At 66.4% G+C, this 230686-nt stretch carries 193 protein-coding genes, 6 tRNA genes and 1 riboswitch (2 of these 200 only partly in view); of the genes, 98 read left to right on the top strand and 101 right to left on the bottom strand.

Annotated elements, in window-relative coordinates:
* The 3 genes in view from EJB06_RS32855 to EJB06_RS06775 are tightly spaced (at most 54 nt apart) and all read right to left on the bottom strand, a layout consistent with a single transcriptional unit that may run on beyond the window.
* A protein-coding gene (locus tag EJB06_RS32855) for a hypothetical protein (RefSeq protein ID WP_267876892.1) crosses the window boundary here: on the bottom strand, positions 1-39 show its start. 87 nt of this gene lie to the left of the window's left edge; 39 of the gene's 126 nt are visible here — the first part of the coding sequence; it begins with the start codon at positions 37-39; its stop codon lies beyond the left edge, outside the window.
* On the bottom strand, positions 36-680 hold the full coding sequence (locus EJB06_RS06780) for a hypothetical protein (RefSeq protein WP_126073249.1): 645 nt from the start codon (positions 678-680) through the stop codon (positions 36-38). Before EJB06_RS06780 ends, EJB06_RS32855 begins: the two co-directional genes overlap by 4 nt.
* 54 nt (positions 681-734) lie before the next feature.
* A complete protein-coding gene (locus EJB06_RS06775; protein WP_126073248.1) occupies positions 735-3413 on the bottom strand; it encodes a bifunctional acetate--CoA ligase family protein/GNAT family N-acetyltransferase in 2679 nt (892 codons plus the stop codon).
* A 174-nt stretch (positions 3414-3587) separates the two neighbouring features.
* Here EJB06_RS06775 and EJB06_RS06770 point away from each other — a divergent pair, with 174 nt between their 5' ends.
* Positions 3588-4418 (top strand): universal stress protein, encoded by an 831-nt coding sequence (locus EJB06_RS06770; RefSeq protein WP_126073247.1) that lies wholly within the window; start codon positions 3588-3590, stop codon positions 4416-4418.
* On the opposite strand, the gene EJB06_RS32435 is transcribed toward EJB06_RS06770, so the two are convergent.
* The gene (locus tag EJB06_RS32435) at positions 4381-8400 is read right to left on the bottom strand and encodes a response regulator (protein ID WP_126073246.1); all 4020 of its coding nucleotides are present in this window, start codon (positions 8398-8400) and stop codon (positions 4381-4383) included. The genes EJB06_RS06770 and EJB06_RS32435 overlap by 38 nt on opposite strands.
* 167 nt (positions 8401-8567) lie before the next feature.
* Here EJB06_RS32435 and EJB06_RS06760 point away from each other — a divergent pair, with 167 nt between their 5' ends.
* Together EJB06_RS06760 and EJB06_RS06755 are read left to right on the top strand one after the other, a co-directional pair.
* Complete coding sequence (locus EJB06_RS06760; protein WP_126073245.1) at positions 8568-9440, top strand: alpha/beta hydrolase; 873 nt, start codon at positions 8568-8570, stop codon at positions 9438-9440.
* An 81-nt stretch (positions 9441-9521) separates the two neighbouring features.
* On the top strand, positions 9522-9956 hold the full coding sequence (locus EJB06_RS06755; RefSeq protein ID WP_126073244.1) for a hypothetical protein: 435 nt from the start codon (positions 9522-9524) through the stop codon (positions 9954-9956).
* A 6-nt stretch (positions 9957-9962) separates the two neighbouring features.
* Here EJB06_RS06755 and EJB06_RS06750 read toward each other — a convergent pair whose 3' ends face one another.
* Entirely contained in the window at positions 9963-10571 is a 609-nt protein-coding gene (locus EJB06_RS06750) for a PEP-CTERM sorting domain-containing protein (RefSeq protein WP_198420777.1), read from the bottom strand.
* Between the two features lie 237 nt (positions 10572-10808).
* Between EJB06_RS06750 and EJB06_RS06745 the strand changes: the two genes are divergently transcribed.
* Genes EJB06_RS06745 through EJB06_RS06725 form a run of 5 tightly spaced genes read left to right on the top strand, consistent with a single transcriptional unit; the run spans position 10809 to position 17006 of the window.
* The gene (locus EJB06_RS06745; RefSeq protein ID WP_126073242.1) at positions 10809-11975 is read left to right on the top strand and encodes a DUF5009 domain-containing protein; all 1167 of its coding nucleotides are present in this window, start codon (positions 10809-10811) and stop codon (positions 11973-11975) included.
* Positions 11976-11988: 13 nt separating this feature from the next.
* Entirely contained in the window at positions 11989-13305 is a 1317-nt protein-coding gene (locus tag EJB06_RS06740; RefSeq protein WP_126073241.1) for a glycoside hydrolase family 18 protein, read from the top strand.
* The gene (gene kefF / locus EJB06_RS06735) at positions 13302-13859 is read left to right on the top strand and encodes a glutathione-regulated potassium-efflux system oxidoreductase KefF (protein ID WP_126073240.1); all 558 of its coding nucleotides are present in this window, start codon (positions 13302-13304) and stop codon (positions 13857-13859) included. Before EJB06_RS06740 ends, kefF begins: the two co-directional genes overlap by 4 nt.
* 26 nt (positions 13860-13885) lie before the next feature.
* Entirely contained in the window at positions 13886-15694 is a 1809-nt protein-coding gene (gene kefC, locus EJB06_RS06730; RefSeq protein ID WP_126073239.1) for a glutathione-regulated potassium-efflux system protein KefC, read from the top strand.
* 49 nt (positions 15695-15743) lie between these two features.
* On the top strand, positions 15744-17006 hold the full coding sequence (locus EJB06_RS06725) for a GNAT family N-acetyltransferase (protein WP_126073238.1): 1263 nt from the start codon (positions 15744-15746) through the stop codon (positions 17004-17006).
* 22 nt (positions 17007-17028) lie between these two features.
* On the opposite strand, the gene EJB06_RS06720 is transcribed toward EJB06_RS06725, so the two are convergent.
* The 4 genes from EJB06_RS06720 to EJB06_RS06705 are packed head-to-tail and all read right to left on the bottom strand — an operon-like array spanning position 17029 to position 21141.
* A complete protein-coding gene (locus tag EJB06_RS06720; RefSeq protein WP_126073237.1) occupies positions 17029-17952 on the bottom strand; it encodes a hypothetical protein in 924 nt (307 codons plus the stop codon).
* 25 nt (positions 17953-17977) lie between these two features.
* Complete coding sequence (locus EJB06_RS06715) at positions 17978-19180, bottom strand: ferritin-like domain-containing protein (RefSeq protein WP_126073236.1); 1203 nt, start codon at positions 19178-19180, stop codon at positions 17978-17980.
* Complete coding sequence (locus EJB06_RS06710) at positions 19158-20012, bottom strand: phosphate/phosphite/phosphonate ABC transporter substrate-binding protein (RefSeq protein WP_126073235.1); 855 nt, start codon at positions 20010-20012, stop codon at positions 19158-19160. The genes EJB06_RS06715 and EJB06_RS06710 overlap by 23 nt, the downstream gene beginning before the upstream one ends.
* A gap of 10 nt (positions 20013-20022) precedes the next feature.
* Positions 20023-21141: an acyl-CoA dehydrogenase family protein gene (locus EJB06_RS06705; RefSeq protein ID WP_126073234.1), complete on the bottom strand. Its 1119-nt coding sequence runs from the start codon at positions 21139-21141 to the stop codon at positions 20023-20025.
* Between the two features lie 408 nt (positions 21142-21549).
* On the opposite strand from EJB06_RS06705, the gene EJB06_RS06700 reads away from it, so the two are divergent.
* The 4 genes from EJB06_RS06700 to EJB06_RS06685 are packed head-to-tail and all read left to right on the top strand — an operon-like array spanning position 21550 to position 23378.
* On the top strand, positions 21550-21846 hold the full coding sequence (locus tag EJB06_RS06700) for an ArsR/SmtB family transcription factor (RefSeq protein WP_229426961.1): 297 nt from the start codon (positions 21550-21552) through the stop codon (positions 21844-21846).
* Between the two features lie 9 nt (positions 21847-21855).
* Complete coding sequence (locus tag EJB06_RS06695; RefSeq protein ID WP_126073232.1) at positions 21856-22113, top strand: hypothetical protein; 258 nt, start codon at positions 21856-21858, stop codon at positions 22111-22113.
* Positions 22114-22173: 60 nt separating this feature from the next.
* Entirely contained in the window at positions 22174-22917 is a 744-nt protein-coding gene (locus tag EJB06_RS06690) for a DUF4386 domain-containing protein (RefSeq protein ID WP_126073231.1), read from the top strand.
* A 20-nt stretch (positions 22918-22937) separates the two neighbouring features.
* A complete protein-coding gene (locus EJB06_RS06685; protein WP_126073230.1) occupies positions 22938-23378 on the top strand; it encodes a hypothetical protein in 441 nt (146 codons plus the stop codon).
* Here EJB06_RS06685 and EJB06_RS06680 read toward each other — a convergent pair.
* Positions 23350-24243, bottom strand: a complete 894-nt coding sequence (locus EJB06_RS06680) for a calcium-binding protein (RefSeq protein WP_126073229.1) — start codon at positions 24241-24243, stop codon at positions 23350-23352. The two genes, EJB06_RS06685 and EJB06_RS06680, sit on opposite strands and share 29 nt — an antisense overlap.
* Before the next feature lie 162 nt (positions 24244-24405).
* Entirely contained in the window at positions 24406-24780 is a 375-nt protein-coding gene (locus tag EJB06_RS06675; protein WP_126073228.1) for a YajD family HNH nuclease, read from the bottom strand.
* A 298-nt stretch (positions 24781-25078) separates the two neighbouring features.
* On the opposite strand from EJB06_RS06675, the gene EJB06_RS06670 reads away from it, so the two are divergent.
* Both EJB06_RS06670 and EJB06_RS06665 read left to right on the top strand, forming a co-directional pair.
* Positions 25079-25957 (top strand): hypothetical protein, encoded by an 879-nt coding sequence (locus EJB06_RS06670; RefSeq protein ID WP_126073227.1) that lies wholly within the window; start codon positions 25079-25081, stop codon positions 25955-25957.
* 45 nt (positions 25958-26002) lie between these two features.
* Positions 26003-27589 (top strand): OmpA family protein, encoded by a 1587-nt coding sequence (locus EJB06_RS06665; protein ID WP_126073226.1) that lies wholly within the window; start codon positions 26003-26005, stop codon positions 27587-27589.
* A gap of 56 nt (positions 27590-27645) precedes the next feature.
* Here EJB06_RS06665 and EJB06_RS06660 read toward each other — a convergent pair whose 3' ends face one another.
* Positions 27646-28629 (bottom strand): YwqG family protein, encoded by a 984-nt coding sequence (locus EJB06_RS06660; RefSeq protein WP_126073225.1) that lies wholly within the window; start codon positions 28627-28629, stop codon positions 27646-27648.
* 660 nt (positions 28630-29289) lie between these two features.
* Here EJB06_RS06660 and EJB06_RS32430 point away from each other — a divergent pair.
* Together EJB06_RS32430 and EJB06_RS06650 are read left to right on the top strand one after the other, a co-directional pair.
* A complete protein-coding gene (locus EJB06_RS32430) occupies positions 29290-31236 on the top strand; it encodes a glycoside hydrolase family 64 protein (protein WP_229426960.1) in 1947 nt (648 codons plus the stop codon).
* A 33-nt stretch (positions 31237-31269) separates the two neighbouring features.
* The gene (locus EJB06_RS06650; RefSeq protein WP_229426959.1) at positions 31270-32445 is read left to right on the top strand and encodes a glycoside hydrolase family 18 protein; all 1176 of its coding nucleotides are present in this window, start codon (positions 31270-31272) and stop codon (positions 32443-32445) included.
* Positions 32446-32487: 42 nt separating this feature from the next.
* Here the strand turns inward: EJB06_RS06650 and EJB06_RS06645 are convergent, their stop codons facing one another.
* Both EJB06_RS06645 and EJB06_RS06640 read right to left on the bottom strand, forming a co-directional pair.
* Entirely contained in the window at positions 32488-33393 is a 906-nt protein-coding gene (locus EJB06_RS06645; RefSeq protein WP_126073224.1) for a hypothetical protein, read from the bottom strand.
* Between the two features lies 1 nt (position 33394).
* Positions 33395-35449 (bottom strand): S9 family peptidase, encoded by a 2055-nt coding sequence (locus EJB06_RS06640; RefSeq protein WP_126073223.1) that lies wholly within the window; start codon positions 35447-35449, stop codon positions 33395-33397.
* Positions 35450-35628: 179 nt separating this feature from the next.
* Between EJB06_RS06640 and EJB06_RS06635 the strand changes: the two genes are divergently transcribed.
* Positions 35629-36342: a PEPxxWA-CTERM sorting domain-containing protein gene (locus EJB06_RS06635; protein WP_229426958.1), complete on the top strand. Its 714-nt coding sequence runs from the start codon at positions 35629-35631 to the stop codon at positions 36340-36342.
* Between the two features lie 223 nt (positions 36343-36565).
* On the opposite strand, the gene EJB06_RS06630 is transcribed toward EJB06_RS06635, so the two are convergent.
* The 8 genes from EJB06_RS06630 to EJB06_RS06595 all read right to left on the bottom strand — a co-directional run bounded on the left by EJB06_RS06630 (position 36566) and on the right by EJB06_RS06595 (position 54032).
* Positions 36566-37597 carry an OmpA family protein gene (locus EJB06_RS06630; protein WP_164557850.1) on the bottom strand — a complete coding sequence of 344 codons (1032 nt, stop codon included), beginning with the start codon at positions 37595-37597 and terminating at the stop codon, positions 36566-36568.
* Positions 37598-37618: 21 nt separating this feature from the next.
* The gene (locus tag EJB06_RS06625) at positions 37619-40942 is read right to left on the bottom strand and encodes a porin family protein (protein ID WP_126073221.1); all 3324 of its coding nucleotides are present in this window, start codon (positions 40940-40942) and stop codon (positions 37619-37621) included.
* A gap of 31 nt (positions 40943-40973) precedes the next feature.
* The gene (locus EJB06_RS06620; protein WP_164557849.1) at positions 40974-50318 is read right to left on the bottom strand and encodes an SdrD B-like domain-containing protein; all 9345 of its coding nucleotides are present in this window, start codon (positions 50316-50318) and stop codon (positions 40974-40976) included.
* 559 nt (positions 50319-50877) lie between these two features.
* Positions 50878-51069 (bottom strand): hypothetical protein, encoded by a 192-nt coding sequence (locus EJB06_RS06615; protein WP_126073219.1) that lies wholly within the window; start codon positions 51067-51069, stop codon positions 50878-50880.
* 81 nt (positions 51070-51150) lie between these two features.
* On the bottom strand, positions 51151-51807 hold the full coding sequence (locus tag EJB06_RS06610) for an SCO family protein (protein ID WP_126073218.1): 657 nt from the start codon (positions 51805-51807) through the stop codon (positions 51151-51153).
* Between the two features lie 2 nt (positions 51808-51809).
* The gene (gene mtoX / locus EJB06_RS06605) at positions 51810-53138 is read right to left on the bottom strand and encodes a methanethiol oxidase (protein ID WP_229426957.1); all 1329 of its coding nucleotides are present in this window, start codon (positions 53136-53138) and stop codon (positions 51810-51812) included.
* 103 nt (positions 53139-53241) lie between these two features.
* Positions 53242-53700, bottom strand: coding sequence for a GNAT family N-acetyltransferase (locus tag EJB06_RS06600; RefSeq protein WP_126073217.1), 459 nt, complete (start codon positions 53698-53700; stop codon positions 53242-53244).
* 53 nt (positions 53701-53753) lie between these two features.
* Complete coding sequence (locus EJB06_RS06595; protein ID WP_164557848.1) at positions 53754-54032, bottom strand: hypothetical protein; 279 nt, start codon at positions 54030-54032, stop codon at positions 53754-53756.
* A gap of 162 nt (positions 54033-54194) precedes the next feature.
* On the opposite strand from EJB06_RS06595, the gene EJB06_RS06590 reads away from it, so the two are divergent.
* From EJB06_RS06590 to EJB06_RS06570, 4 genes are all read left to right on the top strand, one after another.
* Entirely contained in the window at positions 54195-55472 is a 1278-nt protein-coding gene (locus tag EJB06_RS06590) for an HlyD family secretion protein (RefSeq protein ID WP_126073215.1), read from the top strand.
* 96 nt (positions 55473-55568) lie between these two features.
* Positions 55569-56237, top strand: a complete 669-nt coding sequence (locus EJB06_RS31765; RefSeq protein WP_164557847.1) for a hypothetical protein — start codon at positions 55569-55571, stop codon at positions 56235-56237.
* Positions 56238-56309: 72 nt separating this feature from the next.
* Positions 56310-56855, top strand: coding sequence for a hypothetical protein (locus EJB06_RS06575; RefSeq protein WP_126073212.1), 546 nt, complete (start codon positions 56310-56312; stop codon positions 56853-56855).
* 1 nt (position 56856) lies between these two features.
* The gene (locus EJB06_RS06570; protein WP_126073211.1) at positions 56857-58983 is read left to right on the top strand and encodes a peptidase domain-containing ABC transporter; all 2127 of its coding nucleotides are present in this window, start codon (positions 56857-56859) and stop codon (positions 58981-58983) included.
* Positions 58984-59254: 271 nt separating this feature from the next.
* On the opposite strand, the gene EJB06_RS06565 is transcribed toward EJB06_RS06570, so the two are convergent.
* The 4 genes from EJB06_RS06565 to EJB06_RS06550 all read right to left on the bottom strand — a co-directional run bounded on the left by EJB06_RS06565 (position 59255) and on the right by EJB06_RS06550 (position 64014).
* Positions 59255-59941 (bottom strand): PEP-CTERM sorting domain-containing protein, encoded by a 687-nt coding sequence (locus EJB06_RS06565; RefSeq protein WP_126073210.1) that lies wholly within the window; start codon positions 59939-59941, stop codon positions 59255-59257.
* A 23-nt stretch (positions 59942-59964) separates the two neighbouring features.
* Positions 59965-62658, bottom strand: a complete 2694-nt coding sequence (locus EJB06_RS06560; protein WP_126073209.1) for a phosphocholine-specific phospholipase C — start codon at positions 62656-62658, stop codon at positions 59965-59967.
* 81 nt (positions 62659-62739) lie between these two features.
* The gene (locus EJB06_RS06555; RefSeq protein ID WP_126073208.1) at positions 62740-63120 is read right to left on the bottom strand and encodes a response regulator; all 381 of its coding nucleotides are present in this window, start codon (positions 63118-63120) and stop codon (positions 62740-62742) included.
* Between the two features lie 135 nt (positions 63121-63255).
* Positions 63256-64014: a LysR substrate-binding domain-containing protein gene (locus tag EJB06_RS06550; protein WP_164557846.1), complete on the bottom strand. Its 759-nt coding sequence runs from the start codon at positions 64012-64014 to the stop codon at positions 63256-63258.
* A gap of 58 nt (positions 64015-64072) precedes the next feature.
* On the opposite strand from EJB06_RS06550, the gene EJB06_RS06545 reads away from it, so the two are divergent.
* On the top strand, positions 64073-64552 hold the full coding sequence (locus EJB06_RS06545) for a DMT family transporter (RefSeq protein WP_229426956.1): 480 nt from the start codon (positions 64073-64075) through the stop codon (positions 64550-64552).
* Here the strand turns inward: EJB06_RS06545 and EJB06_RS06540 are convergent.
* Positions 64549-65655, bottom strand: coding sequence for a polyhydroxyalkanoate synthase family protein (locus EJB06_RS06540; protein ID WP_126073205.1), 1107 nt, complete (start codon positions 65653-65655; stop codon positions 64549-64551). The two genes, EJB06_RS06545 and EJB06_RS06540, sit on opposite strands and share 4 nt — an antisense overlap.
* A gap of 21 nt (positions 65656-65676) precedes the next feature.
* Positions 65677-67167, bottom strand: coding sequence for a vanadium-dependent haloperoxidase (locus tag EJB06_RS06535; protein WP_126073204.1), 1491 nt, complete (start codon positions 67165-67167; stop codon positions 65677-65679).
* Between the two features lie 190 nt (positions 67168-67357).
* On the opposite strand from EJB06_RS06535, the gene EJB06_RS06530 reads away from it, so the two are divergent.
* Entirely contained in the window at positions 67358-69496 is a 2139-nt protein-coding gene (locus tag EJB06_RS06530; RefSeq protein WP_164557845.1) for a putative bifunctional diguanylate cyclase/phosphodiesterase, read from the top strand.
* 18 nt (positions 69497-69514) lie between these two features.
* On the opposite strand, the gene EJB06_RS06525 is transcribed toward EJB06_RS06530, so the two are convergent.
* On the bottom strand, positions 69515-70249 hold the full coding sequence (locus EJB06_RS06525; protein ID WP_126073202.1) for a GntR family transcriptional regulator: 735 nt from the start codon (positions 70247-70249) through the stop codon (positions 69515-69517).
* A gap of 127 nt (positions 70250-70376) precedes the next feature.
* Between EJB06_RS06525 and EJB06_RS06520 the strand changes: the two genes are divergently transcribed.
* From EJB06_RS06520 to EJB06_RS06495, 6 genes are all read left to right on the top strand, one after another.
* On the top strand, positions 70377-71165 hold the full coding sequence (locus EJB06_RS06520; RefSeq protein WP_126073201.1) for an ABC transporter ATP-binding protein: 789 nt from the start codon (positions 70377-70379) through the stop codon (positions 71163-71165).
* Positions 71166-71196: 31 nt separating this feature from the next.
* Positions 71197-72213: an ABC transporter substrate-binding protein gene (locus EJB06_RS06515; RefSeq protein WP_126073200.1), complete on the top strand. Its 1017-nt coding sequence runs from the start codon at positions 71197-71199 to the stop codon at positions 72211-72213.
* Positions 72203-72961: an ABC transporter permease gene (locus tag EJB06_RS06510; protein ID WP_229426955.1), complete on the top strand. Its 759-nt coding sequence runs from the start codon at positions 72203-72205 to the stop codon at positions 72959-72961. The genes EJB06_RS06515 and EJB06_RS06510 overlap by 11 nt, the downstream gene beginning before the upstream one ends.
* Positions 72962-72976: 15 nt before the next feature.
* Positions 72977-75358 (top strand): CehA/McbA family metallohydrolase domain-containing protein, encoded by a 2382-nt coding sequence (locus EJB06_RS06505; protein WP_126073199.1) that lies wholly within the window; start codon positions 72977-72979, stop codon positions 75356-75358.
* A 64-nt stretch (positions 75359-75422) separates the two neighbouring features.
* Entirely contained in the window at positions 75423-76076 is a 654-nt protein-coding gene (locus EJB06_RS06500) for a CatA-like O-acetyltransferase (RefSeq protein WP_126073198.1), read from the top strand.
* 329 nt (positions 76077-76405) lie between these two features.
* A complete protein-coding gene (locus tag EJB06_RS06495; RefSeq protein ID WP_126073197.1) occupies positions 76406-77881 on the top strand; it encodes a DUF5123 domain-containing protein in 1476 nt (491 codons plus the stop codon).
* A gap of 45 nt (positions 77882-77926) precedes the next feature.
* Here the strand turns inward: EJB06_RS06495 and EJB06_RS06490 are convergent, their stop codons facing one another.
* Entirely contained in the window at positions 77927-78664 is a 738-nt protein-coding gene (locus tag EJB06_RS06490; RefSeq protein ID WP_126073196.1) for a hypothetical protein, read from the bottom strand.
* Positions 78665-78877: 213 nt separating this feature from the next.
* On the opposite strand from EJB06_RS06490, the gene EJB06_RS06485 reads away from it, so the two are divergent.
* Positions 78878-79660 (top strand): YfaP family protein, encoded by a 783-nt coding sequence (locus EJB06_RS06485; protein ID WP_126073195.1) that lies wholly within the window; start codon positions 78878-78880, stop codon positions 79658-79660.
* Between the two features lie 19 nt (positions 79661-79679).
* Here EJB06_RS06485 and EJB06_RS06480 read toward each other — a convergent pair whose 3' ends face one another.
* Positions 79680-80261, bottom strand: a complete 582-nt coding sequence (locus EJB06_RS06480) for a DJ-1/PfpI family protein (protein ID WP_126073194.1) — start codon at positions 80259-80261, stop codon at positions 79680-79682.
* A gap of 175 nt (positions 80262-80436) precedes the next feature.
* Between EJB06_RS06480 and EJB06_RS06475 the strand changes: the two genes are divergently transcribed.
* Together EJB06_RS06475 and EJB06_RS06470 are read left to right on the top strand one after the other, a co-directional pair.
* On the top strand, positions 80437-81912 hold the full coding sequence (locus EJB06_RS06475; RefSeq protein ID WP_126073193.1) for a M20 family metallopeptidase: 1476 nt from the start codon (positions 80437-80439) through the stop codon (positions 81910-81912).
* A gap of 78 nt (positions 81913-81990) precedes the next feature.
* Complete coding sequence (locus tag EJB06_RS06470) at positions 81991-82449, top strand: DUF695 domain-containing protein (RefSeq protein ID WP_126073192.1); 459 nt, start codon at positions 81991-81993, stop codon at positions 82447-82449.
* Positions 82450-82548: 99 nt separating this feature from the next.
* Here the strand turns inward: EJB06_RS06470 and EJB06_RS06465 are convergent, their stop codons facing one another.
* Positions 82549-83109: an SRPBCC family protein gene (locus EJB06_RS06465; protein ID WP_126073191.1), complete on the bottom strand. Its 561-nt coding sequence runs from the start codon at positions 83107-83109 to the stop codon at positions 82549-82551.
* A gap of 442 nt (positions 83110-83551) precedes the next feature.
* Positions 83552-84457, bottom strand: a complete 906-nt coding sequence (locus EJB06_RS06455) for a YfdX family protein (RefSeq protein ID WP_126073190.1) — start codon at positions 84455-84457, stop codon at positions 83552-83554.
* 257 nt (positions 84458-84714) lie between these two features.
* Here EJB06_RS06455 and EJB06_RS06450 point away from each other — a divergent pair, with 257 nt between their 5' ends.
* Entirely contained in the window at positions 84715-84957 is a 243-nt protein-coding gene (locus EJB06_RS06450; protein WP_126073189.1) for a hypothetical protein, read from the top strand.
* Positions 84958-85006: 49 nt separating this feature from the next.
* Positions 85007-85708, top strand: a complete 702-nt coding sequence (locus EJB06_RS06445) for a C40 family peptidase (RefSeq protein WP_126073188.1) — start codon at positions 85007-85009, stop codon at positions 85706-85708.
* 114 nt (positions 85709-85822) lie between these two features.
* Here the strand turns inward: EJB06_RS06445 and EJB06_RS06440 are convergent.
* The 7 genes from EJB06_RS06440 to cysS all read right to left on the bottom strand — a co-directional run bounded on the left by EJB06_RS06440 (position 85823) and on the right by cysS (position 92194).
* Positions 85823-85916 (bottom strand) — tRNA-Ser (locus EJB06_RS06440).
* Positions 85917-86112: 196 nt separating this feature from the next.
* Positions 86113-86206: transfer RNA gene (locus EJB06_RS06435), tRNA-Ser, on the bottom strand.
* Positions 86207-86300: 94 nt separating this feature from the next.
* Positions 86301-87548, bottom strand: coding sequence for an aspartate kinase (locus EJB06_RS06430; protein WP_126073187.1), 1248 nt, complete (start codon positions 87546-87548; stop codon positions 86301-86303).
* 133 nt (positions 87549-87681) lie between these two features.
* Positions 87682-89082, bottom strand: a complete 1401-nt coding sequence (gene tilS, locus EJB06_RS06425) for a tRNA lysidine(34) synthetase TilS (protein WP_126073186.1) — start codon at positions 89080-89082, stop codon at positions 87682-87684.
* 5 nt (positions 89083-89087) lie between these two features.
* Positions 89088-90065: an acetyl-CoA carboxylase carboxyltransferase subunit alpha gene (locus tag EJB06_RS06420; protein ID WP_126073185.1), complete on the bottom strand. Its 978-nt coding sequence runs from the start codon at positions 90063-90065 to the stop codon at positions 89088-89090.
* Positions 90066-90122: 57 nt separating this feature from the next.
* Positions 90123-90782, bottom strand: a complete 660-nt coding sequence (locus EJB06_RS06415) for a DNA-3-methyladenine glycosylase family protein (protein WP_126073479.1) — start codon at positions 90780-90782, stop codon at positions 90123-90125.
* A complete protein-coding gene (gene cysS, locus EJB06_RS06410) occupies positions 90782-92194 on the bottom strand; it encodes a cysteine--tRNA ligase (protein ID WP_126073184.1) in 1413 nt (470 codons plus the stop codon). Before cysS ends, EJB06_RS06415 begins: the two co-directional genes overlap by 1 nt.
* Before the next feature lie 272 nt (positions 92195-92466).
* On the opposite strand from cysS, the gene EJB06_RS06405 reads away from it, so the two are divergent.
* From EJB06_RS06405 to EJB06_RS06395, 3 genes are all read left to right on the top strand, one after another.
* Positions 92467-93060, top strand: coding sequence for a peptidylprolyl isomerase (locus tag EJB06_RS06405; RefSeq protein WP_126073183.1), 594 nt, complete (start codon positions 92467-92469; stop codon positions 93058-93060).
* 63 nt (positions 93061-93123) lie between these two features.
* Positions 93124-93600: a peptidylprolyl isomerase gene (locus tag EJB06_RS06400; RefSeq protein ID WP_126073182.1), complete on the top strand. Its 477-nt coding sequence runs from the start codon at positions 93124-93126 to the stop codon at positions 93598-93600.
* 53 nt (positions 93601-93653) lie between these two features.
* Entirely contained in the window at positions 93654-94415 is a 762-nt protein-coding gene (locus tag EJB06_RS06395; RefSeq protein ID WP_126073181.1) for a UDP-2,3-diacylglucosamine diphosphatase, read from the top strand.
* Here the strand turns inward: EJB06_RS06395 and fabF are convergent.
* A complete protein-coding gene (gene fabF / locus EJB06_RS06390; protein ID WP_126073180.1) occupies positions 94405-95682 on the bottom strand; it encodes a beta-ketoacyl-ACP synthase II in 1278 nt (425 codons plus the stop codon). The genes EJB06_RS06395 and fabF overlap by 11 nt on opposite strands.
* Positions 95683-95851: 169 nt before the next feature.
* Between fabF and EJB06_RS06385 the strand changes: the two genes are divergently transcribed.
* Complete coding sequence (locus EJB06_RS06385) at positions 95852-96883, top strand: AraC family transcriptional regulator (RefSeq protein WP_126073179.1); 1032 nt, start codon at positions 95852-95854, stop codon at positions 96881-96883.
* A 14-nt stretch (positions 96884-96897) separates the two neighbouring features.
* Here EJB06_RS06385 and EJB06_RS06380 read toward each other — a convergent pair whose 3' ends face one another.
* A complete protein-coding gene (locus EJB06_RS06380) occupies positions 96898-98943 on the bottom strand; it encodes an NHL repeat-containing protein (RefSeq protein ID WP_126073178.1) in 2046 nt (681 codons plus the stop codon).
* Positions 98944-99080: 137 nt separating this feature from the next.
* On the opposite strand from EJB06_RS06380, the gene EJB06_RS06375 reads away from it, so the two are divergent.
* The 4 genes from EJB06_RS06375 (at position 99081) to EJB06_RS06360 (ending at position 101654) form a co-directional block, all read left to right on the top strand.
* Positions 99081-99734: a MarR family winged helix-turn-helix transcriptional regulator gene (locus EJB06_RS06375; protein ID WP_126073177.1), complete on the top strand. Its 654-nt coding sequence runs from the start codon at positions 99081-99083 to the stop codon at positions 99732-99734.
* 95 nt (positions 99735-99829) lie between these two features.
* A complete protein-coding gene (locus EJB06_RS06370; protein ID WP_126073176.1) occupies positions 99830-100372 on the top strand; it encodes a carboxymuconolactone decarboxylase family protein in 543 nt (180 codons plus the stop codon).
* On the top strand, positions 100369-100869 hold the full coding sequence (locus tag EJB06_RS06365; protein WP_126073175.1) for a peroxiredoxin family protein: 501 nt from the start codon (positions 100369-100371) through the stop codon (positions 100867-100869). The genes EJB06_RS06370 and EJB06_RS06365 overlap by 4 nt, the downstream gene beginning before the upstream one ends.
* Before the next feature lie 41 nt (positions 100870-100910).
* Positions 100911-101654: a hypothetical protein gene (locus EJB06_RS06360; RefSeq protein ID WP_126073174.1), complete on the top strand. Its 744-nt coding sequence runs from the start codon at positions 100911-100913 to the stop codon at positions 101652-101654.
* Between the two features lie 49 nt (positions 101655-101703).
* Here EJB06_RS06360 and EJB06_RS06355 read toward each other — a convergent pair whose 3' ends face one another.
* A complete protein-coding gene (locus EJB06_RS06355; RefSeq protein ID WP_126073173.1) occupies positions 101704-103698 on the bottom strand; it encodes an NHL repeat-containing protein in 1995 nt (664 codons plus the stop codon).
* A gap of 234 nt (positions 103699-103932) precedes the next feature.
* Between EJB06_RS06355 and EJB06_RS06350 the strand changes: the two genes are divergently transcribed.
* The 3 genes from EJB06_RS06350 to EJB06_RS06340 are packed head-to-tail and all read left to right on the top strand — an operon-like array spanning position 103933 to position 106105.
* Positions 103933-104298, top strand: coding sequence for a GntR family transcriptional regulator (locus EJB06_RS06350; protein WP_126073172.1), 366 nt, complete (start codon positions 103933-103935; stop codon positions 104296-104298).
* The gene (locus EJB06_RS06345) at positions 104295-105152 is read left to right on the top strand and encodes an ABC transporter ATP-binding protein (RefSeq protein WP_126073171.1); all 858 of its coding nucleotides are present in this window, start codon (positions 104295-104297) and stop codon (positions 105150-105152) included. The genes EJB06_RS06350 and EJB06_RS06345 overlap by 4 nt, the downstream gene beginning before the upstream one ends.
* The gene (locus EJB06_RS06340; RefSeq protein WP_126073170.1) at positions 105149-106105 is read left to right on the top strand and encodes a hypothetical protein; all 957 of its coding nucleotides are present in this window, start codon (positions 105149-105151) and stop codon (positions 106103-106105) included. Before EJB06_RS06345 ends, EJB06_RS06340 begins: the two co-directional genes overlap by 4 nt.
* Before the next feature lie 46 nt (positions 106106-106151).
* On the opposite strand, the gene EJB06_RS06335 is transcribed toward EJB06_RS06340, so the two are convergent.
* Both EJB06_RS06335 and cysE read right to left on the bottom strand, forming a co-directional pair.
* Positions 106152-106832: a YceH family protein gene (locus tag EJB06_RS06335; RefSeq protein ID WP_126073169.1), complete on the bottom strand. Its 681-nt coding sequence runs from the start codon at positions 106830-106832 to the stop codon at positions 106152-106154.
* Between the two features lie 12 nt (positions 106833-106844).
* Positions 106845-107585 (bottom strand): serine O-acetyltransferase, encoded by a 741-nt coding sequence (cysE, locus tag EJB06_RS06330; RefSeq protein ID WP_126073168.1) that lies wholly within the window; start codon positions 107583-107585, stop codon positions 106845-106847.
* Positions 107586-107761: 176 nt separating this feature from the next.
* Here cysE and EJB06_RS06325 point away from each other — a divergent pair, with 176 nt between their 5' ends.
* Positions 107762-108790, top strand: coding sequence for a glycoside hydrolase family 16 protein (locus EJB06_RS06325; protein WP_126073167.1), 1029 nt, complete (start codon positions 107762-107764; stop codon positions 108788-108790).
* A 49-nt stretch (positions 108791-108839) separates the two neighbouring features.
* On the opposite strand, the gene rlmB is transcribed toward EJB06_RS06325, so the two are convergent.
* Both rlmB and rnr read right to left on the bottom strand, forming a co-directional pair.
* Entirely contained in the window at positions 108840-109583 is a 744-nt protein-coding gene (rlmB, locus tag EJB06_RS06320; protein WP_126073166.1) for a 23S rRNA (guanosine(2251)-2'-O)-methyltransferase RlmB, read from the bottom strand.
* A 3-nt stretch (positions 109584-109586) separates the two neighbouring features.
* Positions 109587-112103 carry a ribonuclease R gene (gene rnr, locus EJB06_RS06315; protein ID WP_126073165.1) on the bottom strand — a complete coding sequence of 839 codons (2517 nt, stop codon included), beginning with the start codon at positions 112101-112103 and terminating at the stop codon, positions 109587-109589.
* A gap of 358 nt (positions 112104-112461) precedes the next feature.
* On the opposite strand from rnr, the gene EJB06_RS06310 reads away from it, so the two are divergent.
* From EJB06_RS06310 to EJB06_RS06265, 11 genes are all read left to right on the top strand, one after another.
* Positions 112462-112546: transfer RNA gene (locus EJB06_RS06310), tRNA-Leu, on the top strand.
* A 65-nt stretch (positions 112547-112611) separates the two neighbouring features.
* Positions 112612-112696: transfer RNA gene (locus tag EJB06_RS06305), tRNA-Leu, on the top strand.
* A 64-nt stretch (positions 112697-112760) separates the two neighbouring features.
* Positions 112761-112845 (top strand) — tRNA-Leu (locus EJB06_RS06300).
* A 65-nt stretch (positions 112846-112910) separates the two neighbouring features.
* Positions 112911-112995 (top strand) — tRNA-Leu (locus tag EJB06_RS06295).
* A 126-nt stretch (positions 112996-113121) separates the two neighbouring features.
* Positions 113122-114177, top strand: a complete 1056-nt coding sequence (locus tag EJB06_RS06290) for a serine hydrolase domain-containing protein (RefSeq protein ID WP_229426954.1) — start codon at positions 113122-113124, stop codon at positions 114175-114177.
* A 51-nt stretch (positions 114178-114228) separates the two neighbouring features.
* Entirely contained in the window at positions 114229-115602 is a 1374-nt protein-coding gene (locus EJB06_RS06285; protein WP_229426953.1) for a sensor histidine kinase, read from the top strand.
* 62 nt (positions 115603-115664) lie between these two features.
* On the top strand, positions 115665-115871 hold the full coding sequence (locus EJB06_RS06280) for a hypothetical protein (RefSeq protein WP_370660113.1): 207 nt from the start codon (positions 115665-115667) through the stop codon (positions 115869-115871).
* A 68-nt stretch (positions 115872-115939) separates the two neighbouring features.
* The gene (gene phaP, locus EJB06_RS06275; protein ID WP_126073164.1) at positions 115940-116485 is read left to right on the top strand and encodes a TIGR01841 family phasin; all 546 of its coding nucleotides are present in this window, start codon (positions 115940-115942) and stop codon (positions 116483-116485) included.
* A 457-nt stretch (positions 116486-116942) separates the two neighbouring features.
* Positions 116943-117635 carry a hypothetical protein gene (locus tag EJB06_RS06270; RefSeq protein WP_126073163.1) on the top strand — a complete coding sequence of 231 codons (693 nt, stop codon included), beginning with the start codon at positions 116943-116945 and terminating at the stop codon, positions 117633-117635.
* 102 nt (positions 117636-117737) lie between these two features.
* A complete protein-coding gene (locus tag EJB06_RS32420) occupies positions 117738-119381 on the top strand; it encodes a VRR-NUC domain-containing protein (protein WP_164557844.1) in 1644 nt (547 codons plus the stop codon).
* Complete coding sequence (locus EJB06_RS06265) at positions 119378-121633, top strand: ATP-dependent DNA helicase (protein ID WP_229426952.1); 2256 nt, start codon at positions 119378-119380, stop codon at positions 121631-121633. Before EJB06_RS32420 ends, EJB06_RS06265 begins: the two co-directional genes overlap by 4 nt.
* A 1468-nt stretch (positions 121634-123101) precedes the next feature.
* Here the strand turns inward: EJB06_RS06265 and EJB06_RS06260 are convergent.
* The 5 genes from EJB06_RS06260 to EJB06_RS06240 form a co-directional block, all read right to left on the bottom strand.
* Positions 123102-123824: a LytR/AlgR family response regulator transcription factor gene (locus EJB06_RS06260; RefSeq protein WP_126073161.1), complete on the bottom strand. Its 723-nt coding sequence runs from the start codon at positions 123822-123824 to the stop codon at positions 123102-123104.
* Positions 123812-124873 (bottom strand): sensor histidine kinase, encoded by a 1062-nt coding sequence (locus EJB06_RS06255; RefSeq protein ID WP_126073160.1) that lies wholly within the window; start codon positions 124871-124873, stop codon positions 123812-123814. Before EJB06_RS06255 ends, EJB06_RS06260 begins: the two co-directional genes overlap by 13 nt.
* The gene (locus EJB06_RS06250) at positions 124873-125622 is read right to left on the bottom strand and encodes a LiaI-LiaF-like domain-containing protein (protein WP_126073159.1); all 750 of its coding nucleotides are present in this window, start codon (positions 125620-125622) and stop codon (positions 124873-124875) included. Before EJB06_RS06250 ends, EJB06_RS06255 begins: the two co-directional genes overlap by 1 nt.
* Positions 125612-125986, bottom strand: coding sequence for a LiaF transmembrane domain-containing protein (locus EJB06_RS06245; RefSeq protein ID WP_126073158.1), 375 nt, complete (start codon positions 125984-125986; stop codon positions 125612-125614). Before EJB06_RS06245 ends, EJB06_RS06250 begins: the two co-directional genes overlap by 11 nt.
* A 108-nt stretch (positions 125987-126094) precedes the next feature.
* Positions 126095-126709, bottom strand: coding sequence for a LysE/ArgO family amino acid transporter (locus EJB06_RS06240; RefSeq protein ID WP_126073157.1), 615 nt, complete (start codon positions 126707-126709; stop codon positions 126095-126097).
* A 112-nt stretch (positions 126710-126821) separates the two neighbouring features.
* On the opposite strand from EJB06_RS06240, the gene EJB06_RS06235 reads away from it, so the two are divergent.
* Entirely contained in the window at positions 126822-127715 is an 894-nt protein-coding gene (locus EJB06_RS06235; RefSeq protein ID WP_126073156.1) for a LysR family transcriptional regulator ArgP, read from the top strand.
* 69 nt (positions 127716-127784) lie between these two features.
* Here the strand turns inward: EJB06_RS06235 and EJB06_RS31755 are convergent, their stop codons facing one another.
* Together EJB06_RS31755 and EJB06_RS31750 are read right to left on the bottom strand one after the other, a co-directional pair.
* Positions 127785-127961, bottom strand: coding sequence for a hypothetical protein (locus EJB06_RS31755; protein ID WP_164557843.1), 177 nt, complete (start codon positions 127959-127961; stop codon positions 127785-127787).
* A gap of 95 nt (positions 127962-128056) precedes the next feature.
* Entirely contained in the window at positions 128057-128215 is a 159-nt protein-coding gene (locus EJB06_RS31750) for a hypothetical protein (RefSeq protein ID WP_164557842.1), read from the bottom strand.
* A 442-nt stretch (positions 128216-128657) separates the two neighbouring features.
* On the opposite strand from EJB06_RS31750, the gene EJB06_RS06230 reads away from it, so the two are divergent.
* On the top strand, positions 128658-129716 hold the full coding sequence (locus EJB06_RS06230) for an N-acetylmuramoyl-L-alanine amidase-like domain-containing protein (RefSeq protein ID WP_126073155.1): 1059 nt from the start codon (positions 128658-128660) through the stop codon (positions 129714-129716).
* An 18-nt stretch (positions 129717-129734) separates the two neighbouring features.
* On the opposite strand, the gene EJB06_RS06225 is transcribed toward EJB06_RS06230, so the two are convergent.
* On the bottom strand, positions 129735-130670 hold the full coding sequence (locus EJB06_RS06225; RefSeq protein WP_126073154.1) for an alpha/beta fold hydrolase: 936 nt from the start codon (positions 130668-130670) through the stop codon (positions 129735-129737).
* A 125-nt stretch (positions 130671-130795) separates the two neighbouring features.
* Between EJB06_RS06225 and EJB06_RS06220 the strand changes: the two genes are divergently transcribed.
* Positions 130796-131380 (top strand): CGNR zinc finger domain-containing protein, encoded by a 585-nt coding sequence (locus tag EJB06_RS06220; protein WP_126073153.1) that lies wholly within the window; start codon positions 130796-130798, stop codon positions 131378-131380.
* A 25-nt stretch (positions 131381-131405) separates the two neighbouring features.
* Here the strand turns inward: EJB06_RS06220 and EJB06_RS06215 are convergent, their stop codons facing one another.
* Both EJB06_RS06215 and dnaK read right to left on the bottom strand, forming a co-directional pair.
* Positions 131406-132062 carry a glycoside hydrolase family 19 protein gene (locus tag EJB06_RS06215; RefSeq protein ID WP_126073152.1) on the bottom strand — a complete coding sequence of 219 codons (657 nt, stop codon included), beginning with the start codon at positions 132060-132062 and terminating at the stop codon, positions 131406-131408.
* 121 nt (positions 132063-132183) lie between these two features.
* Positions 132184-134097: a molecular chaperone DnaK gene (gene dnaK / locus EJB06_RS06210; RefSeq protein ID WP_126073475.1), complete on the bottom strand. Its 1914-nt coding sequence runs from the start codon at positions 134095-134097 to the stop codon at positions 132184-132186.
* A gap of 512 nt (positions 134098-134609) precedes the next feature.
* Here dnaK and EJB06_RS06205 point away from each other — a divergent pair.
* From EJB06_RS06205 to EJB06_RS06135, 15 genes are all read left to right on the top strand, one after another.
* Positions 134610-136562, top strand: a complete 1953-nt coding sequence (locus tag EJB06_RS06205) for a polysaccharide biosynthesis protein (RefSeq protein WP_126073151.1) — start codon at positions 134610-134612, stop codon at positions 136560-136562.
* 63 nt (positions 136563-136625) lie between these two features.
* Positions 136626-137954, top strand: a complete 1329-nt coding sequence (locus EJB06_RS06200; protein ID WP_126073150.1) for a nucleotide sugar dehydrogenase — start codon at positions 136626-136628, stop codon at positions 137952-137954.
* Between the two features lie 22 nt (positions 137955-137976).
* The gene (locus tag EJB06_RS06195; RefSeq protein WP_126073149.1) at positions 137977-139038 is read left to right on the top strand and encodes a Gfo/Idh/MocA family protein; all 1062 of its coding nucleotides are present in this window, start codon (positions 137977-137979) and stop codon (positions 139036-139038) included.
* Positions 139039-139040: 2 nt separating this feature from the next.
* Positions 139041-139631 (top strand): acyltransferase, encoded by a 591-nt coding sequence (locus tag EJB06_RS06190; RefSeq protein ID WP_126073148.1) that lies wholly within the window; start codon positions 139041-139043, stop codon positions 139629-139631.
* A gap of 25 nt (positions 139632-139656) precedes the next feature.
* Positions 139657-140772: a DegT/DnrJ/EryC1/StrS family aminotransferase gene (locus EJB06_RS06185; protein ID WP_126073147.1), complete on the top strand. Its 1116-nt coding sequence runs from the start codon at positions 139657-139659 to the stop codon at positions 140770-140772.
* Positions 140715-142034, top strand: coding sequence for a lipopolysaccharide biosynthesis protein (locus EJB06_RS06180; RefSeq protein WP_229426951.1), 1320 nt, complete (start codon positions 140715-140717; stop codon positions 142032-142034). Before EJB06_RS06185 ends, EJB06_RS06180 begins: the two co-directional genes overlap by 58 nt.
* Positions 142031-143296, top strand: coding sequence for an O-antigen ligase family protein (locus tag EJB06_RS06175; RefSeq protein ID WP_126073146.1), 1266 nt, complete (start codon positions 142031-142033; stop codon positions 143294-143296). The genes EJB06_RS06180 and EJB06_RS06175 overlap by 4 nt, the downstream gene beginning before the upstream one ends.
* The gene (locus EJB06_RS06170) at positions 143202-144338 is read left to right on the top strand and encodes a glycosyltransferase family 4 protein (protein ID WP_126073145.1); all 1137 of its coding nucleotides are present in this window, start codon (positions 143202-143204) and stop codon (positions 144336-144338) included. Before EJB06_RS06175 ends, EJB06_RS06170 begins: the two co-directional genes overlap by 95 nt.
* A 257-nt stretch (positions 144339-144595) precedes the next feature.
* Positions 144596-145300 (top strand): hypothetical protein, encoded by a 705-nt coding sequence (locus tag EJB06_RS06165; RefSeq protein WP_126073144.1) that lies wholly within the window; start codon positions 144596-144598, stop codon positions 145298-145300.
* Complete coding sequence (locus EJB06_RS06160; protein WP_126073143.1) at positions 145297-145491, top strand: hypothetical protein; 195 nt, start codon at positions 145297-145299, stop codon at positions 145489-145491. Before EJB06_RS06165 ends, EJB06_RS06160 begins: the two co-directional genes overlap by 4 nt.
* Positions 145492-145504: 13 nt before the next feature.
* Entirely contained in the window at positions 145505-146734 is a 1230-nt protein-coding gene (locus EJB06_RS06155) for a glycosyltransferase family 4 protein (protein WP_126073142.1), read from the top strand.
* A 113-nt stretch (positions 146735-146847) separates the two neighbouring features.
* Positions 146848-148044 (top strand): DegT/DnrJ/EryC1/StrS family aminotransferase, encoded by a 1197-nt coding sequence (locus tag EJB06_RS06150; RefSeq protein WP_126073141.1) that lies wholly within the window; start codon positions 146848-146850, stop codon positions 148042-148044.
* On the top strand, positions 148041-148631 hold the full coding sequence (locus EJB06_RS06145; protein ID WP_126073140.1) for a sugar transferase: 591 nt from the start codon (positions 148041-148043) through the stop codon (positions 148629-148631). Before EJB06_RS06150 ends, EJB06_RS06145 begins: the two co-directional genes overlap by 4 nt.
* A gap of 10 nt (positions 148632-148641) precedes the next feature.
* Positions 148642-149235: a membrane-associated phospholipid phosphatase gene (locus EJB06_RS06140; protein WP_126073139.1), complete on the top strand. Its 594-nt coding sequence runs from the start codon at positions 148642-148644 to the stop codon at positions 149233-149235.
* Between the two features lie 34 nt (positions 149236-149269).
* Positions 149270-150466, top strand: a complete 1197-nt coding sequence (locus EJB06_RS06135) for an acyltransferase family protein (protein WP_126073138.1) — start codon at positions 149270-149272, stop codon at positions 150464-150466.
* A gap of 476 nt (positions 150467-150942) precedes the next feature.
* Here EJB06_RS06135 and EJB06_RS06130 read toward each other — a convergent pair whose 3' ends face one another.
* The 3 genes from EJB06_RS06130 to EJB06_RS06120 form a co-directional block, all read right to left on the bottom strand.
* Positions 150943-151656 carry a class I SAM-dependent methyltransferase gene (locus tag EJB06_RS06130; RefSeq protein WP_126073137.1) on the bottom strand — a complete coding sequence of 238 codons (714 nt, stop codon included), beginning with the start codon at positions 151654-151656 and terminating at the stop codon, positions 150943-150945.
* Between the two features lie 63 nt (positions 151657-151719).
* Positions 151720-153987, bottom strand: a complete 2268-nt coding sequence (locus EJB06_RS06125; RefSeq protein ID WP_126073136.1) for a polysaccharide biosynthesis tyrosine autokinase — start codon at positions 153985-153987, stop codon at positions 151720-151722.
* Between the two features lie 21 nt (positions 153988-154008).
* Positions 154009-155115: a polysaccharide biosynthesis/export family protein gene (locus EJB06_RS06120; protein ID WP_126073135.1), complete on the bottom strand. Its 1107-nt coding sequence runs from the start codon at positions 155113-155115 to the stop codon at positions 154009-154011.
* A gap of 179 nt (positions 155116-155294) precedes the next feature.
* Here EJB06_RS06120 and EJB06_RS06115 point away from each other — a divergent pair, with 179 nt between their 5' ends.
* Positions 155295-157370, top strand: a complete 2076-nt coding sequence (locus EJB06_RS06115) for a hybrid sensor histidine kinase/response regulator (protein ID WP_126073134.1) — start codon at positions 155295-155297, stop codon at positions 157368-157370.
* Positions 157371-157398: 28 nt separating this feature from the next.
* On the opposite strand, the gene tolA is transcribed toward EJB06_RS06115, so the two are convergent.
* The gene (gene tolA, locus EJB06_RS06110) at positions 157399-159267 is read right to left on the bottom strand and encodes a cell envelope integrity protein TolA (protein ID WP_126073133.1); all 1869 of its coding nucleotides are present in this window, start codon (positions 159265-159267) and stop codon (positions 157399-157401) included.
* A gap of 581 nt (positions 159268-159848) precedes the next feature.
* Entirely contained in the window at positions 159849-160658 is an 810-nt protein-coding gene (locus EJB06_RS06105; RefSeq protein WP_126073132.1) for an EAL domain-containing protein, read from the bottom strand.
* A 209-nt stretch (positions 160659-160867) separates the two neighbouring features.
* On the opposite strand from EJB06_RS06105, the gene EJB06_RS06100 reads away from it, so the two are divergent.
* From EJB06_RS06100 to EJB06_RS06050, 11 genes are all read left to right on the top strand, one after another.
* Positions 160868-161695, top strand: coding sequence for a class II glutamine amidotransferase (locus EJB06_RS06100; RefSeq protein ID WP_126073131.1), 828 nt, complete (start codon positions 160868-160870; stop codon positions 161693-161695).
* A 33-nt stretch (positions 161696-161728) separates the two neighbouring features.
* Complete coding sequence (locus tag EJB06_RS06095; RefSeq protein WP_126073130.1) at positions 161729-161947, top strand: TOBE domain-containing protein; 219 nt, start codon at positions 161729-161731, stop codon at positions 161945-161947.
* A 42-nt stretch (positions 161948-161989) separates the two neighbouring features.
* A complete protein-coding gene (locus EJB06_RS06090; RefSeq protein ID WP_126073129.1) occupies positions 161990-162730 on the top strand; it encodes a substrate-binding periplasmic protein in 741 nt (246 codons plus the stop codon).
* 85 nt (positions 162731-162815) lie between these two features.
* Positions 162816-163319 carry a flavin reductase family protein gene (locus EJB06_RS06085; RefSeq protein ID WP_126073128.1) on the top strand — a complete coding sequence of 168 codons (504 nt, stop codon included), beginning with the start codon at positions 162816-162818 and terminating at the stop codon, positions 163317-163319.
* Between the two features lie 12 nt (positions 163320-163331).
* Positions 163332-164723, top strand: coding sequence for an MBL fold metallo-hydrolase (locus EJB06_RS06080; RefSeq protein WP_126073127.1), 1392 nt, complete (start codon positions 163332-163334; stop codon positions 164721-164723).
* Between the two features lie 100 nt (positions 164724-164823).
* Entirely contained in the window at positions 164824-165528 is a 705-nt protein-coding gene (locus EJB06_RS06075; RefSeq protein ID WP_126073126.1) for a FadR/GntR family transcriptional regulator, read from the top strand.
* 206 nt (positions 165529-165734) lie between these two features.
* Positions 165735-168440 carry a TonB-dependent receptor gene (locus EJB06_RS06070; RefSeq protein ID WP_126073125.1) on the top strand — a complete coding sequence of 902 codons (2706 nt, stop codon included), beginning with the start codon at positions 165735-165737 and terminating at the stop codon, positions 168438-168440.
* Positions 168441-168484: 44 nt separating this feature from the next.
* A complete protein-coding gene (locus tag EJB06_RS06065) occupies positions 168485-170320 on the top strand; it encodes a glycoside hydrolase family 28 protein (RefSeq protein WP_229426950.1) in 1836 nt (611 codons plus the stop codon).
* Between the two features lie 97 nt (positions 170321-170417).
* Positions 170418-170981: a PEP-CTERM sorting domain-containing protein gene (locus EJB06_RS06060; RefSeq protein ID WP_164557841.1), complete on the top strand. Its 564-nt coding sequence runs from the start codon at positions 170418-170420 to the stop codon at positions 170979-170981.
* A gap of 15 nt (positions 170982-170996) precedes the next feature.
* Positions 170997-174542, top strand: coding sequence for a pectinesterase family protein (locus EJB06_RS06055; RefSeq protein ID WP_126073122.1), 3546 nt, complete (start codon positions 170997-170999; stop codon positions 174540-174542).
* Positions 174543-174697: 155 nt separating this feature from the next.
* Positions 174698-176518, top strand: a complete 1821-nt coding sequence (locus EJB06_RS06050) for a sensor histidine kinase (protein ID WP_126073121.1) — start codon at positions 174698-174700, stop codon at positions 176516-176518.
* Positions 176519-176808: 290 nt separating this feature from the next.
* Here the strand turns inward: EJB06_RS06050 and EJB06_RS06045 are convergent, their stop codons facing one another.
* Genes EJB06_RS06045 through EJB06_RS31745 form a run of 3 tightly spaced genes read right to left on the bottom strand, consistent with a single transcriptional unit; the run spans position 176809 to position 177652 of the window.
* Positions 176809-177072, bottom strand: coding sequence for a hypothetical protein (locus tag EJB06_RS06045; RefSeq protein ID WP_126073120.1), 264 nt, complete (start codon positions 177070-177072; stop codon positions 176809-176811).
* The gene (locus EJB06_RS06040; protein WP_126073119.1) at positions 177069-177464 is read right to left on the bottom strand and encodes a hypothetical protein; all 396 of its coding nucleotides are present in this window, start codon (positions 177462-177464) and stop codon (positions 177069-177071) included. Before EJB06_RS06040 ends, EJB06_RS06045 begins: the two co-directional genes overlap by 4 nt.
* Positions 177465-177505: 41 nt before the next feature.
* Positions 177506-177652, bottom strand: coding sequence for a hypothetical protein (locus EJB06_RS31745; protein ID WP_164557824.1), 147 nt, complete (start codon positions 177650-177652; stop codon positions 177506-177508).
* Positions 177653-177816: 164 nt separating this feature from the next.
* Here EJB06_RS31745 and EJB06_RS06035 point away from each other — a divergent pair, with 164 nt between their 5' ends.
* A complete protein-coding gene (locus EJB06_RS06035; RefSeq protein WP_126073118.1) occupies positions 177817-178530 on the top strand; it encodes a hypothetical protein in 714 nt (237 codons plus the stop codon).
* Here EJB06_RS06035 and EJB06_RS06030 read toward each other — a convergent pair.
* The 21 genes from EJB06_RS06030 to EJB06_RS05930 form a co-directional block, all read right to left on the bottom strand.
* On the bottom strand, positions 178527-179099 hold the full coding sequence (locus tag EJB06_RS06030) for a HupE/UreJ family protein (protein WP_126073117.1): 573 nt from the start codon (positions 179097-179099) through the stop codon (positions 178527-178529). The genes EJB06_RS06035 and EJB06_RS06030 overlap by 4 nt on opposite strands.
* Before the next feature lie 33 nt (positions 179100-179132).
* Entirely contained in the window at positions 179133-180236 is a 1104-nt protein-coding gene (locus EJB06_RS06025; RefSeq protein ID WP_126073116.1) for a CobW family GTP-binding protein, read from the bottom strand.
* Positions 180233-181786, bottom strand: a complete 1554-nt coding sequence (gene cobJ, locus EJB06_RS06020; protein WP_126073115.1) for a precorrin-3B C(17)-methyltransferase — start codon at positions 181784-181786, stop codon at positions 180233-180235. Before cobJ ends, EJB06_RS06025 begins: the two co-directional genes overlap by 4 nt.
* Positions 181786-182541 (bottom strand): cobalamin biosynthesis protein, encoded by a 756-nt coding sequence (locus EJB06_RS06015; RefSeq protein WP_126073114.1) that lies wholly within the window; start codon positions 182539-182541, stop codon positions 181786-181788. The genes cobJ and EJB06_RS06015 overlap by 1 nt, the downstream gene beginning before the upstream one ends.
* Positions 182538-183320 carry a precorrin-4 C(11)-methyltransferase gene (gene cobM, locus EJB06_RS06010; RefSeq protein ID WP_126073113.1) on the bottom strand — a complete coding sequence of 261 codons (783 nt, stop codon included), beginning with the start codon at positions 183318-183320 and terminating at the stop codon, positions 182538-182540. The genes EJB06_RS06015 and cobM overlap by 4 nt, the downstream gene beginning before the upstream one ends.
* Before the next feature lies 1 nt (position 183321).
* Positions 183322-184047, bottom strand: a complete 726-nt coding sequence (gene cobI / locus EJB06_RS06005; protein ID WP_126073112.1) for a precorrin-2 C(20)-methyltransferase — start codon at positions 184045-184047, stop codon at positions 183322-183324.
* Entirely contained in the window at positions 184044-185192 is a 1149-nt protein-coding gene (gene cbiD, locus EJB06_RS06000; protein ID WP_126073111.1) for a cobalt-precorrin-5B (C(1))-methyltransferase CbiD, read from the bottom strand. The genes cobI and cbiD overlap by 4 nt, the downstream gene beginning before the upstream one ends.
* Positions 185179-186741 carry a precorrin-8X methylmutase gene (locus EJB06_RS05995; protein ID WP_126073110.1) on the bottom strand — a complete coding sequence of 521 codons (1563 nt, stop codon included), beginning with the start codon at positions 186739-186741 and terminating at the stop codon, positions 185179-185181. The genes cbiD and EJB06_RS05995 overlap by 14 nt, the downstream gene beginning before the upstream one ends.
* Entirely contained in the window at positions 186738-187442 is a 705-nt protein-coding gene (locus EJB06_RS05990; protein WP_126073109.1) for a cobalt-precorrin-7 (C(5))-methyltransferase, read from the bottom strand. The genes EJB06_RS05995 and EJB06_RS05990 overlap by 4 nt, the downstream gene beginning before the upstream one ends.
* A gap of 27 nt (positions 187443-187469) precedes the next feature.
* Positions 187470-189353, bottom strand: a complete 1884-nt coding sequence (locus EJB06_RS05985) for a magnesium chelatase subunit D family protein (protein ID WP_126073108.1) — start codon at positions 189351-189353, stop codon at positions 187470-187472.
* Between the two features lie 4 nt (positions 189354-189357).
* On the bottom strand, positions 189358-193479 hold the full coding sequence (locus EJB06_RS05980; protein ID WP_126073107.1) for a cobaltochelatase subunit CobN: 4122 nt from the start codon (positions 193477-193479) through the stop codon (positions 189358-189360).
* On the bottom strand, positions 193469-193804 hold the full coding sequence (locus tag EJB06_RS05975; RefSeq protein ID WP_126073106.1) for a (2Fe-2S) ferredoxin domain-containing protein: 336 nt from the start codon (positions 193802-193804) through the stop codon (positions 193469-193471). Before EJB06_RS05975 ends, EJB06_RS05980 begins: the two co-directional genes overlap by 11 nt.
* Before the next feature lie 3 nt (positions 193805-193807).
* Positions 193808-194563, bottom strand: coding sequence for a CbtA family protein (locus EJB06_RS05970; RefSeq protein WP_126073105.1), 756 nt, complete (start codon positions 194561-194563; stop codon positions 193808-193810).
* The gene (locus EJB06_RS05965; RefSeq protein ID WP_126073104.1) at positions 194554-194748 is read right to left on the bottom strand and encodes a CbtB domain-containing protein; all 195 of its coding nucleotides are present in this window, start codon (positions 194746-194748) and stop codon (positions 194554-194556) included. The genes EJB06_RS05970 and EJB06_RS05965 overlap by 10 nt, the downstream gene beginning before the upstream one ends.
* Before the next feature lie 150 nt (positions 194749-194898).
* A riboswitch (cobalamin riboswitch) is annotated at positions 194899-195121 on the bottom strand.
* A gap of 128 nt (positions 195122-195249) precedes the next feature.
* On the bottom strand, positions 195250-195621 hold the full coding sequence (locus EJB06_RS05960; RefSeq protein WP_126073103.1) for a hypothetical protein: 372 nt from the start codon (positions 195619-195621) through the stop codon (positions 195250-195252).
* Between the two features lie 130 nt (positions 195622-195751).
* Complete coding sequence (locus tag EJB06_RS05955; RefSeq protein ID WP_126073102.1) at positions 195752-196504, bottom strand: DUF2135 domain-containing protein; 753 nt, start codon at positions 196502-196504, stop codon at positions 195752-195754.
* A 17-nt stretch (positions 196505-196521) separates the two neighbouring features.
* Positions 196522-198207 (bottom strand): DUF2300 domain-containing protein, encoded by a 1686-nt coding sequence (locus EJB06_RS05950; protein ID WP_126073101.1) that lies wholly within the window; start codon positions 198205-198207, stop codon positions 196522-196524.
* Entirely contained in the window at positions 198207-202763 is a 4557-nt protein-coding gene (locus tag EJB06_RS05945; RefSeq protein WP_126073100.1) for an alpha-2-macroglobulin family protein, read from the bottom strand. Before EJB06_RS05945 ends, EJB06_RS05950 begins: the two co-directional genes overlap by 1 nt.
* A complete protein-coding gene (locus EJB06_RS05940; RefSeq protein WP_126073099.1) occupies positions 202760-203428 on the bottom strand; it encodes a DUF1175 domain-containing protein in 669 nt (222 codons plus the stop codon). Before EJB06_RS05940 ends, EJB06_RS05945 begins: the two co-directional genes overlap by 4 nt.
* Positions 203425-205005, bottom strand: a complete 1581-nt coding sequence (locus EJB06_RS05935; protein WP_126073098.1) for a DUF2138 family protein — start codon at positions 205003-205005, stop codon at positions 203425-203427. Before EJB06_RS05935 ends, EJB06_RS05940 begins: the two co-directional genes overlap by 4 nt.
* A gap of 582 nt (positions 205006-205587) precedes the next feature.
* Positions 205588-206328 (bottom strand): penicillin-insensitive murein endopeptidase, encoded by a 741-nt coding sequence (locus tag EJB06_RS05930; RefSeq protein WP_164557840.1) that lies wholly within the window; start codon positions 206326-206328, stop codon positions 205588-205590.
* Between the two features lie 180 nt (positions 206329-206508).
* Between EJB06_RS05930 and EJB06_RS05925 the strand changes: the two genes are divergently transcribed.
* Complete coding sequence (locus EJB06_RS05925; protein WP_198420776.1) at positions 206509-208689, top strand: metallophosphoesterase family protein; 2181 nt, start codon at positions 206509-206511, stop codon at positions 208687-208689.
* Here the strand turns inward: EJB06_RS05925 and EJB06_RS05920 are convergent.
* Positions 208686-209273, bottom strand: coding sequence for a histidine phosphatase family protein (locus EJB06_RS05920; RefSeq protein WP_198420775.1), 588 nt, complete (start codon positions 209271-209273; stop codon positions 208686-208688). The genes EJB06_RS05925 and EJB06_RS05920 overlap by 4 nt on opposite strands.
* A 276-nt stretch (positions 209274-209549) precedes the next feature.
* Between EJB06_RS05920 and EJB06_RS05915 the strand changes: the two genes are divergently transcribed.
* Positions 209550-210029 carry a cache domain-containing protein gene (locus tag EJB06_RS05915; protein WP_126073097.1) on the top strand — a complete coding sequence of 160 codons (480 nt, stop codon included), beginning with the start codon at positions 209550-209552 and terminating at the stop codon, positions 210027-210029.
* Between the two features lie 190 nt (positions 210030-210219).
* Complete coding sequence (locus tag EJB06_RS05910) at positions 210220-210744, top strand: hypothetical protein (protein ID WP_126073096.1); 525 nt, start codon at positions 210220-210222, stop codon at positions 210742-210744.
* Here EJB06_RS05910 and EJB06_RS05905 read toward each other — a convergent pair.
* Entirely contained in the window at positions 210741-212171 is a 1431-nt protein-coding gene (locus EJB06_RS05905; protein ID WP_126073095.1) for an FAD-binding oxidoreductase, read from the bottom strand. The genes EJB06_RS05910 and EJB06_RS05905 overlap by 4 nt on opposite strands.
* A gap of 121 nt (positions 212172-212292) precedes the next feature.
* Between EJB06_RS05905 and EJB06_RS05900 the strand changes: the two genes are divergently transcribed.
* The 7 genes from EJB06_RS05900 to EJB06_RS05880 all read left to right on the top strand — a co-directional run bounded on the left by EJB06_RS05900 (position 212293) and on the right by EJB06_RS05880 (position 218734).
* Complete coding sequence (locus EJB06_RS05900) at positions 212293-213678, top strand: hypothetical protein (protein ID WP_126073094.1); 1386 nt, start codon at positions 212293-212295, stop codon at positions 213676-213678.
* Between the two features lie 53 nt (positions 213679-213731).
* Positions 213732-214532: an alpha/beta hydrolase gene (locus EJB06_RS05895; RefSeq protein ID WP_126073093.1), complete on the top strand. Its 801-nt coding sequence runs from the start codon at positions 213732-213734 to the stop codon at positions 214530-214532.
* A 40-nt stretch (positions 214533-214572) separates the two neighbouring features.
* The gene (locus EJB06_RS31740; RefSeq protein WP_164557839.1) at positions 214573-215226 is read left to right on the top strand and encodes a hypothetical protein; all 654 of its coding nucleotides are present in this window, start codon (positions 214573-214575) and stop codon (positions 215224-215226) included.
* 91 nt (positions 215227-215317) lie between these two features.
* Entirely contained in the window at positions 215318-216769 is a 1452-nt protein-coding gene (locus tag EJB06_RS05890; protein ID WP_164557838.1) for a radical SAM protein, read from the top strand.
* Positions 216766-216930 carry a hypothetical protein gene (locus EJB06_RS31735; RefSeq protein WP_164557837.1) on the top strand — a complete coding sequence of 55 codons (165 nt, stop codon included), beginning with the start codon at positions 216766-216768 and terminating at the stop codon, positions 216928-216930. Before EJB06_RS05890 ends, EJB06_RS31735 begins: the two co-directional genes overlap by 4 nt.
* Complete coding sequence (locus tag EJB06_RS05885) at positions 216927-217592, top strand: zinc dependent phospholipase C family protein (RefSeq protein ID WP_164557836.1); 666 nt, start codon at positions 216927-216929, stop codon at positions 217590-217592. The genes EJB06_RS31735 and EJB06_RS05885 overlap by 4 nt, the downstream gene beginning before the upstream one ends.
* The gene (locus tag EJB06_RS05880; protein ID WP_164557835.1) at positions 217589-218734 is read left to right on the top strand and encodes a lysylphosphatidylglycerol synthase transmembrane domain-containing protein; all 1146 of its coding nucleotides are present in this window, start codon (positions 217589-217591) and stop codon (positions 218732-218734) included. The genes EJB06_RS05885 and EJB06_RS05880 overlap by 4 nt, the downstream gene beginning before the upstream one ends.
* Positions 218735-219118: 384 nt before the next feature.
* Here EJB06_RS05880 and EJB06_RS05875 read toward each other — a convergent pair whose 3' ends face one another.
* The 13 genes in view from EJB06_RS05875 to EJB06_RS05815 are tightly spaced (at most 4 nt apart) and all read right to left on the bottom strand, a layout consistent with a single transcriptional unit that may run on beyond the window.
* Positions 219119-219820, bottom strand: a complete 702-nt coding sequence (locus tag EJB06_RS05875; RefSeq protein WP_126073089.1) for an SDR family NAD(P)-dependent oxidoreductase — start codon at positions 219818-219820, stop codon at positions 219119-219121.
* On the bottom strand, positions 219817-221115 hold the full coding sequence (locus tag EJB06_RS05870; protein WP_126073088.1) for an aspartate aminotransferase family protein: 1299 nt from the start codon (positions 221113-221115) through the stop codon (positions 219817-219819). Before EJB06_RS05870 ends, EJB06_RS05875 begins: the two co-directional genes overlap by 4 nt.
* Positions 221115-221906 carry an SDR family NAD(P)-dependent oxidoreductase gene (locus EJB06_RS05865; RefSeq protein ID WP_126073087.1) on the bottom strand — a complete coding sequence of 264 codons (792 nt, stop codon included), beginning with the start codon at positions 221904-221906 and terminating at the stop codon, positions 221115-221117. Before EJB06_RS05865 ends, EJB06_RS05870 begins: the two co-directional genes overlap by 1 nt.
* Positions 221903-222940, bottom strand: a complete 1038-nt coding sequence (locus tag EJB06_RS05860; protein WP_164557834.1) for a radical SAM/SPASM domain-containing protein — start codon at positions 222938-222940, stop codon at positions 221903-221905. The genes EJB06_RS05865 and EJB06_RS05860 overlap by 4 nt, the downstream gene beginning before the upstream one ends.
* Positions 222928-224295 carry an aspartate aminotransferase family protein gene (locus tag EJB06_RS05855; RefSeq protein ID WP_126073085.1) on the bottom strand — a complete coding sequence of 456 codons (1368 nt, stop codon included), beginning with the start codon at positions 224293-224295 and terminating at the stop codon, positions 222928-222930. The genes EJB06_RS05860 and EJB06_RS05855 overlap by 13 nt, the downstream gene beginning before the upstream one ends.
* Positions 224292-225344, bottom strand: a complete 1053-nt coding sequence (locus EJB06_RS05850) for a hypothetical protein (RefSeq protein WP_126073084.1) — start codon at positions 225342-225344, stop codon at positions 224292-224294. Before EJB06_RS05850 ends, EJB06_RS05855 begins: the two co-directional genes overlap by 4 nt.
* A gap of 4 nt (positions 225345-225348) precedes the next feature.
* Positions 225349-225762: an acyl carrier protein gene (locus EJB06_RS05845; protein ID WP_126073083.1), complete on the bottom strand. Its 414-nt coding sequence runs from the start codon at positions 225760-225762 to the stop codon at positions 225349-225351.
* Complete coding sequence (locus EJB06_RS05840) at positions 225763-226437, bottom strand: nitroreductase family protein (protein ID WP_164557833.1); 675 nt, start codon at positions 226435-226437, stop codon at positions 225763-225765.
* Positions 226434-227168 (bottom strand): SDR family NAD(P)-dependent oxidoreductase, encoded by a 735-nt coding sequence (locus EJB06_RS05835; protein WP_126073081.1) that lies wholly within the window; start codon positions 227166-227168, stop codon positions 226434-226436. Before EJB06_RS05835 ends, EJB06_RS05840 begins: the two co-directional genes overlap by 4 nt.
* A complete protein-coding gene (locus EJB06_RS05830) occupies positions 227165-228310 on the bottom strand; it encodes a beta-ketoacyl synthase N-terminal-like domain-containing protein (protein ID WP_126073080.1) in 1146 nt (381 codons plus the stop codon). The genes EJB06_RS05835 and EJB06_RS05830 overlap by 4 nt, the downstream gene beginning before the upstream one ends.
* On the bottom strand, positions 228307-229575 hold the full coding sequence (locus EJB06_RS05825) for a beta-ketoacyl-[acyl-carrier-protein] synthase family protein (RefSeq protein ID WP_126073079.1): 1269 nt from the start codon (positions 229573-229575) through the stop codon (positions 228307-228309). The genes EJB06_RS05830 and EJB06_RS05825 overlap by 4 nt, the downstream gene beginning before the upstream one ends.
* Positions 229572-230588 carry a beta-ketoacyl synthase N-terminal-like domain-containing protein gene (locus tag EJB06_RS05820; RefSeq protein ID WP_126073078.1) on the bottom strand — a complete coding sequence of 339 codons (1017 nt, stop codon included), beginning with the start codon at positions 230586-230588 and terminating at the stop codon, positions 229572-229574. Before EJB06_RS05820 ends, EJB06_RS05825 begins: the two co-directional genes overlap by 4 nt.
* On the bottom strand, positions 230585-230686 hold the final stretch of the coding sequence (locus EJB06_RS05815; protein ID WP_126073077.1) for a beta-ketoacyl-[acyl-carrier-protein] synthase family protein. Its footprint extends 1101 nt past the window's final position; 102 of the gene's 1203 nt are visible here — the last part of the coding sequence; its start codon lies off the right edge, out of view — the gene reads right to left on this strand; its stop codon occupies positions 230585-230587. The genes EJB06_RS05820 and EJB06_RS05815 overlap by 4 nt, the downstream gene beginning before the upstream one ends.

Here is a 230686-nt window from a genome sequence, read left to right as displayed (position 1 = left end):
CAGCATCGACGCAGGCAGCAAGGCACGAGCGCTCGTCATGCCGCGCGCTCCCTGGCGTGCACCAGCACGGCCAGCGCCTCGCGCAGTTCCTCAAGGCGCCGGTCCAGCACCGGCGACGCCGCGCCCAGCGCCACGAAAGCAGCCGAGGAAAAGACGTCGTGCAGCGTCGACGAAAGTCGGTGCCCCAGTCCGGCATTCCCGGTCGCATACACCTTGAGCATGCGCTCGGACGCCGATTGCAGGTTCTGGCCCAGTAACGACAGTTCAGGCGGCAGGCTGGCGCGCAGCGCCGCCACGGCTTCGCGCGCGCGCTGCTGCGGCGCGCTCAAGGCGGCAAGCCGCCTCTCGGTCTGCCACCTGGCGTACCGAATGGTCGCGATCCAGGCCCCGGCAATCACGCCGATCAGCACCGGCACCAGGAGTGCATCGCGGCTGACAACGATACCCGAGCGCGCCAGCCACGCCGGCAAGACCTGGGCCATCGTTACTGCGCCCACCACCAGGGCCACCGCACCCGCCATGCCGATCCAGCCGAAAAACAGGAAATTAGCGCTGGTCGGGCGCAGGCGGATATCGCTCAGGGCCGCGTCGGCAATGATGCTGGCGCTCGCGCCGGGCAGCTGGTCGAAGCGGTGCATGCCTTCGTTCAGCACGGCGCTGGTCGATTCTATCGAGGTCATAAAGGTTCCGGTAACGCTTGTGCGACAAGCAAAGCGGCGATTGTAACGCCGCCGCTACAAGGGCAGCCGCATATGCACCGAACCATCTTCGGCCGCCTTGCTGATCTCGAATCCGAGCTTCTTCGCCAGCTTGGTGATGCGGGTGTTCTGCGGCAGCGCCTCGCCGACGATTTCGCGCGTGCCGCGGCTGCGGCAGTAGGCGATCAGTTTTTCCATCAGCACCTGCCCGAGGCCATGCCCTTTCAGGTCGGAGCGCACCGTGACCGCGAATTCGGCGGCGATGTTATCGGGGTCGCACACCACCCGCGCCACGCCCAGCGTTTCGTTCACGCCATCGGCGCCCGGGCGGGTGGCGATGAAGGCCATCTCGCGGTCGTAATCGATCTGGGTGAAGCGCGCCAGCTGCGAGGCATTGAGCTCGCGCACGCGCACGAACATGCGGTAGCGCACATCGTCGTCGGAGAGCGCATTGAAAAACGCCACATGGGCCGGGCCGTCCTCGGGCTGGATCGGGCGCAGCAGGAGCGCTTCGCCGTTCCAGTCGATGCGCTCTTCCAGCTCGCGCGGATAGGGACGGATCGCCAGCCGGTCCAGGGTGCTGGCCGAGTGGTCGGCGATGGCCACCCGCATGCGCGCATCGAGCGCCAGCGCGCCCTCGCTGTCGACCAGCAGCGGATTGATGTCGAGTTCCACCAGTTCCGGCAGGTCGGCCACCATGTGCGAGATGCGCATCAGGGTGGCGATGATGGCGTCCATATTGGCGGGCGGCCGGTTGCGGTAGCCGGCCAGCAGCTTGGCCACGCGCGTGCGCGAGATCAGGTCGCGCGCCAGCACCACGTTCAGCGGCGGCAGCGCCACCGCATGGTCGGCCGTGACTTCGACCGCGATCCCGCCCTGGCCGAACAGGATCACCGGCCCGAACACCGGGTCGGTCGCCACGCCGATGATCAGTTCGTGCGCCTCGGGACGGCGCGCCATCTCCTGCACCGAAAAGCCTTCGAGGCGCGCGTCCGGCCGCAGTTCGGCCAGGCGCTTGTTCATGCGCAGCGCCACCGCGCGCACCGCCTCGGCGTCTTCCAGGTCGAGCGCCACGCCGCCCATGTCGCTCTTGTGGGTGATGTCGGGCGAGACGATCTTGAGCGCCACCGGAAAGCCGATCGCCTCGGCCGCCGCCACCGCCTCGTCCACCGATGCCGTGCTGCGCGTGCGCACCACCGCCACGCCGTAGGCGGCCAGCACCGACTTGGTTTCCGGCTCGCTCAGCAGCGTGCGCCCTTCCGCCAACGCCCGGCGCACCAGCACGCGCGCCGCCTGCGGGTCGCTCGCGCCGTCGTCGCACGCGGCCGGCGGCACCTGCATCAGCAGGTTCTGGTTGCGCCGGTACTGCACGATCTGCAGCCAGGCGCCGACCGCTTCCTCGGGCGTGCCGAAGCTGGGGATGCCGGCGTCGGTGAAGATCGCGCGCGCCTCGGCCACCGCATCGCCGCCCAGCCAGCAGGCCAGGATGTTGCGCGAGGATGCCCTGGCGATCGGGGCGATCGCGCGCGCAATCTCGGCGCTGGGCACGATGGCGGTCGGCGCGTGGATGAACAGGATGGCGTCGGCCTGCGGATCCCTGAGCAGGATCTCGAGCGCGTCGACATAGCGCTGCGCCGGGGCGTCGCCGATGATGTCGACCGGGTTGGCGTGCGACCAGGTGGACGGCAGCACGGCATCCAGGCGGCTCAGGGTGTCGGGGCCCAGCTGCGCCATGCTGCCCTTGGCGCTGACCACGGCGTCGGTCGCCATCACGCCCGGGCCGCCGCCGTTGGTCAGGATGGCCAGGCGCTCGCCGAACAGCGGGCGCGCATGCGCCAGGGTGGCGACGGCGGCGAACAGGTCTTCGGTGCCGAGCACGCGCAGCATGCCGGCGCGCCGGATCGCGGCGTCGTAGACGTCGTCCGAACCGGCCAGCGCGCCGGTGTGCGAGGCGGCCGCCCTGGCGCCTTCGGCCACCCTGCCCGCCTTGAGCACCAGCGTCGGCTTGCTGCGCGCGGCGGCGCGCGCGGCCGACATGAACTTGCGCGCGTGGCGCACGTCTTCCATGTACAGCAGGATGGCGCTGGTGCCGGGATCGCTGGCCAGGTAGTCGAGCAGGTCGCCGAAGTCGATGTCGGCGCTGTCGCCCAGCGAAATGAACTTGGAAAAGCCGATCCCGCGCGACCTGGCCCAATCGAGCACGCCCGTCACCAGCGCGCCCGATTGCGACACGAAGGCGATCTTGCCCGGCAGCGCGGCGGTATGCGCGAAGCTGGCGTTCAGGCCGATGCCGGGCACCAGCAGGCCGACGCAGTTCGGCCCCAGCAGGCGCAGCACGTACGGTCTGGCGGCGTCGAGCGCGGCCTGGCGCAGGCTGCGCCCATGCGCATCGTGCATGGCGCCCAGGCCGGCGGTCAGGATGATGGCCGCGCGCGTGCCCGCCTCGCCCAGCTGGCGCACCAGCTGCGGCACCGTGGCCGGCGGCGTGCAGATGATGGCCAGGTCGGGCGCCGCCGGCAGCTGCGACACGCGCGCGTAGACGCGCAGTCCGGCCAGGCTGTCGTACTTGGGATTGACCGGCCAGATCGCGCCGCCGAAGCCGCCCTCGATGACGTTGCGCAGCACCGTCGCGCCGACGCTGTGCGGTCGCGCCGACGCCCCGATGATGGCGACCGACGCCGGCGCGAACAACTGGTGCAGGTTCCTGACGCTCATGATGATCCCTTTTCGATTCGGCTTGGCGATGGGCGCAAAGCGTAGATGGCGCTCGCGCCCCCTGGCTTGATGTGCATCAAATTTTATATAACAAAGGTTTGCGCCCGCAGAACACTGCTGGACGCGCGCCGTGCTTGGGCCTACGCTTGGCTATCCCCATCCTCAGGAGCCGCCATGCCCTACAAGACCGTTCTCGTCCACGTCGATCATTCGCGCCACGCCGAAGCGCGCATGCTGTCCGCCGCCGCCGTGGCGGCCGACTGCAACGCCCACCTGGTGGGCGCCGCCATGAGCGGCGTGTCGCGCTATGTCTACCAGGACGGCGCCAGCGACCTGCTGCAGACGGTGCTGGCGACCCACATGGAAGAACTGTACCGGCGCGCCAATGCCTCGCTCGACGACTTCGACCGCATCGCCGCCGGCGCCGCCGTGCGCTCGTTCGAACGGCGCCTGGTGGACGACGAACCGGGCGCCGCGCTGGCGCTGCAGGCGCGCTATGCCGACCTGGTGGTGCTGAGCCAGTCCGACCCGGACGATCCGGTCGCGCGCATGACGCCCGGCCTGCCCGAATACGTCATGCTGGCCAGCGCCCGCCCGGTACTGGTGCTGCCCCATTCCGGCCATTTTCCCGTGATCGGCAGCGAGGTGCTGGTGGCCTGGGATGCCAGCACCGCCGCCACGCGCGCACTGGCCAACGCCCTGCCGCTGCTCAAGCGCGCGCGCCGCGTGACGGTGGCCGTGTTCAATCCCGACGAGGCCCACGGCCAGCAGCCGGGCGCCGACATCGCCCTGTACCTGGCGCGCCACGGCGTCAACGCCGACGTCATGGCGCAGCGCACCAGCATCGACGTCGGCGAGGCGCTGCTGTCGCTGGCGGCCGACGTCGACGCCAACCTGATCGTGATGGGCTGCTACGGCCACGCGCGCCTGCGCGAACTGCTGCTGGGCGGCGTCACAGCCACCATCCTCAGGTCGATGACGGCGCCGGTACTGATGTCGCACTAGATCCATCCTGCTGCGCCAGCCAGGCGCGCCCCGCTTCCACGGCCGCATCGAGTTCGCGCGCGGCCTGCAGGAACAGGGCCGCCGTGTCGCCGGCCGGTTCGCCCTTGAGCGACTGCTCCAGTTCCAGCGAGGCGGCGGCGAAGCGCTTGGCGCCTACGCTGCCGATTCCTCCGCGTAGCGTGTGCAGCATGGCCGCCGCCTCCGCGTCGCGCCCCGCGTCCCAGTGCACGCGCGCGGCGTCGAACTGCTGGTGGCCCTCCCCCACCACCCGCCGCACCAGGTTGGCCACGGCCGCCAGGTGCTCCGGATTGCCCTTGGCGATGTCGATCAGGGGCCCGAGCCGCAGTACCGGCAACGCCGCCGGCGCTGCCGAAGCCGGGGCCGGCGCGGCCGGCGCGCGCAGCCGGCCCAGGGCCGGCAGGTGGCGCGCGATGGTCGAGAGCATCTGGTCGACCTCGATCGGCTTGGCGATGACGTCGTTCATGCCGGCGTCGGCGCAGGCGCGCCGTTCGGACTCGGTCACGCCGGCGGTCAGCGCCAGCACCGGCAGCGTCAGGCGCAGGCCGGCGCGGATGCGGCGCGCCGCCGCGTAGCCGTCCATCACAGGCATCTGGATATCCATCAGCACCAGGTCGTAGGCGCCCGGATTGGCCGCCAGCCGCGCCAGCGCCAGCTGGCCGTTGCCGACGATGTCGAGGCGCGCGCCGACGCTTTCCAGGATCCCGCGCGCGACCACCTGGTTCAGGTCGTTGTCTTCGGCCAGCAGCAGGCGCGCGCCGTCCAGCCGCACGCCGTCCGCGCCGCCGTGCACGGACGGCAGCGCGGGCGCGGGCCGCAAGGCCGCCTGGGCGTGCTGCACCAGCACTTCGTGCACGGTGTCGAACAGGCTCGATCCGGTCACCGGCTTGCTGAGGATGGCGTCGGCCTGGCTGGCGGCGCTGCTTTCCATCAGCTTGCCGCGCCCGTAGGCGTTGACCATCAGGGCGATCGGCAGGCGCGCGCCGGGCATGCGTTCGCGCAGTGCGCGCATGGTGGCGGCGCCGTCCATGCCGGGCATCTGCCAGTCCAGCAGCACCACGTCGTAGTGGCGCCCGGCCCCGGCGGCGCGCGCCACCATCGCGATCGCTTCGGCGCCCGAGGCGGCCGTCTCGGCTTCCCAGCGCCAGCCGGCCACGGTCTTGGACAGGTAGTCGCGGCTGGTGGCGTTGTCGTCCACCACCAGCAGGCGCAGGGTGCCGAGCGCGGGATCGGCGGCGGCGCCATCGGCCTCGGGCGCCGCCAGCAGCGGCAGGCTGACCACGAATTCGCTGCCGCGCCCGGGCGCGCTATCGAGTTCGATGGTCCCTTTCATCATCTCGGCCAGGTGCTTGGAAATCGTCAGTCCCAGGCCGGTGCCGCCGAAACGGCGCGTGGTCGAGGAGTCGCCCTGGGTAAACGGCGAGAACAGGCGCGCCTGCTGCGCTTCGTCCATGCCGATGCCGGTGTCGCGCACGCGGATGCGCAGGGTCAGGCGCTCGCCCTCGCGCGCGGCCACGTCGACCAGCACGCTCACCTCGCCCTGCTCGGTGAACTTGATGGCGTTGCCGGCCAGGTTGACCAGCACCTGCTGCAGGCGCAGGGCGTCGCCGATCAGCTCGCGCGGCACGTCCGGCTCGACCCCGATGGCCAGGTCGAGGTCCTTGTCGCCGGCCGACACGCTCATGATGTCGGCCACCGCCGCCAGCACCTCGCCCAGGTCGAAGCGCGCCTCGGCCAGTTCCATGCGCCCGCCCTCGATCTTGGAAAAATCGAGGATGTCGTTCATGATCCCCATCAGCGACTGGCCCGAACTCCTGATCATGTCGAGGTATTTGCGCTGCTCGGCTTTCAGGTCGGTGTGCGCCAGCAGGTAGGTCATGCCGAGCACCGCGTTCATCGGGGTGCGCAGTTCGTGGCTCATGTTGGCCACGAATTCGCCCTTGGCGCGGTTGGCCGCCTGGGCGCGGTCGCGTTCCAGTTCCAGTTCGGTGGCGCGGGCGGCGATTTCGCCGGCCAGGCGGCGCCGCTCGCTGATGTCGCGCACGAAGGCATTCGCCACGAAGCCCTGGCCGTTGTGGAAGGCGGCCACCGACATTTCGATCGGGATCTCGCGTCCGTCGCGGTGCAGCGCGCTCACTTCGAGCCGGTTGTTGATGACCGGGCCGGTGCCGCTGGCGGTAAAGCGCGCAAAGCCTTCTTCGTGGGCGGCGCGCTGGGCGTGCGGGATGATCAGCTCCGACAGGCGCCGTCCGATCGCCTCGGCCGCGCTCCAGCCGAAGGTGCGTTCGGCCTCGGTGTTCCAGTCGGTGATGCAGCCGTCCACTCCGAGCGCGATAAAGGCGTCGTTCGAGTTCTCCAGGATGACCTGGATGCGGCGCTGCTCGCGCACCAGCTGGGCCAGCAGCGGGCGCACCTGCAGCAGCAGCATCGACGCGCCCAGCCCCACCAGCGCCACCAGCATGATCAGGAGGGTGTTGGCCTTGTCGCGCAGCGGCAGGTAGACGGTATCGAGATTGTTCTTGACCACCACCCCCAGGCCGAAGCCGCGGATCGGCGTATAGGCGGCGAACACGGCCACCCCGCGCAGGTCGCGCGTGACGGCCACCCCGGTATGCCCCAGCAGCGCCTCGTTGATCGGCAGGTTGACCTTGCCGTCGGGCTTGAACATCGGAATGCGGAAGGTGGAGGGATAGAAGCGGGTCGGCGCGCACAGGGCGTCGCTGCCGTCCAGGCTGCACAGCAGCACGTCCGACGAAGGGCTGTTGGCGCGGATGTCGGACAGCAGGTCGTCGATGATCGGCAGGCGCTGCTCCGCCAGCATGCGTCCGATCACGCGCGTGCCGTCGCGCACCTCGTTCTCGGTGGCCAGGATGTAGCGGCCGCGCCACAGCAGGCGCGCGCGCTGGCCGTGGGTGTTCAAGGGCTGGGCGGTGCCGGCCGCAGTCTCGGCGAAGGTGCCGCTGGCGGCCAGCACGCTGCCGTCCAGGCGTTCGAAGCGCAGCGCGCTGATGCCGGCGTTCATGAAGCTTTCGGCCGCCTCCAGCAGGGCGGCGCGGGTGGCGGCGTCGCCCTGGCCGGCCGCCAGGCGCGCCACCGGTCCCCTGACCGAAGGGCGGTTGGCGATGGTGCGCGGGAACCACAAGCTCGTTTCCAGGGTGTTGCCGACGGTGGCCGCGCTGCTGATGGCGGACAGGCGCATATTGTCGGAGATCGAGTCTTCGTAGCTGTCGCGCATGGCGGCAAAGCCGGCCGCGCCGGCGCTCACCGCCACCAGCGCCACCACCGCGATGGCGCGCGCGGTGATGCGTTTTTCGTTGTCGGGAACGGTGCCGCGCGCGGCCACGCTCTTGCGCAAGGACCACAAGCCGAGGCCCAGCACGCTCATCCCCACGGCGGTCGGGGTGACCATGACGTTGTAGGCGGCCAGCCGGTACAGCACTTCGAGCTTGAGGAAATAGCCGACCAGGGCGGCCAGGCCGATCCCGGTCACGCCGGCCACGCAAAAGGTCAGCAGGCCGCTCAGGAGCGCGTTGCGGCGCGGCAGGCGGATCAGGCGCAGGGCGATCCCGGCCAGCAGGAAGCCGAGGCAGGTGTTGGGCGCCATGCGCCCCGGATGCGGGGTGCTGGGGGTGGGCGCGGTGGGCACGCGCACGAAGTCGATCCCCAGGTTCAGGCCGCTGATGTGCTGGAACAGCACCAGCGCCGGCAGCACCAGCAACAGCAGCGAGCAGACTTGCCACAGCGGCGCATGCCAGCGCCTGCGGCGCGCGCGCGGCAGCACCAGGCAGCAGCACACCCCGGCGGCGATGAACAGCACCGGACTGTTGATCCCCATCTGGGCCGAACCGGGGATCAGGGTGGCGATCGTCTTGCTGTTGAAGATCCAGCGCACCGCGACCAGCGTGCCGAGCAGGCCGATGAACAGGCCGGCGCTTTGTTCGGCCGAGAAGGCGAATTTTTTCATGGAATAGCCAGGATTCGGACCGGATAAAGATTACCACACGAAAATGCGCGCAGGGATCCGACGAGATCGTTGTATTCCAGCCACGACTATTGATGAGATCGTACCGATGAGCTCAAGCGCCCCGCCGCTGCCTGACGGCGGCGCGCGAACCGGTTAAACTGATGCTTATGAACAATTCCCGAAAAGTCGCCGGCGTGGCCGGCCTGGTCAGCATGCTGTGGGTCGGCGTCACGGCGGCCATCGCCGCCAACCAGCGCCGCCTGGTCTTCAACCCCACCATCAAGCGCGAAGTCGACAATCCGCGCTCGAGCGGCCACCGCACCCGCGCCATCGTGCTGCGCGCGCGCGACGGCACCAAGCTGTCGGGCTGGCTGATGACGCCCCAGGTGCCGGGGCCGCACCCGGCGGTGGTGTATTTCGGCGGGCGTTCGGAAGAAGTCTCGTGGGTGGTGCGCGACGCCGGCAAGCTGTTTCCGGGCATGGCCGTGCTGGCCGTCAATTATCGCGGCTACGGCAATTCGCACGGCGAACCGGCCGAGGAACACATGGTCGAAGACGGCCGCCTGCTGTTCGACTGGCTGGCCGAGCGCGGCCACGTCGATCCGCAGCGGGTGGCGGTGGTCGGGCGCAGCCTCGGTTCCGGGGTGGCGGTGCAGGTGGCGCTGGAGCGCCCCGTGCATTCGCTGGTCCTGATCACGCCCTACGATTCGATCCTGGCCATCGCCAAGCGCAAGTTCCGCGCGGTGCCGGTCGAATACGTGCTGCGCCACCGTTTCGAGTCGGTCAAGTACGCCTCGGCGCTGACCGCGCCCACCTATGTGCTGCGCGCCGCCTTCGACGATATCGTCCCCCATTCGCACACCGACCTGCTGGTGGCCCAGCTGGGCAAGCTGCACCTGGACGAAACCGTGCCCGATTCCGACCACATGAATATTCCTTACCTGGAAGCGACCCAGGAGCGCATCGCCACCTTCCTCGCCACCCGCTTCGCCCTGCCGCTGGAAGACACGGTGGTGGCCGCCGCCCTGCCGGCGGCGTAAATGCCGCCCGCGCCCGCGATGGGCGTATGATGGGCTCGTTACCGATCTTCTTTTCGGTCTGACGAGGCAGCGGAGTACACCATGATCGATCGCGAACAGACCATCAAATTCCAGGCGATGGAACAAGCGGCGCCGCGCCTGCGCCAGGCGTTCCGGGCCCTGACCGGGGCGCACGCCGCCTTCCAGGGCGCGATCGGGCTGCGTTCGGTGTCGGTGTCCGACCTGCTCGACGACGACAGCATCGAAGCGACGTTCAACGGGGTGCGCATCAAGTTCCAGATGCTGCTGGTATTCGGGGCCGACCGCCGGCCGCGCGCGCGCGTGGTCTGCATCCATTGCCACTGCACCTTCGGCAAGCCGGTGCAGGCGGCGCTCGGCGCTTTTACCTTCGGCCCGGACGGCATGACCGACCTCGATCCCGACGCCGAAGGCCACTTCCCGCGCATGGACAGCGACGCCGCGGCCATCGTGCTGCGCTACCTGGAAGCGGCCATCAACGCCAACCGTACCTTGTAGCGGTGCTTACAGGCTGCGGCGGCGGCGCGCCAGGGCCAGGCCCAGCATCGCCGTGCCCATCAGGGCCAGGCTGCCCGGTTCCGGCACCGGATTGGTCGGCACCACGTTTTCGAAACGCAGGTTGTCGATCGCCAGCGCGCCGTTGACCACGGTGCCGGTGCGAAACACCACGCGGTCGAAGCCGGACAGGAACTCGATCCCGATGAAGGAACCGTCGACACCGTCGCCGCCGGTGTCGAAAAAGGCGCTGCCGACCAGGGTGTTGCCGAGGTAGGCGAGGAGCGTGGTGTCGTCTTCCGGATTGGTGCTGGCGTCCGCGCCGAGCCGCGTCATCACCGAGGAAAAGCGGATTTCGGCGTCGGTCTCCGGCGCATTGTCGAAGAACTTGAGGGCGACCTTGCTTTCCGGCGCGGGCGAGGTGGCGTACACATTCATGTCGAAATTGACGAAGCTCGCACCCAGCGCGGCGTAGCGGTTGCCGATCGGTCCGACTTCCGCATCCTCGAAATCGATCACCGTGGGCGCGGTAAACCCGCCGGCGCCGATGATGCCTGCCTGCGCACTGCCGGCCAGGGCCAGGGCCAGGCACGCTGAAAGTGCAATTTTGCCAATCATATTTTCTCCGTTGTTATTGTGGACATACCCCTTCCACATATAAGCAATTTGCGTACCCGAAAAAAGTTGTTCGAGTATTCAGTGACTTAGCGCAAGGGAAACGCTTTGCGCCTTCCTGACTGTAAAGAAATCCGACAACAGGCATGGTATAATATTAACTTCTTGCATGGCGCCTTGGCGGCGTCCGCCGGAAATGCTACTGTCTGCCCGACTCGTTCATCCACCAGAGCACCGCCCATGCCCGTCCTGTTCAACGACCTGCCCCGGCAGCGCATCCTGTCGGTCGACGCCTTTCGCGGCATCACCTTCATTCTCATGTTGTTCGTCAATTTCCTGGCCGGAGCCCGCGGGGTGCCCGGCTGGCTGCTGCATGTCGACGGCGGCGCCGACGGCATGGGCCTGGCCGATATCGTGTTTCCCGGCTTCCTGTTTGCGGTCGGCATGTCGATTCCCTTCGGCGTGAACAGCCGCATCGCGCGCGGCGACAGCCAGGGCCGGGTGTTCGGCCACACGGCCTATCGCGCGCTGGCGCTGGTGCTGATGGGCGTGTTCATGGTCAACGCCGAGTCCGGCTATGACGAAGCCGCCATGGGCATGCCGATCGCGGCCTGGTCGCTCGCCTTCTACGCCGGGGCGGCGCTGGTGTGGGGCGTGTACCGCTTCGACAGCGCGCTCCTGAACCGCTGCCTGCGCGGGGCCGGCGTGGCCCTGCTGGCCGGGCTGGCGCTGGCCTGGCGCGGCGCGGATGGCGCCATGATGACGCCGCAGTGGTGGGGCATCCTCGGCCTGATCGGCTGGGCCTACCTGGCCGGGGCCGTGCTGTACCAGCTCACGCGCGGACGGCTGGCGGCGCTGCTGGCGGCCATCCCGGCCGCGGTCGCGGTCACCATGCTGAGCACCAGGACCGGGATCGGCGCCGGACTGGCCGGGCACGCCACCCACAGCGTGATCGTGCTGGCCGGGCTGGTGTGCGCGCTGCTGTTTTTCGACGGCAAACAGGCTGCGGGGCGGCGCTTCGGGCGGGCCGCCGTGTTCGCGGCCGCGCTGGCGCTGGCCGGCTGGGTGCTGCACCAGTGGTATCCGGTGTCCAAGATCGGCGCCACCCCGCCCTGGGCCCTGTACTGCGGCGCCCTGTGCGTGGCCGTCTTCGCGCTGCTGTACTGGCTGGTCGAGGTGCTGGCCGCGCGCAGCTGGACCGCGCTGGTGGAACCGGCCGCGACCAGCCCGCTCATCACTTACCTGCTGCCCTTCGCCATCGGCGCCGCGATCAGCCTGGCCGGTGCGCATTTCCGCCCAGCATTGATGGAAGGCGGCAACGCCCTGCTGGCCGGGGCCGTGTTTACAGCAACAATCGTGCTGGTGGTTGCACGCCTGAACATACATAATTGCAAGCTCAAGATTTAAGCAAGGAGACCCGATGTTGAACAAGACCTGCATGACCACGCTCACCTGCGCCCTGGCCCTGGCCGCCGCCGCATCCGCCGCCGCCCCGGCCGCGCCGGTGGAAGTGGGCTCGTACTACACCGCCTGGAGTACCGAAAGCGGCTTTCGCCTGAAACAGCTCGACCAGGCCGGCGTGGCGGGACGCTTCACCTTCCTGAACTACGCCTTCGCCAATCTGTACAAGATGCCGGACAACACCTACCGCTGCGACAGCGGGCGCGACATCAAGGATGCCGCCGACGGCGGCGGCATGCGCGCCACGCTCGACTACGCGCGTCCGTTCACGGCGGCCGAATCGGTCGACGGCACGGCCGACACGGCGACCCAGCCGCTGGCGGGCAACTTCAACCAGCTGCGCCAGCTCAAGGCCAAGCATCCCAAGCTGAAGGTGCTGCTGGCCATCGGCGGGGCCGAATGGTCGCGCTGGTTCTCGGCCGGCGCCGCCACCGCGCCGCTGCGGCGCGCGCTGGTGTCGTCCTGCATCGACCTGTACATCAAGGGCGACCTGCCGGTGCTCAACGGCCATGGCGGCAAGGGCGCCGCGGCCGGCCTGTTCGACGGCTTCGACATCGACTGGGAGTATCCGGGCGTGCCGCTGATGGCGTACAACACCATCAGCCCGGCGGACAAGCAGAATTTCACGCTGCTGCTGGCCGAGTTCCGCAGCCAGCTCAACGCCCTCGGCAAGAAGCAGCGCAAGAAGTACTACCTGACGGCGGCCGTCAACAGCGGCGCCAAGACCACCGACGCCACCGAACCGGCCAAGTACGTCAAGTCGCTCGACTGGATCAACCTGATGACCTACGACTTCCACGGCGGCTGGACCAGGCAGGGGCCGACCGGCTTCCATTCGAACCTGTACCCCGATCCGGGCAGCCCCGACACCGACAAGCAGAGCGTGCACACCGGGGTCGAGCGCTTCCTGAAAGCCGGCGTGCCGGCCAAAAAACTGGTGATCGGCGTGCCGTTCTACGCGCGCGGCTGGAGCGGCGTGCCGGCGGTGCGTTACGGCCTGTACCAGAGCGCCACCGGGCCGGCCAAGGGCTTCGAGGAAGGCACCGAGAAATACTCGACCATCTCGGCGCGCAAGGCGCCCAAGTTCTACCATCCGGTCAGCAAGCAGTTGTGGACCTACGATAACGGCAACTTCTGGACCTACGACGACCCGCTGGTGATCAAGGAAAAAGCCGCCTACGTGCGCGACCACCGCCTGGGCGGCATGATGTCGTGGGCGCTGGACCAGGACGACGCCGGCTTCGCGCTGTCCAAAGCCATGCTCGAGGCGCGGTGACGGCCGGCGCCGGCGCGCCGCTGCGCAAGGTACTGGTCATCTTCGCGCACGCGGCGCCGCAGCGTTCGCGCGTCAACCGCCGCCTGGCGCAGGCGGCGCGCAGCGTGCCCGGGGTCGAGCTGGTCGACCTGTACGAAACCTACCCCGACTTTTACATCGACGTGGCGGCCGAACAGGACAACCTGGCCGACGCCGCCGCCCTGGTGTTTCTCCATCCGATACAGTGGTACGGCATGCCGTCCCTGCTCAAGGAATGGGTCGACACGGTGCTGGTGCCCGGCTGGGCCTACGGCGCCGGCGCCGAGGCGCTGCGCGGCAAGCACTTCTGGCTGGTGGCCTCGACCGGCAGCCCGGCCGAGGCCTACGCCCCGGACGCGGCGCACGGCCACCACTTCGACGCCTTTCTGCCGCCCTACCGCCAGATCGCCGCCCTGTGCGGCATGGAGTGGATCGCCCCGCACATCCTGCATGGCGCCCACCAGTCCAGCGAAGAAACGCTCGGCGCCCACGTCGACGCCTTTGCCGCCCGCCTGAGCGCGCTGACGGCCGCCTGACCTCCCCTTTTGAAAGCTCTGTAACGATGGAACACGGTTTGCTGCTTAACGCGCTGATCTACCTTGCGGCGGCGGTGATCGCCGTGCCGATCGCCAAGAAACTCGGGCTCGGCGCCGTGCTCGGCTACCTGCTGGCCGGGATCGCCATCGGCCCGTGGGGGCTGGGCCTGATCGGCGAGGTCGAAGACATCCTGCACATTTCCGAATTCGGGGTGGTGCTGCTGCTGTTCGTGATCGGGCTCGAACTCGAACCGAAGCGCCTGTGGGCCATGCGGCGCGCGATTTTCGGGCGCGGCGCGGCCCAGGTGCTGGGCGTGACAGGCGCCCTGTGCGCGGCCGCCATGCTGGCCGGGATCGACTGGAAAGTGGCGCTGATCGCCGCGCTCGGGCTGTCGCTGTCGTCGACTGCGATCGCCCTGGCCACACTGGATGAACGCAACCTGATGACCACCCCGACCGGCTCGGCCAGTTTTGCCATCCTGCTGTTCCAGGACATGGCCGCGATCCCCATGATCGCCATCGTGCCGCTGCTGGGCGTGGCGGCGGCCGAAGGCAGCGAACAGGGCTGGCTGGGCGTGCTGAAAGTGGCCGCCGTGATCGGCGGCCTGATCTTCGCCGGACGCCACCTGGTGCGTCCGCTGCTGCGCATCATCGTCAAGACCGGCATGCGCGAGATTTTCACCGCCTTCGCGCTGCTGCTGGTGATCGCCATTTCGCTGCTGATGCAGTGGGTCGGCATGTCGATGGCGCTGGGCGCCTTCATGGCCGGCATGCTGCTGGCCGATTCCGAATACCGGCACGCGCTGGAGACCGACCTGGAGCCGTTCAAGGGTTTGCTGCTGGGACTGTTTTTCATCGCGGTCGGCATGTCGGTCGACTTCGGCGTGTTCATGGCGCAGCCGTGGCTGATCCTGGGGCTGGTGGCGGCCTTCCTGTGCATCAAGATCGCAGTCCTGTACGGGATCAGCAAGATCGCCGAGATTGCGCGCAGCCAGCAGGCGCTGTTCGCCTTTATTCTGTCGCAGGGCGGCGAATTCGCCTTCGTCGTGTTCGGCGCGGCCGAGGCGGCCAAGGTGTTCAGCGCCGAGGTGGCATCGATGCTGGTGGTGGTGGTGGCGCTGTCGATGGTGGTCACGCCGCTGCTGCTGATCGCCCACGACCGCCTGATCGCGCCGCGCTACCGCGCCGACAAGACGCGCCAGGCCGACAGGATCGCGCCCAACGACGAGCATGTGATCATCGCCGGTTTCGGGCGCTTCGGCCAGATCGTCGGGCGCCTGCTGACCGCCAACGGCGTCAAGCTGACCGTGCTCGACCACGATCCGGACCAGATCGACCTGGTGCGCCGCTTCGGCACCGAAGTGTTTTACGGCGACGCGACCCGCATCGACCTGCTGCACGCGGCCGGGGCGGCGCGGGCGCGCGCGCTGGTGGTGGCGGTGGACGATATCGACGACAGCCTGAAGCTGGTGGACGCGGTGCGGCGCACCTTCCCGGACCTGAAAATCATGGCGCGCGCGCGCAATGTGACCCACTACTTCGACCTGCGCGACCGCGGCGTGACCATCATCCAGCGCGAAACGTTCGAGGCGGCGCTGATGCTGGGGCGCGACGTGCTGCACGAGCTCGGCTTCGGCGCGTACCGGGCGCGCCAGGCGGCCAGCAAGTTCCGCCTGTTCAACCTGCGCAGCCTCGACAAGATCTATCCGTATTACAAGGACAAGGAACAATTCCTGTCGGTGGCCAAGCAGGCGCGCGAGGAGCTCGAAGCCATGTTCGCGATGGATGCGGAACTGGCCGAGGACGACAGGCAGAATCGCTGGGATGGGACCTGATACGGGGAATGTCCCTCGGAAGATTTAAATAACGACAAGAAATGCGTCCATGAACATCCCAGAAAAACTCCGCTCGATCACCGCATCGCTTTCGGAACGCAGCCGCGAGCGCAAACGCCTGCGCGGTCCTGCCGACCTGAACTACGCCATCGCCGATTCCATCGAACTGCTCGACGCCACCGCCTGGCAAGAACTGGCGCAGCACGCCGGTTTCTTCCTGTCCTACGCTTACCTCAAGTCGCTCGAACGGGTGCTGCCGCACAACCTGTCGCCGCGCTACGCCCTGATCTACAGCGGCGCCGGCCCCGAGCGCATGCCGGTCGCGGCCGTGTACATGCAGATCGCCGACATCAGCCTGGCCCAGGCGCGGCCCGACCCCTCCCGCAGCAACACCAAACGCCCCGCCCCGCTCGACGCGCTGGCCAAAAAGACCAGCCAGCGCATCCTTACCTGCGGCAACCTGCTGACCTTCGGCCAGCACGGCATCGCCATGGCGCCCGGCGCCGATCCCAAGCTGGCGTGGCACGGCGTGGCCGAGGTGTTGTACCGCGTGCGCCAGGCCGACAAGCTGGTCGGCAAGACCCACTTCATCATGATCAAGGACCTGCACGCGCCCCATCTTGAGGACGCCACCCACCTCGAACACCTGAGCTACCGCTACGTGGAAACCGAGCCGAACATGGTGCTGGCCCTGCAAGACGACTGGAAGCATTACGACGACTACCTCGCCAGCCTGGCCTCCAAGTACCGCAGCGGCGTGCGCAACGCGGTCTTCAAGACGCTGGACGATGCCGCCTGCACGCTGGAACAGTTAAGCGACCTGGACGCGGTGCGCGAACAGATCCACGGCCTGTACAAGGAAGTGCAGGTCAATGCCGGGTTTCGGCCGTTCGAACTGCGGCCCGAGTATTTTCCGGCGCTGCAACAGGCGGCCGGCGAGCGCTTCCGCTGCAGCGTGCTCAAGCGTGACGGGGCGATGCTGGGATTCCTGATCTCGGTGGCCGATGGCGAGACGTCGATCGCCTACCATATCGGCTTTAACCGCACGGCGGCGGCCGACCTGCCGATCTACCTGCGCCTGCTGCACGCCGGCATCGCCGACGCCTTGTCGATGGGTTGCAAACAAGTCTCGTTCGGCCGCACCGCGCTCGAACCGAAGGCGGCGCTGGGCGCGAAGCCGCAACCGTTCGGCATCCTGGTGCGCCATCGCCAGCCGGTGCTCAACAAGATGATCAAGCACCTGCTGCTGGGCATCGAGCACGATGAGGCACCCGAACGCAGTCCGTTCAAGAAGGCGGCTAGGGCCGCCTGACGCCCGCCGCCGCGCTCGAAGCTCAGCGGCTTTTCGCTGCCGGGGCCGCTTTGACCGGCAGATACCTGCCCGCCCTGCCGTCCCAGGTGAAGACCTGTTTCCACTTGCCCTTGAGCGTGCGCATCTGCAGGTCGGCAAACCCGCTGGTGCTGCTCGGAAGGACGGACAGCACGTTCGTGCCCTCCGACACTTCCCGCTCCCTGGTGCCGTCCTTGCGCCATTCGCCGGCCAGGTCGCTGTGGAAAGAGACCGGCTCCGACAAAATATTGACCAGCTTGCCGCCATCGATGCGGAACAGCGCCAGGGCTTCATAAAACGCCCCGCCGCCGGCATACCCCTCATGCCAGCCGAGGCGCAGGCCGATGGCCGTGTCGGCCGGCGCGATCCTGTAGGGAGCGAAGTCGAAACGGCGATAGCTTGCGGGCATCATGCCGCTCGCCGCGCCGCCGGGAGTGAGGACATCGCGGTCGGGACCGTCGAGGCTGGTGGCATCCCAGTTGGTCTTGATATCCAAGGGCTTGCCGTAACTGGCAAGCAGGGTCGGCGCGGCGCCGCCGGCCTGGTGTTGCACGACACCGAGATACACCGGCGGATCGACGAATTCGGGCACCTGGCCGGGCTGGTAGAATTTTTCGCAGCTCGGCCCCTTGCTGTATTTCTGTTCCGATTCGAGTTCCTTTTTGCTGCGCGCAAAACACGCGATCGCGACGAAGGTGTTGGCGCGATGCGGCCAGGCCTTGGCGCCGACCAGCGTGGCGAGCGAGGCGTCGCGGCCCGGCGCGATCAGGGCGACCAGCGCGCTGGCAGTCAGGCCGGCGGGTAGCACGGTGCCGAGGCCGTCCGCCTTGGCACCGGCTTTCGGCGCCGCCTTGTCCTGCGCGAGAGCCGATGCCGGCGACGCGCATGCCAGCGCCATCAGGCCGGCAAGCAGTGTGGCGATTCGCATTGAACATTCCTTTCTCATCCTGGCCTTACATGAAATTGCGGGTATGCAGCGCCGACAACTGGCGCGCCTGCGCCTTGGAAAACCCGAGCCGCTCGAGGCGCGACTGGCGTCCTTCGGCCATGTCGACCATCAGCTGCTGCACGCGCAGGTAGCCGGCCGCGATCGCGCCGGGGGTCAGTTCGCCGGCCGCCAGCAGGATCAGCGCATCGAATACCTCCTCGTTCAGCCCCGAGCTGGCCGCCAGCGCATCGTTGCGCGACTGGACCGCATTGGCCAGGCGCGTGCGAAAGGCCGGCTCGCGTTCGAGCCGCGCCGCCAGGTGCGTCATGCCGAAAGCGACGTGGCGCGCTTCGTCGCGCGCGGCCAGGCGCGCGATCTGGCGCGTGACCGGGTCCGGCGCGTACGCATGCAAAAAGTGCAGCAGGCTGACGAACGTACCCTCCCCCAGCACCGACAGCAGGAACTCGGCCACCGAAAAATCCTGCTCGTCGAGCAGCGTCTTGAGCGAGCTTTGTCCGCCCGCCGTCGACAGGCCGGGTTCCCGGCCCTTGAGCCGCACGCGCCGCGTGAACACCTCGATGTGGCGCGCTTCGTCGGCCACCTGGATCGCCAGCACCGCCTGCACTTCGCGGTAGTGCGGATGCACCTGTCCCAAAAAGCGCGCCGGCACCACCAGCGCCGCCACTTCGTTCTCGATCATGTAGGTCAGCACCTGCACCACCGCGTCTTCGACCATGTCGGGCAAGCTGAAGTCGGCCTTCCAGTCGATCGCGGTCTCCGGATCCCACTGCGCCGCCGCCGCCTGCGCGTACAGGTCGGCCGCGCGTTCGGCCCAGACCTCTTCCTTCTGGTCGAGGCGGAACTGCATGGCGGGCGATCCGGCTTCCACGGTCGCGCCGCGCGCCGCCAGGCCCCATTGGGCCTTGGCCTGCGTGGCGACCGCGCCGTCGATGCGCGGGTCGGCGTGGCCGCTGTGCAGCGCGGCGCGCCAGCGGCCGGCCGAGGCGCCACCGCGCGTCACCCGCACCACCTTGCACCCGTCCACGTCCAGCGCCGCGCACGGGTGGCCCTGGCTGCGGCACCAGGCGCCGAGCTGCCCGTCCCAGCCCGCGCCGGTCCCCGTCACATCGAGCGACTCGCCCGGCGCGATCTGCTGCAGGCCGTGCTTGACCAGCAGGTGGGCGCCTGCATCGAAGCCCAAGGCCTCAATATCGATAGTCGGCTGCAAGGATCTTCCCTTCGGCATCGTAGAAACGCTCGTCGTCGACCGCCCGCACCAGCGCGTCGTAGCCGCTCACGCGCCCCGGCAGCCAGGTTTTCAGGCCTTCCAGTTCGAGCAGCGGACGCACCTCGGGATCGTCCCAGCTCATCGCCAGCAGCAGTTCGCCGAAGCGCGCAATCTGCGCCGCCGGCGCGCCCGGGCTGACCGTGAAGTTACAGTGGTCGAAGGGCGCCGTGCGCGCCAGGATCGCCGTGGCGCCGGCCGGCAGCACGCCCTCGCGCGAGAAAGCCATGTGGTTACTGTCGATCATCCAGGCGGCATCGATCTCGCCGGCCATCAGCGCCAGCGCGGCATCGCGTTCGCCGCCGATATGGTCGCCGTGCTTGCCGCCCAGGACGTCGAAGCGGCGCGCGCTGTAATCGCGCCCGGCCAGCATGCCGTGCTGGCGCAGCAGGTCGAGCGGAATCAGGTGCGCCTGCGGCGAGTCGATCGCGCCGAAGCCGATCGTCTTGCCCTTGAGCTGCTCCAGCGTGACGACCGGACCGGTGCGCGCGACCAGCACCGAGGTCAGGTCGCAATCGCTGTCGCGCATGGCCAGCGCGGTCACGCCCAGGCCGCGTGCGCGCGCCATGCGCTCGGCGCGCACCCAGGCCAGCGGCGAGTTCCAGGCCAGCGCAATGCTGCCGTCGAACTGCGCTTCGACCTGGCGCTCGTAGTTGGAGTACAAAATATAGTCGAACTCAACATCGTGGCGGCGGAAGTACTCCTTGAAGCCTTCCCAGATCGTCACGACTTTCGGTGCGTAGGCGACCGCGCCCATCATCAATGGTGTGCTCATGGCGCGCTCCTTAACCGAATACCGGCATGCCGCAGACGGCCTTGCCGATAAAGTCGAACAGCACGTCGGAGGTCGGCGCCATGATCGAGGCGGCGCGCGCATCGCGGAAGTAGCGCTCGATGCCGACATCCTTGCGGAAGGCCGCGCCGCCGCATACGCGCATGGCGCTGTCGGTCACTTCCAGCGCCGCTTCGGCCGCTGCCGCCTTGACCTGCATCACGCGCAGCATGGCGTCCGGACGGTTGGCTGCCAGCGCGGCGAGCGTGTCGTCGCGCAGGGTGCGCACCATGTCGGCCTGGATGCGGGCGCGCGCCAGGTAGGCGCGGATGGTCGGCAGTTCCGACAGCGCGCTGCCCAGGTGTTCGAGCTTGCTGCCGCCGGCGTGCGCGCATGCCGCTTCCAGCACGGCGTCCATCTGGCCCAGCGAGGACGAGGCGATCAGGGTCGAGAAGACCGGCAGCACCGCGCCGATCATGATGTCGAAGCCGCCGCCGTCGGCGCCCAGCATGGCCGCCGGAGCGACGCGCACGCCGGTGGCGCTGATGGGCGACGATTTATTGCCGCGCAAGCCCATGCCGTCGAAGGCTTTCGGTTCGGAGAGGCCCGCGCTCTTGCTGTCGACCAGCCACAGGGTGCTGGCGCCTTCCCTGGCGACCGGCGCGGTCGACCAGACATACGAATCGGCTTCGCCGGCGGCGGTGACCATCGATTTGCTGCCGTCGATGACGATGCCCTCGCCATCCTGGCGCGCGGTGCCGACCGGCGCCCAGAAGTGGCTGCGCGAACCGCTGTCGGACCAGGCCAGGGTGCTCAGGTGGCGGCCGGCGGCGACGTCGCGCCGCACGTTCTCGGTGGCGGTCTTTTCCAGCACGGTGGCGGCGCACAGGTGCATGCAGACGATCATCGCCGTCGACGGGCATGCCCTGGCCAGGCGCTCGATCAGCTGGGCCGCTTCGGGCAAGCCCAGGCCCATGCCACCCACGTCCTTGCTGCTGACAAGGCCCAGCAGGCCGGCTTTGCCCAGCGCGTCGATGGCGGCGCGCGGAAAGCGGGCGTCGCGGTCGGTGTCGGGGGCGGCCGGCAGGACGATGGTGGTGACGATGGTGTCGAGTGTGTGAAGGTAGGTCATGGCATCTCTGTAAATATGACGATGGATGCCACCGGCAGGCTGCGGACACAGGCAATGTACGGGCAAGTGCGGGCAATTCCGCACGGGAATCGGCCGACAGGGGCGCACCTCGACAAGTTCTGCTCGACCTGCCCGGCGGCAGCGCTTGGAAACGGTACTTTTGCCGCGTTCGCCATCGCCCCAGCCACACGCGGGCCGTCGGACCCGGCCAGCGTTCCATGGGAGCTGGCAGCGGCGTTACGGCGGGCTGGTTCGGGACGAACACAACAGTTGCCGGGAGTGTAGCAGACTCGCCCTACTGGCGGGAGGGGCTTTCCCCAGCGGCGGAACAATCCGCTTGACCGCCTGTCACGTGTCAGATATTGTTTACATGTGAAAGAAAATAAACCACCAATCGACGGAGACCAGTTGCTGGCGATCCTGTCGGCCCTCGCCAATCCGCACCGGCTGCGCATCGTCGCCGCCCTGGCAGCGGGCGGACGCAACTACGTCAGCCAGCTTGCGCGCGACATTGGCATCAGCCGGCCCTTGCTGCACCTGCATCTTCAAAAACTCGAACAAGCCGGCCTCCTGACCAGCCGCCTCGAACTGTCGCACGACGGCAAAGCGCTCAACTACTTCGAAGCGGCCGGCTTCGCGGTGGCGCTGACGCCGGAGATGATTGCCGAGGCGGCGAAGTCGCTTACCATCCACCTTGAAAAGTAGACCCACACCATGTCCGAACACATCTTTCTGATCACCATCGGGCTGCCGCTCGCGACCCTCCTGCTCATTTTCGGCATGAAGTACTTTGCCGCCATCGCCCAGGCCAAGGCGCGCCTGGCCAGCGACGAGGCTTACCGCCAGCTGGCGGCGCAGGCGGCGGCGTCCCAGGCCGATGCGGCCGCCGCGCTGGGCGCCATCAACGCCCACCTGGCGGAGATGAAAACGCGCGTGGCCGCCGTCGAAAAAATGTTGCGCGACGTCGAATAAGCCGGCATCGCGCCCACAGCACCGTTCGATTCCAAGTCTGTAGCTCACCAGGAGAACGTCATGCCCTACCACCAGCAAATCGAACCGGGCAAGGATGCGCAGCGCTATGCGCGCATCGCCGGCGCGCTGTACCTCCTCATCATCGTGATCGGCCTGCTGGGCGAAACGCTGGTCCGCAACAGCCTGGTGGTGGGCGGCAACGCCGCCGACACCGCGCAGCGCATCCTGGCCTCGGAGTGGCTGTGGCGCGCCGGCATCGCCGGCCAGCTGGTCTTGCTGCTGTGCGCGGTCGGCCTGTCGCTGGCCTGGTATGTGCTGCTGCGGCCCGTGAACAAGAACCTGACCCTGCTGGCCATGTTCTTTGCGCTGGTGTCGCTGGCGGTCGAAAGCGTCAGCGCGCTGCAACTGCAAGGCGCCCTGTCGCCGCTGCTGGCCGCCAGCCACCTGGGTATCGACCCGCGCCAGGTGCAGGCCACGGCCTACCTGGCCATCGTCGGGCATGCCCATGCGTTCGCGGTGGCGCTGCTGTTCTTCGGGGCCGAGTGCATCATCGTCGGCCACCTGGTGCGCAGGTCCGGGTATTTTCCGGCCCCGGTCGGGGTGCTGATGCAGGTCGCCGGCCTGTGCTACGTGGCCAACACCTTCATCATGGTGCTCTACCCCGCCCTGCATGCCGTGGTGTTCCCGGCCATCCTGGCGCCGTGCCTGCTCGGCGAGAGCGCGTTTTGCCTGTGCCTGCTGTTCAAGGGCGTCGACATCGCGCAATGGGAGCGCAGGGCCGCGCCGTCGCCCGCCATCGATTGACTTGCAAAAGGAGCCGCACCATGCACCAGATCAGCACCTTCCGACTGACCCTGTTACGCGCCATGTACCTGCTGCTGGTGGTGGGACTGGGCCTGACCATGTGGCCGACCATTATTGCGCCCTCGGCCGTGTCGGCGAATCCCGGCACCGTGGTGCGCTCGCTGCTGGGCGCCCTGTGCCTGCTGTCGGTACTGGGCTTGCGCTATCCGCTGCGCATGCTGCCGCTGCTGATCTTCGAGCTGGCCTGGAAGATCATCTGGGTGGCCGCCTTCGCCCTGCCGATGTGGCTGGGAGCGGGCCTCGACGACTATGCCGCCGAGACCCTGTTCGCCTGCGCGATCGGCATCGTGCTGGTGCCGCTGGTGCTGCCGTGGGGTTACATCGGGCACGCCTACCTGCGCGCGCCCGCCACGCCATGGAGAGCGCCGGCCGCTACAGCAGCAGGCCCGGACCCGCGATAGCGCCGTAGGCATCGGTCCACATGGCGGCGGCCGCGCCGGTGATCTCGATCCCGCCCGGCTTGGTGGCATACATCGCCGCCAGCTCGCCGCCGGCCGGAGCGGCATCGTACCAGCCGTCCTGGCCGAGCGGGACAGCCTGCTGCTCGCCCAGGCCGGCGACCAGCGCCATCAGGTCGCAGGAGCGGGTTCCGCCCTCCCCGATCAGTTGCAGCCAGAGTGCGTCGGGGCCGGGATTGTCGTACCAGCCGGCCAGCGCCATGCCTTCGGCCGCGCCGGTCCTGAGAAACAGGTTGGCGCCATCGCGCATGAGGGTCACGTTTGCCGCCTCGATGCCCAGGCCCAGCGAGACGGTCACCGGGCCGCGGGCGCACAGGATGACGGTGTCGTCGCCATCGCCGGCGTTGAAGGCGAGCGTGACATCGGCGCCCCAGGCGGTGATGGTGTCGTTGCCGGCGCCGCCGATGTAGAGGCTCTGGCCGGCGCCTTCGATGAGGTCGTCGCCGGCGCCGCCGTCGAACAGGTTATTGCCGCGCACATCCTGGAGCACGTCGTCGCCGTCGAGGCCGAACAGCAGGTCGGCGCCCTCGCGGCCGTGCAGGATGTCGGCATCGTCGCTGCCGGTGAGCACGGCTTCGCGCGCGCCGTCGTCGGGTGCGTCGTACTGCGACGCGAACCAGTAGGCGGTCTGGCCGTCGTCGCCGCTCAGGATCATCGCTTCCATGTCGCGCCACGGAAGCGCCGGCGCCCAGCCGGCGATGGCGGCGGCCAGGGCGGCGATGGCCTCCTCGTCCAGCCAGTACAGCAGCGCGTCCTGCCCGGCTGCGGACAGGGGGGCGGACAAGCTCGTTGCGGTGTCGGTCGTCATAAGGTCTCCTGGAAAAACTGCGATGGGCGCCTGTGAGGCGTCCATCCAGAATATATTTACCAGTAGAAACTTTATGAAGACAGCGCAGTCGGATCGCAGTGAATTATTGATTTGCAGCAATTAATCCGTCGGCGCCCCGCCGAAACGGCCTTGCCGTGCGGCTCAGTCCTTTTTCTTCATCAGTCCGGCAAGGGCCGCGAAGGGGTTGTGCGTGGCCGGGGCCACCTCGGCCGACAGCAGGCCGGCGCCACGGTCCGCTTCCAGGTAGCGCGAGTGCTCGTTGTCGTGGCAGTACAGGCACAACAGCTCCCAGTTGCTGCCGTCGGGCGGATTGTTGTCGTGGTTGTGGTCGCGGTGGTGCACGGTCAGCTGCGACACGTTGGCGTTGGTGAATTCGCGCATGCAACGCCCGCAGACCCACGGATACATTTTCAGGGAGCGCGCCCGGTAGCCGCTTTCGCGCGCGTCGGCGGCCTTGCGCGCCTCCGCCACGATTTTATCGAGGCGGGCGGCGTCGGGTTTTTTGCCAATTGTCATGTCGGTGCCTCTTTGTCAGGAATGTCGTCGTTGGGCGGAAGGATACTGCCTCTTCGCATCCTTGAAAAGGCTGCACTATAGCGTGACATTGGGCCGCGCTGACGTTTCCCACCCGTCCAGGCTGAGGCCACAAAACAACAACTCCGCATGTGGTCTCCTGATTCCCAAGGCTGTCTCGGCAAGATCGTCGCTTTAAACACACGACAAGATTTCTTGCGAAATAAATAATTGCGTTGCCAATAATAAAACTCAATGATGTGATCTGGTCATCCCATGTTAATAACCGAAAGTAAATTATATGAAAACTAAATTCTTTCTACGTTCATTGGCCGCCGTTTTAATCGTAAGCAATGCCGTTTTTTGCACCGCGCACGCCGCAACGGCAGAAGCTGAAGCAGAACCGAAAGAGACTCCCGCTCCTGCGGACGTGCAAACAAAAAAGACCGAACCGGCTAAAAACAGTCCGCCGGTCAAGACCTATTCCGTTGTACAGAGCGACCAGAACCTCGCTGGCACGCGCCTGTCTTACCCGGTAAGGGTGTATGCAAAAATTAATGAAACGAACAAGACGGTGTGCATTCCGGCCGGATTTCCCCTGCGCGGACTTGGTCTGGTCACCGACCAGGGCGCGCCTGTAAAACTGCGCGCATTGAACCAGGAGAGATTTGATAAAGACGCTGCGCTATACAAACTTTGCGATGACGACGAGTTGAAAGATGGCGAAACGATGACTCCGCTGAAAGACGCGATCGGCGCCCCTCTGATTATCGAACAGCGCACCAATGCCATGTACACCGCGACATCGAACGGCCTGACCTACGGCGCCCTGTTCGTGCCATTCAAATACCAGCTCGGCGGCTCGAAAGACTTCAAAGGCGCGGTCAGCGTCGGACCCTATGCCGGCTATAAACTGGAAAGCGCGAATTGGGCTGCCGGACTGGAGATGGTCGGCTTTGCCGGATTGGGCATGGTCAAGGGAGAGCGCATCAAAGACGGCAAGCCAATCACCGAAGAAATAGCGGCATTCAGCTATGGCGGCGCCTTGATCGGGCGAATCAAGCGCGATATCCAGATCGGCCTGGTGCTTGGACAGGATCGGGCCAGCAAATCCTCGCAATACAAGGATCAGGGGAAATGGTGGCTCGCGCTATCGATCGGATTCCCCTTCTCTAATTAAGTATCCCATCCTTCGACTGCGGCGAACCACACCGGAGAATGTCGTATGACCTGGTTTCGCCTGAGTGCCACCGTATTGCTGCGCAGCGTCCCTCGCTCCCGCAAGCAGCTCGACAAGGCCATCGTCGATAAAGAACGCGCCCTCGCCGCCAAAGCCCAGGCGGAAGCGGGCGCGACGCGTCTTGAAAGTATCCGCAAAACGGCTGCCGCCTTCGGTTTCGGCTACGGTTTGCTGATCGTGTTCTGTTACTGTTTTTTCGACCTGAAGTTTTTCCCGTCCGGGATGTCCACAGGCGATGTGCTGTTCTTTTTGTTCGCCGCGCTGGGTTTGGGCCTGATGAGCATGCTTTGCATCGGGCTCGGCACCTCACTGTTTCTCCCCGCAGCTCTGTACAATATTTCCAGGCGGGCTATGCCGGCAGCCAAAACGACGGCCGGAAAACTGACCATTGCGAACTACCTGGTTTGCCTGCCCCCGGTGGGGGCCGTGTCATTCGCCGCCTCGCGTTTTTTTCCACTGGACGGGGATACCCGACTCGTCATCGTCCTTACCCTGTGGGTATTGATGTTCGTCGTTTTTTTCAACCTGGCCAACGCATGGATCCATTGCAACCGCCAGAATGGCGGCAGCATGCAGGAATCCGATCACTTGCCATATGCGGCCGGCTACCTGTTCATTGCGCCGGTGGTCTGCACGACGCTATTGAATCTCGGCGAGCCAGGCAGTTACCTGTTTTTGGCGATTTTGTTCGCGGGCATTTCGGCAGCGTTTGGAATTGAATTGCTTGACACGCCAGCCTTCGCATCTACCACGGAAAACGAAAAAGAACGCCAGGCACAAGGCCTGCTGACAGCGCGTATTTACTTCCTGATCGCGCTGATCCCGGCCCTGGCCGCACCAGAGCTTCGTATTGCCGTGTTCTCCCAGCTCGGCGTACGCACCATGGACACGGCAGTCAGTCTCGACAAAGTCAACCTCGCGCTGGTACAGTCGGCCGCCGACACCGCAGGCATCACTCTCAGCACTTGCCGTGGCGAGGACGGCTCCGCGATCGTCGCGCCGGTCGACGTGCTGTGGCATGCAACCGGAGCCCGCACCTTGCTGCGACTGAAAGACAGCGTCGATCTCGATGTCAACTCAGCCGGACTCAATATACTTCGCGGCACGGTCGAGCGCTGCATCGACATCAAGGAAGCCTTGCTGTTCGACTCCGCATCGTCCACCTTGCACAGCAAGGAACTCCGGACCGCAGTGGAACAAGAACTGCTTGTGCAACTGGCTGCGATTCATAAGAAATGGCAGGTCAAGTCGGTCAAGGTGATCGGCCATGCCGACCCGATGCCCTTGAGCGGAGACGACAATGAAAAACTGGCCAAGGCGCGCGCCGAGAGTGTCAAGCATATCCTGACCACCAGCACGGTACTCAAGCTGACCGACGCCGCCCTGGCCCCGGTACCGACATCGGCCGGCTCGCGCTATCCGATCAAACAGTGCGACACCAAGGAACCGCTCGCTTATCAGCGCGAGTGCAACAAGATCAATCGCCGCGTCGAAGTGCGCTTCCGGCTTGAGCCGGCACCGCCACCGCCCGAACCCACGAAGGCCCCGGCTGCGGCCGCTCCGCCCGCATAGGCAGCAATCGGCAAAGGGCGGGCTTCGGCCAGCCCCCCGCTACACGTCGTGCGCCCTCAGTGATTATCCCAGGCGTACACCACATTCGAAAAATCGCGCCGCGCCAGGTCCTGGCGGCGGATGTAGAACACCCCCATGCCGCTATCGCCCCATTCGTTGTGGAAGCCGCCCTCGATGCCGCCGCCGTGCAGCTCGAGCAGCACGATCCAGTCCTCGTCCGCCCGGGTGCCCCGGACATCCTGCTGGGTCGGGTTGCTGTAGCCGCCCACTTTGGCAACCCGGTATTTCTCCGAAAATGCCTGGTAGTTGACGACAGCATTGTCCCGCTGCGCGCCGAATTGCCCGAAGAACTCCTCGGGAGGCTTGCCGAAGAAGCGTGCGAAGCGATAGTCCTGCAGGCTCACCGGCTCGCTGCCCGTGTCGAAACTGAGCGCCGAGGTGCCCGACATCGGCAACATCTCGCCCGCGACCACGGCCGTCGGCTGCAGCTGCTTGCGGTCCCGCACGACGTCCGGGTGGTAGATCACGCGGAACCAGCGCTGCCGGGCCAGCGACAGGAAATACCGTTCCGCGTCGAAGGGCGTGCCGCTGTCGCCCGCCGCGCCGTAGATATGCTCCTTCGAATCGCCGCCGGCAATGAAAAACTGCAGCAGGCCGCGCGAGGGATAGCCCTCCAACGCCGGCATCTCGGCAAAATTGAGTTGCGCCAGCAGGGCCAGCTTGACGCCGTCGGGACCGGTCGGATACGCCTGCCCCCTGGGCAGGTAAGCCGCCCCGCCGAGACTGCTGTTCCAGGGCGCCAGCCGCTCCGGCTTGTGCAGCGCGAGCGCGATGTACGGCAGCCGCGAGCGCTCGATATCGGCCGCGAAGCGCGCCAGCTCCGGTGGCAACTGCCCGTACACGACGGCCGGCGTCGGTACCGGCCCCGGCCCCGGCGCCGGCGCCGGCTGGTCGGGCGAGCAGGCGCCCAGCAGCGTGGCTGCGGCCAGCAGCCAGGCAGCGTACGGCGGCCGTACCCGGTTCAGCGTGTAAAGTGCCAATCGAACTCCCGTGACGTCAAGTTGGCGCCCTGCCCGTTGCGGGCGCGCCGACAGAATGCCACGTTTGTGGCGCCGTGAAGAAAAATTTTCATCGACCCAAGGGGCTCGCAACGCGGCCCGCGGCGCCCCCGGCAGCGGCACATTCGCAGCGCTCATTGGGCCAGCGGGCATCCTGCGCGCTGCCCTGCACAAGCGAAGTGGTATGCGCATCGGCCCGTTTTTCCGGACCTGTGCCTCTTGCCGCGAACGACAGCGCAACGCCAAGTGGTCTTGTCGCGCTCATTCCGTAAAGAAAATTGCGCATGCCTGCCGCGGGCCGCGCGGCAAGGCGGCAAAGCGATACCGCAGCACCATTCCTCCTTTCTCTTACCCAATTTACATTACGTTTCGCACCGGTTGACCTCGCTTTAAGGGGCGGTGATACTGCGACCACTTGCACTGTGTCTTGACCGGAATGAGGCAACCGGGGGCCTTCGTACCCCCGGACGCAATTTCCCGGCCACGGTCACGGCCCGATTTGGAAGCGCTCCCATAGCCTGCCGTGAGCCGTGCGGCGTGCTTCCGACCAACTGCGCGGCGCATCGCGCATCCACCCACAAAGGCCGCCATCATGCACCAGCAAGCGCACCCGACGGCCACTTTCGACAAGGTGACCGCACCATGAAAAGACTGCTTCATTTCCTCTCGCTCGGCGCGCTCGGCATCGGTTTGCTGGGCGGCTGCGGCGGTTCGTCCTCCGGCGGCGCGCCCGCGCCCGCGCCCGCGCCCGCGCCCGCGCCCGCCCCGGCCACGGCCACGGCCGACAGCGCCACCATGAGTTCCAGTTCGGGCAGGACAGGCACGCCGGACGCCACCCTGGCGGCCGCCCCTGCCGCCTCGTCGGCGCCCTCGACCACCGAATGGACCTTTTGCGCCGCCGAAAACGGCGAATGCATCTTCACCGGCAACCAGACCGTGCGCTACGGCGCCGGGTCCAGCTTCACCAGCAAGAAGTTCGACTGGGCGGCCAGCTGCAACACGGCCACCTTCGGCAGCGATCCGGCGCCGGGCGTGGCCAAGCACTGCGAAATCACCAGCAGCTTCGCCTTCTGCGCCAACGAAAACGGCCAGTGCGGCTTCGGCGACACGCAGACCGTGCGCTTTGGCGCCGGCAACACCTACGTCACCCAGACCGTGACCGGCGGCGTGCCCTGCACCACCGGCGTGTTCGGCGACCCGCTGCCGGGCAGCGCCAAGCATTGCGACCGCGCGCCCACCAGCTGGACCCGCTGCGCCAGCGAAAACGCCCGCTGCAACTTCAGCGGCACGCAGGTGCTGCTGTACGGCGCCAACGGCAGTTTCGTCACCCGCACCCTGAGCGGCGGCGCCGACTGCAACAGCGCCGTGTTCGGCGATCCGATTCCCGGCGTGCCCAAGCGCTGCTACCTGCCCGGCGTGCCGATGCCGTCCGGCGGCACCACGCCGCCGACCGACCCCGGCACCTGGAACAAGCTGACCACCTTCAAGCTGGTCAACGGCACGCGCGGACAATATCCGGACAGCCAGGTCTACTGGGCCATCATCGGCAAGGACTGGAGCAGCGGCAAATACGTTCACGTCGACGCCGCCGGTCGCTTCGTTCCGATGGCGCTCGGCGACAACGGCGCGCTGAACAAGAACGGCAGGCCCTACACCAACTATTTCCACACCCTGGCCCAGCTCAAGTCGATCACCATCGCGCCGCTCAATTCGGCGCGCCTGTTCCTCAGCGTCGGCAGCCCGATGTACCTGCAAGTCAATGCCGACGCCAACGGCAACCTCGGCTACGCCGGCGCCAACATCGAGAACCCCTCGGATCCGAACATCGACGTCTACTTCGACTTCATCGAAATGTCGATCGGCGCCACCGACGGCTTCTTCGGCAACACCACCCGGGTCGACCACTTCGGCTTTCCCCTGACCCTGCGCCTGCAGGGCCTGGGCGGCTACGACCAGACCGTGGGCGAAACCGAAACGCGCGCCGCCATCTTCTCGCAGTTCGTCGCCAGCGTCCCGGCCCAGTTCAAGGGCCTGGCCCAGGCGCCGTACGCGCCCTACCGCATCATCGCCCCGGCCCACGCCAGCTTCCAGAACGGCGGCGCCAACGCCGGCTACCTGGACGGCTACATCAACCATATCTGGAACAGGTACACCAGCCAGAAGCTGGTCTTCACCAACCAGCAGGGAACCTTTTCCGGCCAGGTGGTCAACGGCGTGTTCCAGTTCACCGACGGCGCCGGCACCTACAAGGTCAACAAACCCACCACCGCCATGGCGCTGCTCGGCAATGGCGCCCTGGACGACCCCAGCGGCACGGTCGGCGGCACGCCCGCCTACCACAAGCAGTTGCAGATCCAGGCGCAGCTGTGCGCCGCCCTCAACCGCCATGTGGTGGAAGATCCGGCGCGCTGGAGCGACTCGGCGGCCTTCTACCCGGCGGGCCAGCCGGCCAACTGGTATGCCAAGTTCTGGCACGACCACAGCATCGACAGGCTGGCCTACGGCTTCGCCTACGACGACGTGTGGAATTACAGCTCGTCGGTCCACAGCACCGCGCCGACCACGGCCACGGTCACCATCGGCTGGTAAGGCGGCCCTTCTTACTTTTCCACAGGAGTCGACATGAAGACACTACTGAAATACCTGGGCATGGCCGCCATCGGCGGCGCGATCCTGAGCGGCTGCGGCGGCGGATCGTCGGCCGGCGACGCACCCGGCGCCTCGCTGGCGCCGCCGGGCGTCTCGGCCGCGCCGGACACGCGGGCCGGCGCCATCGCGGGCAGCGGCGCCGACGCCGGCTCGTCGGCCCTGCTCGCGGCGTGCAATGCCGTGACCTGGCGCGCCGGCGTCAATTACGCGCTCGGCACCGTCGTGCTGTACACGCCGAACGGGCTGTATTACAAGGTGGTGCAGGTGGCGGGCAACGGCAGCGACGGCACCACGCCGACCATCAGCACCTGGTACTGGGCGCAGACCACCTGCGCCCAGCCGGGCGCGCAGAAGATCGTCGGCGGCTATTATCCGAACTGGACGCCGTCGCCGATCCGCATCCGCGACGTCAATGCGCGCTACAACCTGATCTACCTGTTCCACGCGGTACCGGTGGGCGGCTCGCCCGGCACCACCGGCGCGGTCACCTTCAGCGCGCCGGGCAACGGACGCGGCGCGGCCACCAACCTCAAGGCCGACATCCAGTACGCGCGCAGCACGCAGGGGCGCAAGATCATCCTGTCGGTGGGCGGCGCCGGCAACGGCATGAGTTTTCCGAACCGGAGCAAATCGCAGACCTTCGTCAACAGCATCGCGTCGATCTACACGCAGCTGGGCGGCTTCGACGGCATGGACTGGAATACCTTCGAAGCGGACCAGCGGCCCGATACGGCGGAGATGATCTGGATCAGCCTGGAGCTGAAGAAGCGCTACCCCGGCTTCATCATTTCCGCGCCGCCGGCGCCGTGGAATGCGGTCGACAAGGAATTCTGCCGCGCGATGGTGGCCGCCGGCGCCATGGATTACGCCGCGCCGCAATACTACGACGGACCGGGGCTGAACGATCCGGCCTACGTGGCGGACAATGTCCGGCAATGGGTCGCCCTGCTGGGCGCGAACCGCGTGGTGGTGGGATTCGGGATCGGCAACGCGAGCAATTACATGAGCCGCGAGCAGGCGATCAGCGCGTGGAACCAGGTCCGGGCCAACCATCCGGACATCCGCGGGGGCTTCAACTGGCAGATCCACACCGATGAAGAACAGGGCTGGCCGTTCGCCAACAGCGTGGCGCCGCTGATCAACCCGTAACAGGCAAGCCTGCCGCTCCCGCCATCGGCCGGACCGGCAGGCTTATTGCTGGCGCACCGGCGCGCGCCGCAGGTCGACCTGCGTCAGGCGCCACAAGCCGCGCCGGAAGGTGAAATCGAAGGGACCGTTGCGCACCACGCTGCCTTCCCCAGGCACCTTCGGCACCACCAGGGTGGACGCAGGCAGGACGGGCCGCACGACCCCCTTGTCGAAGTAACGCTGCTTGAGCGTCCCGACCAGGGCCGGCAGGCGCGCATCGTTCTCCCGGTACGCCGTGCAGCCGTCCCCGCCCTGGCACACGGTCAGCGGAAAGGCGGCGAAGCGCGCGAACGCGTCCGCCATCTCGCCCTCGACATACAGATTGACCCAAGTCGCCGCCTCGGCCGCATCGAGCACGCTGCCGTTGACGTAGCGGGTTTCGGCGGCGATCGCGTAGCGCAGGCTGTTCTCGCGCCGGTAGCCGCCCTTGGCCGCGCCGGTCGCATCGTCGACGCGCCACCGGCCCTGGTGGCGCAGCAGCCGGTAACGGATGGCGCGCTGCGTGTCGGCCTGGCCCGGAAACAGCAGGAAACGCACGTCCACCGTATTGGCGCCGGCGGCCTTGGCGACAAAGCCGGACGAGGCCAGGGTCAGGGCCGGGTCGCGCTCCTGCGCGTGCAGGAACTCGTCGCCATCGGCATTCCAGCCGCACTGGCTGCCCTGGCGCGCGACCTTGAGGCAGGCCGCGCGGTTGGCGTCCATCAGCTTGAGCAGTCCTGGCGAGTAAAACCCGCCGCTGTCCACATGGCGCTTCCTGGCCGCTGCCGGATCGGCAAAATAGTCGCGGTAGAAATTGCCGATGAAGGCCAGCGGCGTGTCCGCCTGCGACGGCGCTTCAGGGGCGGCCGCGCCCGGCGCGCATGCCGCGCCCAGCAGCGCCGCGAGTATCCAACTCTGCCGGGCGCCCATCTCAGCGCGCCAGGTGACGGTCGAGCCAATCCTTGACCGTGTGATGCCACAGCACCGAGTTGGCCGGCTTGAGCACCCAGTGGTTCTCGTCCGGGAATACCAGCAGCTTGCTCTCGACGCCCTGGCGCTGCAGCGCGGTAAAGGTGCCGAGCGCCTGCGAGGTCGGAATGCGGAAATCCAGGTCGCCCTGGATGACCAGCATCGGCGTCTTCCAGTTCTTGACGAAATGGACCGGGTTGAACTTTTCGTACAGCGCGGCGTTGTCCATGTAGGTGCCCTTGTTTTCCCACTCGGTGAACCACAGTTCCTCGGTGGCGTAGGCCATGCCGCGCGTATCGAACACGCCGTCGTGGTTGACCAGGCAGCGGAAGCCGTCCGGCCAGTTACCGGCGATCCAGTTCATCATGTAGCCGCCGTAGGAGGCGCCCAGCGCGCAGCTGCGCTCGCGGTCGAGCCACGGGTATTTTTTCACCGCCGCGTCCAGGCCCTTTTTCAGGTCTTCCAGCGGCGCGCCGCCCCAGTCGCCGCTGATCGAATCGGTAAACGCCTGGCCGTAGCCGGTGGAGCCGTGGAAGTCGATGAACACGGTCGCGTAACCGGCGCCGGCGTAGGTCTGCGGATTCCAGCGGTAGCTCCACGAATTGCCGAAGCTGCCCTGCGGACCGCCGTGCACCAGGAAGGCGACCGGATACTTGACGCCGGGTTTGGCATCCCACGGTTTCATCACATGGCCGTAGACGGTCTCGCCCTTGGCGCCGGTGAAGGAAAACTGTTCGGATTCGCCGAAACGCACCTCGGCCAGCAGTTCGCTGTTCAACTGGGTCAGCTGGACCGGCGCGCCGCCGTCGACACGCTTGAACAATTGCGCGCCCGATTGCAGGTTGGCCTGCGCCATCACCACCGTCTTGCCGCGCGCGTCGAAGGCGCTGACATAGCCCTTGTCGCTGAGCGGCGCGACCTTGCCGCTGGCGGCGTCGATCGAGAACAGGCGATGCTGGCCCAGGTCGTCGGCGGTGGCCAGCAGCGACTTGCCGTCGTCGCGCCATTTGTAGTCGCCGATGGAGCGGTCCCAGCTCTCGGCCACGACGCGCTTCTTGCCGCTGGCGACATCCATCAGCACCAGGCGGAAGCGGTCGGCTTCGAAGCCGGGGTGGCGCATGGCCAGGTAGGCGAGCGTCTTGCCGTCGGGCGAAAAGGCCGGCTTGCTGTCCCAGGCCGGATTGTCGGCGGTCAGGTTGCGCGGCGCCTCGCCGCCGGCGGCGGCGGTCTGATAGATGTCGAAGTTGGTCGACCAGGCTTCGGTCTTGCCTGCCACGCGCACATTGAACACGACGCTCCTGCCGTCCGGGCTGAAGCGGTATTCCTCGCGGTCGCCGAACGGTTTGGACGGCACGTCGCCGTCGATGCCGCCCGACAGGCTGACCGGTGCGGCGCTGACCTTGCCGGCGGCGTCGAGCGGGGCCGAGTACAGCACGTTGTTGCGGCCGTCGGACCAGGTATCCCAGTGGCGCACGAACAGGCGGTCGTAGACCTTGCCGCTGGCCTTGTTCTTGGTCTTCTCGTCGAGGCGGGTCCTGGTGCAGGCCAGGTCGCTGCAATCGCGGAACACGGCCAGGCTCATGGCCAGGCGGTCGCCGGCCGGCGAGAGGCGGAAGTTGTCGACGTCGAGCGGCAGGTCGGTGACCTTGACGGCGTCGCCGCCGGCGGCCGGCATACGCCATACCTGCGAGGAACCCGAGCGGGCCGACAGGAAATAGATGGCGTCGCCCTTGGGCGACCATTCGGGATCGGTGCTGTTGGCGTCGCCGCTGGTCAGCCTGACCGGGGCCGGCCTGGCGCTGCGCAGGTCGATCATCCACAGCTGGGTGTTGCCGCGGTTCTTCTCCATATTGGTGCTGCGCACCGTGTAGACCACGCGCGAGGCGTCGGGCGAGAGTGCCGGCGCGCCGACCCGCTCCATTTTCACCAGGTCTTCGATGGTGAAACCACGCGGCGCGGCCAGCGCGCTACCGGCGGCCAGGGTGGCCGCTCCCAATATGAACAAACGTCCCATCATTGCAATGTCCCCAAGAGTCATGAAAGTGCCAATAGATACACAAAGGCCCCGGCATCATACCAAGTTCGTATCGCAAGAGCAGCCGAAAGATGGCGCTTTTGATACATGCGGATCAGGCATGTATTGATTGCATAAATGCAATGCAATATAATGCAATATTAATTGACTATTGGAATTGCATGAAATACATCGTAACGGCGCTCTCCGCACTCGCGCTAACCGTCCCGGCAAAGGCGGAGATGCGCACCTATGAGTTCACGGCCGCGGTCAGTCAGATCGGGAACGTTAACAAGCTGTCGTTCGAACAAAGCACCGTGGGTGTGCAGGCTGGAAGTCTGATTTCGATGAACGACCGCATTGTCGGACGTTTTTCCTACGACAGCAGCGCCAGGATGGAGCGTGGGAGTCTGGATAACCCGCCCTACGACCCAGCCTCCACCGACTATTTTTACCACGGTGCGTATGCCTCACCGACGGATTTCTTTACGTTCAAAATCTTGCCGAGTGGGCAGACAGTCAGTGCGGGAGATCGAGACGCATTGACGCGCCGAGTGACGCTTGCCGACGGCAAGGTTGGCACGCCAAACTCGCGGGATTCCTTGAGTATCGACAGTGGGGGATATGACGTGTCCTTCGGAATCGGTTTCAGTAACGCATCATCGACATGGATTTCTGACGGAACTTTACCGCAACAGCTTTCTCTTGCCGATGTGACGAGTGCGAGCGTCTACCACTACTTCTATCGTGCTGACGGTAACCGCATCATGCTCAGCGGCGTGGTCACGTCGCTGACCGACGTCACCGTCACGCCCGTTCCCGAACCCGGCACCTGGGCCATGCTGCTGGCCGGCCTGTCCATCCTCGGTGTCAGCGCCCGCCGCAAGCGCGGCTAATTCAAGCGCAGCAACGCAAAAGCCGCACCGGGGTCTGACCCCGGTGCGGCTTTTTCTATCAGAAAGATTTCTGATTAAAGCTCTGACCCCGGTTGTAGGTGGTTTCTGACCATCCTCGGCGTCAGCGCCCGCCGCAAGCGCCCTTAAATCCCGCGCAGTAACGCAAAAGCCGCACCGGTGCGGCTTTTTGCTTGTTCCGGCCTTGGCCGGACACACCATCTTCTTAACGCTTGATCCCGGTCACTTCCACTTCGACCCGGCGGTTCGGTTGCAGGCAGCCGATCAGGGCGGCGCGCGGCGCGACACCCGTGCACGCTTCGACCTGGTCCGCTTCGCCCTTGCCGGCGCTGGCGATCTCGCCCGCAAAACCTTTGCTCAGGATATATTCGCGCACCGTGGCCGCGCGCTTTTCCGACAGCGGCTGGTTGTACGCTTCCGTCCCCAGGCGGTCGGTGTAACCGGTCAGCTTGATGCCCGAGATCTGCGCATACACACCGTCGAGCTTGATCAGCATGCTGTCGATGCGCGCACGGCCGGCCGGCAACAGGTCCGCCAGGCCCGATCTGTCGAACCTGAACAGCGCATCGGCCGCCAGGGTCAGCTTCTCGACCGACACCACCGGCGCCGTACCCGGCACCGGCGTCGCCGCCACCTTGACCGGCGCGCCGCCGCAGGCCGCCGCCGAGGCTTGCGCCGCCTGCAACTGGTCTTCGGCGATCTGGATGTAGGGATTCGCATGGCGCCAGCCCTGCTGATTGAATTCGTTCCCGGCATGCACCAGTTCGACCTCGCCGCAAGCGACCTTCTGCGCCGCGCAGGCAAAGCCCGCACCGCCCTTGACGGCGCCGAAGCGCGCCCACAGGTCTTCGCGCAGCTTGGCCGCGTCGTTCACCAGCGGCGTCTGCTCGCCCGGATTGGGCGTGGCGCCCGACTCCAGCGCGCCGACGATCGCGGCGCCCTGCTCCAGCGCCTGCTGCGGGAAGGCCGAACGGTCGTTGCGCGTGTATTCGTGCAGCGAGACGTCGAGCCAGCATTGCGCCTTCGACAGGTAGTAATTGTTGACCGGCACGCCCTTGTCGTTGAGCGCCTTGACGCGCTGCTGCAAGGCCCTGTAGCCGGCCTGGTCGGCCACGATCGCCTGGTCGGAGATGCGCTGCGCCGGCGCGGCGAGCGTTTGCGCAAACGCGCCTTGCACGGCCAGGGCCATCACGGCAAACAGCACGCTGCGCGGGCGGGAAATAATGGTTGGTTTCATCGTCATTCTCATGTCAGGAAATTAGCGGGCCAGCGTGCGGTTGACTTCTGGGTCCTTGCCTTTGAATACATTCTCGTCAAACTTGAAGCGCAGGCGCACGAACCATCCCTTGGAGGTGTAGTCCGCCGCGCTCAGGTCGCGTTCGCGGAAGCCGCTGACGTTGTAACCGGCCGACAGCCACAGGTTCTGCCTGACCAGGTAGCCGACTTCGACCCCGCGCGCATACTGGCTGCTGCCCTTGTTCTGCGGGCTGTGCAGGTAGGCGGCGAGCACGCCGATGTCCCAGTTTTCGGTGATGTCGTACACCACCCTGCCGGACGCCATCCACGCGCTGTACTTCTGCTGCCCGAGCGGCAGGTTGCGCTCGCGGCTGCTCTTGGCGGCCAGGCGGCCGGTGCTCCACCAGGGACGGCTCGGATGGTAGTCCAGGTGCGTCGAGACGATGTGGGCGGCGTAATTGTCGCCATCGGCGCGGGCGCCGTCGCGCACGTTCTTGTACTCGTAGCGCGCCAGTCCGTTGAACTGGTTGTGGTCCACCGGACGCCAGGCAAAGCCGAGCTGCGCGCGTTCCTGCAGACTGTTGGCCAGCGGCTTGCCGCTGATGTCGTCGTTGTTGCGCGACAGGAGGGCATAGTTGCGGGCCAGCACGGTCCAGTCGCGGTCGAGCTTGCGCACGAAGGACAGGGTATTCAACCACTGGTCCTGCGCCTGGTTGCCGATCTCGCCAGGGCTGTCGAACAGGCGCCGCCATTCGAGCTTGGCCGAGGCTTTCCACAGCGGGTTGGCGGTGTAGTCGAGCGCCGTGGCCAGGGCCACGCCTTTTTGCTGGCGGCCGTCGAACACGTGCAGGTATTCGGCGTTGGTGGAGAGCGCCAGGCCTTCGGACACGTTCCAGGTGTTGCGCGCGCCGCTGGCCAGTTGCAGGTCGCGCCCGTCGGCCAGCCCGCTGTCGAGCGCATCGCGCAGGCGGTATTCCGAGAAGATGCTGGCGCCCGGCAGGTAGGTCGATTCGACCCCGGCCACGAAGGCATTGCTCTTCTCGGCCGGATTGAGCGCGTAGCGCGATGCCAGGCCGGTCTGGTTTTCGTAGCGCGCATACGCACGGCTGCGTTCGGACAATTGATACTGCGCACCGAGCTCGTAGCGCTTCTGATTGCTGTCGGACACGCCATGTTCGACCACGGCGGTCAGGCTCAGCAGGTCGGTGGCCTTGTACTGGGCGCCGATGGCGACCGTATTCGCGTCCAGCGTGCCGCGCGTGCCCGGCGCGGTGGTCGCGCCGACCGGGGCGAAGGTGGTGATGGCGCCGCCGTTGACCGGGCTGATCGCGCTGTTGGTGTTGCCGAAGCCGAAGAAGCCGCCGCTCGGGTTCAGGCCGTTCGCGTTCGAGACCACGCCGGTATTGCTGGCCATGCCGACCTGGTTGCGCAGCTCGCCTTCTTCCTTCATGTGCTGCAGCGAGAAGTCCAGCGTCAGGCGCGGATCGGCCTTCCACAGCATGCCGACGCGCACCGCATCGCGCTGGGCCACCACCTGCTGGTCCTTGCTCTGCAAGGCGCTGGCATACGCCGTGGTGGTCGACGTGAATCTGGCGCTGACGTTCACGCCGGCGTCGCTGTGGCCGGGGCTGATGCCGGCCGCTGTATTGTTGAACTCGTCGTCGGCGCGCTGCCAGTAGGCGCGCGCCTCGACCGTCTCGCCCTTGTGCGACAGGGCCAGGCGCGCAGCCTGGCCGGTTGCCGAACTCGACAACTCGCCAGCCTGCCCGCTCGGCGTCGTAAACACCTGGCCGTTGGCGCTGTAGGTGGTCGATTCGCTCTGCGCGAATTCGGCCACGAAACTGGTCGACGGCGCCAGCTTCACGCTCGCATTCACGCTGTGCAGGCGGTACGGCGACTGCGGATTCTTGTCCTCGACCGAGGCCATGCCGACGCTGATGCTGTCGTTCAGGCGGTATTCGCCGTCGATGCCCATCACCCAGAAGTCGTCGCCGCCCTGCTCCACCTCGTAGGTCACGCGGATCGATTGCGGGTCGCCTTCGGGCGTTAGCGATGGCACGGCCTGCTTGAACAGGATGCGGCCCGAGAACGGCTCGAAGCTGTAGTCTTCCAGGCGGCGCATGGGCGTTACTTGCTTGACCAGGTCGGTCTGGTTCTTGTCGCGCACGATCAGTTCGACGCGCTCGGAGTTGGTCAGCGCGCCGTTGTTGCGCACGGCGAAGGGACCAGAGCTGCCGTTGGCGCGGTATTCCTCGATCACCTGCTTGGCATTGTCGTGGAAGGCGAAGCCGCCCAGCTTGCCGCGCGAGGCGTCCCAGCTGCCGCGCAGGCCGGTGGCGGTGCGCTGGTACTGGCCGAGCTTGCGCGCTTCCAGGCCCACGTTCGGACCGGGCACCGAGGACATGGTGCCGTCGCTGGTGGAAAAGTCGCCGTACAGCACGTAGCTCTTCTTGTCGTCGACGCGCACGTACAGGCGGCCGGCCGAACGGGCGTCGAAGGCGGTGCTGGCGCTGTCGCCGTAGACCGGGTAGAACTCGTTCGGGTTGATGTCGCGCTGCAGCTTTTCCTTGGTCTGCTGGTCCGAATCGTAGGCGGCCGTCAACAGCTTGCTGCCGAGGATGGTGCCTTTGACGAAGAAGGCGGAACGCGCGCTGGCATTCGCCTTGCCGCTGTTGAACTGGCGGCTCCAGCGCGTGATGTCCTGCTCGAAGCCGTCGTTAAAGCGCGCCGGCGCCAGGTCCCCCGCTTCCAGGTTGCGCTTGGCGATCACGCCTTCGATCAGGCCCACGGCCAGCATCTGGCGCAGTTCCGGAACAAAGGTGATCACGCCCTGGGTGCTGATCTTGCCGCCGTCGACGCGCAGCAGGACTTCCTGGGCGGCCGCCGGGGCCAGCAGGCGGAATTGCGCCTTGCCGCCCTTCACGCGCAGCTGCATGCCGGGCGTAACCTTGTTGGCGTCGCCGTTCTGCGGACCGAGGGCGTCGGTGGCGGCGCCGTCGAGCAGGATGCGGCCGGCCGAGGCTTCCAGGGTCAGCAGCACGTCTTCCTTGAGCGGCTGGCCATCCTCGCCCAGCACCTGCACGCTCACTGCTACCTTCGACTGGCCGTCGGCCGGCACGCCGTCGCGGTCGGTTTCGACCAGGATGCGCGCCACCCTGGCGCTGGCGTCGAGACGCCCGCCCCAGAGTTGCGGCGCCGCCATCTGGGCGCGCAGGCCGGCGTCAAGCGGAGACGACGGCAGTACTTGCGCGCCGGCGTTCGGGAAAGCGCAGGCCACCGCCAGCGCGCCCGCCAGCAGGCGACCGGTGCCGCGGCGTTGAATAAGAAGAAGTTTTTTGTTCGTCATGATGTTCATCTGTGCCAGGCGGGATGGTTGCTTATTGCGCACGGGCTTCTCCCGCGCCGGCAGGGATTGCTCCCTGGCGTGGCTTGACCAGTTCCTGGTTGGCGCTGTCGGTCGCCTGCCGCGGCGCGGCAGGAGCTTTACTGTCGAACTTCAGGCCCGGCAGGCGCGCCGCTTCCGTTTCCGGAGCACGCGTGCCACCCTGGCTGCGGCGCGCTTTCAACTGCTCGACGACCGGCGCCGAGCACGAACCTTCGGCGAAGTCGGCGCGCAGCAGCTCGCCATTCTTGGCGTCCAGCCAGATGCTGTTGGCGTCGCCCAGGTTGCGGTTGCTGGTCGTCGTCAAGCGGCTGCCACGCGGCAGGGTCAGGCTGTCGGCCTTGATCACGTGCGATTTCGGAGACAGGCCGCAGTAGCTGTACTTGCCTTCCACATCGGTGGTGAACGAGGTGCCGTCTTCCATATACAGGCGCACGCCCGGAATGCCCAGCTCTTCGCTGTCCTGCACCGAGTTGCCGTTGCAGTCGACGAATACCTTGCCGGCCACGCAGGCCTGTTCGGTGAACACGCCACCAGTCAGGCGCACCTTGTACTCGGCGCGGTTGGACGGATACGCATCCGGCACCGGCTGGTACGAACCCGGCGCGACGCAACCCGAGGCCTGGTTGCAGGCATAGGCGATCGCGCGGTTGATGCCGTCGCCCTGCAGGCTGCCGACGCCGGCGCGCAGGCGGTAGGTCAATACCGCCTGCTTGTTGCTGGCCAGCGGCCCCAGGTTAAAGGCCAGCACCGGACCGCTGGTGACCGCGGGATCGGCCACCGGCTTGCCGTCGACCTTGACCGTGCCCGGCACCAGCGCGAAGCCGGCCGGCAGGCTGTCGCGCACCGTTGCCTGCGCCACCGCGCTGCCGCTGGTCTGGCGCACGGTCAGGGTGTACAGCAGGCTTTCGCCGAATTCCAGCTGCTGCTTGTCGCCGGTCTTGGTCAGCGCCAGGCCGGCCGCTTCGATCTTGTCGATCGGCAGGTGGTTGTTCACCACCGGCGCGCCGTTCGGGCCCACCGTGAAGGTGGTGTAGTACTGGGTCGTGTCCGCCCCGCCCGGCACCAGGCCGACGCAGGCGCCCGGTTTGTGCAGGTTGACAGCCGTTGCAGGGGCGCTGTTCGACTTCTGGACCAGCGCCACATTCGCGTTGGCCGCGACCGGCAGTGCACCCTGGCACGATGGAATCCGCGCCGATTCGGCCGGCACGTAGCCGGTCGGATAGCTGCTGATCGCCAGCTTGTAGGTGCCGGCCGGCGCACCGTTTTGCAGGAAGAACTGGTACACGCCGTCGCTGCCGGTGGTCTGCTTGACTGCCGCCAGGCCGCCCAGCAGATGACGCGCCGGGTCGAAACCGGCCGGACCGCTGACGCTCACGACCGCGCCGCGTACCGGTTGACGGGTCACGCTGTCGTACACCACGCCCGATGGGTTGAGCGGCAGGTTCTGCTCGGTGATGTCGCTGTTGTCGGTCAGGGTGATGTCGCGAATCAAGCCGGCGTCCGGCTTGCCGGCGTTACCGGCCGAGGTCGGAACGTTCGGCATGCCGTTGCCATCCTTGGTGAAGCGGATCTCGAAGCCGGGACCGGTCGGCAGGCCCGTGCCTTCATAGCCGGGGCAACGCAGGCTGTCGAACTGGTAGAAGCCATTCGCATCGCTCTTGACGGTGCAGACCGGCTTGCCGTTCTGGGTCAGGGTCACGGTCCAGTCCTTCACGCCTTCATGGTCGTTCGGACGGGTGCGGGTGTGGCCGCGGTCCATCCAGACATAGCCGTTGATGATCGGCGCCCTGGTTTCCGGACCCGGACGCACGCGCTCGCCGAACAGGTTGCCGCCGATCACGCCGTTGTTGGCCGCCAGCTTCTCGCTGGTGACGTCGATCTGCGCGATCGTGTTTTGCGACGGCGCGGTGCCGAAGCTGCTGTTGTCGACGATCCCGCCCGCCACGCCGGCGGTTTCCTTGCCATCCATGTACTTCGAGGTCGGCAGGTCGGTTTGCGACTCGACCAGGGTGTAGCGGCCGGGAACCAGGTTCTCGAACACATACTTGCCGTCGGCGCCGGTGAGCGCCACGCAACCTTGCACGCAGTCGCCGCCGCTTGTTCCATTCCCGGTCAGGGTGACGTGCACGCCAGGCAAGGGGATCTCGCCCGCGTCCATCTGGCCGTTGTGGTTGGCGTCCACGTAGACATAGCCTTCCAGGCGCGCGCGGCGTTCGCCGAACAGGTGGTCCACGCCGTCCTGCGCCACGCCCAGCTTGATGCCGCCGATGGTGTTCTTCGGCGCAGTCGCATCGAAGCCGCTGTTGTCGACAATGCCGACCACGGCGCCGTCGATCTTGCCGGCGCTTTCCTTGCCGTCGATGTAGGCGGACGGATGGGTTTCCACCAGGCTGTAGGTGTCGGCAGGCAAGCCGACGATCAGGAAGCGGCCATCGGCGCCGGTGGTGGCGCGTCCTGCTTCGCCCTTGCCGCCGATGGCGCCGAGCGGCACGCCGGCAATGCCCGGCTCGCCGGCGTCCTGCACGCCGTTATGGTTGTCGTCGCGGTAGACCACGCCCGCCAGGCTGCCGCCCGCTTCGCGGAAATCGTAGTCGGTCGCATTGTTGCCCAGCGCCAGCACGATTTTCGTGATCTTGTTCGGGCCGGCATCGAGGACGCCGCCCGCGCTGCCGACAGCGCTGCCGGTGTTGGTCGGGAATTCGCCATAGCCGGCCGGCTGGGTTTCCACCACGGTGTAGGTGCCAGGAACGAGCTTGTCGAACAGATAGCTGCCGTCGGCGCCGGTCTGGGTGGTGCGTGCGGGAATCGCCACGCCGTTGACATCGACACCGGTCAGGGTGACGGTGACGCCGGCCAGGGCTTCGCCCGCTTCCATCTTGGCATTCTTGTTGCCGTCGACGTAGACGTGACCGCTGAGCTGGGCCGGACCGGCCACCTGCGCGTTCGGGCTGAACTCGCGGAAGTCGTAGCCGGTGGCCGCCCCGCCCATGGCGGGAATCACGATCGCGGTGACCGAATTCAAGCCAGGTGCGCCGCCGCCCAGGGTACCGATCCTGGTGCCGCTGGCGGCCTCGAAGTCGGACAGTTTTTCCGGCTGGGTTTCAAGCAGGTTGTAGCTGCCCGGAATCAGGAACGGGAACAGGTAGTTACCCTTGCTGTCGGTCTGCGCGGTCAGGGTGACCGGCTGTCCTTTGGCGTCCACGCCGGTCAGGGTCAGGGTGACGCCGGCCAGCAGTTCTTCGCCGCTGTCGCGTTTGCCGTCCTTGTTGGCGTCGACATACACGGTCCCGGCCAGCGAACCGGTCGCGCTCGGCAGGCTGCGTTCGCCGAACAGATAGTTCGCGCCCGCCGCGCCTGGCGCCAGGTTGATGCCGCCGATGCTGTTCTTCGGCGCATTGATGGTGCCGCCCAGCGAGCCGGCCGTGTCCGCACCATCGGTCACGCCACCCGGCTGGGTTTCGACGATGGTGTAGTTACCCGCCATCAGGCCGGTGAACAGGAAGCTGCCGTCGGCGCCGGTGACCACGGTGCGCGGGGTCGGGCCGGCCAGGCGCACGGTGACGCCGGGGAATGGCGCTTCGCCGCTGTCGCGCTGGCCGTTGCTGTTGGCGTCGAAGTACACGGCGCCGCCGATGCTGGCGCCGATTTCGCGGAAGTTGTAGTTCACGGCAGCGTCGCCCTGCACCAGTTGCAGGCCGCCGATGCTGTTCGGCACGGCCACGCCGGCGCCGACACCGCCGATGGTGCCCGGCAGCGAGCCGGTATTGCCAGGGAAATCGTTGAAGCCGGCCGGATGGGTTTCGCTCACGGTGTAACCGGCGCCGCTGCTCGGACGCAGCTTGTCGAAACGGTAGCTGCCGTCGGCCGCGCTGGTCGTGCTCAGGTTGACGGCCGCGCCGCGGTCGTCGGTGCCGCTCAGGGTGACGGTCACGCCGGGAATCTGCTCATCCTTGTCGAGCGCGGCGTTCTGGTTGCTGTCCGCATACACAAACCCGCTGACGCTGGCCGGCAGCAGTTCGCCGAAGTTGAAGTCGCTGTGGGTCTTGTCCACGACGTAGGCGATGGTGCCGATCGCGTTGGCCGTATTGTCGACGCAGGCCGCGCACGGCACGCCGCCGACGTTGCCCTTGCGGGTGATGCCGTCGAGGTAGGCGGCCGGCTGGGTTTCGGTGACGGTATAGCCGGCGCCGTTGGCGTTGCGCAGGAAGCTGAAGCTGTACGAACCGTCCGGATTGGTGGTGGCCGTGCAGGCCGGCGCGCCGCAGGCGCTGCCGCCGCTGGCCGCCGTGCCGGTCAGCGCCAGCGAGACGCCGCCGATGCCGCTTTCGCCGGCATCCATGATGCCGTTGTTGTTCTTGTCGGCATACACGAAGCCGCTCAGCTTGCCGGTGGCTTCGCCGAACAGGTAATCGATGCCCTTCTGGCCCGCGCCCAGCACCACGCCGTTGAAGGAACTGGTGCCCGCCACGCCCAGGTTGCCGGGCACGCTGGCGCCGGTGCCGAGCGTGTTGGTGGCGTCGACGAAGTCGACCGGCTGGGTTTCGGTCACGGTGTAGCCGGCGCCATTGCTGGCTGGCAGGCCGGTGAAGCTGTAGTTACCGTTGGCATCGGTCTGGCCGACGCAATTGCTCACGACGCTGCAGACATTGGCGCCGGTGGCGGTGCTGCCCGACAGGGTGACCGTCACGTTCGGCAACGGCGTGTCGCCGGCGTTCAGGGTGCCGCTGCGGTCGCCGTCCAGATAGACCTTGCCCGACAGGCTGGCCGTCGATTCGCCGAAGTTGTAGTTGCTGCCGAACTGGCCGGTGCCGATGACGATGCCGCTGAACTTGTCGTTCGTCATGCTGCCACGGACCACGCCGTTCACGGTACCGACAGCGTCGATGCCGTCGGCGTAGTTGGACAGGGGCGCGCTGGCCTGGCTCTGCTCGGTGAGCACGTAGCCGGCCGGGTCGCTCGACGGCAGGCCGGTGAAGCTGTAGCTGCCGTTGCTGTCGGTGACGATGGTGCACGGGTTCGGCGAAATTTCGACGCACACGCTGGCGCCGGTCGCGGTGTTGCCCGACAGGGTGACCTGCACGCCCGGAATGCCCGGCTCGCCCGTATCCTTGACGCCATTGTTGTTCAGGTCGGCATACACGGCGCCGCCCAGGCCCTGGCCGGTTTCGCCGAAGTTGTTGTTGATGGCGGCGTCGCCGGCCACCAGCACCACATTGCCGAGGGTGCGCTTGGTCAGGCCGAGTACCGGGGTATTCGGGGCCAGCACGGCGGCGCCATCGTTGCCGCCCTTGCTGCCGGCGGTCATGCCGGTGTGGGTCACGCCGGTCAGGGTTTGCTGCACGACCTGGTAGCTGCCGGGACGCAGATTGCCGAAACTGTAGGAACCGTTAACGCCGGTCTGGACGGTGGCGTTCACCGGGCCCAGGTCGTCGCTGCCGGACAGGGTCATGCTGACGCTGGTCACGCCCGCGCTCTCGTCGGTGGCAGGCACGCCGGTCAGGTCGCGCACGGCGTCCTTGTCGAGGTCGACGAAGACGTAGCCCGACAAGGCGGCCGGTTTCAGTTCGCCGAACAGGTAGCCGGTGGCGGCCGTGCTGGCAGGCAGGACGATGTTGCCGATCTCGTCGGCGGTGGCGTCGCTGGCAGTGCCGGCGGCGCTGCCGGCGGCATCCTTGCCGTCCAGGTGGGTGGCCGGCTGGACTTCGGTGACCTTGTAGGTACCCGGCGACAGGTTGTTGAAGACGTAGGCGCCGCCGGCGCTGGTCACGGTGGTGACATTGCTCACGGTATTGCCGTAGAGATCGGTACCGTCCAGGCGCAGGGTGACGCCGGTGATGCCGGTCTCGCCCGCCGCCTTGGCGGCGTCGTTGTTATTGTCTTCGTAGACGAAGCCGGCGATCGAGGACGGCTGGACCGCGATGGTGGCGCAGCCGCGGTTGTCGACCGCGGTGCGCTCGACATCGGTGGTGCTGGCGGTGCCGCAGTTTTCCAGCGCCGGATTGGCGGCGGTGGCGATCACGGGAATGCGCACGGTGGCCGACTTGCCCACTTCCAGCAGGCCGACGGCGCAGCTGATGGTCGCGCCGGCGCCGCAGCTACCGTTGCTCGGGGCCGCGTTGTTGGTGCTCCAGGTAATCCCGGCGTTATACGGCGCCGCGTTGTACGGCGCAGCCGCGCCGCCGGTGTAGACCGTCAGGCCGGCCGGCAGCACGTCGTTGATCACGGTGCCGTTACTGTTGCCGGGACCGGCGTTGTTCAGGGTCAGTACCCAGAAGAATGGCTGGCGCAACTGCACCGCCGTGGCGCCGGCGTTGCTGGTGCCGTTCCAGGCGAAGGCCGCCTTGCTCATCTTCAGGTCGACGCGCATCTTGATGGTGGTGCTCTGGTCGGCCGAGTTGTTCGGCGTGAGCGCTTCCGGCTCGCGCGAGGACACCGTCACCGTCGACTGGTAGGCATCGCCCGAACCGGTCGGCTGGGTGTCGACGCGGAAGTCGAGGTACAGGTCGCGGTTCGCGTTGTTGCCTTCCAGGATCTCATTGGTCGGGAAATGACAGGTGACCGTCATCTGCGCCGGCCCGGTGACTTGGCTGTTGGCCTGGTCGCAGTAATTGGTGTACGCGGCGCCGTCAGGCAGCAGTTTGCCGCCGAGGAAGGTCATGCTCTTGCCTGCAGGCGGCTTCATGACGTAGCTCAGCTTGAGGTGGGTGGCGACCGACGGACCGCGATTGGTGATGGTGTTGCGGTAGGTGACCACGTTGTCCGGGAACACCGGACCGGCGCCGGCCGGCACGAAGCCCATCGGATCGACGTTGTCGGTATTGTTGACCAGCAGGTCGAGCGTGGCCGGGGTGACGCTCAGGTTGTTCGACGAACTGTTGTTGCCCAGGTCGCTCTCGTTGCTGGTGGTGGCGACCGTGGCGGTGCTGCCGATGGTGCGCGGCGTCGGCTGGTTGTCCATGTAGTCGGGACGGGTCACGACCGTGATGGTGCGGGTCGCGCCGGACGCCATGGCGCCCATCGCGCAGCTGATGGTGCGCGTGGCCGGATCGTAAGGCTGGCACACGCCGCCGTTGCTGGCGGTGATCGACAGCACGCTCATCGTGCCTTCGGGAATCGTGAACACGTCGGTGACGGTCACGCCGTTGGCGGTCGACGGGCCATTGTTATTGATCGTCAGCACATAGGTGGCATTGGTGCCGGCCGGTACCGAGCCAGGGGTCACAGTGTTGACGACGGTCAGGTCGGAGACCGGATCGACCTGCACATCGGCAGAGGCGACGTTATTCGCGGGAACCGGGTCGCCTTGCGCGTTGGAACGCACGCTGGCCGAATTCACCCATTTGTTGCCCGGCTGGCCGCTGCTGTCGAGCAGCGGACGGGTGACGCTGACGGTGATGATCGCCGTGGTGCCGACGGCCATGGTGCCGCCGCTGGTGAAGCAGGTGACGACGGCGCCGGTGGTGCAGGTAAACGTCACCGCGCTGGTGCCGCCGGTCTGCGCTGCCGTGACCACGGTCTTGCCGGGAATGAAGCCGGGAATCGGGTCGGACAGCACCGCGTTGGTCGATACGCCCGGGCCGGCATTGGTCACGGTCAGGGTGTAGGTGATGGTCGGCGCATTCCAGTCCAGGGTGCCCGGGGCCGCTGCCTTGCTCAGTTGCAGGTCGGCGGCGTTGGGGGTCTGGGTCGATTGCGACGTCGCGCTGACGCAGTTATTCGCCGCGATCGGGTCGACCTTCAGGCCGCCGTTGTCGAGGTAGGCCGCGCAAGCGGTATTGGTCAGGGTGCCGGCGTCGGTGGCGGTGGTGGTCAGGACCAGGTTCGAGGTCTGGGCATTGAGCGCCAGCGGCAGGGCGTAGGTACAGGTGATGTCCTGTCCGGCTTGCGGCGCGCAGGTCCAGTTGGCGCCGCTGGCGCTAACGAAGGTTTCGCCGACAGGCAAGGTTTCGACGATCTTCACTTCACCGGCCAGGGCCGCGCCGGGGCCGTGATTGGTCACGCGCATGGTGCTGACCATGTTCGCGCCCTGCGCCACCGGATTCGGGGTCTTGGTCTTGGTGACCGACAGGTCGACGCCGTCCGGCACGATGCTCACGTTCACCGAGCCGCTGTTGTTGCCGGTGTCGCCATCGGGCGTGTCGCTGCCGATGGCGGCGGTGTTGGTGGCGTTGGTCTGCGCCTGCACGCTCGGTGCGGTGGTGCTGATGACGATGTCCTGCGCGGCGCCGACGGTATAGCTCGGGCGGGTGCAGCTGACGGCCTGGCCGTTGATGGTGCAGGTCCAGCCGGTGCCGGCCGCGCCGGTAATGGCAAAGCCGGCGGGCACGGTGTCGCTGACCGTCACGTTGTTGGCCGTCATCGGGCCCAGGTTGCGCGGCGCCAGGGTGAAGCTGACCGGCTGGCCGCCGCCCACCAGGGCTTGCGACACGGTCTTGGTGAGCGCAAGGTCGGTGCCGACGGTGATCGTGGTGTTCGCCGACGACGCGTCGTTGGCGTTGTTGAAGTCGGTCGCGCCGCCGCTGACCGTCACCACGCCGGTGCTGGTAATGGTGCCGGTGGTGGTGCCGGTCGCCCTGGTGTTGATAGTAATGACCGGCAGCGCGCCCGTCGGCGCGCTGGCACGGTTACAGGTCACCACCTGCCCTGCCGCCCCGCACGACCAGCCGGAACCGGTCGCGGTCTGGTAGCTCAGGTTCGGGCTCAGGGTGATGGTGGCCCTGGTGGCGCCGGCGTTGTCGGGACCGTTGTTGTTGAGGGTGGCCGTGTACACCAGGCTGCCGCTGGCCATCAGGCTCGACGGCGAGCCGGTCAGCACCAGCGACAGGTCGGCGCCGTTGTCGATGGTGGTCAGCTGCGACAGCGAATTGTTGCCCGCGTTGCTGTCCGGATCGCTGGTGCTCACGACCGCGCCCAGGCTGACCGTCTGGCCGGCGCTGGCCAGGTTGCGCACCACCAGGTCGATCTCCTTGACGTCGGCGGTTCCCGCGCCGGCGCCGTCGCCCGCCACCGTGGCGTAGCTGCAGGTCACCTTGTTGCTGCCGGCATCGTACACGCAGGCCGGATCGCTGACCGAGACGAAGGTGGTGCCCGCATCGAGCGTGAACACCACCTTGACATCCTTGGCGATGTCGCTGGTGTTGTTGGTCACCGATGCCGAATACAGGATCGTGCCGCCGCGCACGGCCGGATCCGGCGTGTCGGTCAGGCGCGATACCAGCATATCGACCGCGGCGGCCTGCAAAGGCAGGCCGAGCACGGCAACGGCGGCTACCCGCAGCAGGCAGGCAAAAGCCTTCGACGATCGGGACTTGAACACTGGTAAGGCGCTTTTATGCATGATTGGCTTCATCAATTGGAGAATGCGGACAACAAATCGCCCGCAATGCACACGGCATCGCTTATTGCGATTGGGAAATTAAACGGGAACGGTGCGGTGGAAAGCGGGACTACGGGATGCTAAGGCATGGATGCATCGACAACACTTTTCTTGCGCGACGACATTATATTCATACAAACAACATCTTACAAAGTGCTTAATGGAAATGATACAAAAATGCAACACTAACAACTCTGTTCGCATAGAGTCAACATTCTAGTTATTTCCATATGGAAATTTTAACCGCGATCTTGCGTCCTCATAGGAGAAGCGATCTGACGCCCACTGATGCGGCGTACATACTGCGGAACCAGGTTTTCCCTATGACAGGGAGATGGAGACGGCGAGCCCTTGCCCGCGCGACAAGGGAAGATGGCGAGCTGAAATTGCTACGTGAAAACATTGTGACATGCTCAGATGAATGATTTTTGTCATTTTTTATGTATTTTCAGCAATTGACAGAATCATCTGAATGCAATATGTACTGCGGATGCAAAAGAGGTTGCAGGATGGAAAGCGATCAGGAAAACTTCACCGCGAGGAAGGCGAACAGGAGCACTGGCGCAAGGAATAGCAGCCACCCGATGGCTCTTTGGCAGGCCTTGATCGACGCCTCGGAGCAGCCCAGGAGTTTCATGATGACACTGGCGGCGACGACGCACACGGCATTGACCACGACGAACAGGACCACGAAAAAAATCATGTCGGACAAATCGCTGCTCCAGTCGGTGTGAGGTGAGCGCCGCTTGTCCGCGCCGGCCGGCATTTTACATGGCAGGCGCCATCTCGCATCTCAGCGCTTGCGCTGGGCCTCCAGCAGCAGCGTGCGAATATCGTTCAGCACCACATCGGACTGCAGAAAGGAAGTGGAATAAATCTCGCGCACCGTGCCGCTGGCATCGATCAGGTACACCTTGAGCAGGTGCGACAGGGTCGGCACGCGTTGCCCGGGCGCCCGCTCGGCGGCTACCGACACATCCTGGCCGAAGCCGTCGAGCATCGGCGCCAGTTCGGCATTCGAGCGGCTGGTGAGGAAGCGCCAGTCCACGCCACCGCGCTCGCGCGCGTCGAGTCCGCCGTAGCTGCGCATGGCCGGCGGCGTGTCGTAGGTGGGATCGAAACTCATGCTGACAAAGCGCACCTGGTCGCGCGTGCGCGCATCCTTGCCCAGGGTTTTCTTCAGGGTGTGCAGCGTTTCGTAGGCCAGCGGACAACCCTTGGCGTCGGTGCAGTAGGTGTAAATGAAGGAAAACAGGGTGACTTTACCGGTGGTAAATTCCGACAGCCTGTGACGGCTGCCGTCGCTATCGAGCACGATGCCGTCCGGCGCCTTGAGGATGCGTTCGAGCTTGTAGGCGCCCGGCGCCGGCAGCGCAAATTGCGCCGGCGCCGCCACGGCCGCCGGCCCCAGCAGCATCAGCGCCAGCGCGCATCCATGCAGGCGCCCCAAGATCAGCGGCCCGCCACGCGCACCGCGCCCTGCCCCGCGTCGGCGCTGCTGCGGCCGGGGGCGGCGCCGAACTTCATGTGGTGCGCGCGCCCGAGCTTGAGCTTGGCGAAGTCGACCTTGAAGCTTTCTTTCAGTTCCTTGCCGTCCCAGGCGAACAGCTTGACGAACTGTTCGTCCTCGGCGCCCTTCTTGTCCCAGTTGGCCAGCAGCGAACTGCTGATGTACAGGCGCTTGCCGTCCCAGCTTTGCGAGACCATGTTGACCTGCGACCCGGTGCGCTTGGAATAGGTTTCCTTCGGGGCTTCCGGATTGCTGATGTCGAAATAATGCGTCGTGCCATCCATGAAGGTGTTCACCCACAAGCCCTTGCCGTCGGCCGTGATCGACAGGTCGACCGGCAGCGGCACCTTGGCCGGGTCGCCGATGGTGGCCACCTCCCTGGCCTGCCAGGCGCCGCCCGCGTCCTTCTTGACCAGCCAGATCTTCGAGGTCAGCGCGGTGGCGGTGATGGCCCAGTCGTCGCCCTCCTTGAGCGACCAGCGGATTTCGAGCGGCGCACCGGGCACGCTCAGCACTTTTTCGGGCTGCATCGATTTCAGGTTCCACATCACCATGGTGTTGCCGAACTGCTTCATGGCCGCCGGGTCCTTGATCAGTTTGCCGAGATCGGTCATGTAGTTGACCGCGCCCGTGAAGCTCGACGTCAGCATCGCGTTCTTGCCGGGGTTGATCGCGACATCGTAGCCGTAGCCGTCGCCGCCGTTGGTGGTCGGCATGTCGTGTTTGGCGATGAAGTCGCCCTTGCTGTTGTAGACCGCCATGCCGGTCACGCCGCCGCGGTCCTTGTCGTTCGACAGCGCGCCGATCAGCATGCGGCCCGGCAGTGCGTAGAAGGTGTGCGGGCCGACATAGCCCGAGCGCCTGGCGAAGTCGTCGATCGTCTTTACCAGCTTCGGCCTGGCCGGGTCGGTGTGCACGTCGAACACATAGATCTTGCTGTCGTCCAGCCCGCCGGCCCAGAGGAAGCGGCGGTCGTCGCTAAAGCCCATGTGATGGGCTTCGCCGCGCTTGCCGACCGAGACCTGGGCGATCACCTGGCCGAATTTTTTCGAGGCCGGATTGACGTCCATGGTGACCATCTTGTCGAAGCCGTCGCCCATGCCCTTCACGCCCAGGGTCCAGACGTAGAGGTAATCTTCCTGCCCCTTGATCAGGCCCGACATGTAGGGCGAATTGCAGGTTTCGTCGGCGCGCGCCGCCACCGGGACGGCGGCGACGCCGAGGGCGGCAGCGGCAAGCAAACTCAAGCGCATCAATTTACTGGAACCCATTGCTGATCTCCTGATCAAACTTGTAAAGACACTAATGTACGCCTGTTTGACCTTGCTCCGCAATGGGCCAGAAATTTATCGCTCCGGCTTGTGCCAGATCAAGCTATGCAGCCAGGGTTTTGCTGTAAGCGTAGAAGATATCGTCGCGTTTCCAGCCCAGCCCGGAGTACAGCGATTGGGCCGGCAGATTGGTCCTGGCGGTGGTCAGGTCGAGCCGCACGGCGCCGTTGCGCAGGGCGTGCGCTTCGGCGGCCAGCATCAGGGCGCGGCCGGCGCCGAACTGGCGCGCCTCGGGCCGCACGAACAGGTCGTACAGCGCGTAGATCGGCGCGGCCGCCAGCGAACAGAAGGTCGGATACAGCTGGCAGAAGCCGGCGGGCGCGCCGGCTTCGTCTTCGGCCAGGATCAGCACCGATTCATTGCCCAGCATGCGGTCCAGGATGAACTGGCGCGACAGGGCCGGGTCCGGCGCCAGCGCGTAGAACTGGCGGTAGGCATCGAACATGACGGCCAGTTGATCGATGTCGGCCAGCGTCGCCAGGCGGGTGGTAATTTTTTTCATTTTCTTGGTCTTGTGAGAAGTCGATAATTGTGCGGAGCGAGGCTCCGCCGCCATCATAACCACGAATGCGCCGCCCGTGTTTTTGTTGACGCCCCTCCTCCCTCGACGCAATCGAGGGCGCACACCCAGACCAGGTAGCGCTGATTGCCGGGTTCGTCGAGCAGCAGGCGCGCCGGCTCGCGGATCCACTGGAGTGTGAGCGCATCCGGCTTTGCAAGCTCAAGCGCGATACGCCCGATTTGACGAGCGACGATCTCCGCATCCCCCACTCCAGAATCTGCGCCCATTGAAAAAACATTGAACTTTTTTTTAAGCACCACGTCTATATGCACTTTCGCTTGACGTGCGACGCACTCTCGCGAATAAGTTACATCGCAATCTTCAAGAACGCGCTGTACGAGTCAAGATCGAGCATTGACGCCGCTCAGCGGCAGTAAGGCGGCAAAGCCGCCCCGGCATGCACCTTGCTCAGTGCCGGTGACAGGGAGGTCGGGATGAATATCGCGCCGATACGTATTGAAGTTATCGAGGCTCGCCGCAGCCGCAAAGGCGGCGCCATCATATTGGCCCGCCCTGTGCAAATGAAGGTAGCAGCGGCCTGCGGTAGTGCGATCGTGCTCGTTCTTGCGCTGTTACTGTTTTTTGCCGAATACAGTAGCAAGGTCAAAGTGAAAGGCCAACTGGTCTATGCCGGCGGCGCCATCAAGGCAGTCGCCCCGCAATTTGGCCGTATCGTCGCGCGCCGTGTCAGCGAGAGTGCGACGGTCGAGGCGGGGCAGACGCTCTTCGACCTGTCCGCCGAGCGGATTGGCGGGACCGGCTCGATCGATGCACGCATTACCGCTTCGCTCGCCATGCGACGCGAACAGACCGCACAACGACGCGACGCGATGCTCCAGCAATTGGCCCTTCGCGCCGCTGCCCTGGCCGATCAGGAGCGCCTGGTGAAGGCCGAGATCGCCGCGCATCTTGGCGGAATCGCCATCGGGAACGAACTGGTCAAAAGCGCGCAAACCTCCGTCGACCGAAACAGCACGCTTGCCCATCAGGGCTTTGTGTCTGTGGCCACGCTGGCGCAGCATACGAACATCCTGAATGTCGAGCGCGCCAGGCGCAATGCGCTGACGGTCAACCTGGGTAACGCACGCGCGTCATTGCTTCAAGTGCAGAACGAAAAAGCGTCACTCGCCGCGCGCGAAAAAATTGCCGTTTCCGAGGCAGAACAGAGTCTTGCAGCATTAGAACAAGAGGCAGCGGAGCACGAAGGACGCAGTACAGTGCGGGTAACGGCACCGGCTGCCGGCACCGTTACTGCGCTGGGCTATGACGTAGGGCAGTCGGTGCCGGCCGGAACAGTGCTCGCCACTATCCTTCCAATGGGTAGCGTGCTTGAGGCAAAGCTGCTGATTCCCTCGCAAGCGAAATCGTCGGTGGTGGTGGGGCAACAGGTCCAACTGCGCATTGACGCTTTCCCGTATCAGAAGTACGGCTTGGTGCCCGGCACGGTCAAGCAGGTCGAACTCAATCCCATCAATGACGGTGCAAAGGCGCCGGACACTCCCAACGTTCCTGATATCCCGATGTATCGGGCGACCGTAGCGATGTCGACCAACTCCATGATGATGTATGGCAAGCGTAGGCCATTTGAGCCAGGAATGACGCTGGAAGCCGACGTTTTTCACGATCGCCGGAAGCTGATCGAGTGGATCGTGGACCCTGTCGTCAGCGTAGCAAGGGACCGTGTTCCTCCGAGCACAGGTTCACAGAATTAGAGGACATTGAACTTCATTGGCGCCGCGTTTTTTCAACAACGCCGAACCTGCCATGCGCGCGTGGAGCATGGTCACATCAATCGAATGGAGAACGTCATGAGAGTGCTAGACAAGGAACTATTGGCCCAACTCGTTGGAGGAAAGGCAGAAATAACACCCGGGGAAGCGCTTCCGGGAGAAGGCGGAGGTGGTTCCGGTTCCGGTGGCGGTGGTTCCGGTGGAGATGGCGGCGGAAGTGGTGGCGGATTCGGGGGTATCGGCGGACATGCATACGATCTCGCCGCCGTTGGTGTAGAAGGCGGGCAACCGGCTGTCGTCAAGATCAACGGCGCGATACCGGTGTTTGAAAACGCACCTCCAAACGTGTCGGTCGGCCAGGAGCCTGCGGCATGGGAAGGGAGCCTTATCGGGATATACGCCGACCCGGCAATCTCCGTACAGCATATGGCGCTCGACGGTCTTCTCTCCGGAGTTGTCTACTCTGAAGTGTCCACATTCGCTGAGGCAGCGCTTACCAAGGCACTCCAAAATTCGGGCCTGGCGGCGAAGCTCCCAGGGCCGCTGAAGATCGCCGGGATTGCGATTGGCGTAGGCGCGGCTTACGGTAGCCTTGTACTGATGGAGCGCGATCATCCCAAGAACGACAATAAGACCTTTATAGATAAGGATGGCGTACGGCACATGCCCCGCGCAATGGCGCCTGACGACGACAATACATCCTTCACAGGCCCTGCAGGTGGTGCCGTGATGCAGATGGTGGCCTGATCCGAGAATCCGTGCAGCCGCAAGAAATAATTGCGGCTGCATATAAGGAGTACGTCATGTAAGGAGTAGTTTATGTCGATTTCGCTTGATCATCCTGTAGCTATTGAAACGGTAACTCCGCCTCCGTTTTTCTTTTTTGCTACACAACGCGCATACAGCTTTGGGCGGTACCTATGGCCTTTTCTATCCGTAAAACAATCCATAATAACGCTCGCACTGACGGCAGCCGTCGTCTTCATGTGCAGCGTGGTGCTGCCTGATTCCGTGGACTTGCGTGTCAGATTGCTTATCTTTTTTTGTTTCGCTATCACCGTCGTACGCGCACTCCATGAGCAATTGCCAGGAAAAATTACAATTGCCATATCTCGGGGCTCAGCCCGCCTGCTAGTACCAGATCTAAGAAAGGCCATTCTTGATCTTGGTTATATGGATACCTCGCCCTCCCCCACAGGCAACCGTTTTCAATTTCGCCCAAACACTGATGCCGATCGATGGTTTTGCTCACCCAAGCAAGATATCGAACTGTCCGTCGCTGACGAAAACATCATCGAGGTTCTGGGCGCCATGGGCAGTCTTAAGCGGGTGATAATGAAACTGAACTGGAAGTTGGAGAAGTGAGATGGCCACTTCGCCATTCTTTCGCAGCGCACGCCTGCCGCTGATTCTCCAGGCGGAAGTGGCCGAGTGCGGACTGGCTTGCCTTGCAATGGTCGCCTCCTACCAGGGTTTGCGCACGGATCTGGCGGCCCTGCGCGGGCGCTTCCCCACATCGATGAGCGGCATCAGCATGCTGACGTTGACCGAGTATGCACAGCGGTTGAAGCTGTCGAGCCGGGCCCTGTCGCTGACCCTGGAAGAATTGCCTGCCCTGAGAACGCCGGCCATCCTGCATTGGGGTCTGAACCATTTCGTCGTGTTGCGTCGCGCCACTGCCAAAGAGGTAGTGATTCACGACCCGGCTATCGGCGTGCGCCATCTTCCCTACGCGGAAGTGAGCCGCGAATTCACCGGCACCGCGCTCGAATTCGAGCCCGCCACCGATTTCAGTCCGGCCGACGAGCGGCGTAAGGTATCGGTCCGCGCCCTGATGGGCAAGCTCGATGGCTGGTGGCAGGCCTTCGGCCTGTTGTTCGCGATCTCCCTCGCGGTTGAACTACTGGTGCTGGCCATGCCTCGCTTGAATCAATTCATGATCGACGACGTGCTCATGTCCAACGACGCCAGCTTGCGCAATGTACTCATGCTCGGCCTGCTCCTGCTGATCCTCACGCAGGGGATGCTGTTGCACATGCGCGGTCTCACCATTCTGTATTTGACAACGCACCTTAACCTGCAATGGGTAGGCGATGTATTCGGACGCTTGGTGCGGCTCCCCATGAACTGGTTTGAGACACGCCAGCTCGGTGATGTGCTATCGCGCTTTGGTTCGGTCGGTCCTATTCAGGATTTGCTGACCACGCGTGCCGTCGGTGCCGTACTGGATGGCATAACGGCAATCCTTACCCTGATTGTCATGATCCTGTACAGCCCGCTGCTGGCGAGCGTGGTCGGCGCCACTGTCCTTCTCTACGCGACAGTGCGCGCCCTGTCGTATCGACCACTGCATACTGCGAACCTGGAAGGCTTGACGCTTGCCGCCAAAGAACAGACCTGCCTCATGGAGACGATACGGGCAATCGGGCCGATCAAGCTGTCCGGACGCGAGCTCGACCGGCGTGCGCACTGGCTGGCGATGAAAACCGACACGATTAATCGCAACGTGCGCACGCAGGTGATGGGCCTATGGTTTTGCAACATCAACATGACGATAGGCGCTATCTCGGCGGCACTGGTACTGTGGCTCGGCGCTGGCCTGATCATGGAGGGTTCGTTCACGGTCGGCATGTTGATCGCGCTGACTGTGTACAGCGGGATGTTCACGGCCCGCATGAGCGCCTTGATCAATGTGTTCATCGATTACAAAATGCTATCCCTGCACTGCGAGCGGCTAGCCGACATCGTCCTGGAACCCGCCGAGGAAGACATTGAACACGCGCGCGACATCGATCAGCTAGTACCCAAACTGGAGCTGGTCAAGGTCAGCTATCGCTACAGCGACACCGAGCCCTGGATATTACGCAATATCGACCTGAGCATTGAGCCAGGCGATTCGGTGGCGATTGCCGGCGCTTCCGGCTGCGGCAAGACCACCCTGATCAAGCTGATTGTGGGCAGTCTGAAACCGACGGTCGGTGAAATTCGCTACGGAGGAATACCGATCTCGCAGCTCGGCGTGCGCGCGTACCGCCGCGCCCTGGCAGCAGTGATGCAGGACGATGCGTTGCTGTCTGGATCGCTCAAGGAAAACATCTGCTTTTACGACGAGCGTCCCGAGATGGACCGCATTCGACGCTGCGCGCAGCTTGCGCAGATCGACGCCGATATTGAACGCATGCGAATGGGCTACGAAACCGTCGTTGCCGACATGGGCAGCAGCTTGTCCGGTGGTCAGAAGCAGCGCGTCCTGCTAGCGCGAGCGCTGTACAAGCGGCCCAGGATCCTGATCATGGACGAGGCCACGAGCGCGCTCGATGGGGCGGTGGAAAGCGAGGTCAGTAGCGCAATCGCAGAACTCAATATGACGCGCATTATTGTGTCACACCGTCTCGAAACGATTGCGAGTGCACGCCGCCTGATCGCGCTGCAGGGCGGATCTATCGTGTACGATGCGCCGCTGCCAGATAAAGACATGCCGCCACTAAGTTAGGACATGCCTCTGCCAGGTGCAGGAGTCTGATACGAGATCGTATCCGAGTCGTCAGCTACGTCTCGCTGCAATGGGTGCGGTGCACGCCGCTTGGGAATGAATGGCCACAATGAAGCTCCTGTCAGGCTGCATAAAACGCAACGCAAGGCCGGCGCGCAAAGGCAGCCATGGCGAGTGTTGCGAAGACAAAGGAACTTAGCTGGTCATTTTGGCTTGGTACTCCGGACGGACTGCTTGGGGAAAAGTGGCCGCGTGGCGCGGCCACGGAACTTTAACGCACAAGCGGCGTGCCTGTCCAGCCGCGCACGCGCGCCGCCAGCAGCGCCAGTCCCAGCAGCAGCAAGGCCAAGGCGCCCGGTTCCGGCACCGCCGCGCGCGCGCTGCCCAGCGCCACATTGGTGATGCCGGCCAGGTAGCCCTCGCCCATGCTGCGCAGCTCGAAGCCGGTAAAGTACTCGCCGCCGGTGGCCTGGAAACCGAGAAAGTCCAGCCCCGCCAGGCCATCTGCCAGCGCGATGCCGTCGAAGCGGTAGCTGCCCAGATTGGTCGCCACCAGGACCTCGACGCTGCCGCCGCTCACCGCCGCGTCGAAGCCGAACAGGTCGTACCGCACCTCGGCGCCGATGCTGGCGATGCTGGCGATGCTGGCGATGATAGGCGACCAGTACTCGTTCGACATCACCGGCCGCGTTGTGCCGATGCCGATGCCCGCGCCCGCGCCCGCGCCGCTGCCGACGATCAGGTTTTCATCCGAGTTGTACGTCACCCCGCCGCGCGTGAAGCCGCTGCCGGGAAAATGATAGCCGGCCCCGAAGTCGTCGAAGTTGCTGGTCTGGACAATCTGCCCGGCCTGCGCCAGCGCGCCGCGCTGGCCGATGCGCAGCACGCCCGCACTGGCGCCGGCGCAGGCGGCCAGCAAGGCGACGGCGAGGGCCGTCCGTGTGAATCGCTTGAACATGATCGGTTTCCGGTAAGTGAAAGTCAGGCGACCTTGATCGCCAGCGGCCCGCCCAGCGCGCTGTAGCCGTCGTCGTACAGCAGCCAGGCGCTGTAGGTGCCCGGGGTCAGGCTGTTGCTGTCGAAACTGACGCTGGCGCCGGCCTGCCCCGCGTACTGCCAGACGGCCGAGCTGCCCGCTCCCGGCGAGGTGCCGGCGCGGTAGATGCCGATCCAGTTTTTCGCAGCCACGCGACTGGCGGGAAGCGCGAACGTGAACACGATCGGCGCACCGCGCTTGATGGCCGGGGTGCTGCTGGCGAACTGCGTCACGCTCACGCCGGCCGCCTCGCCCAGGGCCGCGTAACCGCCCTGGTAGAAATACCAGATTACGTAGTCGCCCACCGGCAGCCTGGCCGTGTCGAAGGCATGGCTGCCGCTGGCGGCCGGCACATACGCCCATTGCAGCGATGGCTGGCCGCTGCCCGGCGTGGCATTGGCCGGATACAGGCCGACCCAGTTCTTCGGATCGAGCTTGCCGGCCGGCGCCGCGTAGCTCACCGTCAAGGCGCCTCCGCGCTGCACCACCTGCGCGCTGGCGCTGAGCACCACCCGGCGGCGGTTGGCGCCGATGGCCGGATCGGTGCGCCCCGGCGTGCCGTTGTCCACGTGGCCGGCCACGCGGCGCAGGAACAGCGGATCGGCATTGCAGCCGATGCTGTAGTCGTACCAGCCGAAGCTGCCCGCCAGCAGGCACTGCACCACCTGCTGCTGGCCGGGGGCCAGCACGTAAGTGGACACGGCGGCGCCGTAGGCATTGTCGATCATGGTGAAGGTGCAGGCGGCGCTGCCGCCAACGTTCGACAGCAGCAGCTGCACGTTGGCGCCGGCCAGGTCGTAGGCGACCTGCACTTCGGGCCTGGCCGCCATCGACGCCGTGCTGCCGGCCAGTTCGCGCAGGAAGCCGTTCGGACCGGTCACGCTCAGGTGATAGCGCGCGCCGGTCCAGTTCCAGGTTTCCCTGTCGATGCGCTTGCCCGCTTCGACCGTGTAGTACCACGGCCCGTCGGTGCGCGCGCTCGAATACACGATGAAGGCCGCGCCGGCCTTGCCGCTGTTGACGAACGACAGTTCCAGCTGCCTGCCGGCGCCCGCCGTGGCGTGGGCGCCGAGCACATACGGCAGCGCGCAGGCGTAGCGCGTGCGCGTGACGGTCTTGCACGGCTCCTGCAGCGGCAAGGTTTGCTGCGCCGGCGGAGTCGGATAGGGTTTGCCCGACACCAGTGCGTACTCGGTGGTCTTGGGCACGCCGGCCGGCCAGGTATTGTTGGGCGTCCTGAAATCGAAGGCCGACGTCAGGTCGCCGCACACCACGCGCCGCCACGGCGAGATATTTTCCAGCGTGACGCTGGCGCGGTTCTTTTTCAGGCCGAGCGTGAGCCACTCCTCCAGGAAGCGCAGCTTGGAGGTGTGGTCGAACACTTGCGAGCACACCCTCCCTCCCCGGCTCCACGGCGAGATGACCAGCATCGGCACGCGCGGCCCCAGCCCGACCGGCACGCCGGCCAGGTTTTCGTCGGCGCCGATGTCGGCCAGGGTGGTGCGGCCCATGCCGGCGTCGAGCGGCGGGATGTTGGGCGGCACATGGTCGAAGAAGCCGTCGTTTTCATCGTAGGTCAGCAGGAACACCGTCTTCGACCACACCACCGGATTGGCCACCAGCGCCGCCAGCAGGCGCGCGGTGAGGTTTTCGCCGGCGTTGGGCGAATTCGGCGAGTGCTCGGTGTAGTCGTTCGGCGCCACGATCCAGGACACCTTCGGCAAGCGGTTGTAGCGCACGTCGTCGGCAAAGTCGGCCACCAGCCAGTCGCCCCTGGTACCGCGCGAATTGGCTTCGGTCGATCCGGGCGCCAGCGCGCGGCCCTTGCGGTACAGCGGACTGTCGGGCGCCAGGCGGCTGCCGTCGGGATTGACGCGGAATTGCTTGAAGTAGGCCAGGTAGTTGTCGCCGTAGTTGTCCCATTCCTGGTACACCTTCCAGCTGACGTCGTTCGCTTCGAGCACTTCGGCATAGGTGCGCCAGGCCGGCGCGCCGGCGGTGGTGGCGGCCGACAGGTTGTCGTAGCGGGGATCGTTGTTGTAGTAGCCCGCCGTGCTGATGTTGTACAGGCTGCCCAGGGAACCCATGCGCTTGCGGCTGGTGCCCGACAGCGAGTAGAAGCGGTTCGGGTCGGTCGGCCCGAAGACCGAGCAGTGGTAGGCGTCGCAGATGCTGAAGGCGTCCGCCAGCGCGTAGTAGAACGGCAGGTCGCCGCGATCGAAGTAGCCCATGCTCTGCGGCGACTTTTTCTTGACCCAGGCATCCCAGCCCTGCCAGGCCGCCTGCGAGCCCTTCCACGAATGGTCGGTGCCGAGCGAGAGCGCGCTGGTGTTCCTGGCGTCGAAATGGAAAGGCAGCACGTCACCGCCGGCGGCGTCCGGCTGGTACCACACCGGTTTGCCGCTCGGCAGCGTGATGGCGCGCGGATCGTCGAAACCGCGCACGCCCGGAAAGCTGCCGAAGTAGTGATCGAAGGAGCGGTTTTCCTGCATGAAGATGACCACGTGCTCGACGTCGGCGATGGTGCCTGTGGCGTTATTGGCCGGCACGGCCAGGGCGTCGCGGATCAGGTCGGGAAACAGGGTACTGGCGGCGCCGGCCGAAGCCAGGCTGAGAAAGGTGCGTCGGCTGGTGGACATGCATGCTCCCTGGATACGCTGGAAAGTTGTCGATCATATATTTCAAATATGACCGCAGCGTGTCAGCGGGGAGCGCTTGCCTCAGGCGCTGCCGCTGGTGAGCGCATCGAGGATCGCGTCCAGTCCGGCCGGCTTGACCAGGTGGGCGTCGAAGCCGGCTTGCCGGGTGCGCTCGCGCGTGCGCGGGTCGCCCCAGGCGGTGAACGCCACCACCCGCGTGTTGGCGAACTTCGCCTGCTGGCGCAAGGCCGCCGCCACTTCCAGGCCGTCCAGCCCGGGCATGCCGATATCGAGAATGATGGCGTCCGGATCGAAGCCCTGCGCCAGCTGCAGCGCGGACAGGCCGTCGTACGCCGGCACGGCTTCGTAGCCGCACAGGCCCAGCATTTCGGTGAGAACGTCGGCGGCTTCGCGGTTGTCGTCGACAACCAGCACGCGCTTGTGTGTATGTTGCTGCGCCATATGCGCTCCTGACCTGGCTGAATCTCCGGCAGATGCAAGGCCGGTGTTATCAAAGGTCGCAGGGGTGGGGCGAGCGTTGAAGTGGATGGCTTCCATGCTACACGAAGTTGACGTCCATTACTACAAGAAAACATTTCATTGTGCGCCTGCCAGCGCCGCGATGCGCTGGCGCAGCCAGCGGTGCGCCATGTCGTCCTCGCGCCGCCGGTGCCAGAGCTGGCAAAACGCAAACGGGGCAATGGCGAACGGCGGCGCGAACACGGCCAGCGCCTGGTCCACGGCGCCGGCCGGCACCATGCGGCGCGCCACCGTCAGCACCAGGTCGCTGCCCTTGACCAGCGCCGGCGCCACGCCCCAGTGCGGCAGCGTCAGGCACACGCGGCGGCGCGCCCCCGCCTGCGCCAGCGCGAGGTCGACTTCGTTGCCGGAGTCGGCCCACAAGGACAGCAGCACATGGGGACGCGCCAGCCAGGCCGCCAGGCCGAGCGCGGCGCCGCCGCCCAGGCTGGCGCGGTCGGCCACGCACACGAATTCTTCCGCGAACAGGCGCTGCGCGACCAGCGCCGCCGGCAGTTGCGGAAAGACCCCGAACGCCAGGTCGATTTCGCCATCCTGCACTTGCGCCGTCATCGCTTCGCGGCTGGCCTGGCTGACCACCAGGTCGACCTGCGGCGCTTCGGCGCGCAAGACCGGCAGCAGCGCCGGCAGCAGCACCGCCGCACCGTAGTCGGACATCGCCAGGCGGAAGACGCGCTGTTCGGCGCCGGGATCGAAGCGGGCCGGCCGCAGCAGCTGGCGCATGCGGCCGAGCGCATCGGCCAGTTGCGGCGCCAGCTGGCGCGCGCGCGCGGTCGGCTCGAGCAAGGCGCCACGGCGCACCTGCATACGACGCATTTCCATTCTTGCGGCGAATCGCCTAGCATGCGCTCATCGTTACAGGAAAATGCCGACCATGTTCAATACAAACACGCTTCTCATGCTGGGCGCCGCCGTGCTGGCCGGCGCCGTGGTGCCCTTCCAGGCCGGGGCCAATGCCGCGCTCGGACGCGCGCTCGGCCACCCGCTGTGGGCCAGCCTGGTGTCGCTGGGGATCGGCGCGGCGCTGGTGATTGCCGTGATGCTCGCCCTGCGCGTGCCCGAACCGGCGCTCGGCGCGGCCTGGCGCGGTCCATGCTGGCTGTGGGCCGGCGGCGCCGCCGGCGCCCTCTACGTGGTGACGGCGCTGGTGCTGGCGCCACGGCTGGGCGCGGCGCACTTCATCGTGGCGGTGGTGGCCGGGCAGATGGCGGTGTCGCTGCTGATCGATCACGCCGGCCTGATGGGCTTTGCGCACCAGCCGGTCGGCGCCGGGCGCGTCATCGGCCTGCTGCTGATCGTGGCCGGCATGCTGGTCACGCAGATGGCCTCGGCCGGCGCGCCGGCGGCGCGCTAAGCGCCGGCCAGCGCGCGCGGCCGGCTGTCCGCGCGCACGGCGGCCCGCACCCCGGCAAGGCGGTCGAGCCAGTCGAACACGCGCGGCCACACCAGCAGGTGCGCACTGTCGCCCACCAGCGGCGCCACATGCTGGATCGCCGTCCCCGCATCGCCCAGGTAGGGCAGCAGCACCTTGTGCGCGCTGCCGGCGGCCTGGTGAAAGCCGAGCACCGTGCCGGGCGGGGCCAGGGCGCTGACCGGACGGAACAGGCTCAGCAGCGGTGCGCGCACCTGGCCCGGCTCGAGGCGCACCCCGTCCAGGACCAGGTCGCCGCGCATGAAGCTGTTGCGCGCGAACAGCAGCTCGACCGCTTCCTCGAACAGCGGACGCGGCATGGCCAACTCGTCCAGGGTCCAGCGCTGCACCCGCAGATGGCTCGCCAGCAAGGCGGGAAACGGCGCGCTGGCGAGGAAGTCGAGCGTGGGGGCCGCATAGAACGCGGCTGGCGCGGCATTGGCGAAGATGGCGCTCAGCAGCGAGCCGGGCAGCGGGCGCGTGCGCTCGGACGGCAGGCTGGCCAGCAAGGCCGTGCTGGCGATGCGCCGCAGCGCCGGGGCCATGCCGTCGAAGTTGATGGGCGCTTCGAACAGGGCCAGCGCCGCCACGTGTTCGGGCCGCCAGGCACTGTGCAGCGCGGCCAGGATGCCGCCCAGCGAATGGCCGCACAGGGTGACCTGCACGCAGGCATGCATGTGGCGCACCACCCTGATGCAGGCGTCGAGCATCGGCCCGGCGTAATCGGCCAGCCCGGGCATGCCGGCCCCGGCGCGCGGGTCGGTCCATTCGACCAGGTACACGCCGAAGCCGCGCGCCAGCGCCTGGCGCACCACGCTGCGCTGCGGCGACAGGTCCCAGATATACCAGCGCTTGATCGGCGCCGGCACGATCAGCAGCGGCGGCCGCTGCCGCGTTCCGCTGCCGTAGCAGCGCAGCCGCAACCCGGGGGCGCTGAACACGATGCGGGACGGCGCCGGCAGCGGGCCGAAGCCGGCCAGTTCGAGCACATCGCCCTGGTATTGGCGCAGGCGCTCGACTGTGTCGAAGAAGCGTAAGGTGCTCATGCTCGCCCTCCTTTCCGGGTGTCACGGCAGCGCTTGCAGCAGGCCGCGCCCGATGACGTAATCGGCCACGCGCCGTCCCACCTGCTGCCCGGCGCTGCGGTCGAAGTCCCAGTGCACGCCCAGGTAGACGCGGCTGCGGCCGTTTTCGTACTCGGCCTGCGAAAGCGAGGAAAAGGTGCGCACCAGGCGCGGCCGCACCCGGCCGTCGTTGTCGCGCGTGACGCCGTTGAACTCGTCGGACACGAAGGAAAACGCGATAACGTCGGTGCCGTAAAAGCGGCGCAAGGTCTGGAACAGCGCGCTGCCGAAGCTGGCGTGGCCGGATGGATAGGAGGGAAACGGCGGCGTGAAGTCGGGTTCGCTGGTATTGCTCGCCTGCGCGCCCAGCGGGGTCCAGTGCGGATCGGCGCGGGTGGCCGGGTTGCCGTCGCCCAGTCCGGTGGGGCTGGTGCCGGGCGAGGCTTCGCGGATGCCGCCCACCGGGCGCCAGAATTGCTCGTCGTACTTGGTCTTCCACACCACCAGGCAGGTATCGGCCATGGCCACGTTGACCAGCGCCAGCATGCGCGCCATCTGCATGCCGGACAGATGGCGGCGCGTGCCGATTTCCAGGGCGATCTGGTTGTACAGGCGCGGCGCGGCGCCGATCAGCGGCGTGCCCTCGTACGACCAGTAGATGCCGGCCACGGTTTGCGCCGCGCTGCGCCGGGTCGGCGTGCGCACGCCGTCGCCGCCGAGCTGGCGCACGTCCTCGACAGCGGCCGCATAGGCGGCGCTGGACAGGGCCGGCGGCGCTGGCGCACGGAAAGGCTCGAGCGCGGGCAGGACGAACGGCCGCGCGCCGTGCCAGGCGGCGCCGAGCGCCAGCGGGTCGCGGCCGACCGGGTCGGGGCGCCACTTGCCCGGCGCATTGCTCGGAAAAAAACTGACGCCGACGACCAGGTCCTCGGGCCCGCTGCGCGGCGGGTGCAGCGCCAGCACGGCGGCGGCCGCGCGCCGGCCGGTGTCGACCCCGTTATCGCGGGCGCGGCCGGGCGCGAGCCGCGCCATGTCGCGCAGATAGGTTTGCTCGACGGTACGCGCCTGTGCCGGATACAGCGCTTGCAGGGTATCGCGCGCGGCCCGGGCCAGGGCGGCGTCGGGCGAGCTGTCCGCCGGCGCCGGCGCCATGCCGGTGTAGCCCGGCTCGCTGCGCAGCACGGCGTTGAGGGCCTCGAACATGGCCAGGTGGTGGATCGCCAGCGCCCGGCTCGAGCGCGCCGGACCGTACTGCTCGCGGTACGCGCGCGCCGAAGCGGGCGGCGGCGGCGTGTGGTCGACGGCATTGGCGCGCAGCGCCGCTTCGCTCCAGTAGCGCACGGCGAGCACCAGGCTGGCCGGGCCGCGCGCGGGCTGCGGCGCGGCGGCGGCGGCGGGCAGCGGCGTGCCCGACTGCGCCTGGACGGGTGGCGCTTGCCAGCCGAGCATGGCGACGAACAGGGCCAGAGGGACCGACTTGTACAGCGGCTTCATCGTTTTCTCCTCGGAAAAGTTAGGCGCAGCGGACGCAGCGGAACGACTCCGACGATAGCGCCGCGCAGCGCCGGCGTCCCACGATCCGCGCAAGCCGATGCGCTCGCCGCTGGCGCAAAAAGCGCGAAATCGCGGGAACTTTCTTGCCGGGTGTCGGTCTAAAGCTGGTCCCTTCACTGCGAGCCCCTTCATGAACCAGCCGAGCGACAAGCACGAGGCGCGCCTTGCGCGTTTTATCCGTGGAAACCTGGCCGCGATCCTCCAGCATTGGGACGCGTTCGCACGCAGCATTCCCGCCGCGCGCCACATGCCGGCCGGGCGCCTGCGCGACCATGCGGCCGGCATCCTGAACGCCATCGCCGACGACCTCGACCAGCCGCAAACGCCGCAAGAGCAGGCCGACAAGGCGCGCGGCCGGGCGCCGCCGCACGATGCCGGCACCGAGGCCGGGCTGCACGGCGCCGGCCGCATGAGCGCCGGCTTCACCGTCAACGACACGGTGGCCGAGTTCCGCGCCCTGCGCGCCAGCGTGATGCGCCTGTGGGACGAGCGCGGCAACGGCGACGCCGACCTGACGGGCGAGGACCTGATCCGTTTCAACGAAGCCATCGACCAGGCCCTGACCGAGTCCCTGCAAGCGTACGTCGTAGAAAAAGAACACATCACGCACCGCTTCGACACCCTGCTCTCGGCCACGCCCGACCTGCACTTCATCGTCGATACCGACGGCCATATCCTGTACGCCAACGAGGCGCTGGCGCACCTGCTCGGCACGCCAGCCGAATCGGCCTGCGCGCACCGCCTGCACGACTTGTGTCCGGCCTTCGCCGCCCAGATCAAGCGCGACCTGCGCGCCGTGGCCGAGACGCGCGCCGTCGGCCGGGGCGAGCTGCGCTGCGTCGCGGCCGACGGCGCGCAGCACACCTACCGCTACGTCATCATGCCGGTGCTCGCCGCCGACGGCAGCGTGGACGCGCTAACCGGTACGGCGCGCAATATTTCCGAACTAAAGGCGTCGGAAGCGAAGATCCTGCGCAACGCCTACTACGACAGCCTGACCAGCCTGCCCAACCGCACCCTGTTCCGCGAACGGCTCGACCACGACATGCGCCACGCCGCCCGCACCGGCTTCGCACTGGCCCTGCTGTTCGTCGACCTCGACGGCTTCAAGGAAGTCAACGACCAGCTCGGCCACGATGCGGGCGACCAGCTGCTGCGCCAATGCGCGCAGCGCCTGCTGGCCTGCGTGCGCGCCACCGACACCGTGGCCCGCATCGGCGGCGACGAATTCACGGTGATCCTCAACGAGATCGGCCAGGTCGCCGTGGTCGAGATGCTGGCCGGCGAACTGCTTTCCGAGCTGGCGCGGCCGTTCTCGATTGCCGGCAAGCAGGTGCAACTGTCCGCCAGCATCGGCATCAGCCTGTGCCCGCAGGACGGGCGCCAGCCGGACGAGCTGCTGCGCAATGCCGACCAGGCCATGTTCGTGGCCAAGCGCGCGGGCCGCAACCGCTTCAGTTATTTCACGTCCGCCATGCGCGACTCGGCCTCGGCCCGCCTGAAGCTGATCGACGAGCTGCGCCAGGCGCTGGCGCGCGGCGAACTGACCGTGCATTACCAGCCCATCGTCGAGCTGGCCGGCGAGACCATCGTCAAGGCCGAGGCGCTGGTGCGCTGGCGCCATCCGGACGGCAGCCTGGTGCTGCCCGAGCGCTTCATCGGGATCGCCGAAGAAACCGGCCTGATCGGTGAAATCGATGCCTGGGTGCTGTCGCAGGCGGTGCCCTGCGCGCTGCGCCTGGCCGAGCTGAGCGGCACGCCGTTCCAGGTCAGCGTCAACAAGTCGCCGCTCGGCTTCATGAGCCGGCTTGTAAAGAACTCCTGGGAGCGCGACCTGGCCCTGCTGGGACGCGCCGGATCGCGCATCGCCATCGAAATTACCGAGGGCGTGCTGCTGGACGATTCGCCCGGCGTGCGCGCCAAGCTGGCCCGGCTGCAGCAGGCGGGCGTGCAGCTGGCGATCGACGACTTCGGCACCGGCTACTCGTCGATGGCCTACCTGAACAAGTTCAAGGTGGACTTCCTGAAAATCGACCAGTCCTTCGTGCGCGACATGCTCACCACCAAGCCCGATCACCGGATCTTTGCCGAGACCATCATCGCGATGGCCCACAAGCTGGGCTTGAAGGTGATCGCCGAGGGGGTGGAAACAGCGGCGCAGCGCGACTGGCTGCGCCAGGCCGGCTGCGACTACGCCCAGGGCTTCCTGTATTCGCGGGCGACCAGCGAGGAAGGCGTGGCGCAATTGCTGTGCGCGGCAGGCCGCTGAGGCCGGCGGGCGGGCGCCTCAGCCGCCCGGCGCGAAGCTGGTGCGCAGCACGAAGGCGTAGCGCTCCGGGCGGATGTAAAACGCCGAACAATCGCAGCAGCGGCCATCGGCAAAATACGAGCGGCGTTCCATCAGCAGCACGGCGCTGCCCTCCCCCACGCCGAGGGCCTGCGCCACCGCGCCGTCGGCCAGGGCCAGCCTGATGGCCAGTTCGGCGCGCGCCACCGGCAGGCCGGTCAGCTCGGCCAGCAGGGCGTAGGCCGGTTGCCGGGCGATTTTTTCAGCAGGCATGGCGGCCAGGCCCGGCGGCAGGTAGTTGCGCCCGAGCGCGATCGGCTCGCCATCGACCAGGTGCAGGCGCTGCAACAGCAGGCACTGGCCTTGTCCGGCCTCGGCCAGCTCGGCCATCGCCTGCGGCAGCGCGACCAGCGCCTGCGAGAGCAGGCGCATCTCGGCCCGCAAGCCCTGCGCCAGCAGCGACTCGTGGAAGCTGCGCAACTGGTCCAGGCCGTGGCGCACCTGTTTGCCGGCCGCATACGTGCCCTTGCCCTGCTTGCGCTCGACGACCCCGGCCTCGGCCAGGCGCGCCAGGGCCAGGCGCACGGTGACGCGGCTGACCCCAAAGCGCGCGCCCAGCGCCGCCTCGGACGGCAACTTGCCGGACGGCTCGTAGGCGCCGGCGTCGATTTCGTGGCGCAGCACATCGGCCAGCTGCTGCTGCAAGGGTGCGGCGTTATCGCGGGAAAGAGGCATGGCGGACGGCATCGGGTGACACAACGGTGAACAGATAAGCAAAGGCGAAAATCCGGCTTAGTACAACTTGTATTAAGACGTATTATCACCGCTTACCGATAAAAAAGCCCGTTCGATTACGATGCTCATGGAAAAAAAGTCCGCTGTCCGCCCCGCCGCCGTCGCGCTCGACGTTGTCGACTTTGCCTGGCCCGACGGGCAGCAGGTGTTCGCCGGCTTGTCGCTGACGGTGGCGCCCGGCGAATTCGTCGCCATCCTCGGGCCGTCCGGCTGCGGCAAGACCACCCTGCTCAACCTGCTGTCCGGCTTCGAACAGCCGGACCGGGGCAGCGTGCGCATCAATGACGCGGCGGTGCGGCCGGACATGCCGGAACTCGGTTATGTGTTCCAGTCGCCGCAACTGTTTCCCTGGCTGAGCGCGCTGGAAAACGTGCGCTTCGGCCTGCGCATGGCGAACCGGCTGCCGCCAGCGGCGCAATACGCCAGGGCGCGCGACTACCTGGCCCTGGTCGGGCTGGCCGGGGCCGAGGCGAAGCTGCCGCATCAATTGTCGGGCGGCATGCAGCAACGCGTGTCGCTGGCGCGCACCCTGGCGCTGGAGCCGGCCCTGCTGCTGATGGACGAGCCCTTCGCCGCGCTCGACGCCATCACGCGCAACAGCATGAACGAAGAAACCCTGCGCCTGTGGTCGGCGCTGGGACAGACCACCCTGTTCATCACGCACGACATCGACGAAGCGGTGTTCCTGGCCGACCGCGTGGTGGTGCTGGGCATCGCCCCGGCCGGGATCGCGCGCATCGCCGAGATCGACCTGCCGCGTCCGCGCAGCATGCGGACCACGCGCAGCCTGCCGCGCTTCATCGCCTGCCGCAATGCGCTGATGGAACAGATCAACCTGGCCGTGCAAGCGGCTTGAACCGATATCAATCCCGACACGGAGCCTGCCCATGCTGAAACACACTCTCGCCCTTGCCCTGTTCGCCTGCGCCAGCCTGGCCCACGGCGCCGACCAGCCGCTGCGCGTCGGCTGGGTGTTCGCCATGGCCAATGCCCCGGCCCTGATCGCCGACAAGAAAGGCTTTTACGCGGCCGAGGGCCTGAAGGTGGACCTGCGCCAGTTCGGCGACGGCCCGCTGCTGCAGCAGGCGGTCGCCGCCGGCGAACTCGACCTCGCCTACGTGGGCGCGCCGCCTGTGTACCAGTGGGCGTCGCGCGGGCTGGAGGCGAAAATCATCGCCAAGGTCAACTACGGCCAGGCCGCGCTGCTGGCCGACGCGGCCAGCGCGGTCACGAGCGTGGCCGGGCTGCGCGGCAAGCGCCTGGCCAGCTTGCCAAAAGGCAGCGGCATGGACGTGCTGCTGCGCGGCTTCGTGCTGCGCGAACACGCCAGGCTCGACCCCGACCGCGACCTCGGCATCGTCGCCATGGCGCCGGCCAACATGCCGGCCGCGCTCGAGCGCCACGCGGTCGACGCCGCCTTCACCTTCGAACCCTTCGTCAGCCAGGCCCTGCTGCGCGGCAAGACGCGCCTGCTGCTCGACGTCAACCAGGCGCTGCCGAATCACCCCTGGTACGTGATCGCCGCCCTGCCCGCCACCCTGGCCGAGCGGCCGGACGAGGTGGTCAAGCTGTTGCGCGCCCATGCGCGCGCGGTCGCCTTCCTGAAGACCCATCCGGCCGAGGCCAACCGCCTGATCGCCGCGGCATTCAAGCTGGAACCGGTGCAGGCGGCCAACGGCGCCGCCATTCCCGCCGAGGCGATCGTGCAGGAAGCGCGCAAGCGGCTCGGCTGGTCGGCGCGGCTGGAAACGGCCGACCTGGAGTTCATCCAGCGCCTGATGGATTACTCGAGCGCGCTCGGCTTCATGGGCAAACCGATGAACGTCGCCGACCTGGTCGACACCACCTTCCAGCGCCGCGCCGAGCAGGCTGTCGGACAGGGTGGACACCAGGGTGGGAAATAAATTGCGCCGGCCGACGCCGAACTGGGGCTGGGCCTCCCTGCCCTGCCTGCTGCTGGCGTGGAGCCTGCTGGCCAGCCGCTTTCCCGCCTACATCCTGCCGCAGCCGTGGGAGGTGGCGCTGGAAGGCTGGCGCTGGGCGCGCAACGGCAGCCTGTGGCCGCAGCTCGGCGCCAGCCTGACGGAAGAGCTGGGCGGTTTCTCGGCCGCCGTGCTGGGCGCGCTGCTGCTGGGCACGGCCACGGGCCTGTCGCGCCGGCTGCGCGACTTTGCCGCTCCGCTGACCGGCCTGTTCATGGCGATCCCGCCGATCGCCTGGGCGCCGCTGACCATGATCGTCTTCGGCATCGGCTACTGGTCGATCGTGGTGGTGATCTTCATCGCTGCCGTGTTCCCGATGGCCGTCACCGTGCAGCAAGGCGTGCAGGCGATCCGCCACGGCGAGGTGCGCGCCGCGCGCGTGCTCGGCGCCAGCCGCTGGCAACTGCTGCGCCACGTGTACTTTCCCGCTTCCCTGCCCTGCCTGACGGCGGCGCTGCGCATCGGCTTCAGCCAGGCCTGGCGCGCGCTGGTGGCGGCCGAAATGATCGGCGCCAGTCGCGGCATCGGCTGGATGGTCTCGACCGGCGGCCAGATCGGCAACAGCAGCCAGGTACTGCTGGGCATCGTGCTGATCGGCCTGATCGCCTGGCTGATGGAAAGCCTGGTGTTCCGGCGCATCGAACGACATTACCAAACCTGGCGTACCTAACTCAGAGAGACTTGCATGCATCGATTCGACCCGAAAACCGAAGCCGGCCATTACATCGCCCCTATCGGCTTATACGAACGCAACAAGGAGCGCCCGTTCCTGGGCGCCGTCAGCTGCGAACGGCGCACCCTGGTGGCCGGCGAATGGACCGAGCTGCGGCTGGTCTATACCGTGGGCGGCTCGGGCCTGGCCGATGGCGCCTGGCTCAAGCTGGCCTTCAAATTCTATTCGGACTGGGCGCTGTTCCAGACCAGCGACCCGGGCGCGGCCAATTTTGTCACGGCCGAGTACCACGCGGGCGCGCTGGCGCCGGGCCAGAGCGCGGCCACCGTGCAGCACCTGACCGTGCGCTTCGACCAGAAAGGCCACGAGCGGCCGTTCCAGAAAGCGGTGATCGTCGATATCGTCGACGGCTACCTGAACCCGGGCGACCGCATCGTCATTCGCCTCGGCGACCGGCGCCAGGGCGGGGCCGGCACGCGCGTGCAGAGTTTTGTGGAACAGGGATTCCGGTTCCGCATGTTCATCGACCCGCTCGGCAGCTCCAAGTTCGCCGAAGTGCCGGGCGACATTTTGCTCGACATCGTCCCCGGCCCGGCGCGGCGCTTGCAGATCATCGCCCCGCGCCTGGTCGGCAACGACGAAGCCTTCGACATCCTGGTGCGCGCCGACGACGCCTGGGGCAATACCGCGCGCAATCTGCCGCTGGCGGGCACGCTGCGCCTGCGCGGCCCGCACGGGGTGGCGCGCGAGCTGCCCTTCACCCTGGCCGCCGAAGGCTGGGCGGTGGTGCGCCTGGCGGCCCTGCGCCTGCCGCAGCAAGGCGAATGGCGCATCGATGCGGCCACGGACGACGACGGCGTTGCCGCGCCCGCGCCGGCGCTCGCCTACATCGACAGCGACAGCGGCAGCGGCGCCCTGCGCGCCCTGTACGCCGACCTGCACGTGCACTCGGACGACACGGTCGGCACCAACGACACCTTGTACAACCTCAGCTACGGGCGCGATGTCGCCGGGCTCGACGTGCTCGGCTATACGGCCAACGACTTCAACATCACCGAGTCGCGCTGGGACAAGGCGGTCGAACTGATCCACAGCCTGAACGAAGCGGGACGCTTTGTCTGCTATCCGGGCACCGAATGGTGCGGCAATTCCAGCGCCGGCGGCGACCGCAACGTGGTCTTCCTGCGCGACGGCAAGCCGCAATTCCCCTTCGACAAGCACGGACGGCTGGTGCGCTCCTTCGAATGGAACGAATTCACCGCCGGCACCCTGAAACCGGGCGCCTGGCCGGTCGACCAACTGTACGCGGCGTACGCGCACGACCCCGAGGGGCACCTGATGATGCCGCACATCGGCGGACGGCGCTGCAACCTGGACTGGCACCATCCCGAGCTGGAGCGCCTGATCGAGGTCGGCTCGGCCTGGGGCCAGTTCCACTGGGTGTATGCCGAAGCGCTGCAAAAAGGCTACCGCATGGGGGCGGCCGCCAACAGCGACGAGCACCAGGGGCGCTGCGGCGGCGGCGTGCCGGCGACCGCCGTGTTCGGCTCGCGCGGCGGGCTGACCGGCGTGATCGCCGACCGCTTCGACCGCGAGGGCGTGGCCACGGCCCTGCGCGCGCGGCGCACCTTCGCCACCACGGGCGAGCGCAGCTTTGCCAGCCTGCGCCTGGGCACGCACTGGATGGGCGAGGTGGTGCGGGCGCGCGCGGGCGAGGCGCTGAGCTACCGCCTGCTGGGTGACCAGGGCTGGGAAGAAGTGAGCCTGTACGACGGCGAGCACTGCGTCTGGCAGCGCGACCTGCAGCAGGAAGCCGGGCTGGCGCCGGCGAAGGTGCGGGTGCGCGTGGGCGGGGCGCGCGTGCGCGAGCGTTACCGGGGCGCGTACTGGAGCGGCACGATCCGCGTCGTGGGCGCGCTGGTGCTCGACGTCGAGGCGTTCGGGCTCGACCATCCGGAACAGACGTGCTGGCGCCAGGATGCCACCACTGTCGCGTTTCGCACCAGCACCAGCGGCGACACCGACAGCATCGAGCTGAGCCTGTCGACGCTGTCCGGCTGCACGATCGAGGTGAGCGCACGCATCGATGGCTACGTGAAGGTGGGCGATCCCTTGCAGCCGCAGGCGTTCGTGCACGCGCCGCAGGTGGGCCTGACGGTGACGGGCGAGCAGTTGCACGGGCAGCCGCGTCACGAGCAGCGCTTGCCGGGCGCCGAGCTCAGGCTGTCGGTCGAGCGCATCAGCGATGCGGCCCTGCCGCGCGAGGTAACGGGCGAGATCGCGCTGGCGGCGCTGGCGCTGGCGCCGGAACGCGAGCATCCGCTGTTCATCACGGCACGCCAGCGCGACCAGTCGCGCGTGTGGACCTCGGCCGTGTTCCTGAGCGTCACGTAAGGGCGGACCCCGGAAGCGGCGCCCTGGCGTGATGGCCGGCGCCGCCATCGGTTACACTGCGCGCATGAAAAATTTTGAACTCCGGCGCGACCGCTACGAGGTGTTCCGCCAATTCGACAATCCCCTCCTCAATATCAGCCTGACCTTGGAGCTGCCCGAGTTCCGGCCGTTCTGCAAGGAGCGGCAGTTGCCGCCGTTTCATTTCTTCCTGTATTGCGTGCTGTCCGCGATTGAAACGATCGATCATTTCATGTACCGCATCCATGAAGACGAGGTCATCAGGATCGAGGATTTTATCGGCTCGTTCACGGTGATTAACGGGGATAACAACCTCAATTTTGCGCGTTTTACGCGCAGCGCCGACCTGCGCGAATGTATCGAACGCAGTGTGCGCGCCGGCCGCGAAGCGCAGGCGAGCCGCGCGCTGATCAATACCAGCGCCGACCTGACCCCGCGCCAGGCCAGGGAAAATGTCTACATCACCTGCATGCCCTGGTTCGAGATGCGCGCGATCGAGCATCCGATCTTCAGCCACCGCGCCGCCGATATTCCCTCGCTCGCCTGGGGCAGATTCAGCGCGCCGGCGGGCGACGCGATGACGGTGCCGTTTTCGGTGCAGGCGCATCACGGCTTTGTCGACGGCTATCACGTGCATCTGCTGGCGCGGGCGATTGCCGACCGGGTGGCCGCCGTCATGGCGGCGCATCCGCAGCGATAGCGGATCTGGACCAGGCTGCCCGCTGTCCGCCCAGCATGCGCACGCCTGGATGCCTGGCTGGCTCGCCTGGAACAAGCTGGCGCATGCCCGTAAGCCGAGCTGACAATTTTTGGTAGACACGGATCCTTCATGCCGATGTCGGCAAGCTTTCCTTCATAAACCACTTGATTCTCGAAAGTAAAAGTAATTCCAATTCAATGAAAAGAAAGAAAACGAAATATGCTTGTTCTTTCGAATCGGGAGGAATAAGATGGGCGCAGATTGCATGTCCAAGTGACAACTCCGGCTGCAATCGCCCCACTTAACGGTTCCAACCTGGAGAATCCCTGATGAAGCGTGCAAAGATCGTCGTATCCCAACTGACTTGCCTGGCCATGCTGGCCCACACCGGCGTTGCGGGCGCCGCCACCATCACCGTCGGCCCCGGCCAGTCGATCCAGAACGCGGTGAACACCGCCATCGCCGGCGACACCGTGCGCGTGCTGGCCGGCACCTACACGCAGAAAGTGAAACTGGCCGACAAGAACGGCAGCGCTGGCAACTTCATCACCGTCAAGGCCGACGCCGGCGCGATGCTGAGCGGGACCGGCCTGGTGCCCAGCGACCGCGAAGGCTTGATCACCATCAGCAATTCGAGCTATGTGCGCGTGGAAGGCTTCGACGTCGCCAACTTCGTCACCGGCGGTTCGACTACGCCGGTCGGCATCCTGGTTGAAGGCAAGGGTTCGAACATTCAGATCGTCAACAACAAGATCCACAACATCAAGCACACCAGCACCTGCAAGGAACCGTGCGCGGTCGGCGCGCATGGACTGGCCGTGTTCGGCACCCACGCGAGCGGCATTACCGACCTGCTGGTGCAGGGCAACGAGGTGTACCAGAACGTGTTGCAATCCAGCGAGGCGCTGGTGATCAACGGGAACGTCGACCGTTTCGAAGTCTTGTCGAACAATGTGCACGACAATAACAACATCGGTTTCGATTTCATCGGCTACGAAGGCGAATGCAGCGGCTGCGGCGAGAACGACCGGGTGCGCAACGGCATCGTGCGCGGCAATACGGCGAAGAACAATTCCAGCAAGAGCAATCCCTGGTACAACAAGGTCGGCTCGGCGGGCGGCTTTTACGTGGATGGCGGACGCAACATCATTTTCGACAGGAATATTTCGACCGGTAACGATATCGGCTTCGAGTTCGCCAGCGAGCACAAGGGCAAGGCCACCGAGGATATCCTGATGATGAATAACTTCATCTTCAACAACCGCGAAGCCGGCCTGTCGCTGGGCGGCTATTCCACCTCGGCGGGCGCCTCGCGCCGCATCCAGGTGCACAACAATGCCTTCTACAAGAACCAGGGCTGGGGCACCGAACTGCTGTTCCAGTACAAAGTGACCGACAGCCGCTTCAGCAACAACATCTTCTTCGGCGAAAACAGCGCGGAGGAAGCCTACGAGGTGTCCGGCAGCGGGAACAGCAACAATGTCTGGGGCAAGAATATCTGGTGGGGAACGAGCACGGCGTCGTCCTCGCTGCCGGGCAGCAAACTCGTGGCCGATCCGAAGTTCGTGGCGCCGGCCAGCGGCAACCTCAGGCTGCAGGCCGGTTCGCCGGCGATCGATGCCGGGGCCGTGACGGCGGCCGTGACGAACTGGAGCTCGCCGCTGTGGACGCGCTACTTTCCGTCGGGCGTGATCGCGGTCAACGGCACGGCCGATATCAACGGCCAGGCGCGCATCGAAGGCGCGATCGACCTGGGAGCGGACGAGTTCGGCACCGCCGCCGTCCCGGCCGGCGCGCCGCGCTAAGCGCCGCGCCGGGGAGGCCATCGGACGCCGATGGCCTCGTGCCGCTTACAGCTTGGTGTTGCCGCGATACCAGTCGCTACCGACCCGGCGCAGGTCGGCCGTCTGCACCGAGCCGAGCGCGCCGGAACCGCTGCGGCTCTCGTCGATGCTCTGGATGCGGTCGAACGAGACCGTGGTGTCGCGGTCATAGGTCGTGCTGTGCAGCAGCACCGTGCCCTTGTTCCAGTCGACGCTGGTCAGCGTACCCTGCTCGATGGTGTAACTGCTCGACCCGTACGGCACATAGATCATCAGGTATTTGCCGGTCTGGATTTGCATCAACTGGCGCCGGATCTGCTGTTCCCAGTTATCGAAAGGCGGCTCGGCATCGAGCTTGGCGCTCTCCTGCTTGCTCCACTCGTCGGCCGCCGCCAGCATGCCGGCGTATTTGGCGCGGTCGATGGTGCGCAGCACTTCCTCGGCCATGCGCACCTGTTCCGTGTAAGGCAGGAACCTGGGGATCTTGAATTCGTCGCGCCACTGCTCGGTGCGCACGATGTAGTCGGCCTGGCTGCTGTAGGTGGGCAGCGCGGCGACCTGGCGCCGATGCTCTTCTTCGAACCAGACGTCGGCTTCCGCCTCGATCTGCTCGTACTTATCGATACCGGCGTCGAACAGGGCGCGGTCCGCGATCTCCACCTTCAGATCGTAGGGAAAGTCCTCCGCGATATTGAATTCCTTGCACCATTTGGGCGACTGCGCCACGAAATCGGCTACCGACAGATCGAACGGGTTGATGTTCATATGGGTGATCTCCAGTGAATGATGTGAATGTCATTGACCTGCACTTCCCCTGATTGACGCCGGACTGATGGCTCAGCCTCTTGCCTGCCTGTATCGCAGCACACATTGATTTGCCGCAAAGGCAAGCTTACTCTTCAATTAACCATAAAACAAAGGCAAACTAACGTTTCGGGGGCGAACGGTTACAATCACCCGGACTGCATGGAGAACGCGATGAAGCTGAACTGGACCTTGCCGCTGCTGGCCCTGGCCGCCGTGCCCGCGCTGGCCACGGAACTTGCCGCGCCGGCGGGCGGCTGGAACCGCTCGGGCCTGGTCGACAGGAGCGGGGAAGCCACGGTGGCTTATCCGCATTCCCCGATCGACCGCGGCGCCCAGAGCAAGCGCAGCATGATCAAGGGGCGCATCGCGGCGGCCGCCGGCAAGCGCGCGCCGCACCAGCTGGTGGTCAACGGCAATCCGCTGCGCCTGACGACCGACGCGCAGGGCGAGTACGCCCGCCCCTACCTGTTCGGCGCCGGTTCCAACAGTGTCGAAGTCAGGTCGCCGCAGGGCAAATCGCTCAGGCGCGTGCAATTCTACGAAACCAGCGCGGGCCGCCCCCTGCCCGGCCTGCGCGTGATCTGCGCCTGGGACGACACCGAGGCCGAAATCGACCTGCACATCGTCACGCCGGACGGCCAGCATGCCTACTTCGGCCACCCGGTGCTGAGCAACGGCGGCGGCCTCGACGTCGACAGCGTGGACGGCCCCGGCCCCGAGATGTACACCATGACGGCGCCCTTGCGCGGCAACTACCACGTGTACATCAATTACTGGGGCAAGCTGGGCGCGAACGGCTATCACTTCGACGAGAGCCGGCGCCAGATGGAGATGATCACCGCGCGCGTGACGCTGGTGTACAACGAAAACACGGCGCGCGAAAAGCGCGAGGAATTCGTGCTGCCCATGCGCAGCATCGGCGAACTGACGCTGGTCAAATCGTTCACGTTCTGACCGGCGCCAGCCCCACCGCTTACAGCTTGATCTCGGTCCCCAGCAGCGCCAGGAATTGCGCCAGCCACTGCGGGTGCGCCGGCCATGCCGGCGCCGTGACGAAGTTGCCGTCCGTGACAGCCTGGTCGACCTCGATCGGCGCGTACTCGCCGCCGGCCATGCGCACTTCCGGCGAACAGGCGGGATAGGCCGAGATGCGCTTGCCGCGAATCACATCGGCTGCGGCCAGCAATTGCGCGCCGTGGCAGACGGCGGCGATCGGTTTGTTGGCTTGCGCAAACTGGCGCACCAGCGCGATCACGCGCTCGTCCAGGCGCAGGTATTCCGGCGCGCGCCCGCCGGCGATCATCAGGGCATCGTAGTTGCCGGCCTCGGCGTCATCGAAGCTGGCGTTCAGCGCGAACAGGTGGCCCGGCTTTTCGGTGTAGGTCTGGTCGCCTTCGAAGTCGTGGATGGCGGTCTTGATCTTGTCGCCGGCCTTTTTGCCGGGACAGACCGCGTGCACCGTGTGCCCGACCATCTGCAGCGCCTGGAATGGCACCATCGTCTCGTAATCCTCCGCGAAATCGCCCGTCAGAAACAGAATCTTCTTTCCAGCCATGCTTTTCTCCTTGGTAAGTCATGAGGGTGTGACAACGTGATGCTTCAGATAATACCCCCGAATCGCGCTTGGAACCGGTAGGGCGGGCGATGCTGGCGGGTCCGTTCGGCAAGCGCCGCCACATGAACCAAAGTGCTACAGTAAAATACGATATTCAGTCAACAGCGAGAATCCCATGAACCATCCAGTGACGTCGCCTACCAGCGGCACGCTCTCCCAAAGCGAACTCGCGGCGTACGCCGACCGCGTGTGGGATGAAGAAATCGTTCCGGCCCTGGTCCAGTACATCGCCGTGCCGGCCAAAAGCCCTGCCTTCGATGCCAACTGGGAAGCCAACGGCTATCTCGACCGGGTCGTGCGCGATGCCGAAGAATGGATCAAGAGCAAGAAAATCCCCGGCCTGAAGCTGGAAGTGCTGCGCGTGCCGAACCGCTCGCCGGTCATCTTCTTCGAAGTGCCTGCCACCAAGGCGGACTCGAAGGACACCATCCTGATGTACGGCCACCTCGACAAGCAGCCCGAATTCGACGGCTGGCGCGGCGACCTGGGCCCATGGACGCCCAAGTACGAAAACGGCAAGCTGTACGGACGCGGCGGCGCCGACGACGGCTACGCGGTGTATGCCTCGCTCACCGCCGTCATGGCGCTCGACCGCCAGAACATTCCGCGCCCGCGCTGCGTGGGCCTGATCGAAACCTGCGAAGAAAGCGGCTCCTACGACCTGCCGCCTTACCTCGACATGCTGGGCGACCGGCTGGGCCAGGTATCGCTGGTGGTCTGCCTCGATTCCGGCGCGGGCAACTACGAGCAGCTGTGGCTGACCACCTCGCTGCGCGGCATGGTGTCGGGCACGCTCAAGGTCGAAGTGCTGACCGAAGGCATCCACTCGGGCGCCCATTCGGGCGTGGTGCCGTCGAGCTTCCGCATCCTGCGCCACCTGCTCGACCGCCTGGAAGACGCCAAGACCGGACGCCTGCTGCCGGAGAGCTTCCATTGCGAGATCCCGCACGTGCGCATCGAGGAAGCCCGGGCGACCGCCGCGATCCTCAAGGAAGAAGTCTACAAGCGCACGCCCTGGGCCTGCGGGGCCGATGGCGGCTCGGTGCTGCCGGTCACGACCGACCCGCTGGAAGCGATCCTGAACAAGACCTGGCGCCCCACCCTGTCGGTGGTCGGCGCGGAAGGCTTTCCCGATTTTGCCAACGCCGGCAACGTGCTGCGGCCCTACTCGGCCTTCAAGCTGTCGCTGCGCCTGCCGCCCCTGCTCGACGGCAATGCCGCCGCGCTGCAGCTCAAGACCTTGCTGGAAGATAACGCGCCCTACAATGCGCGCGTCACCTTCGTACCGGATGGCACGCCGGGTTCCTACGGCGCCAGCGGCTGGAACACGCCGGAACTGAGCCCGTGGCTGTCGAATGCCGTCAACGCCGCTAGCGAAAACCACTTCGGCACGCCGGTCGGCTACCTGGGCGAAGGCGGCACCATTCCCCTGATGGGACTGCTGCAAAAGAGCTTCCCGAAAGCGCAGATGATGGTCTGCGGCGTACTCGGTCCGAAAAGCAATGCGCACGGTCCGAACGAGTTCCTGCATGTGCCCTACGGTAAGCGCCTGACGGCGGCGGTAGCGCAAGTGATCGCGGCGCACCCGTAAGCGTCCGTGGAGCGCCGGCACGCTGCCGGCGCTGTGTCTTTCCAACGTTGTCTTTCGAATGACGAACAAGGATCTCCCATGCTGCCTTCTGAAGACCCTCTGCCGCTGTCGGCATTGAACGACCGCGATGACAGCTGGACCGTTGCCGAAGGGACCCATGGCGATGGTCCCATGATCGTCAGGATCAACACATCGGCCCAGCGCTGGGCCGGACATCCGCAGCTTGGCATCCGCGTCGGCTTCGCGATCCCGCTGAACCATCCGAACCCGGGCGGCTTGCCGGATGCGGAAGAAAATCGCGTCATCGGCGAACTCGAAGACCGCATCCGCGCACTGCTCAAGGAAGGCGGGCCGGTGGTGCATGCGCTGGCGATCACGACCGGCACGTTCAAGGAATTCGTGTTCTACCTGAAGAATGGCGAATGCATCGGTCCGGTTCACGAGCGGCTGCGCGCCGAGGTCACATCGCACCGGATCCAATGCATGGCCTACCGCGATCCCGCGTGGGAGGTGTACGCCTCGTTCGCGACCGAGTAGGCAGCGCCCGGCCGCAGCCGACGAGGCATGCGGCGTTCGCCGGGCTGCTTGCCTTGCGCGCCTGCACGCCGCAGCCGTGCAGGCGGGCGGATCAGGGACTCAGTGCATCGGCGCCGCGCTGCCCTCCTTGGCGATCGTGCCGCGCCAGGCGCCCGTCTCGCTGCCGCGTTTTTCCAGCAGGTCCTTGAAGCGCTGCAGGTTGGCGCGTGCCTGCATGCGGACCGCGCCGGCCATGTCGCCCATGGTTTCCAGCGCATCCTGCGGTTCGTAGTGCAACTCCAGGCTAACCCTGGTGCGCGCATCCGACAGCGCTTCGAAGCTCACCTTGCCGCCGTTCGGCGTGCCGGAGGTGCTGCGCCAGGCGATCTTTTTGTCGGGAATCTGTTCGGTGATCTCGGCATCCCATTCGATCACCTTGCCGAACACGTCCGCCTTCCAGTGCAGGCGCTTGTCGTCGAGCTGGCGCACCTCGTGCACGCTTTCCATAAACTGCGGAAATTGTTCGAACTGCGTGAACTGGTCGTACACCGTGCGCACCGGAAGGTCGACATCGATACTGACACTGGATTGACTGCCCTTGCCGCCGGACTTTTGCATCTGTTTGGCCAGCAAGCTTCCACCGACCGCGACCGCCACCAACCCGAGAATACGGCTCAACATGGTTTCCTCCTGATTGTCGATTGAGATAATCCGCGCAGCCACGGCATTCGCTGCCATGCGGCCTTGCGATGACCTTTCATGTTAGTCCCGTCCCGTACGGGGATAAATAGGCGGGATCGCAAACCGGATGTAGGAATGCTCCTTCCATCTCTGCCCGGTGCGCGGGCGCCGGCACGTTCCTGAACACGCGCCCGGCCAGGTCGAAACGGGAGCCGTGGCAGGGACAGTAAAGCCCCCGCTCCATTCGCTGCCGAGGCCGGCCGGCGCAGCGGCGGCGCGGGCCGCCACGCTCGGCGCCAGGCTTTGCAGGAAGGGAATGGCGGCAGCGGCGAGCACCGCCAGCCGCGCCGGGACCCTCGGCAGCCATGTTCGCCGCGGCAGATTGTCGGGATCATGCCCCGGCATCGGTGCTCCTTTGCGCGATACGATGTGGGCTGCTTGCTTACAGCCATGCGGCAAGCTGTTGCCGGAGCTTGTCGAACCAGCCGATGCCCGATTTGCCGCCCGCCGTTTTCTTTTCGAGTTCGTCGATCTGCTGGTACATCGGCTTGTAGTCCTTTTTGTCGCCGTAGCCGAGCGCTTCGGCGATCTGCAACTGCGCGCGCGCGGCTGCGATGTTCTGGGCCAGCCTGTCGTTCTCTTCCTTGCTGCGCCTGGCCTTCTCGGCCAGCGCCTGGGCCGCCTTGATCTGCTCTTCCGCGCGCAGCTTGGGCAGGGGCACGACCTCGGTGGTCACCACCAGCGTATTGAGCATGGTGCGCAGCGCGGTCTTCGCTTCGTCCATCTTGCCGGCGTCGATGAGTGGGGTGATCGCCTTGATTGCGGCGGGGTAGGTTTCGAGCGGAATATTCAGCGTACGGAATTCGACTTCGCTGGCCAGGCTCTGCATCAGTTGGCGCGCCTGTTGCACCTCGCCGTCGCGCAAGCGGTCGCGCACGTCTTTCACGGCGGCCTTGATGGTGTCGCTCTTCGCCAGGACGTCGTGCGTGAGCACATCGGTGCGCACGGGCGCGAGCGCCAGCTTGGGACTGCGCGCCAGGATCAGCTCCAGGGTGCCGGTGGCCGAGGCGAGCGCCGAGAGCGCGTCGCGGGTGCGTTTTTCGTCGAGCGCCTTGAGCGCTTTTTCGGTGTCGGCGATGGCCGCCTGGGCTTCGGCCATCAGTGCGCGCTGCTTTTGCTCGGCCGCGTCGGCGGTGCGCTTGTCGACCTGGGGCTGCACGGCCTGGCTGGCCGGCGGCTGCGGCTCGGCCTTGCGCGGCGGCGCCGGATTGGCGTGAAGATAGAAAGGAATGAGCAGCCCCGCGACCAGCGTTGACGCGCGCAAGGCAGTACGATTCTGCGAGTCCATGTTGTCCTCCTGTACCAGGATGGTGGGTGGACCGATGCATTTCCAGTCCTGACAAGGCTTGGACCGACACGCCGCCCGGCGGTTCCGCGAACGCACGATGCTTTTTTGCTAAACACGTGCGTGGAACGGCGCAGGCGTCCAGATAAGGGCTGCAAGGTGGGTCCTGCCGCCTGATCGCCCGCCGTCGACATCGCCGCCATGGTTGACCATGTCTCGTGTTCGTGCCTATACTATCTTTACGGTTGTAAGGAGGTAGCATGAGCGCCAAGAAAGCAATATTGTCGAGGATTACTCCTGATGGACTAGGCTATCTCGTTGACAAGCGTTCGCATGAAATTTTCCACTTTACGTTCGACAAAATCCCCAATTATCGTGGCGAATCGACCGAGCAACTAGGGTTAGTAAAAGGCGATGATGTGTCGTATGAGTCCGATGACGATGGGCAAGTGACAAAAGTCATCATACCGATACGTAGCTCCAAGAAAATGTTCGCTTGGTGACATATTTTCTGAATACATCGAAGGCCCGCACGCGCGGGCTTTTTCATATATGTCACAACTGATTCTAAAACCCGACGACAAGGCAGTTGGCCGCTTTATTGTTCAGGGACCACTCTCACAAAAGGAACTAAGCCTCGGCAAGGTTATCGACCTCAGCAGACTTTTACCAGGAGACCTTGTTCTTGTAAGCGCTTGCCATCCGGGGTTCGTTGGCCGGAGCATCCAGAAAGTTCAGGAGCGAGGCGGATATATGAGGGAGCACGCAGTATGGCAACACGCCGCACTCTATATCGGAAAGGGCGTCATTTGCGAAGCAAACCGCAACGGCGTTCGCCGTGACATGCTCTCCAAATACGTTGGCGACCATCATTTACGTTTTCGCAGAAATCCGCATCTGACCGTCCCGGAGCGATACGAGCTTGCCATCCACGCTTTAGCGTCGCAAGGCATTTCGTACGATTTCAGAGAAATTATCCGCTTGTGGAAAGCCGCCCGTTTCGGTTTCGGAAACTCAACGAAAGCGAACGTACAACTGCTCGGTAAGCAGTATCCTAAACGCGCGACCATATGCTCTCAGCTATATGCGGACTGTCACGTCAGTGTCACGAAGACTGTCATTGGAAACCTGGACGGTGGCGAAACGACGCCTGCTTGCCTGAGTATGACAGCATTGCTGGTCGATGTTCCAGTCACGTGGCTCGAGATTCCGGATCTGCCCCAAGGCGAGGATCTTCCCGGACCGCCCGCGTGACATCAAGCGGGCTGCCTGCCTGACGCTCAGGCGATGTCGGGACCGTCGTCGCCATCCTCATGAAAAATCTCGGGCGCAAACAAAAAAACCCGCCGAAGCGGGTTTTAAGAATACTGGCGGAGATGGTGAGATTCGAACTCACGATACAGGTTTAAGCCCGTATGCTTCCTTAGCAGGGAAGTGCCTTCGGCCACTCGGCCACATCTCCATTCTGGCCTACACAATATTGCTAAGCCAGAAGACCAAGATCATACCGGATTCTCCCGGCGCTGAACAGGGCCGCGAGCCCTTCTTCCCGAAAAAATGCCATCTTTTCAGCAGCGGCGGCGCGCCACAATGCAAAAACCCGCAGCCTGGTGAGAGCACTGCGGGTGTCGACAGCCCGGAGCAACCTGGGCGAATTCTGGCGGAGATGGTGAGATTCGAACTCACGATACAGGTTTAAGCCCGTATGCTTCCTTAGCAGGGAAGTGCCTTCGGCCACTCGGCCACATCTCCAATCTCATCCAGCATGCTTCACCAGATCAGAAGACCAAGATCATACCGGCTGAAATTTGGTTTGGCAATGCCGCACCCGGACTTTTTGGAAAGATTATGCTTTTTCCAAATCGAAGGCCTTGTGCAGGGCGCGCACGGCCAGTTCCATGTACTTTTCATCGATCAGCACCGAGATCTTGATCTCCGAGGTCGAGATCATCAGGATGTTGATGCCCTCTTCCGACAAGGTGCGGAACATCTGCGAGGCCACGCCCACGTGGCTGCGCATGCCCACGCCCACCACCGACACCTTGGACACCTTGGCGTCGCCCGAAATGCTGGCCGCGCCGATATCGGTCTTCACCCCTTCCAGCACGCCCATCGCCTTCGCATACTCGCCGCGCGTGACGGTGAAGGTGAAGTCGGTCTTGCCTTCCACCGACTGGTTCTGGATGATCATGTCGACTTCGATGTTGGCGTCGGCCACCGGTCCCAGGATGTGGTAGGCGATGCCCGGCTTGTCCGGCACGCCCAGGATGGTGATTTTGGCCTCATCGCGGTTGAATGCGATGCCGGAGATGACGGCTTGTTCCATATTTGTATCTTCCTCAAACGAAATCAGGGTGCCCGAGTTGGCTTCTTCTTCGAGCGGCATCAGGGGATCGGTCAGCGACGACAGGACGCGGGTTGGCACGCGGTAGTTGCCGGCAAATTCTACGGAGCGGCTCTGCAGCACTTTCGAGCCGAGCGAGGCCAGTTCCAGCATTTCTTCAAAGGTAATCGTCTTGAGGCGGCGCGCCTCCGACACCACGCGCGGATCGGTCGTGTACACGCCGTCAACGTCGGTGTAAATCAGGCATTCCTGCGCTTTCATCGCGGCGGCAATCGCCACGGCCGAGGTATCCGAACCGCCGCGCCCCAGGGTGGCGATGTTGCCGTTCGCGTCCACGCCCTGGAAACCGGTGATGATCACGATCTTGCCGGCATCGAGGTCGGCCTTGACCTTGGCGTCGTCGATCGATTCGATGCGCGCCTTGGTAAATGCCGAGTCGGTCTTGATCGCCACTTGCCAGCCGGCGTAGGAGACCGCCTGCTTGCCGATCGCCAGCAGCGCCATCGCCAGCAGGCCGACGGAAACTTGTTCACCGGTGGAGGCAATCATGTCCAGTTCGCGCGGATCAGGCTGTTCCATCAATTGTTTTGCCAGGCCGATCAGGCGATTGGTCTCGCCGGACATGGCCGAAGGCACAACAATGATCTGGTGCCCGGCGTCATGCCACTTGGCGACGCGGGCCGCGACGTTCTTGATGCGGTCGGTCGAGCCCATCGACGTTCCGCCATATTTGTGGACGATTAAAGCCATAAGAGTGAAGTTTCCGCTCGGTTAAATGAAAAAGGAGGGCTTTACTCTACATGCTGCGATGCAAAAAAACAAGGCAGTCGATGGACAAATCTATACGTTATTGCTATATCGAAATTACGTTTCCGCGTAGTCCTCAGAACACGCGCGCTTCCCAGCGCAGGCTGACGAAGGGAGCCGATGCCGTCCCGAAGTGGTGGCAATCCATGCCGATGCCGGCCGCGAACAGCAAATCCTTGCCGCTGCTCACAATCGGCAGGCGCTCGCGCTCCCAGGCCGGCACGTCGCAGGCCTGGTAGTGGTATTTGAGCGGGCGCGTGGGGCGGTTGGCGGCCGGCTTCAGGCGTTCGCCGCCCTTGCGGAAGTCGATCAGCAAGGGCTGCGCGCGCAGCCAGGCGCCATCGAAGCCCTGCCCCGCCTGGTCGAAATGCAGCACCCCGCCGTAGGCCGGGAACGCCATGCTCGCTTCGCCGTTCCAAGTGAAGCGCTCGCCTTCCTTGACGATCACGCCTTCGTCGTCGGGATCGCGCTGGCCGGCCAGGCCGGCCAGCTTGGGGGTGATGTACAGGCGGTCGCGGTGGCGCCGGATGTGGCAGTCGGGGTGCGTCACCAGCAACTGGGCGTCGTGGCGCGCTTCGACCAGCTGGGTCACCATTTCGCCCAGCCAGGCGGTCGACGGCATGCGCAGCGAACGCTGCGCGAACCAGTGGCGCAGCATGTTGTAGGCGCGGTCCAGGCTCATCGCGCGCAGCCTGGCGACGTCGATGCAGTCGTCGACCAGGCAGCCGGCCAGGTCTTGCCCGGCCAGTTCGGTCAACAGGCGCTGGGCCGACTGCGCGTGCGCGGCGCTGCGCGCAAAGCGTTCCTGGTAGCCGGGAAAGGCGCTCGCCAGCGCCGGCATCACCTGGTGGCGCAAGGCGTTGCGCGCGTAGCGCGGATGGGTGTTCGATTCGTCTTCGACGTAAGCCACGCCGAAGGCGGCCACGTAGGCTTCGAGCTGCTGGCGCGAGACCGGCAGCAGGGGACGCGCCATCACCAGGTCCGGATTGCCCAGCAACTCGGGCGCGGCGTTGGCCGCGTCCATGCCGGACAGGCCGGCCGTGCCGGAGCCGCGCAGCAGTTGCAGCAGCACGGTTTCGGCCTGGTCGTCGAGGTGGTGGGCGGTCAGCATCAGGCGCACGCCGTGCTCGCGGCACATGTCGCCCAATGCGGCGTAGCGCAGCTTGCGGGCCGCCGCTTCCACGCCGGATCTGGTCTTTTCCAGGGTCACGCGGCGCGCGGCGAAGTTCACGCCGAGCGTGGCGCAGCGCGCTTCGCAATGCGCCAGCCAGGCATCGGCGTTGGGGCTGATGCCGTGGTGGACGTGGAAGGCAAACAGGGGAAGGTCGCTGGCGGCGGCGTACTGCGCCGCCAGGTGCAGCAGGGCCGAGGAATCGAGCCCGCCGCTGTAGGCGATCGCCACGGATGGGCGTTCGCCCTGTGCACGCAACGCATCGAGCGCCTGCGCAAACTGCGCTGCAAGCGCTGCGTTGGTCATCGGGGTCACTCTTCGGCCGGGGTCGTTTCTTTGAATTTGCCGTAGCTCATCAACTTGTTGTGGCGGGCTTCCAGCAGGTCCTTGGTCTTCATGCCCTGGAACTGGCGCAGGGTGTCGGCCAGCGCGCGCTTGAGCATGACGGCCATGTTCTTCGGATCGCGGTGGGCGCCGCCGAGCGGCTCGTTGATGATCTTGTCGATCAGGCCCATTGCCTTGAGGCGGTGCGCGGTCAGGCCCAGCGCGTCGGCGGCGTCCGAGGCGCGCTCGGAGGTCTTCCAGAGGATCGAGGCGCAGCCTTCCGGCGAAATCACCGAGTAGGTCGCGTACTGCAGCATCAGCACGGCGTCGCCCACGGCAATCGCCAGCGCGCCGCCGGAGCCGCCTTCGCCGATGATGGTGGCGATCAGCGGCACCTTGAGTTCGGCCATCACGTACAGGTTGTGGCCGATGGCTTCGGACTGGCCGCGCTCTTCGGCATCGATGCCGGGGAAGGCGCCGGGCGTGTCGACGAAGGTGAAGATCGGCAGGCCGAATTTTTCGGCCAGCTTCATCAGGCGCATGGCCTTGCGGTAGCCTTCGGGCTTGGGCATGCCGAAGTTGCGCAGCGCGCGTTCCTTGGTGTCGCGCCCCTTCTGGTGGCCGATGACCATGCAGGACTGGCCGTTGAAGCGGGCCAGGCCGCCCACGATCGACAGGTCGTCCGCGTAGGAGCGGTCGCCGTGCAGTTCGTGGAAGTCGGTAAAGATTTCGTTCACGTAGTCCATGGTGTACGGACGTTGCGGATGGCGCGCAATCTGCGACACCTGCCATGGCGTGAGCTTGGCGTAAATATCCTTGGTCAGCTGCTGGCTCTTCTTGGCCAGGCGGTCGATTTCTTCGGAGATGTCGACAGCCGAATCGTCCTGGACGAAGCGCAGCTCTTCAATTTTGGAATCGAGCTCTGCAATTGGCTGCTCAAAATTGAGGAAAGTTGTTTTAATCATTGTACCTCCGGGTAAATTCTGGCCGCAACATACCCCACCGCACGGCCGCTACAGGCGCTATTCTACCGGAACCGGATCGAGGCTACGCCACAAATACCACGTAGCGACCGTTCTCCACGGTTCCCAATTGGCCGAGACCTCGCGCGCATCGCTACGCGATACAGGTTCGCCGGAAAAGTAGTTCTGGCTGATGCCCTGGATCAAACCTGGGTCGTCCAGCGGCAAGACGTTGGGACGGAGCAGATTAAATATCAGAAACATCTCCGCTGTCCAGCGTCCGATGCCGCGAATCTGCACCAGCTCGGCGATGACGGCTTCGTCATCCATCTCGGCCCACTGGTTGGCGTGCACGCGCTTGGCCTTGAAATGGTCGGCCAGGTCGAGGATGTATTCGGTCTTGCGCTTGGACAGCCCGCAGGCCGACAGCTGTTCGGCGCCGGCCTTGATCACCTGGGCCGGCGTGATCCTGGGGCAGGCCAGCAGCAGCTTGTTCCAGGCGGCGTCGGCGGCCTTGGTGGTGACCTGCTGGCCCACCACCGAGCGCGCCAGGGTGGTAAACGGATCGCCGTGGCCGACCAGGTGCAGGTCGCCGAACTGGGGGATCAGCTTCTTCATGATGCGGTCGCGCTTCATGAGTTCGACCTTGGCTTGTTCCCAGTAGGCGGGCACCTCTAGCGGCGGCGGGGTCGTCCCCGCCGTTTCCTTGGTTGGCGCCATCATGCACGGCGCCAGTTGGTCGTGCCGTCCGGCTTGTCCTCGAGGACGATGCCGGCCGCCAGCAACCCGGCGCGAATGCTGTCGGACTCGGCGAAATTGCGCGCCTTCTTGGCCTCGCTGCGGCGCGCGATGGCGTCCACGATGGCGGCCTCAATCATGGCGCCCTCGTCCACGCCGCCCTGCAGGAAGGCTTGCGGCGCGCGTTCGAGCAGGCCCAGCACGGCGGCCAGGGCCTTGAACTGGCGCGCATGGGCGACCGACTTGCTTTTGTTCAGCTCGGTAACCAGGTCGAACAGCACGGCGATCGCGATCGGGGTGTTGAAGTCGTCGTCCATCGCTTCGCGAAAGCGGATGGCGTGGGCTTCGTTCCAGTCGACTTCGATTGCTTCAGCACCGAGCTCGATGCCGGACAAGGCCGTGTACAGGCGCGTCAGTGCCGCCTTGGCGTCGTCGAGGTTGTCGGTGCCGTAGTTGAGCGGACTGCGGTAATGCCCGCGCAGGATGAAGAAGCGGATCACTTCGGCGTCGTACAGCTTGAGCACGTCGCGGATCGTGAAGAAGTTGTTGAGCGACTTGGACATCTTTTCGGCGACCCGGGTCTTTTCGTCGACCACGCGCACGAAGCCGTTATGCACCCAGTAATTGGCCATCGGATGATCGAACGCGCCTTCGGACTGGGCGATCTCGTTCTCGTGGTGCGGGAACTGCAGGTCGGCGCCGCCGCCGTGGATGTCGAAGTGCTGGCCCAGGGTTGCGCACGACATGGCCGAGCACTCGATATGCCAGCCCGGACGGCCGCTGCCCCAGGTCGAGTCCCATTTGACTTCGTCCGGCTCGGATTCCTTGGACGCCTTCCACAGCACGAAGTCGAGCGGATCGCGCTTGCCGGTGTTGACGTCGACCCGTTCGCCCGCGCGCAGGTCGTCCAGCGACTTGCCGGACAGCTTGCCGTAGCCGGGGAAATTGCGCACCGCGAAGTTGACGTCGCCATCGTCCGACTTGTAGGCCAGGCCCTTCTGTTCGAGCTGGGCGATGATCGACAGCATCTGCGGCACGTAGGCGGTCGCATGCGGCACCACGTCGGGCGGCAGGATGCCGAGCGCGGCGATGTCCTCATCCATGTACTTTTCGAAGCGCGAGGTCAGCTGGAAAATCGACTCGCCGTTCTCGACGGCGCGCCTGATGATCTTGTCTTCGATGTCGGTGATGTTGCGCACGTAGGTGACCTGGTAGCCCGACACCTTGAGCCAGCGGTAAATGACGTCGAAGGCCATCATCATGCGCGCATGGCCGATATGGCAGTAGTCGTAGATGGTCATCCCGCACACGTACATGCCGACTTTACCTGGCTCGATGGGGGTGAATACCTGCTTTTCACGCGCAAGCGTGTTGTAGATCTTTAATTGGCTCATCAGATTCTTACTCGTTACAGCGCGCGCCGCGCTCGGGCAAAACGACAACCGGGCGCGATCGCCGCAGTGGGCGCGCGCCGGTCAGGCGTGGTTTGCATCGAGATCGCCGGAGCCCTCTGTCTTGTTCTTCTTTGATAGAATGGGACGTTCTGTACAAAGTATAGCATTGTTAAAATCCCGGCTGGCCGCATATGGATCAGGTTTATTTTTGCGGTAAGGCTTGACAGCCTCCCCTCCATATAACAACACGCACTTCACGTCAAGGATTTCAAATGCAAGATTCGTTATTGTTCCGCATGCCGCTGGTCGCCCGCTTCCTGACCCTGTTCGCCGGCCTGACCCTCAGCACCGCCGTGCTCGCGAGCGAGACGCCGCACGTCTCCCTGAAAACCACCATGGGCGAAATCGTCCTCGAGCTCGACCAGGAAAAAGCGCCGAAGACCGTCGCCAATTTTTTGCAGTACGTAAAAAGCGGGCATTACAAGGGCTTGATTTTTCACCGCGTAATCAACGACTTCATGATCCAGGGCGGCGGCATGGATGAAAAGATGCTGCAGCGCCGCACCAACAAGCCGATCCAGAACGAAGCCAAGAACGGCCTGCTCAACGTGCCCTACTCGATCGCCATGGCGCGCACCCAGGACCCGAATTCGGCCACCTCGCAATTCTTTATCAACGTCGCCGAAAACACCAACCTCGACTATCCGGGCCGCGACGGCTTCGGCTATACCGTGTTCGGCAAGGTCATTTCCGGCCAGGACGTGGTCGACAAGATCAAGGTCGTGATGGTCGACGACGTGCGCGGCAACCAGAACGTGCCGGTCACGCCGATCGTCATCAAGTCCGCCACCATCGTGAAACCCTGAACTGCCGATGTTCCCGTAAAATAGCGGCGCCGTAATCAATCACCCAACCAAGAGGAATCACACATGGCCATTCTCATTACCACCAACATGGGCAACATCACCGCCGAACTGGACGCCGAAAAAGCGCCTAAAACGGTCGCCAACTTCCTCGACTATGTGGCCAAGGGCCATTACACCAACACCATTTTCCACCGCATCATCGCCGACTTCATGATCCAGGGCGGCGGCATGGAACCGAACATGCGCCAGAAGCCGGCCGAGCAGACCGTCGAGAACGAAGCCAACAACGGCCTCAAGAACGACACCTACACCCTGGCCATGGCCCGCACCTCGGCGCCGCACTCGGCGTCGGCGCAGTTCTTCATCAACGTCAAGAACAACAGCTTCCTCGACTATCCAGGCCAGGACGGCTGGGGCTACGCCGTCTTCGGCAAAGTCACCGAAGGCCAGGAAGTGGTCGATGCGATCCGCAAGGTCAAGACCAAGAGCGGCGACGTGCCTGTCGAGCCAGTGATCATCGAAAAAATCGAAGTCATCTAAGTCATCCAGGCAAGAAGAATGATGCGCGAGCAAACTCCACCGGCGGTGGCGCCATGACCCTGCCTGCGCGAACGCTCGCGCTGTTTATTTCCGACCTGCACCTGCAGGAAGCGTACCCGCGCACGCTGGACGCCTTCTTCGCCTTCATGGAAGAACGGGCGATGGCGGCGCGCGCGCTGTATATCCTCGGCGACCTGTTCGAATACTGGGCTGGCGACGACGATCTCGACGCGCCCCTGCACCGCCGCATCGCCGCCAGCATCCGCGCCGTCAGCGATGCCGGCATTGCGGTCTACTGGATCGCCGGCAACCGCGACTTCCTGGTCGGCCAGGCCTTTGCCGACGCCGCCGGCATGCAATTGCTGGGCGAGCCGCACATCGCCGAGATCGGCGGGCAGAACATCGCGCTGGTGCACGGCGACGCCCAATGCACCGACGACCTCAAGTACATGGCATTTCGCCAGCAGGTGCGCCAGCCGGCCTGGCAGGCGCAGTTCCTGACCATGCCGCTGGCGCAGCGCAAGGCGATCATCGCAAACCTGCGCGAAGGCAGCAAGGAAGCGCACAGCACCAAGACCATGGAAATCATGGACGTCACGCCGCAGGCGATCGACGCGCTGTTCGCCGCCACCGGCACGAAGGTGCTGATCCACGGCCACACGCACCGCCCCGCCCTGCACGAACGCGACGGCAAGCGCCGCTACGTGCTGCCGGACTGGGAGCCCGATGCCGAGCCGCCGCGCGGCGGCTGGATCGCCATCGGCGAGGGCGGCGCCATCACGCGCCACGACCTCGACGGCAAAGTCATCGGCTAAGGGCGCGCCCGAACACCAGGCTGGCGTTGACGCCGCCGAAACCGAAGCCATTCGAGATGGCATAGTCGGTCGCAATCGTGCGCGCCGCTGCGCTGACGATGTCGATGCCCTCGGCAGCCGGATCGGGCTGCGTCAAGTTCAGCGTGGGCGGGGCGATCTGGTCGCGCAGCGCCAGCACCGTGAAGATCGCTTCCACGCCCCCAGCCGCCCCGAGCAGATGCCCGGTCGCCGACTTGGTGGCCGATACCGCCGGCCCGCGTCCCGTCCCGAAGATGGCCTTGATGGCCGCCAGCTCGCTGCTGTCGCCGACCGGCGTGGACGTCGCATGCGCGTTCAGGTGCCCGATCTGTTGCGGCGCCAGCTGCGCCTGGCGGATCGCCAGTTCCATGGCGCGCCGGCCGCCGGCGCCATCCCCGGGCGGCGAGGTCATGTGATAGGCGTCGGCGCTGGTGCCATACCCCAGCAGTTCCGCAAGCGGCGTGGCGCCACGGCGCAAGGCGTGTTGCAGCTCTTCGATGACCAGCATGCCGGCCCCTTCGCCCATCACAAAGCCGTCGCGCGCGACATCGAAGGGACGCGATGCCCGCACCGGATCGTCGTTGAAGCCGGTGGACATGGTCCTGGCGGCGGCAAAGGCGCCCAAGCTGACGCGGTCGATGCACGCCTCGGCGCCGCCGCACACGGCAATATCGGCCTCGCCGGCGCGGATCAGGCGCGCGGCGTCGCCGATGGCCTGGGCGCTGGCGGCGCAGGCCGTGACCGGCGCCCCGAGCGGACCACGAAAGCCGTGGCGAATCGAAATGTGCCCGGCCGCCATATTGGCGAGGAAACTGGGCACGGTAAACGGCGACAGCCGTTTCGGTCCACGGCCGTCGGTGGTCCTGACGGCGTCGACAATGGCGCCGAATCCGCCCACGCCCGAGCCGACGATGGTGGCCGTCCGTTCGCGCGCGCTGTCGTTATCGGGCTGCCAGCCGGCCTGCTGCAGGGCTTCCTGCGCCGCCGCCAGGGCAAACAGGCTGAAGCGGTCCATTTTCTTGTGCTCCTTGGCTTCCACGGCCAGCGCCGGATCGAATCCCCATGGGCGCTCGGAGGCCAGGGCCGGCACCACGCCGGCCACCCTGGAGGCAATCGCTTCCGTCACGTCCTCGGGCAGGACAATCAATCCCGACTGGCCATCCAGGAGGCGGCGCCAGACAGCCTCCACCCCGCAACCCAGGGGCGACACGATCCCCATGCCCGTGACGACAATACGCCTTGTATTCATACCATGCTCCTCGTTCAGGAAGAAAAATATGCAGATCGGATTGGCAAAATGCGCCATGCGGCGAACGCCGGGCCGCCGCCCGATAAAGGGGTGAGTATAGGGAAGTAAGGGGAAAAAGCCTGGCACATCGCGCCAACGAATATGCAAACTGCGCCATAATGACGCCACCATGCACGCATCCTGGCAAAGCACGCTCACCGTTTCCGCCCACTTCCTGCACGGGATGCTGCACGCCGTGCGCACCCGGCACGGAGACGCGGCGGCGGCGCAGGTGCTCGCGAGCGCCGGGATTGCGCAGTCGCTGCTCGATCAGCCCGACGCACGCCTGACGCGCCAGCAATACGTTGCGCTGTACCGGACCGTGGCGGCGACGCTCGACGACGAGATGCTGGGGCTGTGGTCGCGGCCGATGCGCGGCGGCACCCTGAAATACCTCATGCTCAGCCTGCTGGACGCGCCGACCGTGCTGGTCGCCCTGAACCGCCTGGTGCGCTTCTGGAATTTGCTGCTCGACGATTACCGCCTGCACATTGCGACCAAAAACAATCTGGTGCGGCTGGCGCTGGTGGAAAGAAGGCCGGGAACGCTTGTCACGCCGCTCGGGCATGAGTTGATGATGAAGCTGATCCACGGCATCGCCTCCTGGCTGCTCGGCCGGGAGCTCAGCCTGCACCTGGCCGAGTTCTGTTTCGCCCGGCCCAGGCATGTGGACGACTATGCCTTCCTGTACCCCGGCGCGCTGCGTTTCAATGCCGCCACGACTTGCATCCATTTCGCGTACCAGGATTGCGCCGAGGTATTCAAACGCGAGAAACACGCGCTATGGGCCTTCCTGAAACGCGCGCCGGAAGACTGGACCTTCAGCGCCTTTCACCATGCGTCGATCGCAGCCAGGGCGCGCGCGTATCTCGAGCAGGACCTGGCGCGGCAGGTGACGATCCAGGATCTCGCCGGCGCACTGCACCTCTCGGTGCGCACGATCAACCGCCGGTTCGCGCAGGAAGGAACGCATTTCCAGGCAGTCAAGGACGGGCTGCGGCGCGATATTGCCGTGCACCGCCTGAGCAATTCCAATACCTCCGTCGCGGCGCTGGCATGCGCGCTCGGCTACACCGATGCCACGGGCTTCTGCCGCGCGTTCAGACACTGGACCGGCAGCAGCCCCTCCGACTACCGCAAGGGCAGCCGCCAGGACGAGTGAGCGGCATGGCTCGCTCAGTCGGCCGGCAGCGGGGCCTGCACCACGGCGTACGATGTCAGGCCGATCAGCATCCCATTGCCGATGGCGATCCCGCCCAGCACCGGCTTGCCCCAGGCCAGCGCGGGCGTCGAGACAGTGCCGTCCGGCGCGACCTTGCGCAGCAGGCCCTGCCCGCTCAGGTACATATCGCCATTCGGCGCGAAGGCCATTTCGGTGGTCCCGTGAAAGCCCAGCATGGCGTTGCCGGGCGGGCCATCGAGGTCGCCCATCCAGAACGGCGAGCCGGCGAAGCGGCTCAGCTTGCCGGCCGTGCTCAGCTTGTAGATGACCAGGCTGGCCTCGTCGGCCACGTACAGATTGCCCGGACGGTCGTAGGCGATGCTCACCGGCCGCAGCGCGCCGTCGTCCCTGCCTTCGCCGCCGTGGCCCACATCGGTCAGCACCTCGCTCACCTTGCCCGATGGCGTTACCTTGCGCACCGATAAGTAACCGGCAATCGCCAGGTTTTCCCCGGCATCGACCGCGATATCGAGGACATTGTTGGTATCCGGCGTGTACGACTGCACCACCGTCGTGGCGCCGCGCTCGATCCTGACGATCTGGTAGGCATCGGCGACATACACGGCGCCGTTCGGGCTGATGGCGACGCTGTACGGCCGGCGGAAGGTCGCGCCCTTGACGCCGTTGCCGGCAAACACACTGGTCACGCCGTCGGGGCCGACCGTGCGCACCACGTTGGCGTCGGCGTCGGCAATGTACAGATTGCCTGCCTGATCGGCCGCCGTGCTATTGCGGCGGTTGAAACGCGCGCCAGTGCCCTTGCCGTCCGCGCTGCCGCCGGCAAGCGCGGTCGCGGCCGAGGTGGTGACGACGCCGGCCGGCGTCACGGTGCGGATCGACGGCGCGCCGCTGTCGAGCGCAAGAATATTGCCCGACGCCGTCATCAACAGCGGACCGAGGTAGGAAAAACGCGCATCCGCACCGGTGCCGTCGCGCACGGCGCCACCCGCACTGTTGCCGGCCACCGTGCTCACCACGCCGCCAGCGGTGACCTTGCGCAACAGGTCGACATCGCTGAAATAGATATCGCCGGCCGCATCGGCCGCCATGGCGCGCGGCCCCCTTATCACAGCCTCGGCGCCGACGCCGTCGCGCGCCGGCCCGTAATTGCCACCGGCAACAAAGGTGGCGACACCGCCGGCGATGCGGTAAATCCGCGTGAGCTCGGAGACATAGAGTGTTCCGTCGCCGGTGACGGCGATCCGGCTCGGGCTGCGCAAGTCGCGCTGCTCGGCCGGATGACGGGTCCAGCGCACCCGGCTGACCTCCCCGGCCGGCGTGACCCGGCGGATGCCGGCGTACTCCAGCACCAGGTAGTCGCCATTGACGTCGAGCGCAATGTCGGCCGGGCGGTCGAACACCACCTGCGCACCGCTGCCGTCGCCGTCGCGTCCCGGAACAACACGTCCGGTGCCGAACATGCAAACCGACTCGACCGTTCCGGCCAGCGTGCTGACCACGCCCGCCGGGGTGATCTTGCGCAGCGTATTGTTGCAGGTGTCGGTCACGATCAGGTTGCCGGCCTTATCGACAATCATGCGCGACAGGTGATTGAGATTGAAGCTGGCCGCGCCGCCGACACCGTCGTCGCTGCCGTAGCGGGCGATGGAACCGGCCAGCACCGACATCGCGCCCGAGGGCGTGATTTTGAAGATGACCTGCTTGGCGCGATCGAGCACATAGGTATTGCCGGCCTTGTCCATCGCCATGCCGTTGGGCGTCTGCAGCACGGTTTCCTTGCCGGCACGCACGGACTGCATGCAGGTGATGCCGAGCGCGGCCATGTCATCGTCGCCGGCCGCCACGTAGTCGGTGGCGCCGGGGCCGCACCTGGCGGCGACCGGCATCGCATCCGGGGTCGCCGGCGTCGGGGCGGGCGGCGAGGACGGCGCTGCGCCCGATCCCCCGCCTCCGCACGCGGTCAGGAAGGCGCAGGCAAGCAATGCGGCGCCGCGGCGCATGGCCGTGGCCAGGGGGAAAGGCAGGTGGTGCTGTCGCATATGAAACTGGTCAGTGCATCGAGGACTGCGAATATACCCACTTTGCGCGGCCAATACGAGCGAAAACGAGCATTATTCGCATTGAATTTATTAGTTAGGACTCTTGATTTAATTTCGGAGCGTGTTATGATGCGTTCATGGACATCAAACCTGAAACGCCGTGGGACGGCACACCGGATATCTCGGCTCGCATCGTGGTGGCGATCAGCCGGGTGTCGAGCGTGCTGCGCGCCGGGATGTGGGAGTTCGCCACGGCGGAAAACCTCAACCCGACCCAGGCCGAGATCCTGCAACTGCTGAAAGACCGCAGCACCGGGGTGCGCCTGTCGTGGCTGGCCGCGCAGTTGTCGGTCTCGCCCGCCAGCGCCAGCGATTCGGTGGCGGCCCTGGTCAGCAAGGGCCTGGTGCGCAAGGCGCGCGCCGAGGATGACGGGCGCGCCAGCGCGCTCTGGCTGACCGACGAGGGCAAGGCGCTGGTCGGAAGAATGATGTCGGCCCTCGGTTTTGCCGACGACGCCGCCGCCGCGCTCGATACGCAGGTCAAGGACCAGCTGCTGGTCGGCCTGTTCAAGCTGATCGCCCAACTGCAGAAGAGCGAACGCTTTCCGGCCCTGCGCGCCTGCCTGTCGTGCCGCTTTTTCGAGGCGAACGTCGATCCCGGCAGTGCGGCGCCGCATCACTGCGCCCTGGTCAAGGCGCCCTTGCCGATTGCGTTCTTGCGCATCGATTGCGCCGAGCATCAAGCGACCGACCCGGCCACCGAACGGCGCAACTGGGAGGCGTTCGCCTGATCTTTTTTTTGTCCTAAATAGTTAGGACTCCTATTGAGAAGCGTTCAAGGCCGCGCTTTTCGATCTCTCAACGGCCTGTTTATAAAGGAAGCACCATGTCCCGTATCGCCCTCCTCAGCCGCGACCAGGCCCCTGCCCAGTCCGCCCCACTGCTCGACCAGGTCCAGGCCGCCTTCGGCGCCACGCCGAACATGTTCCGCGCGGTCGCCAATTCGCCGGCCGCGCTGGCCAGCATGTGGGCCGCGTTCGGCGCCCTCGGCGGCGGCACGCTCGGGGCCCGGCTCGGCGAACAGATCGCCGTCGCAGTCGCCGACCTGAACAACTGCGAATACTGCCTGGCCGCGCACACGGCGCTCGGGCGCAAGGCCGGCGCCAGCAGCGCCGACATGCGCGCCGCCCAGGCCGGCCAGTCGGACGATCCGAAAACCGCCGCCGCCCTGCGCTTCGCCCTTGCGGTGGTCGGGCGGCGCGGCCAGGTCGACGCCGCCGAGGTCGATGCGCTGCGCCAGGCGGGCTTCGGCGATGGCGAGATCATGGAAATCATGGCGCACATCGCCCTGAACCTGTTCACCAACTACGTGAATGTCGCCTTCGCGGTGCCGGTCGACTTTCCGCAAGTAAGGCTGCGCGCCAAATGACGGCCGCTCCCGCATTCCAGGTATCGGCCTGGCTCAACGCCGCCGCCCCGGTCAGCCTTGCCGGCTTGCGCGGCAAGGTGGTGGCGGTGTACGCCTTCCAGATGCTGTGCCCGAGCTGCGTGTCGCATGGCATTCCGCAAGCGAAGCAGATCCAGAACACCTTCGCCCGCCACGAGGTGGAAGTGCTCGGGCTGCACACGGTGTTCGAGCACCACGCCGCCATGGGCCGCACGGCGCTGGAAGCGTTCATCCACGAATACCGGATCGCCTTCCCGGTCGGCATCGACCAGCCCTCGGACACCGGGCCGGTGCCCCTGACGATGGAACGCTACCAGCTGCGCGGCACGCCGACGCTGCTGCTGTTCGACCGCCAGGGCGTGTTGCGCCACACCCTGCTGGGCGTGGTGCCGGACATGCAGGCCGGCGCGCTGATCGCCCGGCTGGTGGCGGAAACGGGGACGCAGCCGCACTGCGACGACGGCGCTTGCCGGCTCTAGACAACATTTTCGCCTAGACAATATTTTCGATTGGAGAAAACATGAAACGCATCACATCCGCCTTGACCGCCGCCATCCTGTTGTCGGCCCCCGGGGCCCAGGCCCACCAGGGCCACACCGGCGGCATCCAGAGCGCGCCGTCCAGGGCGGTCGAGGCCCCGTTCGACATCGTGCATACCAAGATCGCGCGCGAAGGCAATACGGCGCTTTTCCATATTGCGGTCTCCGGCAAGGCGGGCAAGTCGCGCCCTGCCGCGAGCGGCAAGCTGGCCGGCAGCAGCGTGTTTTCGTATGTGTGGCCGACCTCGCTCGATCCCTCGGTGGTGGGCTTCGACAAGGGCGCCGGCATCCTCGCCTTCGCGGTGACCGCCCATCCCGACTTCGACGACACGCCCCTGTACGATGAAAACGGCGACGGCAACCTCAAGAACGATGGCGACCTGTGGCATTCGCACTGGGTGGTGCTGAAACCGGACGATGCCTGCGGCAAGGGCGCGCTGAAAGTGGTCGACATTCCGGCCGGCGCCACGCCGAAACTGCCCAAGACCTGGCCCGGCCTGCCGCTGCTGATCGACAGCCCCGGCTACAGCCCGGTGTTCACGGCCTCGACGCTGGAAGTGCGGGTGCCGTTCGACGATGTGGGGGTGCTGGCGGACGCCAGCTTCGACGGCGTGACCGCCGCGCTGCGCGTCAACGCCAGCGTGCACAGCCCGCTGCTGTGCGTGGCGAATGTGTTCAAGGTCGCTTCCGGCACGCTGAGCCTGCCGGGCAAGGTGGGCAAGTAGGCGCAGCGGCTGGCATGATGCGTTGCTCATGCCAGCCGCTGAAGCAGCGCTACTGGGGTAGCGGTGTTTGCATGACGGCGTAGCGCGTCATCCCTTTCAGCAGGCCATTGCTGGACGTGATGCTGAGCAGGTGAGGATAACCCCAGGCCAGCGCCGGCGTCGACACGCTGCCGTCTGGACTGACCTTGCGCAATTTTCCGTGTCCGGTCATGTACATGTCGCCATTCGGCACGAATGTCATCTGTACCTGGGAATAGAAACCCAGGCTGGCCGTGCCGGGTGCACCGTCCTGATCCCCGGCAACGCCAAGGGTGCCGGCGAAGACCGACAATGGGCCGTCTTTCGCGACCTTGAAAACGACGTGGCTGTATGGCTCGGCCATATACAGATTGCCGGCGCGGTCGAAGGCAAGGGCGCGCGGGGTGAGGACATATCCCGCGCGGTTAGCCGTCATCTCCGGCGAGAAATTGTTCACGTCGATAGTACGGATCAACTTCCCCGATGGCGCGTAGATCAACGCGGCGTTGATGTAGGCCACGGCGAGATTGCCGTCGAGATCGACGGCCATGCCGTAGACAGCGCCGAGCCTGGTATTGCCGGAAAAGTCGACCAAGGTCGTCATCGCACCGTCCTTGATCTTGACGATGCGTCCGATATCGGACACGTACATCACCTCTTTGCCATCAATAACGACGTTGTCCGGACTGGCAAACGCATCAGCCCGGAAAACGCCTGTCAGGGCATTGTTCTTCACACCGGGCACGCCGGCGAATACGCTGGTCTGTCCACTGGGGGCCACCCGCCGGATCACATAGCGCTGGCGGTCAGCGACATACAGATTGCCTTTGGAATCGCTGGCCACGTGGCTCAGGCTACCGAAGCGCGCCGCCGCGCCCGTACCGTCCACCGTGCCGCCCGCGGACGGCGTGGCGGCAAAGGTCGTCACCTCGCCCGATGCGGAAATCCTGCGCAGCGTCCGCGCAACACCGTCGACTCCGATGAGCTGCCCGGCCGGATCGAAGGCCAGCGCGACAAGCGTCCCGAAACGGGCGCTGGCGGCGTCACCGTCACGCACGATGCCCGTGCCATCCCCGCCGATCACGGTCGTGACCATGCCGGCAGGGGTCATCTTGCGCAAACGCCCCCCATCGGCGATCAGGACATCGCCGGATTCGCTCATCGCCATTGCGCCGATCAGATTGAAGCCGGCCGCCTCACCCTGGCCATCGGCCATCCCGCTCACGGGCTGGCCGGCGATCAACTGCAATACCCCGTTGTTGCCGACACGGTAGACGCGCACGCTATCGGCGGCGTAGATCGCGCCGCCTTTCGCAACCACCAGGCTGCTTGGCCGGATGGGGCCGCCGCTTCTGGCCCATTCGACGCTGGTGACCTTGCCTGTTGGCGTGACACGCTGAAGTTCCCGTGCGCCGGACAACACCAGGTAGTCGCCATTGGTATCGAGCGCAATACCGCCTGGACGATGGAAGGTGCGGCGCACTGGCTGGCGGTCGGGCTGGAGCGGGTTGTCGCGCACGCCGCATGAATAGCCGGTCTGGCCGGCGACGGTGCTCACCGCGCCGGCCGGTGTGATGCGCCGGATCGTATTGTTGCACGTGTCCGTCACGACAAGGTTGCCGGCCGCGTCGATCAGCATGCGCGACTCATAATTGAAACGAAAACTTGCGCCAGTACCGACGCCATCCTGGCTCCCGAACACCATATCGGAGCCGGCCAGGGTCGATACCGCGCCATCCGGCGTGAACTTGAGAACCACTTGGCGGCCGGCGTCGAGCACGAAGGTATTGCCCGCCCGGTCGACCGCCATGCCGCCCGGCGTCTGCAGCAGGGATGGCACGCCGGCCAGGACGGGGGGCAATACCTTGACAGGTGGCGGCGCGACAGGCGCCTCGGACGGCGCTGGCGATGCGCCGGAACCACCGGAGCCGCCGCCGCAAGCGCTCAGCATTGCGGCCAGCAGCAGCGCGATGCTGCGCCGTATGGCCGGACGTGGAAAGGAGGTCTGCTGTCTGAATCGCTGCATGTAATTGTTGGTTCGGATGAAAGGACCGTAAATATAACAATTATCCACAGGCAGCAGTAATTAACCGACGGAACTAACTTCATATCAGGAGGCTGGGCGTTGTTTTTCTCGCATGCAGACCTTGACGGTACATGATTTGGTGTTATAGTTAACTACATCACCACCTCATCACCTCACCAATCAGGGAGGATTCATGTCTCATCAGGCAACACCATCTCCGCGGGAGGGCCGGCCATGACGATCGGCTGGAACGACAATACCCCCATCTACCGCCAGCTCAAGGACAAGGTCGTCGGCATGATGCTCGATGGCGTGCTCAAGGCTGGCGACGCCCTGCCCTCGGTGCGCCAGGTCGCGGCCGAGTATCAGCTCAATCCGATCACCGTTTCACGCGCCTACCAGGAACTGGTGGACGAGGAACTCGTCGAAAAACGAAGGGGAATTGGCATGTATGTGACAGAAGGCGCGAGCGAAAAACTGCTCGCCAGCGAACGCGAGCGCTTCGTGCGCGAAGAATGGCCGGCCATGCTCGAACGCATCCGCCGCCTCGGCCTGGACCTGGAACAGCTGCTGCGCCCGCGCGACGGAGGCCAGCCATGAGCGCCGTCCTCACCGCCCGCAACCTGAGCAAGCGCTATGGCAAGGCGCTGGCGCTCGACAATGCCAGCTTCGAGATCGGCGCCGGCCGCATCGTCGGCCTGATCGGCCCCAACGGCTCCGGCAAGACCACCACCCTCAAGGCCGTGCTCGGCCTGACCGATGTGGAGGGCGAGCTGTCGGTGCTCGGCATCGATCCGCGCAGCGGGCGCGACGCGCTGATGCAGCAGGTCTGCTTTATCGCCGACGTGGCGATCCTGCCGCGCTGGCTGCGCGTGTCCGAAGCGATCGATTTCGTCGCAGGCGTGCACCCGCGCTTCAACCGCGCCAAGGCCGAGCGCTACCTGGCCGCCACCAAGCTCAAGCCGGAGATGAAGGTCAAGACCATGTCCAAGGGCATGATCGTGCAACTGCACCTGGCGCTGGTGATGGCCATCGACGCCAGGCTGCTGGTGCTGGACGAACCGACCCTGGGCCTGGACATCCTGTACCGCAAGCAGTTCTACCAGAATCTGCTGGAGGATTACTTCGACGAAAACAAGACGATCGTCATCACGACTCACCAGGTCGAGGAAGTCGAGCACATCCTCACCGACCTGCTGTTCATCCGCGACGGCAAGATCGTGCTGTCGGCCTCGATGGACGAGGTGGGCGAGCGCTTCATCGAAGTGATGGTCGCGCCGGACAAGCTCAACGCCGCCAACGCGCTGCAGCCGATCGACCAGCGCAGCGTGTTCGGCAAGTCGGTGCTGCTGTTCGACGGCGTGGCGCGCGCGCAGCTGGACGTGCTCGGCGAAACGCGCAGCCCCAGCGTCGCCGATCTGTTTGTCGCCACCATGAAAGGAAGCTACGCATGAACACAATGACATGGCTGCTCAAGCGCGAGTTCTGGGAGCACAAGGGATCGTTCTACTGGGCGCCGCTGGTGCTGGGCGCCGTGATGGTGGCGGTGACCGGCCTGACCATCATCTACGGCATGAGCAGCGGCGCCCACTTCACCTTCAAGGTCAACGGCCAGATGCAGGACCTGCAGGCCGCCTTCAACGGCATGTCGGCGCACGACCACCGGCAACTGGTCGAGGTGCTGTCGAATATCTGCGTGGGCGCCGGCCTGCCGCTGCTGCTGATGCTGGCCGTGACCACCTTCTTCTACTGCCTCGGCGCGCTGCACGACGAACGGCGCGACCGCAGCATCCTGTTCTGGAAATCGCTGCCGCTGTCGGACACCCGGACGGTGCTGTCGAAAGTGCTGATGGTGACCGTGGCCGCGCCGCTGATCGTGATCGGCGTCAGCCTGGCCACCTCGTTTGCGTTGATGCTCATCATCGGCACGGCCGCCATGTTCCATGGCGTGAGCGTGTTCGGCGCCATCCTGGGCAACCCGGCCTTCTACATGCTGCCCGTGCACGCGGTGGGCGTGCTGCCGGTGTACGTGCTGTGCGCCCTGCCGACGGTCGGCTGGCTGCTGATGGTCTCGGCCTGGGCCAGATCGAAAGTGTTCCTGTGGGCGGTCGGCGTGCCGCTGATCGCGCTGATGCTCGTCAAATGGATCGGCTACCTGCTCGGGATCGATTCGGCGGCGGCCTGGATGATGACCAACGTGGCCGGGCGCATGCTGCTGGGGCTGGTGCCGGGCAGCTGGCTGTTCGATCACAACCGGGGCGGCACGCTGCTGCACGAGCCGGGCATGGATGTGCTGGCGCAAGCCTGGCTTGCCCTGGCCAATCCGGGGGTGTGGATCGGTGCGGCGGCCGGTGCGCTGATGATCTATGCGGCGATCCGCCTGCGCCGCTTCAAGGACGAAGGCTGACATGACGCGCCGTTCCCGCGCCGGGGTGCGGGAACGGCGCGCGGCCTTACTCGAACTGCGTCTTGAACGCCAGGAACTGCAGTTTCAGGTCGTCGACCTCGGCGCGCAGGGCCGCCACTTCCTGTTCCAGCTGCGCCACCCGGCTGCCCTGGGCCGGCGCGCTGACCACCCCGAACGCCGATTCCTGCTGCACCAGGGCCGCTTCGCCGCCCAGCAGCTGGCCGTAGCGCGGCTCCTTGGTGCCGGGCGCCAGCGGCAGCTTCGACACGATCGGCGGATATTTGTCGATCAGGAATTGCAGGCAGCTTTCCACTTCCGCCACCGACTTGAATTCGTGCAGGCGCCCGCTGCGGGTGCGGATTTCGCCGGCCGTCTGCAAGCCGCGCAGCATCAGGATCGTCAGCACGGCCAGCTTGTCCTGCTCCAGCGACCATTTGATGCGCATGCGGTGCTCGTACTTGGTCACACGGGCGCCGGCCTGGGTGATGCCGTTGACGAACTTGCGCTGCATGAGCCGCTGCAACACATCCTGCACGGTGTCGTCGGACAGCTGCATCACCGGATCGCGGCTCGACAACTGGTTGCAGCCGTTGGTGATGGCATTGAGGGACATCGGATAATTGTCGGGCGTGAGGCCTTCTTTCTCGGCCAGCACCGCCAGCACGCGGATTTCGAACGGGTCCAGCAAGGCGGCGCCGTCGGCGCCGCCAGTCGATTCTAGTGTCATGCGTTTGTTTCCTTACTCGACCAGTTTATTAAGCTTTACCGAATCCAATTTATCACACTCGGGCGTGCTCGGGCAGGCGATTCCCGCCGACTTCATCAGCGCCATCAGGCGATCGAGCTGTTCGTCCTGGCGCGCCGCGTGATTGATCAGGCCGTGCAGCGCCTTCGACAGCGGATCGTCGCCGTTCGGGGTCACGCCGTAGGCCGAGAACAGATGGGCGTTGGGACGCGTGTCGACCTCTTTCTGGACGATGTGGGCCGGATTGCCGACCGCCGTCGCGCCCGCCGGCACCGGCTTGATCACCACCGCGTTCGAGCCGACCTTGGCGTATTCGCCCACCGTGAACGAGCCGAGCACCTTGGCGCCGGCGCCGATGATGACGCCGCGTTCCAGCGTCGGGTGGCGCTTGGTGCCGCTGTTGAGCGAGGTGCCGCCCAGCGTCACGCCCTGGTAGATGGTGCAGTCGTCGCCGACGATGGCGGTCTCGCCGATGACCACGCCGAAGCCGTGGTCGATGAAGACGCGCCGCCCGATGGTGGCGCCGGGATGGATTTCGATGCCGGTCAGGATGCGCGCGAGGTAGGAGATGAAGCGGCCGATCCATTTCAGATCGCTTTTCCAGCAGGCCTGCGCCCAGCGGTGCATCATGATGGCCTGGAAGCCGGGATAACAAGTGAACACTTCCCATCCGTTACGGGCGGCCGGGTCGCGTTCAATGATGCTCTTGATATCTTCGCGCAGGTGTAAAAACATAAACAGGGGATGTGGGACGGTTACGGTACAGGCATGGTAGCGTATCCGCCCGCCTCCCGCTTATGTGTGGTCAATTTGCCCGTCTCGCATAAAGTCGATTGCACGGAGGCAAATTTTGCAACTATAATAAATTTGCAATATTGCACATTTCTACCTCCAGGCCGTCAGGACGCTCCATGAAAATTCCCGCTTTGATTCTTTCGCTGCTGTGCGGCCACTCGCTGGCAGCCACCATTCCCGCGCCGGTCCCTGTCAAGCCGGCGCGCACGCCGGGCGACATGGTATTCCTGCACGTTCCCACGGCCCCGGCCGGCGCCACCATCAGCCGCGTGGCGAGCAGCGACGAGATGGCGTACTTCCCGCTGACCAAGCGCTTTTTCGAGACCTTCGCCACCATGCCGGAGCTGGCCGACGCCGCCGGCGCGCCGGGCAGATGGGCGCCGCACCTGGACGGCGGCGTGCACCCGAATAATCCGAAGCTGCATCTGGGCTACAACGCTGCCACCAAGCGCCGCCAGAACGAGGGCCACGAGCAGCAGGTCTACATCGATCCCACATTTAACGCAATCGGCGTCAGTCCGTTCAGCATCGCGGACAGCATCCTGACGATCACGGCACGGCGCACGCCGGACGACTTGTTCGAGAAAGCCTGGGGCTATCCCTTCATCTCCGGCTTGCTGTCGACGCACCAGAAATATGCCCAGCAGTACGGCTATTTCGAGATCAGTTCCAAGGTCCCTGCCGGATCGAAGCTGTTGCCGGCGTTCTGGATGCTGTCGACCTCGCGCACCTGGCCGCCGGAGATCGACATCATGGAAGCGCCCGCCTCCTATCCCGGCCAGATCTCGCAAGGCACCCACTCGACCAATGTGAACAGCACAACCTTGGGCATGAAGACCGCCGTACCCGGCTTCGACACGGCGTTTCACAGCTACGGCGCCCTGTGGCTGAAAGAGAAGGTGGTGTTTTACATCGACCGGGTGCCGGTGTCGCAGGTCGCGACCCGTCCCGACCAGCATCAGCCGTTCTACATGATGGTCAATCTGGCGGTCGGCGGAAAATGGCCGGGATGGCTGAAGGCGAACGACGACTTCCCGGCGCGCACGATGGAGGTGGACTGGATCGTCACCTACACCCCGACCAGCGCCCCGTGCGTCAGGGACGTGTTCGACAATCGCGGGGTGGAGATCTGCGTGGCCAGGTAAGCCAGGCCGGGGAAACGTCGCCCGAGGAAGGGCGACGCAAAAGAAGGGCTTAGCCTTCGCGCGCGAGGCGCTGGCGGCGTGCTTCGTACAGGCAGACGCCCGAGGCCACCGATACGTTCAGGCTCTCGACCGAGCCGAACATCGGAATACCGACCAGCACGTCGCAGGTTTCGCGGGTCAGGCGGCGCATGCCCTCGCCTTCCGAGCCCATGACGAGCGCGGCCGGACCGGAGAAGTCCGCTTCGTACAAGCCCTTGTCCGCATCGTCGGTGGTGCCGATCAGCAGGATGTCGCGCTCTTTCAGTTCGCGCATGGTGCGCGCCAGGTTGGTCACCGTGATGTAGGGCACGGTTTCGGCGGCGCCGCTGGCGACCTTGGCCGCCGTGGCGTTCAGGCCGACCGCGCGGTCCTTCGGCACGATGACCGCGTGCGCGCCGACCCCGTCGGCCACGCGCAGGCAGGCGCCCAGGTTGTGCGGATCGGTGATGCCGTCGAGGATCAGCAGCAGCGGCGGACCTTCGATCGCATCGAGCAGTTCATCCAGGTTGCGCGCCAGCGCCAGCTGGCTGGCGAAGGCAATCACGCCCTGGTGGCGCCGGGTTCCGACGATCTTGTCGAGGCGGGCCGAATCGACCGGCATGACGCGCACGCCCAATGCCTTGGCATTGGCGACGAGGTCGTGCATGCGGCGATCCTGGCGGGTCGCATCGACAAAAATCTCTTCCACCGACGACGCCTCGTGACGCAGACGCGAAGTCACCGCGTGGAACCCGAAAATCATTTTATTCTTCATGTGTTATCGCTTGCTCTTGTTCGTTTTGCTTGTTGATCTGGTGCTGGAATTGCCGCTGCCTGCCGGTTTTGCCGAACGGCTGGCCGATTTGCCGGCCGCCGCAGCGGACTTGCCGCGTTTCGGCTTGCTGCCCGAGGCTTCCGCGCCGACACTCTCGTCGAGTTCGTAACGCGATGGCGTGTTGCCTGCGCCGCCGCCCGAGCCGCGGCCCGACTTGCCGGATTTGGCCGGCTTGGCGTCGAGCGCCTTGTGCGCCGCGCTTTTCGGCTTGCCCGCGCCGCTGTCGGCCTGCACGCTGCCGCCGGCCAGCACCAGGTCGATCTTGCGCGCCTCGAGGTCGACCCGCGACACCTGCACCGTCACGCGGTCGGTCAGCTGGTAGCGCTTGCCCGTGCGTTCGCCGCGCAGCTCGTGGCGCGCTTCGTCGTACTGGAAGTAATCGGTGCCCAGTTCGGTGATGTGCACCAGGCCTTCGACGAACAGCGCGTCGAGCTGCACGAAGATGCCGAAGGTGGTCACGCCCGAGACCACGCCGGTGAATTCTTCACCGAGCTTGTCCTTGATGAAGTAGCACTTGAGCCAGGCTTCGACGTCGCGCGAGGCTTCGTCGGCGCGGCGCTCGTTGGCCGAGCAATGCACGCCCAGGGCGTCCCAGATAGTCAGGTCTTTCTCGTTCTTTTGCTTGCCTTCGGCCTTGTCCTTGGCCTGCTGCTTGCGCGTGGCGTTCGACACGGTGGTGTTCAGGCCGGCCAGGTCGATGCCCTTCGGCTCGTACTTCTTGCCGAGCAGGATGGCCTTGATGGCGCGGTGCGTCAGCAGGTCGGGATAGCGACGGATCGGGCTGGTGAAGTGGGCATACGCCTCGTAGGCCAGGCCGAAGTGGCCGATATTGTCGGGGCTGTACACCGCCTGCTGCATCGAACGCAGCAGCATGGTCTGCAGCAGCGAGGCGTCCGGACGGTCCTTGATCTGCTTCATCAGTTCGGCGTAATCGTTGGCGGTCGGCTTGTCGCCGCCGTTCAGATTCAGGCCGACCTGCTTGAGGAAGGTACGCACCTGCGTCAGCTTTTCCTTGGTCGGCGACGCGTGGATGCGGTAGGTGCCGGGGTGCTTGTGGCGGATCAGCAGGTCGGCCGCGCAGACGTTGGCCGCCAGCATGCATTCCTCGATGACCTTGTGCGCATCATTGCGGGTGCGCGGAATGATCTTTTCGATCTTGCCCAGCGCATTGCAGACGATATAGGTTTCGGTGGTTTCGAAATCGATCGCACCGCGCACCTGGCGCGCCTTGTGCAGCGCGTGGTACACATCGTACAGGTTGAGCAGGTGCGGCACGATGGCCGGACGGCGCGCCGCTTCCGGACCGGCGGTGTTGCCGAGGATCTCGGCCACTTCGTTATAGGTCAGCCGCGCGGCCGAGTGGATCACGGCCGGATAGAACTGGTAAGCCTTGATCTCGCCCTTGTCCGAAATGACGGCGTCGCACACCAGGGTCAGGCGGTCGACGGCCGGGTTCAGCGAGCACAGGCCGTTCGAGAGCTTCTCGGGCAGCATCGGAATCACGCGGCGCGGGAAATATACCGAGGTGCTGCGTTCGATGGCGTCGACGTCGAGCGCATCGTTCGGCTTGACATAGTGCGACACGTCGGCAATGGCGACGATCAGGCGGAAGCAGTTGGCCTTGCCGACCTTGACCGGTTCGCAGTAGACCGCATCGTCGAAGTCGCGCGCGTCTTCGCCGTCGATGGTGACCAGCGGCACGTCGCGCAGGTCGACGCGGTCGGCCAGGTCGGCCTCGCGCACCTCGCCGGGCAGCTTGGCGGCCGATTTGAGCGCGGCGGCGGAGAAGATATGCGGCACGCCGAACTTGCGCACGGCAATTTCGATTTCCATGCCGGGATCGTCCAGGTCGCCGAGCACTTCGACCACGCGGCCGGCCGGCTGCTTGAAGCGCGATGGCTGCTCGCTCAGCTCGACGCTGACGATCTGCCCCGCCTTGGCCTTGCCGGGCGAGCCGGCAACCAGGATGTCCTGGCCGATGCGTTTGTCTTCGGGAGCGACGATCCAGACGCCGTTCTCATTGAGAAGGCGGCCGATCACATGGCTGTTGGCGCGCGCGACGACTTCGACGATGGTGCCTTCCTGGCGGCCGCGGCGGTCGGTACCCGTGACTTTGGCGAGCACGCGGTCGCCATGCAGCACTTTCTGCATCTCTTTGTCTGACAGGAACAGGTCTTCGCCAGGTTCGTCGGGGATGACGAAGCCGAAACCGTCGCGGTGGGCGCTGACCTTGCCGGCGATAAAGCCGGAATGGTCGGCCAGGGCGTAGTTGCCATCGGCGTCGGCGTGGATCTGGCCGTCGCGCTGCATGGCATTCAAACGCCTGGTTAACACCTCCAGCGCGGCTGGCTTGACCTTGAGCGTGCGGGCGATGGCTTGCAGATCAAGCGTCGTGCCCGCGTTGCGGAAAATGCCGAGAATGTCCTCGCGGCTGGGAATGGTATGAGTAATTTGGTTCAAATGGTTTTCTATAATTGTTTTTGGCAGCGCTCGCGGGAAATGCCTGACCGGATAGCTGACACAGTGATTATTGACACGGTGATAGGCGTAGTGTAACGGAGGTCGGTCCGATTCGCCTAACGAAGCGTGCTTTGAAAGATTCTTCGTTCAGGGCTGTGACAATTCCAAATCTTCGGCTATAATTTTGGTCTTTCGCGGAAACACAACGTCGAAGCGGAAGAAAAATGCAGCATATTTGCATGGTGTGAAGCGAAAAGAGTAACGAAAGTTAGTCTGGCGCAAAACTCCGAAAGCGAGTATGATAGCAGAAGTCGGCGGCGACGCCGGCAAGCAGCAAAAGAAGTACAGCAACATCAATGCCCACGTGGCGGAATTGGTAGACGCGCATGGTTCAGGTCCATGTGCCGCGAGGTGTGGGGGTTCGAGTCCCTCCGTGGGCACCACTCTCTGGAGATGTTTTTCAGCGAGTACCAAGTAGTCCGTAGTATGTTGTAGTAGCTGTATCAATGCCCACGTGGCGGAATTGGTAGACGCGCATGGTTCAGGTCCATGTGCCGCGAGGTGTGGGGGTTCGAGTCCCTCCGTGGGCACCACTCCCTGAAAGAGGTTTTTCAGTGGGTACCAGGTAGTAAAGCAGTAGATTGTTGCAGTATCGATGCCCACGTGGCGGAATTGGTAGACGCGCATGGTTCAGGTCCATGTGCCGCGAGGTGTGGGGGTTCGAGTCCCTCCGTGGGCACCACTCTCTGGAGATGTTTTTCAGCGAGTACCAAGTAGTCCGTAGTATGTTGTAGTAGCTGTATCAGTGCCCACGTGGCGGAATTGGTAGACGCGCATGGTTCAGGTCCATGTGCCGCGAGGTGTGGGGGTTCGAGTCCCTCCGTGGGCACCACTCTACCGGGTTAGCATATTCCCGCAGAATTCCAGAAGCGCCGCAGTCCTTGCATCAAGGCTGCGGCGTTTTGCGTTGTGCGTCCGCTTTTATGCACGACACATCTTTCCTGTTCAAAAGGTCGCCATGATTCCTCGTTTGCTCGGCCGCATGCTGGCCGCTGTCGTGTTCACCGTCTCCGGCGCCGCCTGCGCCGATCCGCTCGACGACATCGTCAACGCCGAAATCGCGCGCCAGCAGATTCCGGGCGCCGCCATCGCCGTCGTCAGGGAGGGAAAAATCGTCAAGGAAGGCGCTTATGGCTTGGCCAACCTGGAACACCGGGTCGCCGCCACGCCCGATACCGTCTTCCAGTCCGGCTCGGTCGGCAAGCAATTTACCGCCGCGCTGGTGCTGTTGCTGGCCGAGGACGGCAAACTGCGGCTGGACGACCCGATTGCGCGCCATCTGCCGGCCACGCCGCCGGCCTGGAAAAAGATCTCTGTACGTCATTTGCTCAATCACACCTCCGGTTTGCGCGATCCGGACGAGATCGTCAAGCTGAACCAGGATTACACCGACGCGCAATTGCAAGGCGCGGGCAGCACGCTGCCGCTGCAATGGGCGCCGGGGACGAAGTGGGCATACAGCAATTTCGGCTACCAGTTGCTGGGCATCCTGTGCACCCGCGTGGGTGGAAAACACTACGGCGAACAGCTGCGCGAGCGCATCTTTGCACCGGCGGGCATGCAGGCGCGCATCATCAGCGAACGCGACATCGTGCCGCACCGCGCCGCCGGCTACGACGTGGTCGACGGCGCCTTCAAGAATCAGGAATGGGTGTCTCCCACCCTCAACACGACTGCCGACGGCAGCCTGTACCTGACCGCGCGCGACCTGGCCAAATGGCATATCGCCCTCGATGGCGACCAGGTGCTGGGCGCGGCGCTCAAGCGCGCCATGTGGACCCCGACCACGCTCAGGGACGGCAGCACAAAAGCGTACGGTTTCGGCTGGGAGACCTCGCCCACGCTCGGGCGGGCCTCGGTCTGGCATGACGGCGCCTGGCAGGGATTCACCACCCAGGCCACCCGTTTCGTCGACGACAAGCTGGTCGTGGTGGTACTGACCAACCGCTCCGACGCGGCGGTCGCCAAGCTGCTCGAACTGGTCGCGGCCCACTATCTGGGCACGCCGCCCTGACGCGACAGCGCGCGCAATTTGCCCGGCGGCCGCGCATGGACTAGACTGAGCTTGTCTCCCGCAGCCATCGGCATGATCGTGAAGTCGCCCTCCAACACCGCCCGCGACGGCCAGCACCGCGTGCTGGAAATGATCGCGCGCGGCGCCGCGCTGCAGGATATCCTGGACAGCCTGATGCGGCTGATCGAAGCGCAGTCCGAGGACGTCCTGTGCTCGCTGATGCTGCTCGACGACGACGGCCGCACCGTCCACCCGGGCGCCGGTCCCAGCCTGCCGCCGGCTTTCCTGGCCGCCCTCGACGGCCTGACCATCGGCCCCTGCGCGGGCTCCTGCGGCACCGCCATCCATCGCGGCGAGACGGTGATCGTCACCGATATCCTGAGCGATCCGCTGTGGGCCGATTACCACGCCCTGGCCGTCCCGCATGGCTTGCGGGCGTGCTGGTCGACCCCGATTTACGGCGACGGCCAGCGCATCCTCGGCTCGTTCGCCATGTACTACCGCGCGCCGAAAGCGCCGGGCGAGGACGACCTGTGCCTGCCCGGCATCGCCACCCACCTGGCCGCGATCGCCATCGAACGCGCGCGCCGCGAGTCCGAACTGGCCCTGCACCGCGACCATCTGCAGGCCCTGGTGGAGGCGCGCACGGCGGCCCTGTCGCAGGCGCAGGAAGAGCTGGTGCGGCGCGACAGGCTGGCCGCGCTCGGGGCGCTGGTGGCCGGCGTCGCGCACGAACTGAACACGCCGATCGGCAACAGCCTGATCGCCGCCACCTGCCTGGCCGATAAAACCCGCGCGCTGGCCGGCAGCGTGGAGGGCGGCCTGCGGCGCTCCCAGCTGGCCCGGTTTTTCGCCCAGGCCGACGAAGCCGGCCAGATCCTGGCACGCAACCTGCAACGCGCGGCCCGCCTGGTGGCCAGCTTCAAGCAGGTGGCGGTCGATCCCGGCAACTCGGAGCGGCGCGCCTTCATGCTGTGCGAACTGCTGGCCGAGCTGCTGCCGCCGCTGCGGGTCCTGGCGCGCCAGCGCGGCGTGGTGATCGAGACCGACATCGCCCCGGGGCTGGCGATGGACAGCTATCCCGGCCCGCTGGCCGAAGCGCTGACCCACCTGGTCGACAATTGCCTGGTCCATGCGTTTGCGGACACGGCCGATGGCGCCATCGTCATCCGCGCGGCGCCCGCCATCGACGCGAGCGTGCGCATTTCGGTCAGCGACAACGGCGCCGGCATCGCCCCGCCGCTGGCGCCGCGCGTGTACGACCCCTTCGTCACGACCAGGCCCGGCGCGGGCGGATCGGGTCTGGGCTTGCATGTGGTGCACAACATCGTCAGCGGTGTGCTGGGCGGCAGGATCGAACTCGATAGCGCGCTGGGAAAAGGCTCGACCTTCCGCCTCACCTTGCCGGCCATCGCCGGCGCCTGACCCGCTGCGCGCACGCGGCACGCTTGACTTGCGGCGCCAACAGGCTATGCTCGCTCTGGCATGTGATTACTTTCCGCACATCCGCCGTGGCCTGTGTCCTCGCCTGCGCCAGCGCAGCGCTGCTGGCCGCGCCCGCGCCCTGGTACAAGTGGCGCAGCAAGAACGACGGCAAGCTGGTGTGCCACCAGACGCCGCTCGGACCCGGCTGGGAAAAGGCGGACGGCCCCTATCGGGATAGCCATTGCATGAAATTGCTTATTACTAAATAATAGCCAAAAAACACAGAGGAGAAGCTCGAAGGTTGTCCGTTAGATCCAATCACACTGAGGAGAAGTCCATGTTTACGAATCCCGAACAATTTGCATCCGCCACCAAGACGCTATTCGAACTCCAGATGATGACTTTTAACGCTCTCACCAGCAAAGCGGTGCAAGGCGTGGAACAGGTTGTCTCGCTGAACATGACGACTGCAAAAAATTCGGTGCAAGGCTCCATGGCGATGGGCAAGGAAATGAGCCAGGCCAAGGATCCGAAGGCAGCGATGGACGTGGCCGCAGCCCACGCCAGGCCGATGGCCGGGGCGGTGGAATACGGCGAACAGCTCAAGGTGATCATCGACGACATCCACAACGAATTCACCCAGGCCGCCGACGCCCACATCGCCGAAGCCAAGAGCACGCTGACGGCGCTGATCTACGACGTGACGCAGAACGTCAAGCCGGGCTCGGAAAACGCGGTCGAAATCATCAAGACCGCGATCGACAATGCCTTCCAGGGCTACGAACAGGTGACCAAGGCCACGCGCCAGGCCGTGCAGGTGGTGGAAGACCAGATCGCCAAGGCCACCGCGCAGGTGGCGCCGGCTGAAAAGAACGCCGCCTAGGGCGCCCCTCGTCGTCTAAACATCAAAAAACCGCCGTTCCCGGCCCAGGGGAACGGCGGTTTTTTTCATGGGGACTGCCGGCTCAGGCCATCACGCCGCCGCAAACGATGATCACCAGCACCAGCAAGGTCATGCGCTTGCGCGCCGTGAGGCGGTCGACCGCCCGGTGTGCATATTGTCTCAATCCGTTCTCCTGGTGGTGCCGCAGCCTGCGCCACGGCGGTTACGCATACGGTTCTTGAACGCAGACCCCATTATTGGAGCGGGAAAACGGCCGGCGATTGCGCCCGATCAAGCTCCGCTCAGTTCGCTTGACGTGTTGCGGAATCGGGAGACGATTGCGTTCGATCAAAGGCCGGCGCCGGGTGTGGGCGATAGCACGACAAATGTCATGAAGGTGCCACGCGGAATTGTTTCTAATCAGAACGTCCGCATCCTCACCTCCAGGGAGTCGTCCGTGTCCATCACCGCCCACACCAGCCGTCCCGGCATCAAGCCCAACCTGCGCCAGGGAACCCGGCGTTCTTCCGATGTCGAACAACAAGCCTACGCCGCCGTGGGGCGCCGGTTTGCCGAAGGCGGCAGCGCCAAGATTCGCCAGGTGCGGGCCGCGCGCCTCGTGTTCGCCGTGGTGGCCGGGATTGCGGTGCTGATGCTGGTCACCCTGGTGGCCCTGCTGACGTATGAAAACATCAACTCCCCGCATGCGCGCAAGGTGGCCGCCAGCGCCAGGGCCGATCAGCAAGGCAAGGGCATTGCGCTGGCAACCTCGACGGCGGGCAAGCCGGTCGTGATCATCGACGAGAAGGAGGAGCCGCCCAAGCGTCCGATCCCGGCGCCGCAGCCCGTGCCGCCACTGGTGATGCTGGCCCCGGCGGAACTGCAGGCGCCCGCGCCGGCGGCGCCGGCGAGGCTGGCGACGGCGGCGCGCAAGCCCGCCAAGCCGCGCGACGCCGCCAAGGCTGCCGCCGCCGGCAAGCTGGCGCTCGCGAAAGCGGGGAAAGCGGCGCGCAAGGGCGCACGCAAGGACGCGCCGCCCTCCCCCGCGAAACGCAGGGCATCGCTGGGCGCCGCCGGCCCGAACGGCGGCGCGCTCGATACCCTGCTGTCGTACGCCAGCATCCAGCGGCGCCATCTCGCGGAACCCTGAAAACCACGGCGCCCCGCACGCGAGGCGATTTTGCTGGGGTTTGCCGGCCACTGGCGATATACTGTACATAATTACAGGTGTCGGTCGATGGTCCGCAGTACGATGCGCAAAGTTCTTGAGAATGAGTTCTACTACCTGGATAACTTCCACCGGGTACTGGAATGGATTGCCGGGCGTTATGACGACCTGCTCACCGACGAGGAGCGGGCGTTCATTGCCGCCTTCCCGTCGCTGCCGCAAGCCTCGCGCGCGCTGCTGGTGCGCATGGTCATGCGCAAGGGCACGGTCTTTCGCGCCAGCAAACTCAACTACGCCGAAATCGGCTGCGCAGTCGACGCCGCGCGCCACCTGCTTCCGACCGGCTGGGTCCGGGCCGACCCGGTGCTCTCGCTCGACGAGCTGTTCGACCTGCTGCTCAAGGCCGAGATCGGCGCCATCTTCAGCCTGTCGCTGCACGAAAAGAGCGCGCGCAAGGGCGAGCAGCTGGCCGCCCTGCGCGAGGGCTTCGGCGCCGCGCGCGCGTTTTCGGCCTGGTACCGCGATTCGCCGGACACCGTCTACAGCATCGCCGTCAAGGACCTGTGCGAGCGCCTGCGCCTGATCTTCTTCGGCAACCTGCGCCAGGACTGGACCGAATTCGTGCTGTCCGACCTCGGCCTGTTCCAGTATGAAAAGGTGGAGTTTTCGGCGTCCTCGCGCGGCTTCCGCACGCGCCGCGATGTCGACGATTACCTGGCCCTGCACCAGTGCAAGGAGCGCTTCCGGGCCGGCGACGCACTGGACGAGGTGCTGGCCGCCCTGCCGCGCGATGCTTTCGATAACGAATGGATCGACAGCCGGCGCGAACGGCTGATGTTCCAGATCGCCCAGCACGTGGAAAAGCAACAGGACTGGGGCCAGGCTTTCCAACTGTACGCCTGCTGCAATTATCCGGGTGCGCGGGCGCGCGCCATCCGCGTGCTGGAAAAGCACGAGCGCTACGCCGAAGCGTACGCGCTGCTGGAGCGGGCCCAGGCCGCGCCCGAGAGCGACGCCGAGCGCCAGCAACTGCTGCGCATCGCGCCGCGCCTGCGCCGCAAGCTCGGGCACCAGCCGCTGCCGTCGCGGCGCAATCCGGCGGTGCAGCGGCTCGACCTGAGCCTGCCGATGCCGCTCGAAGCGAACTGGTGGGTCGAAGGCATCGTGCGCGACCACCTGGCGCGCGCCGACGCGCCCGTGTTCTACGTCGAGAACGCGCTGATCAACTCGCTGTTCGGGCTGCTGTGCTGGGGCCCGGTGTTCAGCGCCATTCCCGGCGCCTTCTTCCACCCCTTCCACCGCGGTCCGGCCGACCTGCACAGCGCCGACTTTTACCGCCGCCGCGAGCGCGAATTCCGCGCCTGCCTCGACCAGCTCGACGACGGCCGCTACCTGGACACCATCCGCGCCAACTACGCCGCCAAGCGCGGACTGCAGTCGCCCTTCGTGGCCTGGGAAGCGCTCGCTCCCGAGCTGCTCGACATGGCGCTGGCCTGCATCCCCGCGCCGCACCTCAAAAAATGGTGCGAGCGCATCCTGCTCGACATCAAGGCCAACCGCAACGGCTTTCCCGACCTGATCCAGTTCTGGCCCGGCGAGCGGCGCTACAACATGATCGAAGTCAAAGGCCCGGGCGACCGCCTGCAGGACAACCAGCTGCGCTGGATCGAGTACTGCGCCGCGCACGAGATGCCGATTTCGGTGTGCTACCTGCAGTGGGCGCAGTGAGCTACGTCGTCGCCGTGCGCGCGCTGTGCGAATTCGCGGCCAAGCAGGGCGACCTCGACCTGCGCTTCACGCCCTCGCCCAGCGCGCAGGAAGGCATCGCCGGCCACGCCGTGGTGGCCGAGCGGCGCGGCCCCGGCTACCAGAAAGAAGTCAGTCTGTCCGGCGAGTACGGCCCGCTGCTGGTGCGCGGCCGCGCCGACGGCTACGACCCGGACCAGCAGCTGATCGAGGAAATCAAGACCTTTCGCGGCGACCTCGATCGCATGCCGGCCAATCACCGCCACCTGCACTGGGCCCAGGTGCGCGTCTACGGACACCTGCTGTGCGCGCAGCTCGGGCTGGAGCAGGTGTCGCTGGCGCTGGTCTACTTCGACATCGGCAAGCAGACCGAAACCGTGCTGCGCGAAACCCGCGGCGCGGCCGAGCTGCGCGTCGTGTTCGCCGAGCTGTGCGAGCGCTTCGTGGCCTGGGCCGCGCAGGAGCTCAGTCACCGCGACGCGCGCGACGCGGCGCTGGGCGCGCTTCGCTTTCCGCATGCGGCCTTCCGTCCGGGCCAGCGCGACCTGGCCGAAACCATCTTTCGCGCCAACAGCGGCGCGCGCTGCGTGCTGGCGCAGGCGCCGACCGGCATCGGCAAGACCGTCGGCACCCTGTTCCCGGTCCTCAAGGCGGCGCCGCTGCACCGGCTGGACAAGGTGTTCTACCTGGCCGCCAAGACCCCCGGCCGCAAGCTGGCGCTGGACGCGGCCGAAGCGATCAAGCGCAGCGCCCCCGGCATGCCGCTGCGCGTGCTGGAACTGGTCGCGCGCGACAAGGCCTGCGAGCATCCCGACAAGGCCTGCCACGGCGACTCCTGTCCGCTGGCGAAGGGCTTCTACGACCGCCTGCCGGCGGCGCGCAGCGCGGCGCGCGACGTGCCGCTGCTCGACCGCGAAAGCGTGCGCGAGGTCGCGCTGGCGCACGACGTGTGCCCGTATTACCTGGGCAGCGAAATGGCGCGCTGGAGCGACGTGGTGGTGGGCGACTACAACTACTACTTCGACATGGGCGCCATGCTGTACGGGCTGGCCCTGGCCAACCAGTGGCGCGTGAGCGTGCTGGTGGACGAGGCGCACAACATGGTGTCGCGCGCACGCAAGATGTATTCGGCCGACCTGGAACGCGGCGCGCTGCGGGCGGCGCGCGCGGTGGCGCCGGCGCACCTGAAAAAGGCGCTCGACAAGGTGGGCCGCAACTGGCCGGCGAAGGATGGCGCCGATTACGAAGTGCTGGACGCGCCGCCCGAGAAACTGCTCGATGCGCTGCAAGGGGCGTCGAGCGCGATCACCGACCATTTGGCCGAGAATCCGGGGCCGATGGAGCCGGACCTGCAGCGCTTCTACTTCAACGCCCTGCACTTCGCCCGGCTGGCCGACACCTTCGCCGAGCATTCCATGATCGACTGCACGCGCGAGGGCGCGCATGCCTCCACGCTGGCGATCCGCAATATCGTGCCGGCGCCCTTCCTCAAGCCGCGCTTTGCGCTGGCCCATGCGACGGCGCTGTTTTCGGCCACCCTCAGTCCCCGGAACTACTACAGCGACGCCCTTGGACTGCCGCCGGACACGGCCTGGGTCGACATCGACTCGCCGTTCGTCGCCGACCAGTTAAGCGTGCATGTGGTGCGCGATATCTCGACACGCTTCACGCACCGGGCCCGCTCGGTGGCGCCGATCGCGGCCCTGATCGCGCGCCAGTACGCCGAGGCGCCAGGCAATTACCTGGCGTTTTTCAGCAGCTTCGATTACCTGGAGCAGGTGGCCGAGCGGGTCGAACGCGATCACCCCGGGGTTCCCGTGTTCCGCCAGCCGCGCCGCATGCAGGAGAGCGAGCGCGATGTTTTCCTCGGCCGCTTCACGCTGGAGAGCCGCGGGGTCGGTTTTGCGGTGCTGGGCGGCTCCTTCGGCGAAGGAATCGACCTGCCGGGCGCGCGCCTGATCGGTGCCTTCATCGCCACGCTCGGGCTGCCGCAAATGAATCCGGTCAACGAGCAGATCCGCCAGCGCATGCAGGCCACCTTCGGCGCCGGTTACGACTACACCTACCTGTATCCGGGCATGCAGAAGGTGGTGCAGGCGGCCGGCCGCGTGATCCGCACGGAAGGCGACCGTGGCGTGGTGTACCTGATCGACGACCGCTTCGCCCAGCCGGAGGTGCGCGAACTGCTGCCGCGCTGGTGGCATGTGGAGCAAACGCGTGTCGCGCTCACCTAAGCCCTGTCGTCGGCGCTTCTTCCAAACCCGTCGTACCCGCGCAGGCGGGAACCCAAGTTCCAGGGTCCGCCGGTGCGGTTACAAATTGGGTTCCCGCCTGCGCGGGAACGACGGTGGCAGGGCCGCTGGTAGCATTTGGACCAGGCGCGTCTCGCATTCACCCAAGCCATGCCGTGAGCGTTTCCTCCAAACCCGTCGTTCCCGCGCGGGCGGGAACCCAAGTTCCAGGGTCCGCCGGTACTGTACCAAATTGGGTTCCCGCCTGCGCGGGAACGACGGTGGCAGGGCCGCTGGTAGCATTTGGACCAGGCACGTGTCGCATTCACCTAAGCCCTGCCGTGAGCGTTTCCTCCAAACCCGTCGTTCCCGCGCAGGCGGGAACCCAAGTTCCAGGATCCGCCGGTGCGGTGACAAATTGGGTTCCCGCCTGCGCGGGAACGACGGCGGTAGGGCCGCTGGTGACATTTGGACCAGACGCGTGTCGCGTTCACCCAAGCCCTGTCGTGAGCGATTCCTCCAAACCCGTCGTTCCCGCGCAGGCGGGAACCCAAGTTCCAGGATCCGCCGGTGCGGTGACAAATTGGGTTCCCGCCTGCGCGGGAACGACGGTGATAGGGCCGCTGGTAGCATTTGGACCAGGCGCGTGTCGCGTTCACCCATGCACTGCCGTGAGCGATTCCTCCAAACCCGTCGTTCCCGCGCAGGCGGGAACCCAAGTTCCAGGATCCGCCGGTGCGGTGACAAATTGGGTTCCCGCCTGCGCGGGAACGACGGTGATAGGGCCGCTGGTCGCATTTGGACCAGGCGCGTGTCGCATTCACCTAAGCCCTGCCGTGAGCGTTTCCTCCAAACCCGTCGTTCCCGCGCAGGCGGGAACCCAAGTTCCAGGATCCGCCGGTGCGGTGACAAATTGGGTTCCCGCCTGCGCGGGAACGACCGTGATAGGTCCGCTGGTAGCATTTGGACCAGGCGCGTGTCGCATTCACCTAAGCCCTGCCGTGAGCGTTTCCTCCAAACCCGTCGTTCCCGCGCAGGCGGGAACCCAAGTTCCAGGATCCGCCGGTGCGGTGACAAATTGGGTTCCCGCCTGCGCGGGAACGACGGTGGTAGGGCCGCTGGTGACATTTGGACCAGGCGCGTGTCGCGTTCACCCAAGCCCTGCCGTGAGCGATTCCTCCAAACCCGTCGTTCCCGCGCAGGCGGGAACCCAAGTTCCAGTATCCGCCGGTGCGGTGACAAATTGGGTTCCCGCCTGCGCGGGAACGACGGTGATAGGGCCGCTGGTAGCATTTGGACCAGGCGCGTGTCGCATTCACCCAAGCCCTGTCGTAAGCGTTTCCTCCAAACCCGTCGTTCCCGCGCAGGCGGGAACCCAAGTTCCAGGATCCGCCGGTGCGGTGACAAATTGGGTTCCCGACTGCGCGGGAACGACGGTGGCAGGGCCCAACGGTGCTGGGAACCACGGGCATCAGCCCAGCAGCGCCCTGACCTTCTGGTAGCCGCTGCGGCTGACGGGAATCCGGGTCGCGTCCTTGAGAATCGCGGTATGGCTGTCGCGCCCCTGCTCGATGCGATCGATCGCGCCCAGGTTGAGCATCCACGAACGGTGCACCCGCACAAAGGTCGCCGCATCGAGCTGGCTTTCGAGCTCCGACAGGCGCTGGTTCTTCAGGTAGTGCTTGCCGCAAGCGCTGATGCGCACGTAATCGTCCTGCGCCTCGACGTAGTCGATCTGCGCCGAGACGATGATGTGCACGCGCGCGCCATCGCGGATCAGTACCCGCTCCAGCGGCTTGTTGCGCAGCGCCGCTTCCTGGACCACGGCGTCCACCGCGCCCTTGCCGATACCGGTGCGCGCATGCGCCAGCGCGCGATCGAAGCGCTGCTGGCTGAATGGCTTGAGCAGGTAATCGACGGCATGGATCTCGAAGGCCTTGAGCGCGTACTGGTCGAAGGCGGTCACGAAGATGTAGCGCGCCTTGCTGCCGGCCAGTTCCACCACGTCGAAGCCGCTCAGCTTGGGCATCTGGATATCGAGGAAGACCAGGTCCGGTTCCAGCTCGGTGATGGCCTTGACGGCGTCGAAGCCGTTGGCGCATTCGGCCACGATCTCGATGTCGGCATGCCGGGCCAGGAACTCGCGCACCAGGGCGCGGGCCAGGTCTTCATCGTCGACGATTATGACGCGCATGCTTCATTCTCCGTAGTGTGGGCGGGCAGCGACAGCGCCACCCGGAATTGCTGCGCCTCCCGCGCCCAGTGGATGCTCGCCTCGTGGCCGTAGGTGGCCGCCAGGCGCTGGCGCACATTGGCCAGGCCGATGCCGTTGCCGCCGGCGGCCGGCGGATCGGCGTCGATATCGTTCTCGACGACGATTTTCAGGATCGAACCGGCCCGCTGCGCCGCGATGCGGATGGTGCCGCCGCCGGTCAGCTGGGCGATGCCGTGCTTGACGGCGTTTTCGACCAGGGGCTGCAGGATCATCGGCGGCAGCAGGCAGGCCAGCGCGGCGGGGTCGATGTCCTGCTCGATGTTCAGGCGCGCGCCGAAGCGTACTTTTTCGATGGCGACGAAATGCAGCGCCAGCGTCGCTTCCGCCTCCAGCGTGACCTTGCGGCCCGCTTCCAGTCCCAGGCTGTGACGAAAAAAATCGGCGAGGCGCACGGTCATGTCGCGCGCGCGGGCCGGGTCGATGGAGGTCAGCGCGCTGATCGAATTGAGGCTGTTGAACAGAAAATGCGGATCGATCTGGGTGCGCAGCATGCGCAGCTCGGCATCCTGCGCCATCAGGGCCACTTCGAGTTCGCGCCGTTCGGCGGCGCGCGCGCGCTGGAATTCCAGCGCCAGGTAGTGGGCCACGGCGCTCAAGGCGTACAGCATCACGCCCAGGCCGAAGATCGCCGCGTGCAGGGGCGCGCTCATGGTAATGGCCTCGCAGACGGCGTTCCAGGCGCTGCACAGCGCGGTCCACAACAGGCTGGCGAGTGTGGACGCGGCCGCGAACACGGCCAGCACCGAGACCGCGCTGCGCTCGCCCAGCGGATAGGCGCGGCACAGGTAATAAGCCGAGAAGCCGGCGGCGCAGCCGTACAGCAAGGTCACCGGAACGGTAAACAGCAAGCCGCCGGTCCACGCGGCGCCGCTGGCGGCCACGATCAGGCCCGCGAACACGATCGCCAGCAGCAGCCACGCGAGCAGGTACAGGCCCGCGCCGCGCCGCGTGGAGAACGGTCCCTGCATCAGTTGCGCACTTCCACGCCGCCCATGACGGCGTAGCCGCGGATGGTGAGGCGCTTGCTGCTGTTCGGGGCGGGCGAGGTTTTATCCTCGAAGCCGCCCAGCACCGGCGTGCCATTGAGGATGACGGTCCAGTCGGGCGGGCATTTGACGGTGATGCCGCCCATGACCGCGAACACATTGAGCTCGGCCTCGCCGGCGATCGACGATTCGCGCAGGTCGAGCACGCAGTCGCCCATGAAGGCGCTGATGTCGCCGCCGCGAAAATCCGCTGTGACGATGCGGCGCTTGACGGCCCCAAGGAAAGCGCTGATGTCGACCACGGCATCGTCGTCCTTGCCCGCCGCGCGGGGAAACGGTGCGGCGCCGGCGCCGTCTTTCTCTTCCAGCGGCACCCCATGCGGCGGCACGCGCTTGCGCAGGGCTTTATGGATCACGCCGATGCCGAACAGGATCAGCAGCACCGGCCACAGGGTGCGCGCATTGAAAAAGTAGCCGTAGCCGAGGCGGTTGAGCGTGAGGACCGCGCCGGCGGCGGCGATCAGGCCGAACACCATGCGCTCGTGGCGCGAGTCCGCTTCGGCGAACTTGACCAGGCCGCCGATGACGACCAGCACCGGCCAGAAGTACATCACGCGGTGGCGGTCGATGATGTCCAGGTTATCGAGCAGGAACAGCATGCCGAAGGCGATCACCGCCAGGCCGATCCAGACCTGGTTGGGCACGCCGGCGCTACGCAGCTTATTTTTCATTGGCGGGCTCCGTTTCTGGTGCAAGGCGGCGTTCGATGAACGGTTCGAGGATCATCGTCACGCCGCAAAAGATGACGGGGACCGGCCAGCCGTTGCTGAAGGTCAGGCCGAACAGGTTTTCGAATACCGCGAACAGCCACAGGCTGACGAAGACCATCCACAGGCCGGTGGTGAAGTCCTTGGCGGTCGGAAAACCGATCATCTTGTTGACGCCCATGACGGTCAGCACCAGCGGCGCGTAATGCCAGAGGCCGTCGACGTGGTAGACGTCCAGCTGGTCGAGCAGCACCAGGGTGCCGAAGCCGATCAGCAGCAAGCCCCACATCATTTGCTTGCGCCATTCGTAAGAGGATTTATTTGACACGTCAGCTCCTGTAGTCGGTACAGGCCAAACGATACAACGCCTGCGCGGCGCTGGACAGCGGATTTCGGCGAATGGCGGCTGGCGCCCGGTGAATGGCGCAGCGGTGGCCTAGGAGCCGAACGCCACCGAGGCCGACAGCGCCAGCATCATGGTGCCGGTGATGCCGTCGATCCATTTCCATGCGGCGGGACGGGCAAACAGGCCGGACAGGCGGGTGGCGCCGTAACCGAGGGCGCAGAACCACAGGGCCGAGGCGCTCATGGCGCCGAGGGCGAAGGCCGGGCGTTCCGGCGGCGCAAAATTGCCGCCGATGGCGCCGAGCAGGACCACGGTATCGAGGTAGACATGCGGGTTGAGCAGCGACAGGGCGACCACGCTGGCCAGGGCCTGGCGCGCGCCGATGCGGGGCGCGGCCGGCCCCACCGTCAGGGCGGCGCTGGCGAACACGGCGCGCCAGCTGCGCAGGCCGTACCACAGCAGGAAGGCCGCCCCGCCCCAGCGCGCCGCGCCCAGCAGCAGTGGCGACGATTGCACCAGCGTGCCGACGCCGGCCACGCCGAGCCCGATCAGCGCGGCATCGATCACGATGCAGGCGAGCACGGTCAGGCCCACGTGTTCGCGCTTGAGGCCCATGCGCAGCACGTGGGCATTCTGCGAGCCGATGGCGACGATCAGGCCAAAGCACAAGGCCAGGCCGTTGAAAAACGTGGAAACATAGGGCATGCAGACTCCAGTTGATAACCAAGAGCAACAATTGTGCAAGATCGCCGCCATGAAGTGAAGCGGGATTAACTTCTTTACGTATAATTAAATTTTTCTAATGCGGGAGGCCGCCATGCTCGATACGCGCAAGGGCGAAGCACTACTGGCCGTGATCGATAGCGGCAGTTTCGAGCAGGCGGCGGCCCTGCTCCACCTGACGCCATCGGCGGTGTCGCAACGGGTCAGCGCGCTCGAAAGCGAACTGGGCATGCCGCTGCTGATCCGCAGCAAGCCCTGCCGCGCCACCCATGCGGGCCAGCGCCTGCTGCAATACCTGCGCCGCAGCCGCCTGCTGGAAGCGGAGTTTCTGGCGGAATCGGCCGACAACGATGCGCATCCCCTGAGCATCGCCCTGGCCGTCAACAACGACACGCTGGCCACCTGGCTGCTGCCGGGACTGGCCTCTTTCCTGATCGAGGAACAGATCATGCTCGACATCGCGCTCGACGACCAGGACCATACCTACACCCTGCTGTCGCAAGGCGCGGCGCTGGCGGGGGTATCGAGCGAAGCGCAGCCGATGCGCGGCTGCACGGTGGAGCGGCTGGGGGCGATGCGCTACCGCCTGCTTGCCACGCCGGCCTTTGCCGCGCGCTGGTTTCCCGACGGCTTGCAGCGCGAGGCGGCGCGGCGCGCACCGGTCATGGTGTTCGACCGCAAGGATGCCCTGCAGGCAGCCTTCCTCCTGCGCGAACTGGGACTGCCCGCAGGCAGTTATCCCTGTCACTACATTCCGTCGAGCGATGCGTTCACGCATGCGGTGCGGCTGGGGCTCGGATACGGGATGGTGCCGGAACAGCAGTTCAGGGACGATATCGACACAGGCGCCCTGCTCGACCTGGCGCCCGACAAGCCGACCGATGTGATGCTGTACTGGCACGCCTGGCGGGTGCAGTCGCCCAAGCTGGAGCGGCTCAGTGCGCGACTGGTCGAGGTCACGCGGGCGGCATTGCGCCAGCAGGCCTGAACGGCAAGCACACAACAAACAACCCGCAGCGTTGACGCTGCGGGTTGTTTGTCGTGTACCGAAGAACGATCAGGCCGGTGGCAGGAAGGCCTCTGGCGCAGGCTGGTTGCGGACCTGGTTGCGGTACTTGGAAGCGGCAATCGCCTTCTTGATGGCTTCGCGCGCGATATTGGTGCGCTTGATGTCTTTTTTCTCGGCTTTGCCGCGATGCTGGGCGATGTCTTTGTTACCGATTCGATTTGTCATGGGAGACTCCTGTGTTGATGTTTTTAGGATTATGGTAGAACGCTGCGACGGAAAAAATAGGACAAAATGCAAGGTTCTTGTAGGACAGGAGGAGGTCAGCGCCGAATCGGCGCCAGCTTCAAGCCCGGGAGCAGCAAACCCCATCCCAGTTCGCGCCGGATTTCTTCCGGCGACGGTGGCGGCTTGGGATCACGCGAGCGGCGCTGAAGATATTCGCGCACCAGATGCTTGGGTGGGTGACTGATGGCAGGCATGATGACCTCCGCTTCCGTTTGTTGATCAGGTCCAGCGCTCCGCGTGCGCTGGCATCAGAGAATTGGTGCCGATCCTCGAGGCGACCGGCTAACCTGCTGAGGAGGCGTCACCGTTGGAATTCGCCGCTGGGCCCCTCACTCACACAGCTTCATCATAAGGGCTGGGCGCTAACCCAACCGTTCGTTGCCGCACACTGGCGCGCAAATCGCCCTGCGCATTTTTCGGCCGCGTCGCATACAGCCTGTACTGACAGGCGCTATGCGATGCGGCGATACCGCCGCCGCGCGCGCACGCATGCGCAGCGATTGCCATCCGGTCTATCCATGCTGGCAATGCCGCTTCGGCAAGCCGCAATTTCCTTATGAGCGCGCAACACTTTGCCATTGTCAAACGTGACGGCTGCGGTTAGCGTGTCGGATTAGCGTTCAATATCGATTCCCAATGCGTCTTGCTCCCCTTCTTGTCCTTAGCACCATGCTGGCAGCGTGCGCCAGCGCCCCGCCCGCGCCGCCTGTGGCGGCGCCCGTCATCGTACCGGCGCCAGTCGCACCCGAACCGGTGGCGCCGCCTGCGCCCGAGCCTGTCGCTGCGGCGCCGCTGCCGCCCGCCGCGCCGCCGTTCGACCTGGCGACCTTGCAGCGCAAGCAGATTTACCAGATGACGCCGGCCGAAGCCGGTCGCTACATCGCCTATATGCATAGCGCCGAACCGGACCTGCGCAAGCGCATCGCCGCGATCGGCCGCAAGAATATCGGCCAGCCGTATGTGCTGAACCTGCTGGGCGAGTATCCCTACGAGCTGCACGACAACCTGCCGATGTTCAGCCTGCAGGCGAGCGACTGCGTGGTGTTCGCCGAGCACACCTACGCGATGGCGCTGAGCCGGTCGTGGGAAGAATTCTTCTGGATGCTGCAGCGCATTCGCTACAAGGATGGCGTGGTCGGCGTGGCGACGCGCAACCATTACACCGAGGTGGACTGGAATATCAATAATGCCTGGCTGGTGTCGGACATCAGCGGCATGCTGGCCGGCGCCGACGCTGCCGCCTACGACATGAAGATCGACCGCACCGCTTTCCTGAAGATGCGGCACAACACGGCCAGTAACATTCCGGTGCAACTGAGCCAGGAAACCTATGTGGCCAAGGACAAGGTCGCCAGCGTGATCGGGCAACTCCAGGACGGCGACCTGGTGAACGTGATCTCCACGCGCGGCGGCAAATTCTGGGCCTCGCACGTCGGCTTGATCGTGGTCGACGCGAACGGGCAGCGCAACTTCCTCAATTCGGCCGAACCGCAAGTGCGCGAAGAAAGCTTCGAGGCGTTTTATGCGCGCACGGCGGCGCGCGAAGAACGCAACGGCAAGAACGGCATGAAGCTGGCGGGCTTCAAGTTCCTGCGCCTGAACGACAATATCGTGGTGCCGCCGGCGGCGCCGCAGCCGCGTCCCGGCGCGCCGGTGGCCGTGGCCGCCAAGACCACGGCGACGGCCACGCGCTGAGGGCGCCGGTACTCACCATCAGCGCTTGATGCCGCGGTCCAGGAACGCCAGCATCTGCGCCGCAATCTCCTTGCCGTGGGTTTCGATGGCAAAGTGGCCGGTGTCGAGGAAGCGCACCTCGGCCTTCGGATTGTCGCGCTTGAACGCTTCGGCGCCGACCGGGAGAAAGAACGGGTCGTTCCTGCCCCAGATCGCCAGCGTGGGCGGCTGGGTGCGGCGGAAAAACTCGTGCAGCCGCGCATACTGCCTGATGTTCTGGCCGTAGTCGAGCAGCAGATCCATCTGCGCGTCGACGCCGATGCGCTCGATGGCCGCGTGAGCCAGCTGCCAGCCCTCGGGCGCAATCAGCGAGGCATCGTTGACCCCTTCGGTGTACTGCCACTCGATCATGTCGAGCGTGTTGAAGCGGCGCAGCGCCTCGCGGTTGGCGGCGGTGGGCGCGGCCCAGGCACGGCGCATGTCCGCCCATCCCTCGCTCAAGCCTTCTTCGTAGGCATTCCCGTTCTGGCTCACAATCGCGCTGATCTTGTGCGGGTTGTCGACCGCCAGGCGCCAGCCGACCGGCGCGCCGTAGTCGAACACATACATGGCGTAGCGCTCGACGCCTTTCGCCACGGTGAAGGCGTCGATCACCGACGCCAGCCTGTCGAAGGTATAGCTGAACTTCACGCCAGGCTGGACGCTGGTCTGCCCGAAACCGGGCAGGTCGGGGGCGATCACATGGTACTTCCCGGCCAGTTGCGGGATCAGCTCGCGGAACATGTACGAGGACGCGCCGAAGCCGTGCAGCAGCAGCACGGTTGGCGCATCCGGCGCGCCGGCTTCCCGATAGAACAAGTTGACACCTTGCACTTCCATGCTCTTGTGGTGGACCTGCGGCGCCTCTGGCGCGGCGTTGGCGCCGAGGGAGGTGGCGAGGGTGGCGGCTGCAAACAGACTGGTCTTGACGTTCATGATGTTCCTTGGCGGTGATGGGTGCGTGGCATCTGGATAACCGGTATAATTTCAATTAACTAGTTACTTGAGTGGATTGTGCGCCGCATTGAGTAACCTGTCAAATACAATTTTAGGGGTTACTCATGACAAATGCAGGAACGCAGCCCGCCGAAGCGCCGCTGGTCGGCGACCATCTGGCCATGGATCTGTTGAATACGCAGGCCCGCGAGAATGGGGAGAGCGTCGACTTCTGGCACAGCGGCGACGATGTGCTCGCATGGCTGGCGCGCTGCGGAATCGTCCCGCCAGCGGGCGGGGAGACGCTCGACAAGCCCGGCCTGCTGGCGCAGGCGGCGGCCTTGCGCACGCTGGCGCGGCGCCTGGTCGGCCAGCGCAAGCAAGACCAGCCGATCGATCCCGCCGCCCTGAACGCCTACCTGCACACCTACCTCAGCGCGCCGCACCTGGACATCGACAGCGAAGGCCGGCCGGTGCTGGCGCGCGCGGTGCGCGCCGATCCGCTCGCATCGCTGCTGGGTCCGCTCGCCGAGTCGGTGGCGCAGTTACTGGTCGACGGCAATTTCGCCCTCGTCAAGCAATGCGAGCACCCCGACTGCGTGCTGTGGTTCTACGACCGCACCAAGGCGCACAAGCGCCGCTGGTGCAGCATGGCCTTGTGCGGCAATCGCTACAAGGCGGCGCAGTTCCGGAAAAGAAGCGCCATCTGAAGGCAGGCGCTTGCCGGGCGGAGCGTCAGGCAGTGCCGCCCCACATGGCCCGCGTGCGCGCCAGCCAGCGGCGGCGCTCGGCCAGGCCGACCGTGCCGCCGTTGATGCGGGTCGTGACCAGCACGATGTCGTCCTCGTCGGCCGCCTCGTTGCAGTCCTTGGCGACCCAGATCGCCGCCGCCGCGCCCAGGCACCAGCGCGCCGAGATCACCGCGTCGGGCTCGGCCACGAAATCGGGCGCCAGGGGGTAGCCGGCCTGGAGCGCATCGGTCGCCTGTGCGTAGCTGTCCTTTCCAGTCAGCTGCAACAGTCCGCGGCCGCGATAGCGGTAGCCGTCGCCGGGACGGTCGTTGCCGAGCCGGCCGCCATAGACTTCGTTGGCCAGCCGCACGTCGTCATTGGCAAAACTGGCGGGATCGAGCGGGCCGCGCGGACGAAAACGCTGCGGCCAGACCTGGGGCAGACGCTGCGCGCTGTAGCGCAGGTTTTCGACAGTGCGGCTCAGTGCCGCCGATTCGTGCAATACCTGCGCCATGAAATGGCTCACCCGCAAGGCGGACGCGGCGATGCCGAAATGCTCCAGGAAATGCTGCTCCGCGCCGAGGGCCGTGCGATAGACCGGCAGCGCATCCGGCGCAAGCTGGTCGACCTGGCCGAGCGTGATGACGACAGGCCCGGCCATGGCGGCTCCTTTGCTGTGCGGACCCTCCCATCGTAGTGGCTTCGCCGCTGCCGTCCACCAAGCGCGTCAAGCGATACGTCGTTTTGCCGCCGGACATGCCCCGTGTTAGCTACCGTAAAATCTATCCTCCGCGCACCTCCCGGAAGTCCGCATCCACCACATCGTCGTGGGCCGGCCCGGCCTGCCCGGCCCCGCCCTCGCCCGCATCCGGCGCCTGCCGCCGGTACAGCGTTTCGCCGATCGCCTGCGCCGCACCGGACAGGGCGGCGATGCGCGCGTCGATGTCGTCCTTGCTGCCAGTTTTGAGTGCCGTATCGAGACTGTCGATGGCAGCCTGGATGCCCTCGCGCACGGCGGCGTCGAGCCCCGCGCCGTGCTCCTCGAGCTGCCTGCGCGTGGCGTGCACCAGCGCATCGCCGCGGTTGCGTGCATCCGCCAGTTCGCGCGCGCGCCGGTCTTCATCGGCGTGGGCCAGCGCGTCCTGCACCATTTTCTGGATTTCCGCTTCGCTCAAGCCGGAATTGGCCTTGATCGTCACCTGCCTGGCCTTGCCGGTGGCCTTGTCCACGGCGCTCACGTGCAGGATGCCGTTGGCGTCGATATCGAAGCTGACCTCGATCTGCGGCATGCCGCGCGGCGCCGGCGCGATCCCGACCAGGTTGAATTCGCCCAGCAGCTTGTTGCCGGCCACGACTTCGCGCTCGCCCTGGTAGACCTTGACGGTCACGGCCGGCTGGTTATCGTCGGCGGTCGAAAACACCTGGCTGAACTTGGTCGGAATGGTGGTGTTACGGGGGATCATCCTGGTCATCACGCCGCCCAGGGTTTCGATGCCGAGCGAGAGCGGCGTGACATCCATCAGCAGCACGTCGGCGCGCTCGCCGGACAGCACCGCCCCCTGGATGGCGGCCCCGACCGCCACAGCTTCGTCGGGATTGACATCCTTGCGCGCCTCGCGCCCGAAAAACGCGCGCACCTTCTCCTGCACCCTCGGCATGCGCGTCATGCCGCCCACCAGGATCACATCGCCGATCTGCTCCTTGCCCAGTCCGGCATCCTTGAGCGCCACCTGGCAGGGAGCGATGGTGCGGTCGATCAGCTCGTCGACCAGCGCTTCCAGCGTGGCGCGCGAGAGGCGCAGGTTGAGGTGGGCCGGGGCGCCGTTGGCCATGGCGATGTAGGGCTCGTTGATGTCGGTCTGCTGCGTCGTGGACAGTTCGATCTTGGCGCGTTCGGCCGAGCTCTTGATACGCTGCAGGGCAATCGGATCGCGCCCGAGGTCGATGCCGCTGTGCTTTTTGAATTCGCCGATGATGTGGTCGATCACGCGCTGGTCGAAATCTTCGCCGCCCAAAAACGTGTCGCCGTTGGTGGAGAGCACCTCGAACTGCCTGTCGCCTTCGAGCTGGGCGATGTCGATGATGGAGATATCGAAGGTGCCGCCGCCCAGGTCGTACACCGCCACCTTGCGCTCGCCCTGCGCCGCCTTGTCGAGGCCGAATGCGAGCGCGGCGGCGGTCGGTTCGTTGATGATGCGCCGCACTTCCAGGCCGGCGATGCGGCCGGCATCCTTGGTGGCCTGGCGCTGGGCGTCGTTAAAATAGGCGGGCACGGTGATGACGGCGTCGCTGACCGGCGCGCCAAGGTAATCCTCGGCCGTCTTTTTCATCTTGCGCAGCACCTCGGCCGACACCTGCTGCGGCGCCAGGCGCTTGCCGCGCACCTCCACCCAGGCGTCGCCATTGTCGGCCCGCACGATCTTGAACGGCATCAGATGGATGTCCTTCTGCACTTCCGCCTCGTCGAACTTGCGTCCGATCAGGCGCTTGACGGCGAACAGGGTATTCTGCGGATTCGTCACCGCCTGGCGCTTGGCCGGCGCCCCGACCAGGATCTCGCCATTGTCCTGGTAGGCCACCACGGATGGCGTGGTGCGCATGCCCTCCGCGTTCTCGATCACCCTGGCCTGGCCGCCTTCCATCACGGCGACGCAGGAGTTGGTGGTGCCGAGATCGATACCGATGATCTTGCTCATGTCCTCCTCCTTGGAAAATTTGCCGGCGCGCACCGTCACGCTGCGCGGCACGGGCGTAAACCAGATAGACAAGGCGCCCGCCAAAACGATCCCGCCAGGATGCGCAGAGTCGATCCAGATCAAACGAAAGGGTTTTCACGATCCTTGCATCGGCCGAGTCCGATTGCCTTATGCCGCTGTTTCTGGCGCGCTTTCCCACAGCCGTTCGGATAATCGGCTCTTACTCCCTCTGCGCGCCGCCAGATAATATTTCCATTCGCAATTCATTCTAAATCCCAATCAAATCCAGTCAGCAATTTTTAGGCTAAGTCAGCCGTTGCGAACGATCAAATCGATATCGTTCGGCAGGCACGATAATAAAACTTACACATGGATAAGTTCTTCAAATAAGCACGCGAACGACGCTCTCCACGAATATCCGCCGCATTCACTGTATTTAATTTATTCCCATTTCCACCATGCAGACGCTTATTCACACATCGCTCAGCCAATTCTGTACCGAATTGGTCACCATGCACCGCGCCGCGAAAATCGCGCTGATGGTGGCGGTCGATCTGCTGGCGCTGCCGGTGTGTTTTCTGGTGGCGATGCTGCTGCGGGTGGGCGATGCCGCCGCGGCCATGCAATATCCGATGGCGGCCTATTTGCTGGTGGCGGTATTGACGGTGGGCGCGTTTTCGCTGTCGGACCTGTATCGCGCGGTGATCCGTTTTATCGACCAGCGCATGCTGGCGGTGACCGGCTGCACCCTGGCGCTGGCCACCTTGTCCGTGTATCTGATCATGGTGGGCATCAACGACGACAAATTCCCGCGCAGCGCGCTGGTGATTTACTGGTTTATCGCGTTTTCCTACGTGGTCACCTCGCGCATGACGGTGCGTAACTTCTTGCGCAGGCATATGAACCAGGCGCCGCAGGCGGACCATGCGGTGGCCATCTACGGCGCCGGCGAGCCCGGCGCGCAGCTGGCGCTGACCATGCGCACCAGCAATCAGTACCGTCCCGTCTGCTTTTTCGACGACAAGCGCGCCCTCAACGAGCGCACCATCGCCGGCCTGCGCGTGTTCCATACCGAACGCCTGGCCGAGACGGTGCGCAGCCTTGGCGTGCGCTCGGTGATCGTCGCCCTGCCGTCGGTATCGCCGCAGCGCCTGCGCGACATCATGGAACGCCTGGCCCTGGTCGGCGTCAACACCCGCATCCTGTGCCGCCTGCTCGACCTGGCCGACGGCGCCACGCCCGTGCACGCCGTGCGCGACCTGAAGTTCGAGGATCTGCTGGGGCGCCAGCCGGTGCCGCCCCGGCCCGAGCTGTTCGACCGCTGCGTGCGCGGCAAGCGCGTGCTGGTCACCGGCGCCGGCGGCTCCATCGGCAGCGAGCTGTGCCGCCAGATCGTCACCCTGGCGCCGGCCGCCCTGCACCTGGTCGACCATTCCGAGTTCGCCCTGTACACGATCCGCCAGGAGTTGCTCGGCCGCCATCCGGACATGCGCATCAGCGCACACCTGGGCTCGGTGTGCAGCGCGCGCCTGGTCGAACGGATTCTCCAGGACCACCCCATCGACACCATCTACCACGCGGCCGCCTACAAGCATGTGCCTCTGGTCGAGAGCAATATCGTCGCCGGCCTGCGCAACAATGTGCTCGGCTCGCAGGTGATCGCGGCGGCCGCCGCCAGGTTCAAGGTGCGCACCTGCGTGCTCATTTCCAGCGACAAGGCGGTGCGCCCCACCAATATCATGGGGGCCAGCAAGCGTATCGCCGAGCTGATCTTCCAGGCGGCCGCCGCCACCCACGGGCACGACACCACCTTTTGCATGGTGCGCTTCGGCAATGTTCTGGGTTCCTCGGGCTCGGTGATTCCCCTGTTCCAGCGCCAGCTGGCCCATGGCGGCCCGCTGACCATCACCCATCCGGAGGTGTCGCGCTATTTCATGCTGATCGCCGAGGCCGCGCAACTGGTGATCCAGGCCGGCGCCATGGCCAAGGGCGGCGATGTGTTCGTGCTCGATATGGGCGAGCCGGTGCGCATCGTCGACCTGGCGCGCAGCATGATCGTGATGTCCGGCCTGACCGAAAAGACGCCGCAGAACCCGGCCGGCGATATCGGGCTCAAGTTCGTGGGGCTGTTTCCCGGCGAAAAGCTTTACGAGGAATTGCTTACCGACGGCAAGGTTTTTCCCAGCGAACACCCGCGCATCATGCGCATGAAAGAACACGCGCTCGATCCCGGCGTGCTCGATACCTATATTACCTGCCTGATGCTCGCCTGCGATACGCACGACCGTCCGATGATCGAATCGATGGTCAAGGCCATTGTGTCGGAATATACGCCGCAGCCGAATGGCACGAGGCCGCCCGATTCCCCGCCCGATTCCCCGCCCGATGCCCCGCCGCTGGCCATGCCGCCCGATAAAAACCGGCCCGCCTTATTACGCAGTTTCTCGCCGCACCGCATTCAGTAAATACCGGCCAATATACAAGCAGCGGCCGATAGTCGATTCCCATTCAGTACGGAGATATTTTCCATGCGCGAACAAAATTCAAGCAGCCATTTGGCGCAGTTAATCGACAGGCTGGCGCAGCGCAGTGCCGTGATCGGCATTATCGGCCTCGGTTATGTGGGATTACCGCTCAGCCTGCGTTATTCGCAAGCGGGTTTTCGCGTGCTGGGGATCGATATCGACCCGGACAAGGTCGCGCGCCTGAATGCCGGCGCCAGCTATATCGAGCATATTTCCACCACCGCCATCGGGGCCGCGCTGGCGGCCGGCTTCCAGGCCACCGCCGATTTCTCCCGCGCGGCCGAGGCCGATGCCCTGATCATCTGCGTGCCGACCCCGCTGGGCGCCTACCGCGAGCCGGACCTGTCCTTCGTGCTGGCCACCGCCGACGCCCTGCTGCCGTACCTGCGCGCCGGCCAGGTGGTGTCGCTGGAAAGCACCACCTACCCCGGCACCACGGACGAGGAACTGCGCCCGCGCCTGGCCTCGTGCGGGCTGACCGTGGGCGAGGACATCTTCTTGGTGTTTTCGCCCGAGCGCGAAGACCCCGGCAACCCGGATTTCGAGACGCGCACCATTCCCAAGGTGTGCGGCGGCGACACCCCGGCCTGCCTGCGCGCCGGCATCGCCCTGTACAGCGCGGCCATCGACCGGGTGGTGCCGGTCGGTTCCACCCGCGCCGCCGAGCTGACCAAGCTGCTCGAAAACATCCACCGCGCCGTGAATATCGGCCTCGTCAATGAAATGAAAATCATCGCCGACAAGATGGAGATCGATATCCACGAGGTGATCCGGGCCGCCGCCACCAAGCCGTTCGGCTTCACGCCCTACTATCCCGGTCCGGGCCTGGGCGGACACTGCATTCCGATCGACCCCTTCTACCTGACCTGGAAGGCGCGCCAGTACGGCCTGCACACACGCTTCATCGAGCTGGCCGGCGAAATCAACAGCGACATGCCGCACTGGGTCATCGGCAAGCTGGCCGACGCCCTCAACGAACGCTCGCGCGCGATCCGGGGCAGCCGCGTGCTGGTGCTCGGCATCGCCTACAAGAAAAACGTCGAGGACATGCGCGAGTCGCCCTCGGTCGAACTGATGGAAATCCTGCGCGCCAAGGGCGCTGTGGTCGACTATTCCGACCCGCATGTGCCGCTGTTTCCCAAGATGCGAGAACACCGTTTCGACCTGGCCAGCGTGCCCCTGACGGCGGCCAGCATCGCGTCCTACGACGTGCTCCTGCTCGCCACCAGCCACAGCGCCTTCGACTACGACCTGATCCAGCAACACGCCGCCCTGATCGTCGACACCCGCGGCGTCTGGCTGGAGCGGCTGCCGAACGTGGTCAAGGCTTGACCACCGCGATTGGAGAACCCTCATGCGTACTTTTCCGCCACCCGTCACCGACCGCCGCATCCGCTTCGCGCTGGTCGGCTGCGGGCGCATTGCCAGCAACCACTTCAACGCCATCGTCCAGCACGACGACCGCTGCGAGCTGGCCGGCGTGTGCGATATCGATCCGGCGGCGCTGTCCGCCGCCGCCACCCGCACCGGCGCCCGCCCTTACCGCACGCTGGGCCAGATGCTAGCCAAGTGCAACGCCGACGCCGTGATCATCTGCACGCCCTCGGGGCTGCATCCGGAACAGGCGGTCCAGATCGCCGCCAGCGGACGCCATGTGATCACCGAAAAACCGATGGCCACGCGCTGGGAAGACGGCAAGCGCATGGTGGCCGCCTGCGACACGGCCGGGGTGCGCATGTTCGTCGTCAAGCAGAACCGGCGCAACGCCACCTTGCAGCTGCTCAAGCGCGCGGTCGATAAAAAGCGCTTCGGGCGCATCTACATGGTCAACCTGAACGTGTTCTGGACCCGCCCGGACGACTACTACACCAGCGCGCGCTGGCGCGGCACCTGGGAATACGACGGCGGCGCCTTCATGAACCAGGCCAGCCACTACGTCGACCTGATCGACTGGATCGTCGGCCCGGTCGAGAGCCTGCAAGCCTACACCGCCACCCTGGCGCGCGACATCGAGGTGGAAGACACGGGCGTGATCAGCCTGCGCTGGCGCAACGGCGCGCTGGGCTCGATGAACGTGACCATGCTCACCTATCCGCGCAACCTGGAAGGCTCGATCACCATCCTCGGCGAACGCGGCACGGTGCGCATCGGCGGCGTGGCCGTGAACGAAGTGCAGCAATGGGAGTTCGCCACGCCGGACGAAGACGATGCGCTGGTGCGCGACGCCAGCTACCAGACCACCTCGGTCTACGGCTTCGGCCATCCCCTGTATTACGACAATGTGATCAAGGTGCTGCGCGGCGAAGCCGAACCCGAAACCGATGGGCGCGAGGGGCTCAAGTCGCTCGAAGTGCTCATTGCCGCCTATAAATCGGCGCGCGACGGCAAGCGCGTCGCCCTGCCGCTGGAGTATTGAACATGGACCAGGCCATCATCGAACCGAGCGCCATCGTCGACCCCGGCGCCATCCTGGGCCCGGGCACGCGGGTCTGGCATTTTTCCCACGTGTGCGGCGGCGCGCGCATCGGCGCCGGCTGCTCGCTCGGGCAAAACGTCTTCATCGGCAACGAGGTGCGCATCGGGGACCGCTGCAAGATCCAGAACAATGTGTCCGTGTACGACGCCGTGACCATCGAGGACGAGGTGTTCTGCGGCCCCAGCATGGTGTTTACCAACGTCTGGAACCCGCGCGCGGCCATCGCGCGCAAGGATGCCTACCGGCCCACGCTGGTGCGGCGGGGCGCCAGCATCGGCGCCAACGCCACCATCGTGTGCGGCGTCACCATCGGCCGCTACGCCTTTATTGCGGCCGGGGCCGTCGTCACGCGCGACGTGCCCGACTTTGCGCTGATGGCGGGCGTGCCGGCACGCCAGACCGGCTGGATCGGCCGCCATGGCGAGCGCCTGGCGCTGCCCGGGGGCGCCGATGGCGACGCCGCTTGCCCCCATACAGGCGAGCGCTACCAGGTACGCGGCGGCGTCTGCCGCCTGCTGGACGACTCCCTTTGAACTGTCAGCGATCGGACCCCTCATCATGAAATTCATCGACCTCAAAGCGCAATACCAGCTGGGCCGCGAGAACATCAACGCCCGCATCCAGGCCGTGCTCGAGCACGGCCAGTACATCATGGGACCGGAAGTGGCGGAACTCGAAGCGCGCCTGGCCGCGCGCACCGGCGCGCGCCACTGCATTACGGTTTCCTCCGGCACCGAGGCGCTGCTGATTTCGTTGATGGCGCTCGGCATCGGCGCCGGCGACGAAGTCATCACCACGCCGTTTTCCTTCATCGCCACGGCCGAGGCCATCGTGCTGCTGGGCGCCACCCCGGTGTTTGTCGACATCGACCCGGCCACCTGCAATATCGATCCCACCCTGATCGAAGCGAAGATTAGCGGGCGCACCAAGGCGATCATGCCGGTGTCCCTGTACGGCCAGCCGGCCGACATGGAAGCCATCAACGCGATTGCCTGGCGCCATGGCCTGAGCGTGATCGAAGACGCCGCCCAAAGCTTCGGCGCCACCTATGGCGGCAAGCAGAGCTGCAACCTGTCGGCCATCGGCTGCACCAGCTTTTTCCCCAGCAAGCCGCTCGGCTGCTATGGCGACGGCGGCGCCATCTTTACCAGCGACGCGCAGCTGGCCAGCGCCATGCGCGACATCCGCGTGCACGGCCAGTCGCGCCGCTACGTGCACACGCGCATCGGCGTCGGCGGCCGCATGGACACCTTGCAATGCGCCATCGTCCTGGCCAAGCTCGACTATTTCGACTGGGAATTGCAGCAACGCGCGCGCGCCGCCGCCAGCTACGACGCCCTGCTCTCCGGCAAAATCGGCCTGGTGGCGCGCCGGCGCGACCGCAGCAGCGTGTTCGCGCAATACACGGTGGTGGTGGAGCAGCGCGAGCGGGTGCGCGCCGCATTGGACGCGGCCGCCATCCCCAGCGCCGTGCACTATCCGGTGCCGATGCACCTGCAGCCGGCCTATGCGCGCTGGAGCGACGCCGCCGGCGCGCCGGTGGCGCAGGCCATGGCCGCCAGGGTGCTCAGCCTGCCGATGGGCCCCTACCTGGACGACGCCAGCATCGCCCGGGTATGCGCGGTGCTGCTGGACGCCGCGGGCGCGCCGGCGCCATCGTGCAGCCAGCCGTGATGAGCACCGGCATGACGGCGCGGCTACCGGCCTACTGGCGCAACGTGATGACCGTGCTCGGCGGCGCGCTCGGGGCCCAGGCCCTGCCGCTGCTGGCGGCGCCGCTCATCACGCGCCTGTGCACGCCGGCCGACGTGGGCGCCTTCAGCGTCTGGCTGGGCCTGGTGGCGGTGGCCGCCATCGGCGCCACCCTGCGCCTGGAAGCGGCCATCATCCTCGACCACGAGCGCGCCGCCCAGCGCACCTGTTTTTCGGTGGTGGCCTGGAGCGCCACCCTCACCGCCCTGCTGATGACGGCGGGCGCGGCGGGCGCGCGCCTGTCCGGCCTGCCGTTCGCCGCGCAACTGTCGTGGCCGGCGCTGCTGACGCTCGGCCTGGCCACCTGGATGACCGCCTACATGCAGACCATCCTGGCCTACGCCACCTCGCACAACGCCTTCGGCAAGGCGGCGCGGGCGCGCGTCTGGAGCGCTGGCAGCATCGCCGCCGCGCAAGTGGGCTTGCTGGCGCTGGGCATGGGCGGCGTCGCCCTGATCGCCGGGCAACTGGCCGGGCTGGCGCTCGGCCTGCTGGCCGCCATCGTGCTGCTGGCCCCGCCGCAGGCATGGCCCGGCTGGCGCCTGGACCAGGCCCAGCGCGCCTACCTGCGCCGCCACGACAAGTTCTGGCGCTTCTCGCTGCCCTCGAACCTGCTCAATGTGATGGTCGGCCAGTTGCCGCTGCTGCTGATCGGGGCGCGCCACGGCGCCCTGGCCGCCGGCCTGTTCGCCCTGACCCAGCGCGTGCTGGGCGCGCCCATTGCGCTGCTGGCCGCGTCGGTGCTGGAAGTGTTCAAGCGCCAGTCGGTGCACGATTTCCAGACCCAGGGCAATTGCCGCGATGCCTACCGCACCACCTTCAAGGCGCTGGTGCTGCTCGGGATCGGGCCGTCGCTGGTGCTGCTGCTGTTTTCGCCGCACCTGTTCGCCTTCGCCTTCGGCGAACACTGGCGCCCCGCCGGCGAGCTGGCGCAACTGCTGGCGCCGCTGTACTTCCTGAACTTCATCGCCAGCCCGCTCAGCTATGTGTTCTTCGTCGCCGGCAAGCAGAAAATCGACCTGGTATGGCAGGTGGCGCTGTTCGCGATGACCCTGGCGGTGTTCCTGGCGCCCGGCACCCTGCGCCAGAGCGTGCTCTGGTATGCGACCGGCTACTCCCTGCTGTATCTGGTCTACCTGCGCATGTCCTACCAGTGCGCGCAGAACCGCATGGTGGCAGCATGAGCCCGCTCGCACGGTCCGGCGGACGCGAGCAATGGGTCGGCATGCTCGGCTTTTTCGCCCTGTTCCCCGGCTTCTTCTTCTATCACACCGCCCTCGGCCTGGGAAAGATCCCGGCCGTGCTGGGCGGGTATTTCGCGCCGGTGTCGCTGCTCCTGCTGCCGCTGCTGCTGTTCTGCTACGCGGGCAAGGTCCGGCAAGACCGCGACTACCTGGGCAAGAGCGACGTCGCGTTTTTCGGCTACCTGGCCTATTTTGCGCTGATCGTCGGCGTCAATGCCGTGGCCGGCGCCAACATCGTGATCGTCAACAATCATCTGCTTGGAATCATTTTCATGCTGAATGTGTTCATCGCATTCCGCATGAGCGAGCTCGACGCGCGGCGCTTCCGCCTGATGGCGCTGGGCAGCCTGCTGGCCATGTCGGCCATCGTGTTTGCGTATGCGGTCGACGGCGCCTTTTACCTGGCACCCCTGGGCACCGCCATGAATCCCGAAAGCCTGGCGTCGTACCAGGGATTTTCGCGCTCGTATCTGTTTACCTTCGCGGCGGCGATCGCCTACACGCGCACCGTGCGCCTGCGCCTGCTGCTGTATTGCCTGGCCGCCTCCACGCTGTTCGTCAATACCGCGCGCAGCGAATTCGCCGCCCTGCTGTTCATGATTCCCATCATCGAGCTGTATTACACCCGGCAAAAACTGCTGATGACCAGCATCTTCCTGTTCCTGTGGCTGATGCTGTATTCGCACCTGGAACAGATCCTGTCCATCCTGCCCAGCAACCGCATACTCGAACTGCTGGACCTGTCCCACTCGACCTCGGCCAACAAGCGCCAGCACCTGACTGCCTACGCCCTCAATGCGATCGCGCAGTTTCCGTTTTTTGGCGATTACGCCAGCTACTCGCCGGGCCTGTATTCGCACAATGTGCTGTCGGCCTGGGTCGATACCGGGGCATTCGGCTTCCTGTTCGTGCTCGGCATCCTGATCGTGCCGGCCATTCCCCTGTTCTTCAAAGGCTACTTTGCGCGCGCGCGTTCGGGCGACTTCATCCTGGCGTTTTCGCTGTGCTGCATCACCGTGCTGCTGCTGGCGACCTCGCATTATTTTACCGACATGCTCATCGGCGCCACCATGGCGGCCTTTTCCACCTACCGCTATGGAATGACACATGCTCACCATCGCACATCTGACATCGGCCCATCCGCGCCGCGACACCCGCATCTTCGTCAAGCAATGCCGGGCGCTGGCGCAGCAGGGACATAGGGTCACCCTGGTCGTGGCCGACGGGCTCGGGGACGAGCGCGACAGCGGCGTGCACATCAGCGACGTCGGGTACGCCCGGGGCCGGCTGGCGCGGATGCTGGTCGGTACCCGCCGTGTGCTGCGGCGCGCGCGCCAGCTCGACGCCGACGTCTACCACCTGCACGATCCGGAACTGATGCCCGCCGGGCTGGCCCTCAAGCGCCTCGGCAAGACCGTCATTTTCGACGCGCACGAAGACTTGCCGCTGCAATTGTTCAGCAAGCCCTACCTGGCGCCGGTAGCGCGCCGCCTGCTCTCGCGCGCCTGCGCGGCCTACGAGCGCTATGCCTGCCGCCAGTTCGACGCCGTCGTCGCCGCTACGCCCTCGATTCGCGACAAATTCCTGTTGATCAATCCGAATACCATCGACGTCAACAACTATCCGGTGCCGGGCGAATTCGATGCCGAGGCGCCCTGGAGCGACAGGCGGCAGGAAGTCTGTTACGTCGGCGGCCTGTCGGCGCTGCGCGGCATCGGCGAGCTGGTCGCCGCCGCGCACCTGCTGCAAACGCCCGCGCGCATCACACTGGCCGGGCGGTTTTCGGATGTGAAGCTCGAAAACTCCCTGAGCGCCCTGCCCGGCTGGCAGCGCCTGAACCGCCCCGGCCACCTGGACCGCGACGGCGTGCGCGCAGTGATGGCGCACGCCCTGGCCGGCCTGGTGACACTGCATCCCGAACCGAATTACCTGGCGGCCCTCCCGGTCAAGATGTTCGAATACATGGCGGCCGGCATTCCCGTGATCGCCTCCGATTTTCCGAGGTGGCGCGCGATCGTTCAAGCCCACCAATGCGGCGTGTGCGTCGACCCGCGCGATCCGGCCGCGATTGCCGCCGCCATCGATTACTTCGTGCGCCATCCGCAGATCGCCCGGCGCATGGGACGCAATGGAAGGCGCGCCGTCATGGAACGATTTAACTGGCCGACCGAGTCCGACAAGCTGGTGGGGCTGTATCGCGAGTTGCACGCTTCCATCGGCGCGATGCGCCATGCCGGCGCATGAGGCCGCGCATGCGTGTCCTGGCCGACATGAATAAGCGGCGGCGCCCTGAGCGATCACAAACAGACGCGACGAGGCCGGTTCGATTTACGCCACTTCAAATACCCCGCCGCTTCGTCTGGCTACAGTACGACAAGCCGGAACGATTATCGGGCGCGCCGTGCCAGCAGCACCGCGGTTCGCGTCCATGTCGATCAACACGTTTCGACCTATGCATCCCGACCCACAAGAAAAGGCGCTTCCCGCCGCGATGAACAGCAATGACTACCCTACTCGCCACCCTGTCGGACCACCTTGCCACCGTCAAGCAATTGCTGCGGCTGCCGGTCGCGCACCTGGTCTTCGACCAGGCCATTGCACCCGCCAATGTGCGTTCGACCTACCGCTACTACACCAAGCGCCATCCGGTCTACAAGATCATCCGCCACAAAACCTGGGGCGCGGCCCTGGTCGACCTGGGGCGCTTTCGCAACGGCCACGACTACCTCGACAGCATCAAGGGCCGCAACTGGGGCGCGCATCACATCAAGCGGGCGCGCGCGCGCGGCTACCGGCTGGCCGAGATCGAGCGCAACGATTACGTCGACGCCATTTTCGCCATCAATACCTCGGTCGCGGCGCGCCAGGGCCGCCCCATGGACCAGAAATACCTGGAAAAGCAGCAATGCTTCGACAAGCTGGTCAACTTTACTTACTACGGCGTGCTCGACCAGGACGACCAGCTGGTCGCCTATGCCAACGTCGGCCGCTACGGCAATTTTCACGCCTTCGAGCAACTGATGGGCTATCGCAACAACGACGGCATCATGCACTTGCTGGTCGGCGACATCAGCGCCGCCCTGGTCGACCAGGGCCTGTCGCGCTATCTGATGTACGACACCTGGTTCGGCGCCTTGCCCGGGCTGCGCCAGTTCAAGGCCATGCTCGGCTTCACGCCTTACCGCGCGCGCTACCACCTCCGATGAACACGCCGCCGCCACGCTTCCACAGCGATCGCCGCATGCCCTCGCGCCAGCCCGCGTACGGCTCCGCGCCGCGCGAGGCCGCCGGCGGCGAACCGGGCACGCCGGTCGACCAGGACATCGTGGCCGGCGCCAGCTTGCGCGCACTGCGCGACCTGGCCGAGGAACCGGCATGGCGCACGCGCCACATCTGAGGGAGAACCGACCATGAACATCCTCCTCATCAACCACTACGCCGGATCGCTGCGGCACGGCATGGAATACCGCCCCTTCTACCTGGCACGCGAATGGGTGCGGCTCGGGCACCGGGTGCGCATCGTCGCCTCCTCGCAATCGCACATCCGGGCCCAGGCGCCGCAACTGCAGGGCCGCAGCCGGCTCGACGAAACCATCGACGGCGTCGAGTACCGCTGGATCGCCACGCCGGCCTACCGGGGCAACGGCGCCGCGCGCGTGGCTAATATGCTCGCTTTCGTGGCCCGGCTGTACCTGCACGCGCGCCGGCTCGCCGCCGAATTCGCACCCGACGTCGTCATCGCATCGAGCACCTACCCGCTCGACATCTGGCCGGCGCAGCGCATCGCCCGCTGCGCCGGCGCGCGCCTGCTGTTCGAACTGCACGACCTGTGGCCGCTCTCGCCGATCGAGCTGGGCGGCTATTCGCGCCGGCATCCCTTTATTCTGCTGCTGCAGGCGGCCGAAAACTATGCTTGCCGCCACGCCTGCGCCATCGTCTCGATCCTGCCCAAGGTGCGCGACCACCTCGAAGCGCACGGCATGGCGCCGCATAAGCTGCACATCGTGCCCAACGGCGCCGACCCGGACGAATGGCTGGCCGCGCCGCCCGCGCTGGCCGGCGCCGCCGGCGCGCAACTGGCCGCGCTGCGCGCCGACGGCAAGTTCATCGTCGGCTACGCCGGTACCCATGGCCTCGCGAACGCCCTCGACACCCTGCTCGACGCCGCCGGCCTGATGGCCGACAAGCGCATCGCCTTCGTGCTGGCCGGCAGCGGCCCGGACAAGCCGCGCCTGGTCCGGCTGGCCCTGGAACGGGGCCTGCGCAACGTGCATTTTCTCGACCCGGTGCCCAAGCAACAGGTGCCGGCCCTGCTGGCCAGCTTCGACGTGGCCTACATCGGCTGGCAGCGCCGGCGCCTGTACCGCTACGGCATCGCCCCCAACAAACTGATCGACTACATGATGGCCGGCCGGCCCATCCTGCATTCGGTCGAGGCCGGCAACGACCCGGTCGCCGACGCCCGCTGCGGCCTGACCGTGGCGCCGCAGGACCCGGCCGCGGTGGCGCGCGGCCTGCTGGCCCTGTTCACCCTCGAGCGGCAGGAGCGCGATGCCGCCGGCGAACGCGGCCGCGCCTACGCCATGGCCGCGCTGAGCTACCCGGTGCTGGCCCGGCGCTTCCTGCAGGCGTGCGCATGATGAACAGCGTCCGATTCCGGCAAGCGCCATGCCGCTGGACAGGCGCATCGACAGACAAACGGACCGGGCGCGGCAGAGCCGCACCGGACCACCACACTTACGGAGCACCGATCATGCCTGACGACCTGCCACCTGCCCCAAGCGCGGCCCCGCCCGCGCCACCTCCCTTCCTGCCGTTTGCCCTGCCCGACATCGGCGATGAAGAAATTGCCGCCGTGGTCGACTGCCTGCGCTCCGGCTGGGTCACCACCGGACCGCGCACGCGCCAGTTCGAACATGCCTTCGCCACCTACCTCGGCGGCGGCGTGGATGCCATTTCCGTCAACTCCGCCACGGCCGGCCTGCACCTGGCCCTCGAAGCGCTCGGCATCGGCCCCGGCGACGAAGTCATCGTGCCCACCATGACCTTCACCGCCACGGCCGAAGTGGTGCGCTACCTGGGCGCGCACCCGGTCCTGGTCGACGCCGACCCGGATACCCTGAACCTGTCCCTGGCAGCGGTGGAGGCCGCCATCGGCCCGCGCACCCGCGCCATCATTCCCGTCCACTACGCGGGCCTGGCCTGCGACATGGATGGCGTGCTGGCCCTGGCCGCCGCTTACCGGCTCAAGGTCGTCGAAGATGCCGCGCACGCCTTCCCGACCCTGTACAAGGGCCGCCTGGTCGGCACCCTGGCCAGCGACGCCACGGTGTTCAGCTTCTACGCCAACAAGACCATGACCACCGGCGAAGGCGGCATGGTGGTCACGCGCGACCCCGGCGTGGCGGCCCGCGTGCGCCTGATGCGCATCCACGGCATCAGCCAGGACGCCTTCGACCGCTATACCTCGCGCACCCCGGCCTGGTTCTACGACGTGGTGGCGGCCGGCTTCAAGTACAACCTGACCGACCTCGCCTCCGCCATCGGCATCGAGCAGTTGCGCAAGATCGACCGCTTTCGACTGCGCCGCGAGCAACTGGCGCAAGCCTACAAGCGCGGCCTGCACGGCTTGCCGCTGCGCCTGCCGCCCGCACCCGGAAACGGCAGCAGCCATGCCTGGCACCTGTACGTGGTGCGGCTGCAAGCGGGCGCCAGGCTGGGCCGGGACGAACTGATCGCGCGCCTGTCCGAGCGCGGCATCGGCACCAGCGTGCACTTCATCCCGCTGCACCGCCATCCCTTCTGGCGCGACAGCTGCCGCCTGGTGCCGGAACAATTTCCGGTCGCCGAAGCCAGCTATGCCCGCATGCTGTCCTTGCCCCTGTACACCCGCATGAGCGATGCCGACCTGCAGCGCGTCACCGGCAACCTGCGCGAGTTGCTGACATGAGCAAGCGCCTGTTCGACCTCGCGGCGGCGCTGGCCGGCCTGCTGGTGCTGGCCCCGCTGTTCGCCCTCATCGCAGCCTGCATTCGATTGGACTCGCCAGGGCCGGTTTGGTTCCGCCAGCGGCGCATCGGACGTTATGGCGTGCCGTTCGACATCATCAAGTTCCGCACCATGCGCGCCGATCATGGCGACGGCGCCCAGCTCACGGTCGGCACCGATGCCCGCATCACCCGGGTCGGCACGTTCTTGCGCCACTATAAGCTCGACGAATTGCCGCAGCTGGTCAACGTCGTCCTCGGCAGCATGAGCCTGGTCGGACCGCGTCCGGAAGTGCCGCGTTATGTCGCCTGCTATCCAGCGGAGGTGCGCGCCATCGTGCTGTCGGTATCCCCCGGCATGACGGACTGGGCGTCGATCTGCTACAAGGACGAGAATGCCATCCTCGGACGCAGCGCCGACCCGGAACGGACCTATCTGGACACCATCCTTCCCGCCAAGCTGGCGTACAACGTGCGCTATGTGCGCGAGCGCGGCTTCTGGACCGACCTGCGCATCATCTGCAGCACCCTTGCGGCGCTGGCGCGCTAGCGAGGCGGCCATGGACGAGCTCAGCTTCCTCCTGCACCTGGGCGACCCGCGCCTGACGATGCCGCTCGGCGCCGCCCTGCTGGCCTGGCTGCTGGCCGCGCGCGCCTGGCGCATGGCGCTGTGCTGGGGCGTGCTGCTGGCGGGCGGGCTGGGCCTGGTGGGCGTCAGCAAGATCGTCTATCTGGGCTGGGGCGGCGGCGTGCCGCTGCTCGGCTACAAGGCGCTCAGCGGCCATGCGGCCGGCGCCAGCGCGGTGTTCCCGATGCTGTTCTGGATGCTCGCGCATGGCCGCGCCGGCCGCTGGCAAGGCCGGGCGCTGCGGCTCGGCCTCGGCATTGGCGTACTGACCGGCGCGCTGCTGGTGGCCGACGACCAGCACAGCGTGGCCGAAGCGCTGGCCGGCTGCCTGCTGGGCGCGGCGGTCAGCCTCGGCAGCATCCGGCTCGGGGCCGCCGCCATGCCGGCGTTGCCATGGAAAGGCTTGCTGGCCGGCCTGGCGGCCCTGCTCGCGAGCGCCTGGCTGATGACATGGGCGCACCTCGGCTGGTGGATGGTGCGCGCCGCGCGCCTGCTCACCGGCCATACCCACGTCTACCCTTTGTAGGTCGGCGACCCAATCACTCAAGGGAAAATCCATCATGAACCCGCATCCGATGCCCGGCATTCGCTTTCTGAAAGAAAGCCAGCTGGGGGAAGACTCCTTGCACTCCCTCCTCATTTCCTTGCTGCGCGGACTGGCGGCGATCGAAGTCGCCGCCGCCCACTTGCGCGCGGGCTTCTTTCCCGGCCTGCGCACGCTGGACGATCCCGCCATCTGGTACCAGGCGCTGGCCTTCCTGACCGGCTTCGCGCACCAGGCGGTCGTGGTGTTCTTCCTGATCAGCGGCTGGCTGGTCGGGGGCAGCCTGCTCAACAAGCTCGGCCAGCCGCAGGCGATCAGGGTGTATGCGATCGACCGCGTGACGCGCCTGTGGACCGTGCTGCTGCCGACCTTCGTGCTGATCCTGGCGACCGGCATCGTCAGCGGCAGCATCGATCCCCACAGCCCCGACTTTTCGCGTGCCAACGATTACTCGTTTACTGCGCTGGTCGGCAACCTGTTCGGGCTGCAGACCATCATCGTGCCGGAATTCGGCGGGAACTTCCCGCTTTGGAGCCTGTCCAACGAAACGTGGTACTACATCATGTTTCCATTGCTGGTCATGTGCGCGGCGGCGGGCACGGGTACGCGGCGGGTGCTGGCGGCGCTCGCCTTGTTGGCGATCGGCGTGCTGCTGCCGTTCGACATGGTGCTGTATTTCACGCTCTGGCTGCTCGGGGCGGCGTTTTCGCGCGTGCGCGTGGAGTGCGGCATGCCTTTGCGCGCGCTGTTGCTGATCGTGCTGGCGATCGCGTCGGTGGTATTCAGGTTAAAAGGAAGCAATGACGACATGACGCTGGCCTCGTTTCCCCAGGATCTGTTGCTGAGCGTGCTGTTCCTCTTGTTTTTGTCGAGTACGGTCACTCCCTTGCCGGTGAATTGGCGTTTAATGGCGCCGTTAAGGAGGGTGGCGGTGTTGTTGTCGAATTTTTCGTTCACGCTGTATGTGGTGCATATCCCGGTGCTGGGCATCATGGGCCATGTCGGCATGACCGTGTTCGGGCGCAGGCAGTTCGCCGCCGACAGTGTGGGGGATTTGGGAATCTACCTGGCCATGCTGCTTGCGGTGCTGGGGTGCGCGTACGGCTTTTATCTGCTGTTTGAGGCCCGTACGTACGCGGTGCGGCGCTGGATGAAGGATTTGCTGATGACAAAAATAGACAGCCCGCCGCGCTCGTCGCCGGCCAGGCAGTGAGCCATTACGGTGGCCCCTCGTCGCACCCGCGCAGGCGGGTGCCCAAGTGTGAGGCCCAGTCGCTGGCTGCGCCACGAACTTGGGCACCCGCCTTCGCGGGTGCGACGAGGGGGTGCGACGAGGGGGTGCGACGAGGGGTTGCGACGAGGGGTTGCGACGAGGGGTTGCGACGAGGGGTTGCGACGAGGGGTTGCGACGAGGGGTTGCGACGAGGGGTTGCGACGAGGGGTTGCGACGAGGGGTTGCGACGAGGGGGTGCGATGAGGGGGGGGCGACGAGGGGGTTGCTACAAGGCGGCAGGTGCGACGAGGGCGTGCTACGAGGCGGCAGGTGCGACGAGGGGGTGCGACGAGGCGGGTACGACGAGGCGGGTGCGAAGAGGCGGCTGCGACGAGGTGGGCGCGATGAGGCGGCTGCGACGAGGTGGGCGCGATGAGGCGGCTGCGACGAGGTGGGCGCGATGAGGCCGTCCGCCCTCAGGCAGGCTTGCGCGCCATATAGATGAAGTGCGAGCGCAAGGGCGGCGCGAACGTCGCGAGCAGCTCGGTCACGATCCTCGGCAGGCCGGCCAGACGGCGCGCGATCGGCGGCGCCAGCAACAGCGTACGATAGTGACGCTCCGAGGCCGGCCACATCCGGCGCAGCTCGGCCTTTGTCACACGCCGCACGTTCGGATTACGCGGGTTGTTATAGCGAAAATCGAACAGCATGCACCAGCCGCCCGACGCCACGCTGCGCCACATGGCGCGCGCCAGCGCTGCCCGCGCCTCCACCGCCAGGATCGATGAGAACACCGTATTGGCCACCACCAGGTCGATACTGCCCGGTTCGGCAAAATCGAGGTCGCCCAGATGCCATCGGATCCCCGGCGCACTGCGCATGCGTGCCAGCACCAGCCGTTCTTCCTGGTATTCGGTGCCGGCCAGGCGGCAAGGATCGGCGCCCCAGTCGACCAGCTGGCGCAGGAATCCCCCGCTGCCGCAGCCGACATCGATCACGCGCAGCTTGCCCAGGTCCGGCCCGAGCGTGCGCGCCAGCAAGGCGCCGGCGACCCGGCGCCGCGCCGCATCCTGCTCCATGACCTCGGGCCGGTGCCAGGCATAGGCGGCAATGCGCTCCTCCGCCTGCCATGCGCGGTAGACGGCATTGATACGGTCCTGCTCGCTTAAATGATCGTCTGGAGGGCTCATACAAACAGCTTAACAAGCACGGCGGGCGCGCGGTTGACGTGGGCCTGGCAAAAGCGCGCTGCCTCAACGCTCCAGCTGCGGCACCTGGGTGTATTTGAACTGATACGCGTAGCTGCCCACGCGCAATGCCATGTCATTGAACAGCACGCCCTGCGGCGCGATGCCGGCGTGATTCAGGCGCTTGATCGATTCGGTGATCTCGACCGCGGTGGTCACCCCGGCCCGCGCCAGGATGAACACCGCCCCCGCATGGGCTCCGATCATCAGCGCGTCCGACACCGCCAGGATCGGCGGCGGATCGATCAGCACGATATCGTAGCGGCTGCCCACCACCGCGAGCAGGCTGGAGAAATCCGGGTGCTGCAAGAACTCCGAGCGGTTCGGCGGCAGTGCGCCGGTCGGAATGAAGTCCAGATGCTCCAGCACGCCGCGATGAATCACCTCGTCGAGCGTGTGCGCGCCGCCAATCGCCTGGGTCAGTCCCTGCTCGCGGCCGATCCCGAAATAGCGGTGCAAATGACCATTGCGCAAATCGGCATCGATCAGCAACACGCGCTTGCCGCTGGCCGCCAGGACGGCGGCAAAATTAACCGACAAAAACGACTTGCCCAGCGCCCTGCCGGGCCCCGCCAGCATCACGATGTTATTCCTGAGCGAAGGCATGGTGTACATCAATGCCGCGCGAAAACTTCGCAGGCTTTCGATGGCGATGTCTTCCGGCGCCACCTGCGCCAGGATCGGCAACACGCCGCCTCCGCGCGCCTTGCGTTCCAGCCGTTCCTGATGCGTGCTGTGAGGAATGCTGGCGTACACGATGCGCGCCCCGAGGATGGTTTCGATGCGCTGCGGATTGTCGATCCCGCCCACGAAGGCCTTGCGCGCAAACGCCAGCAGGATCCCCAGGAACAGGCCGGTCACCACCGCCAGCGCCACGATCAGCGGCCGGTTGGGTTTGAGCGCACGCTCCGGCGCCATCGGCGCGTCGATCAGGCGCACATTGCTGACCCGGCCCACGGAAATCAAACGCAGTTGCTGGGCGGTGTTCGACAGTGCCGTATACAGGTCGGTATTGACCTTGATTTCGCGCAGCAGGCGCGATTCGTCCTGCTCCAGCACCGGCAAGGTGCGGATGCGCCGCGCGACCTCGGCGATTTCGGCCTCGACTTCGCGGCGCTGCTGGTTGATCCCCTGCACGATCGGATGGTTTTCGGTGAAGCGTTGCAGCAATTCGGTCTTGCGCTGCTCCAGTTCCAGGCGCCGGGTCTGCGCCGCGGCCGCCTGTTGCAGGCTGATGCGCGCTTCTTCGCGCATATCGATGCTGCCCTTGCTGTTGCGAAAACCATTGTACTTTTCCTCGGACTCTTCCAGCTGGCGCTTGAGCGTCGGCAACTGCAAATTCAGGAAGGCCAGCGATTTCTCGGCTTCCTCGGTCTTGCGCGCCAGGTTCTGGCGCATGTACTCGCGTCCGATTTCGCCCAGCAGGCTGTTGATGCGCTGCGCGTCCGGCCCCTGCAGGCGCACTTCGATGATGCCCGACTGCTTGCCCTGCTCGGTGATCACCAGCGCGGTCTGGATGCGCTCGATCGCGGCCAGGCGCGAACTGCGCGTCAGGCGGAACTGCGCATCGGGCTGCGCGCGCAGGCGGTCGACCCGCAACTCGAAGGCGGACCCCGCCACGTTGGCGCGCAAGGTGGTGCCGACCACGCCTTCGTAGGCAGTCGGCAGGCCGCCGCCGGACAACAGGTAGCGCCCGTTGCCGCGCGCGGTCAGGGTGAAGGCGCGGTTGTACCAGGCTTCCGGCACCTCGAACACCGACACGTCCGCCTTTTCGGGTCCCCACACATAGCCGCCCCGCCCGAAGATGCCGGGCTCGCTCAACTCGTTCGACTTGCGGTTGGCAAACCAGAATCCCACCACGGGAAAATACTTGGGCCGCACATCGATGAACAGTTGCAGATTGTCGACCGCGTGCGAGATGACCATGCGCGAGCGCAGCAGTTCCATCTCGGCAATGGCCGCCTTCTTGGTTTCGAACAGGGACGACACTTCGCTCAGGATATTTTTCGACGCGTTCGGGCTTTCTTCCTCGACGTGGATCATCAGGTTCGCCTCGTACACCGGGCTGGCCACCAGCGCGTAGACGATCGCCAGCATGGTCACCACGGCGCTGACCATGCCGATCAGCCAGCGGCTGTCGTACAGGATATTCACGTAGCCCTGCAGGTCGATCTCGTGCGCGTCTGCCTCGCGGCCGGGCGGCGGCGCGGGCGGCGGCAGGATGGGCACCGGCTGGGAGGAAGGCATGGGACGCAGGTCGTCGGCATGGTTCATGGGAATGTCCTATCTGCAAATTCAGGGGCGGCTGCTGGTCACGACCTGCGTCAGCGCGCCGGGGAACAGCATGCTCACGCTGCGGTACCAGTTGGCCAGCGGCGAGGCCGCCACGTAGATCAGGTCGCGCGGTTCGAGTTCGAACGCTTCGGCCATCGCCAGCGCGCCGGCGCGGCGCGCGTCGAGCTGGTACACCCGGGTCCCCTCGGGCGCCCTGCGCACCACGTACACCTGGCGCGCGTCGCCGGAGAGCGGACTGATGCCGCCCGACTCGCCCAGCGCTTCGTTCAGGGTCAGGCGACCGTCATGCATGGTCAGCGCCTTGGGCGTGACCACTTCGCCCGACACGAACACCTTGCTCTCGTCGCGCGAATGGACCCGCACCACGTCGCCCGGCGCCAGCAGGATGCTGCCCGGATTGATGCCGCGCTTGACCAGCCCGCGCAGGCCGACCTGGTAGCGCGCGTCGCCCCGCTCCAGCACGATGCGGCTCTGGTCGGCGCTGGGCAGCATGCCGCCGGCGCGGTTGAGCGCTTCGACCAGGGTCATGGGAATGTCGTTAATCGCCTGCAATCCCGGCAGGCGCACTTCGCCATCGATATACACCCGCTTGCTGCGGTAAGCCTGCACGCGCAAGGTGACCAGCGGCTTGGCGATGTAGTGCGCCAGCCGTTTGGTGAGCAGCGCGCGCGCCTGTTCCTCGGTCAGGCCGGCCAGGGTCAGCGCCCCGGCGAACGGAAACTGCACCCGGCCCTCGTGGTCGACCACGAAACCGGCCGGCGGCGCACCGGGGCCCGGCACCTCCGCCGCCGTGGCCGAGGCCGCAACGCCCTGCCCCGCCAGCTCCGGATGGTCCCACACCACGATCGAGAGAATGTCGCCGTTGCCGATCGTATACGGCGGCGGCTTGCGCACCACCAGGTGCGCCAGGCTCTGGCTGCCGCGCTGGGCGCGCAAGGCTTTTTCGGCGTTGATCAATTGCTCGGTGATTAACTCGGTCGGCGGCACCGGTCCGCCGGCCACGCCGGACAGCGGACCGGCGCCGATGCGGTAGCCGGAGCAGCCGGCCATGCTGGCAAGCAAGGCCAGCAGCGGCAGGTATCTGGAGAGGAAGGTCAGGGTTTTCATCGGGCTTGTCAAAAGAAACATTGTCCAGTTCAGAGTAAGTGAGCCCAACCGGCCCGGCCTTGCTCCACATCAAACCCCGTCTGCACGCGTTTTTTTACAGCAGTGGCGACAGGAAAAACCCTTTTCTGGCAAGCTCGTGGTTAAATGCGAGCGACCGAATTTCCAGAAGAAAAAGACCGATGCCCCACACCTTTCCGCCGATTCCTGCGAGCACAACCGACACCACCGACCTGGCGGCGATCCGCCACGCGGCCGAGGAGCTGCGCGCCAGCGAAGCGCGCTACCGCTCGCTGGTGCAAGCGAGCTGCGCCATCCTGTGGGTAGCGTCGGCCGCCGGCCGCCTGGAAGGGGAACAGGTAAGCTGGACTGTCTTTACAGGGCAGCCGGCGGCGCAGTTCACGGGCTGGGGCTGGCTCGACGCCATCCATCCCGACGACCGCGACTGCACCGCCGCCGCCTGGCGCGGCGCCCTGGCCGGCAGCAGCATGTACCAGATCGAACACCGCCTGCGCCGCGCCGACGGCCAGTACCGCTATATGAATGCGCGCGCGGTACCGATTTTCGACGCCGCCGGCGTGGTGACGGAATGGGTCGGCATCCATATCGACATCGACGAACGCAAGCGCGTCGAAGAGCGCCTGCGCCTGCTCGACGCCATGAGCCAGGCCACGCGCAACGCGGACGACCCGAAGACCATCATGGAGGTGACCACGCGCATGCTCGGGCAGCACCTGGGCGTCACGCGCTGCCCGTACGCCGACGTCGAAAGCGACAACGACCGCTTCACCATCCGCCACGACTGGACCGCGCCGGGCGCCATCAGCACCGTCGGCGCCTACTCGCTCGACCTGTTCGGCGCGCGCGCCGCCAGCGACATGCGCGAAGGCCGCACCCTGCGCATCTGCGACGTCGACACCGAACTGGCGGAAGGCGACGGCGCCGCCATGTTCAACGCCATCGCTTGCCGTGCCATCATCTGCTGCCCGCTGGTCAAGGACGGCAAGCTGGTGGCCATGATGGCGGTGCACCAGGACCGCCCGCGCCAGTGGACCGGGGCCGAAGTGGCACTGGTCGAACAGGCCGTCGAGCGCTCCTGGGCCCACATCGAACGGGTGCGCGCCACCGAAGCGCTGCGCGAAGCCGACCGCCGCAAGACCGAATTCCTGGCCATTCTCGCGCACGAACTGCGCAATCCGCTGGCGCCGATCCGCAACGGCCTGCAGGTGATGCGCATGGCCGAACACGACCAGGCCACGGTGGCGCGCGTGCGCGACATGATGGAGCGCCAGGTGACGCAGATGGTCACGCTGGTCAACGACCTGCTCGACATCGCCCGCATCACGCGCGGCAACCTGGAACTCAAGCCGGTGCGGGTCGAACTGCGCGAACTGGTCGCCAGCGCGGTCGAAACCAGCATGCCGCTGATCGACGCCAACCGCCATACGCTCTCGCTCGACGTCGCGTCCGAGTCGCTCCTGCTCGACGCCGACCCGACCCGCATCGCCCAGGTGATCGGCAATGTGCTCAATAACGCCGCCAAGTACACGCCGGCGGGCGGGCGCATCACCGTACTGGCCTGGCGCGACGGCGCGCAGGCGGTGCTCTCGATCCGCGACACCGGGATCGGTATTCCGCCCGAATCGGCGCTGACCGTGTTCGAAATGTTTTCGCAGGTCGGGGCCTCGCTCGACCGCGCCCAGGGCGGCCTTGGCATCGGCCTGTCGCTGGCGCGCCGGCTGGTCGAACTTCACCACGGCACGATCGACCTGATACGCGACGACACGGTCGAAGGCAGCCGCTTCGACATCCGCCTGCCGCTCGCACCCGAGGTGGCGGCGCAAGCGCCGGCCGACGACCCTCGGGTATCGAGCGCAGGCAGCGGCCTGCGCGTGCTGGTGGTGGACGACAATGCGGATGCCGCCGACATGCTGTCGGAACTGATGGACATCATCGGCCACACCAGCCGCGTCGCCAACGACGGCCCGCGCGCGCTGGCGCTGGCCGAACAGTTCAAACCCGATGTGGCATTCCTCGATATCGGCATGCCCGGCATGAATGGCTATGAAGTGGCGCGTGCGCTGCGCGGCATGCCGCAGCTGGAGCCGCTGGTACTGGTAGCGCTGACCGGCTGGGGCGACGACAACGACCGCGCGCGCAGCAAGGAGGCCGGGTTCGACCATCACCTCATCAAACCGGCCAACCTGGAAGCGGTCGAGCGGCTGCTGACCGACCTGGTCGAACAACGCAAAGGCTAAGAACCCACACGGATTTTCGGCCAAGTACTTAGCGCACTTCTTCCATCAGCTTGAGGTTGTCGCCGAACTGCCACACGCGGCGGATGTCGATTACGTCGTAGCGCGAGGCGATATTCGGCGGGAATGGCGAGTAGCGTGCGTTGACGCGCACGATGCGCAGCACTGCGTCATCCATGTCGGCGCGGCCGCTCGAACGCAGGATCGTCACGTCCTGCACGGTGCCGTCGCTGCGCACCGCCACGTTGACCAGCGCGTGGGTGTGTTCGACATCGGCCCAGCCGCGCGGATAATTGGCGCCGCCATTGCGCTCGATCTTCTGGCGCCAGCTTTCCACGTACATGCGCAAAGGCAGATCGCGTTCGGCCGCGCCCACGGCCACGCGGCGCTCGTCGCGCATTGGCGGCGGCGGCGTACCGGAGAGGATATCGAGGCCCTTGACCATCTCGCGCGCGCGGTTCGACAGCTCGCTGCCCAGCAGGTTCTTGGGGATGACTGCCTTGCCACCGGCGCCGCTGCCAGCGCCGGCGGCGGTGCCCCCTGCGGGCGTGTTGGCGGCCTGGGAGCCGCTGCCGTCGGGTCCGCGTTGCAGCGCGGCCGGACGGGCGGCCTCGGCGTCTTGCGCGGCCTGGTCGGCCTTTTTGCGGGCGGCTTGCTGCTCGGCCAGCTTTTGGGCTGCCTGCTGCTCGGCCGCCTTCTGCGCGGCTTGTTGCTCGGCCAGTTTCTGCGCGGCTTGTTGCTCGGCCAGTTTTTGGGCGGCTTGTTGCTCTGCCAGTTTTTGGGCGGCCTGTTGCTGGGCTGCGAGCTGTTCGGCCCGTTGACGCTCGGCCTTCAACTGCTCCGCACGCAATTGATCGGCCTTCTGCTGATCGGCTTTCAGTTGCTCGGCGCGCAGTTGCTCGGCTCGCATTTGCTCGGCTATTTGCCGCTCCGCCTTCTGTTGTTCGGCTCTCTGCTGCTCGGCGCGCAACTGATCCGCTTTCCGCTGCTCTGCCGTCTCCTGCTCGATCTTCTGCTCGACCTTCTGCTGCGCTGCCAACTGCTCCGCTTTCTGCTGTTCGGCCCTGAGCACGCTGGCCCGCTCGCGTGCGGCATCGGCCTCCACCTGGGCCTTCTGCGCCACGCGTGCCTGCTGTTCCTGTTCCTGTGCGGCGGCGGCCTGCTCCTGCTGCTGGCGCGCCTGCGACGCGGCCAGCTTGCGCGCCTCCTCGTCCTCCTCCCGCTTGCGCTGCGCCGCCAGCCGCTCGGCCTCTTCCTCCTGGCGGCGGGTCTCGGCCAGTTGGGCCGCGCGCGCCGCCTCCGCCACCTCGGCGGCGCTGCTCGCTTCAGTGCCATCGTCGGTGCCGTGCTGGGCTTCCTTGAGATCGATCGTTTTCTGTTCGGCCTCTTCCGGGCGCGGCATCGGCACCGCGAAATCGTTCACCACCGCATCCTGGACGATGACGCGCGTATCCATTGCCAGCGCATCGGTGGCCGGCAGTGGCGGGCTGATGCGCTTAGCCTTGCGCGGCTTGTCTTTCTTGACCGCCAGGCGCGGCGTAACGGGAGTGGGAACGGGCGCCGGCGCCGGCACCGGATCGATCAGGCGCATGCCGCCGGATGGCGCCGCGGGCGTAACTGGTGCGGCGAGCGGCGCCGGCGGAACTGGCAAGGCCGCGTCGGGAGATGGGGCTGGAGCTGGCGTCGGCGTCGGCGTCGGCGTCGGCGCCGGATCGACGGCGGCATCGGCCAGGCGCACCTCGATCGGCGTGGCCGAGCCGGGCAAACCGAGGGCGGGAATGCCGAACTGAAGCGACAAAATCACCCCATGCACCAGCAGCGACACGAGCACCGCGCCGATGAGGCGGCGATTGCCCCGGTCCTGTGGCGAGCGGCGCTGTGCTACCGCGCCAGGACGCATATGACCAAATCGTGACAACCACCTGCTGACGCCATACCTGCCCCTGCCCGAAATTCGTTAATAGCCCCCGAATTCTAAGCGAAAAGCCCCTGCCGCTGAGGAATAAACTTGCGTCCCGTGCACACCCCACCGCCACCGTCCCGCCCGTGTCCACCCCGGTGCCAGGTCTGACAATCGGACACGGCCCCAACCGTCTCGTCGATGAAAATTGTCCACCCCGGTGCCAGGTCTGACAATCGGACACGGCCCCGACCGTCTCGTCGATGAAAATTGTCCACTCCGGTGCCAGGTCTGACAATCGGACACGGCCCCAACCGTCTCGGCGATAGAAATCATGGCTCCCGTCCCAGAACTCTGGACGAGCTCGTGTCCGATTGTCAGACCTGGCACCGGAGTGGACAAGACCTGGCACCGGAGTGGACACGGTCCCGACCGTCCGGCCGACAAAAGGTTGTTGAGCTCGTGTCCGATTGTCAGACCTGGCACCGGAGTGGACACGGTCCCGGCGGTCCGGCCGGTAAAAGATTGTTGAGTCCGTGTCCGATTGTCAGACCTGGCACCGGGGTGGACATCGGGGCGGTTCAGGCGGCCAGGGCGGTGTCGGGGGCGAGCGATGCCTGCGGCTGGTCGAGGAAGAAGCCTTGCGCATACAGCGGCAGGTCGGCGATGACCTCCGGCGAGGCAATCGCCGGCGCCGTCTCGACCCGCTTGAAGATCAGCCGCACCCCTGCCGCCCGGGCCGCGTCGAGCAGCGGTTCGAGCGAGACGCCCCCCGACAGATAGCGCGCGTCGAGCTTGATCGCATGCGGCCTCTGCTCCGCCACCATCGCCTGCGCCTGCGCTACCGAGGCCGCATTCAGGGCCAGCCGGAAGCCGTTGCGCCGGTAGTTGTCGGCCACGTAGTTCAGCAGCCACCCCTGCTGCGGCGTCGTGGCCGGCAGTTGCAGCACGATGCGCCCCAGCGGCAGGTCGAGCGCGTCGAGAATGCGCTTGAAGGCATGCCCGTGATTGCTGCTGACCGCACTGAGCAGACGGTCGTGCACGTTCAGGTACAAGTCGCTCTGCCCCGCCGCATCCTGGCGAAAGAAATTGATCGCGTGCAGCATGCGGCATAGCCGGTCGAGCTCGATCGATTCGTCGTCGCTGGCGGCGTGGTCGAGCAGTTTCCACAGCGAGAGCCCGGCGTCCCCGGCCGAGGCGCTGCGCGCCAGCCCTTCGTAGGCGACGATGCGGCTGCTGCCGAGCGCGCGGATGGGCTGGAAGGCGCTCGTGATGGTGCAGTTGAAATACTTGCCCTGGGCCCGGCCCGCCGCGTCCAGCCACACGCTGCTGGCCGGACGGTCCGGGTCGGACAGGTGGGCCAGGTAGGTGTTCAAGGTAGGGAAAGGCATCGCATCTCTCGCTGTAGGTAAAGCGGAAAGTCTAGCCCCGCCGGTATCGGCAACGAAGGAATCGTTTCGCCCATCGATATGCGGCAAGTGCATATCGAGCCGGCACGCTTATGCGCAAAATGCGTCTATCGAAACGCGAAAACATTCGTTTGCGGATGCGCCCGCCGCGACTACGCTGGGGTCAACAGATGCAAACAGGAATGACGCCCATGTGTGAATTACTCGGAATGAACAGCAGCAAGCCGGCAGCGCTGAATTTCAGCTTCGCCGGCTTCAGCGAGCGCGGCGGGCGGACCGGGGTGCATCGCGACGGCTGGGGCATCGCCTTTCACGAGCCGTCCGGCTGCCGCCTCATCATCGACGACCGCCCATCCATCGATTCGCCGCTGGCCGATGCGCTCAAGCACAATCCGGTCAAGGCACGGAACGTGGTGGCGCATATCCGCAAGGCCACCCAAGGCGGGGTGGCGCCGCAGAACAGCCATCCCTTCACCCGGGTGCTGTGGGGCACGACCTGGTCGTTTGCGCACAACGGCGACCTGAGCACGTTCCGGCCGGCGCCCGATCCGCATTTCGCCCCGGCCGGCGAAACCGACAGCGAACGCGCGTTCTGCTATCTTCTGGCCGGACTGCGGCGCCGCTTTCCGGTCCAGCCGCCCTCGCGCGCGGCCCTGTTCACGGCGGTCCAGACCATGGCCGCAGTGATCGCGCGCCACGGCAGCTTCAATTTCATCTTGTCGAATGGCGAGTTCTTACTGGCGCATTGCTCGACCCAGCTGTATTACGTGGTGCGCGCCTACCCCTTCGCCAGCGCCAGCCTGGTCGATTGCGACCTGCAGATCGATTTTCGCCAGCATAACCACCTGGACGACCAGATCGTCGTGATCGCCACCCTGCCCCTGACCACCGGGGAGCAATGGCAGCGCTTCGAGCCGGGCGAACTGAAACTGTTCGCCGGCGGCGCGCCGCAGGCGATCCACCCCGGTCCCGGCAGCGACAGCGGCAGTAAACCGCTGCGCCTGCTCATGAGTTACTGAAACACCCCTCCCCCACCAAGCGAAAGGAACACCATGGCTATCTCGGAAATCAATGTACGCAACCAGTTCAGGGGCAAGATCAAGGAAATCATCGCCGGTCCGGTGGTCTCCGAGGTCGATGTCGAAACCGCGCACGGCATCGTCACCTCGGTCATTACCAGCCGCTCGATCCAGGATCTGGACCTGAAGGTCGGCAGCGACGTCATCGCCCTGGTCAAGTCGACGGAGGTGTCCATCGCCAAGATCCAGTAAGCCGGTGTGCCCTTGCCGGCGACGGCAAGGTATGATGGCGGCATGAAGATTGGCTTCCTGCTGCTGTCCTCCCTCTGTTCCCTTGCACTGGCGCTGCCCGCGGGCGGCGCCGAACTGGTCTTCGGCGTGTCCACCGGCAGCGCCATGCCGATGACCCGCTTCCACGGCGAAGAACTCAGCGGCGGCCTGCTCAAGGACGTGGGCGACGCCCTCGCGCACGAACTGAAGCTGCGGCCGCGCTACCTGACCTTGCCGCGCAAGCGGGTCGAGGCCGCGCTGGCGCACGGCACGGTCGACCTGTTGTGCGACCTGCGGCCGGAATGGCTCGACAGCCCACGCTGGCAATGGTCGGAGACCGTGTTTTCGAACCGGATGATCATCGTCGGCCGCACCGACACGGCGCCGCTGGGCAGCCTGCGCGAGCTGGCCGGGGCCCGCACCGGCACCATCACCGGTTACCGCTATCCCTTGCTGGACCACGAACTGGGCCCGCAATTCGTGCGCGACGACACCGCCAGCGACGACCTGAACCTGCGCAAGCTGCTGCGCCGCCGCTTCAATTACATGGTCACCAATTCGCTGTATTACGACTACCAGCGGCGCGCCCACGCCGAACGCGCGCGTTTGAGCCGCGCGGTGCTGGCCGTCGAACCGTTCGACACGTATTGCGCGCTGCCGCCGGGCGGCAAGCTGACCCTGGCGCAGGTGAACCGCGCCCTGCTGGCGCTGCGCAAAAATGGCAGGATGCAAGCCATCCTGGCGACCTACCAGCCCGCCAACTGAGCCGTTCAGGCCGCTTGTGCGGGATCAAAACCGCGCACCCGACCGCCGTTAGGATGGGTAAACCTCCACCACGCGCAGGCCAGCCATGCAAGCCCCTCCTCCGTGCGCCCCGACCGCCGAATTCGATCGCCAGTATTTCCGGCAAGCCCTGTCGCAGTTCGCCACCGGGGTGACCATCGTGACCGCCGCCCTGCCCGGCGGCCGCCTGGCCGGCGTGACCATCAATTCCTTCAACGCGGTCTCGCTCGATCCGCCTCTGGTGCTGTGGAGCCTGGCGCACGCGGCCAGCTGCATGGCCGACTTCGAGCTCGCCGACGCCTACGTCGTCAACGTGCTGGCCGAGGGCCAGGCGGCGCTGGCGCAGCGCTTCGCGCGCCCGGGCGAGGACCGCTTCGCGCAGGTCGGCTTCACGCGCTCGGCCTCCGGCCAGCCGCTGCTGGACGGCACGGTGGCCTGCTTCGAATGCCGTGCGCGCAGCCGTTACCCGGAAGGCGACCATGCGATTTTCGTCGGCATGGTCGAGCGCTGCCAGTTCCATCCGCACCGGTCGCTCGGCTTTCACCGCGGCCGGTTTATCGCCCTCAGCTGAACCGGTGCCGCCATGAATCCCATGTCCCCCAACTTGCTCACCTTCGTCAACCACGCCTGCTTCCACATCGCCAACGAGCACACCGTGCTGCTGGCCGATCCCTGGGTCGAAGGCCCGGTCTTCAACAACGGCTGGAGCCTGCTCGACCCGGGCACCTCGAACGCGGCCCTGATCGCCGACCTGGCCGCGCTCAAGCGCAACACCTTCATCTGGTTTTCGCACGAGCATCCCGATCACTTTTCGGTGCCCTTCGTCAAGCGCCTGAAACGCGACTTCGCCGGCAAGGTCACCATGCTGTTCCAGCAAACCAAGGACAAGCGCGTGGTCAACTTTTTGCGCGGGAATGGCTTCGATGTCATCGAATGCGCGCCCGGCATCCCGGTCGCGCTCGACGACGAGATGCGCATCACGGTCTTCCCGCATGCCGACGGCGATGCCTACTGCCTGATCAGCGCGGGCGGGCGCCACGTTCTCGACATCAACGATTGCGCCTTGAGCACCGCCGCCCAGTGCGCCGTGGTCAAGGCCAGCATCGCCCTGCTGTGCGAGCGGGTCGATGTGTTGATGACCCAGTTCGGCTACGCCAACTGGGTCGGCAACCCCTTCCAGGCCGAGCTGCGCTGCGCCGCGGCCGCCGAAAAACTGCACCGCATCAAGTTGCAGATCGAGGCCTTCGGACCCAGGATCACGGTGCCCTTCGCCTCCTTCGTGTCGTTTGCCCACATCGACAACTGCTATATGAACGACCACCAGAACACGCCGCGCCGCCTGGCGCAGTGGGCGCGCCTGTCGCGCGCCACCGGCTCGGTGCGCTTCCTGCGGCCGGGCGACACCATCGCCCTGGGCGTGGACACCGCCGAAAGCCTGGCCTGGGCCAGCGATGCCGCCGTCGAGCACTGGGAGCGCCTGCTTGGCGCGCCCTGCGAGCTGTTGCCGTCCGAGCCGCCGGCCACGCCGGCCCAGGTGCGCGCCGCCGCCGACAGCTACCGCAAGGGCGCCAATGCCAACCTGCTGGGCCTGCCCTGCCTGCTGGAGCTGGTCGGCCTGATCCAGCCGCTGACGATCCGCATTCCCGACATCGCCCTCACCATCCGCGTCTCCTACCTGCGCGGCTGCACCCAGCTGCACGACGACGAACTGGCGGATATCTCGATGACGTCGCCCAGCGCGGTCTTCCTGTTCGCCAATGAATACGGCTTCAGCACCACCCACGTCAACGCCCGCTTCCGGGTCGGCGACAGCGGCGCGCTGCAGCGTTTCAGCCGCTTTTTCATGCCGCAGAACCTGGGGCGCCAGGGTTACGGCGTGCAGCATCCGCTGGCCACCTTGCGCTATCTGTTTGCCAGCCTGATGTCGCGCCTGGGACGGCGCCTGGCCGCCATGCAGCGCCGCCTGGCCAAGTAAGCACCAAAACAGGTACACCCCGCACTATTTTGGCCCGAGCACCTTGCGCGATTGGTCAGACCACTTTAGAATGGCCTGACCAAAAGATGTGCAGGCCTCCATGCTCAAGAAAGTCACACTCGCTCCCGACAGTTCCCTCGCGCACGAACCGCGGCTGTACCGCATCGTCGCCGGGCGCATCGAGGAACTGATCCGCGACGAAGGAATCGGCGCCGGCGAGCGCTTGCCGCCCGAACGCGAGATGGCAAGCCGCCTGGCCGTCAGCCGCGCATCCCTGCGCGAAGCCCTGATCGCCCTGGAGCTGCGCGGCGTGGTCGACGTGCGCGGCGGCTCCGGCGTCTACGTGACCCGCGTCCAGCCGCCCCGCTCCGAACCCGAGGAAGCCGGGCCCGGCCCGTTCGAGGTGCTGGCCGCGCGCCGCCTGGTCGAAGCCGAGGTGTGCGCCAGCGCCGCCCGCATGGCCAGCGACGGCGCCATCGAGGCGATCCGCGCCGCCGTCCTCGAAATGGAACGCCAGCACGACAATTACAGCAGCAACGAACAGCTCGACCGCGACTTCCACCTGTCGATCGCGCGCGCCACCGGCAACAGCGCCATGGTCGGCGCGGTCGACCACCTGTGGAAACAGCGCGGCCGCCTCTGGCACAAGCTCAAGGAACATTTCCAGACCGAAGAATTGCGCCAGGCCACCCTGCTCGACCACCGCCGCATCCTGGAAGCCATCGTGGCGCGCGATCCGGCCGCCGCCCACGCCGCCATGCGCTCCCACCTGGAACGCGTCACACGGACATTTTCGCGAGGATAAGCACCGGCCTGTCTCTATCTCTATCTATCAGTGGGCAGCAGGCGCACAGAACGCCGCACCACGCGAGCACCCCATTATTGACCACGTCGACCCCGGCTCACGCCTTCGTCGCCGTGGCACAGGATACGCGAGGTGTCCTGACCAGCTTCCGCGCCACGGCCGGGGGCTTCTAATGTCAAACAATAATCCGCAGGAGACCGTCTCACATGAATAAGCACACCAGCTCGATCCAATCGAAACTCGTATTGTCGTCCATCACCCTTGCGGTGCTGACGGTGATGAACCAGGCCGCGGCCCAACAGGCGGACGCCGGCATGCAGCGCGTCGAAGTGACGGGGTCGAGCATCAAGCGCCTGGCGACCGAGATGGCCCTGCCGGTCTCGACGATCAAGGCCGAGGAATTCACCCAGCGCGGCATGACCAGCCTGGCCGATGTGATGATGGCGCTGCCGCAATCGAACTCGCTGGCCCCGTCCAACGCCGGTTCCGGCACCAACATCAACCTGCGCGGCCTGGGCGTGAACCGCACCCTGGTGCTGCTCAACGGCCGCCGCTTGGCCAACGAGGCGATCGCCGACGGCTACGCCAACCTCGACGTCATCCCGATGAGCTCCCTGCTGCGCGTGGAAATCCTGCGCGACGGCGCCTCCTCGATCTACGGCTCGGACGCCATCGGCGGCGTGGTCAACTTCATCACCAAGAACAGCGTCGAAGGCGGCAATGTGACCGCCCAGTACGTGCAGCCCGAAAAATCGGGCGGCGGCGACGAGCAGCGCCTGTCGGCCACCTTCGGCCACGGCAACCTGGCCACCGACGGCTGGAACGTCTACGGCACCATCGACGGCCGCCAGCGCAGCCGCCTGGCCGCGCGCGACCGCCTCGAACTGAGTTCGCCCGAACTGCTGGCCAGCATCGGCCGCGCCCCGACCCTGGGCAGCGGCGGCTATGCCAGCCCGGCCAACTTCACCACCGCCACCAACAAGACCGCCGCCAATCCCTACTACAAGTCCGGCTGCCTGGCGCCCTACTCGATCCAGGGCGCCAAGAACACCTGCATCATCGATAACAACGAGTACGGCACCGCCCTGCACGAGACCAGGCAGCTGACCTTCTATGCGCGCGGCACCAGGCAGGTGTCGGACGAGCACAGCATCAGCCTGGACTACATGCGCGGCGAGTCGACCATCATCGCGGCCCGCAATCCGACCCAGAGCGTGACCGCCAAGGGCGTGAGCGCGCGCGTGCCGTCCACCAGCAAATGGTATCCGGGCGGCGCCGGCGGGGTGCCGGCCGTTGCCGGCCTGAAAGGCGAACCGCTGATCGTGACCTGGAGCGTGGCCGACCTGGGCCTGGCCAGCAACAAGGACGTCCAGCTGAACCAGCGCCTGGCGCTGGTCGACGAAGGCAGGATCGGCGAGTGGGACTACAAGGCCGGCCTGGTGTACGGTCACAGCAACCGCAAGAACTATTACCACACCGGCTACGTCAGCGGCCCCGGCCTGAACTCGGGCCTGGCGAGCGGCGCGCTCAATCCCTTCGGCCTGCAGGACGAGGCCGGCAAGAACTATCTGCGCGACATCTCGGTCGACGGCCAGATGAACCGCAATTCGACCAGCACCTTCGCCGGCATCGACGCCACCGCCAGCCGCTCGCTGATGCAGCTGCCGGGCGGCGCGCTGGCGATGGCGGTCGGCATCGACATCCACCGCGACACCACCAGGGACGAACGCCTGGCCATCACCAATGAAGTGAGCTACGCCAACGCCTCCTCCTCGCGCGGCGAAGGCGCGCGCAATGTGTCGGCGCTGTACGCCGAGCTCGATATTCCGATCAGTAAGCAACTGACGGTCAACGTGGCCGCGCGCGACGATTATTTCAGCGACTTCGGCAACACCTTCAATCCGAAGGCGAGCTTTCGCTACGAGCCCTCGAAAACGCTGATGTTGCGCGGTTCCGCCAACACCGGCTTCCGCGCCCCGACCCTGTTCGACCGCTACGGCTACCGCCTGCCCGGCGCCAATGGCAACACCTCGGGCAAATGGGACGACCCGACCCTGTGCCCTGGCGGCAAACCCGGCGTGGCCGGCAGCGGCACCGCCGTGCCGGGCGCGGTGGCCTCCGAAGTGTGCAACGTGGCCCTGCCCAAGCAGACCGGCAGCAACGACCAGCTGACCCCGGAGACCTCGCGCGGCTGGACCCTGGGCGTGGTGGTCGAGCCGGTCAAGAACTTCACCGTCTCGCTCGACTACTGGAACATCCGCATGAAGGACATGCTGGCCAACCTGCCGGAGCAGGTCTACTTCCAGGATCCGGTCAAATACAAGGACCTGTTCGTGCGCAATCCGGACGGCACCCTGGCCTACATCAAGAACGTGACCATGAACCTGGGCGGCCAGAAGACGTCCGGGATCGACGTCACGGCCAACTACGCGCTGCCGCGCATGGACATCGGCGAGTTCAAGTTCCAGCTCGACGGCACCTACCTGACCCAGTTCGACAACCAGCTGGAAAAAGACAGCGCTTTTGTGTCCAACGTCGGCCGCTTCGGCCTGGCCAGCAACGGCACCACCAGCAGCTTCCCGATCATCACCTATCGCTGGAAGCACACGCTGAAGATGAACTGGAAGCGCGGCGACTGGAGTTCCCAGCTCACGCAAAACTACAATTCGCAGTACGACGACCAGAACCTGGTGGCAGCCGAGTATCACCGCGAGATCAAGCCGTATTCGGTCTGGAACCTGACCGGCACCTACAGCGGCTTCAAGAACATCAGCATCGTGGCCGGCATTACCAATATGTTCGACGAAAATCCGCCGGTGACCAACCACAGCGGCTACACCTTCGGCTACCTGAGCAGCGCGGCCAGCCCGATCGGCCGCTCGTACAATCTGCGCATGACGTACAACTTCTGACGTACAACTTCTGACGCACCACTTCTGTCTCTGTGAGAATGACGATGAACAAGCAAGCAATCGATACCCGGCGCCGCGCCCTCCTGCGCGGCGCCGGGGCCGCCAGCCTGGCCCTGGGCGGGGGTGCCCTGTCCCTGCCGGCCGCAGCGGACGCCATGGCCCATGACAGGCCGTCCGACCCGTGGCGGCAGGCCGAGGCCATTGCCGGGCGTTTCAAGACGCCGCTGGTGTTTCGCAAGCAGGACTTTCCGATCACCGCGCACGGCGCCAAGCCGTGCAAGGTCATCACCGTGCAAGGTTTCGTCGGCCATCACGAGCCGGGCATGGTCAGCACGCCCGCCCCCGGCGCGCACGACTGCTATCCGGCGATTGCCGCCGCGATTGCCGCCTGCGCCAGGGCGGGCGGCGGGCGCGTGCTGATTCCGGCCGGCGCCTGGCTGTGCAAGGGCCCGATCGTGCTGCGGTCGAACGTGCATGTGCACCTCAAGTCCGGTGCCCATGTGTTCTTCAGCAACGATCCTGAGGATTTCGCCAGATACGGCGAGGTCGATTGCGGCCCCAACGGCAAGCTGACCCTGTCGCGCTGGCAGAGCAACGATTGCCTGAACTACTCGCCGCTGGTGTATGCGCACAAGCAGAACAATATCGCCCTGACCGGCGAGGACTGGACCAGCATCCTGGACGGCCAGGGCGGCGTGCCGCTGAACGGCGGCGACTGCTGGTGGGACTGGAAGAGCAAGCGCACGGGCGCCAGGGAACTGGTCTCGCAGGTGGCGGTCAATCCGGCCAATCCGCCCAGCATCCTGACGGTGGCGCCGAACCTGAGCCCAAGCCAGGTCAAGCTGATCGAAGGCGAGTCCAGCCGCTGGCGCAACGACGAATCCTACCTGCCCTCGCTGTCGGAAGCGGGCGTGCCGGTCGGCAAGCGCGTGTTCGGGCGCGGCCACTACCTGCGCCCCTGCATGGTGGAATTCATCGGTTGCGACAGGGTCCTGCTCAAGGGCTACCAGGTCAACCAGGCGCCGTTCTGGCTGCACCACCCGGTGGCTTGCCGCGACCTCGAGATGCGCCAGGTCCACATGGACAGCATGGGTCCGAACAGCGACGGTTTCGATCCGGAAGCGTGCGACTACGTGCTGGTCGAAGACTGCACCTTCAACACCGGCGACGATTGCATCGCGATCAAGGCCGGCAAGAACCTGGACACGCAGTTCGGCCCGACCCAGAACGTGCTGATCCAGAAATGCATCATGAACAGCGGCCACGGCGGCGTGACCCTGGGCAGCGAAATGTCGGGCGGCATCCAGCATGTGTACGCGCAGGACGTCGAATTCCGCAACGTGAACTGGGCCACCAGTCCGCTGAGCACGGCGATCCGCATGAAGACGAATATGAACCGGGGCGGCTTCCTCAAGCATTTCTACGTGCGCAATGTGACCATTCCGAACGGGGTGCAGACCACGCCGCACTTCTACACACCCTTGCCGGGCTCGCCGATCGCGCCGAAAAGCGTGTCGTCCTCGGCCGGCGCGGTGATCACCATCGATTGCGATTACGCACCGACCGCCGACAATGTGCGCACGCGCCCGCCGGTGGTGTCCAACGTGCATATTTCGAACGTCAAGGTCGGCAATGTGAAGACCAGGGCGGGCACCTTCTCGTGCTACCAGGCCATCATGCTGCTGGGACCTGTCGCTTTCGATTACAACGGCAGCGACCCGTCGACGATCGTGCCGATCACCGATATCACCATCAGCGACTGCGACTTCGGCATCCCGGCCAATGCCGAACACCCCTGGTACGCCTACAACGTGAAGTCGGCAAAACTGACAAACGTGACCATCGCCGGCAAGGTCTACAACACGACTTTGACCGCGTAAATCCATATGTTCTTGACGAGGTACTGACGATGTAGCTGCTGTCTTACTTAAGGGACGACAAAAAAGGGACGACAAAAAAATGAAAACAAGAACAATCTTGGAGACGCTCGCGCTCGTGGCATTGACTGCGGGACAAGCACAGGCGGCGCCCCTGCCGCTGCAACACAGCATCATCAGCGCGACCTACAACGGGCTTGCCGCCGGCATGCTGGGACTGGACAGCCAGTTCGCCCCGGTTGCGGGGTCGAACGTCACGGCCATCGACCCCCTTGGCAGCGGCGGGGTCGAATTCCTCAGTGCCGACTTCCTGTTCGGCATCGACTTCGCCGACGATGGCGTGATGACGGTCTACAACAATGGACCGGTGCAAACGGGCGCGTACAGCATGCGCTTCGATTTCGGCGCCAGCCTGGCCGCACCGCTGACGCGCTTCGCCCTGATCGACAGCGCCGCCGTGGGCGGCCTGCCGGTCCTGCACCTGATCGACGGCCACACCATCGGCCTCGACCTCTCCGCGCTCGACTGGGGCAGCGGCTTCAGCAGTTTCAGCGCGCGCCTGGACGCGGCGCCCTCACCCGTGCCCGAACCGGCCGGCGCAGCCCTGTTGCTGGCCGGCCTGGCCGCCATCGCCAGCGCGCGCCGCCGCGCCCCCACAGCCTAGTTACCGGAGAATCCCATGAAAGCATCACCTTCCAGGGCCGCTGCCCTCAGCGCGGCCCTGCTGGCGGCGTTCGCCTGCAGCCAGGCCAGCGCCGCCACCGACCCCGCACGCCAGATCGCCCCCGCCGATGGCTGGGCCAGCCAGGCTGGCGGCACCGTCGGCGGCGCCAACGCCGTGCCCGGGCAGATCTACAGCGTGGCCGACCGCGCGCAGCTGCTGGCCGCCCTGCGCAACGGCGGCAACAGCAGCAAGATCATCAAGCTGAGCGGCATGATCGACATGAGCGGCGGCGTGCCCTACGCCAGCAGCGGCGACCAGGCCGCGCGCGGCGCCATCCGCCTCGGCAGCAACACGACCCTGATCGGCGCCGGACCCGGCGCCGGGATCGTCAACGGCCACATCGCCGTGCAGAACGTCGAGCAGGTCATCATCCGCAACCTGAAGATCGTCAATCCCTGCGACGCCGGTCCCATCTGGGACCCGCTCGACGGCGCCAGCGGCAACTGGAACGCGGCCTACGACGCGATCGGCGTATCGAACGCGCACCACGTCTGGATCGACCACAACAGCTTTACCGACACGCCACAGACCGACGACCAGTTGCCCATCGAAAACGGCAAGCCCAAGCAATGCCACGACGGCGCGCTGGACATCACCAACGCCTCCGACTTCGTGACGGTGTCGTACAACCACTTCGGCCAGCACAACAAGAACAACCTGATCGGCGGCGCCGACGGCGCCAGCGGCGATGAAGGCAAGCTGCGCGTCACCTACAGCAACAATGTGTTCGCCGACATTTCGCAACGCGCGCCACGGGTGCGCTTCGGGATGGTCCACCTGTTCAACAACTACCATGCGGGCAGCAAGACGGCGCCGGTCTACCACCACCAGTACAGCGTGGGCGTGGGCAAGAACGCCAAGATCCTGTCGCACAACAACGTCTTCGCCATCGCCGGCGCGAGCCGTTGCGACGACGTGGTCAACGCGCCCGGCGGCGACGGCGGCGCCTACAGGGACCAGGGCTCGCAGCTGAACGGCAGCCCCCTGCAAGGCTGCTCGGTGCCGGCCACGGTGAACTGGAGCGTGCCCTACGCCTTCGCCCCGCGTCCGGTGGCGCTGGTCAAGGCCAACGCCCTGGCGCAATCCGGCGGCGGCAAGCTCGGCACCAGCATCACGGGCAGCGGCGACACCAGCACCGGCACCGTGCCGACCCTGTTCTGCCCGGCCAGCGGCCTGTACTTCTGCGACGACTTCCAGGATGGGTCGAGCGCGCGCTGGAGCCTGCTGCCCCTGCCCGGCGCCAACGGCGCGTTCGCGGTCCAGGCCGATGCCTCGGGCGGCAGCAACAAGGTGCTGCAATACACGGCGGCTGGCACCGGCGGCATCCTGGCGCTGGTCAAGCCGGACGCCTTCAAGGGCGTGCCCTCGGGCGACTATTTTGTCGAAGCGCGCATCCGGCCGCTGAGCAACAGCACCACCGGCAACAAGCAGCTGTACCTGATCACGCGCTACGTCGACCCGGCCAACTGGTACGGCGCCGGACTGAACGTGCAGAACGCCAGCAGCAGCACCCAGGTCGAGATCGCCCGCATGCTCGGCAACAGCCTGAGCAAGATCAAGCAGAGCAAGCGCCCCATCGCCATGGATGCGCAGTTCTACACCGTGCGTGCCGAGATGATCGGCAGCACCCTGACCCTGTATCTCGACGGCGAAAACCTGGGCTCGGTGAGCGACAGCAGCTTTGCCGCGCGCGGCCTGATCGGCCTGTACACAACCAACAAGTCGTTCCAGATCGACGATGTGCGGGTCGGCGACCCCGCGCTCAAGCCGGTGCAGCTGACCCTCGACCCGCATCCGCCGGCGTACACGGCCGAAGCGGGCGACGCGCCCCTCGTCATCAAGGTGGGCGCAAAAAAAGGCGACGGCAGCGCGGACACCTTCACGGTGGAGTCCAGCAAGCCGGGCGTGGTCGGCGTGAGCAGCGACGGCGCCAGCGTCACCCTGACCCCGCTGGCGGCCGGCAGCGCCAGCATCGTCTTCACCAGCGGCGCCGATCCGGCCCTGACGCGCAGCATCGGCGCGACCATCGCGCCCGCCTTCGTGCAGCCGACCCAGACCTACCGCCTCGACGGCGCCAGCTTCCCGCCCGCCGGCGCGGTCGATGAGCCCATCGACAGCCCCCTGCGCCTGAGCTTCGACAATCCGCCGGCCCTGGGCAGCGGCGGCACCATCCGCATCTTCCGCATGAGCGACGATGCGCTGGTCGACGTGATCCGCCCCGCCGACGAGGTGGACGCCATCGGCCACGCCGGCCAGGACCGCGTGCGCCGGGTGCGCTATGCGCCGGTGCAGATCGACGGCAACACGGTGACCATCACGCCGCACAACAACCGCCTTGCCTACGGCAGCGCCTACTACGTGGCGATTGCCGACGGCGTGTTCACGGGCGCCAGCCTGGGCGGCACGCCGTTTCGCGGCATCGGCAAGGCGGCCGGCTGGGGCTTCACGACCAGGGCCGGCGCGCCAGGCAGCGCCAGCCTGAGCGTGGACGACGACGGCCGCGCCGACTTCCGCACCGTGCAGGGCGCGCTCAACCACGCCACGGCCGCCTTCGCCAAGGCCGATCCGGTGACCATCGGCGTGCGTAACGGCAGCTACCGCGAGCTGCTCTACCTGCGCGGCAAGGATAACCTGACCATCCGGGGCGAAAGCCGCGACGGCGTCGTCATCCACTACACGAACTACGACAGCCTCAATCCGGGCACGGGCGCCAGCGAGGCGCCGGGCGCCACCGGTGCGCCGCTCGGGGGCCGCTCGGTGCTGCTGGTGGAAGCGGCCGACATGCTCACCCTCGACCGGCTGACCCTGAAAAACACCACCCTGCGCTCGCCCGCCATCGCGGCCCAGGCCGAAACCATCTACTTCAACAGCGAGGGCCGCCTGACGGCCACCAACGCCGCCTTCCACAGCGAACAGGATACGCTGAACCTGAAGGGCTATGCCTGGTTCTACCGCTCGCTGGTGGCCGGCAACGTCGACTTCATCTGGGGCGGCGCGCGCGCGGCCCTGTTCGAAGAAAGCGACATCCGCAGCGTCGGCGACAGCAGCAGCGCCACCGGCGGCGGCTATGTGCTGCAGGCGCGTGTGCCGAACGCGGCCGACAAAGGCTTCGTTTTCCTCAACAGCAGCCTGACCCGCGGCCCCGGCCCCGGTCCCCTGCATGGCGACGTGCCCAACGGCGCCACCTGGCTCGCGCGCAGCCCCGGCGGCACGGCGAGCTGGGACAATATCGCCTTCATCAACTGCAGGATGGACGCGCACGTGGCCCCGGCCGGCTGGGCCGGCCTGGGCGTGAACGGCCAGCCGGCGCCCAACCCGGTGCAGCCGGGCGCGCTGTCGGGCTGGCGCGAGTTCGGCACAACGGACTTGCAGGGCGCACCGCTGAACCTGGCGGCGCGGGTCGGCGGCTACCTGCTGAGCGAGGACGAGGTGGCGGCCGGGTTTGCCGATCGTGCCAAAGTCTTTTCCGCGTGGAACAATGGCCTCGGCTGGAATCCATAGGACGCATGGGAAGCGCCGCGTCAAGCGGCGTTACTCCCATCCAACAGTAGAGAAATACTAATAGGAATCAAGATCGTAAAGACATGCTAAGCTTTAAGGGATGCAATGCATGAGCGAATCCGCTCGCGCTGGGGTGTTTTCCCGAAAGAGTCGACATGAAGATTCGGTCCTTCCTCGCATTGATGATCGTGGCGGCGCTGGCGCCGGTGATTCTGTTTTCGACCGTTCCGCTGAGCCGCCTGATCCAGGCCGAGCGCGACGCCGCCGTGCTGTCCATGAAACTGGCGGCGCGCGCCACCTCGATTGCCGTCGACGGCCAATGGCACCAGGCGATCGGCCTGATTCGCGGACTGAGCAGTTCGAACAAGCTGGAATCCGGACAGATCGCCCAGTTCAATATCAAGGCGCGCACCATGGCCGGCAACGAAGGCGCCTGGATCGAGCTGTTCGACGACAGCGGCCAGGTGCTGGTCGACACCTCCCGCCCCCTCGGCGAGCCCCTGCCCGATACGCGCGCCAGGGAACGCGCCCGCGTCGAGCGCATGCTCTCGAGCGCGGCGTATGCCATTTCCGACCTTCAGCCCGGCAAATTGCCCGACACCTGGGTGGTCGAGGTCGACTATCCCGTGTTCCTCGACAGCGGCGTGCGCTATGTGCTCGGTTACGGCTTCGACGTCGACGACCTGCTGCGCGCCCTGCCCGCGCCCGACGCCGAGGGCACCACCTACACCGTGTACGACCGCAAGGGACGCCTGCTGGCCAGCAACGGCAAGCACGCCGCCGTGGGCAGCCTGGCGCCGCCGGCGCTGCTGGTCGCGATCCGCCTGCGCGAGAACGGCCTGGTCGCCACGCCGGACGGGCGCTATGCGATGCTGACCGTGTCCACCGTGTCGGGCTGGTGGGTGGCCATGTCGGCCCCGCGCGCGGCCATCGACGGCACCGCGCGGCGCACGGTGCTGTATTCGGTCTCCGGGCTGCTGATCGCCCTGCTGCTGGCCGGCGCCGCCGCTTTGCTGTTCAGCGCGCGCGTGACGCACGCGATCGCCCGCACCGGCGAGGCGGCGCGCGCGATGGTGGGCGGGCCGACCCGGCTGCCGCTGTATTCGGGCATCACCGAAGTCGACCGGCTCGACCAGAATGTGTACCTGGGCGCCCACCTGCTGGCGAGCGCCTCGGCCGAGCGCGAACGCCTGCTGTCCGAAGCGCAGCAGGCGCGCGAAATCGCCGAGGGCCAGAACCGCTCCAAGGATGAATTCCTGGCCATGCTCGGGCACGAACTGCGCAACCCGATGGCGCCGATCAGCACCGCCGCGCACCTGCTGAAGATGCCGAACATCTCGCCCGAGCAGATGCGCCAGGCCGGCGACATCATCTCGCGCCAGGTCGACCACATGAACCATCTGGTGAACGACTTGCTCGATGTGTCGCGCGTGACGCGCGGTCTGATCACGCTGGAGAAGAAACCGGTGTCGCTGCGCGCCATCCTGGCCGCCGCCGTCGAGCAGACCATGGGCGCCATGCACAAGGGCGCTCACCATTTCGACACCGTGTGCGGCGAAGAAGACTACTGGGTGCGCGGCGACGCCACCCGCCTGATCCAGGTGCTGACCAACCTGCTGGTCAACGCCGCCAAGTACTCGCCGCCGCAATCGTCGATCCGGGTGACCCTGGCGCGCGACGGAGAACGCATCAGCGTCGAGGTCAGCGACAACGGCAACGGCATCGAACCGGAACTGCTGCCGCGCGTGTTCGAACTGTTTTCGCAGGGACGGCGGACGCCCGACCGGGCCACCGGCGGGCTGGGCCTGGGCCTGGCGCTGGTGCGCAAACTGGTGGAGCTGCACGGCGGCAGCGTGATGGCCTACAGCGAGGGCGCGGGCCAGGGCAGCCGGTTTACCATCGAACTGCCGGCGGCGGACATGCGCGCCGCCGACGTGGCCGATGAAGCCTTGCGGGCGAGCGCCGGGGTGGCATGAAGCGCTGCGGTCTGTATCAGGAAAAGCTGTCTCCTCTCCTCTACACCAAAGCCGCCCCGCCTTACGCTGACGCCTATGCCAGGTTCGCGCAAGTGGCCAATACCATGCTAGGCAAGCTGTCTTGACAAATTCGTCGTTCGACGACATGCCGCCCACTCATCCCCTATGCCGACTTGCGCTTCAGCACCGCTGCCGGTTCATCCCAACGCCGGAACTGGTTACGGATGTCGACAGCGCCTGCCGGATCAGGCAAGAGAACGATGGTGGTGGGTATGTTCTTCGATTCCAGCTCAATATGTTTCGACGCTTTGTGCGCTTCCGACCGTCTCGATCTCGCCTGACATCACGTTGACCAGGTATGCGTTCACCCCGACGTAGCAACGCTCGAAACGTCCATGCAACACATCGTCCTCGCTGTTGACCCGTACGATCCAGTAGTCTCCGTCGCCTGACAATTCGCAGGAAATGAGCGCGAATTTCTCGTACTGTGGCGAGAGCGGATCGCCTTCGGAGTGGCGCAGAATCATTGACTGGGCCGCTTCGGCACTGATCATTCTTCGTCCATCCGCGCTAGTCCGTCGAAAAGCGGCCCCTTCAGAACGGAACGGCGCACTGTCGCCGATTGTCTGCCTTGCTGTAGCAGCACCGAATTCTTGCGGGCGAGATTGGCGCTCCCCAATCGCGCCGCCACGTACACGGCCAGCGGCGCGTCCGGCGTCTTGCGCCAGGAGCGGCGGCCGCGTCTGGCGACAGCCGTATCGGCGTCCGGATCGCGCGCGGCGGCGCCCGTTGCCAACGCCTCCGCATGGCGCAGGGCACGGTTGGCCATCGCCTTTCGCAAAGCGATCGCCTTATGCGCCTTGCTGCGCGCTTCAGCCAATGTGTTGCGTCCATCCTTGGCGTAACTGAGCTCCTTTTTACGCCGTGGCGTCATGCGCGATTTCATCGTATGTGGGTCTCCTGAATCGCCCAGCTTACCACGGCCGCTCAGCGCACCAGGCGAGGCCGCTTGTTGTCGAAACGCCTAAGCCGAATCGGATACTGCAAGGCCCGCGCATCGTCCGCGCGAGGGGTGGCGCCCGGTTCCAGCGCCAAGGTCACGATCATCTCGCGCAGATGCTCGAACACCTGCACGGTCGCGTTCCTTGACCGCCTCGCGGGCGCAAGCTACCTGACGGGGCGATTGTGGCGTTTCCGCACGCTCAGCTGCAAGCTTGCCCTGCGTCATACCCGGCGCTGATACTTCGCAGTACCGTTGCTTAAAGAGATGTTGCGGTGAAACAATCAGGGGGACATCCATGTCTTACATCGGCCACCCGATCGAAGCGCACACAAGCGGGTTCACGCAGGCACACGACCTGGTGCAGCGGATTTTGAACGCCCTGTCCGCGCCGCGTGCGCCGGCGCCGCAGCCGGCCAGCGCGCCCGACTGCATCGCCTTCCAGGCCGCGATGCAAGCCCACAACCTGCCCTGCCCGCGCGTCGCCGCCCTGTTCAACAGCGCCTGCGCGATGGCTGGCGTGCGCGCGCTGCACAGCGCCGCCGAAGCGCGCCGCTACCTGCGCGACGGCGCGGTCTATCCGCTGCTGTTCGTCCCGGTGAGCGAGGACGGCGGTGCCGAGACGTTTTCGGCGATCGCTTACGAGAAAAACGCCGATGCCGCGGTGCTCGGCAACGGCGCGCCGATCGCGCTGAGCGATGTGGTGCGCCTGCTGGAGCTGCCCTGCGCGCGCGGCTATCTGCTGCAAGAACTGCCGTCGCCGCACCGCCTGGGCGGTTTGCGCGTGACGGTGGCAATGTCCGCGCACGGCCCGCACATTGTGCACGCCGCGTGGAAGCTGGCCGGCGCCGACGACGACATTGCGCTCCCGTTATGGAAAGCGAGCAGCCGCCTGGTACTGGCCGGCGCCGCGCTGTTCCCGTTCATCGAGCGGCAGCACTGGGACATCGCCCTGAGCGCGCGCGGCCCGCTGGCGATGGGAATGCGCGCGCAGCCCGCCCAGGCGCTTTAAAACGCGGCGCCGATCCAGACGCCGCCCAGCGCGATGACCGCGCCGACGCCGCGCAGCCATGCCTGCTGCTGGCGCAGTACCGCGCCAGCCAGCATGCCGCCGGCCAGCAGCACCGCGCTCGACGCCAGGATGCCCATGAAGTACATGCCGGCGCTGCCCACGTGCGGCATTTCGGCGCCATGCGCCAGGCCGTGAACGACGGCGAACGAACCGACCATCAATGCGCCCAGCGCCGGCATCAGCTTGATCTTGAAGGCGATCGACAGGCCAAGCACCAGCACCGAAGCGATGATCGCGCTTTCCAGCGCGGCGATGCCCATGCCGGCCATGCCCATCATGCCGCCGGCGGCCAGCAAGGCGATGAAGCTCATTGGCAGCAGCGCCCGCGCGCGCCCGCCCAGTTGCGCCGCCCAGATGCCGACGGCGACGGCGGCCAGCATGTGGTCCAGGCCGGAAAACGGATGCGCCAGGCCGGCCAGCAGGCCGCCGTCATGGCCGGGATGGGCCAGCGCCGCGCCGCAGTAGAACAGTGGCGCCAGCGCCAGGGTACGGATGAATGTCGATTTCATGTGAAGCTCCAGGATAGAAAATGAATAAAGAATTTAGCGCCAGGCGGTTCCGGTCAGTTCCGACAGCACCGCCGCCACGCGCGTGCGGCTGGCGTGATAACCGATGATGACCAGTTCCGAACGGCGCGCCGCCGGCCGCACCGCGTCGACGCTGATCATCACGCGCGAGCGCACGCCCTGCACCAGCACTGCCTGATCGGTCTCGCTGGTGCGAATGAATCCCTTGCTGCGCAAGACCGGCTCCAGGCGCACCGCTTCCTGCAAGGCGTGGCGCACCTTGTCCGCGCTCTGCGGCGCATCGCTGCGCAGCACGAACGACAGCCAGCCCGGGTCCTGCTCGTGAAAATGCTTGTGCGTGGCCAGCCCGTGCGAATGCGCAGCGAGCCCCGAATGCGCATGCCCGTTCAGGCGCCCCTGCTCGGCCAGCACGCCGGTGTTCGGGCCGGGCATGGTCGCCAGCGGCGTGTAGCTGTGCGTATGCTCGGTACGGGTCGGCTGGTGCAGGCGCAGGCCGAGCGCGAGGCGGATGTCGAGTTGCGCCTTGTGCGCCAGCTCCAGGAAGCGCACCTTGGGCGCGCGCTCGCGCACCCGCGTTTCCGCCAGCAGCAGCGCGTCGTCGTCCAGCTCATCGATCTTGTTGAGCACCACCACGTCGGCAAATTCGAGCTGCTGGCCGAACACCGTGGCCGCCGCATCGCTGCCGCCGCCAGGTTCGAACTGGTCCGACAGCAGCAGCGGCGTATCCACCACCGCCAGGGTGGCGTCGAGGATGAAGTCCTCGGCCAGTTCGGCGCTTTGCAGCATCTCCATGATCGCCGTCGGCAGCGCCAGGCCGGACGTTTCGATCAGCACGTGGTCGACGTTCGCGCGGCGCGCGGCAATCGCCCGCATGGTCGGCAAGAACAGTTCGTCGTCGCCATACGCGATCAGCCCATACGGAAAATCGTGGACCCGCACCTGGTCGTCAAGCCCTGCCTCGCCGCGCACCAGCGCGCCGTCGATGGAGATTTCGCCGAACTCGTTGATCAACAACGCCAGGCGCCGGCTCTGGCGCTTTTCGATCAGGCTGCGCAGCAGGGTCGTCTTGCCCGAGCCGAGGAAGCCGGTCACGATGGTGACGGGAATCGGCTGCTTCATGCCAGCTCCAGTGCCGCCAGTTGCGCGATCAGGTCGTCGGCGCTGTTGCACATGGCCGGGTAGTCGACCTGCGGACGGCGCACCACCAGCAGCGGGATGCCGAGTTCCCTGGCCGCCGCCACCTTGGCCGCGTAGCCGCCGGCGTCGCCCGAATCCTTGGTCACCACGCAGTCGATCTGCCAGTCGCGCCACAGGGCGATGTTGAACTCCTTCGAGAACGGCCCCTGCATCGCGCAGATGCGCTCGCGCGGCACGCCCAGCGCCACCGCGCGCTCGATGAATTCCGGTTCGGCCGTCAGGCGCGCGAACCATTGCCGGTCGCCGGCGCCGTCGGCATGCAAAAACGCCGCCAGGTCTTTCGACCCGGTGGACAGGAAGATGCGCTGCCCGGTCGCGATGGCGCGTTCGGCCGCGTCCTGCGGCGACGCGCACAGGGTACCGCCGTCCGCACTGAAACTGCTTGGGCGCTCGTAGCGCAGGTAAGGAATGTCCAACTCGCGCGACAGGCCGATCAACTGTTCCGACATGCTGGTCGCATAGGGATGGGTGGCGTCCACCAGCACCCTGGCGCCGCTGGCGACCAGCGCCTGGCGCCGCGCCTCGATGCCCTGGCGTCCGGCCCAGACGGTGGCGCCGGGGCAGGCCTTGAGCGCCACATCGCCGCCATGGTCGGTCGCCGCCGACACCACCACGGGACGCGCCTGGCCGGCCGCCAGCCGGGCCGCCAGCGCATTGCCGTCGCTGGTGCCGGAGAAGACCCACACGCCGCCATCGGGCAGTTCCTGGCGCTGCGGCAGCGTGCTGTCGGCCTTGGCGTCCCAGTCGTTGTAGCCGCGCGGAGTAAAGATCTGCCCGCGCTTGCGCTGCGTGAAGCGGTTGCCGACCACGATGGTGGTGAGCATGTCGAACTGCAGCGACGGCAGTTCGTCGAGCCGGTGGATGCTTACTTCCTGCCCCGGGCGGTAAGCGTTCTTCACCACGCCGCACAGGGTGTGCGGGGCTTTCGATTCGAGCATCAGCTGCAGCACGCGGTACACGCCCTGCTGGCGGCTGGCGCTCTGCACGTTGTACATCACGCAGGCCAGGTCGGCCTTGGCGATGTGGCGCGCGCGGTGCTCGATCCATTCCCATGGGCACAGCAGGTCCGACAAACTCAGTGTGGCAAAGTCGTGCGACAGCGGGGAGCCGAGCAGCGACGCGCAGGCGTTGGCCGAGGTGATCCCGGGGATCAGGTTGACCTGATAGGTATCAGTCTCGCTCATTTCTTCATACGCCAGCGCGGCCATCGCGTAGATGCCGATGTCGCCGCTGGAGATGAGGGCCACGCGCGCTCCGCCACGGGCCTTGTCGATGGCCATCAGGGCGCGCTCGCGCTCCTGCGTCAGCGGCGGCGTGTGGATTTCCTTGCCCTCGACATGCGGCATAATCCAGCGCAAATACAGTTCGTACGCCACGATCACGTCGCTGTCCCTCAGCGCCGCAATCGCGCGCGGCGCGATCAGGTCCTCGTAACCGGGACCGACCGACACCAGATTCAATACACCACTCATCAGATCTCCATCCATTTATCTTCCACTACCGCGACGGCCACGCCGTCCAGGCACGTTTTCGGCACCACGAGCGCGCCGCGCGGACTGGCAACCAGCGCGCACGGCTCGCAGACGCCATCCAATCCCACATTGCTGCGCACCCAGTCCGACGGCACGCTCACCCACGGACGCGCCGCCAGGGTCGCGCGCGCAAACACGCGCAGCGGCAGCTCGTGGCGGCTGCAAAATTCCAGCAGGCCGGGTTCATTCGCTTTCAGGTCCACGGTGGCGATCTCGCGCACGTCTTCCATGCGGCGCTGGCCGAGCGCATGGCGCACCGCCGCCTCGATCCGCTGCGCCGGCACGCCCTTGCGGCAGCCGATGCCGACCACCAGCGGCTTCAAGGCCTCGGTGGCGGTGGTCACGACCGGCGTTGCGCCGACCGACCGCGCGACTGTGTAAGCCAGCGCATTGGCGCCGCCCTCGTGACCGGCCAGCAGCGACACGGCAAAGCGCCCCGCTTCGTCCAGCACCACGACCGCCGGGTCGGTGTGCTTGTCCAGCGCCAAACCGTCGATAAAGCGCACCGCGATGCCGGTCGCGCCGATCACGATCCACTGCGCATGGCGGCGGTAGCACTCGGCAAACTGCGCCTTGTGGCTGACGCCTTCGCGCAGCCACGGGCGATACACTTCGGCGCCCAGCGCCGCTTGCAGCACCGCCGCCAGCTCCTCGCCATGCGCGCGCACCAGCCAGATGGCCGGCGCCGCGTTCACGACGCGGCCTCCGTCCTGTTCTTCTTGACAACCCTGAACAGGTGCGTGAAGTCCTTCGAATACAGGCTCGATTCGACCGCGACATCCTTGTCGAGCGCGGCGCCGACCAGCATCATCGTGGTCAGGTTCCATTCGCCGCGCCTGGTGTCTTCCAGTACGGTGCCGAGCGTGCCCTGGTAGATTTTCTGTTCCGGCCAGGTGGCGCGGTACACGAGGCGCACCGGCGTCTCCTGCGGATAGTGCAGCGAGAGGTCGCCGACGATCTTTTTAAGGTGCGGTCCGGACAGGAAGATGCACATGGTGGCGCGGTGTTCGGCCAGGCGCGCGATCGATTCGAGTTCCGGCACGGCCGAGGCGCGGCCCGAAACGCGCGTCAGGATCACGCTCTGCGACACTTCGGGCTTGGTCAGCTCGGCGCTGATGGCCGCCGCCGCGGCGGTGAACGAGGACACGCCGGGCACGACTTCATAGGCGATGCCCAGCGCGTCGAGGCGGCGCATCTGTTCGGCGGTGGCGCCGTAGATGGCCGGGTCGCCCGAGTGCAGGCGCACCACGTCGATATCCTTCTCCTTCGCGCGCACGTAGCAGGCCTGCTGCTGCTCCAGATCGAGCTTGGCGGTGTCGATGATCTCGGCGTCGAGGCGGCAGTGGGTCAGCATCTCGGTCGGCACCAGCGAACCGGCGTACAGCACCATGTCGACGCTGCCCAGCAGGCGCGCACCGCGCAGGGTGATCAAATCGGCGGCGCCGGGGCCCGCTCCAACGAAGTACACTTTCATCTTATCTCTCCTGCCGTGGTTGACGGCGCACCAGCAAGGTGGCCAGGTAGCCCATGGCGTCGTTGGCGACAAGGTCGCCGACGCCCGAGGCCAGCAATTCGCCGGGCAGGCCGATGCGGCGGGCAAAGGCGCAATGCTCGGCAATCCCCATCTCGCGCAGCAGGTCGAGCACCCAGCCGAGGCGCGCGCCGACCTTCATCAGCACCACGATGTCGTGCGTGAGGATGTCGTTGCGCAGTTCTTCCGGCGTCTCGGGGCATGGCAGAATCAGCACGCGCTCCTTGCCCTCCCCCAGCGGCCACGCCAGCGCCGACGCGGCGGCGGCATAGCTGGTAATGCCCGGGAAGGTGCGCTGCGGCAGGTCCGGAATGCGCGCGCGCAGGGCCGCCAGCACGTAGCCGTAGGTGGAATAGGTGAGCGAATCGCCGATGGTCAGGTAAGCCACGTCGCGCCCCGCGCGCAGCTCCAGCGCGATGGCGTCGGCCAGCTGCGCGTAATGCTCGCTCAGGACCGAACGGTCCGGGTCCATATTGAATTCGATCTCGCGCAGCCTGGCGGGGTCGATGTCGATCCCGGCCAGGCACTGGAGCGCGACCGACAGTTCGGCGCCACGCGCGCGCGGCGCGTAAATCAGGTCGGCGCGGCGCAATGCGTCCAGCGCCGCCAGCGGCAGGTAGCCGGCCGGGCCGGGGCCGACGCCGATCCCCCAGAGGGTGCCGGTGCTCATGCGTCCACCCCCAGCGCGTTGCCGGCCAGGTCGAACAGGCGTACTTCGAGGCGCTTCACGGACGGCACGCGCGCATGCGCGAGCGCGCCGATGCGGTGCTCGATCTCGACCCACACCGCCCTGGCGAAGGACTCACTCTTTAAACGTTCCATTGCTGCTTCCACTGTGTTTGCATTTTCCATATCCAGTACCAGTTGCGCATCGCCGCCCATTTCTTGCACCACGCGCGCCACGCCCGCCATGGCCATATTGCTCTTGCTCGAATGCGTGTCCCAAAACCCGTCCAGCACCTTGGCCAGCTTGCCCGGGTGGCCGGCGAGCCACAGCACATCGAGGCTGCGCTCCGCTTCCCGCAGCGCCTTTTCGGTAAAGTCCAGCGCGTCGCCGAGGAAGTTCGCGATCTGCACCGAGCGTTCGTCCGGCAGCCCGAGGACGCCGCTGGCGAACTCGCGCCCGATCTTGCCGGGCAGGTAAGCGACGCTCTCCGTACTCGCCGCCAGCGCCACCCGCACATACACTTCAACCGACGCGATCCAGGTCGACAGCGACATCGGCTCGACGATGCCCGAGGTGCCGAGTATCGAGATCCCGCCGACGATGCCCAGGCGCGGATTGAAGGTCTTGCGCGCGATGACGTCCCCGTTCTCGCAGCCGATGGTCAGGTCGAAGCCGCTGTCGGGCGGCTCCGCCATGGCGTCGTCCAGCATTTCCTCGACCGCGCGCCGCATCATCTGGCGCGGCACCGGATTAATCGCCGGCTCGCCCACCGCCACCCGAAGGCCGGGACGCGTCGCCGTGCCCACGCCACGTCCGGCAAAAAAACGCAGCGCGCGCGCATCGTTGCGCCGTACCTCGGCAAAGATGGTGGCGCCGTGGGTGTTGTCCGGATCGTCGCCACCATCTTTCAACACCTCGGCCCGTGCTGCGCCGTCATCGGTCCAATCCACCATCTGGATCGGCACTTCCAGAAAATGCACGCCATCGGGCAGGCTGACCCTGACGGCCTCGCAGCGCTGGCCGTGCAGCAGCAGCCCGAGTGCGGCCTTGACCGCCGCCGTGGCGCAACTGCCTGTCGTGCGGCCGCGCCGCAAGCCATTTAATGCGGGGATGGCAAGGTCGAACCGGACCCGTTCAAGGGGCTTCATACCCTGCAAGCTGATTGAGCGCGTCAATCATCAGGCCATTGACCACGCTTGCCGCCCAGGGCGACCCGCCGCGCGTGCCGCTGTTGGTAATGCGTGGCACCTGCAGGCAGCGCCGCAATTCGTCCTTGGTTTCGCGCGTGCCGACAAAGCCGACCGGCAGGCCGATCACGAGCTGCGGGCGCCAGCCATGGTCGCGGATCAGGCGCACCGCTTCGGCAATCGCCGTCGGCGCGTCGCCGATCGACAGCACCACGTCGTTGCCGAATTTTTGCCAGCCGCGCCGAATGCCGGCGGCCGAACGCGTAATCCCTTCGGCCGCCGACATCAGGTGCGTTTCGCGGTCATGCACGCCGCACCAGGTATCGACACCGAGTGTTTCGAGCAGTTGGCGCTTGAGGCCCGTCTGCACCATGGTCACATCGGTCAGCACGCGCTTGCAGCGCAGCAGCGCCAGGATGCCGCTTTCGACCGCGCCCGGCGAAAAGTACATATCGTCCACCGCGCCGAAGTCGCCGCTGGTGTGCACCAGCCGTTGCAGGATCGTCAGGTGCGAGGCCGGGAAGCCCGACCAGTCGCGCCCTGCGGCGATGATCTGGAAGCTTTCCGCCTCGATCGGGTGCGGCTCGTACGGCGCATACGCCGGCGCGGCGGCCGCCTCCGGCGCTTGCGCCAGCAGGCCGCGTACCGCCAGGTGGTGCGCACGCTGCGGCTCGCCTACCTGCTGCTCGAAGCCGACGATCTGCACGCGGTATTTGCACAGGGAGCAGTTCATGGCCGCGCGTCCGGCCACGGCCTCGCGGGCGCGTTCGATCATCACATCCGCCACATGCGGATGCACGCCGAAGTAGCCGGCCTTGAGCACTTCCAGCCCCGGCTCGCGCTCGCGCAGGTCGTCGGCGGCCGCATAGATACGCTTGACCAGCACGCCGTCGAACAAAAAGAACGGCAGCACCACCAGGCGCTCGTAGCCCATGCGGGCGGCGGCGCGCAGGCCGTCGGCCACCAGCGGCGTCGCCGTACCCGAATAGCATACGTACACGCCGCCGAAGCCCATGCCCTCTTCCAGCATGCGCGCCAGCTTGGCCACCTCGCCATTCGCATCCGGGTCCGTGGTGCCGCGTCCGACCAGCACCAGGCAGGTATCGGAACGGCGCACCGTCAGCGGCGACGTGGCCTCCGCTTCGACGATGCGCTCCTGGGCCAGTTGCAGCAGCTTCGGGTGCAGGTTCATCGGCGCGCCGAAATGGAAATCGATCTCCGGATAATCGCGCGCCATGGCCTGCACTTCGGCCGGCATGTCGTTCTTGGCGTGGCGGGCGGCCAGCAGCACGCCCGGCACCACCGCCACCTGGCGCGTGCCCGCAGCCAGGTTGGCCTGCACCGCTTGCGCGATGGTCGGGCTGGAGAACTCCAGGTAGCCATGCGTGACCACGTCGTCCGGTGCGCGCGCGCGCACCAGTTCGACCAGCGCCTCGAATTCGCGCACGGCGTCGGGATCGCGGCTGCCGTGGCCCGCGACGACGATGCCGAGTTTTTCTTGTCGGGTCATGGTACCGGCGCCGCCTCGATCTGGCTGGCCATCGGCGCGAGCGTACGAATCAGCATGATGCTCATGTCGGAACAGGTATGGCTGGCGCATTCCAGCAGGCTGCCATGCCATTCGGCTTCGCCACGGGTCAGGTTCTCCCAGACTTCGACCGGATGATCGGGCGAGATGCCGTTTTCCAGCAGGTAGGCCGCGATATGCCAAGGCATGAACGAGCGCGCCGCGTCCCATGGGCACGGGATCACGATCGCGTTGCGCTGGTCCTGCAGCACGTGCACCAGGTGGCGCTTGAAGGGATCGAGGTCGCCACGGCGGTGGAAGGTGATGAAGGTGGTCTCGTCGAAGCACACCTTGGCGCGCGACGCGAGGATCTGGGCCGACGAAATGCCGGGCAGCGATTCGACCGGGTGGCCGCAGGCGCGTTCGACCCGTTCCAGGTACTGGAAGCCGCTGAAGTGAATGTCGCCCATGAAGACGACCACGCAGCGTTTGCCGGCGTGGTGCAGGCGCGCCACTTCGTCGAGCTGCGCAACCTGGTCGCGGTAGGCCATGCCGATGACCTGCGCGTCGGCCGGTATCAGGCTCTGGACCACGTTCAGTACCGCGTCGAAACCGGCGACGACGTCGGCCTCGCGAATGAGTTGCGCGCCGCGCTGCGTCAGGTAGCCGACGTCGCCGGGTCCCGCGCCTATGCAAATAATCATGTAAAACTGCTCCTCGATTCTGTGTTGTCAGGTGGGCGCAAGGCGCGCGCGGATCGTCAGCGCCAGGTTATCGGCCGACAGCTGCTCCAGCGTCAGGCATTCGGCGCCCAGGGTTTGCGCCAGTTGCGCGGCGCGTCCGAGGCGCAGGTAGCCGCTCTCGGTGTCGAGCACCAGCGCCGGCACGCCCCGTTCGGCCAGCTGGCCGGCCAGCTCCAGCGATTCGCGCCAGGCGTCGCCATCGGCCGCCAGCGGCACATTGGCCTTGCCGTCGGTGAGCAGCACCATCAGCGCCGGGGCGCGATGGGCCGATTTGTCCAGCGTGTCCAGCGCCAGGTGCAGCGCGTGCGGCAAAGGCGTGCGCCCGCCGGTCGGCAGCTCGGACAAGCCCTGTTCCGCGCGCTCCACGCTGCCCGTCGGCGCCAGCAGCAACTGCGCCGACTGGCCCCGGAAGGCAATCACGGCTACCGTATCGCGCCGCTGGTAGGCGTCGGTCAGCAGGGCCAGCACGGCGCCCTTGACCGCCTCCATGCGGCGCTGCGCGGCCATGGAGCCGGAGGCGTCCACCACGAACAGGATCAGGTTGGCGCTTTTGCCGACCCGGATCTGCTGGTGCAGGTCGGCCCGCGTGACCTGCACGTGGCCCGGCTCGCGCATGGCGGCGCTCAGCAAGGTTGCGCCGATGGCGATGCTGGTCGGCTGTTCGTCGGGCACGGCCCGCACCACGCGGCCGCGCGAGGCGCCCATCGCTTCGCTGCGGCGCCCTGCGCTGCTGCTGCCTGCGGTCGATTCGACCACGATGCGGGGCGCGGCGGCGCTGGGGGCGGCCGCGAACACCTGCTCCTCACCTTGCTGCTCGGGCGGCGTCTGTTCGCCATCTTCGGATGCGCCGGCGTCGTCCTGCGCCGGCGGCGGCGGCGACGCTTCGCGCATCAATTCATCCAGGCGGTCGCGATCCAGGCCAGGTTGTTCGAACGGTTTGCGGCGGCGCCGGTGCGGCAGTACCAGTTCGGCGGCGGCGCGCAGGTCGGCCGGCGTGACGTGCAGGCGCCCGTCCAGCGCCGCCAGGGCGCGCGATGCCTTGTGCATGACGATGTCCGCACGCAGGCTGGCGACGTCGAACTCGCAGCACAGGTGGCTGATCAGGTCGAGCATGGCGTCGTCCAGCGTCACCTGCGGCAGCAGGCGCTGGGCCTCGGCCAGCTGGCGGTGCAAGGCTTGCTGCTGTTCGTCCCACGCCGCACTGAAGGCCGCCGGATCGGCTTCGAAGGCGATCCGGCGGCGCACGACCTCCGAACGCACCGTCTTCTCGCGCGGCGCCGCCACTTCGACCATCAGGGCGAAGCGGTCCAGCAGTTGCGGGCGCAGGTCGCCCTCTTCCAGGTTCATCGTGCCGACCAGCGTAAAACGCGCCGGGTGGCGGATCGACAGGCCTTCGCGCTGGACCGAATTGACGCCCATGGCCGCCACGTCGAGCAGCACGTCGACCAGGTGATCGGCCAGCAGGTTGACTTCATCGATATAGAGTACGCCACGGTGCGCCGCCGCCAGCAAGCCTGGCTGGAACACGCGCTGGCCTCCCTGCAGGGCACGCGCAAGATCGACGCTGCCGATCACGCGGTCTTCGGTCGCGCCCAATGGCAGCGTCACGAAAGGAACCGGCGCCTGGCGCGGCGTGCCGCTGGCGCAGGCGTCGCAGTGTTCGGACACCGCACCGGCGCCGCAGTTGAAGGCGCAGCCGGCCACGGTGTCGATCTGCGGCAGGACGTCGGCCAGCGCGCGCGCCGCCGTGCTCTTGGCCGTGCCCTTGTCGCCACGAATCAGCACACCGCCCATGCTCGGATCGACTGCGCACAGCATCAGCGCGCGCTGCAACTGCGCCTGGCCGACGATGGCCGAAAACGGGAAGTTCATGATCTTATCCATTGCGCGCCGTTTCACCGCGTGCTTCGAGCAGGGTTTCGCTATCGAGATACAGTTCGCGCAGCCTTGCCAGCGTTTCCGGGCGCGGTTCGGCCCACATGCCACGGCTGGCCGCTTCCAGCAGGCGCTCGGCAATCGCGTTCTGCGCCCACGGGTTGGCCTCTTCCAGGAAGCGCTGCATGTCCTCGTCGAAGCCGTAGGCCTGGGCCACGTCTTCGTACATCCAGTCGTCCATCACGTGGGCTGTGGCGTCGTAGCCGAACAGGTAGTCGACGGTGGCGGTCAGTTCCAGCCCGCCCTTGTAGCCGTGGCGCTGTATGCTGGCCAGCCATTTGGGATTGACCACGCGCGAGCGGAACACGCGCAGGGTTTCTTCCTTGAGGTCGCGCACCTGCGCGCGCGCCGGGTCGTGGCTGTCGCCGAAATAGTGGCGCGGCTGCTGGCCGGTCAGGGCGCGGATGGTGGCGATCATCCCGCCGTGAAATTGCAGGTAGTCGTCGCTGTCGAAGATGTCGTGTTCGCGGTTGTCCTGGTTGTGCAGGGCGACCTGCACGCCGGACAGGCGCACCTTGAAGGCGTCGCGCTGGTCCGCGCCCTGTTCGCCGCGCGCGTAGGCATAGCCGCCCCAGTTGACGTAGGCTTCGGCAAAATCGGTGTCGGCTTCCCAGTTCTTGTGCTGGATCAGCGGCAGGATGCCGGCGCCGTAGCTGCCCGGCTTGGCGCCGAACACGCGGTACGATGCGCGCCGCGCGCCCTCGTCAGGACTCAGTCCCTGTTCGATCCAGCCTCCCAGTTCGGCCAGGTAGTGCTTGCGCACGAAGTTGTGCGTGAGCGGTTCGTCAAGGGCGATGACGGTGTTGACCGCGTCGTCGATCAGGTCGATCAGCTGCGGGAACGCGTCGCGGAAAAAGCCGCTGATGCGTGTCGTGACGTCGATGCGCGGGCGTTTCAGTTCGTCCAGCGGGATCACTTCCACCCCGCTCACCTGGCGGCTTTCGGCGCGCCACACCGGGCGCACGCCGAGCAGCGCCAGGATCTGGGCCACGTCGTCGCCGTGGGTGCGCATCGCGCTGGTGCCCCAGATGCTGATGGCGACGCTCTCGGGATACTCACCGGTTTCGCGCTCGTGCCGCGTCAGTACTTCGTGCGCCAGTTGCAGGCCGACGCGCCAGGCCGATTGCGACGGCACGCTGCGCGGGTCGACCGAATAGAAATTGCGCCCGGTCGGCAGGATGTGCGCCATGCCGCGCGTTGGCGAGCCGCTCGGGCCGGCCGGTACGTAGGCGCCGGACAGGCCGTCGATCAGGTTGTCGATTTCGTCGGTGGCGCGCGCCAGGTTCGGCACCAGCTGGCTGCACGCGAAAGCGAGCACCGTGCGCAGTGCGTCGAAGCGATTCGATGCCGGCGCGGCGGGAGCGGGAGCGGCTGCGGCGACTGGCGCGCGCGCCGCTACCGGACGCGCTTTGCCCATCTGCGACAGCACATTGGTCTTTGCGCGCAGCGCTGGTTGCAGCAGGGGCGCGGCCGATGCCGCGGCGTCGATGTCGGCGAAGACCAGCCCGATCACGTCGCCGATGGCGTCTTGGCGGTAATCGCGCGAGGCCAGCTCGGTAAACAGGCGCAGGCACAGCGCGTCGATGGCGTCCAGCGCGTCGGAGCGCGTGACCACCGCGCACTGCGCCAGGCGCGCCAGCGCGGGCGCCGCGTTGATGCGGCGGCCCTTCTGGTCGAGCAGCAGGTCCATGGTGAGGCCGAACAGCTTTGCCACTTCGGCCTGCAGGCCCGGAATATCCAGGTTGGGCAGGCGCGTGAGCGAGACCAGCATGGCCGGCATCTGCTGCGCATCGGGACCGCCGCCGAGGATGTGCAGGCCGTCGCGAATCTGGGCCGAACCGAGTTCGCACAGATAGCCGTCCAGGTCTTCGATCAGGTGGGCCACGTCGGAGCCGCCCATCGACGCCAGCGCGGCCGGCAGTTCGCCGTCTTCCTCGTGATGGTGATGATGATCGTGGTCGTGGTCATGGTCATGGTCGTGACCATGATGGTGGTGATGGCCATGCCCATGGTCGTGGTCGTGGTCGTGGTCGTGGCCATGGTCATGGTCGTGGTGCAGCAGGCGCGCCTGCAGGTCGGCATTCAGGTTGGTCTGCTTGACCAGGTCCCAGATCTGCTGCTGCAACAGCGGCAGTTTGGCCGGGTCCAGCACCTCGACCTGGTAATACTCGTCGACCAGCTGCGTCAATTGCGCCAGCGCGCCGTAGGTATCGGCGGTGGTCATCGGCGGCGTCAGGTGGTCGACCACGACCGAGTGCGCGCGGCGCTTGGCCTGCGAGCCTTCGCCCGGATCGTTGATGATGAACGGGTAGAACAGCGGCAGGTCGCCCAGCAGCGCATCCGGGAAGCAGTCCTGCGACAGGCCCACGCCTTTACCGGGCAGCCATTCCATGGTGCCGTGCTTGCCGACGTGGACGATGGCGTCCGCGCGCCACACGTCGCGCAGCCAGCGGTACAGCGCATAGTAGTGGTGGGTCGGCGGCAGGTCGCTCTGGTGATAGATCGCATCCGGGTCCATGCCATAGCCGCGCGGCGGTTGCAGCGCGACGAAGGTATTGCCCAATTCGATGCCGGCCAGCGCCAGGTGGCCGTCGCACACGTAGGCTTCGCCAGGTGCGGCGCCCCACTGGGTGCTCATTTTTTCCTGCATGTCGGGCGTGAGCTCGGCGAACCACTGCGCGTACAGCGCGGCCGGCACGCGCCCGGCGGCATTGCGCAACTGCTCGGTGGTCACGTAAATCTGGTCGTACGAACAGCGCGCCACCAGCTCGTGGATCAGCGTCGTGCCGTCGGCGGGCGGCTGGCCGACGTCGTAGCCGGCGGCGCGCATGGCTTCCAGGATGCGCATCAGCGAGGCCGGCGCGTCCAGCCCGACCGCATTGCCGATCTGCGCGGCCTTGCTGCTCGAGTTGGTGAACATGAAGGCCACGCGCTTTTCGGCGTTCGGCACGTGCTTGAGGCGTGCGAAGCGCGCGGCGATGCCGGCCACGCGCGCCACGCGGTCAGGCACCGGTTCGTATTCGACCGCGTCGCCCTGCAAACCGGCGGCGCGCGACTTGAACGAGACCGGCGCGGTGATGATGCGCCCGTCGAATTCCGGCAGCACCACGTTCATGGCGGTATCGAGCGGATTGAGGCCGCGCGCGGACTGCTCCCACTGCGCCAGGGTCATGCCGCTGGTGATCGCCTGGAGCACCGGCACGTCGAGCGTTTCCAGCACCCCGACCGACCAGCCGGCCGGCGTGGGGCCGCCAGGCGTGATCTCGCCCATCGCGAACGAGGTTGTATTGATCAGTACATCGATATGCACGCCGCGCGCATCGCTGAAGTAGCGCAGTGCGTCAGGCAAAGCGCCACTGCCGCCGGCTCCTGCGCCGCTGCGCAGCGAGGACGTGAACACCGGCAGCACATTCATGCCGCGCTTTTCCAGCGCGTCGAGCAGCGCGTCGATGAAGCGCGTGTTCCCGCTCATCCAGTGTGCGCGATAGAACACGATGCCCGCACTCGGCGCGCCGGCCTTGCGCAGCGCCAGCCAGTCGTCGATGCCGGCGCCCTGCGCCAGGTCGGGATGATAGATGCCGTGTTCCGGCAAAGGCAGCGCGCTTTCGAAGCCGAAGCCGGTCAGCAGCAGGTGGTCGGACAGGTAGCGCAGCAGCTGCGCCAGGTTGCCGCTGCCGCCGCAATGGAAGTAATTGAGCGTCTGTTGCAGCACGTCGGGAGCGACGGTCGATACCGCGGCCAGTTCGGGATCGGGCTCGCCGGTGCCGCTGATCGCGATCAGGTGCTGGCCGGTGCGGCGCGCGTGGCTGACCAGGTCCGCAAAACCGGGAACGCTGCCGAGCCGTCCCAGCACACGCAGGATGATGATGCGCGCGCCCTGCACCTCGCGCGAGAGCAGCGCCGTTGCGCCGCCATCGAGGTCGAGTCCCTGCAGGCTCACGCCAGCCACCGCGCCGAACTCCGGCGGCAGCTGGCTCACCGCGTGATGCAGTACCGTCAGGTCGTTCGATGCATGGGTAAGCAGCGCGATGGGCGCCGGGCCTTGAGGAAAATCAGCTGTCATTGTCTGCCACGAGTGTGTCGCCTTCGCCGATGCGATGGAAAATCAGGTCGGTCACTTCTTCGCCGCCGATCAGGTGTTCGCTGACGATGCGGCAAGCCGCCGCTTCGTCCACGCGCCGGTACCACACGCCTTCCGGATACACGACCACGATCGGCCCTTCATTGCGGCAGGCGACCATGCAGTGGGTGCGCGTGCGTTTGACGCACAGGTCCGGGTGCGCGTCGATTTCGCGCCCCATGTGCTCGAACACGGCCTGCGCCTGCACGCCGTTTTCGGTGCAGCGCGGGCCGACGCACATGAACACGTGCCGGTCGTGAGTGCGCATCGGTCAGCCGAACTTCTTGTAGAAGTGGCCCGCCAGTGCGCCCATGGCCAGCCAGAAGGCGGCATTCGCCAGCAGGGTCGCGTACAGGAAGCTGCGTGCCAGCTCCGCCGGCGCGGTGCTCGAATGGACCGCCGGCTGGGGCGATCCGACCAGGTGCGGCACGAACAGCAGCAAGGCGCCGGCGACCTTGAGCGGCCAGTTTTTGGCGAAGACCAGCAGCGCCAGGCCGCCGGCACTGGCGGCGACCGTCACGGTCCACCATAGCTGGCGCGCCAGCAGCGGCGCGGCGACGGTGCCGGGCAGCTCGGGCGGCAAGCCGACCGACGGCGCCACGAAGAACACCGTGTAGCCGGCGGCGCCCCATAGCAGGCCGGCACGCCAGTTGCTGGTGCGGCCATACAGGCTGATGGCCGCCGCCAGCAGCAGCGCATAACCGACGCCGGCGCTGATATTCGACAGCGCCGTGTAGAAGGTGCGTTCGGCGCCGTCGTCCGGCTGCCAGCCGCCGTGTTCATGCGGCGCGGCGTCGTGACTGTGCTCGTGCGGCGCGGCGTCGGCGTGGCTGTGCGGCGCGGCCGTTTCCAGCGGCTTCGGCGCGGCGCTCTCGAACACCTCGGCCTGCAGGATGATGGGCGCAACCTGCACCTGCTGCACGCCGGTCAGCAGCAGGCCGGCCAGGATGCCGGCCGCCGCCGCGCTGGCGACGATGCGGTTGAAGGTTCCCAGGCCCGCGACGGGCGCGCTGCGAATCAGTGGCATGGGAAGCCGGCCGAGTGGCGGCTGTCGTGGGCTGCGTTGTGCAGCGTTTCCATCGAAGAGAAGCCGGCGCCGAACAGCAGCACGGCGCCAAGGCCGGCGGCGCACATGGCTTGCACGATGCGCTCCTTGACGGCGGCAAACGGGACTTGTTCATCGGCGGTGGTGATAACGCTGCGGATCGACATGGCATTCCTTCCTAAAGCACTGCGCATAGAGCCGGCCGATGCAGACGCGCGCGTCTTGCCATGGCCGGCAACCGGGGGCTTGTACGGGGAGAGGAACGTGAGATGGGGGTGCGGTACGCAGCGATCCACCTGGATCGCCCTCCGCGATACAAACGACTTACCGCTTCGGCTGGTTTCCGGGCTGGCGAGTGGCGGGGTATTTCCCCCTCCCGGATATGCGCCTTCCCATGCTTTGCACAGTGGCGTCATGCACATCCTCGACTCGCTTACCGTTGCGGGGGCAGCGCCGGCTTTGCCCACGGGAGGGGCGCACCGGCTTCCCATTTAATCGGGCAAACGATCGTTTGCCCGAACCAGAAGCTTGACTACCGGCGAAGTATAGGTCTGGACTAGTTAAAATGCAAGGTTGCGCGCGCGGTGCGCGCCGCCGTGCGCTTATCTGCCGGGTCGCGCCGGTGTCGGGCGATAAGCCGCAAGGCGCACCAGGGTAGCAGGCCGCGATTACTCGCCGATGGTGAATTCGATATCCATTTGCTCGCCGTTGTAGCAAAAATTCATCTGCTCGCCTTCTTCGTCGCGGATTTCGACCACGCCGCCCGCTTCCACGAAGGGGCCGAGCGTTTCGAACAGGCGGATCAGGCCATTGCTGATGACGTCGATGTCGCCGCCGTCGATCATCAATGCGCCTTCCTGGCTTTTGCTGGTGAAGTAGATCGCTTCGAGGAATGCCGGAAAATCATCGGCCGCGCGCGCTCGCTCGCCGTACCAGGAGTCGCAATCTTCGAACGATGTCCGAAGCGCTTCCAAAGCCGCCGGCTGCCGGTCGGTCCTGATTACGATGCTGGCATCGTAAATCCATGCTGCAATACTCACTTGCACTCCCATTCGTCAAAAGTTTCTCGCGCACGGAGCGCGGCCAGGATGATATTTCCTGACGACAGTTTTACATGCCGTTCAAAAACTGTCAAAGCGCCGCTGAGGAGCGTTGTTTTCGGAGCGCCGGTCAGGGATACACGAACGACTTCACCAGTGTCAGCTCGCCCGGCGCGCGCAGCGGCACGCGGATGACTTCCTGGCGCTCGTTCGGCGAGTTTTCGTTGGTGATGATCGCCACCTGCGCCACCGTCAGGATGCCGGTTTCCTGGCCGGCGCCGTAGTAGTTCACGTAGACGTGGTAATTGCCCTTGGGCGGCGCGGCGCTGGAGAAAATCTCCGGGCCGTAGCCGGTGGTGACGTCGACATCGAGCGCGCCGCCGTTGGGCATCACGCGCCCGCCGAACCACGCGTGGCCGCCGTCGGGCGCGACCACGTGCAGGTCGACGTCGGTGCCGTCGCTGTCCCACGACAGCACCACGCGCAGGCGCGACTGGGTCTTGCCGGCGTTCGCGTCGAGGAACTGGCTGCGGTTGCGCGTCTTGCCGTCCGGCGAGCGCACTTCCACGCTGTTCGATCCGCGTCCGAAAGCGTAAGGCCGCGCAAAGCTGCCGTCTTCCCGCACCGCCATCGGCATCGCCACGCCGTTGACCACCAGCGTGGCCGGCTTGCCCTTGCCCCTGGCGGCGATGCGGCCGCGGATCTCGGCGGTCGGGCTCTGCCCCTCCTGCACGCTGACCGACGCCGCCGGGTAATTCACGTCCTGCGTGTACGCTTCCTGCGCGCCCCTGGAATTGCGCCAGCCGCTGTTGGGCGAGTCGATTTTCACCTGGGCCAGGGCGGCGGTGGACAGCAGCAGTGCGGGTATCAACAGTATTTTCATGATCGGGTTCGGTAAGATTATTGATGCGCTTCCAGGCGCGCATCGACCAGGCGCCGCGCCACTTGTTCGACCAGGACTTCATCCTGTCCGCTCGGATGGTTGCGCAGGCCCAGGTGCAGGAACTCGTGCGCCAGGGTGATGCGGTCTTCGCGGCTGGCCAGGCCGCGCACATAGATCCGGTTGCGCGACTGCTCCGAATACGGCGTGCCGCGCGCCAGGTGGCATACCGCCGGCAGTTCGGCCGGCGTTTCGTAGCCGGCCTGCCTGCGCAGCGCGCGCTCCCAGCGCGGCAGCTCGCGCGCCAGCCAGGCTTGCGCGCCGGGCAGGCGCACGCACTGCTGCGAGTCGCCGCCCGAAAGCGTGGTCAGGTCGGCGCCCGGATAGGCGGACGTCAAGATCGCATCGAAGCGCATGCCCTGCCCCGCCTGCGCCACGGCTTCGCTCCAGGCCATCGTGTCCTTCGAAGCCGTATCCGTGTGATAGCGGACGTTCACGCCGGACAGCACCAGCTGGTCGGTCCAGTCGGCAATCGCGCGCGCCGCCACGCTGGCCGGCTGCGGACCGACCCGCTGCGTGGCGCTGCTGTCGGCGATGCGCTGGCAGCCCTCGGCCCACTGCGCATTCTGCTGCAGGTAGGTGCGCGCCGCCACCGCCAGCGCCTTGGCCGCCTCCGGCGCGGCGGTGCCGCCTTCGCGGTCGATCACGCGCGCCACATAGTCGTTGACGCCGAAGCGGCCCGTCAGGCGCAGGCGGCCCTGCGCATCGCGCGCGAGCACCATGTCGTTCTGGCTGAAGAAAGCCAGGCTGCGGCCATTCTCGAAGCGCACCTGGTACGGCCCGTTCAGCAGTCCCGGCACGGCGGCGGCGCGCCCGGCGGCGACGCTCCTGATCGGGTAGCGCGCGAAGTAGTCGACCACCACGCAGCCCGCGTCGCCCGGCGGCGCTGCCGCCGGCAAGGTGCTTGCGAGGCGCGGCGCCCATTTTTCCAGGATGCGGCTGCTGGTGTCGGCGCCGCCGAACCAGAGCGGCGTGCCGTCGGCCAGCCAGCCGGCCGCGCCGCCGAGACGCTCGCCGGGGCGCTGCGGGTGGTGCCACGAGTAGGTCTTCACGCGCAGGCGGCTGCCGAACCAGCTGGCCGTGTTGACGCCGCGCGCGCCCAGCACCACGTGCAGCAGCGCCGATTCGGCGTCCTTGCGGCTCCCGGCCGGAATGCTGGCCAGCGCCGCCAGCAGGCTGCGCAGGCTGACCAGCCGTTCCGGCGCCAGGTGCGAGGGGTCGGCCAGCCAGTCGTACTCGCCGCTCGCGCCGCGCCCGAGCCGCCCGCTCCAGTACTGCCGCCATGGGGCGCGCGCGAGCATCAGGCGCGCCGGCGAAAAAAACAGGCCGCACGACTGCGCCAGCGCCAGGTCGCGCGCGATGCGCTTGCCGGCCGTGCAGCAGTACACTTCCTCGTCCTTCTGCCCGCCGCAGGTATAGTCCGGCGTCGGCACCTTGTTGTCGATCGCGTAGACGTAGACGAACAGCTTCCACAGGCTGCCCAGGGGAACCTGCCGATTGCCGTCGAAGGCGGCGCGGCGGGTGGCGCCCTTGTCGTCCAGTTGCAGCGCCGTGAGCCGGCCGTCGCGCCACCACGCCACATCGAGCGTGGCCGCCTGCGCCAGCGGCGCGCACAGCGCCAGTCCCGCTAACAGCCATGGCGACATTATTCGACCTGCAGCGTGCGCATGGTCTTGCCCTCGCCTTCCAGCGCCTTGTTCTCGGGCTGGTACATGCGGTAGTAGCGCGCCGGCGGCAGCACATATTTGCCCTTTTGCGCAAAGCGCAGCAGGTGGCGAACGCGCAGCGGTTCGGCCAGCGGTTCGACCGGCACCACGTAGCCTTCGCGGCGCGGCTCGTGACGCGCCGCTTCCAGCGCTTCCTTCTTCTCGCCGGCCAGCGTCATGCCCCAGGTGGTCGCCTCGACCGAGGCGCCCGGCGGCAGCGCCACTTCCAGCAAGCCGTAGCGGTACTTCGCGCCGGAGGCCGGGGTGAGCGTGATTTCATCCATGTACAGCGCATCCGTACGCAGCGCTTCGCCGTTCTTCACGGGTACCGGGTTGAAGGTCGCGTCCTTCTGCTCCATGCGCATCAGGCGCCGTTCGATCCTCACCGGCAGTGCGTGCGTTTCGGCTTCGCGGCTGTCGTACTGGATGACGGCGACGGTGTTGGCCGGCGGCGCCTCGGCCAGTTGCAGCTGGGTCGGCACGCCCTTGGCCGGCTGCCAGCGGAACAGGGCCTGGCCGAGCGGGCTGGCCGTCTTCTGCCAGGTGCCGCTCAGGGCCACGCCGGCGTCTCTGGCCGCCGGCGGGCCGCCCAGCTTCTTCTGCACCCACACCAGCGTCAGTGCGCGGTCCAGGGTCGGCATGTCGGCGCGCACCGCGCCCAGCACCGCGTCGGCCTGGCTGGCCGGGACCTGCCCACCCAGCATCAGCAAGGCTTGCGCCAGCGGCGCCGGATTGGCGCGCAAGGTGGTCCAGGCGGCGCCGGCCTGCTCCTGCAGTTCCGGCGCCAGCGTCACGCCATCGTTGGCGGCGACGACCGACAGCAGGGCCAGGGTCAGCGCCTGCGAGTTGGCGCTTTCGGCGGTGAGCAGCATGCTGCTGGTCGGCGCCAGCGCGGCCGGTTTGGCATCGAGCTTGGTTTTCGCCAGTTCGTCGGCCAGGCCGGAAGCGAGCGTCTTGACCGGCAAGCCCATTTCCTGCGCCAGCCACAATGTCAGAGCGCGGTGCAGCACCGGCTCTTTCAGGCCCTCCTTGCCGTACATGGCCAGCAAGCCTTGCCAGTGCTCGGGCGGCATCTCGATGCGCAGCGCGCGCGCCGCGTACCAGTCGGCGTAATAGGCGTAGGCGGTCATCAGCGAATTGCCGGCGGTGGCGTTGCCCCACCAGCCGAACTGCGCTTCCGGACCGGCCATCGACACCAGCCGCAGGCGCTGCGCCTGCAAGGTGTTCAGGAGGCGCAGCTGCACCGGACCGGCCTCGGGACCAAGGTTCTGCAATCCCAGCGCCAGCGGAATCAGGCGGCTCGAGGTCTGCTCGACGCAGCCGTACGGGTACTCGATCAGGTCGTCCGCAATGCGCGCGAAGTGGCTGGCCGCGCCGCTCGCGAACGAGACGCGGATATTGCGCGCGTCCGCCGGCAAGGCGACTGGAACCGTGGCGCCGGTAAGCGGTACGCTCAGGGTGCGCGGGCTGTTCCAGGCGGCCGGCAATGCCTGCACGTCGGTGTCGAGCGCGTCGACCAGCTTGCCGCCGTGCCTGACTTCCAGGCGCATCGGGCCGCTGTTGGCCGGCAGCGCGAACCGCACATAGTTTACGCCACGGCGCGCGGTGATTTTCTCGGTCTTGACGAGCGCGCCGGCGGTGAGGGTCACTTCGATGGCCTGGTCGCTGGCGGTCTGGTTAAACACCGCCACCGACGCCTGCGGCGCGTCGCCCACGCGCATCCAGTCCGGCGCGGTCCACTTGGCGAAGAAGTTCTTGTCGGAGCGCAGATAGCCGCTGCGCTGGCCGACCCGTCCCTGCGCATCCATCGCGCGGCCGGTGATACGCCAGCGCGTCAGCGCGTCCGGCATCGTGAAGGTGACGCGCGCACGGCCGTCGGCATCGGTCCTGAGCGCCGGCGCCCACAGGGCGGTATCGATGTTGTCGCGGCGCGGGCGTTCCAGCACCTTGACGCCGCGCTCGTTGTAGTTGTGGCGCGCGGGCGCCCCGGCGCTGCGTCCCGCCGCCAGGTCGTAGCTGATGAACGACAGGCTGGCGGTGGTACGCACGTTGTTGCGGCGCGGGTGGTAGAAGAAGTCGCCGATGTCCGGTGCGATCTCCGGCTGCAGCACATAGATCATTTCGTCCACCACGCCGAGCGTGACCAGGGTCGACACCGGTTTGCCGTCCATCTGCGCGGTGACGTCGATGGTGACCTTCTCGCCCGGCTGGTAGACTTCCTTGTCGGTCTTGAACTGCAGCGCGATGCGCGGTTCGACGATCTGGATGCCGGCGTTCTGGAACACGAAGTCGCCCTTGCGCGTGTACGCCACCGAAAACGTGATGTTCGGGCCGTAGTCCTCCTTGACCGGAATCTTCACGCGCCACTGGTTCGGCGCCACGCGCACCGGCTTGATCCAGTCGGCGCCGGCGCCGAGCAAGCCGACCTGCTCGACCTTGTCGCGCTCCAGCGTCAGCAAGGCCTGGTCGACCGGGTCGGCGAAGGTGATCAGCGCTTCGGCGGTGTCGCCGGCGCGGTAGCGCTCATGGTCAAGGACGATCTCGATGCTGCCCGGCGTGGCCGCCAGGCCTTGGCCGCTGACCCAGTGGCTGGTGCCGCCCACCAGATTGCCCTGGGCGTCGCGCAAACTCAGCTGGTAGGAACCGGACGCGGGGAAATTCACGTCCCAGGTCGATTTGGATGCGTCGAAGGCGCCTTCGGTCCTGGTCTGCTTCTCCAGCTGGATCATCTCCCAGCGCACCGGTTTGGCGCCTGCCGCGCCGTCGGCGGCCACGTCGAAGCGCACCGTCTCGCCGGGCGCGGAGAAGCGGCGCTGCGCCTTGAGCGTGTACTGGCTGGCGGAACGCTCGATCATCAGTTCGCGTGTGCTGCGCACGCGGTAGGCGGCGCCGTCCGAGGCCAGCACGGTGAGGATGTAGCGCGACGGATCTTTTGCCTGCGGCAGGACGAAATCGACATTGCCCTTGCCGTCGCTGACCAGTTCCTGGGTCTTGAGTTCGACCGGGAACGCGCCGCTGTAGCGCAATTCGCCTTCGACCATGGCGTTCTTCTGGGCGCGCAGGGTCAGCGACAGGCTGGCCTTGGCGACCGGCGTGCCGTCCGGGTAGCGCAGTTCGATGCGGCCCTTGACGTCTTCGCCGGTCTTGAAGTCGGCTTTTGCGGGCACCAGGTTGATCTCGAAATGCGGCTTGACGTAATCGGCCACGCGGAAGGCGGCGCCATACTGCGTGTCGCGGTAGGTGAAACGCAGCTCGTAGCCGCCGGCGCCGGCGTTGTCGGGCAGGCGGAAGCGCGTGTCGCTGCCGGTCTCGCCGCTCAGTTGCAGCGACTGCGTCAGCAGCGGCGTGCCGTTCGGATCGAACACCGTCAGCGCCAGCGGCGCCGTCATGGCGGCCTGCGAGGCGCGCGCACCGGTAAATTCGCGGCCGATGAACTTGACGTTGACTTCATCGCCCGGCCGGTACAGCGGACGGTCGGTCACCGCATACACCTTGGTGTTATAGATTTCGCTGTCGTAGTAAAAATTCTCGGACACGAACACGCCGCCGCCGCGGTCTTCACCCATCACATAGGTATGCTCGGGACTGCCGCGGTCGAGCGACACCACGCCGTTGGCGCCGGTGCGGCCCGATTGCAGCACGCCGCTGCCGTCGGTCCAGGTGACGTCGACGTCGGGCACCGCCGCCCCATTGTCGCGCCGCGCGGCCCATACCAGCATCTGGCTGGCCGACACCTTGGTGATCGCCATCGTGTCCGACACGAACACCAGGGTGGTGGCGCGATGTTCGCCGATGATCGCCTCGACCAGGTACAGGCCCGGTTTGCGCTGGCCGATCGGGATCATCACGTTGCCGGCGCTGGAGGTCATGAATTCGCTGCTCGATCCTTCCAGCTTCACGCCGGCCGGCGGCGCGATCATCTTCGCCTGCCAGACCGGATAGCGGAAGCGGTCGACCAGGTCGAAGCCCTTGAGCGGCTCGTACTGCGGCTGCGCGCGAAACGGCACCGGACGCGTGATCGCTTCGCTGGTGGCCAGCTTGGGCTGGGCGCTGGTGACCGCCTCGCGCGCCTCGCTCGAAAACAGCTTGCGCCACGCCATGCGCGACTGCTTCCACCAGCGGTCCCACAGCATGGTCAGGGTATTGAACAGGCCTTCGCCCTTGTAGTTGCCGCTCACCTGCACGCGGTGCAGGTTGCGCTGCTTCTTCAGGAATTCCAGCGGTTCCGGCACGCGGTAGACCAGCACGTCGACGCCGCCGTACTGCTCCAGGTTGGAGCGCGCAAAATCGCGTCCCGGCACTTCCAGGCGCACCTTGGCCACCTCGCCGCTGCCATAGGCGGCGTCGGAGAGCAGGAAGAAGGGCTCGCCCTTGAAGGTGGTGTAATTGCTGCCCGATGGCGCGGCCGCCTCGTTGTCCTGGGCCGGCGCCAGCGCGGGCAACAGGCCGCACAGCAGCACCAGCAGCGCCATGGCGCGCGTGAGTGGATTGTTCATGTTAAAAACGCCAGCCGGAACATGCCGGCAAAATTGGGATTGTCGACCGCTGGTTGCCACCGCGTGTCCTTCCAGGTTTTGAGTTGTGGGATATCGACGGTACGCAGGCCGTTGTCGTTCGGTGTGACGGTGCCGGTGTGGTAGGCGATGCGCGCGCCCATCCAGACCATCAGGTGGTGTTCCTCGCCCTGGTCGAAAAACAGCAGGTCGCCGGGCTGCGCCTGATTCAGGTCGCGCCCGATGAAGCGGCTGTTGTTCTGGACCAGGCCGATGGCCGAAACATAATGGCCGACCGTGCCGCCGGTCTGCACCCAGCGGTTGCGCAGGGTCTTCTGGGCGGGCGTGAGATCGAGTTCGGGCGGCAGCTGGCTGTCGCTGCCGATGCCGTTGGCGCGCATCCATTTGGCGTCGTGCACCGTCAACGCCTCGTTCACGGCAAAGCGCACCAGGCCCGCGCAGTCGCGGTGCTGCCAGCGCGGCGACGGGCCCTGCTCCATCTGTGCGTTCACGATGCGCAGCATCCAGGCCTGGAAGGCGCGGCTCTGCGCCTTCGACAGGTAGGCCGGCATGGCGGCGGCGGGCGCGCCGGTGAGCGCGTGCGCCCAGGGCAGCACGGCGCAGCCGGCGGCAAGGCCCAGCATATGGCGGCGGGTGACTGCCATCATTTATCCAGCGCCTGCCACTCGACCGGCTGCCAGCTCGCGCCGCTGGCGGGCAGCGACTTGAGCACGAGGCGGTACGGCGGATATTTTTTGAGCGCGTTCAGGCGCGGCACCAGATGCGCGTCGGCGGCGGCGCGCAGCACCGGTTCGCGCGCGGACGGCAGCGCGTCGAAGGCTTCCTTGCGGATCAATTCGGCCAGCGAGGACGGTGCGATCAGGCCCACCGTGCGCGAAGGGTCGGCCAGGCGGTCGGCAATCGCCGGCGCCTGCTTGCGGCTCACGGCCAGCGCCTGCTCGACCAGCTTGCGGTCCGGCGAAAACAGGACGGTCTGGCCGCTCAGCGCCAGGGTCGGATGCTGGGGACCGATGCCGGTGGCGACGTCGCGCTGCCACAAGGTGGCGCCGTTCGGGCCGGACGACTTTTGCACCGCGCCGCTTTTCTTGTTGCCGATGGCGGCCGCGAACAGCGCGCCATACAGCTCGTCGTTGCCGCCCGCCTTGCGGGTCGCCACCACCAGCGGCGTGTACAGGCGCGAGCTGCCGTACCAGCACACGGCGGCCGGCCCGGTCAACTGCTCGGCCAGCGGCGCCGGGTCGGACGAGGCGTCGACATCGCCCAGCACCGACGTCATCGCCGCCCAGTCGGCGGGCAAGGCGAAGCAGGCGGCCGGATTATGCGGCAGCACCGGCCACAGGGCGCGGTTGTCGTAGCCGCCGGCGGCCAGCTTGCCGGCATCGACCAGCGCGCGCGTCTGCCACTGGCCTTTCGAAAAATCGAAGCGCAGCGCATCGAGCGCGCCGAAGAACGGCTGGTAGCCGAAGGCCAGCACGTCGGCCTTGACCGCCACGCTGTGGCCGTCGACCGGCTGGGCGTCGAGCTGGAACTGCTGGCGGAAGGCCTGCTGCTGCTTCGGATCGGCGGCCAGCAGCTTGGCCACTGTCGTTTCGGCCTTGCCGTCCGCCTTGCCGTCGCCGTCGAACAGCATGCCCGGATCGGACAGGATCACCATGCGGGTGCCGCGCGCGCCGATCAGCAAGGTGCGCTTGTGGGCGTAATTGAGCGAGTACAGCGCGACCTTGTCGCCATCGACGCGGATCTCGCCGGCCAGCTTCATCTGGGTGTCCTTGAGCGCGACCTTGCCGGCTTGTTCCAGCAGGCGCGTCATGCTGTTGCGCGAAACGGCGATGGCGAAGTGCCTGAGCGAGCCGTCTTCCTCGCGCCACAGGGCCACGTCGGCCGGTTCGTCGAGGACCGTGCGGATCATCTGGTCGCCCCAGCCCAGTTCATGTTCGTAGGCGATGCGGCGCAAGGCGCCCTGCAAGCCGAGTTTGTCGCCGTTCTGCTCGTAATAGAACACGAAGTCCTCGCGCAGCACGTCGCGCGCCAGCGGAATGGTGAGCAGGTCGCGCGGCAGCGTGGACAGGCTTCTGGTCACGATCAGCGCGTCCGGCTGCGACAGGTCCAGGTCCAGGCCTGCGCCATGCTGCAGCTTCTTCCAGCCGAACATGGCATAGCCGGCCACGGCGGCCGCGCACAGGGCGGCGCCTGCGGCGATGATTCCCAACTTTTTCTTGTTCATAGCGTATCGATGGTGACTGGCGGCGGAGGCAATGATGTTTTTCGCATAATAGCGTAGGGTAGCATTTTCATGTCACGGAAGAAAGTAAACATTCCGATAGGCGAGGGATTGGCGCCGTGCCGTGAGTTTATGGCGACAACTTGTGAGCAAACACACCCGCTGCCGTCATCCGCCGTCGGTCCCATCCGGTGTCAGGCCTGACTTCGGATACGACCTGAACAATGACGTTGCCACGATGGCATTCCCATGTCACCCGGCGAGTGATGAAATTCACATCGCACTACTGCTGGGGTCGTGTCCGAAAGTCAGACCTGGCACCGGAGTGGACAAGTGATGAAATTCACATCGCACTACTGCTGGGGTCGTGTCCGAAAGTCAGACCTGGCACCGGAGTGGACAAGTGATGAAATTCACATCGCACTACTGCTGGGGTCGTGTCCGAAAGTCAGACCTGGCACCGGAGTGGACAAGTGATGAAATTCACATCGCACTACTGCTGGGGTCGTGTCCGAAAGTCAGACCTGGCACCGGAGTGGACAAGACCTGGCACCGGAGTGGACATGTGGCGCGGCAGAGCCGATGTCAACGCCTGCCTCCGGCGGGCGCGGCGTGCAGCGGCGCGCAGGCGAGCTTGAAGTCGACGTGGTAATGCTCGTCGTGGCGCACCCAGGGCCTGGCGCGCATGAACGGAATGTGCTTGCGCAGCCACGGTCCGCGCGCGCTGGACAGCAGCGCCGGCATGTAGCGCGGATCGACGATCACCAGCGCCAGCGCCGCGCCGTGCGCCCTGGCGGCCAGGTCGAGCTGGTACAGGTGCTCGGCGTAGGCGGCAAAATCGATGCGGTAGCCCTGGTAGCGGCCATCGGCATCGAATTCGATGTCGTAGCCGTAGCGGTTTTGCGCGCTGGCCGGTAACGCCGCCGCACCGCGCGCGTCGCGCACCGGGACAAAAAAGTCGACCGACAGCCCGTTCTGGTGGGTCTTGTGCGGCGCGAACGGCCCGCCATTGGCCATGCCGGTCTCGCCATACACAAACCTGGCCGACGGCAGCGGCACGAGCGCGCCCGCATACGCGTGCGCCATGATGCGCGCCACCGTCGCATGCACATGGGTGCGGCCGGCGGCAATGGCCTCGGCGCTGTAGGCGGAAAAATTCGGCCCCGCCACCGGCAGCCTGACGCCGCCTGCGAGCCTTCCCTTGCTCACGCCACCGTAGCACTGGCTGGCCGGCGCCGCATGCGCGCCCATGGCGGCCGCGCCGAACGCCAGCAGCGCGATGGCGCGCGCCGATCTGATAAATACAGCGAGAGCTGGACGGAACATGGGACGGAACATGGACCGGAACCGATACGCAGGGCGCCGGCATCGTGGTTGAAGGAGATCCATTCTTGCGCATCGCGCGTCCTTGCGCAAGGCGGCTGTCATGAACAGGTCATTTTGCGATGCAAGAATGCGCGCTTCCCCACCCCGCCCGGCCGCGCGCCGGATTGCTGGAGTCGATGCATGAGAATCACACCCTACGTTCGCCCGTCGCTGGGCCTGGCCGCCGCCTCGCTGTTGCTGCTGGCCGCCTGCAGCAGTGACGACGAACCGGCCGCCGCGCCGGCGCCCGCGCCTGTGGCGCCACCGGTCGAAGCGCCTGCCGCGATGCCCAGCGTCGCCTTCATGACCGACGTGCACTTCGAGGACGTGTACGGCGACTTCAAGAACGCGCAGTTCAGCGGCATCCCGACCAAGGACGGCAAGAACGCCACCATCCGCACCATGTATGCGCAGCTCACCTCGACGCGCCTGTTCAACGAAAACTACTTCGCCTTCCGCGCCGCGCTGGACGACGCCTTCGCAAAAGGCATCCGCCTGGTCGCGCTGCCGGGCGATTATTCGGACGATGCGCAGCCGATCAACATCAACGGCATCAGCGCCATCCTGCACGAATACCAGGCCAAGGGCATGCGCTTCTTTATCGCACCGGGCAACCACGACCCCAACGAACCGTACGACGATGACGAAGCCGGCAAGAGCGACTTCCTCACCAGGGACGGCAAGGAGCAGAAGGTGTTCGCCACCGGAAACGCGGCCTGCAAGGCCAAGGACCCGAGCGTGATCTGCACCAACGAGCTGCTGGAAATGGGCTACGAACGACTGATCGCGCAACTGGCCGATTTCGGCTACATGCCGAACAAGGCCGACTTGCACTGGGAAACCCCGTTCAGCAAGTACCCGGGCGGCAAATACAGCTACGCCGAGGCGATGGTCAGCGGCGATGTGCGCAACCGCCAGTTCGAAATGTGCGCCGAGGGCGAAGGCGGCATCTACCGGGCCGAGGGCGAAAAGGCACTCGGCAAGCCGTATACCAAATGCAGCGACATCATCGATTCGAGCTATCTGGTCGAACCGGTCAGGGGTTTGTGGCTGCTGTCGATCGACGCCAACGTGTTCATCCCGAACGCATCGTTCAATCCGGCCAATCCAAAGGCGTTCAAGGGCTTCGACGGCGCCGGCAACGCGGGCTGGAACAAGGTCCTCACGCACAAGCGCCACCAGACGGAGTGGATCAAGTCGGTCACCGCGCGCGCCAGGGCCGAAGGCAAGCAGCTGATGGCCTTCTCGCATTATCCGACCATGGATTTCTACGCCAACCAGACCGACGCCATGAAGGCGGTGTTCAAGCCGGGCGCATTCCAGACCGCGCGCGTGCCGGCGGCGGCCACCACGGCGGCGCTGGCGGCCGCCGGCCTGCGCCTGCACGTGGGCGGCCATATGCACTTCAACGGCACCAACGATTACCAGGATGCGGCGGGTAACTTCCTGGTCAACGTGCAGTCGCCCTCGCTGGCGGTGTACGGCGCCTCGTACAAGGTCGTCACCTACAAGGATGCCGACACGGTCGACGTGACCACGGTCGCCCTGAACAACGTACCGCGTTTTAACGAGCTGTTTCCGCTCTACGAGAGCGAGTACGCCTACCTGCAGGGCAGCAGCGCCGAGGCGGATATCAAGAAACGCTGGAACCACGCCATCCTCGACACCCGGTCGTACGGCGAATTCACGCGCTACTATTTCGGCGAGCTGTCGCGCCTGCGCTTCATGGACGAATACTGGCCGTGCGAGATGAAGGAAGCGGCGACCACGCTGAACGCAAAACAGATGCTGATCCTGTCGCAGCTCGACACCAAGGTCACGCTGGCGCAGCTCAAGGACGCGCCGGGCATCGTGCCGATCGGCGCATCGTGCGCGGCCAAGGGCACGCCGGCCGGTACGCCGGCGCCGGCAAGCCAGCTGGCCGCCGACTGGGCCGACGCCACCGTCCGCGCGGGCAAGCTGGCCGCCGCGGCCGGCCTGAAGCTGGACGACTTTGCCAGCGTCACCGCCTATGACTTCCATGGCGACTTCCACCGCACCGTGTACGCGGGCGAACTGGCCCTGCGCGACATGGGCGCGGAGCGGGTGCGCATGTACAAGGTGCTGATGTCGGCCTTCCCGGCCGCGCCGGCGGCCGTGCTCAAGGTCGGCGCCCAGCCGTCCGACCAGAACCCGGTCCACGTACTGTTCCAGGATCAGTTCAAGCAGGTTTTCTCGATCTTCAAGGGCCTCGGATCGGCCAAGCCGAGCGACCACTTCACGGTGAACCTGAAGGCGAAGACGCTCACCAACGCCAACCCCGGCGGCTTGAGCTTCAACTAACTGCCCGGCGTGGCCCGCGCCAGCACCTTGAGCTTGCGCGGGCCGTCGAGCGTGGCGACCGCCATTTCGCCCGAAGCCAGCGAGACGCCGGCCAGGGCCTCGATATTGACCGCATGCGTGACCAGCACCACGTTGGCGCGGCTGCCCGGGCGTACGCGGGCGGCCAGCCAGGTCATCAGCTCGCGCGTCCTGGCGGCCTCGCTCGGGGCGTACTGGTCGAACACCGAGTCGAGCATCGCCGATGGCGTCACCCTGCCGAAGGCCAGGCGCGCGGTGTCGAGGCAGCGGCACCAGCGGCTCGACAGCACTTCGGCGAGCGCCACGCCATGCTGGCGAAAGCGCGCGCCGGTGCGCACCGCGCGGCTCCGGCCCTGCGCCGACAGGTTGCGCTGGGTGCCGCACTGTTCCAGCACGAAGCCGGGCGGGTCGCCGATGCCGGCATCGGTCTGCGCATGGCGCATCAGCACCACCTTGCCGCCTTCCTTGAGCAAGCCCCAGAAAGCCTGGTCGTCGGCCGCGCGCGCGGCCGGAAAGGCCATGCAGGCCAGGAACGTCATCGTCAATACGCGCAGGCAGATGTTCATGAGGGCTTTCAATGCGATGGCTCGGTTGGCAAGCAGGGTCCTGAGCCGGAAATTGCTTGATGATGAAATATGGCGACATCGTACCGAGACAAGGAACAAAACGCAGGCAGGCCAAGGCCTGGCGGGCATGTGCGACGCAGTACCGGTGCGATTGTCGTCATATTTATTCAAGGAATTTCTGACTCGGGACACTAGCAGTGTAGCGTGTACCGCCGCACCCGCACGGGTGCTAGCGTGAACCTTGCGCCACCCGGGCGCGCTTTCCAAGGAGCTTCAATGTACATCGTCCAAGCCTTGCGTGCACGCACGATATTGCCGCTGATACTATCCTGTGCGTTTGCCCTGCCCGCCGCCGCCTCCGCCGAGGACTTCGTCACCAAGGCCGAAGCCGAGGCGATGGTGAAAAAGACCATCGCCTACATGAAGGCCAACGGCAGGGAAAAGAGTTATGCCGAGGTCAACCGCAAGGATGGCCCGTTCACCGACCGCGACCTCTACATCACCGTGTACGGCACCGACGGCGTGGTGCGCGCACACGGCGCCAATCTCAAGATGATCAATCGTAATCTCATGGACATCAAGGATGTGGACGGCAAGGAATTCGTGCGCGAGCGCCTGGAACTGGCGCGCAAGAAGGCGCCGTTCTGGCAGGAATACAAATTCACCAATCCGGTGAGCAAGAAAACCGAGCCGAAGGCCATGTATTGCCAGCCGCACGACGATGTGGTCGTGTGTGGAGGTGTCTACCTGAAATAGACTGCCCCGCCCCTGCGCTTTCGCTCGTCTGAATCAACCGGAAGGTCTGCGTCAGCACAAAGGTCACCCGTCCCGGCGGCCTACCCTGAGAGTGCGCATCAACGCCCTGACCGATCGATTGGTCGTCAGAAACGTCTGCGCGAGGTAGCCGTAAGCAGTACTCACAGCGGGACTTTTAAGGGGCATTACCATGAAACGATCAATCAAGCAGTGCGCAAGCACGCTGGCAGTATGCGGTGCGCTGTTATGCGCAGCCGGTGCGGCCCAGGCCACCCAGCACCCCTCCGGACCACAGTTCTCCGGCAAAGTCACGTCGTCGATCGACCCCAAAAGCGGCGACGTGAAAATATGCTTCAAAGAAACCGGGCTGAAGAAAGACAAGGCAGTCTCCTACCTTGCCAAGGGCAACGTCACGGCATCGTTTGCCTGCCTTAACCCCGGCGGCAACTGCCCGAAAGGCCAGGACACTTCTCTGAAGCAAACCGTCACCGCCTCGGCGACCTACTCGCCGGACAAGCACGGTACCGTATCGGCCTGCATCACGCTGAAAGCGCCGAAGCCGAAACACAACCCCTGCCCCGGCCCGATGAAACTGGTGGTGCAAAGCGTCAGCTGGAACGACCTGAGCATCACCGATGTCACCAATAAGATCGGCCCGGTCGCCGCTTATCCGTCGAAGCAGGCGGTCAACTACGGCGCTTGCCCTGCCCGTTAAGCCAGGGCCTTTGGCGTCTCTTCCTCCGCGGCGAACAGGTCGCGGTAGTGGCGGTACCAGTTGCTCTGGAATCGCTGCTGCGGGTCGAGACGCCGTTTCCATTCGAGGAACGCGGCAAAATTCGGGTGGCAGGCCCGCACCTGGCGCAGGCTGGCCGCTGCCGCATACGTCAGATAGTAGCTGCCGCCGCGCGCGATCGCCAGGTCGATCAGGCGCCGGAAGGCGGCATTGCTCGCTTCGATGCCGTGCACGGTATGCTCCGTGTGCAGGTTGAAAATCACGCAGGCACAGGCCTGGCGCGCCCACGGCAGGTAGCTTTCGCGGTCCGCTTCGATCAGGCGGATGGTCCCGTAGATCACATCCACGCCATGGCGCCTAAAATCGGCCGCCGCCTCGTGCATGAAGTCGCACAGGCGCTCGCGCGGCACATAGAGTTCGCCAATCATCTCCGAGCCGCAGTGTCCCAGCCGGTCGTCGATGGCGCGGTGGTAGCCGTCCGGATAGATGGTTTGCTGGAGCCGGTCGCTCCAGGCCACCTGGCCGTCGGTGGACAGGTAGTGCGCCGCGTAGCGGGCAAAGGCGTCCGTCTTGTGGGTGTGGGCCAGTGCGAGCAGGTCGCGCCAGTCCTGTTCCGACAGGTCCTTGCCGCTGGCATCGACCGGGGTCGCATCGTCCACCGGCAGGTAGCAGGAGAACACGCCGCGCCGCAGGAAGTCGTTGCCGGCCGGGTCGATCGCGAACTGGAAGTCGCCGTAGACATAGCCGGCGTCGATGCGCTGCTGGAAGGCGGCCGGCAGGTCGTCGAGCCCGATCACGCTGACGTCGCGCCGCATTTTTCGGCGTGGCGCCAGGCGCAGGGTGACGCTGGCGATCACCCCGAACAGGCCGTAGCCGCCGACGGCGAGGCTGAACAGGTGCGGATTGCGCTGGCGGCTGCACAGGTGCGGCGTGCCGTTGGCGTCGACCAGCTTGAACGCTTCGACGTCGGCGATGAAGGGCGCCATGCGCAGGCCGCGTCCATGCACATTGGCCGACAGGCAGCCGCCCAGGGTGAGCGCGTCGGCGCCGGTCTGCTTCTGGCGGATGCTCCAGCGCTGCGCACCGTCCTGCGGGGCGGCCTCCAGGTAGTCGATCAGCGCCGGCCACTGGATGCCGCCCTCCACCTCGATCAGGCCATTCACGTTGTCGAAGTCGAGTACGCGGTTCATGTGCCGCATGTCGAGCAGCAGCGCCGCGTGGCCGAACTGCTGGCCGCCCATCGCATGGCGCGCCCCGCAAATGGCTACCGGCAGATCGTGTTCGGCGGCGTGGGCGAGCGCCGCGCCGATGCCGGCCACGTTGCGCGGCGCGATGATCTCCGCCACGCGGGTGGCGTTCAGGCCGGAATGGACATCGTTCACCAAGGGGAAATCGTTGGAGTGGTTCATGGCAGGTTCTCAGGGAAGTCGATGCGGATGATTATTCCCGTGGCGCGGACGGCGGCCAACCGCTTCCGTACAGGTGTCGCCTGGCGCTACCAAAGGTGGCGCCGCACGGACGTGGCTTACAATGGACGCACACGTATCGATTTTTTCGGAGAGCGCTATCCAATCTACAAAACTCGGCCGCGAGGCGTTTGCCACTGCACTCAGGCACGGACGCGGCTGCGCTGCGATGCACTTGCGCGACCATGGCATGGACGGCGTTGAGGATATAGTGCTGGCCGCCTGCCTCGAGAACCAGGCATACGACCGCCAGTGCGAAGGCAGCCGCGCAGAATGGATGTACAGCCTGTTCAAGGGGACGCCGGCGTACCCGCGATTCGCCGGGGCGATCCTGGCGGCGCTGGCGCGCAGCACCGGCGGACAGTACTACGACTACGACGGCGAACAGCTATGCCACTTGGCCAGCTTGATGGGGAGCGATGGCGACCTCCAGGCGGCATCCTGCCTGCGCGCGTTCGTTCGGAACCAGGCGATGTCCGACGACGGCGTGGTTGGCGCCTCAGCCATGTGCGCACTCGATGGGATGAGCGCCGTTATCGACGTGGCGCGGCGCGTCGGCCAGTTTCTCCAGCACGACCCGCAGGCATGGTGCCACTCGCTGGAAGAACTGACCGGCGACGCCCTTCCCTTCGACGAAGCGTTCGCTGAACTTGAGCGCCTGGCGGCTGGCGACCCGGCCATCGCCGCCTATGTCGGCAGGCAGGAGGCGTTGATTGCCAGAGATGCGCCGGACGAGCGCACCAGCCAGCAAATCGACATCGACGCCAGGCGCTATGGCGAAGAGTTCATCAGGCAGAATCCGGTCGAGTCCATCATCGCGGCATCGACTGGCGAGTCGCCGCAGCGAGGACTGTTCCTCCGGTTCGGCCGCTGGGCGGGAACGGATGACCTCAATCGCATCCTCGACCATTTGCGCGAGCAGGACGATACGGACGTATGCAAACAGTTATTGCGGGTGTTCAGGCATGCGACGCTGCCGCGCCTCGATGAGCGCGTTTGGGCACTGGCCAGCCACAGTTCGGCCGACGTACGCAATGCGGCGGTACTGGCTTTGTCCAGTCTCAAGGATCCGCAGGTGCGCGCACTGGGCCTCGAACGGCTCCGCGCTACGGGATTTTCCAGCGAGTTTGCCGACGATATCGCGCTGTTCGAGCACAATTTCGAGCCGGGTGACGAAACGCTGATTCTCTCCGCACTCGAGCGCCAATCTGTCGACGGCGACGAAGCGCACGCCCTGGGGAGCAACGCCCTCGATATCTGCGCCAGCGTCCGCACGGCGGCCATGGCCGGGGTCGCGCAGTGGGTTTACCGCACCAACCCCTGCACCATTTGCCGCTGCCGCGCCGTAGAGCGGCTACAGGAATGGGGATGCCTGCCGGCGCACATCGCAGATGAAGCCCGGTACGACGCATCGGAAGAGCTGCGCGAGCTGGCATGCAAACAGACCTGACCAAGGCTGATGCAAGGCGCGCGGCGCGATTGTGTCTCGCGCTTGTCGCAGGCATGCACAGCGGCTGTGCAACGCTCGATCCGACCCTGCGCTTGCAACAGGCCGATGCGATGGCCGCAGAAGCCGGCTGGCAACGCCACACGCTGGAGGCGGGAGAATTTTCCCTTGCCGTCTACAGCCCCGCATCGCAGCCCGCCGCGACGTTAACGGTCTACCTGGAAGGCGACGGCCTGGCGTGGCTGAACGCGAATACCATCTCGCCCGATCCCACGCCTGTGCATCCGGTGGCGCTGCAACTGGCGCTGCGCCATCCGCACGGCGCGGTGGCGTACCTGGCGCGGCCCTGCCAGTTCCAGGCGCGCGCCCTCCCCGCCGCCTGCCGCAGCGCGCTGTGGACCGATGCGCGCTATGGGCCCGAGGTCATCGACAGCATGGACACTGCGCTCGACCGCTTGATGCAGCGCGCCGGCGCGCGGCGCCTGGTATTGGTGGGCTATTCGGGCGGCGGCGCCGTGGCCGCGCTGCTGGCCGCGCGCCGCGCCGACGTCGCCCTGCTGCTGACCGTCGCCGCCAATCTCGATACCGTGGAATGGGCACGCCGGCAGCGCCTGTCCCCCCTGGCAGCCTCGCTCAATCCGGCCGACTACGCCGCGCAGCTGGCGCGCGTGCCGCAGCAGCACTGGGTCGGCGCCGATGACACGGTGGTGCCGCCGGCGGTGCCGGTGGCCTACGCGGCGCGCTTCCCGGCCGGAGCCCGGCCGCCGGTCACGGTGGTGCCGGGATTCGGCCATGCCTGCTGCTGGCAAGCCCGGTGGGCGGGCATGGTGGCGCCGTTCCTGCCGTCCGGCGAATGACAACGGCGCCTTTCTTTATCTTTCGCAGGAGTCTACTTCGTTGAACACCACCACATTGCAGTTCAAGGCGGCGCTGGCCGCGCGGCTTGGCGAGCCCTATTCCGATATCGTGCTGCTCAAGCCACTCAAGAACGGTATCAGGATCATGGACAAGGTCACCAGGAAGCCCCTTGGCGGCCTGGCGTTCGACTACTTGCGCAATGCGGGCGGCGTGTATGTGTCGTGCGAGGTCGCCGGCGGCATCGTGCACGAGGTACTGGCCGGCCTGGCGCTGCCGTACGAGAGCAATCTGTTCAACGGCGACACGATGTTCTTCAATTCGCTGTCGGAAGAACGCAAGGAATTCAGCCCGGATGCCGGCGGCGTGGTGCGGGTGCACGATGGCATGGATATCGACAGGACCTGCGGCGAGATCGTCGAGCGCCTGGCGCGACATCACATCCCGAAGATGGAGCGCCTGCTGGCGGTCGGCGAGGGCCTGATCGACGACGTCGCCGCCAATCCGCTGCATTACGCGTATCCGCTGCCGGTCATCGCCATCTGCCTGCTCAGGAACGGCTGCCAGGATGTCGATGCGGCGCTGGCGCCCTACGCGCGCAACAAGCGGATTGCGCGCAACAGGAACCTGGACTTTCTGGCCGCGCTCAAAGCGCATCCGCTGTGCGCATCGCCGGCCGGTACGCACCGCCCGTGAACGCGATACAGGTGAACGCTTTGCGATCGACCGCGTTGCCATTACAATCACAGCACCCCGGACTGGTCCGGCATTTGCCGAATGGATCTCAATGAGCGACGAGCTGGTACGCGCAACGACAAGCCTGTGTTCGACCTGCAAACGCAGCGTCGACGCCACCATCTGGCGCAGCGCGGGCCGGGTGGTCATGCGCAAGCGCTGCCCGCGGCACGGTTCCGAAGAAGTCGTCGTCTCGTCCAACGCCGCCTGGTACGACGCCACCATGAACGAAGCGCCGATCCTGACCCCGCCCGCAGGCGCCGCACCGGCCAGCCAGGGCTGCCCCTTCGACTGCGGCCCGTGCACCAGCCACGAACAGCAGGTATTGCTGCCGATCGTGCCGATCACGTCGGCCTGCAATCTCGATTGCCCGATCTGCTATACGCACAACCGCAACGAAGGTGCGTTCCACATGTCGCAGGACCAGCTGCGCGCCATCCTGGGGCACGTGCGGCGCGCCGATCCGGGCAACCGCATGATCAACCTGACCGGCGGCGAACCGACCCAGCACCCCGACTTCGAACGGCTGGTGGAACTGTGCCATGCCGAAGGCATCAACCGCATCACCATCTCCACCCACGGGCTGCGCTTTCTCAAGGATGAATGGCTGCTCGAACGGCTGGCGGCACTGGACGCGCGCATCGTGCTGTCGTTCGACTCGTTCACTCCGGGGACGAACATCGATATGCTGGGCGGGAATTTCTACCAGGCGAAGATGCGGGTGCTGGCCCTGCTCGAAAAACACAAGGTCGACACTACCCTGCTGCCGGTCCTCGCGCGCGGCAGCAACGACCATGAAGTCGGCGCTTTCGTGAAACTGGCGCTGGAAAAGGACTTCATCCGCAGCGTCGAACTGCACACGATGACCTTTACCGGCCAGGGCGGCGCGCGCTTCGACCGGCGCGGCCGCTACACCACCTACGACGTGCTGGCCGACCTGGAAAAGCAGACCGGCGGCGCACTGCGCATCGACGACTTCGTGCCGTCGCCATCGAGCCATCCGATGTGCTACCTGATCACCTACATGCTGCGCCTGGACGACGGCCGCTGGCTGCCCTTCACCCGCTTCATGGAGCGCGCCGACCTGCGCGCCCTCCTGACCGGCACCCTGTACCTGGAACCGACCCCGCAGGTGGAACTGCGCCTGCAGGACGTGATCACGCGCCTGTGGGCCGGCGAGATGGAAAGTCCCGACAGCGACATCATCCTGGCCACGCTCAAGGGCCTGCTGGCACGCATGTTCGCACCGGGCCTTAGCACGGAACAGCGCATGCGCATCGGCGAACAGAGTTCGAAAGCGATCTACATCCACTCGCACATGGATGAAGAAACCTTCGACACCGACCGCATACGCCAGTGCTGCGTGGGCATCCGCGAAGCGGACGGACGCAACGTGCCATCGTGCGCCTACAACATCCTGTACCGCGACCGCGACACGCGCTTTTCGGTGGCGCCTGGCGCACCGGTGGCTACCCTGGGCAGCGGCAGGCTGGCCGTGTCATGAGCGAGCGGGAGGACATCCTGCGCGCGCTCGACCTGCCCGACGAGGCCATTCCCCTGTTCCTCGCGCACATCGAACGCTTCTGCACCGAGCACGGCGGCCAGCGCCGCTACGGCGAGCTGCTTGCCCTGCTGGCGCGCTACCAGGCGTCGGCCGATCGGTGAGGTACAACGGCCTGCAACTGGTGATCGGCCTTGCCGTGCGCAAGATCGACGACCCGTGCTTCAACCGCTTCCACGATGCGCTGGTACTGGGTGCGATCCGCGCAGACGTAAGCTGGATGCCGCGCCGCCGCACAATCCGGGAACACTGGTCCCTGAACCACTTCTCCGGCCGTCATCTCGGCGGCGGATTCGTTCCCTTCCTGACGGCCAGCGCGCCGGCCACAGCGCAGCAGCATGTCGAGCGCGCGCTCGCGGCCTGGCGCGCCGGCCAGCACGCGCGCGCCTTCGTGCAGCTGGGCATGGCCTCGCATCTGGTGATCGACATGGCCTGCCCGGTCCACGCCAGCCGCGTGGCGCACCTGACCGACGGCTACGAATGGTACGTCGAGGCCCATGGCCCGCAACTGGCGGCGCTGCCCTTCGACATACCGCGCCAGTACGCCAACGCGCGTGACGCCGCCGCCGGCCTGGCCGCATTCACCCGAGGCTTCGCGCCGGACCGCACCAACCACCACTGGGGACGCCTGCTCAAGCGCCTCGGCCTGCGCCGTTCCCTCACGCGCGCCGAATTCGCAGCACAGGCCGAACAGATCATCCCCACCGCCGCCGGCCACCTGGCGGCCATCTACCTGACCTTCATCGAAGCGACCCGTCCCTCTTGAAAAAAATCCTGTTCGCCCTGCTGTTCGCGCTGACCGTCTTCCTGACCGCGCGCTTCTTCTCGCATGCCAGCGGCGCCAGCCTGGGTGGCGTGCTGGCCCTGATCGGCGCCATTCCCGCACTCCTGTGGCTGGGCCTTGGGGCGCTGACCTGCCTGTTCTACCTGCTGGACTGGATCCGCTTTCGCAGCATGCTGGCGGTGCTCGGCCATCCGCTGCGTTTCGCGCAGGGCCTGCGCCTGACCTGCGTGAGCTACTTCGTCACCAGTATCACGCCCAGCGCCGAACTGCACACGCCGGCCATGATGTTCATGCTCGGACGCCAGGGCGTGCCGATGCCGCATGCGCTGGCGGCGTCGGTCAGCAAGAGCATCTACATGACCTTGTGGATTTGCCTGGTGTCGTGCGTCACGCTCACCTTCGGCCACGCCATCCCGCTGCCGGCGCCCCTGCAGGCCGGCCTGCCGCTCCTGACCGCGCCGCTGCTGGGCATTGCGCTGCTGCTCGCGCTGATGGCGTTTTTTCCGGGACCGGTGATGCGCTGGACCGAACGGCGCGCCGCCGTCATGAAGAGCGGCGGCCTGTGGCAAAAAACGCTGCTCGGCATCGGCCAGAGCGCGCATGCAGTGTCCGCCATCGGCAAGTCGGGCGACCTGCAGCATCTGGTATGCCATCTGGCGTCGGTGATTTTCCTGCTCACCTATGTGGCCATCGGCTGGCTGCTGGCCGCCCATTTCGGCTTTACGCTGACCTGGCTGCAAGCGCTGACCATCTTTTCGACCAGCCTGATGATCGCCTACCTGGCGCCGGTGCCGGGCGCGATCGGCGTGGCGGAAGTGGCGACGAGCTACATGCTCGATCCCACGCTCACGCCGCAGGGGATGGCCGTGAGCGTGACCTTGCGCGTCCTGTGCTGGTATCTGGTGGCCGTCCCCGGCGCCGCGGTGCTGGCGCGCGAGTTCCGGCGCGCGGGCGCATGGAAGCTGCCCAAGGTCTTCACCCAGGCTTCGCCGCCACGCTGCGGTTCCAGAGCCAGCGCACCATCTGCAACTGGGCCAGCATCAGCGCCAGATTCAGCACCCGCACCGGCCAGCCCGATGGGAGGAATCCGGCCAGCGGGTCCCACGGGCGAAACGCCAGGTTGACGTTCATGCTTTCGGGCGTGAACGCCTGGCTCAGTGCAATGAGCAGCTGGTAGAGCAGCAGCGCGATCCAGGCAATGGCCGCCGGCATGCGCCTGCCGCGCATCGCCAGCGCGCCCAGCACCGGGGCCGACACATGCAGCAGGAAGGACGCAACCGAGGTATGGCCGCCGGTCGCCAGATGCAGCACATAGGCCGGCATGGCGATGGCGGCCTGGCACAGGAAGCCGGTGGCGATCAGCGGCGCGGCATTGGCGACCAGGCCGAGCGCCAGCATGGCGCTGGTGACGTGGCACATCCACAGCAGTTCGGGCGCCAGGCCATCCTGCGTCTTCTGCACCGCCAGGATGGCCAGCAACAGCAGCATGCAGGCGCCGCCGGCACGGTTCATCCCAGGCCGCCGGTAAGCGGGAACTGCGCGCCGTTCAGGTAGGTGTTTTCCAGCGCGAGCCAGCGCAGCCCGCGCGCGGCCTCCACGCAGGTGCCGGTGCGGCCCAGCGCCGAATAGCGCCGGTACGATTCGCGCAGCTTGGGGTCGAGCGCCGCCGCAATGCCGCCATCGAGCACGCCCACCACGGCCAGGTTGACCAGGATGCCCTTGGGGCCGAGCTCCTTGGCCAGCGCCATGACAAGGCCCCACATGGCGGCCTGGCTGGCCGCGTAATGCGCGGGCGCGGGCACCGGCTGCACGCCGTCGAGGGCGGCCACCAGCACCAGCGCACCGCGCAGGCCGCGCCGTTCCATCTGCTGCGCGCACAACAGCGCGGCGCGTCCGTGCACGGCGTGGACTGCGTCCCACGACGCCGCCGTCACCGCGCCGACGGTGGCAATCGGCGCCACGCCGGCGCAGTGGACCACCGCATCCGGCAGGCGTGCGTCGCGCGCGAGCGAATCGAACAGAGCATCGACCGCATCGGCCTGCATGAAGTCGGCCGCGTAGGCCGGGAAACCGAGTTCGTGGCCGATAGCGGCGGCGGCGTCCGCCCGGTGGCAGTAAGTCAACACCGCATCGGCGCCGCTGCGTTTCAGTTCGCGCAGCAGGGCCGAGCCAAGGGCGCCGCTGCCGCCAAGTACAAGTACGCGTTTCATTGAAGGTCCCACAGGCAGTCGAGCGCCTCGCGCAGGGCGTGCACGCAGGCCAGCAGCTCGTCGTCGGAAATCGTCAACGACGGCTGCACGCGCAGTACCTGCCACGCGTGGCCGCAAATCTGCGCAATGTAGCCGGCCTTGTACAGCCGGTGCACCAGCAGCATGCCGATGGCCGGCTGCGCCGCCAGTTCCGGCACGCCGAGGTAGTCGAACTGGTAGCACGGATGATCGGGGGCGGCCAGCGCGATGCCGAGCATCAGGCCGTCGCCACGGATCGCCTCGACCAGTGGCGATGGCGCGACGAATTCCTCCAGCGCGTCGCGCAGCAGGCGGCCCTTGCGCCGCACCTCGGCCAGCATGGCGTCGTCCAGCAGGTCGAGCGCCGCCAGCCCGGCCACGCAGGCGAGCGCATTGCCGCTGAAGGTGGAGGCATGCGCCTCGGCCAGCGCGAACTTGCCATACACGCCGTCGAACACCGGCCGGCGCGTGAGCATCGCCGACAGCGGCATCAGGCCGCCGCCGAGCGCCTTGCCGAGGGTGACCACATCGGGGCGGCGCGGCCAGTCCTGGCTCGACAAAAAGCGCCCGGTGCGTCCCAGGCCGGTCTGGATTTCGTCGGCCACCAGCAGCACGCCCTGCTCGCCCGTACCGTGGCACAGGCGCGCCAGCCAGCCGGCATCGGGCAGGCGCACGCCCGCTTCGACCTGGATCGGCTCGACCACGATGGCGGCGAGCGAGGAATCGGCCAGCGCCTTGTCGAGCGCCTGCATGTCGCCGAAGGGCAGCGCGTCGACCATGGGCAGGTGCGGGCCGAAGATGTCACGGTACGGGCCTGCCTGCATCATCGCCACGCTGCCGAACGTGCAGCCGTGGTAGGCGCCCTGCACGCAGGCGATGCGCGGCCTGCCGCTGGCGCCGCGCACCAGCTTCAGCGCGGCCTCCACCGCCTCGCTGCCGCCGCTGGCGAAAAACGCCGCGTCGTAGCCGGTAAGCTGGTGCAGCCGGCTGGCCAGCAGCCCGGCGTACGGGCTGATGCCGGACGGGTAGAAGGACGGCGCGCTACCGTCCAGGAAGGCCATCAGCGCCGCCTCGATGGCAGGCGGGCGGTGACCGAAGGCTTGCGTGCCCCAGCCGGCCAGCAGGTCGATGTACGCTTTGCCGTCGGTGTCGACCAATCGGCCCTGCTCCACCCGTTCGAGCAAATAAGGTTCGCTGCTCAGGCGCGCGCGCATGGAAACCAGCGGGTTCACGAAGGCGCGAAAATCGTCGTAGCCCTGGTGCAGGAGCGCGTCCATCACAAGCCTCCGTCGAAGGTCAGGCGCGCGCCGCTCATGAAGCTGTTCTCGTCCGATACCAGCCAGGCGACGAAAGCGGCGGTTTCTTCGAGCGTGGCGGTGCGGCCCAGCGGACAGTGCGTAGTGTAGTCGTCCAGCCGGTACTGGGGCGCCTGCTGCCCCATGCCCGCTTCCAGCAGGCCGGCCGACAGGTCGTTGACGGCGATCCCGTAGCGTCCCACTTCCTTGGCCAGCGCGCGCGTGAACCCCTGCAGGCCCGCTTTGGCAGCCGCGTAATGCACGGGCGACTCGACGATCCGCTCGCCGGCGATCGAGCCGATGTTCAGGATGTGGCCTTTTTTTGCCCTCAGCATGGGCCGCAGCGCGGCGCGCGAAAAAATGTACGCGCCCTTGAGGCAGGTATCGAGCACCAGGTCCCAGTCGTCCTCCTCCAGCAGGGCGATCGGCAGCACCTGCATCACGCCGGCGTTGTTGACCAGGATGTCGAGGCCCTCCCATTCGGCGACGACGGCGTTGACGGTGCTCCTGGCGTGCGCCGCATCGGTGACCGATCCCTTGAATACCAGCGGCTCGGCGCCCAGCTCGCGCAGCATGGCGCGCGTGACCTCGACCTGTTCGTCGTCCTTGACATAGGTGAAGGCCACGCGCGCGCCGGCGGCGGCAAAGGCCAGGCAGATGGCGCGGCCAAGGTTGCGCGAGCCGCCCGTCACCAGGCAGCGTTTTCCCGCGAGCCGCAATGGCGGCGTGGAGGCGTCGGAGTCGATCACAGGGTAGTCCGTTTCATGGTTCATTGGGAGCGCATGCGCGTGGTGAGGTCCGACAGCGAGCGCAGGGTCGAGCCCTGCCCCAGCGCCTGGGTGAAGCCCCGGCACAGGGTCCAGCAATCCTGGCAGCGCGCCACGGAATCGAGCCCGCGCATGCGGGCGACGATCTGCGCCAGCGCTTCGTCGCGTACGTTGCCGGCCACCGAATCGATGCGCTCGATGCAGGGCGAGACGTTGCCGAGATGGTCGATGTTGAACGACTGCTCGCCGGCGTGGCAGGCCGGCATGGGGCCGCGTTCGACAAAAGCGTCCATGCGCTCGAGGTAGTCGCGGAAGGTGCGCAGGTGCGGATAGCGCTGCCACAGGTCGAGCATGCGGGCGCTGAGCGAGGCGTCCGGCAGCTGGTCTGCGTCGCTCTTGGCGCGCCTGAAACCGTCGGTGGAGAGCAAGGTGACGCAATGGCCGACGCCGCGCGCCGCGCTCATTTGCAGCAGCTTTTCGATGTCGTCCTGGTTTTCCTTCATCAGGATCGTCATCACATGCACCTGGGCGCCGCCATGGGGCGCGTGGGCCAGCAAGGTGTCCACGGCGCGCCAGGCCTGGTCGAATGCGCCGTCAAGGCGGCGCTTGGAGTCGTGGCGCGCGGCGTCGGCAAAGTCGATCGACACGCCCACCTGCGCCACCCCGGCCGCGAACAGCCCTTGCGCCTTGGCGTCGTCGACGAACCAGCCGTTGGTGTACAGGACCGGCGCATGGCGCTCCCCGAAGGCGCGCACGATGTCGATAATATCGGGCCGCAGCAGCGGCTCCCCCCCTTCGACCGACACCAGGAAGGTGCCGATCCGCGCCAGCTCGGCCGCCACGCGCTGGTAGTCGGCCACGCTCAGTTCCAGGCGCGGCGCGACGCCGTTCGGCCAGAAGCCGCAGAACGAGCAGCGCATATTGCAGCGGTTGGTCACCTGCACCAGCACCTGGAACGGATGCTTGCGCAAGATGCCGCCCAAGAAGCGCAGGTCGCGGCTGGTGCGGGCCAACAGGCCCGGGCCTTTCAGAACTGCCATCCGCCCCTCCATTGCGCGCCTGCGCGGCGCGTGACGTCGGCCACGACAGGGGCGATCGAGCGATACTCGTCGAGAATCGCGCCGAGCGCCTCGACCACCGCATCGATCTGGGCGTCGGCGATGGTCAGCGGCGGCTCCAGCCGCAGCACGTTCCAGCGCGACGACGCGGGCTGGGCCAGGATGCCCGCTTCCAGCAGCCTGAGCGCCACCCATTGGCCGAACATGCCCTGCGAGACCTTGTCCACCAGCGCAGGCGCCAGCTTGTCGAGCCAGGAACTGCCGGTCGGGCCGAATTCGATCCCGACCAGCAGCCCGCGTCCGCGCACGTCCTTGACCAGCGGGTGCCCGCGCAGGCGTGCGCGCAGCCCGTCCAGCAGCCGCGCGCCTTTTTGCGCACTGCGCGCGACCAGGCCTTCCTCATCGATCAGTTCCAGCGTTTTGAGTGCGGCGGCGCAGGCCAGCGCATTGCCCTGATAGGTGGAGCTGTGCAGGTCGAAGCGCCCGGCGCCGCCGTAGGCCTTGTCGAACAGCGCGCGCGAGGTCAGCGCCACCGAAATGGCGGCCAGCCCGCCCGACAGGGCCTTGGCGAGGCAGAGCACGTCGGGCACGAAGTCTTCCGCCTGGTGCGCGAACAGCGTGCCGGTGCGGCCAAGGCCGGTCTGGATTTCGTCGAGCACGAGCAGCGTGCCGCGCGCGCGGCACAGCTCCTGCGCCGCGCGCAGGTAGCCGGGCGGCGGCAGGATCACGCCGCCTTCGGCCTGCAGCGGTTCGACCAGGAAGGCGGCCGGCTTGCGGGCCTTGAGAACGCGGTCCAGCGCATCGAGGTCGCCGAAGGGAATGCGGTGGCAGCCGGCCAGCAGCGGCTCGAACGGCTGGCGCAGGCGTTCGGCGCCCATCACCGACAAGGTACCGAAGGTGGTGCCGTGAAAGCCGCCATCGCACGAGACGAAGTCGCTGCGCCCGGTGGCGGCGCGCGCCAGTTTCAGGCCCGCTTCCACCGCTTCGGCGCCGCTGCTGGCGAACAGGCTCATTTCCAGCGGTGCGGCCAGCCGCCGCGCCAGCGCTTCTGCCAGCGCCGCCGCCCCGGCGGCCGGCCCGGTGTGGCAAAAGTGCAGCACCTGTTCGTCGAGCAGCTGGTGCAGGCGCGCGCTCAGTGCCGGATGGTTGTGACCCAGGTTGACCGAACCGAAACCGGCCAGGCAGTCGAGATAGCGCCGCCCCTCGCTGTCCCACAGCCAGACGTCGCTGGCGCGCACGAACACGCGCCCATATCCGAGCACGCCGAGCAACTCGATGAAGGAGGGATTGATGTACTTCGCGTACGCCTGCGAGACCGGATGTTCGCTTTGCTTCATGCGGCGCCCAGTCCGAGTTCGGCGCGCAGGCGCGCGTCGGTCGATGGGCGCCAGATTTTCTGGTCGAGCCAGAAGTGGTGGCAGAACAGGCCCCAGTACAGGGCCAGGAACACCTGGGCCGATGCCGAACCTGGCGCCGCGCCCACCGGCGCCCCGCCGCGCGCCAGGTTCAGGGCCACGTACAGCAGCGACGCCGCCAGCATGAGCGCATACGCCAGCACCGGTCCCGCTGCGCGGACCGGCTTGACGCGCCGGCGTTCGGTGGCGATCACGATGCCGATGTACTGCAAGCCGTGCAGCGTGCCGCCGACGATGGTGGCGGCCATGAACACCTGTTCGGTGGTGAGCGGATTGGCCAGCAGCGGCTCGCGCATGCCGACCGCGAACAGGGAAAACAGGGTCGTTCCGACCGCGACCACGAGGCCGAACACGCCCGGCCTGAGCGCGCTGCCGCGACGCCAGCGCCGCACCAGCAGCACCGCCCAGGCCAGCACGGCGGCCGCCAGCAGTGCGGCCAGCGCGACGATCGCATGCGCGCCCCAGGCGACACGTCCGGCCAGGTCCAGGTTGGCCGGATGCGCCAGCGCGAGCAGGCCGAAGGCGGCCCACAAGATGCCGTGCAGCAGGCGCGTGTCTGCCGCGCGGGCGGCGGCATCGGCCTGGCCCAGGCGCTGGTACACGGACAAGATGCCGTGGTGCTGGCGCACCGCATGGTGGAAGGACCACAGCGCCACGAAACCGAGGAACAGCAGGAACGGCTCCGGGCGGCCGCCGATCCAGCTCGCGGCCAGCAGGACGGGTCCGGGCAGCAGCCACGCGAGGCTGGTCCACAGCAGGCGGCCGCGCTCGCGCCGAAAGGCGGCGTCGAGGTAGGTGCGCTGCCAGGTGGCGCACAGGTGCGGGCCTTCCACCAGCCAGATCCAGGCGAACCACAGCGGCAGCACGGCGGCTGGCGCGGCCAGCATCAGCAGGCCCGCCGCCAGCGCGACGACGCCGCTCCCGAAAAAGAAACAGGCGTCGAACAGCGGGCCGCCGATCCAGCGTGTCATGGCGTCAGGCGACGTTGGCGCTGCGCTGTGCGAGTTTGCCGACCACCAGGTGCACGAAGGTCTGCACCGTGAACAGGCCGAGAATCTGGCCCGGATGCAGGCCCGGCTTGATCTGGCCGGCCACCTCGGGCATCAGCTCGCGCAGGCGCGCCAGGCCCGCCTCCGAGATCACGCCGCCGGGGGCGAATTCGTCGTCGGACATGTCGCCGCGCGCTGCGCGTTCGAGTTCGCCGCGCGTGACCTGGATGCCGTAGGTGCGTTCGAGCTTGAAGACGATGTCGAGAAAATCGAGCGACTCGGCGCCCAGTTCCCCGATCAGGCTGACCGTCGGCGGCACGTCGCTGGCGGGAATGGCCAGCGATTCGGCCACGATGGCGCGTACGGTATCTTCGATTTCCTGGGGCGTGGTGGTGGTCATTCAGGCGTTGTCCTCATCGGTATGTTCGTCGTCGAACCAGCGGGCCACGCGGCCCAGCGGTTTGCGGGGTTTTTGTTCGGGTGCGGGCCCGGCCGGATAGCCCAGCGCGATCGCGCCGACCATCTGCCACGGTGCGGCGATGCCGAGCAGCGCGCAGATGCGGTCGCGCGCGATCATCGGCCCCGCCATCCAGCAGCCGCCAAGGCCGCTGGCGTGCGCCTGCAGCAGCAGGTTCATGACGGCGGCGCTGGTGGAGCAGAGTTCGGCCTGCATGGCGCCGGCGGTGTGGTACGCGGACGGATCGGCGCCACCCGAGGCAAGCAGGTTGGCGATCAGGTCGGGGAATTGGCGGTACTGCGGGACGATGATGACGGCGGCGCTCATCAAGGGTTCATGGAAAAAGTCGCCGTAGCTGCCGTAGTCCTCGGCGTGGTGGCCGCGCGCGATGACCGCCTTCATCTCGTCGGCGCGCTCGCGCACCGCCTCCGCGATACTGGTGCGCAGGCTGCGCGAGCGCACCACGGCGAACTGCCACGGCTGGCGGTTGCTGGCCGAGGGCGCGCTGGTAGCCGCCAGCAGCAGGCGTTCGATGGTCTCGCGCTCGACCGGGCGGCCGGAAAATTCGCGCGTGCTGCGGCGCGAGAGAAACCAGTCGAGGGTGGTCTGTTCGTTCATTCTGCCTTGAATCCTCCGTCCACATGCCATACCTGCGCGGTGACGTAGCTGGCCTCGTCGCCGCACAGGAAGGCGACGACGGCCGCCACTTCATGCGCGCCGCCCACGCGCCGGAGCAGGATGCGTTTGTTCAGTTCTTGCGGCGCCAGCGCGCGGATGTCGCGCGTCATGTCGGTCTCGATCACGCCCGGCGCCACGGCATTGACCCGAATGCCGCGCGGGGCCAGTTCGACCGCCAGCGCTTTGGTGAAAGCTTCGACCGCGCCTTTTGAGGCCGCGTAGTTGCTCTGTCCCCGGCCCGGACGCGTGGCCGCCACCGACGACATGTTGACGATCGCGCCGCGCCGGCGCGCCACCATGCGGCGCGAGGCCTGGCGGCAGCAATTGACCACGCCCGAGATATTCACCGAGAAAATATCGTCGAAATCGGCCGGCTCGCTGGCGCCGAGCAGCGTGTCGCGCAGCACGCCGGCGTTGCAGACGAGGACATCGAGCTGGCCGAAGCGGCTGTCGATGTCGGCGAACAGCGCATCGACCTGCGCCACGTCCGACACGTCGGCACGCGCGAGCACGCATTCGCCCCCCAGCGCCGCGACCTGTTCGGCCACGCCGGAGGCGGCGGCATCGTCGCTGCGGTAGTTCAGGATGACGGTAAAGCCCTTGCGCGCCAGCGCGAGCACGATGGCCGCGCCGATGCCGCGCGAGCCGCCGGTAACGAGCGCGGTCTTCATGGCAGCGCCACGCGGACGATCCCCGCCAGGCCCGGCGCGCTGGCGGACAGGCCGATGGCGGAGCGGCGACCGGATGCTTCGGCCAGCAGAATCGGGCGCAAGGGCCCGGGCGCGGCGTCGCGCAACGCGGCGACCGGCGGCAGTTGCTGGCGTCGCAGCAGCTCTGCCAGCGCGATGGCTTGAACAACTGAAGTGGCGGCGCCGATTTGTCCCATGGCGCTCATGATACAACACAGGGGCGCGTCGGCGCCGGTGACGTCGGCCACCACCCGGCGCTCGGCCGAGTCGAAGCCTGTCCGCGCCAGGCCGCAGCCGTCGACCGCGTCGCCGGGGTGCGCGAGCGAGCGTACCAGGCGCGCCAGCAGTGCCGCCTGCGGCTCGCCCTTTTCGCCATCGGCGCCGTCCAGCGCTTCGATGGCCGCGCGCGCGGGGCCGCTGCGCCGCAGGACCAGCGCCGCCGCAGCTTCGCCGGGCACGAAACCCTGCGCGGCCATATCGTACGGCGCCGCCAGCACGGTCGACACCGACGAACCGCGCGCCGCCAGTTCGACCAGCGTTTCCGGCTCGACCAGGCTGTCGTAGCCGACCACCAGCGCCACGTCGACGGCGCCGGCGGCCAGCGCGCGGATCGCCCCGGCCAGCGCCTGCGCGCCGGCATTGGCGCCGCCGTAGGTCGCGCCTTCGCCGCGCGCGCCCAGTTCCTGGGCTGCGATGGCGTGGGCGTTGTTCGACAGATGCTGCAGGATCCAGAACGGATGCAGCAGCGCCAGGCCGCGGTCCCATGCACCGTGGCCATCGGTCTGCTGGTGCTCGAACGCCGGCATCAGGTCGTCCCAGTGCGCACGCAGGCCTCCGTAGCCGAAGAACAGCCCTACCCGCTCGCTCCCCGTCACGCCGGCGTCTCGCATCGCCTCGGCCGCCACCTCGACCGCGTACAGGCCCATGCGGCGCAGGAAGCGCGCGTGGCGCGACGGCGCCGGCGGCTCCGCGATGGTGGCGGCCAGGGTGCAAGCGTAGCTGCGCGCATCGAAGCGCGCATTGGGCTGGGCCGCGCGTTCGCCGGCCAGCAGGCGCTCGACCACGTCGCCGATGCCTGAACCGAGCGGGGTGCGCCACGCGCGGCCTGTCAGCAATGCCTTCATGCGGGCCGTCCGAGGATCAGGGACACGTTCTGGCCGCCGAAGCCGAACGAATTACTCAGCACCGCGTCGACGCTCGCCGCACGCGGCGCGCCGATCACGTCCACCTCGCACTGCGGATCGGGGTCGCGGTGGTTGGCCGTTCCCGGCAGCAGATTGCGGTCGAAGGGCAGCAGGCAGGCGGCCGCTTCGATCGCTCCCGACGCCGCCATCAGGTGCCCGATGGCGCCCTTGACCGAGCCGACAGGCACCGCGCCGGGGCCGAAGACGGCGGCGATGGCGCGCGCCTCGGCCACGTCGTTGAGGAGCGTCCCGGTACCGTGGGCGTTGATGTAGCCGATTTCCTTCGGTGACAGCCGCGCGCGCGCCAGTGCCAGTTCCATCGCCCGCCGCGCGGCCGCGCCATCCGGACGCGGCGCGGTGACACGGTAAGCGTCCTGCGTGCTGCCATAGCCCAGTACACGGGCCAGCACGCGCGCGCCACGGCTGGCGGCCCGCTGCTCCGATTCCACGATCAACATGGCGGCGCCCTCCCCGATCGCCAGCCCGTCGCGGCGCAGGTCGAACGGGCGGCAGGCATCGCTGTCGTTGCGCGGCGACGGCGCTCCGAGGCGCGACATGCCGCCCAGGCCGAAGGGATTGACCATCGAATCGGCGCCGCCGCACAGGACGATGGACGCGGCGCCGCGCTCGATCAGGGAAGCCGCATGGGCAATCGCCAGCCCGCCGGCGGCGCAGGCGGAGGCGTTGACGATGGCCGGGCCATACAGGCCAAGGACATCGCCGACCAGGCGCGCGCCCAGGTCGACGTCGGAACGGAAGCGAATCCCCGTGTGGCCGCCGATGGACCAGTCGATCTCCTGCCCGCTGAACATGGGGCCGAAGTCGTCGAGGAAAGCCTGTTCCAGGCCCAGCGCCATCACCAGCGAGGCCTCGTCGTCGCCCGGCCCGCAGCCGGCCATGCGCCATGCTTCAACGGCGGCCAGCAAGGCGAACATGCACTTGCGGTCGCGCCATGCGCCGGCGCGTTCGTAGCGGTCGAGCACCGCTTCGGCGCCGCCGAGATGGCCGAGATGGTCCCGCAGCCAGCCGCGCCCGATACCGGCGCCTGCCACTTCGCAGGCCACGCGCGTGTCGAACGCGGACGCGTCGAAGGAGCGGATCGGGGCGATGCAAGTGCGGCCATGTGCCAGCCCGTCGAACAAGGCAGGCACGCCGACGCCGAAGGCGCTGACCGCGCCCGCGCCCGTGATGACGGCGCGCGTCATGCCACGCTCCCGAACTGTGCGACGCCAAGGCCGCCATCGATGCCGGCACTGAGCACGGTAGCGCGCCGGCAGCGGCCCTGGCGGATCAGGTCGAGCGCCACGCACCAGCCCAGCGCCGGCGCGGCGGCCAGCGCGTCACCGAAACCCAGGCTGACGTCGAACGCATTTTGCTGGCCGAGCCGGCGGCGCGCTTCGCTGCCCCAGGGCGCAATCACGACGATGGTGTCGTCGCGCGCCTCGTCCGGCAGCAAGCCGGGGTTGCGCTCCCAGGCGCGGGCGCTGTGGAAGCTGACGGCGTCCAGCGTCGCCAGCGCCCCCTCGGCGCGCGCGGACAGGGCCAGCAGGCCGGCGCCTTCGGCCGGAACGAAGCCGCCCGCAGGGTAGCCGGCGGCGTCGAGCTGCGTCCAGGTGACCGGATGCAGGGCCGAATCGGCGCCCCCGGCCAGCGCCGTATCGCATTCTCCGGACGCGACCAGCCAGTGCGCCTCGCCCAATGCCGCCAGCGTGCCGGTCCCGCGCGAGTAAAACGCACTGTTCGGGCCACCCGTGCCGTTCAGGATCGCGCCATGGCACAGCGTGAAGTTGTTCATCAACTGGAACGCGAACAGGGGATTGCAGGCCGCCAGCCCGGCGCCGCCGAACCGCTCCAGCGAAAACGCATGATCGGCGATGCTCGCTGCCAGCATGCGGCTCAGTTCCTCCATCGAGCAGCCGGACGCACCCACGCCAAGGTATAGCGCCGCTTGCTCGCGTTCCTGGGCGCTCCAGCGCGCGTCCTCCAGCGCCAGCCGCAGGGCCACCGCAGCGAGCCGCGCCGGATGGGCCATCAGCTTGCGCGCACGCGCATCCGCATCGATCCGCGGCGGGATGGCAGGCACTTCGGACGCCATCACGCCGCCATGGGTTGAAGACAGCTGGCCGCTGGGAATAAACCCGGCATGGCCGGACATGCCGCGCCAGTCGAAGCCGAACGCGCTGACGGCGGCCGCGCCGGATATATATACCTGCCTCACGCGCAGCGCCTCGCCACCAGGCTGCAATTGGCGCCGCCGAAGGCAAAGGCGTTGACCAGCGCCGCGTCGACGCTGGCGCGCAGCGCGCCGCCGCTCAC

It is taken from the genome of Massilia atriviolacea (genome assembly GCF_003953935.1).
Classification (GTDB): domain Bacteria; phylum Pseudomonadota; class Gammaproteobacteria; order Burkholderiales; family Burkholderiaceae_D; genus Telluria_A; species Telluria_A atriviolacea.
This window is presented reverse-complemented; position numbering and strand designations above follow the sequence as displayed.

Bases quoted from the DNA above. Each gene is read 5' to 3' on its own strand.
- EJB06_RS05965 (WP_126073104.1), bottom strand. From the start codon at position 194,748: ATGTCGATCCGCAGCGTTATCACCACCGCCGATGAACAAGTCCCGTTT.
- EJB06_RS06740 (WP_126073241.1), top strand. From the start codon at position 11,989: ATGTTGAACAAGACCTGCATGACCACGCTCACCTGCGCCCTGGCCCTG.
- EJB06_RS05835 (WP_126073081.1), bottom strand. From the start codon at position 227,168: ATGAAGACCGCGCTCGTTACCGGCGGCTCGCGCGGCATCGGCGCGGCC.
- EJB06_RS06630 (WP_164557850.1), bottom strand. From the start codon at position 37,597: ATGAAACCAACCATTATTTCCCGCCCGCGCAGCGTGCTGTTTGCCGTG.
- EJB06_RS06345 (WP_126073171.1), top strand. From the start codon at position 104,295: ATGAGCGCCGTCCTCACCGCCCGCAACCTGAGCAAGCGCTATGGCAAG.
- EJB06_RS06530 (WP_164557845.1), top strand. From the start codon at position 67,358: ATGAACCAGCCGAGCGACAAGCACGAGGCGCGCCTTGCGCGTTTTATC.
- EJB06_RS06120 (WP_126073135.1), bottom strand. From the start codon at position 155,115: ATGAAAACCCTGACCTTCCTCTCCAGATACCTGCCGCTGCTGGCCTTG.
- EJB06_RS06575 (WP_126073212.1), top strand. From the start codon at position 56,310: ATGTCGATTTCGCTTGATCATCCTGTAGCTATTGAAACGGTAACTCCG.
- EJB06_RS06090 (WP_126073129.1), top strand. From the start codon at position 161,990: ATGAAGATTGGCTTCCTGCTGCTGTCCTCCCTCTGTTCCCTTGCACTG.
- EJB06_RS05870 (WP_126073088.1), bottom strand. From the start codon at position 221,115: ATGGACGCGCTCCTGCACCAGGGCTACGACGATTTTCGCGCCTTCGTG.
- EJB06_RS31735 (WP_164557837.1), top strand. From the start codon at position 216,766: ATGAGCGAGCGGGAGGACATCCTGCGCGCGCTCGACCTGCCCGACGAG.
- EJB06_RS05910 (WP_126073096.1), top strand. From the start codon at position 210,220: ATGAAACGATCAATCAAGCAGTGCGCAAGCACGCTGGCAGTATGCGGT.
- EJB06_RS06470 (WP_126073192.1), top strand. From the start codon at position 81,991: ATGCTGCCTTCTGAAGACCCTCTGCCGCTGTCGGCATTGAACGACCGC.
- EJB06_RS06050 (WP_126073121.1), top strand. From the start codon at position 174,698: ATGAAGATTCGGTCCTTCCTCGCATTGATGATCGTGGCGGCGCTGGCG.
- EJB06_RS05995 (WP_126073110.1), bottom strand. From the start codon at position 186,741: ATGACCCGACAAGAAAAACTCGGCATCGTCGTCGCGGGCCACGGCAGC.
- EJB06_RS06080 (WP_126073127.1), top strand. From the start codon at position 163,332: ATGAATCCCATGTCCCCCAACTTGCTCACCTTCGTCAACCACGCCTGC.
- EJB06_RS06780 (WP_126073249.1), bottom strand. From the start codon at position 680: ATGACCTCGATAGAATCGACCAGCGCCGTGCTGAACGAAGGCATGCAC.
- EJB06_RS06215 (WP_126073152.1), bottom strand. From the start codon at position 132,062: ATGGCCGGGCCTGTCGTCATCACGCTCGGCCAGGTCGACCAGCTTGCG.
- EJB06_RS06220 (WP_126073153.1), top strand. From the start codon at position 130,796: ATGACAAATGCAGGAACGCAGCCCGCCGAAGCGCCGCTGGTCGGCGAC.
- EJB06_RS06725 (WP_126073238.1), top strand. From the start codon at position 15,744: ATGAACATCCCAGAAAAACTCCGCTCGATCACCGCATCGCTTTCGGAA.
- EJB06_RS06445 (WP_126073188.1), top strand. From the start codon at position 85,007: ATGTCACAACTGATTCTAAAACCCGACGACAAGGCAGTTGGCCGCTTT.
- EJB06_RS06515 (WP_126073200.1), top strand. From the start codon at position 71,197: ATGCTGAAACACACTCTCGCCCTTGCCCTGTTCGCCTGCGCCAGCCTG.
- EJB06_RS06155 (WP_126073142.1), top strand. From the start codon at position 145,505: ATGAACATCCTCCTCATCAACCACTACGCCGGATCGCTGCGGCACGGC.
- EJB06_RS06745 (WP_126073242.1), top strand. From the start codon at position 10,809: ATGCCCGTCCTGTTCAACGACCTGCCCCGGCAGCGCATCCTGTCGGTC.
- EJB06_RS06570 (WP_126073211.1), top strand. From the start codon at position 56,857: ATGGCCACTTCGCCATTCTTTCGCAGCGCACGCCTGCCGCTGATTCTC.
- EJB06_RS06720 (WP_126073237.1), bottom strand. From the start codon at position 17,952: ATGCGAATCGCCACACTGCTTGCCGGCCTGATGGCGCTGGCATGCGCG.
- EJB06_RS06555 (WP_126073208.1), bottom strand. From the start codon at position 63,120: ATGGCGCAGCAACATACACACAAGCGCGTGCTGGTTGTCGACGACAAC.
- mtoX (WP_229426957.1), bottom strand. From the start codon at position 53,138: ATGGGTTCCAGTAAATTGATGCGCTTGAGTTTGCTTGCCGCTGCCGCC.
- EJB06_RS06075 (WP_126073126.1), top strand. From the start codon at position 164,824: ATGCTCAAGAAAGTCACACTCGCTCCCGACAGTTCCCTCGCGCACGAA.
- EJB06_RS06250 (WP_126073159.1), bottom strand. From the start codon at position 125,622: ATGAAAAATAAGCTGCGTAGCGCCGGCGTGCCCAACCAGGTCTGGATC.
- EJB06_RS05975 (WP_126073106.1), bottom strand. From the start codon at position 193,804: ATGCGCACTCACGACCGGCACGTGTTCATGTGCGTCGGCCCGCGCTGC.
- EJB06_RS06165 (WP_126073144.1), top strand. From the start codon at position 144,596: ATGACTACCCTACTCGCCACCCTGTCGGACCACCTTGCCACCGTCAAG.
- EJB06_RS31765 (WP_164557847.1), top strand. From the start codon at position 55,569: ATGAGAGTGCTAGACAAGGAACTATTGGCCCAACTCGTTGGAGGAAAG.
- EJB06_RS06255 (WP_126073160.1), bottom strand. From the start codon at position 124,873: ATGCAGGGACCGTTCTCCACGCGGCGCGGCGCGGGCCTGTACCTGCTC.
- EJB06_RS06600 (WP_126073217.1), bottom strand. From the start codon at position 53,700: ATGAAAAAAATTACCACCCGCCTGGCGACGCTGGCCGACATCGATCAA.
- EJB06_RS05930 (WP_164557840.1), bottom strand. From the start codon at position 206,328: ATGTTCCGTCCAGCTCTCGCTGTATTTATCAGATCGGCGCGCGCCATC.
- EJB06_RS06175 (WP_126073146.1), top strand. From the start codon at position 142,031: ATGAGCCCGCTCGCACGGTCCGGCGGACGCGAGCAATGGGTCGGCATG.
- EJB06_RS06770 (WP_126073247.1), top strand. From the start codon at position 3,588: ATGCCCTACAAGACCGTTCTCGTCCACGTCGATCATTCGCGCCACGCC.
- EJB06_RS06525 (WP_126073202.1), bottom strand. From the start codon at position 70,249: ATGCCTCTTTCCCGCGATAACGCCGCACCCTTGCAGCAGCAGCTGGCC.
- EJB06_RS05980 (WP_126073107.1), bottom strand. From the start codon at position 193,479: ATGACAGCTGATTTTCCTCAAGGCCCGGCGCCCATCGCGCTGCTTACC.
- EJB06_RS06750 (WP_198420777.1), bottom strand. From the start codon at position 10,571: ATGATTGGCAAAATTGCACTTTCAGCGTGCCTGGCCCTGGCCCTGGCC.
- EJB06_RS05950 (WP_126073101.1), bottom strand. From the start codon at position 198,207: ATGTCGCCATGGCTGTTAGCGGGACTGGCGCTGTGCGCGCCGCTGGCG.
- EJB06_RS05915 (WP_126073097.1), top strand. From the start codon at position 209,550: ATGTACATCGTCCAAGCCTTGCGTGCACGCACGATATTGCCGCTGATA.
- EJB06_RS06085 (WP_126073128.1), top strand. From the start codon at position 162,816: ATGCAAGCCCCTCCTCCGTGCGCCCCGACCGCCGAATTCGATCGCCAG.
- EJB06_RS06520 (WP_126073201.1), top strand. From the start codon at position 70,377: ATGGAAAAAAAGTCCGCTGTCCGCCCCGCCGCCGTCGCGCTCGACGTT.
- EJB06_RS06205 (WP_126073151.1), top strand. From the start codon at position 134,610: ATGCACCGCGCCGCGAAAATCGCGCTGATGGTGGCGGTCGATCTGCTG.
- EJB06_RS06450 (WP_126073189.1), top strand. From the start codon at position 84,715: ATGAGCGCCAAGAAAGCAATATTGTCGAGGATTACTCCTGATGGACTA.
- EJB06_RS06230 (WP_126073155.1), top strand. From the start codon at position 128,658: ATGCGTCTTGCTCCCCTTCTTGTCCTTAGCACCATGCTGGCAGCGTGC.
- EJB06_RS06475 (WP_126073193.1), top strand. From the start codon at position 80,437: ATGAACCATCCAGTGACGTCGCCTACCAGCGGCACGCTCTCCCAAAGC.
- dnaK (WP_126073475.1), bottom strand. From the start codon at position 134,097: ATGAGCAAGATCATCGGTATCGATCTCGGCACCACCAACTCCTGCGTC.
- EJB06_RS06355 (WP_126073173.1), bottom strand. From the start codon at position 103,698: ATGCAGCGATTCAGACAGCAGACCTCCTTTCCACGTCCGGCCATACGG.
- EJB06_RS06485 (WP_126073195.1), top strand. From the start codon at position 78,878: ATGAAGCTGAACTGGACCTTGCCGCTGCTGGCCCTGGCCGCCGTGCCC.
- EJB06_RS06695 (WP_126073232.1), top strand. From the start codon at position 21,856: ATGTCCGAACACATCTTTCTGATCACCATCGGGCTGCCGCTCGCGACC.
- EJB06_RS06115 (WP_126073134.1), top strand. From the start codon at position 155,295: ATGCCCCACACCTTTCCGCCGATTCCTGCGAGCACAACCGACACCACC.
- EJB06_RS06645 (WP_126073224.1), bottom strand. From the start codon at position 33,393: ATGGGCGCCCGGCAGAGTTGGATACTCGCGGCGCTGCTGGGCGCGGCA.
- EJB06_RS06775 (WP_126073248.1), bottom strand. From the start codon at position 3,413: ATGAGCGTCAGGAACCTGCACCAGTTGTTCGCGCCGGCGTCGGTCGCC.
- EJB06_RS06395 (WP_126073181.1), top strand. From the start codon at position 93,654: ATGACCCTGCCTGCGCGAACGCTCGCGCTGTTTATTTCCGACCTGCAC.
- EJB06_RS06465 (WP_126073191.1), bottom strand. From the start codon at position 83,109: ATGTTGAGCCGTATTCTCGGGTTGGTGGCGGTCGCGGTCGGTGGAAGC.
- EJB06_RS06360 (WP_126073174.1), top strand. From the start codon at position 100,911: ATGAAACGCATCACATCCGCCTTGACCGCCGCCATCCTGTTGTCGGCC.
- EJB06_RS32420 (WP_164557844.1), top strand. From the start codon at position 117,738: ATGCGCAAAGTTCTTGAGAATGAGTTCTACTACCTGGATAACTTCCAC.
- EJB06_RS06670 (WP_126073227.1), top strand. From the start codon at position 25,079: ATGAAAACTAAATTCTTTCTACGTTCATTGGCCGCCGTTTTAATCGTA.
- EJB06_RS06705 (WP_126073234.1), bottom strand. From the start codon at position 21,141: ATGACCTACCTTCACACACTCGACACCATCGTCACCACCATCGTCCTG.
- EJB06_RS06640 (WP_126073223.1), bottom strand. From the start codon at position 35,449: ATGATGGGACGTTTGTTCATATTGGGAGCGGCCACCCTGGCCGCCGGT.
- EJB06_RS06710 (WP_126073235.1), bottom strand. From the start codon at position 20,012: ATGAGCACACCATTGATGATGGGCGCGGTCGCCTACGCACCGAAAGTC.
- EJB06_RS06505 (WP_126073199.1), top strand. From the start codon at position 72,977: ATGCATCGATTCGACCCGAAAACCGAAGCCGGCCATTACATCGCCCCT.
- EJB06_RS06095 (WP_126073130.1), top strand. From the start codon at position 161,729: ATGGCTATCTCGGAAATCAATGTACGCAACCAGTTCAGGGGCAAGATC.
- EJB06_RS06635 (WP_229426958.1), top strand. From the start codon at position 35,629: ATGAAATACATCGTAACGGCGCTCTCCGCACTCGCGCTAACCGTCCCG.
- EJB06_RS06325 (WP_126073167.1), top strand. From the start codon at position 107,762: ATGAAAATTCCCGCTTTGATTCTTTCGCTGCTGTGCGGCCACTCGCTG.
- EJB06_RS06365 (WP_126073175.1), top strand. From the start codon at position 100,369: ATGACGGCCGCTCCCGCATTCCAGGTATCGGCCTGGCTCAACGCCGCC.
- EJB06_RS05875 (WP_126073089.1), bottom strand. From the start codon at position 219,820: ATGAAACGCGTACTTGTACTTGGCGGCAGCGGCGCCCTTGGCTCGGCC.
- EJB06_RS06685 (WP_126073230.1), top strand. From the start codon at position 22,938: ATGCACCAGATCAGCACCTTCCGACTGACCCTGTTACGCGCCATGTAC.
- EJB06_RS06190 (WP_126073148.1), top strand. From the start codon at position 139,041: ATGGACCAGGCCATCATCGAACCGAGCGCCATCGTCGACCCCGGCGCC.
- EJB06_RS06375 (WP_126073177.1), top strand. From the start codon at position 99,081: ATGGACATCAAACCTGAAACGCCGTGGGACGGCACACCGGATATCTCG.
- EJB06_RS06335 (WP_126073169.1), bottom strand. From the start codon at position 106,832: ATGACACTAGAATCGACTGGCGGCGCCGACGGCGCCGCCTTGCTGGAC.
- EJB06_RS06260 (WP_126073161.1), bottom strand. From the start codon at position 123,824: ATGCGCGTCATAATCGTCGACGATGAAGACCTGGCCCGCGCCCTGGTG.
- EJB06_RS05940 (WP_126073099.1), bottom strand. From the start codon at position 203,428: ATGATGGCAGTCACCCGCCGCCATATGCTGGGCCTTGCCGCCGGCTGC.
- EJB06_RS05890 (WP_164557838.1), top strand. From the start codon at position 215,318: ATGAGCGACGAGCTGGTACGCGCAACGACAAGCCTGTGTTCGACCTGC.
- EJB06_RS06650 (WP_229426959.1), top strand. From the start codon at position 31,270: ATGAAGACACTACTGAAATACCTGGGCATGGCCGCCATCGGCGGCGCG.
- EJB06_RS06055 (WP_126073122.1), top strand. From the start codon at position 170,997: ATGAAAGCATCACCTTCCAGGGCCGCTGCCCTCAGCGCGGCCCTGCTG.
- EJB06_RS06560 (WP_126073209.1), bottom strand. From the start codon at position 62,658: ATGTCCACCAGCCGACGCACCTTTCTCAGCCTGGCTTCGGCCGGCGCC.
- EJB06_RS06135 (WP_126073138.1), top strand. From the start codon at position 149,270: ATGAACCCGCATCCGATGCCCGGCATTCGCTTTCTGAAAGAAAGCCAG.
- EJB06_RS06590 (WP_126073215.1), top strand. From the start codon at position 54,195: ATGAATATCGCGCCGATACGTATTGAAGTTATCGAGGCTCGCCGCAGC.
- EJB06_RS05825 (WP_126073079.1), bottom strand. From the start codon at position 229,575: ATGACGCGCGCCGTCATCACGGGCGCGGGCGCGGTCAGCGCCTTCGGC.
- EJB06_RS06160 (WP_126073143.1), top strand. From the start codon at position 145,297: ATGAACACGCCGCCGCCACGCTTCCACAGCGATCGCCGCATGCCCTCG.
- phaP (WP_126073164.1), top strand. From the start codon at position 115,940: ATGTTTACGAATCCCGAACAATTTGCATCCGCCACCAAGACGCTATTC.
- EJB06_RS05855 (WP_126073085.1), bottom strand. From the start codon at position 224,295: ATGAAGCAAAGCGAACATCCGGTCTCGCAGGCGTACGCGAAGTACATC.
- EJB06_RS06025 (WP_126073116.1), bottom strand. From the start codon at position 180,236: ATGAAGCAGCCGATTCCCGTCACCATCGTGACCGGCTTCCTCGGCTCG.
- EJB06_RS06550 (WP_164557846.1), bottom strand. From the start codon at position 64,014: ATGCGTCGTATGCAGGTGCGCCGTGGCGCCTTGCTCGAGCCGACCGCG.
- EJB06_RS06415 (WP_126073479.1), bottom strand. From the start codon at position 90,782: ATGGCGCCAACCAAGGAAACGGCGGGGACGACCCCGCCGCCGCTAGAG.
- EJB06_RS05830 (WP_126073080.1), bottom strand. From the start codon at position 228,310: ATGAAGGCATTGCTGACAGGCCGCGCGTGGCGCACCCCGCTCGGTTCA.
- tolA (WP_126073133.1), bottom strand. From the start codon at position 159,267: ATGCGTCCTGGCGCGGTAGCACAGCGCCGCTCGCCACAGGACCGGGGC.
- fabF (WP_126073180.1), bottom strand. From the start codon at position 95,682: ATGAATACAAGGCGTATTGTCGTCACGGGCATGGGGATCGTGTCGCCC.
- EJB06_RS06200 (WP_126073150.1), top strand. From the start codon at position 136,626: ATGCGCGAACAAAATTCAAGCAGCCATTTGGCGCAGTTAATCGACAGG.
- EJB06_RS06755 (WP_126073244.1), top strand. From the start codon at position 9,522: ATGATCGATCGCGAACAGACCATCAAATTCCAGGCGATGGAACAAGCG.
- EJB06_RS06540 (WP_126073205.1), bottom strand. From the start codon at position 65,655: ATGAGCACCTTACGCTTCTTCGACACAGTCGAGCGCCTGCGCCAATAC.
- EJB06_RS06100 (WP_126073131.1), top strand. From the start codon at position 160,868: ATGTGTGAATTACTCGGAATGAACAGCAGCAAGCCGGCAGCGCTGAAT.
- EJB06_RS06125 (WP_126073136.1), bottom strand. From the start codon at position 153,987: ATGAACCATGCCGACGACCTGCGTCCCATGCCTTCCTCCCAGCCGGTG.
- EJB06_RS06185 (WP_126073147.1), top strand. From the start codon at position 139,657: ATGAAATTCATCGACCTCAAAGCGCAATACCAGCTGGGCCGCGAGAAC.
- EJB06_RS06040 (WP_126073119.1), bottom strand. From the start codon at position 177,464: ATGAAATCGCGCATGACGCCACGGCGTAAAAAGGAGCTCAGTTACGCC.
- EJB06_RS06675 (WP_126073228.1), bottom strand. From the start codon at position 24,780: ATGACAATTGGCAAAAAACCCGACGCCGCCCGCCTCGATAAAATCGTG.
- EJB06_RS05945 (WP_126073100.1), bottom strand. From the start codon at position 202,763: ATGAACAATCCACTCACGCGCGCCATGGCGCTGCTGGTGCTGCTGTGC.
- EJB06_RS05970 (WP_126073105.1), bottom strand. From the start codon at position 194,563: ATGCCACTGATTCGCAGCGCGCCCGTCGCGGGCCTGGGAACCTTCAAC.
- EJB06_RS05895 (WP_126073093.1), top strand. From the start codon at position 213,732: ATGCACAGCGGCTGTGCAACGCTCGATCCGACCCTGCGCTTGCAACAG.
- EJB06_RS06240 (WP_126073157.1), bottom strand. From the start codon at position 126,709: ATGCCCTATGTTTCCACGTTTTTCAACGGCCTGGCCTTGTGCTTTGGC.
- EJB06_RS06760 (WP_126073245.1), top strand. From the start codon at position 8,568: ATGAACAATTCCCGAAAAGTCGCCGGCGTGGCCGGCCTGGTCAGCATG.
- EJB06_RS06565 (WP_126073210.1), bottom strand. From the start codon at position 59,941: ATGTTCAAGCGATTCACACGGACGGCCCTCGCCGTCGCCTTGCTGGCC.
- EJB06_RS06430 (WP_126073187.1), bottom strand. From the start codon at position 87,548: ATGGCTTTAATCGTCCACAAATATGGCGGAACGTCGATGGGCTCGACC.
- EJB06_RS06490 (WP_126073196.1), bottom strand. From the start codon at position 78,664: ATGAACATCAACCCGTTCGATCTGTCGGTAGCCGATTTCGTGGCGCAG.
- EJB06_RS05935 (WP_126073098.1), bottom strand. From the start codon at position 205,005: ATGAACAAGAAAAAGTTGGGAATCATCGCCGCAGGCGCCGCCCTGTGC.
- EJB06_RS06045 (WP_126073120.1), bottom strand. From the start codon at position 177,072: ATGATCAGTGCCGAAGCGGCCCAGTCAATGATTCTGCGCCACTCCGAA.
- cobJ (WP_126073115.1), bottom strand. From the start codon at position 181,786: ATGAGTGGTGTATTGAATCTGGTGTCGGTCGGTCCCGGTTACGAGGAC.
- EJB06_RS05955 (WP_126073102.1), bottom strand. From the start codon at position 196,504: ATGAAAATACTGTTGATACCCGCACTGCTGCTGTCCACCGCCGCCCTG.
- EJB06_RS06070 (WP_126073125.1), top strand. From the start codon at position 165,735: ATGAATAAGCACACCAGCTCGATCCAATCGAAACTCGTATTGTCGTCC.
- EJB06_RS05840 (WP_164557833.1), bottom strand. From the start codon at position 226,437: ATGAACGAACAGACCACCCTCGACTGGTTTCTCTCGCGCCGCAGCACG.
- EJB06_RS31755 (WP_164557843.1), bottom strand. From the start codon at position 127,961: ATGACAAATCGAATCGGTAACAAAGACATCGCCCAGCATCGCGGCAAA.
- EJB06_RS06500 (WP_126073198.1), top strand. From the start codon at position 75,423: ATGAAAAATTTTGAACTCCGGCGCGACCGCTACGAGGTGTTCCGCCAA.
- EJB06_RS06145 (WP_126073140.1), top strand. From the start codon at position 148,041: ATGAGCAAGCGCCTGTTCGACCTCGCGGCGGCGCTGGCCGGCCTGCTG.
- EJB06_RS06405 (WP_126073183.1), top strand. From the start codon at position 92,467: ATGCAAGATTCGTTATTGTTCCGCATGCCGCTGGTCGCCCGCTTCCTG.
- EJB06_RS32430 (WP_229426960.1), top strand. From the start codon at position 29,290: ATGAAAAGACTGCTTCATTTCCTCTCGCTCGGCGCGCTCGGCATCGGT.
- EJB06_RS06170 (WP_126073145.1), top strand. From the start codon at position 143,202: ATGCTCACCATCGCACATCTGACATCGGCCCATCCGCGCCGCGACACC.
- EJB06_RS06545 (WP_229426956.1), top strand. From the start codon at position 64,073: ATGTTCAATACAAACACGCTTCTCATGCTGGGCGCCGCCGTGCTGGCC.
- EJB06_RS06180 (WP_229426951.1), top strand. From the start codon at position 140,715: ATGCGCGGTGCTGCTGGACGCCGCGGGCGCGCCGGCGCCATCGTGCAG.
- EJB06_RS06690 (WP_126073231.1), top strand. From the start codon at position 22,174: ATGCCCTACCACCAGCAAATCGAACCGGGCAAGGATGCGCAGCGCTAT.
- EJB06_RS05850 (WP_126073084.1), bottom strand. From the start codon at position 225,344: ATGACACGCTGGATCGGCGGCCCGCTGTTCGACGCCTGTTTCTTTTTC.
- cobM (WP_126073113.1), bottom strand. From the start codon at position 183,320: ATGAAAGTGTACTTCGTTGGAGCGGGCCCCGGCGCCGCCGATTTGATC.
- EJB06_RS05985 (WP_126073108.1), bottom strand. From the start codon at position 189,353: ATGAACTTCCCGTTTTCGGCCATCGTCGGCCAGGCGCAGTTGCAGCGC.
- EJB06_RS06150 (WP_126073141.1), top strand. From the start codon at position 146,848: ATGCCTGACGACCTGCCACCTGCCCCAAGCGCGGCCCCGCCCGCGCCA.
- EJB06_RS06130 (WP_126073137.1), bottom strand. From the start codon at position 151,656: ATGAGCCCTCCAGACGATCATTTAAGCGAGCAGGACCGTATCAATGCC.
- EJB06_RS06290 (WP_229426954.1), top strand. From the start codon at position 113,122: ATGATTCCTCGTTTGCTCGGCCGCATGCTGGCCGCTGTCGTGTTCACC.
- EJB06_RS06235 (WP_126073156.1), top strand. From the start codon at position 126,822: ATGCTCGATACGCGCAAGGGCGAAGCACTACTGGCCGTGATCGATAGC.
- EJB06_RS06140 (WP_126073139.1), top strand. From the start codon at position 148,642: ATGGACGAGCTCAGCTTCCTCCTGCACCTGGGCGACCCGCGCCTGACG.
- tilS (WP_126073186.1), bottom strand. From the start codon at position 89,082: ATGACCAACGCAGCGCTTGCAGCGCAGTTTGCGCAGGCGCTCGATGCG.
- EJB06_RS06030 (WP_126073117.1), bottom strand. From the start codon at position 179,099: ATGAAATCGACATTCATCCGTACCCTGGCGCTGGCGCCACTGTTCTAC.
- EJB06_RS05845 (WP_126073083.1), bottom strand. From the start codon at position 225,762: ATGACCACCACCACGCCCCAGGAAATCGAAGATACCGTACGCGCCATC.
- EJB06_RS06400 (WP_126073182.1), top strand. From the start codon at position 93,124: ATGGCCATTCTCATTACCACCAACATGGGCAACATCACCGCCGAACTG.
- EJB06_RS06625 (WP_126073221.1), bottom strand. From the start codon at position 40,942: ATGACGAACAAAAAACTTCTTCTTATTCAACGCCGCGGCACCGGTCGC.
- EJB06_RS05865 (WP_126073087.1), bottom strand. From the start codon at position 221,906: ATGAACCATGAAACGGACTACCCTGTGATCGACTCCGACGCCTCCACG.
- cysS (WP_126073184.1), bottom strand. From the start codon at position 92,194: ATGAGCCAATTAAAGATCTACAACACGCTTGCGCGTGAAAAGCAGGTA.
- EJB06_RS05990 (WP_126073109.1), bottom strand. From the start codon at position 187,442: ATGATTATTTGCATAGGCGCGGGACCCGGCGACGTCGGCTACCTGACG.
- EJB06_RS32435 (WP_126073246.1), bottom strand. From the start codon at position 8,400: ATGAAAAAATTCGCCTTCTCGGCCGAACAAAGCGCCGGCCTGTTCATC.
- EJB06_RS06665 (WP_126073226.1), top strand. From the start codon at position 26,003: ATGACCTGGTTTCGCCTGAGTGCCACCGTATTGCTGCGCAGCGTCCCT.
- EJB06_RS05860 (WP_164557834.1), bottom strand. From the start codon at position 222,940: ATGGCAGTTCTGAAAGGCCCGGGCCTGTTGGCCCGCACCAGCCGCGAC.
- EJB06_RS06340 (WP_126073170.1), top strand. From the start codon at position 105,149: ATGAACACAATGACATGGCTGCTCAAGCGCGAGTTCTGGGAGCACAAG.
- EJB06_RS06035 (WP_126073118.1), top strand. From the start codon at position 177,817: ATGTCTTACATCGGCCACCCGATCGAAGCGCACACAAGCGGGTTCACG.
- EJB06_RS05900 (WP_126073094.1), top strand. From the start codon at position 212,293: ATGGACGCACACGTATCGATTTTTTCGGAGAGCGCTATCCAATCTACA.
- cbiD (WP_126073111.1), bottom strand. From the start codon at position 185,192: ATGAAGCCCCTTGAACGGGTCCGGTTCGACCTTGCCATCCCCGCATTA.
- EJB06_RS05925 (WP_198420776.1), top strand. From the start codon at position 206,509: ATGAGAATCACACCCTACGTTCGCCCGTCGCTGGGCCTGGCCGCCGCC.
- EJB06_RS06065 (WP_229426950.1), top strand. From the start codon at position 168,485: ATGAACAAGCAAGCAATCGATACCCGGCGCCGCGCCCTCCTGCGCGGC.
- rlmB (WP_126073166.1), bottom strand. From the start codon at position 109,583: ATGAAGAATAAAATGATTTTCGGGTTCCACGCGGTGACTTCGCGTCTG.
- EJB06_RS06195 (WP_126073149.1), top strand. From the start codon at position 137,977: ATGCGTACTTTTCCGCCACCCGTCACCGACCGCCGCATCCGCTTCGCG.
- EJB06_RS06495 (WP_126073197.1), top strand. From the start codon at position 76,406: ATGAAGCGTGCAAAGATCGTCGTATCCCAACTGACTTGCCTGGCCATG.
- EJB06_RS06380 (WP_126073178.1), bottom strand. From the start codon at position 98,943: ATGCGACAGCACCACCTGCCTTTCCCCCTGGCCACGGCCATGCGCCGC.
- EJB06_RS05905 (WP_126073095.1), bottom strand. From the start codon at position 212,171: ATGAACCACTCCAACGATTTCCCCTTGGTGAACGATGTCCATTCCGGC.
- EJB06_RS31750 (WP_164557842.1), bottom strand. From the start codon at position 128,215: ATGCCTGCCATCAGTCACCCACCCAAGCATCTGGTGCGCGAATATCTT.
- EJB06_RS06535 (WP_126073204.1), bottom strand. From the start codon at position 67,167: ATGAAGCCGCTGTACAAGTCGGTCCCTCTGGCCCTGTTCGTCGCCATG.
- EJB06_RS06105 (WP_126073132.1), bottom strand. From the start codon at position 160,658: ATGCCTTTCCCTACCTTGAACACCTACCTGGCCCACCTGTCCGACCCG.
- EJB06_RS06620 (WP_164557849.1), bottom strand. From the start codon at position 50,318: ATGCATAAAAGCGCCTTACCAGTGTTCAAGTCCCGATCGTCGAAGGCT.
- EJB06_RS06385 (WP_126073179.1), top strand. From the start codon at position 95,852: ATGCACGCATCCTGGCAAAGCACGCTCACCGTTTCCGCCCACTTCCTG.
- EJB06_RS06350 (WP_126073172.1), top strand. From the start codon at position 103,933: ATGACGATCGGCTGGAACGACAATACCCCCATCTACCGCCAGCTCAAG.
- EJB06_RS06480 (WP_126073194.1), bottom strand. From the start codon at position 80,261: ATGGCTGGAAAGAAGATTCTGTTTCTGACGGGCGATTTCGCGGAGGAT.
- EJB06_RS06680 (WP_126073229.1), bottom strand. From the start codon at position 24,243: ATGACGACCGACACCGCAACGAGCTTGTCCGCCCCCCTGTCCGCAGCC.
- EJB06_RS06455 (WP_126073190.1), bottom strand. From the start codon at position 84,457: ATGGACTCGCAGAATCGTACTGCCTTGCGCGCGTCAACGCTGGTCGCG.
- cysE (WP_126073168.1), bottom strand. From the start codon at position 107,585: ATGTTTTTACACCTGCGCGAAGATATCAAGAGCATCATTGAACGCGAC.
- EJB06_RS06225 (WP_126073154.1), bottom strand. From the start codon at position 130,670: ATGAACGTCAAGACCAGTCTGTTTGCAGCCGCCACCCTCGCCACCTCC.
- EJB06_RS05920 (WP_198420775.1), bottom strand. From the start codon at position 209,273: ATGAACATCTGCCTGCGCGTATTGACGATGACGTTCCTGGCCTGCATG.
- kefC (WP_126073239.1), top strand. From the start codon at position 13,886: ATGGAACACGGTTTGCTGCTTAACGCGCTGATCTACCTTGCGGCGGCG.
- EJB06_RS06370 (WP_126073176.1), top strand. From the start codon at position 99,830: ATGTCCCGTATCGCCCTCCTCAGCCGCGACCAGGCCCCTGCCCAGTCC.
- cobI (WP_126073112.1), bottom strand. From the start codon at position 184,047: ATGAGCACCGGCACCCTCTGGGGGATCGGCGTCGGCCCCGGCCCGGCC.
- EJB06_RS06420 (WP_126073185.1), bottom strand. From the start codon at position 90,065: ATGATTAAAACAACTTTCCTCAATTTTGAGCAGCCAATTGCAGAGCTC.